The following is a 192,547-nucleotide window of genomic DNA, read 5'->3' as shown; positions in this document are numbered from 1 at the left end:
AGGTACTTTTTCAGTGGCCTCCATAAATGTAGAGGGTTGGTTTAACGATTGATTTCCTTGACTCTGCCAACTTGACCATCCGTCAGCCGCACTTTAATGCCATGTGGGTGAAAACTTGACTTGGTCAATATATCCTTAACAGTTCCCTCAGTGAGTTTCCCGCTTCTTTGATCTGCTTTTAGGACTATTTTGACTAAAGTCCCAGGGACAATGTCTACTCTATTTTGACCACTAGACACCCATTTTTCTCCGTGAATTACTTACTTTTTTAGTCTGCTGGCTTTGCAGCTTTTTAGTTGCCTGTGAGCTATTTGAGCTTGAATTTCCTCCGGCCGCTTTGTTTTTCTTATTTTCCAACTGCTGTTTCATCGCTTCTTGAAGACTAATTTTCTTCTTCGGTTCTTCCTGTGGATTGGTTTGGTTTGAATCACTCATAAAAAATCCTCCTAATAAAGTGTTGACTTCATTATAAGCTATTTTCGTCCAAATAAAAATTTTTTTGACGTTATTTCTTATTTTTGGAATAACGTCCTTTATTTTTAATACCTATGTAATAGTGGGGGGTACATGTTATCCTGTTGATAATCAATATTAATTTATATTTATTATAATTTAGTATTGATTTTAATAAGATTTATATTATAATTTGTTTAAGCTTTAAAAAATAGTTTACGAGGTGATCAAATGGGTAATGGCAACAAACACTTAACAACAGGAAATGGAGCACCAGTCGGTGATAATCAAAATTCGATGACGGCTGGATCACGTGGACCAACATTGATTCAAGATGTACATTTACTAGAGAAATTGGCACACTTTAACCGTGAGAGAGTTCCTGAGCGTGTTGTCCACGCCAAAGGTGCCGGAGCACATGGCTATTTCGAAGTGACCAATGATATGTCAAAATATACAAAAGCAAAATTGTTTAATAGCGTTGGAAAACGTACACCTATGTTTATTCGCTTCTCAACTGTTGCAGGTGAACTTGGTTCAGCTGATACAGTTCGCGATCCGCGTGGCTTTGCTGTTAAGTTTTATACGGAAGAAGGAAACTATGATTTAGTAGGGAACAATACGCCAGTCTTCTTCATTCGCGATGCGATTAAATTTCCTGATTTCATTCATACTCAAAAAAGAGATCCTAAAACCCATTTGAAAAATCCAACTGCAGTTTGGGACTTCTGGTCACTGTCACCTGAATCCTTACACCAAGTTACCTATTTAATGGGTGACCGAGGACTTCCAGCAACACTTAGACACATGAATGGCTATGGCAGCCATACCTTTAAATGGGTTAATGCGGATGGAGCGGCAGTTTGGGTCAAATATCACTTTAAATCCGAACAAGGTGTTAAGAATATGGCACCAGAGCTTGCTGGTAAGTTAGCTGGTGATAATCCTGATTACCATACGGAAGACTTATTTCATGCAATTGACAAGGGGGACTTCCCAGCATGGAGACTCCATGTTCAAATCATGCCTTTTGAAGATGCTGAAACGTATCGCTTCGATCCGTTTGATGTCACAAAGGTATGGTCACATAAGGACTACCCATTAATCGAGGTTGGGCGTATGGTGCTCAACCGTAATCCGGAAAACTATTTTGCAGAGGTCGAGCAGGCCACATTCTCTCCTGGAACAATGGTCCCTGGTGTTGAGGCTTCGCCGGATAAAATGCTTCAAGGCCGACTATTTGCTTATTCGGATGCCCACCGCTATCGTGTAGGACCGAATCATAATTTGCTCCCAATTAATCGTCCAAAGGTAGAAGTAAATAACTATCAACGTGATGGGGCGATGCGTTCCGATCATAATGGTGGTGGTTCGGTTTACTATGAGCCAAACAGTTTTGGAGGACCAAAGGAGGAACCTGAACATAAACAAACTGCCTTCCAGGTTACTGGACTTGCTGAACAAGTAGCCTATGATCAAAATGACCACTACACACAAGCCGGTGATTTATATCGCTTAATGTCAGCAGACGAGCGTGCCCGCTTAATTGAAACAGTGGTAGGCGCAATGAAGCCAGTTGAGAGGGATGACATAAAGCTTCGTCAAATTCAACATTTCTACAAAGCAGACCCAGAATATGGTGAGAAAGTAGCCAAAGGGTTAAATCTAGCTATTCCTCAAGAGGTAAAGTGACTATGAAACTAGTAAAGGCCGTTCATTAAGATGAACGGTCTTTTTTCATGGTAACAAGAGCTGAGATCTAGTCAATTTTTTAATGATTAATCGAACTATTTTTGCAGGAATTTAAGGGCAATGATTAGAATTATATTAATATGATGATTCAAAAGGGGGATTAGCATGAGTATCCAGGTAATAGAAAAAGAAGAAATGAAAGTTGTTGGGATTTCATGGAATGGAACTTACTCACAAATCAGTACACTTCCACGTCTTTTTCAAGAAATGGTTAATCGACTAGAAGAAGTATCCTATCAAACGAAAGAACCTGTATTGATTGCACCTTTTCATAGCCGGGAAACAGAGTTCACCTATTATGTAACAACGCCCGTAGAAAAAATTGACGAAATTCCCGATGGTATGGTTGGATTTACGATTCCGAGTAAAAATTATGTTTTTTCTACCCATAAAGGAAAGCAAGAGGAAGTCGAAATTACATATCAACAAATATATGCTTGGATGAAAGAATATGGCTATGAACAGGATCACAACGCATTAAGCATTGAAGTATATAAAGAAGAGAATAAACATCTGTATGCTTCTGGGGAGCTTCACTTTGATATTTATTTACCGGTAAAGACTTATAAAGAGTAAACTAATTCTTTCAATGGAAGCAAGCTAAGGGAAGAAGCAATCACCTTAGCTTATGGATTTTATGTGAAATAATGATCAAATAATTTTAGAATGAAAATACTTTTTAGTGCGTTTCCCTTTACTGTTACAATAGATTATACTATCATTAATTTAAGAATTGTATATTCCTTCGGGGTCGCGTGACGGTCATAACTCAACCGATTGAAGTTAATTAAAAAGCCTGTGTTAAGGCTATTTAAAAGTGGTTTCTTTGATTTCAATTACTGGGCGTTCACCTGAACCACCTGAGTGAGATTTTAGACATTCGATTTGGACCGTATCAAAAATGGTAGTCAATATTCGTTTTCGATTCTCTAACGAGATATCCTGCCATTTGGTTTTAATATTTTCGATGATATTATTAATAACTTCAGAGGTTGGAGTTTCTTGGTTAATTTCGAGAGAGCGAGTTAATTCGTTCTCTTTTTCTATTTCGGCATCCATTTTTTCTTTGTAATCCTTTTTCGTTAGATCCCCATCCACATATAACTCTTTCCAGCGCGCTTTCCGTACTTCAATCCGTTTTAGTTCTTTCTTGATTTCTTTTGTATCAACTTCTTGCTGATCAGGAGCTTCGGTTTCAACTGGTAGATATTCAAGAGATTTAATAAATTCTTGTTCAATGGTATCCTCAGCAATTACAGGCATATCACAAATTTTATATTCAAAGCGGCCAGAGCATTTATAAAACCGGTGCACGGTTCCGTCAGCTCGATTCCTTTTTCCACCTGACATGGAATGTCCGCAGCGGGCGCATCTTAAAACGGAGGAAAAGGGGTAAACGGTCCTCGATTTCCAACCTGTATTCTTGCGATCTTTCCGTGTTTTCTTAATCTCTTCGTAAACTTCTTTGGTGATAATAGCAGGGTGATTACCTTCCACAATCACTTCCTCATAGGTACGGTTGCCTTGCTTCGTACGGTAATTCCACCTTAGAGCTCCATAATAGACAGGATTGGTCACGACATAGTCTACAGCACTATGATTCCAGTGAGCGCCTGTTCTGGTTCGTATCCCGTTCTTATTTAGTTCCTCAGTGATCATCTTCTTACCCTTGGTATGAAATGCTTCGAACATCCATCGTACCCACTTCGCCTCTACTTCATCAATAGCCAACTTACCTTGATCGTCCAGATAATAACCAAAAGGAGCACGGCCTCCATTACGGGAACCTTCCTCATGCTTTCTAGCCATCCCCATATAAGTTCTCTCTGCCAGCTGCTCTCGTTCAAATTGGGCAAGAGAAGCAAAGATATTGATTAACAGTTTGCCTTGGGCTGTTGTCGTGTCATAGGGCTCTGTGACGCTTTTAAAGGCAACCTTATTTTTTTCGAAAGTGTTTAGAAGAATATTGATATCCGAAACATTTCTGGATAGACGGTCTAATTTGTAAACCAATACCACATCGAAATGAGGAATATCTGATAATAACGACTGCAGCTGGGGGCGCTCCATGTCCTTGGCTGATCTGCCTTCCTCAACATATTCCTTGTAAATTGTCCAGCCTTGAGAAAAGCAGAAGGCTCTCATTTTGTCTAATTGCGCAGCAAGAGAATATCCTTCTTTTGACTGTTCCTCAGTTGAAACCCTGGGGTATAATGCTGCTTTCATGTTGTCTCACCTCCATCAACCATTATAAAACTAAAATAAAAGGTCAGTACGTGTTAATTATTGGTTACCTCGTTATTAACTACTTGCATTAAACGATTTCCGAATATATTCAATTCAAGTAAATGCTCTAAATAATTCGCATCGATGACCATTCGATTAATGTTATAAGGATCAACATTAAAAAAATTTAGTTGTTTCTTTATGGCCTTTAAATTGATGGCAAAATCATTTGGATAGGAGGGATGAAGAAACAATTCCATTACATGTGCATCTGAGTCACTATTTTGGAATTCCGACATGGGTAAAAACTCAAATTCATCGTCAATAGGAAAAAGATGCATTTTCTTGCCCCAGTTCACTTCACCACGATTCACCTCAATACAATACCAACGAGGAATAGGGTGACCTTCATCAACATCAAAATAGACCTTGTTTTTTCTTTTTACTTTAGTGGAGAAATATTGCTTGATTTCATTTGATGAGAATAAATCTTCTAACAAAGGATAAGTTTCCATTTCATATTGCTCCTTTTCCTCAGCAATCTTTGTAGGTGGGATAGGTAGATTAGGTAAACGAACATCTATTTTAGATTGAAGAATCCGTCGTTTGATTTGTTCCACTCTCTTTTTTGCTAATGATTCCGGAACTTTAAATACCATTTGTATCAACTTAATAATCTGATACTCGAAGGGCGGGAGTTCAAGCTCCTTAAGCATGAAGAAGGGGATAGCAGCATAAAGTTGAAATCGATTTGCCTGAGCTTCCTGCAGCTCCCTAAATTTTTTACTCATATTCTTGGTTTGGTCCCCACAATGTAAGATGGGATGACCTAGTTCATGAAAGAAGATCTTTCTTTGATTTTCTTCAGTTTCGTCAGGATCCAAAAAAATTACGGAAAAATCATCTTCCCAAATCGCCCGTTGCGGACCATTATTTGAAAAGTCTAATTCTATTTGAAAGAGATTTGCTACATTTCGAATAGCTAAATCAGAAGGAGTTATTATATTTCTCTCCATGAACATTTTTTCTATTTTCCGTTCGGTTTCAGTGAGAGTATATCCACTTAGCACTGTACATTCCTCCAAAACTAATCAATTATATTGTTATTATACGAATATATGTTCGATTTTACAATAAAAAGAAAATGTCCATATTATGGACATTTAAAAATAGAATTACTGAAATCATATTTATTAATTTATTCACTGAATACTTTTAAAAAATTCATCAACGTTATCAACTTTTGAAACTAAATTTGGAATATCTTTAAAAGAAAGATTTGTTATGCAACTTCTCAAATAGTATGTTTTCTCATTGGTATTTTTGTTCGTTCTGTACCCCAACTTTGCATTAATAAAACCGGTTTGTTCAACGATTGGATTCTCTGATAAGAATTTAGCAATTTCATTCGATTTTACTGTGTAAAGTGTAGTGTCTTCTTGTTTATTATAATATTGTCCGATCAAATATCCAACAATAGAACTACCTTGCATTAGTATAGAGGACACAAAAAAATCACTTATTGGATTGCCTTTGTCAACTGAATATACATCAGTTGATAGTTTCATTAATTTTTTATATGAATCAGAATTAGGAAGGACTATCCTAATTCCCTCAAAGTCTTCATAGGAACCTAACGATTCAATTTCTTCTGGAGAATAATACACCCGTTTTTCCTCTTGTGTAGCAATGTCAGTTGCTGCTGATTCTTGTACCAATTGGTTTTGCATAACATTCTCAAATTTTTCACTAATTAATTCAGATAAAGCTTCGTGGATACTTTTTTGGATTAGAGGCCGAGCAGTATTAATAAATTGCTGCGTAACTTTAAATTTAAAACGTTCTTTTATGACAAATCTAATGAAATCGTCATTAGGAGTATCGAAAATCTCCTTAATTACTGACTTAAAAGATTGAGAGTAAATAAGTGATTCGGCCATAATTTTTATGCTTTCATAGTCGTAAAGGTTTTTAGAAAACTTAATCAAATTGTTAAAATCTTCATCAGTATAGTTTGTAATATTAAAAACAAAAAACGGCTTGGGATCCATTATATTTGCGTCATTTAGATCTGTAAAAAAATGATACTCTACTCCGTTTGTTAAGATACCTAGTCGAACGCTAGGAAAAGTACTAAAATATCTACTAAGTTGTGGAGCGCTTTTTGTAATTTTATTGTTTACAGATTTAGCTTCAACAAAAATTTTGGGTGCACCATTTATAGAAATAGCATAGTCAACTTTTTCATTCTTTTTATGGAAATCCGCTGTGAATTCTGGTGTTACTTCTTGAGGGCTATATATATCGTATCCAAGTCCCCTGAGGAGAGGTAAGATTAAAAACTGTTTCGTTGATTCCTCATTTTTAATTAAATCTTTGTTGTCATTAACAACTTTGTTTAATGTGTCTAACGTTTCAATAAGATTCACTTTTTGTGTTCTCCTTCGCCCCTAATTAATTTTTACATTATCATTATGTAATCCCATGTTCGTGTGAAAAAAGTCCTTATGTTTTTCCAAAATAAAAAGACACCTAGCCAAAAAAATATAAGTCTTGGTGTCTTTTTATTTATCTTCGTTGCGTTCTTTAGTCATTTTCCTCTTTTTCAGTTCCCGGAAAATTTCAAGTTGGATTTCTAAATGTTCTTTTTCTTCATCAGTTAAATTGTCAAAATCATGGAAGGCGGTGTTGATTTCTTCGTTTTTCTTTTTTTTACCTGCACCAATATAGCCAGCTTTACTCATTAATTCGTCATAATCAACTTTTAATGCTTTCGCTAATTTTGCAAGTGTTTCAGGCTTGGGATTTTCTCTTTTCCCATTCTCTATCCTAGAAATTTGAGCAGCACTTACCCCAGCATATTGGGCTAATTGGTTTACGCCTAAATTTTTTGATTCTCGTATCTTCTTTATATAAGCTCCAATTTCGGTTGTTTCTTCCGAATTCACTTATTTCACCTCAATCGGAAAATAGTATCTACATATATTTAAATACAATATTACCTGCAGGTAAATGGTTTGTTGTTAAAAGTATTACCCGTAGGTAAAAACGGTAAATATTACATAATCGAAAAGTTGTTGTAATTTTTTTTGATTTATCTATTGCCTACTGGTAACGATAATGCTATATTATTACCGAGAGGTAACAAGTAGGAGGTGTCGCAGTGAAACTAACATTGAATGTTGAGAAAGTTAAAGAATATATGAAGTTTAAAGGTTGGGATGAAAGGGCTCTTGCGGAGGAAATGGGCGTTTCTTACGAACAAGTTTACAGAGTGTTTAGAGGACTTCGTAATCCAGGAAATGAATTTATTGCCAAAATTTTAAAGGCGTGTGCCGGAGCTGATTTTGAACAGCTATTTATTTTTGATGAAGTGTTACCTAAAGGGAATGGTAATTCAAATATTAACTTTTAACCCTGGAAGGAGGAAGCAACTTGGTAATCAGGTTGAATGAGCAACAATCTAAAATCCTCATCGATATCGCCATAAAGGATCTGCTGCCTAAGGAGTTAGAAAAACGGAAGAAAGAAAAGGAGCTCTTGAGGAGGGTTTGAAGTGGAGAAAGAAATACCCTACGAAGTGGTTAAAGAAAAGTATCAATAATTCGTTCAGTCCTTTCTTTCCGGCGAACCTGGTACCGAAAAAACGGAACTGCTTCCAAACCTTTGGGCAGTAGTGAATAAGAAGCACAATTTCAGAGCAACCATTGAATGCGAATTTCGACGTACTCTCGGTTCGATGGGCAAAGTAGAATGGTTTGCTATTGTGACAGAGCTCGATCCAAAAGGTTTCGAAAAGGATAAAAGTAATTTCTTATTAGAGTTTTAGGAGGTGCTTTTGTGGATCATGCAATTGATGGTTTAATGGTTTATTTCGAACTATCTTATGAAGAACTGGTCAAGGAATGGAAATCTGGAGAATACAAGAAATTGATAGATTGTCCTTCATACAAAGAAGCAAATACCTATCGCGATGCACTCAATGTCCATGTTAAAGGTTGTTATCTTCCAGCATTCATTAAAAGTCACATAATGCCGCCTTTATCAAAACAAGTTAGAGAGCAGCTCGAAATTGAAAACTTCTGGGCAGAACAGGATGGACGGTGAAAGTTATGAAAATTGAAGTGATTGAGAAGTCCACTGGCAAGATCGTCTGGACGGAGATTCATTACACCAATACGACACTTTTCAAAGCACTGGAGCAGCTTAAAGAGAATAATTTTAATCCTGATTATTTCCATTTCAAATTGAAAAAAGCCTAACTAGGCTTTCCTTTTTAGCCATCATGCAGTTTTTGGAGATAAAAACTTGGAATATTTGAAAGAGGTGAGGCATATGGGATACATCGCATCTGGAATGATCTTTATCGTAGGCTTGTTTTCATTATACTTCCTGTTTTGGATGTTGGACTTGCTTCCGAAGGAAGGTGAAAACAATGAGAGGAGGTGGGAGAGATGAGGTTGGCAACTGTCATTCAAATCGGTGATTGTCAAAGTTATGAAGAAGAGAAAGCACAGGTTTTGAAAGAACTAAGAGCGCTTTTACTTACGTATTCTACGTCACAAGAAACAGCACGTGCTTACATCCAGAACGCGATAGCGTTTATTAAACAAGAATAAGACCCATGCGTCAACATGAGTCCAGAAAAAAATATTAACCTAATTCATTATATCAAATTCTAGGAGGAATCATTCATGCAAATTTCAATTAATATCCAGGCGCCTGAAATCGCTAAGGCGATTGAATCACTAGCGGCAGCATTATCGGGTAAGTCAATTCAAGGTATCGCATTAAACGGAGGTGAGATTGCAAAAACGGCTACTGTCCAGGAATCCACTCAGCAGACGGCTCCAGTAACTCAACCAGCACCTCAGCAAGCAAACGTGGTCCCGTTCCAACAACAGCAACCAGTACCAAACGTGGTTCCGGTTCAACAAGCTCCGGCAGTGCAACAACCACCCGTGCAACAACCACAGGCTGTGCCAACATCTGCGCCGAGTTACTCGATGGATCAGTTAGCGGTTGCCGCCACTCAATTGATGGATGCTGGTCGCCAGCCTGAGTTATTGTCACTTCTTGCTTCTTTCGGCGTTCCGTCGCTTATGGCTCTACCTAAAGAGCAGTACGGAGCATTTGCCACTCAGCTTCGAGGAATGGGGCAAATATTTAATGGCAGAGATTGCACATGCTGAACGTGCCCATGCCGTTCTTTCTGCCAGCGCATCGCATCGATGGTTATCATGCACACCTAGTGTACGGCTCGAAGAACAGTTTCCAGAATCGACCTCAACTTTCGCTGAGGAAGGCACCCTAGCACATGAGATCGCAGAGTTGAAGTTACGAAAGCATTTTGTCGAACCGATGAGCGCTAGAACCTTCAACACTCGCTTAAACAAAATGAAAAAGCATGAGTTATTTCAGGAAGAAATGCTAAAACACACTGATACCTATCTTGAGTACTTACAGAAAATTTCGATTGCTCTGTCTACTAGCCCTTATGTTGCGGTAGAAAAAAAGATTAATTATACCTCATATGCACCCGAGGGATTTGGTACCGTGGACTGTCTTATGATCGGCGGAGACACCCTATATGTTACCGATTTTAAATATGGTAAAGGCATACCCGTAAGCGCTGAAGACAATCCGCAAATGAAGTTATATGCGCTCGGTGCGTATCTTGCGTACAGCTTTTTGTATCCGATTAAATCGATTCACCTGGCTATTATCCAACCAAGGTTAAACAGTATTTCAGAGTACTCCTTAACATTGGACGAGCTGTTAGCTTGGGGAGAAGAGATTAAGCCCATTGCTCAAAAAGCATTCAATGGGGAAGGTGAGTTTGTTCCAGGCGAACATTGCAAATTCTGCCGTGCAAAGGCCAAATGTCGTGCTCGTGCAGAGCAGTATTCGGCTCTCGAGGATTTCAAAATGATGAAACCTCCTCTGATTAGTAATGAAGAAGTAGGGGAAATCCTAGCACGAGCTGAGAATATCGAGGCATGGGTAAAAGCTTTAAAAGAGTATGCGCTTGCTGAGGTGTTAAAAGGAAAAGAAATTCCTGGCTGGAAAGCTGTTGAAGGTCGCGGATCTCGTTCGTATGTGGACCAAGATGTTGCATTTGCTCACTTGAAAGAAAACGGTATTGATGAAGCGATTCTTTTTGAGCGTGTGCCTTTAACAGTTTCTAAGATTGAGAAAGTACTAGTTAAGAAAGAATTTAAGAGTTTACTAGAAGAGCCTGGGCACGTGAAGAAATCAACTGGCAAGCCTACCTTGGCACCAATTGGGGATAAGCGAAAAGCGGTTGTCTTAGCGCCCGATGCAGCGGCTGATTTTGGGTGAAAAGAGATCGAAAAAAGCGATATCGGCGGTTAAGGGAAATACGTCAGGAAAGAGACTATCAATCTGGGACAATCCAATATGCAAATAGACCATACACTTTTCGTTCTGCAAGAGTCAACTTATTAAACGGGAAAGCCATTCCTGTATATGTAACTACTAATCAATTTATTAAAAAATACAAAATTAAGATATAAGGGGAAATGAAAAAATGACAAACCAAACAAATCCTACTCGTGTTGTAACTGGAGAAGTACGTTTCAGCTATGTGAATCTATTAAAACCTCGTGCAAGCATGCAAGGAGGCGAAGAAAAGTACAGTGTAACCATTCTTCTTCCAAAATCAGATGTAGCTACCAAGCAACGCATCGATGCAGCCATTGAAGCGGCTAAGCAAGTCGGTAAATCAAAATCATGGAATGGAGTTATCCCGCCGATGGTAGCTATTCCTGTGCATGATGGCGATGGAGTGAAACCATCTGATGGAATGCCGTTTGGCGAGGAGTGCAAAGGTCACTGGGTATTTAGTGCGTCAACTAAAGTAGACCAACCACCTGTAATCGTGGATGCCAACTTGAATCCAATCATTAACCCTACGGAGGTATACAGCGGAATGTACGGAAAAATTGCAGTAAATTTTGGGCCTTATTCAAATGCTGGGAAGAAAGGTATTGGATGTTATATCAGTAAAAACGTTCAAAAAACGCGAGATGGAGAACCTTTAGGTTCATCTGCTCCAGATGCTTCATCTGATTTTGGTGGAGCTCCTCAGCAACCTGTGTACGGTCAACAACCTAATCCATACCAGCAAAACCCGTATGGCCAACCGCAATACCAACAATCACCGCCTCAATATCAACAACAGCCTCAAATTGTAATGCCGGGTAATATGCAACCTCAACCTGGCTATGGACAGCCTCAACAACCGGCTCAGCAATTTGATCCGATTACCGGCGCACCGATCACTGGCGGCGTGTACGGGATATGATCAGAACCTTAAACATTGATATCGAAACTTTTTCATCCGTAGATATCAGGAAGGCGGGGCTCTACAGATACGTAGAGTCTCCGGACTTTCAAATTCTACTCTTTGCTTATTCCATCAATGATGGTCCAACACAAATCATCGATTTAGCACAAGGTGAACAGATACCTTCAGATGTAATGCAGGCTTTAGGTAGTCTCCAAGTAATTAAAAAAGCTTATAATGCCGCCTTTGAATGGTATTGCCTAAGTAAGTTTCTTGGTTGGTCTCCTGTCACTTGGCTAAATATGTGGCGATGTACCATGTTTCACGGGCTCTATTGCGGCTATACTGCGGGATTAGGGGCAACGGCAGTAGCACTTGGTTTGCCTCAAGATAAACGGAAAATGAGCGTTGGAAGCTCTTTAATTAAGCTATTCTGCACACCTACTAAGCCAACAACTAAAAATGGCGGTCGTACCCGAACTCTCCCACATCATGAACCTGATAAGTGGCAATTATTCAAAGATTACTGTATCCAAGACGTTGAAGTGGAAAAAGAAATTGATCGAAAGCTTATTCACTTCCCAGTACCTGAACAGGAGCAAAGACTTTGGGAGATGGACCAACGGATCAATGTCTATGGTGTCGCTGTCGATCACCAGTTAATCGATGGCGCCCTTCACATATCCGATCTTACAACGGCAGTCCTGACGATAGAAGCAGCCAACATAACTAAACTAAGTAATCCAAACAGTGCTCAGCAAATAACAAAATGGTTAGCCGATAAGGGCATAGAAGTTGAGAACTTACAAAAAGAAACTGTCTCTAATCTCGTTAAAGAAACCGAAGGGGAAGTAAAAAGAGTACTCGAGATTAGACAGGAACTATCCAAAACAAGCGTAAAAAAATACCAGGCTATGAAAGAAGCTGTTTGCGCCGATGGCAGGGTGAGAGGACTCCTGCAGTTCTATGGAGCAAACAGGACAGGAAGATGGGCGGGCAGATTGGTGCAAGTTCAGAATCTTCCGAGAAATTACTTGGAAACTCTTGATCTTGCCCGACAACTTGTTCAAGAGAAAAAGAATAAAGCGCTCCAATATGTTTACGGTAATGTTCCTGATACTCTTTCACAATTAATCCGTACGGCGTTTATTCCGAGTAAAGGACGTATTCTTCGCGTAGCCGATTTCAGCGCAATAGAAGCCCGTGTGATTGCCTGGTTAGCTGGTGAACAGTGGAGACTGGACGTATTCAATACACACGGAAAAATATATGAAGCATCAGCGTCCCAAATGTTCGGAGTATCAATCGAATTAATCAAAAAAGGGAATCCCGAATATGACCTACGGCAAAAAGGGAAAGTGGCCGAGCTTGCTCTAGGTTATCAAGGTGGATCAGGTGCGCTGATCAGTATGGGCGCACTCAACATGGGGTTAACGGAGGAAGAATTACCCGATATCGTGAGACGTTGGCGGACAGCCAATAAAAGAATACAAGATTTATGGTACAGCTTAGAATATGCCGCACTATCCGTTATGCGAACAGGTCAGCCAGCAGGTGTCAGAGGATTAATAATGGCTCGAGAGAGTGATATTCAAAACGGGTTGGATTTTCTAACGGTTACCCTTCCGAGTGGACGAAAACTGTTTTATGCCAGACCGTTTCTATCCGAGAACGAATTTGGGAAAGAAGCGCTCTATTATTACGGAATAAATCAAACCACTAAAAAGTGGGAAAAGGTTCCGACTTACGGAGGGAAATTAACGGAGAATGCTGTACAAGCTATTGCCCGTGACTGTTTAGCTGAAACCTTAACTCGCTTAGAAAATGCCGGACATCAGACGGTTATGCACATCCATGATGAAGTGGTGCTTGATGCTCCAATCGGAGTAAGTTCGCTTGAGGAAGTATTAGAAATCATGAAGCAGCCTCTCGCCTGGGCACCTGGCTTACCGTTAAATGCGGACGGATTCGAAGCAGCATATTACAAGAAAGATTAGGCTGATGAAAATGGAAACTGAAATGTGGCACCGTGATGATTGTGAAAAATGTGGTAAAAAAGTCGGTTGTGAGAATTTAACCCAAGGAGGGTTATGCGAAGAGTGTGAATATGAAAATGGATAATACGACCAAATTACCAAGCAAAGAGGTGTTAATATGTTGGAATTTATTAAATTCGATATTGATCTCCTTAAGGACGAAATGAAGGAAGCAAAAGTGATTCGAACAACATCATCTTCTGCAATTGAAAAAAGATACCAAAACAAGAGTGGTCTTCAGGAGATGTTGAGGAAGAATGCGCTTTTTCAATTTATGTATACGCCCTCAAAAACACTGCCAGTTAAGGTTGCTGGAATCATGGTCAACTATAAACTCTATGAATCTTTTATGAAAAAACTAAAAGGATTTCAAACAAAATTAGTGATTGCGGAGGATAGTCTAAAGCTCGAATACTGGAGGCACGGATCATCAAAAGCCACGTTGGAACTTGTGGACATCTCCCACTACTTTGAAGGCTTTAAACACATTCCTGTTGCGGAGATCCAGAGAGATGCCTAAGAAAAGAAAACGCCATCGTAAATGGGTCCTGTTATTCAGACTTGAGGACGGTCAGCCGGTGCACTTATACGAACCTCTTAGTTTTGGCGAGATTAATAGCCGATTACTGAAGGGCTGGAAACTAATAGATTAAGAGGGTGAGAGAGTGAACGTTTATGACTTTTATATCACACCTGATGAATATGAGATAGCAAAAGAAAATGGGGTAAGCCGTCAACTACTGGATCTGAGAATAAGGACACTGGCATGGGAAAAGGAAAAAGCTATTCAAACGCCCCCGCATGAAAAGAAAAGCCTAAAAGAATGGGTGGAAATTGCTGAAAGAAACGGCATTTGCTATAGCACATTGCGATATAGAATCAATCGATTAGGCTGGGAACCAGAACGCGCGGCTAATCAACCCCTGCAAGATAGAGCAGCCATCGCCAAATATGCCAGTGATCGCAGTCGAAAGTATCCAACTAAGTATAAGAGGATGGCAGAGCAAAATGGTATCCCTGAACGGACTTTTTACAGGCGAATGAAAGAGGGTTGGGATCCTCAAATAGCGGCAACCCGTGCCCCCATGACTTCATCGGAAATAGGGTTACTTACGAAAGAAAAACGAAATTTTAAGCGGTTATTTTTAAAAAAGAAGGGAGTTGTGGTAAATGGATAAAGGATCAATGGAAACACTTCCTGTGTTAGAAGACCTAATCAATAAACCTAGTCATTACCATAAGGGCGGCATAGATGTGATCGCCATCATGGAATTATATTTCCCACTTGAACAGCAAATAGGGTTTCACCGCGGGAACATGCTGAAGTACTTACTTCGCTACCGAGATAAAGGCGGTATTCAGGATTTAGAGAAATCTGGATTTTATGCACAAAAATTAATCGAGTTAGAAAAGAAAAGGAGAGAAGAACTTGGGGATTCTGTATCGGGCGTGTAAAGAGGTTATGCGGCAGAGTTACATCCAAGACTTACTCGTAATAGGATTCACTGAAAATAAGGAAGGAATTAGTGTCTATGACATGAAAGACGAAGAGCTTAGACATGAATTAGCTCTAGCTACATTCCGAAAGAAATCTATCGAGAACGATCAAAATAAATGGTTTTAGGATGGAGGGTGCCCCGTGGGAAAAGCGTGGACAGATGAGGAAGAAAACCTTCTTAAAGAACACTACAAAACAGATGGTAAAAAAGCCCTGGCAAAAAGGTTAGGGAGAACAGTTGCCTCCATTGAGAGTAAGGCTCATGCATTAGGAGTTTGGGAAAGGAAGAGGGAAAAAAGGAACAGCTGGACGAAAGATGACTTGGATTTCCTCCAAGATCGTTGGGGCCAGATCAGTTTTAAAACCATTGCCCAAAAGCTTAATCGTTCCGTTGACGCAGTGAAACAGAAGGCCTTTGATTTATCACTTGGAGACGCGAGCTTATCCTTCGAAGGGATTACTTTACATCAACTCGCTCTAGCAACCAATATTTCCTACAGTGTGTATAAAAACTGGGTGAATCTGTATGACTTTCCTATCAAACGAAAAGTGTTCGCATATGAAATGAAAGTTCAAGTTGTCCGCTACCACGACTGGTGGAAATGGGCGGAAAAGAATAAGCAAATGATTGATTTTTCCCGAATCGAAAAGAATATCTTAGGCGCTGAACCTGATTGGGTAGAAGGAAAACGGAATGCCGATTTTATCAAACGGACCAAAATTAAGAAAAGCCATAATCAAGCTTGGACAACAGAAGAGGACAATATTTTAAAAGGTATGCTTAACGCATATAAACATACCTATCCAGAAATCGCACAACGTGTGAACCGCAGCGAGGGCGCGGTAAAACGTAGAATACTAGATTTAGGGCTAAAAGCTCGACCTATTCGTTTGAATAATCATATTAAGTATACACCAGAAGAAGTGAAAATGATTGAAACCCTTTTTGATAAAGGACATTGCCTCGAGGACATCGCGTCAAGGATGAACAAAAGTGCCATAGGAGTCCGCGGGAAAATGGAGCGGATGGGGTACACCTTCAGGAACGGAGTGCCTAGTAAGAAGAAAGAAAAGAAATCGGATAAGGAGCTGATACTCAGTGGATTTAGCAAAATTGTTCCTACTGCAGAAAGAATTGGACAACCATATTGAAAACGAACACCCGCGAGAAGAAGGCGAGAGCCGTCTCTCTTATAAAGTTTTAGCCTTACTTGTGGAATTGGGAGAACTGGCCAATGAGGTGCGATTCTTCAAGTTTTGGAGTACGAATCGACGCCCAAGAACACAGGCGGTAAGGGTACCAACGATGATGGAAGAGGATAAAAAATACTACAATCCTACATTGGAAGAGTACGTGGACGGATGGCATTTTATCCTCTCCATTGGTCTTGAGCTGCAGATTAAAGAAGTTGAGATATCCGCATGTAAACGTGAAAATTTAGAGGATCAATTCATCGGTTTATATAACGTGATTTCTCTCCTTGCTGTTGGATTTCATCATAAGTACAACGATGTTGTTTCAGCCTACATTGGCCTTGGCGAAATGCTTGGTTTCACGCCAGAAGAAATTGAAGGGGCGTATCTGGTCAAGAACGAAATCAATCACAAACGCCAGGAGGTTCATTACTGATGCGTGAAAACGATAGTTCTGTTGATATGGATAAATTGCATGAGTTTTTTATGGCGGGAGAAAAGATTGCAGTAATCGCCTTCAAATTTGGGGTTAGCGAAGGATACATCCAACAAATTATAAGCAAAGAACGGAAGCTAATTCCCGAAAAATGGCCAAAACGTCAAAAGCCAATTCCGGAGTTACAGGAAATTAAAGAGAATCTTGAAGCCATCCAAATGCAATATGACACACAAGGATATGTAAGCACCAACGATGCCGATGATTTAGTCAGATATTGCAAAGTCCTAATTAAAATGGTGGAGCAAAGTCGTCCAGGGCCTAAAAAAGCCAGTTACATGGACCTGGATGACGAGTAATGAACTGCCATATCTGCGATAAAAGCACAAAAGTGTATGATGTCCGTCAACGGAAAAAAGCTAGAGTCAGACGGAGGGTTTGCCTTGCTGGACATGCATTCCTCACCTACGAAGTAAATGAGGATCGTTTTAATGAACTGCTAAAATATGAAACTTTATTTCTTAGAATCCAAAACATCGTAGAAAAGGAGGATTAAAGAATGTCCGAACAAGAACGCTTATCCTTTCTTTTAAGCTATCATCGCAACTTAAGCCTGCAGCTCGCAAATGCGGAATCGTGTGAGCGAGAAAGCATTAATGCCGCGCTCGGCAATCTAGAACTAAAGATCGAAGCCTTACTTTTTAAAGATTAGTCTAATTTACCTAACTGGTGTTCAAATAGAGTAAACAATCGAACTATAGGAGCGGTGCTTATGGATGATATCGATTACCAGGCTCTCACGGAAAAACTTAGCAATGTAACGATGCAAAATAAGCAGCTTAGGCGGGCAAATATCAATAAGGATAAAACGATTAAGCACCTCGGGAGAGTGATAAAAAAACTAAAAGAAGAGGCTGCTAAGAATAAAAAGCCGCATTATCGGAATGGACCAAAACGGGGTAAGACCAGGAATGGCTAAGGCACTATTACTTAAGGGAAGGACGTAACATGAGAGATTATCTGAATGCCACAGAAAAGAATCAATTTATGGTGATGCAGTCCATCCTTCAGTTGATGCAGGGAAAACGAAACGAAGGAAAAGACGGTCCAAAAATAGGTACGATGCTGGATGAATGGACGAAAAGAAGCAACATGACCAAAGCGGAACACAAAAGTCTCAAAACGGCAGAAACGTATTTAAAAAAGTTTTTAACATCGGTTTATGATCGTTTGAGCCCAAAAGAACAAAGCCTCATCGATAAAAAAGTCATGAAGTTTGATTTTAAGCTGGTAGACGATTACACCCTTAAACAAGTACACAGGGATATAGCGGATCGTTTCGTCAATGCAGCCGTGCCAAGAGAGCAATTTTACAAATGGTGCGAGGAAATCATGTGTGTTAAGTGCAATGGCTGCACAAAGAACTGGAATGAATGTGATCTGCATCAGGTATTTGATAACAATTTTGTCCCAGAGTCCGGATTCGATTGTACCAATTGTAAGTATGCGTATCAATTAGATTAATTTGTCGAAGTTTGGTCGAATTAGTTGCAAAGAACGAATTGGAGGGTTTTAAGATGGAGGTTATTTATGCTCATCCATATTGGACGACTTTATGGCTCATCATAGCTTTTAGTTGTTTAAGTCAAATCGGACAGAAAGATTAAGGCGATATTGACAAATAAAAACCCTCAGGCAAGGAGGAAGCCTGAGGCAAAGAAATGATATGGCAAGGAATTGGCATGTCTAAATGTGCTTAATCCCTTGCTCTTAATTTAATGTTTTACTAATAATATCTTATTTATTCCAATAATTGTAAAATGTGCAATTGACCCAAATTGCGACATACGGAGGCTAAAGGCAAAAACACACAAACGAAGGGGAGTCAATTTGTGTGTTTTGCAACATTTACTATAAGGATTGGGAGTTAAAAAAATGATGCTTTACAGCGTCGATTTTATTATTTTCTAGTTTATAAATTTTATTCTATAAAGGCGTGAATATTAAGAAGATTTATTTCCCCATAATCTTTCCAGATCTAGCGGAACAATTTCTCGACCATTTATTTGTTTATGAATTATAGGATTTTTGAAGGGGTCATAATAATTACCACCATCTTCATTAATATATCGTGCACGTACATCAACACCTAGAATGCTTTTAATATTATTGTGGTAAGTCATTTAAAAAATCATCTCCTTCATTTATTTAATTTTAATTATTATCTTTCTTTGGTTTTAAAAAAATTCAATATTTTTGTGCGTAGTTCGAAGAAAATATGTATCAACTTAATTAGTAATAGATAAAACACTTTGTTTAATTAATTTGTATTACTGTCCTTGTTAACCAATAACTTTCAATTGGTTAACAAACGCTCAAGCAACGCCCTATGTTACTTAAGAAGCCTTTTAATTATTACCTCAATAATTAAAAAGGCAATGACGCTAGAAAAAATGTGGCAAGTGATAGAAAGGGCAATTTCCAAAGATGTCACCTCATTTCTGTATCTGAGATGCTGCCTTCAAGGTTAATTTATGGAGTTATGATGGGAGTCGTGACAAATAAGGAGAGAATTTAAAATGAGTAGTTTAATTGATTTAAGTAAAAATGTCCAAGTGGTTAACCAAAAGGAGGCGCTTTAATGGAGCCGCTTCAGTACAGTCAGCTGTTTTACAACGAGGCTATCTATTGGCTAGAACAAAGATGGCAACGGAATTTAACACCTCACGAAAAGCACATAGTAATTGAAATTTACCGTTTTGTTCGAACAGAGCAAGCGGAGGAAGAGATTAAAATTCTTACGATGACGTAAATTAAGGTGATCAAATGAGTATGAATATCACGAGTATGCAATACGACAGACAAATAGTAATAAGTGCAGCCGGTAGTCGTAAGGCTACCCAGTGGCCAGCTCAAACCTTATTTTGGTCAGACATGGTGGAGCGGTTACGGACAGCGGTACGGGGCACGGAAACTCTTAATGAATATCTCAAACTACCAAAATCTCAACAAGACGAGCTTAAGGATGTAGGTGGCTTTGTAGCCGGTACACTGGCTGGTAATCGAAGAAAAGCTTCCAATGTCACAGGCAGAGATATCATAACCCTTGACCTGGACAATATCCCAGCGGGTGGTACGGCAGATGTACTTCGCCGACTCGAGGGGCTGGGTTGTTCTTATGCGGTTTACAGTACCCGAAAACACGAGGAAAGCAAGCCGCGGTTACGTGTGCTTGCTCCTCTCAGTCGAACAGCAACAGCGGATGAATATGAGCCGCTTGCACGGAAGTTAGCTTCGATTATTGGAATGTCCTTGGCGGATCCTACCACGTTCGAAGCGTCTCGATTGATGTACTGGCCTAGTTGCTGTGTCGATAGTCAATATGTTTTCCGATTTGGGGACAAACCATTCTTAGATACGGACGGACTCCTAGCAACGTACGGGGATTGGCGGAATATTCAAGAGTGGCCAGAAGTACCTGGTGCTGGTCAAACGCATGTCCGTTTAGCAGCTAAGCAGGGAAACCCAACCGAAAAGCGCGGGGTCGTTGGTGCCTTCTGCCGCCAGTACGATATTCATTCAGCGATTGATACCTTTTTACCCGGTATCTATACGGCAACTGATGACGGCAGCGGAAGATACACCTTCATAGGAGGTTCCACGGTTGGCGGAGCAGTCATTTATGACGATGGGCTGTTTCTGTATTCCCACCATGCAACGGATCCGTGTAGCGGTCGATTAGTCAATGCGTTTGACCTGGTTCGGTTGCATAAGTACGGGGAGCATGACGATGAAGCTAAGCCGGATACACCCGTAAACAAATTACCTTCCTTCACGTTAATGAGTGGATTTGCACTAAACGATGCAGGAGTTGCCGCCGTATTAAACCAGGAACGATATGAAAAAGCGGTTGAGGATTTTGGTAGTCCTGTAGATCCAGGAGTACCGGCTACAGAGAATGACCTAAATTGGATGCGTAAGCTCCAAATTAACTTAAACACAGGTGCACCATCTAAAACTACCGATAACATTTTAGTCATTTTGGACAATGATCCGATGCTAAAAGGACGGCTTACGTTCGATGAATTTGGTAATAGAGGGCTTGTTCTCGGAGCGCTTCCGTGGAGTCCTTGTGCTGATCGCAGGCAATGGACGGATATCGATGATGCAGGATTAAGACATTACCTTGAACGAACATACGGCATTACCGGGAAAGAAAAGATTCTGGACGCAGTAGCTTTATGTGCGCACAGGCATACGATTAATGACGTTTGTGAGTACTTAAAAGGGCTAAGATGGGACGGAATAAGGCGATTGGATACGGCGATAATTGATTACTTAGGGGCAGTGGATTCAACTTATATCCGTGCTGCTACGCGTAAATCGATTGTTGCCATGATTGCAAGAGCGATGGATCCTGGCTGTAAGTATGACTATATGCCGATCATTGCGGGTCCACAAGGTTTAGGGAAAAGTACGTTTTTAAGTATTCTTGGTCAACGCTGGTACAGTGATTCCTTGCAGACATTTGAAGGAAAAGAAGCCAGTGAAATGATTCAAGGCGTATGGTTGAATGAAGTCGGGGAATTAACAGGTATGACAAAGTCTGAGACCAATGCCATTAAGCAATTTTTAAGTCGCAGAGAGGATATCTACCGAGAGCCGTTTGGACGTCGTACAAAGGCGTTTCCGCGCCGATGCGTATTTTTTGGAACCACAAATGAAAGTGAATTCCTGAAAGATCGGACTGGAAACCGACGTTTTTGGCCAATTGATGTTGGCATAAATCAGCCAGCAAAAAGCGTTTTTGAGCAATTAGAAAGTGAAGCACCGCAAATATTGGCTGAAGCTTTTGCATACTGGCAATTAGGGGAACCCTTGTATCTAACAGGAGAGGCATTGGAAAAGTCAATAGAACATCAGGAAAACCATCGGGAGAGCAATGTAAAGGAAGGTATTATCCGTGAATTTATTAGTCGACCTATACCGGTGGAATGGGAGAAAAGGGATATCAGTGAACGACGTTTATATTGGTCGGGCGAGTTCGGGAAGGTAGAAACAGAGACAGTTAGAAGGGATCGCATTTGTGCAGCTGAAATATGGACAGAGTGTTTTCACAATGATATTAAGTTTATCAAACAAGCGGATACACGGGAAATTAACAGTATTTTGGGGTCTGTACCTGGTTGGGATTCATACCGGGGAAGGTTTGGACCATACAGTTTTCAGCGTGGTTTTGTACGGAAAGCAAGTCTGTGACACTGTTGACAATCCATGTTGACAGATTTTCAAGTGTCAACAATCCATGTTGACAGATTTTTAAGTGTCAACGTGAGTGTCAACAGAAGTGTCAACAGGAAAAACGTTGGTATATCTATATTTATTATATATTGTTGACACTTTGACACTTAAATATATAAAAGTAATAGAAATAAATAAATAGGGATATAGGTATACGCCTAACACGCCTATTTATATATAATATAGGGATTTTTACGAAGTGTCTGCCAACGACGTTATCGGAGGTTTGAAAATGCGAGAAAAACAAATCGAGTCTTATCTACGAGATCAGGTTAAAAAAATCAAAGGAATCGCCTATAAATTTGAATCGCCAGGGAATTCAGGTGTGCCGGACAGGTTAGTCCTTCTCCCAGGAGGAAAAGCTTATTTTGTAGAACTGAAGGCACCAGGTAAGAAATCAAGACCCTTGCAAATTGCACAGCAGCGAAAAATTTCGAACTTAGGATTTCCAGTTTTGGAGATTGATAGCAAGGAAGGCGTAGACATATTCATCCACACAGTTCGAGGTGATACAAATTGACAAAATTTATCCCGCACAACTATCAAAGGTACTGTATTAACCGGTTACTTACGACTCCAGCACTTGGACTCCTACTCGACATGGGATTAGGAAAAACCGTTATCACCTTAACTGCCATTATGGATTTAAAATATAATCAATTTGCTGTAAACAAAGTCTTAGTGATTGCACCGAAGAAAGTAGCAGAAAGCACATGGGCAAGGGAAACCGAAAAGTGGGATCACCTGCAGCTGTTGCGAATTTCTACCGTCCTTGGATCCGCAACGAAACGAGTACGAGCTTTAAACACCCCTGCAGATATATATGTCATCAACAGAGAGAATATTCCTTGGTTGGTCGAGCATTATAGAAATTCATGGCCGTTCGATATGGTCATAGTGGACGAGTTTAGTAGTTTTAAAAATCACCAGGCGAAACGATTCAAAGCATTATCCTGGGTGCGGCCGCATATTAAGCGAATTGTCGGATTAACCGGAACGCCCGCACCAAATGGGTTATTGGATCTGTGGGCGCAGGTGTACTTGCTAGATAGCGGAGAACGATTAGGCAAAACCATCGGAGGCTTCCGGGAAAGATATTTTGAACCTGACCAACGGAACCGTGATCGCGTTTTCTCCTATGCCCCTAAAGCCGGCGGAGAGGAAATAATTCAAAGCTTAATCGGTGATATCTGTGTCAGCATGAAAGCCGAGGATTATTTGGAGCTTCCGGATATTACGTATAACACCATTCCCGTTGTGTTAGACAGCAAAGCCCAAAAAGCCTATGACCGACTAGAAACAGAAATGCTGTTGCAGGTAGATGAGTCCACCATCGATGCAGGATCCGCAGCGGTCTTAACCAATAAGTTACTGCAGTTATGTAATGGAGCTGTGTACGATGAGAACCGAGAGATTGTGAACATACATGATTGCAAGATTGAGGCATTCATGGAATTACTAGAAGGATTAAACGGAAAGCCTGCCTTGGTGTTTTATAATTTCAAACACGATAAAGAGAGAATCATAAAAGTATTGAGTAAAACGAATTTACGGATTAGAGGACTAGAAACCGACCAGGATCAAGTGGATTGGAACAATAAACAGATTGATATTCTTCTAGCGCATCCTGCTTCTGCAGCCTACGGCTTAAACCTTCAGCATGGAGGAAATCACGTCATCTGGTTCGGGCTTAACTGGTCCTTGGAGTTATATCAGCAAGCCAATAAACGTTTACACCGACAAGGACAAACAGAGAAAGTGATTATTCATCACCTAACGGTTGCTGGTGGAGTAGATGAGGACGTAGCAGCCGCTTTGGAGAATAAGACAAGCACGCAAGATCAGTTGATGTTCGCATTAAAAGCAAGAATTGAACGAGTCCAGAAAGAGGGGGATCCAGCGTGAAGTTGAGCGAGGAGCAATTGGAGATTATATCTAAAGCCGCAGCCCAAGCGGTATACGAATACCTGGAGAAGGAAAAACAAAAGCAGAAAAAGGATAAACAGGACCATCGTTTGCACAATATCAAACTCTTATTGCAAAACTACAGAGGATTAGTTTTACATTGTGAAACACTTAAGGCTGAATTAACCGAGATTGACTCAACGTCTATTCAGGATTTAGACGTAAGCACGATTAGCGTTGAATCCATCGAATCCATTAAGAGAAGCAGGGAAAAGTCCATAGCGATGGTATTGTTTATTCAAGGGAAAATGAACGCCTATAGACAATCTTGTAACGAGGAGGAGATGAAATACTTTCGAGTGTTGGAAAAAAAATATCTAACAACGAAAAGGTTTACAATCAAAGAAATAGCAAAGACAGAGAATATCGATCGGACTACTGTTTATCGATACATCGACAAGGCTGTTGAGGATTTACCCATAATATTTTTCGGGGTTGCGGCGATTGACTTCAAATAAAAAACTGCGACAAATCTGCACCCATTTGCGACTCTTTCTGTGTTATTATGATAGTGTGAAATAAATATAATTATGTATATTTCTTAAAGCACCCGTTATTTATAGCGAGGTGCTTTTTATATGCGAGGAGGATGGACATGGACAAGTGTAAGACCTGTATCTGGGCGGATGAACGGAGCGGAACAAAGCTTTTCTGTCCGTTCTCTTCTTGTGTAAAAGTAGAAAAACTAGACAAAGAGGGAATCTTAAAAGCCGTGGAAAGTCGAATGCAGGCTCTTAAGGATTATATAGATCGTGATTTTGAAGGAGGACTTACTGGATACAACGAGGCCTTCCGTGAACTAAAGTACTGGAAAGAAGCCATTGAACGGGGTGAGTTTGATAGCAGGAGGTAGGTGCAGATGTAGCTATGGATTGGGAACTAATAAGACACGAGTATGAAACCACGGATCTAACTCTGAAGGCTATTGCAGAAAAGTTCGGGATTAAATTAGGGACATTGAAAAGTCGCAAAAGCCGTGAGAGTTGGACAAGGGACGCAACCTTTAAGAAGGATGCAACCAAGAATAAGAAGGTTGCAACCACTAAAAAGGATGCAACCTTCAAGCCGGTTATCGAATCCAAGGATTTGAATGATAAACAAAAACTTTTCTGTCTTTATTACATCAAGTATTACAACGCAACGAAATCATATCAGAAAGCGTATGGGTGTGCTTATACGACAGCTATGGTAAATGGCAGTGGACTACTCAGAAACACTAAGGTCGCCGCTGAGATTAATCGACTTAAGGCTGAACAGCAGCAAGGTGTATTTTTAGACGGCATGGCAGTGCTTCAAAAGTACATCGATATTGCTTTTGCCGACATCACTGATTTTGTACAGTTCGGCAAGAAAGAAGTACCTAAATTTAATATGATAACGGGGGAACCTGTTCTTAATGATCTAGGGGACCAGGTAGTAGATACCTATAACTTCGTTGATGTGATGAATGCGCCAGAGGTAGACGGTACGATCATCACCGAAATCAAACATGGCAAAGAGGGCATATCGATTAAACTGGCAGACAAGATGAAAGCCCTTGAGATGTTAACAAAGTATCTGGATTTAATTCCTGATCACCATAAGCGAAAGCTAGAAGAAGAGCAAGCTAAGCTTAACCGAATGAAGTATGAATTAGATAAGCGCGTTGTTGAATTAAGGGAACGAGAAGAAAAAACAAAGGGCTGGTAATCATGGCAAAGTATGCGGTACTTAAATCTTTCTATGCTTCAGAGAAGTGGGTAAGCTTTAGGCTGGCACTGATCAATGAACGAGGCACGAAATGTTCTAGATGTGGAGAACGAGTCGCAAGATCAAGAGACCTTATTGGTCACCATAAGATAGAGCTAACTCCTGAGAATGTCCATGATTACACGATCAGTTTGAATCCTGACAAAGTGGATCTGATCTGCTTCAACTGCCATAACAAAGAGCATAATCGTTTTGGGCAAAGAGCGGCTAAGCAAGTCTATCTGGTGTATGGACCACCGATGTCAGGGAAGACGAGCTATGTCCGAGAGAACATAAGTCGAGGGGATATCGTTGTGGATATGGACAGACTCTATGAAGCTGTTACTATGCTGCCTAGTTACGATAAGCCAGACCAATTGTTTAGTAATGTCATAGGGATTCATAACCTATTGATTGATAACATTAAGACTCGTTATGGTAAGTGGACGAATGCCTGGGTAATTGGTGGCTATGCTGACAAGTACAAGCGTGAGAAGCTGGCCAATGACTTAGGAGCAGAGATCATCTTCTGTGATATAAGCAAAGAGGAATGCCTAAGGCGGTTGAGTCTTGACCAGGACAGGAGATACAGACAGGATGAGTGGCGAGGATACATCGACAAATGGTTTGAACAATACACGAAATAACTATAGATCTTGTCGAATCGAATTGTGTGAGAAATTTAAACAATTTATGAATTGTGTTAACAGCAAACACAATTAACCCCTCCCCCATCAAAAAAAGTTTAAAAGCTTTAGAAGAACCGTGGAAAAAGCCCTTCCGTGGTACATTCCTTAAATTTTGAAATTCGATGGGGGTTTTTGAGATATGTTGAAAAGTGAACTTTATCGACAAGAATTGTCGAAATTGATTGAGATTTTTAAGGATGTCGAGGATTCGAAGCGGAAGCTCGTCGAGGGGCTGCTGGAGGATGCCGCATTCTTAAAAGCTGAAAACGACATTCTAAAACAAACCATTTCAAAAACAGGGATGGTAAAGATCCACCCGGAATTTCCCGAGCTGCAGAAGCCGACGGAAGCGGGGAAACAGTACCTTAAGAATATAAATAGCTATTCTGTTGTCATTAAGACGCTGAATGGGGTACTAAATAAAAACATAATCGAAGAAGAAGATGATCTGAGTGATTTTGAATGATACAAAATGTCTTGCCACACTCCTTTCTGCTGGAGTACATCAACAAATGCAAATCAGGTGAAATAATAATAGGTCAAGAGCTCATGCAAATGCTGGACGTCTTGCTCACTCATTTTGAAGATCCCGATATAAAAATAGATTTTGAGGATGCCAATAAAAGAATCACTTTTATCGAAACCAAATGCAAACATTTTGAAGCACCCTTCGCCGGGAAACCATTTCGTTTAGAGTTGTTTCAAAAGGCGTTCATTGAAGCAACCTATATTTTCAAAATTTTTGATGACGAGATTGGTCGCTGGGTTAGGTTATACCAGGACGTCCTATTCTTAGTCGCCAGGAAAAATGGAAAGACTCCACTTATCTCAGCAGAATGCCTTGCTGAGTTTTTTTGTGGGGAAATGGGAACGAGAATTCTGTGCGCAAGCAATGATTATGAACAAGCGGATTTGATGTTCCAGGCCATTAATTCCATGAGAGAGGAAAGTAAGTCTCTCGTAAACGTAACCCGAAGTAATATTAAGGGCATTTTCTTCGGCAACCCTAAAAAGCCAAAGAAAACGGGGAAGTTTAGTTATAAAAATAAAGGCCAAATCAAAAAGATTTCAGCAAAGACCGGCGCCAAGGAAGGAAAAAATATTAAAGTTGGCGCTGTCGATGAAGTCCACGAATTGAAAGATAACACTTCAGTAATGCCAATCCGGCAAGCTGTATCCACACAGGATGAACCGTTATATATCGAACTGACGACAGAAGGCGTGGTCAATGATGGGTATTTAGACGGGCGATTAAAAGAAGCAAGGCAAGTATTAAACGGTGAATTAGAAAGGCCGCGCTGGTTAATTTGGATGTATACGCAGGATAACGAGCAAGAGGTTTGGCAGGATGAAAGTTCCTGGGTTAAATCCAATCCCGGGCTGGGTGTAATAAAAAAACGAAGTTTTCTTCGAAAAATGATTGATGAAGCCAAAACAAGTAAGGCCATGCGAGTCTTTGTTATGTCCAAGGATTTTAATATCAAGCAAAATAATGCTACCGCTTGGTTGACTCCCGAGGATATCAAAAATGAAGAAGCTTTGAACATCGAAGATTTCAGGAATTCTTTTGCTATCGGATCGGTCGACTTATCTAAATCAGGCGACTTAGCGAGTGCAAGGGCGATCATAATGAAATCAGGCAGCCAAAAAAAATATATGCTTCAGAAATATTTTATTCCGGAATCCAAATTGCTCGATTTGAATAAAGAGGATAAAGCCATGTTCGAGGGATGGATTCGACAAGGTCTTATTGAGGTGTCCCCAGGAAACGAGAACGATTTTAGTCTTGTGACAGCTTGGTTCGTAAATCTATATAAAGATTATGGAATTCGAGTGTACAAGGTAGGCTACGATAAATGGTCTGCTGTTTATTGGGCAAAGGAAATGGACAGTTTTGGTTTTGATTGCGTAAGGGTCCCTCAGGAGTGGGGAAGCATGTCAGAACCGATGAAATTAGTTGAAGCTGATTTGAAGAGTAACCTTATAAACTACGGCAATAATCCCATCGATAAGTGGTGTCTCGAAAACACGGCATTAAACATGAATTCAAAAATGGAAATCATGCCGACCAAGGTTCAGGGTAAAGAAGACAAGAAAATCGATGGTGCTGTTACGATGATTATTGGTTATAAGATTTATATAGACAACAGAACAGAATTTCTTTCACTTGTTGGGAGGTGATGACTTGGCGCTAAAGGACGTGCTAAAAAACATATTCACCAAAGATAACCGAAACATGCAATATGCAAAACTCCTTGATGGGTTCGCGCCGATATTTAGCCAGTTCGGAAGGGATATATACGCATCAGATGTGGTCCAAACGTGTATCGATATTATAGCGACGGAGTGTAGTAAACTCCAGCCTAAACATATCAGAACTGATAATACAGGGATGATGAAGAATGTTAACGGCGGATTGAATCGGCTTTTTAAATTCGCTCCGAATGAGCTTATGACGACAAAGGATTTTATCGAAAAGATTGTTTGGCTGCTCTTAATGAATTATAACGCTTTTATCTACCCGACTTATGATGTGGTGACGAGTAAAGGGGTAGTGAGTAAGGTTTATACGGGTTTCTATCCAATCAATCCGATTCAAGTCGATTTCTTGCAAGATGAATCCGGTACTCTTTTTGCCAAGTTTTTATTTGCTAATGGGCAAGATTACACTTTACCCTATTCGGATATTATCCATTTACGGAAAAAGTTTTCTGTAAATGAAATCATGGGCGGCGGAATAAACGGGCAGCCAGATAACACAGCTATTTTAAAAGTGTTAGAGATTAATGATACGGTTTTACAAGGATTGGGCAAAGCCATTCAAACGAGTTTATCCATCAGAGGTATTATCAAAATAAATACCATGCTTGATGACGCAAAACAACAAGCAGAGCGGAAACGGTTCGAAGAGTCATTGAAAAGTAATGAATCGGGCATAGTGACCCTCGACTTAAAAAACGATTATAAGGACTTAAAAGTAGATCCAAAAATAATAGACAAAGATACAATGCAGTTTTTGCAGGACAAAATATTAAACTATTACGGTGTTTCTGTTCCGATTCTAAGAGGGGATTTTAATGACGAACAGTATCAAGCGTTTTATGAAAAAACGTTAGAACCGATTATTATCTCGCTTGGCCAGGCATTTAGTAAAACGATATTTAGTACGCGTGAATTAGACGTGGGGAACGAAATTGTGTTTTATCCTCAAATGCTTTTATTCACAAATACTAAAAATAAAATCGCTGTCGCTGATATTCTTGGGAATCGAGGAGCTTTGACCAATAATGAATTGTTACAACTGTTTGGTTACCCTCCATATGATGGCGGGGATGTCAGGAACATGAGTTTGAATTTTATCGACGTCAGCCTGGCCAATGAGTACCAGATGAAGAGAGCAGACAGAAAAAGATCGGAGGGGACTTAGAAATGGGTAAGAAAAACAAATTACCACTCAAGGAAGAGCCAGTCATTCGCAGTTTTGGAATAGCTGATTTAAGAGCTGCTGATGATGAAAATGTTATTGAAGGACATCCTGCAGTATATGATCAGAAAACACTCATTGGGGGGTATTTCAACGAGATTATAGAGAGAGGTGCTTTCGACGGCTGTAATTTTGATGATGTCCTGTTTTGTGTAAACCATGATTTGAGAAAAATTCCACTTGCCAGGAGTCGTAGAAATAATGGCAGCTCCACAATGCAACTGGCAACTGACGAAAAAGGGCTCCACATTAAAGCGAGTCTTGATGTGGAAGGAAATACAGAAGCAAAAAGCCTTTATAGTGCAGTAAAAAGAGGTGACATCGATGGGATGTCATTTATTTTTTACGTGCAAGAAGAGAGATGGGTGGACCTTGATAAAGAAATCCCCACTCGGTACATTTCAAGAATCAAACAAGTACGAGAAGTAAGTGCTGTCACGTTCCCTGCTTATTCAGGGACTGATATAAATGCCCGTGATCAAGCCACATTGGATAATGCGGCAAGAGCATTGGAGAATGCTCGATCAGAGTTGGATAACTCTAAAAACGAGGTAGAAGCTTTAAGATTAAAAATAAAAAACAAAGGACTGATATAGCATGAATAAAAAGAAATTGTTAGCTTTATTAGGTAAAAAAGAAGCACGTAAAGCCGAGTTAATTAAAAAATCGGATGCATCAGAGGATGTTGCGGAATTACGTTCTATCGGTGGGGAATTAGACACGTTAAACGGAGAAATTGCTGAACTTAGAAGCATTACTGACGCAATGCCTGATGAGCCAACAGAAGCAGGCACTCCACCAGTAATTGAAGGGGCAGGAGAACTACGTAGCACTCCTGTGGGCCAGTTAAACGTCTTAGGAACATATGGGGTAGGACAAGCCCAAGCACCAACTGGAGAACAAAGAGAGGCTGACCTTACAGTTAAATTCGAATCGCGCGGCGCAGATTTAAAAGCAAAGAAAGCTGTAACGTTTGAAATCGAAGAAATTCCAGAGCTTCGTGCTGTGACTATTGGTGGAGGTACGCTAGTAGTTGAAAAGAAATACAGCAATACCCTTAACCCTAAATTTAGCCAAGTATCCTCTTTGGTCGACGTAGTAAATGCCGTTCCTTTACTTGGCGGAGAAAGCTATACAAAAGGTTTTGAGGTCTCATCTGGTGAAGGGGATTACACCACGGAGTCTGGGGACTATAAAGAAGCGGAACCAGTATTCGACTATGTCACAATCGGTAAAGCTAAAATCACTGCTTATGCTGAGATGACAGACGAGTCTATGAAGCTACCAAACGTAGATTACCAAGCAATGGTGGCTAAAAATATTGGAGAAGCTATTAGAAAGAAACTCACAAAACAGATCATTGTCGGGGCAGGCGGCGCAAACGCTGTTACTGGAATCTTCAATGCTCCTGCTAACGTATTGCCTACGTCTTCTGATTTATCCATCTCTGCTATTGATGCTGATACTCTAGATAAAATTGTACTAGGTTATGGCGGAGACGAAGAAGTTGAGGGCGGCGGATACTTGATCTTAAATAAAAAAGATTTAGCTGCCTTTGCTGCTGTTCGAAGCACTACGGGCGAAAAGCTTTACAAGATTAAAAAGAATGGGAACACAGGAACGATCTCATCTGATGATAGCTTTGAAGTGCCTTTCATTATTAACAGCGCTTGTGCACCTTTATCATCAGATGCTACTGTCGCTAATACGTATTGCATGGCTTACGGGATGATTCATTGCTATGAGATGCCAGTGTTCTCTCCTGTTACTGTAGAAGAGTCACGTGACTTTAAATTTAAGACTGGCCAGATTGCTTATCGCGGGGCTGTTTGGGCAGGCGGTAACGTAACGATGTATAAAGGATTTACTCGTGTTAAGAAAGTAGCAGCAGTTTAAGTAAAACTTTGAAAAGGCCTATGACTCTATAGGCCTTTTTCTTATGAATAGGAGGTGCGCAAATGGCTAAGAAAAAAATTAAACATGAAGAAGTGGTAGAACTAGCTGAGAAAAACGACACTGTATTTTTCAAAGCGAAACGCCCCTTAACGGAGGACGAACATAAGTTACTTTCTGACTGGATTAGATACGAAGCAGAACAGGTAGATCTTAAAATTGTCCTTGTTCCTTTTTCAGTGGATGTTGAAGTGGACGGGGAAACGTTATGAGGGACGACGAGGTATTAGAAGAGTGCAAAATAGGATTAAGTATATCCCTTGATAACCTAGCATTCGACAGAGTGCTTTCTCAAAAAATATTGGCCGTTAAATCCTTTATGCGTAATGCTGGGGTCTCTGAGGCTAAAATGAATGAGGATGACCTGGCGCTCGGAGTCATTGTTATGGGAGTAGCTGATTTATGGCAGACAGGCGGAGGCGAAGTGAAATTTTCCTCGGCTTTTCAAACAATCGTCAACCAACTCACCTATGACGACGAGGAGGTTTAAATGAGATTTGATACCACGATTGACCTGCTGGAATTAGAGGAAACGACAGGTGACAATGGTTTCCCTCAAACATCGGTAAAAAGCAGGAAAACAGTCTATGCCAAAAGGGGAAGCATTAGAAGTAGTGAGTTTTACTTAGCTGCTCAAAGCGGTTTTTCTCTCGAGCTCATGTTTGTAGTTTTTACCTTGGAATATGCGTCCCAAAAATATATAGAATACCAGACCAAAAGATACAAGATCATTAGAACATATGAAAAAGAAAAGTACACAGAATTAATATGCCAGGCTTATCAAGAAAGCCCGTAAGGATGTGATATACATGGGCGTCAAATTAGAAGGATTAGAAATGCTGATGAGGCATATTGCTGAAATAGGAAAAAACGCAAGTGAACAAACTGTAGAAAAAGCGGTAAAAGCCGGCGGAGAACTTCTGATGAGAAAAGTGGAAGAAAGCGCTCCTGCCCCTGGATCACAGCATCCTTACGCAACAGGTAATCTAAAAGAAAATATTATTGTGTCCGATTATAAAAATGGGGAAGTCAATGTAGGACCTGACCAACAGGGGACTGCTTTTTATGGGCACATGCTTGAATTTGGGACCGTAAATATGGATGCTAAGCCATTCATGGGGCCGGCATTAGAAAACAACAAAGCTGAATTGGAAGCCAAAATGGTAGAGGTGCTTAAAAGGGAGCTAGGATTATGAGCATAAACTCCATAATCATTAACGCATTAAAAACTCTCGGTGTACCGGTTTCTTTTCAAAATTATAAGGGTTCTGCTACAACCTACATTCGTTTCTTTGAGTATAACCAAAATGGCGCCCTTCACGGGGACGATCAAGAACTAAAATCAGCTCACTTCATACAGGTTGATATTTTTAGTAAGGGTGATTACACCGAACTCACTAACCAGGTAAAGCAAAAATTAAAAGAAATCGGTTTTATTAGAACCATGGAAACTGAGATGTATGAGAGAGACACTGATTTTTTTCATAAGGTGATTCGTTTTAATTTTGTTCAATAGGGAGGTTAAATAAATGGCCGATATAAACGTACAAAGTATTTCGCAAGCAGGGATAACACCATCATTCGTTGCTGCAAGTGGTGCAGGAGACGCCTTTCGTAATGATGGAAAAAGCTTTCTTCATATCAAGAATGGCGGCGGTTCCTCCATAACTGTAACAATCGATTCTGTTGAAAAGTGTAATCAAGGTTTTGATCACGATTTAACAGCAACAATTACTGCAGGTCAAGACCGTATTTTAGGCCCATTCGAAGCTAAGAGATTTAATGACACAGATGGAAAATTAAAAGTTAGCTATTCTGCGGTAACAACGGTTACTGTTGCAGCTTTTCGGTTATAGATTTGTCTAATAAAGGAGGATTTTAAATGGGATATCCAATAGGTTTAAGAGATTTATATTTTGCTAAAATGACAGCAGAAGGCGTATATGCGGTACCAGTAAAGCTTAGTGAAGCAGTAACGGCTAACGTTACACCTAACTATACCATTACCACTCTATATGGCGATGACAGAGCAGTTGCAGTCGCTACAGCACTAGGTGATATTGATATTTCAATCAATACGACTGACATAAAACAAACAGAGTATGATTTGCTAATGGGCACTACAAAAAATGCTGAAGGTGTTATTGTCGACACGATTAATGATGTTGCACCATATGGAGCTTTGCTTTTTAGATTGCCGTTTGACGACGGTGGTTACAGATACTACTGTTATTACAAAGGTAAATTTCAACCACCAGCTACTACAAGTAATACAAAAGGAAGCGGAGTTGAATTCCAAACTCCAACTATAGCGGGTAAATTTGTTGCGCTTGATGATGGGAAATGGAGAGCTCATCACGACTCACCAGCTGTACTTTCAGCAGTTGCTACAAATTGGTTTACATCTGTGTATGAACCAGCCTAGGAGACGGAGATTTTTCCGTCTCTTTTTTGTAATTTCAAGGAGGAAATGATATGCGGAAATTAACATTGTTGATTGATGGCGAAGAAAAAACATTTACGATTCCGTTTGTGACAGGGATGGTCTGGAGAAAGTGGATTGAGTTGAGAGCGAAAGTTGATACCAACAACCTTAATCCGCAGGAAGTAGATCAGCTTGCAGAATTAGTTATCTATGCCTTTGGGAATCGATTTACATTAGAAGAATATTATGCAGGTTTGCCGCACGATAAAGTCATGCTAACTTTTGATAATTTATTTTCCCCGTCTGATCAAGAAGATAGTACGGAGGGAAACGGAAAAAAGTAACATACCAGCAAGCCCATGAGATTAATAAGGAGTTATATAAAATCCTTGTTAGTAAAGGGTTATCTCCTGCACAGATAGACGAATCAGATATCTTTTATTTGTTTGAATTGTATTTTGAAAAAGAAGAGAAAAAACAAAAAACAATTGTTTATGCTAATCAAGTTCCATGGTTATAGGGGGTGAAATGATTGGCAGAAGTAGGAGCATTACGAATCACGGTTGGCCTGAATGCTGCAGGGGTTACAACAGGTATAAAAACGCTAAACCAAAGCCTCACGGCTCTTAACTCGGAATATAAAGCTGTTTCTGTGGGGTCCGCTAAATATGATAATAGTTTAGAAACCCTCAAAACACGTCAGGATATATTAAACCGTTCAATGGCAACGCACCGGACTAAAATTGAAGAGCTTCGCCAGAAATACGAGGAAAGTAAAGCAACAAAGGGTGAGGATGCTGCTGTAACTTTACGTTTAGCATCGGCATATAACAATGCAATCGCGGCTATGAAAAACACAGAGCAACGATTAAACGGTATTAATCAGAAAATCGAAGAGCAGTCCACTGGCTTTAACCAACTTGAAAAAGATATAAATTCCAGTGTAGACAGTATAGATCGTCAAATGCGTGTACTTGAAAGCGGATATTCAGCTTCAGCTGCAGGATCTACCAATTTAGGAAATTCTGTCGAAGCATTACAGCAAAAGGAACAGCATTTATCTCAGACTTTAAGTTTGCAACAGCAACGTGTTGCTGAATTAAATCAGCTCTATTCAGAGTCGGTCCGCTTAAAAGGAGCAGACGCGGCTCAAACACAAGAAATACAGATTAGACTAAACCGCGCTAATCAGGCAATGCGGGAGACAGAGGGACAATTAGTATTAACAACTTCCCAAGTTCAAGAACAATCTAACTTCTGGTATCAATTAGCCGAAAGTGTTACGGCAAGCGGTGAAAGCCTACAGGGTATTGGGGAGAAAATGCAACAGTCTGGAGCAGAGATTACCCAAAGTTTTGGTGCTGCATTTATATCCGTGAGTGCAGCGTTAGGTCTTTCCACTCAAACCGCGATGGATTTCGAGGCACAAATGTCTCGAGTAGGTGCAATTGCTGGAGCTACTGACGAGGAACTGCAAGGTCTTAAAGAATCGGCGCTAGCATTAGGGGCGAGCTCCTCAAAATCGGCGACTGAAATCGCGCAAGGACAAGAAGCATTGGCGGCATTAGGTTTCACAGCGAATGATATCATCGGTGCTATGCCAGGCGTTATATCTGCAGCTGAAGCGTCAGGATCCGATATGGCACAAACAGCAGAAGTCATGGCTTCAACGTTGAATATTTTTGGTATGGAAGCAAGTAAAGCAACTAAGGTTGCTGACTTATTAGCTAAGACAGCCAACATTTCAGCTGCAGATTTAACCGATATGCAATACGCTTTGAAATATGCTGGGCCCCCAGCGGCTGCGCTTGGAATCAGTTTAGAAGAGCTAGCAGGTTCTATCGGGATTATGACTAATGCGGGGATGGGTGGAGAACAAGCAGGAACTACTCTAAGAGCGGCACTTCTTGGGTTACTAGACCCATCTGAAGAAAATTCCAAGCGGATGGAAAAAATGGGCATTGCGGTGACAGATGCAAAGGGTAATTTTGTAGGGCTGTCCAACTTGGTTAAAAATCTTTCTAATTCCATGAAAGGGCAAACGGATACACAAAAAGCCGCTACCCTCGCAGCATTAGTTGGTACAGAAGCTGTATCAGGCATGCTCTCTTTAATGTCAGCAGGGCCTAAAGAAATTAATAAAATGACTCAAGCTCTTAAAAATAGTGGCGGCGCATCAGCAGAAGCAGCCGGAAAGATGAAAGACAACTTAAAGGGTGCCCTCGATGAGTTATCGGGATCCTTTGAAACTATGAAAATAGGTATCGGAACAGCCTTAGCGCCTACGTTTCGAGAATTAGCGGGAGACATTCAAAAAGTAACAGAGTGGTTTAACAACCTGTCGCCAGAAATGAAAGAAACGATTGCAAAGGCAGCTTTAACGGTTGCGGGATTTACCGGTTTAGCAACAGCAGTAGGAGCTGTTATTACGATTGCAGGATCTGCGGTGTCTACTATTGGAACGGTGGCAACCTCATTAGGTACTGCTGCAGGAGCAGCCACATTTTTAACAGGTCCAATAGGATTAGTTGCGGGCGGTTTGGCCATAGCCACAACAGCGGTAGTTGGATATAGCGCCGCTTCAAAAAAAGCTAAAGATGTAAATCTTGACCACGCAAAGTCATTAATTGATCAACAGCAATCACTCGAACCACTAATCGAAAAATACGACGACCTACGCGATAAAAATGGATTGTCCAACTATGAGTTGCTCCGTTTCATGGATATTCAAAAGGAATTGGAGACAGCTAAATCAGCCGAAGAAATCAAAAAACTGAAAGAAGAAGCTGAAAAATTAAGGGAGAAATCCGGTCTCACCAACGATGAAATGTCCGAAATGCTACGCCTTAATGATAAGTTAATTGAAAAAGTGCCTGAAGCAGGGCAGGTATTTTCTGATCAAGGCAATAAAATCTTAAAAAACGCGGACGACTTAAATGCCGCTAATAATAAGCTTCGTGAAAATATTCAATTAGAATTAGAATTACAGAAAACAAAAGCAGAAGCTAAGTTGGATGATAATATCCGTAATCAGATTGAAGCGATTGGCGAATTAAATGACATGGTAAGGGACCTTAATAATGCGAAAATTGAAGCCGCAGCTAAAGAATATCAGCTAGAGCAATTAAAAAAACAACAGCAAGATGCTTATGCCGCTGGGCAAAAAGATATTGCTGATAACATGGCATTCGACATCCAAAATCTTGAGCAAGAGCTAAAGATACAAAATGACAATGTTGGAGCTGTTGCAACTGAGGTACAAGAAAAGCAAAAATCCGTTGAAAAAACCACTGAGCAAATTAGTAAGACTCAATCCCTGTATGATGAAATGATTAATCTCCAACTTGCGCAAGCAGGTATTAATGAAAAAGGGTCAGTAGGAATAGCTCACTTAGACCAAGCCATTAATAAAACAATGAATAGAAAATTTGAGCTCCTTCGTATACAAGATGCACAAGGCGGTTTAAATTCTAAACAACAAGAAGAATTAGACAAACTAGATACAGCTCTTGGCAAGTACAAAACAGCAAAAAGCTCAATTGGTGAAATTCAATCCGAACAAGAACAAGTCAACAAAAAAATAGATGCAGGAACAAGCAAAGCCGGAGCTATGTCAGAAGTCCTTTCAGCATCAGAAGTAAAGAATATTAAATTCAGCGGTGACGGATACACTGAGGCAAAAATCATTAGCAACGAAGCTGGCGCAGATGTAAAAAAAGAGATTTCTGTTACTGATTACGGTAAAACCCACTCCATTCACACAGAAGCGGAGAAAAACGCAACAAAGAAGGTAACCATAAAAGCGTTGTGGTCGGGTGCAAAAGCCGCCTTGCATTATATTGGGGTACCAGGTTTTGCAAGTGGAACAAAAAATGCGCCTGGCGGACTTTCGCTGGTCGGTGAAGAAGGACCTGAATTAGTTTATTTGCCAAAGGCTTCAAAGGTAATTCCAAATGGAGATACAGAAGCGATTTTAAAAAATTGGAACATCCCTATGCTAGCAAGAGGCGGCGTTACTTTAAGTCCAGGAATGGCAATGGTGGGGGAAAAAGGCAGAGAATTATTGGATTTGCGAGGAGCTAGTACAGCTCCCTTACCTAGCGGTGGAGGGACCAACCTAGAGTCTTTAGTCCAAGCAATTGAAAAATTAGCCGGTCGGGACTTCGTTGTCCAAATGGATGGACGTGAATTTATTCGAGCAAGAGCGAGTGACATATACGACGCCATAGAAACTATAGGGATAATAAAAAATAGAGCGGGGGGAGTGCAATGAGGACGATTAACTATGCGGGTTTTGATTTAAGCCAATACTTTTTTATAAAAAACATCAAAAGAAGCATACTCCCTCCGCGCGAAATCTCTTTATTAAGTGTCCCGGCACGTCACGGAAGTTACTTCACCGGCGCACGCTATGGCGTACGGAAAATTGATATCGAACTTTCCGTATTAGCTAATACACCTACTCTGTATATGGAAACCTTGCGGTTTTTAGCCTTTTGTTTGGATATAGAGGAACCATCTGAATTAATCATATCGGATGAATCAGATAAATTTTATTATGCTATCTTATCTGGGGAAACGGAAATGACTAATGAATTGATAACGGTTGGTAGAGGCACACTTACCTTCATCTGTCCCGATCCGTTTGCCTATAGCACTGAAGTAAAAACAATTGAACCAAGTGCGAATATGTTTCTATTTCATAATAAAGGGACGACTAAGACGTTTCCTAAATTCAACGTTAATTTTCAAAACGATGCGACTTTTGTTTCGTTCACAAGTCCTGACGGAATTATCCTCATTGGAAATCCGAACGACCCCGACCAAATCGTGCTGCCAAAAACGCAATACATCTTAAACGATTTGATGACGAGCACGAGCGGATGGGCAAATGCTGGTGCGGGACTCGATAGCGGAAGATTAAGTGCAGGCTCGTTCATCTCTGTAAACGATGGCATACAAGCGTCGAGTTACGGCACCGGAACAGCAGGAGCGAAGACGTGGCATGGTCCGGCTATTCGAAAGGACTTATCGCAATTAGTCCAGGACTTTGAAGTAAAAGCAAGAATTGATTTTACCTCTGAGGACGGGACATCGAAACTAGACGGTGATAGGACGGGACGACTCGAAATTTATCTCTTTAACCAGTCGGGCGGTAAAATTGGGAAAATGGTTATGCGTGATTCATATACCCAATACGAATTTAACATTCCTGAAATCTTCATTGGTAATACAACGTTTCTGGAGAGTGAACCGAAAGCCCCAGCGGGCAAAAAGGTCACGCAAAGAAAATATACCACGCATACGGTGAAAAAAGGGGAAACCTGGGCAAGTATCGCTAAACAGCATGATATGAGTCCGGAAATATTGGCGGCAAATAATCGAATGCGGACCACAGACGCGTTAAAAGTGGGTAAAAAGTTAACCGTGTATGACGGCACCAAGTCAAAAATGGTCTACCCTACGCACGTCGGCACTTATAACGATTTTTACGGCGAGTTTGTTCTTTCTCGAGTCGGCGATAAATGGTATGCGGAAGTTTCCCGTGTGGTTAATAATAAGAAAAAAAATACGATTAAAAAGACGTTTTATGATAAAGACGGTACATTTACTACATCGGCTCTTTCATATGTCGTTATTCATTACGCACAATACGACACGACTCCCGTTGTTCAAAGAATGCGTGTCACGGACTTAAAGGTTCTGAAGCATAACACGGATACGGTTATCGATGTGCCGGCTATTTTCCAGTCGGGCGACGAGCTCGAAGTGGACTTAGCGGACAGTAGCGTGTGGCTAAACGGAGAATCTTTATTACAAGAAGTGGACGTTGCTAGCACATTTTTCCCTGTCTCTGAAGGCATCACACAAGTGAAGGTCAATACGGACGACACAGAGGCTACTTTTACCGCTGAATTTACGGAAAGATATTTGTAGGAGGTGCGGACGTGATATTTTTCCTTGATCGTCATGAAAAAGTACAAGCCATCTTCACCAACAACGGCAGCCCTGAATCCTGTCCGTACTATGATGACCTTTTGAAAGAAGACCTGGATACAGGGACATCGTCGTATGAATTTCGCATTCCGTCCAACCACCCTAACGCAAATGAGGTAGTAGAGGGCGGTTTTATTGTCAGAAAAAACCTAGATGGTGAACTTGTTATGTTTACGGTGATGCGAATCGAGGATGCGCACTCGTTTACGAGTGATAAATATATTTACGCTGAAAACGCAGGATTAGAGTTATTGAATGATATTTTCCGTCCCATTACCCACATGTCGAAAAACGTCAATCAAATTCTTGACATTGTCCTGGCTGATACGAGATGGGTGCGCGGAGACACAGAGTACTTCGGGGTTGACAACTTTTATTTCGAAGACTATCAAACCGTTTTATCAGCCTTGCAGTACGTATCCGATAGATTTAATGGCGAGTTAAGTTTTCGTGTAAAAATGCAAAACGGCGAAATTGTTGGACGATATGTCGACCTTGTGCCGAAAAGAGGAACGGATACTAAAAAGCGGTTTACTTATAACAAGGATATCAGCTCTATCCGTCGGAAAGTCGATATGTCCGATCTAGTCACGGCTTTGATCGGAGTGGGCAAGGCAGACGCAAAAGGTCTTATCACGACGTTTAAGAGCATATCGAAAAGTACCCCGTACCTAAAGCCGTTGAATCAAGATTGGGTGGGCGATTCTACCGCACAACAAAGGTATGGAATCAAGGGTAAGCATTTATTTGGGGTGTTTCAGTATGACACGACAGATCCTAATACTCTCCTAGATAAAACGTGGTCCGCATTGCAACAACGGAAGACTCCTAAGATTTCGTATGAGTTAGATGTTGCCTTGCTTGAAAGATTGACAGGTGCGGAACATGAAAAAACGCGACTTGGAGACTCCTTGTATGCGATAGACGAGTCATTTTCACCAGCACTGTATTTAGATGCACGTGTAAGATATTTGGAAACGTGCTTTAGCGACCCTTCGCGCGATAAGTGTACGCTTGGTAACTTTAAGATAGCGAAGAGCAATATCACCAAAGATATGAGAGCGCTGCAGTCGAAGCTCCTGTATAAAGAAGCGCAGTGGGACGATGTGAACGAACAAATATTCAAAGGTACTCAACCGCCACAACTTGTTAATACTACATGGGCGGATGAAGATTTAAACCAAACTTGGGAAAGTGAGGTGTAAAGATGGGTTCACCTACACCTAATTTACTTTTAAAACAATGGCAAGCAACCGACACAAAGTTACAAACATGGAATGAGTACAATGAAAATCTAAATGTACTAGACACCGAGATTGCTACAATTAAAGAATACGCACAAGACGTGTTGTGGACAGGCGCGGGGTATCCTCCAGGGCCACCAGCGTCCGCACTTGTCCCCACAAAGAAACTTTCCGAGTGCCGGAATGGCTGGATTATTTGCTGGTCTGACTATGATCCCGGTGTAGGAAGTAATGACTATGATTTTGTTACACAAGTCATCCCGAAATGGTACGGAACTGCTATGAATGGGAAATCACACCTATTTACGATTCCTATTGCTCTTTCAGATACCACGTACACGTTAACAAACAAACGGTTATATATTTATGACGATAAAGTTGTAGGGCACGACGATAACGTTTCGGCTACTACCGGCACAAATGATGCCGTAATTCGTGTCATCCTAGAATGGTAATGGCGGTGATGTGATGAGTACCTGGGAAGATGATTTATATACCAATGTCTTATGGTTGGATATTTCCGATCCAGCTGGCAGTGTTTTAAAAAAGTTTAATGCAGCCTTAAACGAATGGGTCCCAACAAGTGGAGCGTATTCGACAGCTGAAACGGATACAAAACTCGCCGCTTTAGAAGAACGATTGGCAGCATTAGAAAACGCGTAAAGAACCACTCATTGAGAAGGTTCTTTTTTTATTTTTAGGAAAGACAGGTGGTAAAATTGGCAAAAGAAAAAATATATAATGTCTTGCTAGATACGATGGCTTCTGTCCAAAATCCATCCTTTTCGATTAATACGAATGACTTAAAGACAGTAAAGCTTAGTATTTTAATTAATCAAGATGGTGAGCCTCTTGACCTAACGGGCGCCACTGTTCGATTAGCGATTAAAAAACCAGACAGAACCACTGTTCTTCAAGACGCAACGATAGTAGATCCATTAGACGGCACTTGTGAAATTATCTTGAATACGCAGGCGTATGTGGTTAGAGGTGATTATGAGGCAGAGGTTATGGTTTATTACGGAACCGACACAGTGGCGGTTACGAGTAATTTTAGGTATACAGCTAAAAAAGGGATTTTAAGCGATGACACAGTGGAGAGCACGAATGAATGGCAATCCATCACGCAAGCCATCGCAGACACGCAGGCGATACTAGACGATTTGCAAACAAACGGTACCGGAGTAGACGCCCAAGCTAGGGCAGACATTGCAACTCATACGACGCAGTTGGCGGAAAAAGCGTCTATAACTTACGTAGACGATGAAATAACCAAAAAGGCGAATGGAGCACCAAAAGGTGTCTATACGACAGTATCAGCTTTACAAACTGCTTTCCCAACTGGGGATACAAACAATTATTTAGTAACAGGCAATGTAGCAGAAGTAGCCAGTTTAAATATTACCTCAGCACCTACATCGGCAGGAAACGTTACTGTTACACTAAACGGAGTAGCAACAAATATTTCTGTTACCGCAGGTGTTGCAGAAGTTGCCAGTTTAACGATTTCTGCCATACCAACAACAGCAGGAAATGTTACAGTTACACTTAATGGAGTAGCAACAACTATTGCAGTTGACCCTACTACAGATACCACGACAGATTTGGTTGCAACTAAAATTCGCAATACAACATTTACTGGATGGACTACGGGTGGTACAGGTTCGACAATTACATTTACAGCAACAAGTGTTGGAGTAAAAACTGATGCAACTTATTCTGTGGGTAGCACAGGTGCGACAGGTACTATGTCCACAACTACTCAGGGTGTTGACGCAGATACCACTACTTCCGTTGCAACGAAAATCAGAGGTACAACTTTTAGTGGATGGACAACTGGAGGTACTGGAACAACCGTTACATTTACTGCTACAACGACTGGAAGTAAAACGGATTCTACTTATTCTGCAGGAACAACTGGTGCAACGGGTGCGATGAGTACTACTACTCAAGGCATTGACCCTGACGGGAAATGGTATTACTGGAATGGGTTAGCATGGACAGCTGGGGGAACTTATCAAAGTACAGGAATAGCAGATGGTGGCGTTGTTATGACCAACCTAAGCGATAGAATTGTAAATAGTATGTCAAACATGTTGAAGGCATTTGATTTGACACTTGGAACTATTAACGGAAGTACGGGTCAAGATGGTACCACCCAAAGTAATACACGTTTAAAATCTGGTTATATTAAGGTGAAAACAGGGGATGTTTTAAAATATATACTACCTTCCAACCCTCCAAGTGGACTTAACCTTAGTATTTACTTGATGGATTCAACAAAAACATTAACATCTACACTGAATTACGCAGTAAGCAAGGATTATACTTTCACAAGTGATGGATATTGTCGACTTTATTTTGCCGCTGGAACCACAGATTTAACGAATTATAAAGATAGTTTTTTAAATGCTGTTACGATTAATAACATTGATTTTAATAACTATTTGGTTAATTTGGGATATAAATTTAATGCAAATGATTATTTTAAATCAGGAAAGAACTTATTTAATAAGGCTATTGTTTATACAGGTTTCTTAAATAGTAATGGAACTATCAATACAGACGGTACAACTTATTACACATCTGATTTTATCCCTATCAAGGCGAATCAAAGTTATATAGGTAAAATGTTGAGAAAATTAGCTATATATGATAGTAGTAAAAATGTAATTCAGTTCATTGATAATAACCCTAGTTCGGATTACACATTTACACCTACAGCAGACGGTTTTATCCGTATATCCTTTAGCAATAGTTACTTAGACTCTATGCAAATAGAAAAAGGTTCAACCCTTACAACATATGAAGCATTCTATTATGATGTTATTTACCCCAATTCTAATTCTACAAGTAATCCTGTAGATACCGCTAATAATCCTTTGTATGGTGAAATCTTATTAAATATAGGGGATAGTATAGCAAGAGGGGCTTATAATGGTGATGTTGGTTATGCTGATTTAATTGCAACTAATAATAGTATGAATGTTTATAACTATGCTATAAGTGGGGCAACTATTGGGGATTATACAGCGACTGACCCAACAAGGTCGTGTGTACAAAAACAAATATCTGATTTTATTGCACAACATCCTACTGTTATCCCTGAATATATTTTACTAGAGGGATACGCCAACGATATTAACTTATTGCCATTAGGTTCAAAAACAAGCGGTTATACTGACACGTGGGATAAAACAACTTTTTGTGGTGGGTTGGAAACTATTCTAAATACACTTAAAACTACGTTTATGGCATCGAAATTGATTTTTGTTTGTGTTCACAATATGAGTTCAAGGGATGCCACAACACAAAAAACATTTCACGATGCTGCTGTAGATATCTGTAAAAAATGGAGTGTACCGGTTGTCGATCTATATAGCGAAGGTGGTCTGAATACATGGATTACCAACATGAAAACAACTTATACAGACACAGGAACACATCCTACAGGTGAAGCTTATAATCTATTCTATGTACCGCCTATTGAAGCGAAAATGAAAAGCTTATAATACACATTTGGTCTATATTGGGATACCGATTGTAGTAGTTACTAAAGTTGTCTTAGGAACAATTGGTGAATTAATATAAAAAGGGAGGTTTTACCTCCCATAAATTATGCTGATATTTTCACTTTAGTCTTAGTTAACATGGTTTTAGAAAAATCACCTAAGAATAAAGCTTTTGTAATAGTAAATCGCTCTAAAAATAATACATTAACTAATACAGGTATTGAAACTCCAATTATTAAAAATAAAAACCATCCATAATTTCCAATTATTTTTTCAAGTTCGATGTTAATAGGAAAATGTAAATACATGATGGGTAATGAGGTAATTCCTAAATTCGCTAAAAACTTTGTTTTAGGAACTTTTGATAACCAGAAGCTAATAATACAAATGGACATAGTCATAACAGTTGGAATTAGTAAATCAAGGATTATATGGGTATATTGATGGTATTTCATATCCAAACTGTAATAATAAAAACCATTGTAATCAGCTAATATGAGCACAATTGAAAACATATTAACCAAAATTCCATTATGTGCTTTAAAAAGTATTTTTATATTGAAGTTTTTATTTAAATAAAAACCAATAGCAAAATATACTATTGCTATTAGGAATACATCTATGTTCCAAGGAACTGGTAAATGAAGCTTAGGTAAAAGTTTTATTTCTAAGTGAGCCAAAATGTAAAATATTCCAATAATGAAAAGTTGAGTTTTTGTTGATTTAAAGAAATAAGTAACTAATGCAAATAAAACTTGCGTTACTAACAAACAAGTAATAAACCAAAAAACAGCAAAAGCGCCTGAAAGGATTTGACCTCCATATGCTAATCGGAAGATACCTTTCATGAAGTCTAAAATGCTAAATTTAGCTGTTACGATATTTTTTAGATTAAGACCAATCAATATTACTAAACCAAAAGACATGTAAGGAACGATTAATTGAATGATTCGTTTTTTTATCCATTTTAAAAGTTCACTCTTGTTTTTGAGTGTTTTGAAGGTATGTCCACTCAGAATGAAAAATAAAGGCATGTGGAACCAAAAAAAGTAATGGTGAGCAAACTCGTTTCCAGAATGACCAATAACAACCAGAATAATACCTAAACCTTTTGCAATGTCAATCCATGTTTCTCTTTTTTTAGACATTCTACCTAGTCCTTTCGATTTATTGTACAGGTGATAGTTTACCAAACTCGGGGGGTGTTTGCCTATAAAAACATTACTTATTATATCGGGTCTTATGTCTCGATTGGAAGAAAGTGCGTCTTAACTGAGGCTGGTGAAAGCTAGTCTTTTTTTGTTTGCAAAAAAGATGTAAAATTGAGGAAAAGAAAAAGAACCTACATAAGGGCTGCTACCCTGTAGGTTCTTGATATAATAGGTGATTTGCTTATCCCTATTATATCAAATTTTAATTTAATATAGTAGGAGGATATTATGTCAATTGAAGTTAGTTATGTAGTTTTTTCCTTAGATGCGTATAACAAGGTGGGCATTGATTCATTGTTAGGTTATGTTATAGAATCTCCTCAGCCGAACATAGCACCAGTCAATGTGCCAGGACCTTTCACTTTTATAGTCAACATTATGTTGATTGGCTTAGAGGAAAATGAAGGATGTAGTTTAAGATTTATCATTGGTAAAGAAAATGAATTAGTAATTGATACAGGTGAAATGGTAGTTCCAGCGGGTCAAAATATAGAAGATAATCATATCCCAAAAGAGTTAAAACCTCGTTTTATTAACTTTAAATTATATGATGTTCCTTTTCAATCAGAGGGGGAACACACATATAATGTAATAATTAACGGAGATGTAAAAAAGATAGGTAAATTTGGCGTATTCCAGATACCAAGAGGTGATATAAATGGTCAATAGAGAAAATGTAGTATTATTGTCCAATTTAACTGGTTCTGGATCTGCTAATAGACCTAATCCGAGCACAAATAGAAATGTTGAAACAAATACTGACGAAAGGGTGTCAAGAATGAATGAGAATGAACAAGTCACCCAAAGGGATCTTAACCATTTAGAAGAAAAAACAAATTTGAAATTAGAAAACCTTAAAACCGAAATAAAGGGCGAGATTACTAATTTAAATACAAGCATTGATGGAAAGTTTAACACTCTCGAACAGAAAATGGAAAGAATGTTTCTTCAGCAAAAAATAGATATTTCTACTGAAAGAAAAGAAAATATTAAGTGGATAGTCGGAACTGGTTTAGCCATTGTAGGTACAATAGCTGCTATTTTGGCTTTATTTCCAAGTTTCAGATGATGGACACGATTTCTTAGTAAGACCATCTAGAGGAGATCCGGAAGAAGCGCTCATGATTATGAGCGCTTTTGTCGTATTAAATTGAAAACTATACCCTACTATCGGAATAGAGACGCTCCAATTATAATAATAGCTATTATGAAAAACACAACGTTAGTAATTGAATTAGGATCTTTTTGTCGGTTTTTCATGGTTTTCACCTCCAATCTATTTGAACTAGTAATATTATATTAGGGAAATGTTAATTTGAATGGGACAAGAGTAGTGCCAATTGTGAAAAGTCTCAGTATTAGAGTGAAAATTGTTCAATTACCCTCTCTTTAAATAAAAAAGAAAAAACGTCTAAATGACGCTTTAAGAAAGTGCTTGTGTAAATGAATAATATAATTTATTGAGGTACTGTATATTATGAAGGGTTGTCTTAGATAGCTATGGACAAACATGGAGTTATAGAAAAATATTTATGTCGTCTTTTTATCTACTCTTCTCTAAAAGTGGTTAGAAATGCTGATTTATCAACACTTTTGGATATATTGAACATGAGGAGAAAAAGACGCCGTAAATGATAAATAAAAAAGGAGAGGGATATTTCATCCATCTCCTTACCTAATATGGAGGAAATTCTTAGGTGTATTTATAGTATGTGAAGTTTATGTAAATTTTATGTAAATGATGAATAAAAATTAAAAAAGAGCTTCCAGATCATTCTGAAGGCTCTTTTTTATATTCAATAATCTGATGGGACAAAGCAATCCATCAACAACTTTAGTTTATTCAAGCGTATCGGAATAACGAAAACAGCAAGCATTTAAAAGACATCATGTCATGTAGAGTCCTTACCAGGGCTCTTTTTATTTTGAAATTTAAAATCGAGAGGAAGATGTTAATGGATTTTCACGTACTTGCATTCCTGCCAAAAATAATTGTAACAATGCTACTTTTTTATTTTCTAGTGAAGGTGTTGGATTTCGTTTCCGGATTGTTGAAAACGTGGAAAGGGGTTGTAAAATATCAATCTCGTGTCATGCGTGATGGGATTATTCGTTGGATCGGAGAGTTAGTCGGAATAGTTTTTGTCCTGGCTATCGACTATGTATTTGGGCTCAACTACTACCTAACTGGCTTTACATTAGCTTTATTCATTTACAAAGAAGGTGGCAGCATCACCGAAAATTTGAAGGCTATTGAAGTTGATCTACCAAAAGAGGTTAGCGATAAATTAAAAAGTTTTGATAAGGGAGAGGGAAAATAATGGTGTATGCTTTTGAAAAATTACCTCAGTTAGTGGACAAGAGAGAAGGGCTCAAAGAAATTGGAGAATACAAAAATTATGGAGTGTCTACCAAAACTGTCCGGGTATGGCATCACTCTCTAACAAAAAAAGAGCTATCCGGTTCAACGGCTGAGGCTTTTGCTAATTATCATGTAAGCCTGGGCTGGCCGGGAGTAGGATATCATTTTATCATTGAGCCAAAGAATTTGGTCAAAGGTGTAGATGGAAAGAACCGATCCAGAATCGTGTGGGCCCATGATCCCGGAGTCAGTTCCTATCATGTAGGAAACAGCAACAGGTTTTCACTGGGAATCTGTGTGGCGGGTGATTACAGATCAGAAAAGCTGGATGAGGCCACTTTGAAATCCATCTCCGAGCTTCATTTCGCTCTTGTTAAGGATGGCATAGGAAACGAGGACAAGTCTCACAGAGAAATGCCAGGATACAGCTGGAAAGAATGTTGTGTTTATGATTATCATGCTGCTACTGCTTACAAAGATACTGCACCAGTGACAGCAAATCCGATTCCAGATTCACTGCCAGGAATGTACACAATCCAAGAAGGTGACACTTTCTGGAGCATTGCCGGCCGAGATGGGGCTCAGGGAGTGATAGTTGAGGATCTGATTACAGCAAATCCAGATGTGGATCCGACAAAACTTAAAGTGGGGCAAAAAATAAAATTAGGCAATGCGAAAAATGTATTTACTCGCAAACCAGAAGAACCTAAGAAGCCACAAGAACTTTACAGATTTCCAGTTCCCAATGGTATCTTAAAGCCAGGAAGTAAAGGCAATGAGGTTAAACAGATGCAAAGAGCATTAAATGCTGTTTATTTTAATTGTGGAAATGTAGACGGGATTTACTGTGATGGAACCGAGGACGCCGTTAAACGTTTCCAAAAGGTTTACCTGCCATATGAAGTCGATGGAGTTTACGGACCAAATACTCGTAAAAAATTACAAGCAGTTCTTAAATCTAAAGGATATTAAAGTTTAAAAGCCCTTCTCGGTTGAGAGGGGCTTTTTCCATTTAAAAAGGCAAATTATCCTCGTTCATAATCTTTCGGATTATATCTCTTTCTAGGTCCTTTACCAGTTGGGTGATGTCCTGGTCCCCATTCACAATAACTTTTTCTAATTCTGCCCGGTGAGACATTACCTTCTGGATCTGTTTCCAGAATTCTAATGCAACTTTCTCAGGGGTGCTACCTCTCAGCTGGAATGAGCCTTTTTGCAAGGCTCTGCTGCCGTCGGATTTGTAATGGATCTCAATTGATACGTTCATTCTCTTCTTCACTACCCCCAGTTTTTAAAAGTGGTTACTATCTCTCAGCTCGGCTAAACTCGTATCTATTCTGTTTATTAACTGGGCTGTTTTATAATCCCTTTCATTTTTCTCCTTCAAGAGTTCAATAACCCGGGCAAAACCGATGAATAACAACCCGATAACTACGCCCCCGAATAAAATCGACATCGCATAAGTAAATTGGACATTATAAATATTTAGTGCCACCTGATAAGATGCTTGAGCTATCTCATTATCAGGTATATCCTCGTATATCGCTTTTGCGTCCTTATATGGCTCCTTATCAATTCCTACATAAGCGATTAACCCTAAAAGTAATCCCCCGACCATAAATATCCAACCAACCACATTTAATATTTTTTCAATACGTTCTTTCACAGTAAATCCCCCTTTAATTAATATCTAATACTACGTTTTCTAGTACTCTCGGTTTCACTCATCCTCAATAATTTCAACTAGATCATCCATTTTACATTGTAATATTTTCGCCAATATAAACGCTTTTTCTAAATCTGGCTGCGTTTTATTATTCGCCCAGCGAGAAAAAGTTTGTATCGAAACTCCACATTCTTTTGCTAAGTAATTATGTTTAACCCCTTTAAGCTTGGCCAAATATTCAATCTTGTTAGTAAACAATTATTATCACCTTCTTGCTATTACCAATTCAACACATAATCGCTAACTCCTGTTAAAAAAAATGATAAAAAAAGTTATCAAAAATGTTTAGGTACAGGCAAGTTCCAATAATTATGGGCATATGAATAGACCATAGAACGATGAAAGGGGGATACGGATGAGATTCAATGATATTGTTCGGTCGGTTTTTGAGGGCTATAAAGAAGCAAAAGATCAACGTGATCCATTCGGAGAATTAGAAAAGGCGTGGTGTTTATACGGCGTAGATGATCTAAATGGGTTATTAGGGTTTGCCAAAACAAAAGAGCAGCATGAACTTATTTTAGATCACATGTACCAATTTGACGCTACAAGGGTTGGCTATTACAAAAATATTGAGACCAAAATCATTAATCACTACTGGGAGGGCTAGCAGATGGGTTTAGATTTAATCATGTCTCATGACAACGCCAAACAAAAAGTTAAGGAAGATGGTTGGGATTCATTTTTAGAAACCTTTCAGAAGGATTATGAGCCATATAAGCTTTATTCATGTTCTACTTACTGGTACGACGATTCTCAATATATTTGTAAATTCAGAGGGGTTTATGGGGATGTGGTGATTGGCTGGGATGGGATTCATAACAAATGAAAACGTGTGAAGATTGTAACCAGGAGCGAAGCGAGTATTTGTTTACCAACGATAAAGATATTTGTGATTATTGCTGGGCCATGAGAGGAGATAATTAATTATGTTTATTACAGCTTTAGGTATCAGCTGCGGAGTGTATGCAGGTTATTGCATTGGATGGATTAAAGGGTATGAACAGAAAGAAAAAGATGATAGTCGGATTGAATTGGAAATGAAAGACTTTTGGAAGGAGATTGATCAGTTTGGCTTACGAAGTCATTCCCCTAAAGTTGTTTTTAGCTCCAAGCTATAAGGTTTTGTCTGCTGTAGATGGAGGGCTTACTTTTTTTCTAGGCTTAGGTACGACTTTTCTAGTACTGATTGCTCTAGAAAAGTTCGGAGTAACGATCAATGAATCGTTAGTACGGTGGGTGGCATATGGGGGTATGGGATTTGGGTTTGTAATGCTGTGCCTTAAGATGGTGCTATTAGTTGGTTGAGGTAGAGAAATTTCCTCGGTTTGTTCGGATGCTTATAGTAATAAGGGTTTTAGTTTGTACTAAGGTGTGCTGTTTCCGTGAAACTATTGGGTCCCTTCCCAATACTCCTACGTCGTATTCAGCCTCCTCCCCAATTTGGCGCGAGGTGATGTGAAATGCTTGAATGGGCGGTAATTCCTGTTTTGATGGTAGGAGCTGCGTTTATACCAAAAGGGAATGTGAACGATAAAAAGAAAATTCGTACCATTTTTGAGAATACACGGTATGGTATCCCGAATAAAAAGGGGGAACTTCAAACACCAAAATATAAGAAGAAATTTCCCATTATGGAGGGCGAGGATGAAATCGGAATGCGGTATCTGTACATGATTCCGTTAGGTCTGCCAGCCACGAAAATAGCGGATATGGAAAAGAGTGTTGGGTTCTTTACAGATGGACTAAACCGACCTGTGATTGTGGAATTTCGGAGGGTAATAAGGGATGATCTGAGAAAATATCTAACCATAAGTGTATTCAATAAAGATATCCCATCTCTATATCCTTATAAGAAAGTTCCTACTGTAGAAGGATGGCTCATTCCTTTAGGTCGGACACTGGAAACAACCATATGGCACGACTTTGAGAAAATTCCGCATATGACAGTAGCAGGAACAACCCGTTTTGGAAAAACCGTTTTTCTAAAAGTATTGGTGACCTATCTCATTGAACACCATCCAGACGACGTTGAGATTTTTATCATCGATTTAAAAGGAGGGTTAGAGTTCGGTAGATACGAAAGATTAAAACAGGTGAAGGGTGTTGCGAGTAATCCCCTGGAGACCTTTCAACTTCTTCAAAAACTACAGGAACAACTACAGGAGGATTACAGGTTATTTAAATCCAAATACTGGACTAACATTGGTAATACTCCGATTAAGAAACGACGATTTATCATTGTGGACGAAGCAGCACAATTAGCTCCTGAGAAGTGGATGAAGAAAGAGGAGAAAGACCTTCTTGGAGCGTGCCAGTGGTTGCTTGGTGAGATTACGCGAATTGGCGGTGGGTTAGGTTATCGGGAGGTCTACTGCACGCAATACCCGACCTCAGACACTCTCCCCCGCTCCATTAAACAAAACTCGGATGGTAAGATAACATTCCGGTTACCGTCTGGATATGCCTCAGAAGTTGCCATAGATGAACGTGGAGCAGAGGGATTGTCATCAGATATTAAAGGGAGAGCTTTATACAAGACACATGAATTAAAGGAAATGCAAGTGCCTTTGCTGGAAGATAAAGAAATGTGGGAAAGGTTGAGTAGGTATGAAGAATTTAACACAAACAGAGAGGAAGAAATTACGACAGGAGGAGATCTTGTTAAGTTTGGAAGTGATGAAGTTCGCCACAAGGGAGCAGATACAGCTAAAACACAAACTAGGGACCGACAGAAACGCACTAAAAATCCTAAACGAGATGAAAGAGTACCTACAAATAAGAACACACGAGGGCAGGAACATTTACTACCTAAACGCAAGAGGAAGGGAATTAGTCGGAAGCGAGATGGAGGCGAAATGGAGCCTACAAATAGACCACCATTTGATGAGAAATGATATGTGGCTTTACTATTATTGTCCAAGAGATTGGAGGATAGAGGAACAAATTACCTTCCAGGAGGGTCTAAAAAATCATGTGTTAATTCCTGATGCAACATTTACCTTGAAGGGGAATTATTATTTCCTAGAAGTAGATCGAACCCAATCTATGTCGGATAACAAAAAGAAAATTGAATTATACTCAAAATTAAATCCCCTAATGGAAAAACAATTCAATCAAGCTCCTACTTTGGTTTTTTATACTATGACCCCTTTGCGCCAAGAAAAATTAAAAGAAATATGCAAGTACTATAAAGTAAACTGTCGTGTTTATACCAAAGAAGATACCAAATGAGGAGGAACAAAACATGTTAAAACTTTTGGTTAATGAAGAGGTTTACATCCAATGTACAAAATGCGGTGTGCACAGAAAGCCAGGTGCTTTTATAGTTAAGAAGCAAAAGAGAAAATTATGTAACTGCTGCAGACCCAAAAAGAATAGTTAATTAAAAATCGCCATAGTCGCACAGACCACGAGCCTCCCCAGGAAAAAGGAGTATGATATAAGGCGTCCAGTAGTGAGCAATTTTATTTGCAAGATTCACTATCCTGAAGTAATATAAAATTAATTGTATAAATAAACGACCGCATCGGTTAAGATACGGTCGCCTTCGGGGTCAGGTGAAATTCCTAACCGGCGGTGATGAAGCGATGCTTCTTAGTCCGTGACCCGTTTAACATATTATTGTTAAACGGTGGATCTGGTGAAACTCCAGAGCCGACAGTTAAAGTCTGGATGGGAGAAGGAAAAGACAGGATTAATTGTAGGGTGTAGTGTACCTATTTTTAACCCTTTATTTTCTATTGTCTTTTACAGGACCCTGAGGACTTATTGTCTTCAGGGTCCTTTTCATTTTAGCGTAAGAATTTAAGTGGAACCTAGTAAGGAGAAGGAAATTATGTTTACTGGAATTATTGAAGAAATTGGGGTAGTCGCGAACATCCAGCGGACTGGGGAGTCGTTTGTGTTAGCCATTGAAGCAAAGAAAATACTAAATGATGTTCACCTTGGCGACAGTATTGCGGTCAACGGGGTATGTCTAACGGTGACATCCTTTACGGGAAAGCTGTTCACGGTAGATGTTATGCCCGAAACGGTCAAAGCTTCAAGTTTAAATATGGTAAAGCGAGGTTCCAAAGTAAATCTTGAGCGGGCGATGGCAGCAGGTGGAAGGTTTGGCGGCCATTTTGTCTCAGGACATATCGATGGAACAGGCATAATTAAAAGTAAACAGTCCTTCGAAAATGCGGTCTACTATGAGATTGAAGCGGAGCAGGAATTATTAAAATATGTCATCTTAAGAGGCTCTATCACGGTAGATGGGACAAGTTTGACTGTTTTTGCGGTAACAGAAAATAGTTTTACACTATCGATCATCCCCCATACATTATCGGAAACGATTTTGGGACTAAAAGGGTCAGGGGATATCGTTAATCTAGAATGCGATATGATTGGTAAATACGTTGGACATTTTATCAAAAACCTTTCAAGTGATACAGCGCAAAAGCGTAAGACAGGGATAACGGCACAATTTTTAGCAGACAATGGCTTTAATTAAATGATGGTTGGAAAAGTCTAGTTTTAATTGGTTTGTAATTTTGAAAGGAGAGATGTGGCGTGTTTAATACGATTGACGAAGCTCTTGCTGATTTAAAAGAAGGAAAGGTTGTTATTGCCTGCGATGATGAGAACAGGGAAAATGAAGGGGACTTTATTTCTCTTGCTGAAAAAGCAACGCCTGAGGTTATAAATCTTATGGCCACTCACGGAAGAGGTCTAATCTGTGTTCCCATTGACGAGGCATTAGCTCAAAAGCTCGACTTACATCCAATGGTTTCCAAGAACACGGATCCAAATCGAACAGCTTTTACCGTAAGCATTGACCATAAATTTTCTACCACTGGCATTTCTGCATTTGAACGTTCAGCAACGGTGTTGAGTATGGTTGACCCGGAATCAAAAGCATCTGATTTTTTAAGACCAGGGCATATGTTTCCGCTAATTGCTAAAAAAGGCGGAGTCTTGAGCAGAACGGGGCATACAGAAGCAGCTGTAGACCTTGCAATTTTATGCGGTGCCAAGCCTGCTGGTGTCATTTGTGAAATCATGAATGACGATGGCACGATGGCACGTGTCCCCCAACTGCGTAAAATTGCTGATAAGCTAAACATTAAAATGATAACGATTAAAGATTTAGTAGAATACCGAAACAACAAGGAAAACTTAGTTAAGCGGGAAGTTTAAAACAAATTTAGGAGGCATACTCATGGGTAATATTTTTGAAGGAAATTTAGTTGGCTCAGGATTAAAAGTTGGAATCGTGGTTGGACGTTTTAATGAATTCATTACAAGTAAATTATTAGGCGGTGCACAGGATGCACTTAAAAGACATGGCGTCAGTGAGACAGACGTAGATATTGCCTGGGTACCAGGTGCATTTGAGATTTCATTAATTGCCCAAAAAATGGCTAATAGCAAAAAATATGATGCAGTTATCACGCTCGGCACAGTCATTCGCGGCTCTACTCCACATTTTGACTTTGTTTGTAATGAAGTGGCAAAAGGGGTTTCCGCAATTAATTTAAGTAGTGGCATTCCGGTCATTTTTGGAGTGTTAACCACGGATTCTATTGAACAAGCGATTGAGCGTGCCGGAACAAAAGCAGGTAATAAAGGTTGGGACGCAGCATCGGCAGCTATTGAAATGGCAAATTTATGCAGAACGATTGAACTATAAAATTATTGCAAAAAACATATACAAATCATTCCACCTTTTCTATAATGAATTTAACAAAAAATATTTTTAAAAATTAGGTGCTAAATCTTTACGAAAGATTTTCAGCTTAAAAGGGAAGTTTGGTATAAGCCAACGCGGTCCCGCCACTGTAAATGAGAGCAACCTATATGGTGCCACTGTCGAATTCGATGGGAAGGCATAGGAAGCGATGATCATGAGCCAGGAAACCTGCCTAATTCTTGTGCGCCAATAAACCTACGAGGATAGGAAGGTGTTGAAGGCTAGACTCCTTTTACTTTTCACTAGTAATTGAATCTAATCATACCAACATCTCCATTAACAGTGTGGAGATGTTTTTTTGTTGTTATCCAAGCAATTGTGTTTAGCACAAGAGGAATTATTTTTTGTTACATAAGGTAATTACACAGAAAGCAGGGAGAAAAATGAAAAAATTGTATTCATTGCTGTTAGTAGTATTATTGACAGTAGGAGTTTTAGCAGGATGTGCTGAAAAGAAAGACGAAGTTAACGAAGAAAATAAAACTAGTGTAGAAAAGAAAACAGCGGAAATAACCTATCCAGTTACACTTACTGATGCTGCCAAAACTAAAGTTATCATCGAAAAGAAACCTGAAAAGATCGTTTCACTAATTCCAAGTAATACAGAAATTGCATTTGCATTAGGACTTGACAAAGAAGTGGTGGGAGTGTCTGATTTCGATAATTATCCGGAAGCAGCGACGAAAAAAGAAAAAATCGGCGGACAGGAAATAAACTTAGAAAAAATCATTTCCTTAAAACCAGATTTAGTGCTAGCACATGCATCGTCCGCTCATAATTCTGAAGCAGGGCTTCAGCAGCTTAAAGATGCTGGAATTACCGTTTTGGTTGTTAATGATGCGCAAAATTTTGACCAAGTTTATGATTCCATTGATATGATTGGGAAAGCTACCGGTGAAACAGCGAAAGCCGATGAGATGATTAAAGGGATGAAGGATAAATTGGCCGAAATTAAAGCAAAGGCTGGGGAAATAAAAGAAAAGAAAAAGGTATTAGTTGAAGTTTCACCCGCTCCAGAAATTTATACACCTGGCAAGAATACCTTTATGGATCAAATGCTAAATATAATTAATGCGGAAAACATCGCAAATGATCAAGAAGGCTGGATTAAAATTGATCAAGAGGCGATGATTAAACGCAATCCAGATGTAATCCTGACTACCTATGGATACTATGTCAAAAATCCGGCGGAACAAGTTTTAACTAGAAAGGGCTGGGAAACGGTCAACGCTGTAAAAAATAAGCATGTAGTCGATGTGGATTCTGATCGCGTGACTCGCTCAGGCCCTCGGATCGTTGAAGGAGTAGAAGATCTTGCAAAGGCTGTCTATCCTGAGATTTTTAAATAATAAATATTTAGCCTATATAATAGCTGGAATGTTCCTTGTTCTAGCTTTTTTATTAGGGATTTCAATTGGAACAGTTTCGGTTCCAATCTTAACAATTATTAAGATTATCAGTGCTAAATTATTTGGGGTTATTTCATTGGAGACAATTGACCCTATGTATTCAAGTATTGTCCTTAACATTCGCTTACCTAGAGTGATTTTATCTGGTCTTGTCGGGGCTTCTCTTGCTATTGCAGGGGCAGTCTTCCAAGGTCTGCTAAGAAATCCGTTAGCAGATCCTTATACATTGGGTGTATCCTCCGGGGCGTCAGTTGGAGCGGTGTTGACACTGTTTTTCCATCTATCTATTCCTTTTATTGGTTCCTTCACATTACCATTGCTAAGTATTTTATTTTCCTTTTTAACCATCTTTTTAGTCCTTACTTTCGCCAGTAAAATAGAGCGTTCGATGAGAGTGGAAACGATTATTTTAACAGGGATAATTTTTAGCTCCTTCTTAGGGGCAATTATTTCGCTGATGATTGCGCTTACTGGAGATGAGTTGAGGCAAATTATTGGCTGGCTATTAGGAAGTGTATCGATGAGAGGCTGGGAGTACATAAAGATCATTTTGCCATTTTTTATCATTGGCTCAGGCCTGCTGATTTTTAATGCAAAGGAACTAAACGCCATGTCGTTTGGTGAAGAGCGGGCACAGCATTTAGGGGTCAATGTTCAAAAAAGAAAGCTAATTATTTTAACAGCTGGCTCTATTTTAACAGGAGCGGCAGTTGCGGTGTCAGGTACCATTGGTTTTGTCGGGCTAGTGATTCCACATTTATCAAGATTATTATGGGGTCCCGATCACCGGCACCTCCTTCCGTTATCAATCATAACAGGAAGCGGTTTTTTAATCTTAGCTGACCTAATTTCAAGAACAATCATATCTCCTACAGAATTACCCATTGGTGTCATCACGGCTTTAATTGGTGCACCGGTATTTGCAATAATCCTGCTCCAAAGAAAAAGAACGGAAAGAAGTGGTTAAAGGATGCTTAGTGTTCAACAGATTTCCGGTGGATACTCGAGTGAAGCGGTTCTGAAAGACATTTCTTTTGATGTGGAAAAGGGAGAATTATTCGGGATATTGGGGCCGAATGGAAGTGGAAAGACAACCCTTTTAAAAATGCTTAGTGGAATTTTACCAATCCAAAAGGGTGAGATTTTTATCAATCGGAAACGGCTGCAGGAATACAAAGCAAAACAGCTGGCCCAAATTATTGCCGTTCTTTCACAACATTCATCACAATCTTTCTCATACACCGTAAAAGAGACCGTCTCGCTTGGCCGTTATGCACATCAAAAGGGGTTGTTTCAAACCTGGAGTAAAGCCGATGAAGAGGTTGTCCAACGAGTAATGAAGCAAATTGGTGTTTCCAGATTCCAAAATAAAAATATTCAGGAATTATCAGGCGGTGAAAAACAAAGAGTATTTCTCGCCCAAGCTTTGGCCCAAGAGCCTGAAATACTATTGTTAGATGAACCCACTAACCATTTGGATTTGTCGTATCAAAAGGAATTGTTAGATTTCTTAAAACAATGGACGTCAGAAAATGGATTAACAGTCATCTCCATTTTTCACGATTTAAACCTTGCCGGGCTTTATTGTGATCGATTGCTCCTTCTCGAAAATGGCAGGATAAATATTGATCATATTCCTAATGAGGTGCTGCGGGAAGATCGAATAAGAGATGTGTATCATACAGACATTCAAAAACATCCCCATCCTAAAGTCGCTGCACCGCAGATGGTTTTACTGCCAAAAGTGAATCACGAAGTTGTCGATTTTGACCTAGATGAGTCGATGCTGAATATTTCAGAAGAATTTATCGAGTTAACATCCCCCATGCCATTAAGGACAATGTCATCTGGGGTGATTGGTTCGGGAACGGGATGGCACCAAACATTTGTGAACCGCCATGTTCACAAGGATTACAGCTGTAGTGACTATCGTATAGAAATGACCTCATTTTTAAAATCAAACGGGTTTGAACCGTCGGAAACTGTTGGCATGATGACCGCAGTTGTCCTCGAAGATGTAGTTTACAAGCGGTTTGAACATAATAGCTTCTCGGTATTTGCTGTTGTGACAGCTGGGGTGGGAAATGCAATTGATGCTTCGAAAAGTGAGCTGCATTCATTTGATATGATACCTGGTACGATTAATACATGGATTTTTGTGAACGGTGAGTTGACAGAGGAAGCTTTCATACAATGCATCATGACCGCAACTGAAGCGAAGGTTAAGGCATTGAATGATCTAAAGGTAATCGATGAAGTCACCGGAACGATCGCCACCGGTACATCGACAGATAGTATCTTAATTGCTGCTACTCAAACAGGTGAAGTATTAGAATTTGCGGGAACGATTACCCCGTTAGGCAAGCTTATTAGCAAGGCAGTTTATCAGTGCACGATCGAAGCGATTCAAAAATCCAGCAAGAGAAAATGCAAATGATCGTTCATCATTTAATCTCAATCACAGTTGCCTATATTATTGACCTGTTTATTGGGGATCCACCCGATTGGCCCCACCCTGTAAGATGGATTGGAACGATGATAACATTTCTTGAAAAACGTTGGAATAATGGTAAGTCTAAGCGGTGGAAAGGGGTGGCCATGCTCCTTTTTATCTTACTCTTAGTTTTTTTCGTCGTTTTGTTATTAGTTTTAATAGGATATTGGATTCATCCTTTTGTTGGAATTTTAGTGGAAGGTATGATTATTTCTACAACCATTGCTCAAAAAAGCTTGAAGGTGGCTTCTCTAGAAGTCTATCGTCCATTAATAGAAGGGGACCTTCCTGAAGCTAGGAAAAAACTATCCTATATTGTTGGCCGTGATACAGATTCCTTGGATGAGAGTGAAATCGCTCGCGGCACGATTGAGACTGTGGCCGAAAATACTAGTGATGGGGTGACGGCCCCCTTGTTTTGGGCACTGATTGGCGGAGCCCCGCTGGCGATGGTTTATCGCGCAACCAATACATGTGATTCGATGGTGGGCCACATGAACGCTAGATATAAAGAGTTTGGCTGGGCGTCTGCAAAATGGGATGATGTGATGAGCTGGGTTCCAAGTCGATTAACTGGGATCATCATGCTGATAGGAAAACGTCCCGTAAGGATGCCTTATAGAAAAGCTTGGACGATTTTATTCCGTGATGCGAAAAAGCATCCGAGCCCAAACAGCGGCTGGGGTGAAGCGGCTGTCGCAGCTATTTTAGGGATACAGCTTGGCGGAATCAATTATTATAAAGGATTGATATCGAACCGGGCAAAAATGGGTGAACCCATTCAGTCCATCCAAACGGAACATATCATCAAGGCCAATCAAATTCTTAGCAAAACGGTCTTTTTATTTTTATTATTTTTATGGATAGGGGGAATGGTCCTTGAATTGGCCGTCACATGGCTCGAATCCTCAATATTTATATGAGGCAATGGGCCTTGCACTCCCGTTGCAGTATATTGATTTTAGCGCAAATATCAATCCACTTGGCCCGCCATCTACTTTGAAAGAAAAATGGCCGGATTTTTTTCAAGAAATTAATGTTTATCCAGATCCTTATGCAACACAGCTGAAGGAAAGGATTGCAAAATCGCAGCAGACCCCGATCGATACAATCCTAATTGGAAATGGAGGAGCAGAGCTTATTACGCTGCTTGCCCGTATGCTTGCCGGCAAAAAAGTAGTTATTGTGGAACCAACATTTTCGGAATATGAACAAGCATGTCGGGCAAACAAATGTGAAATTGTCTACCATCAACTAGTGGAGCCCAATTTTGAATTGAATTCGGTCAATTTACACTCGAATTTGATGGATGCAGATGCTTTGTTTTTGTGTAATCCAAACAATCCAACAGGTATTTACTATCCGGCCTCTACGATTATTTCGATCATAGAGGAATGTGAAAAGCGGGATTGCCTTGTCATCTTGGATGAAGCATTTTTTGATTTTTTAATAGAATATGAATCATTGGTTCCATACATAAACAAGTTTTCAAATTTAATTATTATTCGCTCACTGACAAAGATGTTTGCGATTCCAGGAATACGCTTGGGATATTTAATCGCTCAGCCAGCGATTGTTTCGGGCCTTAGCCAGTTGCAATCACATTGGAGTACTAATACCATTGCGTTATTAGCAGGGGAACTTTGTCTGCAAAATGAATTTTTTATTAAAGAGACACAGGCATATATTAGTCATGAGCGGAAAAGGCTGTTTGCCTTTTTTACACAGGAAGAATTTGTGGTTTCGTCTTCCAACGTGAATTTCTATTTATTGAAGGATCCGCATTTGAGAGATCAGTTTGCGTTGTTTGAGTTCCTTCTACATCAAGGCATCATTCCAAGGCATACCTTTAACTTTCCTGGTTTAGAGGGAAGATGGCTTCGGTTTGCCATAAAAAGTAATCAAGAAAATAATCAACTAATGGAAGTGTTGGCGAAATGGCGTCATCATCATTAATCTTCATAACAGGCGGAGTAAGAAGTGGGAAGAGCGGCTTTGCTGAGAGGAAAGCAGTAGAGATCGCTCGTAAGACAGGCTGCCAACTTAACTATCTGGCAACCGGCTTTCCTTCTGACTCAGAAATGAAGGCACGAATTGAAAAACACCAACGCGATCGAGATTCAGCGAATTACCGGTGGAAAACGTATGAACAGTCAGTTCAAATTGGGAAAATTGCTGTTGACTTTCATGATAAGGATATTGTTTTGTTGGATTGTGTCACAACTCTATTAAATAATGAATTGTTTTCTTCTGAGCAAGTATGGGATGAACGTTTTTTAGAAAAGGTCAAAGAAAATGTGATCACAGGGATTACTTCGATAAAAAATCATGCTCGGACAATAATTGTCGTCAGTAATGAAGTATTAAACGAGCCGTTACTTGGAAATGATCTGGTGTTTACCTATGGCCGCTTGCTGGGCCAAATCCATCAATATTTAGTCAAGGAAGCGGAGTTAGTGTTTTTAGTAGAGGCAGGGATTCCTATCGTAATGAAGGGAGTAACGCAATGAAAGGAATCATGATTCAGGGTACGGCTTCAGATGTGGGCAAAAGTCTAATCGTAACGGCGATGTGCCGAATACTTGCCAATGAGGGAGTAAAGGTCGCCCCATTTAAATCGCAAAACATGTCCAATAACTCGTACGTGACACAAGACGGTAAAGAAATTGGCAGAGCACAAGGGATTCAGGCGGAAGCAGCTAGAGTGGAGCCAACCGTTTGGATGAACCCTATTCTATTAAAGCCAAGGTCAGATCGGCATGCAGAAATTGTTTATCTAGGAAAAGCGATCGAAACCCTTTCGGGACGAGGATATCGGGATCATTTTTATGAAAAAGGAGTAGAGGTAATTAAGAAATCTCTACACCAGCTTGCCGATGAATATGATGTAGTGGTGATGGAGGGAGCAGGCAGCCCGGTTGAAATAAATTTAAAGGACCGCGAGTTGGTCAATATGAAGGTAGCCGAATTGGCGGAGGTACCAGTTGTGCTGGTAGCCGATATTGACCGCGGTGGAGTATTTGCTAGCATTGTTGGTACTCTTGATCTTTTGGAGCCTAATGAAAGACAGCGTGTTGTCGGTGTGATTATCAATAAATTCCGCGGTGATATTACCTTATTTGAAGATGGAGTTCAGTGGCTGGAAAAGAAAACAGGCATTCCTGTATTGGGTGTATTGCCGTTTGTGGAAAATCATATGATTGATGGTGAGGACTCATTATCGATTCGCAGCCAATTTTCTAATCGGAATGAAGGGACAATTGATATTGCTGTCATCCACCTGCCGTTTATTTCAAATTACAGTGATCTTGAACCATTTTTATTTGAAAAAGGTGTTTCGCTCCGTTTGGTCAATCATGCGAGTGAGTTTGGACAGCCAGACGCAGTTATCCTTCCTGGTACAAAAAGTACGATTAGCGACTTGAACAATTTAAGAGATAAACAGTTAGATATCTTAGTCCGAAACTACGTAGCAAATGGCGGTTATATTGTTGGGATTTGTGGAGGGTATCAAATCCTTGGTGAAGAAATGATTGATGAAGTTGGTTCCGACACTGGGATACCGAACTACAAGGTGAAGGGGTTAGGAGTGATTCCTGCTGCTACTACTTTTTATAAAGAAAAGGAAACAAATCGAGTCACTGCCCAGTATCACAAAGGGATAGAATTACCAATTCACCAGCCAATCGTAGGGTATGAAATCCATTTAGGAAAGACGATATTTTCTAAAGAGGTCTGTCCGTTTTTAACATTAGCAAACGGGGAAGAAGAAGGCTATTACGCAAATAACGGTCAAATCATTGGAACGTACCTTCACCATCTATTTCAAAATGATGAGTGGAGAAATCACTGGTTAAACATGATTCGGACAAGGAAAGGACTCCCTGCTGAAGAAATCCATTCAATTAGCGAGTTTAAAGACAAAAGATTTGATTCTATCGCTGACGAAATGAAAAGTCATCTAAAATGGGATCTGATTAAAAAGATTATCAATCAATGGGGTTCAAAAACATGAAGTTCTTGAAAGGTTTCTTGATTAATATTCAATTCTTTACAGCAATCCCTATCACACTCGAGTTACCAATGGATAAAGACCATCTTAAAAAGGCAGTTCAAGCCTTCCCGCTCGTTGGATTAATACAAGGGATCATTTATTCAGCGGTATTTTATCTGTGTCTTGAGTTTACTCCGTTTTCCCATCTTGCTTGTGCATTCTTGCTTTGGCTGGTAACGATTCTCCTGACCGGAGGAATTCATCTGGATGGCTGGATGGATGTAAGTGACGCTTATTTTTCCTATCAAGATCAAGGGAAAAGGCTGGAAATTATGAAGGATCCAAGAACGGGCGCTTTTGGTGTTCTCTCCATTCTTGTTTTATTAAGCTGTCGGTTTCTATTTATGTATGAGAGTTTAGCGAAGGTCGAAAACGTACTATTTATTATGATTGCAGTCATTCCTTTTTTAAGTAAAACTGTCATGGGTGTTCTGTTGTTAACGGTAAAGTCAGCCAAGGATGAGGGGCTGGGCACGTTATTCCAGAATGCGGCGAAACCGCAGGCCCTTTGGCCGTATCCAATTTATTTAGTTGGTGTTCTAATTCTGGTTAGTTTATTTATAAAAGAAATCTTCTTAATAGGTTTATTGATTTTAGCTGCAGCCTGCTGTTTATTCCTTTTTCGTCGGAAAGCTGTGAATTGGTTTGGCGGTATAACGGGGGATGTCTTAGGTGCAGCTGTTGAAGGGACTGAGTTAATCCTGTGGATGACCGTGTGGTTATTGCATTATTTCGTCATGGTGTAACAGAAGAAAATAGACGAAAAGCCTATCTAGGGTGGAACGATTCGCCGTTATGTCCGGAATCAATAAGTAAATCGGTGACAAAAAGCTATCAGCGCTATTTTTCAAGTGATTTGCAAAGGTGTACTGATACAGCGGAAATATTATTTCCAAACTCTAGTCTATACCTATTAAAAGAATTACGAGAAATGAATTTCGGTCAATGGGAAGGGAATACGTACGAAGACTTGAAAGAAAATAGACTCTATCGGCAATGGCTGGCAGATCCTGTTACGCATTGTCCGCCCGACGGTGAATCATTTGATAAGTTCACCGAGAGAGTTGATGCTGGCTGGGCTAGGATGATTGGAGAGATTCTCGATTCAAGTTTGCAGAACGCAGCAGTAATTACTCATGGGGGAGTCATCAGATTTCTTTTATCAAAATTTGCCCCACACCAAAAAGAATTTTGGGAGTGGCAGGTTAATCATGATCAGGGGTTCGAACTCATATTTGAAAAAGAATCTTTAAGGAGGGGGACGCGGTGCACTTTATTATTGGAGGTGCCTTTAACGGCAAACGGGCTTGGGTAAAGAATACCTACACTGTTTACGAGAATAAACAGTGGGTCTCAGCTTATGATAACCATTTTCTCCCGATAAATTTAATTGATTTTGGCAAGGATGAGATGATCCTTGAGGGTGTAGAAATATGGTTGAAAGATTTAACTTTGACATATGATGCCGACAAGTGTCGAGAGATTTGGAATAAATGTCTCGAGAATTGGCTTTATTGGGAGCAGGAAGCTCTACATCGCCAATTAATTGTGATTGGGACTGATATTACAAAAGGAATTGTGCCATTGGAAGTAGAAAATAGACTGTGGCGGGATGTAACAGGATGGGCCTATCAAGATATCGCCGCAAAATCAGCTAAGGTAGACGTCATTTGGTATGGATTAAATCAAACGATTAAGTAAAGGGGAGAAGTTTCAATGAGAATTTACACAAGAACAGGTGACAAAGGAAAAACAAGCATAATTGGTGGCAGGGTAGACAAGGATGATACCCGTGTGGAAGCGTATGGAACGGTAGATGAAGTGAATTGTTTTGTCGGTCAGGCGATTCAAGAGCTTGACCCCAAATTATTCAAGGACGTGCTTGATGATCTGGAGAAAATTCAACATGAATTATTTGATTGTGGCGGCGATCTTGCTAACGTGACTGAGAAGCGAGTAATAAAGCTGCAGCAAGAATCGATTGATTACCTTGAAAAGAAAATAGATGAATATATTAAAGAGGCACCAGAGCTTGAACGGTTTATTTTACCGGGTGGTACCAAGCCATCGGCATCGATTCATATTGCTAGAACGGTGACTAGAAGAGCGGAAAGATTAGTTGTTAAGCTAGTCAAGGCTGACTCTAAAACACCTGAATTAGCCTTAATGTACTTAAACCGCTTATCAGATTATTTCTTTGCATTGGCTAGAGTTATAAACTTCCGTTTAAATGTCAATGACGTTGAGTATGTGCGCAGTGCAAAAGTATTCAGGGATGGGAAGCGTAAGGAGGAAAAGTAGTATGAAGGGAAAAGTGGTGAGCGGGCTGGCCATGTTAACGGCATTGTCAGTTGTCGGAGCGATGATTAAAATTCCAGCTATTGTCGGCAGTGTCGCATTGGATGTTTTTCCAGCATTATTGGCAGCAGTCCTGTTTGGAGCGGGGGCTGGAGCGGTTGTGGCTGCATTTGGTCATCTCCTATCTGCTCTAATAGGTGGTTTCCCATTGGGGCCAATGCACTTTTTAATTGCTGTCGAAATGGCCTTGCTCGTTTGGATGTTTGGACGTCTTTATAAAAACAATAAGGTTTTAGCAAGTGCACTCTTCATTATTGGGAATGCATTTGTTGCTCCCTTACCATTTATGTTCTTAATGAATGTCGGTTTTTATTTAGGAATTGTCCCTTCATTGCTAATCGGTTCGGTCATCAATATTTTAATTGCACTGGTAGCAATTCCACGGCTTTCTTCATTGGACACTTTTGGCTTAGCGAAGCGGGAAGAAAAATTATGAGAGATATTATAACCATTCCTTTTAACAATATGGACTCCCTCATTATTGCTTGTGATAATAGTGGAGCCATCGGGAAGAAGGAACAAGATCTAGTTCATGTCCCATACGAAACGGTAGCTTATTTTTCGTTTAGAGTTGCCGTTATGGAATGTATAGCAGCCGGGGGTGAGCCCATCTCAGTGGTGCTCCACAACTTCTGCGGAAATGAACCCTGGGATGAGTTAGTTTCAGGAATACAAAAAGGGCTGCGTGAACTAAATTTATCGGATGTACGGTTAACTGGTAGTACAGAAAGTAACTTTTCACTCATGCAATCTGCTGTTGGTTTAATCGTTCTCGGGAAAAAGTCTATTGCTCGAACGATAGAGATAGCTTACTCTGAGCAATTGAAGTTTGCAGTGGTAGGCAGGCCTCTTGTTGGAAACGAAGTGATCGAACAAAAGGATCAAGTTGCCCCTCTGTCCGTTTTTCAGAAGATCAGCAAGATTCATGATGTCATGGTCTGGCCGGTTGGTTCCAGAGGGATATTATATGAGATCAATCAGATGTTTCCTATTGAAGGATTTTCACAGGAAATGATCATCTCAAACGTGGATATTTTAAAATCTGCTGGTCCAGCTACCTGCTTTTTGGCCGTGTATGATCCAGGACAAGAAAAAACAGTAATGAAAACAGCAGGAAGATTTTTCAACCTATTGGAAATAAAAAAATAGCACGCATCGATTGCGTGCTATTCACGACTATTCTTAACTTTTTCAACTAATGAATTTACGGCCTCGCCGAGCTTATATAAAGCCTTATCCAAGCCCTTTTTCCATCCAGGGGCTTGTTCTTTTATGCTCTCACCTAGTTTTTGAGCATTTTCATTTAGTTCCTTGCTAATCTTCTTCGCCTGTTCATTGAATCTTAAATTAGGAGGAGCTTCACCGGCAAGCTGTGCATTAATTGAAGAAACTTCGAATCGTTCTTTCGGAAGATGCTGAAGAGATTCTTTCATCATCTCTTTAAAAATCGGCACCACATTGGCCGAACTCGCACTTGGCAGGTAATGCTGTCGGTCGGTTTGGTCAAATCCAATCCAGATTGCTCCGACAAGATTTGGGGTATATCCAACCATCCATTGATCCTTAGTTCCACTCACATTATTAAATGGTAATTGGGTAGATCCAGTTTTTCCGGCCAGTTGCACTCCGGAGATTTGGGCGCGTCTACCCGTCCCGGATTCTACTACATTTAAGAGCATCGAAGTCATTTCATCCGTGACCTCTTCTGACGTCACTTTTGTGGTTTTCGCTTCCCGCTCTGCTAAAACATTTCCAGTCGGCCCAACTATTTTAGTAATTAAGTGGCTATCTTCCCGCTTCCCGCCATTTGGGAAAGCTGAAAAAGCGTTTGCCATTTGAAGGGGAGAGACCCCTTGACTCATCCCGCCCAGTGCAATTGCCAGGTTTTTATCTTCTTTTGTAACAGGGATGCCAAACCTTTTTAATGAATCGATCCCTTTATCTAGGCCAATCTTATTTAACAGCCAGACAGCCGGGATATTCAGCGATTTCTCAAGTGCCTTATACATTTCAACCTTTCCTTCGTATGTTTTTGAAAAATTTTCTGGTTTGTAATTTCCGAAGGTGGTTGGTTCATCGACAAGCTTGGATGAATAGTTGTATCCTTCTTCAAGGGCAGGTGTATATACTGCCAATGGTTTGATCGTTGATCCCGGCTGTGCACGTAATTGTGTTGCTCGGTTAAAGCCTCGGAATACATGCTCACCGCGGCCTCCAACAAGGGCTAGTACTCCCCCTGATGCAGGGTCCATTAAGACTGAACCACTTTGAACTAATTTCCCCCCTTGGCTCCTTGGGAACAAGTAGTTTTTACTATAGACCTTTTCAAGGCCAGACTGAAGATCTTGATCCAAAGCAGTGTAAATTCGATAGCCTCTTGTTAAAATTTCCTCCTGTGTTATGCCATATTTATTGATAGCTTCATTTAAAACAGCATCCACATAATAAGGGTATTTTCGTTCAACAAAGCTCCCCCCGCCATCGTGAAGGCGAATCTTTTCTTTCTTAGCCTTCGTATACTGTGAATTATTTATCATCCCTAGTTCTTTCATTTTTGCTAACACTGTATTTCGTCTTTTCATCGCTAAATCATAGTTTTTATAAGGGTCAAGATAATTCGGTGAATGCAATAGTCCGGCTAGCATCGCTGCCTCACTGACCGTTACATCCTCGATATTTTTATTAAAATACTTTTTTGATGCATTGCTAATACCCCAGGCACCGCTCCCGAAGTAAACCTGATTGATATACATTTGCAGAATCTCGTTTTTGGTATAAACCTTTTCGATTTTTACAGCTAAAAATAATTCCTCAGCTTTTCGCTTATAGGTCCGTTCTGGTGAGAGAAGCGCATTCTTCGTTAGCTGCTGGGTTAAGGTACTGCCACCGCCTGTAATTCTTCCCGCAAACAAATTACTGAAAAAGGCACGGGCAATTCCTTTGATATCAAAACCACCATGCTGATAGAAGCGTTCGTCCTCAATGGCAACGACAGCATTGGGTACATACTTTGGCAAGTCCTCAATTTTTACGCCTTTCGTCCGATTAGTAGCGACATTGCTAGCTACTTTTCCATTTTTATCATAAATAACCGTCGGCTGGCTGAGACCCTGCTTCAAAGATTGGACATTTGCTCTCATCGCGAGCCAGCCGAAATAGAGGATGGTCGCTAAAACAACCACTAGAATAATTAATAAGAATATTTGTGTTAAATGTTTCTTTTTCCAGAAACGAACGATTTTTTCCCAAAATGGATGCAATTTCTCCATGTAATCTCCTTACTTTCAAAAAAGTAATTTTTAATTCTTTTATTATAAATTTTATCGAATAAAAAGACTAGCAAAAGCAATTTGACTAGTATTATTCCCTCTTGTCACAAATAAAACTTAGATACGTCTAACAAGTTAATAAAAAAATATTTTGAATTTGTGTAGGGTTCATTAAAAAAACCTTCGTCTATAAGGTGTAATGAATGGGAAACAGGAGGAAATAATGATTACAATAAAAAATTTAAGCCATGATTTTGTGATTGGAAAAAAAGGAAGACAAACGATTATTCCGGTACTCAGAGATATTTCTTTGACGGTCGAAAAAGGTGAAATTGTTACAATTGTTGGTAGGAGCGGATCGGGGAAATCGACGCTTCTTAATTTAGTGAGTGGCTTCATTCATCCGAAAGAGGGTGAAATTTGGATCAGCGGGGAAAAAGTATCAGATTTGAATGAAACGAAATTTGCAGATTTCCGGATTAATAATCTAGGATTTATTTTTCAAAGCTTTCAATTGATTCCGAGCATGACTGCCTTTCAAAACGTGGAGCTGCCGCTAATATTAAAAGGTATTAACGAAAAGGAACGAAAAATCCAAACGGATGAAATGCTTAAAAAAGTTGGGCTCCTAGATTACCAGGATCATTATCCAGGAGAATTATCAGGTGGGCAGCAGCAGCGGGTAAGTATCGCCCGTGCCTTAATTGTTAATCCCCCGATTATTCTTGCCGATGAACCGACCGGCAGCCTTGATAGTGAAACAGAGGAAGAGTTATTGAAATTCATTAAGGAATTAAATACGGATTTAGGAATCACCTTTTTGATAATCACCCATGATGACAAGGTGGCCGATATCGGCGACCGAAAGATTAAGTTAAAAGATGGCCGCATTGTCGAGGGGGTGCTGTTATGAAGTTAAAAGATCAATTCCGCTTCGTCCGCCAGAATATGAAGAAAAATAGAACGAGAGTATTTATGACGATTCTTGCGACAGCAATGGGTTGTGCCTTCCTAATTGTTCTCGCCTCTGTCGGGTTTGGCTTACAGAAATCAGTGGTAAAGGAAATTACTGAACGCAGGGTCATTACCCAAATTGATGTCCATGGCAAAGAAACAAAAGATCAAGGGATTTTTCGTCCTTTAAATGATAAAGATATTCAAATTTTTGAAAAAGTTAAAGATGTCAAAGCTGTCACAAGAAGGAAAATGTTGCAACAGGAAAGCACCTATACGATTGGGAATTATCAAGAAGCAACGCAAACTTTTGTGGCGAATTTTCCGGCAGAAATAAAATCCGGTTTTGAATTATCTGAGGGCAGGCTGCCAAAGGGGAAAGATGAAGTGGCTGTAGGCTATAATTTCCTAACTAATCTTGCAGATAAGGAGGCTGGCGATGATTTGTACGATGAGAAGGGTCAGGTTAAAGCGGAGTACCTCTATAAAGGCGAATTACTTGGCAAGGAAATTAAGTTAACGATCAGGCAGTTTAAAGAGGGCAAACAAGTAGTAAAAACGATTCCATTGAAGGTTGTTGGCATCTCTAAAAAGCCAACGAAAGAATGGGCCGAAGATAGAAGTGTGTTTATTTCGGATGAAATGCTAACGGAAATTGAGACGTTTACTGGAACACCAAAAGGGTACCAGCTCGATGCCAATGGTGTAGTACCTGTCGGCCTGAATGTCAATAAAAACTCGTATGATGAAGTTAAAATCTATGCTAAAAACATAGAAGCCGTCCAAAGTATCTCTGATCAATTAAAAGACAAGAATTATGCTTCGTATTCAGTGGTAAATGAATTAAAAGAGGTAAATATGGTGTTTATGATTGCAAAAGCAGGACTCATATTTATTGGAACGATCGCCATTTTAATCGCTTCTATCGGAATTTATAATACGATGACGATGGCGGTGACCGAGCGGGCGCCTGACATTGGAATTATGAAAGCAATCGGTGCGAATCCAAAAACGATTAAACGAATTTTTCTGCTTGAAAGCAGTTATATTGGGTTGATCGGTGCACTCATTGGTACAGTCGTTTCCTATGGGATTAGCTATGCGGTGAATTTTGCGATTCCATTAATTATCAAACAGGCATTTGGTCAAGAATCGGACTTAGACTTAATCTTTAGCGACATCCCGCTTATTTTACCAATCATTTGTATTGTAATTTGTTATGGTGTTACGATTATCTCAGGATTTCGACCAGCACAGCGGGCAACAAAAGTTGATGTATTAAAAGCAATGCGGAGAGAAGTTTAGTTACGAGGTTATCCAATGAAATTCCGCACCATTCGCGGACAACCAATTCCTAGTCCAAGCATATGTTAATAGAAAGATTGTTTAACATAAAGGAAAGGGCTGGGGAAGATGATTAACTGGAAGGTCCGACTAAGAAACCGGAACTGGGTTATCGCGTTTGTATCTCAAATTATGATTGTTGCTCAATTGGTGTTTGCGTGTTTAAATTCCTTTGGGATCATTGATTTTCAACTCACTGATGCTATTCAAAATTCTGTGTTAACCTTTTTAAATGCTGTATTTGTATTGCTGTCTATGTTAGGAATCGTACAGGATCCAACCACCAAGGGCTATGGGGACAGTGAACGGGCATTAAAATACAAGGACCCAAATTAATTAACCCATGTCAGTTCCAAATTGGAACTGACTTTTTTGTTAGTTATAGAGGAACAGTGAGAAAATTCTTTACATTATCCACTCAAATTGTTTTACTAGATATTGACTAAATATTCGTGAGAGGCAGTACATATATGTCAAAAGTAAAAAACTATATTGGGCAATTTCATCCAATTGTATGGGTTTTGTTATTAGGTACAGTTTTGTCAAGGGGCTCGGCTTTTATGACGCTCCCTTTTCTATCAATCTACTTATCGAGACATATGGACTTGTCACCAATCGTTATTGGGTTAACCGTTGGGATGAGTCCATTAATGGCGACCGTCGGCGGTTTTATTGGCGGCCACTTATCAGACCGGTTTGGTCGAAAACCTATTATGCTGACGGCTTTGTTTGCGCTAGCAATTGTTTATTATGGGTTCACCCTAGCGACAGGACAGGGGTGGTTTATCCTCTTAAATGCACTAAACGGCCTGTGTACCTCATTCTTCGAACCAACTTCGCAAGCCTTGATGGCCGATTTAACTAGCAAGGAAAAGCGGATGAAGGTTTACTCTTTACGCTACACAGCGATGAATATCGGAGCATCTGTAGGACCGCTTATAGGTGCATACTTGGCAAGTACGGCTGCTAAGCTTTCCTTTGCGATTACAGGAACAACTTATCTTATCTATGCGATTGTATTAGTTTATTTTATGAAAAAACTGGGTATCCAAGCAGAGAAGATTAGTAAAAAAGTGGTATCTCTTGGGGATGCTTTTTGGATTATTAAAACAGATAAGGCCCTAAGGTATTTAATCATTGGGATTATTTTAGTTAACATTGGTTATGTTCAAATAGATTCCAATTTACCGCAGATTTTAGAAGGTACGGTTGAAAATGGCATTGTGATTTTTTCCACGCTCATAACGATTAATGCCTTGATGGTTGTTTTCCTGCAGATGCCAATTAGCTATGTTGCTGAAAAGTTTAGATTAATGCAGGTAATGGTAATCGGTGCAGTCTTTATGGCGGCAGGTTTAATCGCATTTAGCTTTGTAAGTGGCTGGGTAACAGCTATTCTTGCTATCGTGTTATTAACCCTGGGTGAAATATTAATCTTTCCTTCCAACAGTATGATGATTGATCAATTGGCCCCTGAGCATTTGCGCGGCACTTATTTCGGAGCAGCTCAATTCCGGAAAATCGGGAATTTTCTTGGGCCAATCATTGGCGGCTACCTACTTAGCCAGTATCAAGGACAGATCATGTTTTGGTTTATTGCTCTAATAACACTAGGAAGTATCGTGTTCTTTACAGCTGGAAACAAAGTTTTCATTGACACTAAAGCTAGCATTGAAAAAACGACTTAAAAAGATAAAAAATGCCTCTGGTGATGAAAACCAGAGGCATTTTTTACATCGTGACCCAAAATAAAAACACTACATTTATTACTAAGATGCCCACAATTTCCCAAATTTTTGTTAAAATAAGGATGAGAGATATGGTAAGAGAAAAACTTAGGTTTGACCCTTTATAGTACTTCTTTGTTGCTTTAAGAATAGGATTAATTATCCATTTGAAAAGGGGGTCTCAAAATGTGGTTTTGGATAACTATTTCGGTTATAGTTTTCGTCCTATTGCTGATTGTAGAGGAATTCATCTACTATTTTTGGAACCGTTATGTGTATGGTGCAAATTATGAAAGACAGAGGAGATGGTGGGGTAGACTGTCTGCCTCAGGTGTTATATTTAAACGGTTGTTCCATAAAAGAGAAAAGGAAAGATCGAATACTAATTCAGATAAGGGCTTGCAATTATAAGGTAAGCACTTATCTTTTTTTTATTTTAAATTCTAGTTAGAAGAATTTCCCTTTTTCCTATTTAAAAAAGCACCTATGGAATCAATGACGAAAAACAATATAAATAATAAAACAATGATATATTCAGCTGCCTCCATTACCCTAAAAGGGTTAATAGCCTTCCAAATAATTCCTGAAATACTTACGCCCATCAAAAGATCCAACGAAATAATTAGTATTAAGCTGCCAACCGCCAGCAGGGTCGTTACAAACAATATTTTCAACCTCACCACACCCTTAGGAATTATCTTGTTTTTATTGTTCTTTTCTAAGCTGTTCCTTATTCTAACCTGTATATTTTAATTATGGTTGTATAAAAACCACTTTCAATGGGATAAAGTGATATACCTTGGGCAATATATCCAGTATTGGGAGAAAAGTGTTCAAATAATTTTTAAGGAGGCCGGTATTGTGTCGATTTTGTCTAAGATGCTTAAAAATAAACAAAAAAAGAGACAGGATGATAATTATAGGCAAAAACAAGATCCGCAAAAACCGGAGGACTTGCCGATTTTAAGAGACTATCAAGAGAATATATCTCGTCTAAAAGAGGAAGTTGGCAATAGTAGCGATATTAACGTTCGCGAGTTTAAAATTGGTCCACATAAAGGTGCTCTTGTTTACGTTGACGGAATGGCTAGTTCTGATGCAATAGCCGACTATATATTAGAAACAGTAATCGAAACAAAGGTACCTGATGAACCAGTCGATCTAATACAATACATGCTGGATAAAACAGTAGCACTTGGAAGTGTCAAGACAATTGATAATTGGAATCAGGTATTTGATTCATTGTTCTCAGGAGATACGGTCATCTTTTTACAGGGATGCAATAAAGCTATCAGTGGTGAAACAAAAGGATGGGAAAGGCGTTCGATTACGGAGCCTACCACACAATTATCAATTCGAGGTCCAAAAGATTCGTTTACGGAAACACTCCGTACGAATACGGCTTTAATTCGCCGCCGTATAAAAAGTCCAAATTTACGGGTGGATTCCATGAAACTAGGGTCTGTTTCCCAAACTGATATCGCCATTATGTATTTGGAAGGGATTGCCAATGAAAAAATTGTTGGAGAGGTCAAAGAAAGGCTTCAACGAATCAATATCGATTCCATCCTTGCTTCTGGATATATAGAGCAATTGATTGAAGATCAAACTTGGACAACATTTCCAACCACGTACCACTCAGAAAGGCCAGATGTCGTGACATCACATTTACTAGAAGGGAGAATTGCCATAGTAGTCGATGGGACTCCGTTTGTTGTTACAGTTCCAGCTATTTTTATTCAATTTTTCCAAGCACCGGATGATTACTATTCACGATTTGACATATCAACAGGAGTTCGATTGTTAAGAATTTTAGCATTTCTTATCGCAGTTATTGGACCTTCTGTTTATATTGCTGCGACCACCTTTCATCAAGAGATGATCCCGACGACGATGGCGATTGCTATTGCCGCTCAACGGGAGAATGTTCCCTTTCCTGCTTTTGTTGAGGCATTAATCATGGAGGTTACATTTGAAATTTTAAGGGAGGCGGGGCTTAGGCTTCCAAGGGCTGTTGGTCAGGCCGTATCCATTGTCGGGGCCCTCGTAATTGGTCAGGCAGCCGTACAGGCTGGGTTTGTCTCTCCTGTCATGGTTATTGTCGTTTCAATCACTGCCATCGCAAATTTTTCTACACCCGTTTTTGCAATGGCGATTGCGGCACGATTAGTTCGCTTTGTCCTGATGGGATTAGCTACAATGTTGGGCTTTTATGGAATCATGTTAGGGCTGATGTTCATGTCACTTCATTTATGTTCGCTGCGCTCGTTTGGAATTCCATACATGATGCCGCTCGCACCTTTCAACATCCATAATCAACAAGACGCATTTGTTCGCTTTCCAGTCTGGGCTATGAAAAATAGACCGATGTTTATTAGCAAAGGCAATATTAATAGGACCGGAGAAAATCAAAAGCCTGGACCCCCAAAACAAAATGAAAATCAACCTACAAATGGTGAAGAATGATGAAAAAATGGTTCATTATTATGTTGATATTAATAATGTCTCTGCCGGTACTGAGTGCTTGCTGGAATCAGAAAGAGTTAACTGATTTGGCCTTTGTGATGGCACTTGGTATTGATAAAGGAGAGGACGACTTGTACCATGTTTCGTTTCAGTTGGTTAACCCCGGGAACGTTACAGCTGGGCAAGGTGGAGGAGGAGGCCAGGGGCTGCCGATAGCCGTTTATAAAAGCACTGGTAGAACCATTACTGAAGCATCTAGAAATGCAACGAAAAAGGTTTCGCGCCGTTTATATTATGCGCACACCAATGTAGTCGTTGTTAGTGAAGAAGTGGCACGTGATAGAACTCTAATGCTTAATATGTTAGATGCCTTTGCAAGGGATCCTGAGTTTAGAACAACTACAGAGTTCGTTATCGCAAGAGATTCGACGGCAGAGGAGATTGTCACTACTCTGACTATTCTCGATAAACTGCCTGTTACCCTGATTACAAAAGAAATCGAATCTACTGAAGCTATGAAAGGAGAAAATATAAGTATAAGTATAGATGATATCATTGATGGAATTGTCGGCAGTGGGAAAGAGCCTATTGCAAACGGTTATCGACTAATTGGTATGAAAGAAGAAGCCAATAAAGCAGCTAATTTACAAAAAACAACAACCGATGCTTACCTCTCAGCTGATGGCTTAGCGGTTATTAAAGACGGTGAATTGATCGGTTGGATTGAAAGTAACAAGGCACGTGGAGTGACCTGGGTCTTGGATAAAGCGAAGAGCACAGATATAACTCTTAATTGGAAAGGGAAAAAAAATGCCATTAGTATGGTGCCTATTAGGTCAAAAACCAAAGTTTCAACTATCGTTAAAAATGGAAAACCTGTAATAAATATTAAAATTGAGAATGAGGGCTGGATTAGTGAAGCGAATATAGCAATTGAATTGATGGATCCAAAAACAATTGGAAAAATTGAAAAGTTAGTTGAAAAAGAGATTAAAAAGGAAATACAGTCTTCAGTAAAGGAAGCCCAGAAACTAAAATGCGATATATTCGGGTTTGGTGATGGTGTTCATAAAGCTAACCCTGAATTATGGAAGAAGCTAAAGGGGAATTGGAACGATTATTTTGCAGACCTGGAAGTGAATGTTAAGGTAGATTCTTACGTGCGGCGTGAAGGGGTTCGGACAAATCCATTTTGGTCAGACATTAATAAATAACCTTATATAAGGGCGGGAGGGGGGACAATCGTACATGGAAAAGGCAAAAATAAGTGGATACCAATTGTTCGTGCTGATCGTTTTGTTTGAAATGGGTAGTGCAATTCTTCTGGGTCTCGCATCAAACGTGAAACAGGACGCCTGGATAGCGATATTGCTCGGTTTAGCAGGCGGAATTCTTGTTTTTTTTATTTATTACCGATTATATATGTACTATCCTGACCTGCCCTTAACGAGTTATCTTCAAAAAATTTTAGGAAAATGGCTTGGACGGTTGATTGGGTTCTTATATATTGTCAATTTTATTTATCTTGCATCAAGGGTATTACGAGATTTTGGAGAGTTATTAACCACAACTATTTATAATAGCACTCCACTATTTGTGATCAATACTTTGATGATCCTTACTATTATCTATGGGCTCCATAAAGGGTTTGAAGTAATAGCCCGAGTTGGAGAAATTTACTTTGAAGTTATCTACCTGACGGCGATATTAGGCATGATGTTAATTACCTTTTCGGGTTTAATTCATTTGAGTAATCTAACCCCGATCTTAGAGAATGGATTGAAACCTGTTATTAAAACCTCTTTAACTCAAACCCTCAACTTTCCTTTTGGAGAAATGGTTGTTTTTACGATGCTGCTCCCGTTCTTAAATGATAAAAAAAAGGCCAAAATAGTCTGTGTGGGTGGGATGATATTAGCGGGAATAAATATTGCCATTACAGCGGTAGTAAATATTTCTGTTTTGGGAGTGGATCACTTTTATCGGTCCACTTTCCCCTTATTAACCACAGTAGGAAGAATCCAAATTGCCGATTTTATCGAGCGTTTAGATGTATTATTTATGCTCTATTTAATCATTGGTGGTTTCTTTAAAATTGCCATTTATTATTATGCTGCAGTGGCCGGAGCTGCCGATATCTTTCAATTTAAAGATCAACGCAAGCTTGGGTTTCCAATTGGAATGCTCGTTTTATTTTCATCAATAACGATTGCATCAAATTTTGCAGAATTTATAAAAGAAGGGCTGATTTTTGTACCAATTTATTTGCTTTGGCCTTTTCAAATTATCATCCCCTCAATCTTACTAATCATTGCTTTTATTCGTAACAGGAAGAAACAAACAAGCCCGGCTTAAATAAATAACCCTTTATAAGGGGGGATCAATTATATGGAAAAGGCGAAAATAAATGCAACCCAATTGTTCGTCCTGGTCGTTTTGTTTGAAATGGGAAGTGCTATTCTTGTTGGGATTGCATCAGATGCAAAACAGGATGCTTGGATAGCCATTTTGCTCGGTTTAACTGGCGGTATCATGATCTTTTTTATTTATTACAAATTATATATGTACTATCCTGACCTTCCCTTAACGAGTTATGTTCAAGAAATAACTGGAAAATGGCTTGGACGGTTGATTGGGTTCTTATATATTGTCTATTTTATGTATCTTGCAGCAAGGGTATTGCGAGATTTTGGCGAGTTATTAACATCAACTATTTATAATAGTACTCCACTGTTTGTGATCAATACCTTGATGATCATTACTATTATCTATGGGATCCATAAGGGATTTGAAGTAATAGCCCGAGTTGGTGAAATTTACTTTGGGGTTGTCTACCTGACGGCGATATTAGGCATGTTGTTAATTACCTTTTCTGGATTAATTCATTTGGGAAATTTAAAACCGATTTTAGAGAATGGGTTGAAACCGGTAATAAAGACATTTTTAACCCAAACCATCAACTTTCCTTTTGGAGAAATGGTTGTCTTTACAATGCTGCTCCCGTTTGTAAATGATAAAAAGAAGGTTAAAATAGTCTGTTTAAGTGGAATGATATTAAGCGGAATAAATATTACCATTACAGTTGTAGTAAATATTTCAGTATTAGGGGTAAATCTCTTTAGTCAATCCACTTTCCCACTATTAACGACCGTAGGGAAAATTCAAATTGCCGATTTTATCGAACGTCTCGATGTCTTGTTTATGCTCTATCTAATCATTGGAGGTTTTTTTAAGATTGCGATCTACTATTATGCTGCAGTTGCTGGTGCCGCTGATATCTTTCAATTAAAAAACCAACGAAAGCTCGGGTTCCCACTCGGAATTATCGTCTTATTTGCATCCGTTACGATTGCATCTAATTATTCGGAACATATAAAGGAAGGGCTGGTTGTTGTACCCACTTATTTACATTGGCCCTTTCAAATTATCATTCCTTCCATGTTATTAATTATTGCTTTTTTCCGAAATCGGAAGAAAAAGAAAAGCCCGTCGTAGTGGACGGGCTAATCACTTATTCATTTTACACTCCTTCAGGAATCGAGCGCTGGTTGTTTTTAGGGTCTTTTTGCTTGATCGGTAATGAAATTTGAACAGATGTCCCTTGATTTTTCTGACTATCAAAATGGATATTGCCTTGATGGGATTGAACAATCTTGAAACTAACCGTTAAACCTAACCCAGTCCCTTTTTCTTTAGAAGAGTAGAAGGGTTCGCCAATTTTCTCTAATCTTTCTTTAGAAATACCGCAGCCATTGTCTTTAATGGAAATTAACACATGACTATTTTCTATTTGCTCTAGAATAATGGAAACCGTTCCTCCATTTTGGCTTGCTTCTATCGAATTTTTAATCAAATTGATAAACAATTGCTTGAGTTGATTTGGTTCGCATTCAATCCATATGTCGTTTTCAGGAAAAAGAGCTTCAATTTGAACATTATATAAACTCGCTTCGGTGTTTAATAATGAAATGACATCCATTAATAGCTTTTGAAGATCTGCTTTGGTATATTTTAAAAGCTGAGGTTTTGCCAATAACAAAAGCTCACCAACAATGTCATTGATACGATTTAATTCGTCGAGCATAATTTGATAAAAAAATTGATGCTTATCATCTTCCATTTGTAAAAGTTGGACAAATCCTTTTAATGACGTCAGCGGATTCCGAATTTCATGGGCAACGCTGGCAGATAATTCACCAACGATTGATAGCTTTTCTGTCCTGCGAAGACGTTCTTCTGCATCCCTTAAGGTGGTCACATCACTGCCATAGCCAATAATTCCAGCGATATTTCCATTAATAATGATCGGAAGGGAAGTACATTGTAAGATAATCCGATTCCCGTTTGCATGTGGTATATACACCTCATACATGACCGGTTTTATTTCTTCCACAACAGTGGAAATGAACTTTGGAAGATATCGTTTATACCTTTTTGGTAATAATTGTTTTACATTTTTCCCAATCGCTTCTTCCCGTTTGAAGCCTGTAATGACATCATACTGTGGGTTTAAATTGGTAATAGTTCCGCCTAAATCCATCATATAAACAATATCTGGACTGTATTCAAATAATGACTTATATTGTTGCTGACTCTCTGCTAATTTTAATGCCATTTCCTTTTTTTCGGTAATATCACGTCCAATGATGACCAAACCTTGTCGACTGCCATCTTCGTGAAATAGTGGTACTTTAATCGTGTCAAATATTTTTACTGATCCATCTGGAACAGGAAGGACTTCCTCTATTCGAGTGATTTCTCGATTAATCCAAGCATCTTCATCAGAAGTTTCACAAAATCTGAGAGCATCACCGTAAAAGTCTGTATACTCGGCTAATTCCGAATCCTTTTTCCCCCGATAATCCACATTCTCAAGCTGGAACAATTGTAAACCAAATTCATTTGCTTCAATCCATCTGCCTTCACCGTCTTTAAAGTTAACAAAATCAACCATTGAATTGATTAAAGTAGATAGACGTTTCTGATCTTCCTGGGAAACATCTAACTCCTCTTTTTTACTAATGAAGAAATAAATGAACCCTCCAGTCATGGCAACATAAAAGATCTCTTTTGACCTTAACACCAACTCAATAAGTGAAGAAGGCACATATTGTTCGATTACATAATTGGACCCATATATCCAAATAATACTTGTAAAAAAGTAGAGGATGATGATCTTTATTTTATTCATGGAAATCTCCAGTTCTCTTCAAGGAATAAAGTTTATTAAAAACAAGGAGTAGTGAGTATTTATTACTCCTTAGTCTATAGTACTAGATAATCCATTATTTTGGAATAATGCAACGCTTGAAATATTAATAACTATAAAAACTTTTGCTACATTATTATCTGATTGCCTACATGGAAAAGGCTTATGGAGTGTATTCCATAAGCTATCTGTTCTTCGATTTCAAGATTTTTAGAAGAGTCTTTTTCCAAGGATAACTAAATCACGTTCAATCCCATCCAGCTCAGCCACATTCGGAAGCTGTGCCCATTTTTCAAATCCAAAACTTGAGAAAAGTTTAATGCTAGGTTCATTATGACCAAAAATAAAACCTAGTAAGGTTTTGATTTGCAGACTTGGACAGGCATCGATTGCTTTTTGGATTAAATATTTACCAAGTTTCCTGCCTCGAAAGTCGGGATGAATATAGATACTAATTTCTGCTGTCGCATTATAGGCGGGCCTGCCGTAAAAAGATTGGAAACTAACCCATGCGCAAATTTCTCCTTGATTTTCTACAACCCATAATGGACGAAAGGTTGATGAATGTTCGTTAAACCATTGAACTCTGTTTTCTACTGATATTGGTTCAAGATCGGCTGTAACCATCCTACTTGCTATGGTTGTATTGTATATATCAACAATTACAGGCAAATCACACATATCGGCATCTCTAATCGTAAAGTCATCAAACATGTTATGTACCACTCCCGTTTTTTTCTTAATAGATTTTATAATATCTTTTGGAACAAACATTATCAATATTGTAATAACAAATTACTTTGAAAAAGAAAAACCTTTTCTCGAAATTGCTGTTCGAGAAAAGGTCATTTCTAATGACAGTAAATGTTTATGCTGCCATTACTCGTTTCTTTGCCTAAGCCTTACCAACGGTGGGCCTTGGCATTGCTCCTTAAGATGATCGTGTTATGCGTCACTTGAGTTTGCCCATTCACTTGTGAATTTTGACGTTTTGGACGCGTCGTATGGTGGTGAAAGAGCTCTGAGTGCGGATCTAAATGGTCTTTATAACTCATCTAAAATCACCTCATCAAAGGATTTGAAACGACGATATTCTAATGAATATCACCATTATCTTTTGTAAAATGACAGGAAAATAGTCATCAAACTTGAATTTAATGAGAAATATCTTCAAAAACGTTAATAAAACGTTCACATGCATAGTCATGGAAATGAGTTAAAATGAATACATCGAATGATTGTGATTCAATTCACAAAACAAATTATTTTTAACAGCATGTCAAAACAATAAAAGAGGCGAATTTAAAATGGTTAGTTTATCACTTGGCGGACTGCTTCTTCGATTCCTTTTGGGAGGTCTAGCTGTAGTTGCCTGTACTGTCGTAGCAAAGAAGTTAGGGGAAAAAGCTGGGGGAATATTTGCTGCATTTCCTGCTGTTTAGCTGACAGCATTACTCACCATTAGTCTTGATTTTCACGGCGGTCAGCTTATTACCCATTCGATCATGTTATCTAAAGGCGCCATTTTTGGGATGGCAATCAATATTCTTGTCGCCATCCTCGCAGGCTACCTGCTTCCTAAGATAGGTTGGAAAAAAGGAATCCTACATGCAATGGCTTGCTGGTTTACTGTATCAATTGTTGTTGTATTCATTACATCTCATTAAATGAAAAAGGTGGACAACATGAATAAAAAGGACTTATTTATTCGGTTTTTACTAGGTGGGGCAGCAGTCTCCCTAAGTTATCTTATAACTATTATTTCCCCATGGAAGATTCTTGCCGGTATTTTTGCCGCTTTTCCAGCCGTTATGTTGACAGCCGTTATTATGGTGGGAATTGCCTCGGGGACTAAGAAAGCAACAAATATTGCTAGAGGCTCCGTATATGGAATGATTGGTGGAATCATTTGTGTAATAACAGTTTTAATAACATTGGAAACCAGTGAAAATTGGATTTTTAGTATCATTCTAGGTCTCCTATTTTGGCTTGGAAGTTCACTTACCATTTCCACCTTAAGAGAGCGGACAGCAAGAAAAGTAATTAGTCATGTATAGTTAACAAAAAATTCTTTGGCGCCATAGCTAGAGGATTTTTTTTATTAGGAAAATATTAACTTGTATTATCTGAAAGTTCGGAATAAAATAAAGTTAACATACCAACCGGTAGGTATGCCTACAATCGGTTCAGCATATTATAAATTAACGGCATTAAACTTGATGTTAAGAATAAGAATGGAGTGAATGGTATGTATTTACGATTGACTGATGAACAAAAAATGGTACAAAAAACAATTAGAAGATTCGTAGAAAAAGAACTTATTCCCCTTGAAAACGATGTACTTCGCAATGAACGAGAAGGTAAACCGAGTCTTCCTGCAAGTAAACTAAAAGAGCTGCAACTAAAAGCGAAGGAAGCAGGTTTTTGGGGAATTAACACTCCAGAGGAATATGGTGGTGCAGATCTTGGTCAAATGATGATGGCAATTGTGTTAATGGAAGTGTCAAAAACCTTTGTCCCATTCCAGTTCGGCGGTGGTGCAGATAATATTCTTTACTATGGTAATGAAGAACAAAAGAAAAAATACTTAATTCCGACGATTAATGGCGAGAAAAAGTCTTGTTTTGCAATGACCGAGCCAGGTGCTGGTTCTGATACCAGAAATATTAAAATGACAGCAGTGAAAGACGGCAGTGAATGGGTTCTTAATGGTGAAAAAACGTTTATTACCGGCGGAAACGAAGCGGACTTCGTTATGGCGATAGCGATTACGGATAAAGAACTACATCAATCAACACAAGGCCGCGAAGGGGTTACATGCTTTATTGTCGACCGTGATATGGGCTGGAAATCAGAGTATATACATACAATGGGAGAATGGGGTCCAGCCGGCTTAGTTTTTGATAATGTCCGTGTTCCGGAGGAAAATATCCTGGGTGAATTACACAAGGGCTATAATCTTGGTCTCGAGTGGATTGGGTTTGCACGCTGGGTTGTTGGGGCAAGAGCAGTCGGTGCCGCTGAACGCTTGCTGCAAATGGCGATTGATTATGCAAAGGAACGGGTTACATTTGGGAAACCTATTGCTGAAAGACAAGCAATCCAATGGCAAATCGCAGATTCTGCGGTTGAAATTGAAGCGGCAAGATGGCTAGTCTTGAACGCTGCCTTTACTTTAGATCATGGGGAAGATAATCGACACTTAGCATCGATAGCAAAATTATATGGTGCAAATATGGGCAACAATGTCGTCGACCGTGTCCTTCAAATTCACGGCGGGATGGGGTATACAAGAGAATTACCGATTGAGCGCTGGTATCGCGAAGCAAGACTATGGAGAATTTACGACGGCACAGACGAAATCCAACGAATGATTATCGCACGTAACCTGATTAAAGGTCATGTGAAGATTGGTCAATACGTGTAAACATTGTCTCTGTTATATTTCGATGTTCAAAATAAAGTCGTGAAGAGACATATTTATTGTATTTGTAAGGTCCAGACGATTGGCAACAGAAATCAGGGAAAAACAAAGAAAAGTGTCTCCAATGAGGGCTATTGGCAACAGAAATCAGGAAAAACAAAGAAAAGTGGTTCCAATGAGGGCTATTGGCAACAGAAATCAGAGAAACACAATGAAAAGTGTCTCCAATGAGGGTTATTGGCGACAGAAATCACGGAAAAACAAAGAAAAGTGGTTCCAATGAGGGCTATTGGCGACAGAAATCAGAGAAACACAATGAAAAGTGTCTCCAATGAGGGCTATTGGCGACAGAAATCACGGAAAAACAAAGAAAAGTGGTTCCAATGAGGGTTATTGGCGACAGAAATCAGAGAAACACAATGAAAAGTGTCTCCAATGAGGGTTATTGGCAACAGAAATCAGGGAAAAACAAAGAAAAGTGGTTCCAATGAGGGCTATTGGCGACAGAAATCAGAGAAACACAATGAAAAGTGTCCAATGAGGGCTATTGGCGACAGAAATCACGGAAAAACAAAGAAAAGTGGTTCCAATGAGGGTTATTGACAACTAAATCAAATGAAACTATAACATAGCCACAAATTAAATGTAAGCGCAATCTATAATTTTATTAAACAGGAGGAATAGAAATGGCAGGGAGATTTAAAGGAAGAGTTGCTTTTGTTACGGGTGGAAGCCGTGGAATCGGCAAAGGGATTGTCGAGCTTTTTGCACAAGAAGGAGCAAAGGTAGCTTTAATAGATTTGAACGAAGAGGCGTTAAGTGAAACAACCAGTGAATTAAAAGAAAAAGGTTATGACGTTTATTCAAAAGTTGCAAACGTCGTTGATGCCGAGCAGGTTGAAGATGCCATGAAAGAGGTTTATGAGAAATTTGGCTCCGTAGATATCCTCGTGAATAATGCCGGGGTAATCCGCGATAATCTATTTTTTAAAATGACCGATTCAGATTGGCAGACCGTTATGGATGTGCACTTAAAAGGATCATTCAATGCGGCCCGCGCTGCTCAAAAATATATGGTCGAAAATAAATATGGGCGTATCATCAATATTTCTTCGACATCAGCACTTGGAAATCGCGGTCAAGCTAATTATGCGGCGGCAAAGGCCGGCTTGCAGGGCTTTACAAAAACACTCGCAATTGAGTTAGGAAGATATGGGATTACAGCAAACTCAGTGGCGCCTGGATTTATTGAAACGGAGATGACGAAGGAAACCGCTGCCAGAATCGGCATTCCATTTGAGCAATTAATTCAAGCGAGTGTGGCACATATTCCAGTCGGCAGAAGTGGCAAGCCAGCAGACATTGCCAATACGGTAGCCTTCTTTGCTGATGAAAAATCGTCTTTCGTAAATGGCCAAGTAATATATGTTGCCGGTGGACCAAAATGTTAATAAGGTGAGGTGAGGATGAATTGTTTAAAGACCAGATAGGCAAACAATCAAACAAGGTTAAAAATGACGTTGAAAGAGGAGCCGTCAAAAAATTTGCGGAGGCGATTGGTGACCTTCATCCCATTTATTTTGATGAAGAAACTGGAAGAAATTCAAGAAACAAAGCCAACATTGCACCTCCTACCTTTCCAAGAACTTTTGATTATGGTGTCATCGAAGGATTAAATCTTCCCAATAAAGGTTTAATCCACGGAGAACAAACATTTCATTACGAGCGGCCATTAAGAGTTGGCGAAACAATTTACTGTTATACCAAAGTAAAAAGCTACTTTGAGAAAAAAGGGAACTTTGGGGAGATGGGATTCCTGGTTGTGGAAAATTACGGCGAGGATCTATCCGGCGCTTTAATTTTTAGCTCGTCCTCAACGATTGTCATCTCTGAAGCTGTGAGGAAGGTGTTGGCACGATGAGTACTCTTACTGAATTACAAGTTGGAGAATCGGTCAAAGAAATTCAACTGGCGCCTGTATTGCGGCTTGCATTAATCAAGTATGCAGGTGCATCAGGAGACTTTAACCCAATACACACGATTGATGATGAGGCGAAAAAAGCGGGATTACCAGGTATAATTGCCCATGGAATGTGGACAATGGGGAACCTTGCAAAGCTTTTTACTGCTTATTATGAAGAAGGCTTCGTACAGGATTACTCGATCCGTTTTAAAGGAATGGTATTTTTAAATGATGTGATTACACTGAAAGCGACACTGAAAGAGAATGAGGAACAAAATCTGCGCTTTACTGTCCAAGCGGTCAATCAACAAGGTAATGAAGTATTAAAAGGTGAGGTAGTTTATCGCCAATATTAATTACATGATGTGAATTTAGACCCGGCACCAAGAAGAAAAACCCCTTCTTGCTGCTGGGTTTATTGTTATCAAATTAGATGTTGAATATATGAAAATTTTGGTATTATAAGAAACATCTACATACCAACTGGTTAGTATTTAGTGGTTGTCTATAAAGGGACGTGCAGGAAGCTTTTCACCGGTTTCGGTGGTAACGGGCTCAATGAACAATGACGCTTGTAATAGGGGGAACGATCAATGAATGTGAAAGAGTTGTTTGATTTAACGGGAAAAGTAGCTATTGTAACAGGCGGCGGCAGGGGACTTGGCCAGCAAATCGCTGAAGGCTTTGCGGAAGCAGGTGCAAATGTAGTGGTTTGTTCAAGAAAATTGGAAGCCTGTGAGGAAGTAAGCGAAGGCATAAAAAGACTGGGTGTGGAGAGTTTTGCCTTAAAATGTGATGTCACCAGCCCCGAAGATATCAAGAATGTCGTCGAGCGGACGATTAAACGATTTGGGAGAATTGATATTCTTGTAAATAATAGCGGCGCCTCTTGGGGAGCACCGGTCGAGGAAATGCCGCTCGAAGCTTGGAAAAAGGTCATGGATGTCAATGTTACTGGTACCTTCTTAATGTCCCAGGCGGTTGGTAAGGTGATGCTCGAACAAAAATCAGGAAAAATAATTAACATTGCATCAGTGGCTGGTTTAAAGGGAAGTAATCCAAAGTATATGAATGCAATTGGCTATAACTCTAGTAAAGGAGCTGTGATTACTTTTACTAAAGATTTGGCTGTCAAATGGGGTCCAAGCGGCATTTATGTAAATGCCATCGCACCAGGATTTTTTCCGACGAAAATGTCAAAAGGGTTGCTGGATCAGGGGGGAGAAGCAATTCTTGAAGGCACCCCATTAAGAAAATTTGGTACTGATAATGACCTTAAAGGCGTTGCCTTATTCCTAGCTGCACCAGCTTCCGATTTTGTAACGGGAGATATCGTTGTTGTCGATGGAGGGGCGCATGCGATGTAGATATTGTCACCAAAATGAAATTCGCTGATTGAATACAATAACTACTGATAGAATCCTATTTTATGTAATAAATAGCTCTTAAAAGAGTTCTTCCTACGGAAAAAATCAATATTTTTCCTGAAAAATAATAAATTCAAATCCTAGGGGTGAATAGTGTAATGAAAAGAGATGCAGTCATCGTTTCAGCCGTCAGAACCGCGATAGGCAGACAAGGAAGTGCTCTTGCAGGTGTTCCTGCCCACGTATTGGGAGCAGAGGTTATTAAAGAAGCAGTTAAACGCGCAAATATTAATCCGGAAATCATAGACGATGTTGTATTTGGAAATGTCTTGTCCGGCGGTGGAAATATCGCTAGATTAACAGCCTTACAGACGGGGTTATCGCTAGATTTGCCAGGAATAACAGTAGACCGTCAGTGCGGGTCAGGACTGAATGCTATCAATCTTGCTGCCCAAGCAATACGTGCCGGGGATGGTGATGTCTATATTGCTGGCGGGACAGAAAGCATGAGCCGGGCCCCTTATTTGATGGATCGACCAGAAAAACCGTTTAGCCCGGTGCCGCCAAGTTTCAGGAGATCACAGCTGTCACCAAAAGAGATTGGTGATCCGCCCATGGGCATAACTGCTGAAAACCTTGTGGAAAAATATCAGATTACGAGAGAAGAACAGGATCAATTTGCCCTTCAAAGCCAACAGCGAATGGCGATTGCGATGGAGGAGGGCCGATTCGATGAACAAATTGTCCCAATCTCGATTCCAGTTAAAAAGGGAGAACCATTAATTTTTAAAATGGATGAACACCCGCGTCCGCAAACGACCTATGAGGCATTGGCGAAGCTGCAGCCAGCTTTTCTAAAAAGCGGTACAGTTACAGCGGGAAATAGCTCGGGCTTAAATGATGCAGCATCGGCACTTGTGATTATGTCGAGAGAAAGGGCAGAGGAATTAAATCTTACCCCTCTAGCCGTGATTCGCGCTTATGCCGTTGCGGGTGTAGACCCGAATATTATGGGAATCGGACCTGTTCCTGCTGTGAAAAAAGTGCTTCAAAAGTCAGGATATTCATTAAATGATATAGACGTCATTGAAATAAATGAAGCGTTTGCGGCACAGGTAATAGCATGTAATCGCGAACTCCGGATGGACCTTGAAAAAGTAAATAAAAACGGCGGCGCTATTGCTCACGGACATCCACTCGGGGCAACAGGCGCCATCCTCGTCACCAAAGCAATCTATGAATTAAAACGATCAGCTGGAAAATATGCCCTGATCACCGCCTGTATTGGAGGCGGACAAGGAATTGCAACGATCATTGAACGCGAATAATTCGTGCTGTTAGTCACCTCGGGGGAAGTAGAGGCAGACATGCCTCCTTCCGAGTTAAAAAAGTAAAAGGATTTTTGAGGATGGAAAAATTGTCCCAATTAAGTTGAAGAAATAACAGTTTTATTAGTGAATACCCCCTTGTTAATATTACATAATTTACGTTTTTATCATGGGGGTTCTGGTGATTAAAACATTTTTTGAAAAAAATAAAAATTTTCATTTTTTGGATGAATCGTATTCATATTTCTAGTGAAAGTGAAATATAGTTTTGATAGTGCTTAGGTCAATCCTCCTGTCAAAGTGATAGTTAAATAATGTTTGGAAGGGAGGGATATTAAATTGTATAGAATTGTACCGCTTGAATTAGAAACCCATTTTGCTGAGGGGACGGTCAATGCCTTTTTGGCGATTGGAGATTCCGTTACGTTAATCGACACAGGTAACCCTGGGAAAGCGTCATTTCAACAACTTAAAAGCAAACTACATACGCACGGAGTTACATTGAAGGAGATTGATCAAATTGTCCTTACCCACATCCATATCGACCATGCGGGTGCAATTCCTTACATTTTGGAAGAAATAGATTTGCCAATCTATGTCCATGAACAGGCGAGAGGGTCGATTAATGTTGGTATGGACGAGTATCAACGAGTGCAGGCTTTTTTTCATCAGTTTTTATCGAGCTGTGGTGCTGACCCATTCAATCACATCTTCGAACGTCCATTTAAAGAGGAAAAGTGGCGGAATGTTACCTATCTAAATGAAGGTGATGTTTTACCGTTAGGCGGGAAGGAGTTTGAAGTAGTTCATGTTCCCGGCCACAGCCAATCTGATATTTTACTATGGAACAAAAAAACTGGCGATACTTTAGCCGGTGATCATCTATTAAAGGCATTTTCCGTGAATGCTTTTATCGAGCCGCCTAATCCAGGCGAGGTCAATCGTCCGCGGCCGTTAATGCAATACCGAAACTCGCTTGAAAAAGTAGGCAGACTGCCGCTGAAAACAATCTACCCTGGTCATGGCGAAGCATTTAGCGAACATTTATCCTTGATCAAAACAAGATTACTAGAACAAGAAAAACGATGTGAGCAAATTCTAGCGACTCTTACAACAGGAGAAAAATGCATCTATGAAATCTGCAGGCAAATGTATCCGCGTTTGCACGGAAATACGGTGTTCTTAGGGCTATCACAAATACAAGGCCACTTGGATTTGCTTGAAGAAAGACAGCAGGTTAGTTATGAGCAAAAAGATTCAGTTGTTATTTATCGTTCGATCTAGTAATAGTGGTAGTCCTATACCTTCGGGTGTTTTATAAGATTTTTAAAAAAGGAGCGGATGTTGTGAAGTTGAAAGACCTGCTGGAAACAAATATCGCCGAGTTTGGTGAGTATCCTTTTTTATTTTACAAAGAAAAGACGTTCACTAATATTGAAACGAAGCAATTCTCGGACCAATTTGCATGTGGTTTGCGAAATCTTGGAATTGCTAAGGGCGACAGAGTAATAGTTTGTATGCCCAATTGTCCTGAGGTCCTCTTTGCCTATCAAGGAATTACCAGAGCAGGAGCAACGATTGTCCCGGTTATGTTTACTTTGCATCCAAAGGAGCTTCACTACATCGCACGAAATTCTGGCGCAAAAGCAGTAATTACCTCCTCCGCAGTAAGGAGTAATGTTGAAAGTTCATTAGAAGGATTACCGGCTAAACCACAGTTAATTGTTGTTGATCTGCCATCAGATGAGCGTGCGAAAAACTTCTATGACATGTTTGTCCCCGCCGAAAATCAACTTGTCGATGGTGGGAACTCAGATGATACAGCAGTCATTCTATATACCTCAGGTACGACTGGAAATCCAAAAGGGGTGCTATTAACCCATAAAAACTTATATTCTAATGCCGAGAATTCAGCAAAGCATAATGAAACAGAGCGGGGCACAACACTTGGAGTCCTGCCGCTTGCCCATGTGTATGGCTTCACGATTTCGAATATTTGCTTTCTAACAGGCAGTTCTATCGTTATTTTTTCAAGCTTTGATACAAAAGAGGTATTTAAAGCGATTGAAAGACATCAGGTTAAGACGTTCTCAGCTGTTCCCGCGATGATTCATGCCTTAGTATCTTATCCACATGCCGACCAATATAAAATCTCCAGTCTTGAATCAGTCGGATCAGGTTCTGCACCGCTGCCGGTTGCCTTATTGCACGCTTTTGAACAAAAATTTGGCGCAAAAGTGTATGAGGGCTATGGGTTATCAGAGGCTGCACCGGTTGTTACTGCTCATCGCAAAGGAATCGAAATAAAACCTGGCTCTGTTGGGATCCCGATTCCTGGGGTAGTGTTGAAAATCGTCGATGAAAATGGCGAGGAAGTTCCTGTTGGGGAAGTGGGTGAATTAATCGTTCGCGGTGATAATGTCACGCCTGGCTACTATCAAAATGCCGAAGAAACCAGCCGTGTCTTAAAAGATTCGTGGTTATTTACCGGGGATATGGCCCGGATGGATGATGAGGGCTATGTCTATATCGTTGACCGAAAGAAGGATTTAATTATTCGCGGCGGATTTAATGTGTATCCTCGTGATGTCGAAGAAATATTAAATGCTCATGAACAAGTTTTTGAGGTAGCGGTTGTTGGTATTCCCGATGAACGAATGGGCGAAGAAATGGTTGCCTGTGTCGTGAAAAAACCTGGTGCAAAAGTAACGGAAGAGGAGCTAATTCACTATTGCCAGGACCATTTAGCAAAAAACAAAACACCACGCAGAATCGTTTTCCTAAAGGCACTGCCAAGAAATGGTGTCGGGAAAATATTAAAGACGCATCTCCGCAGGCAAGCTTCAGAAATTGTAATCAAACCGTAAAAGAAAAAAGGAGGAGAACATATATGGAAAAAAGAACCATATTAACAACTAGCAGTCGAGGTTTGCTTGAAGATTCTTTCCCGTACCGCTTATTCCAAAAAGCAAAACGGTTAGGAACCTGGAACCCAGCAGATATAGATTTCAGTCAGGACCAAAAGGACTGGAAAACACTAAATACGGAACAACAAGCAGATATCTTGCGGCTTATTTCTCAATTTCAAGCCGGCGAAGAAGCGGTTACATTAGATCTTCTTCCACTGATTATGGCGATTGCGAAAGAAGGGCGCCTTGAGGAAGAAATGTTTTTGACGACCTTTTTATACGAGGAAGCGAAACATACAGAATTTTTCCGTCTAGTTTTGAATGCAATCGGGGAGCGAGGGGACTTATCTCACTTTCATACCGAAACCTATCAGAAGATTTTCTATGAGATTCTCCCAACAACAATGGAACGGTTGATTTCCGACCAATCCCCAGAAGCGATCGCCGAGGCATCCGTAGTGTACAACATGTTTGTTGAAGGAGTATTAGCAGAAACCGGTTATTATTCTTTCTATCAAACATTAGAAACCGCGGGTATCATGCCAGGATTGCTTGAAGGTGTTGGTAATTTAAAAAAGGATGAGTCCAGGCATATTGGCTATGGGACATTCCTTTTGCAACGGTTAATTTGTGAACATCCACATCTCTTTGATTTTGTGGCCGCCAAGATGGGCGAGCTGACCCCTTTAGCGATTAGGCTAAATCAAGAAGGCATCGCAGGAAGGGAGGTAAGTGCATTCGGCGGGGATCCTGAAGATATCATGAACTTTACCTTAAAACAACTCTCGGTCCGAATGGAAATCTTAGCGCGGGCACAAGGCAAAAAAATCGAGGAGATTTATAGATACACAGATAGTGACTTAGGAGTTCTATAAGTGATTTTAGAAAAGGAGGAATTATCATGACGGTAAAGGTTGATGTTCAAACATTTCCCCACTTTATTAACGGAAAGTGGGAACCAGCCTCCAGTCAAGAAACGTTTGATGTATTGAACCCGGCAAATGGTGAACTTGTAGCTAGAGTAGCAAAAGGAACTACGGAAGATGTTGACCGTGCTGTAAATGCGGCCCGTGAGGCATTTGATCAGGGTGACTGGAAAGACATGAAGCCAAAAGGCCGAGCCAAGGTGTTATATGCGATTTCCTATCAAATTGCCGAACATGCCGAGGAACTAGCATACTTAGAAGCGATTAGCTCAGGTGGAACGGTACGCCGAATTGGCAATAGTGATATTTTGCAAATGGTTGACTTGTTCCAAACATTGGCCAATTTTACGGTTGAGTATCCATTCTCGGAGACACTGCCAGTGCCGCCATTCCCAGGACCAGCACATAATTTTATTTGGCGTGAACCAATCGGTGTATGTGCAGCGATTACTCCTTGGAACTTGCCAATGGTGATTGCTACCTGGAAGATTGCTCCAGCACTGGCGATGGGGAATACAATTGTGATCAAGCCTGCCAGCTACACGCCGCTGTCCACTTTGAAGTTAGCAGAAATTATTTCAACCGTGGTCCCTCCAGGTGTAATTAACGTTGTCTCAGGTTCTGGTGCAGAAGTGGGCGAAGCTTTAGTTAACCACCCAAAGGTCGATAAAGTGGCATTCACTGGTTCGACTGAGATTGGCAGACGGATTATGGGACTTGCTGCAAGGACGATTAAGAAAACCACACTAGAACTAGGTGGAAAATCACCTAATATCCTTTTAGAGGATGCCGATCTTAGTATTGCTCTGCCTGGAAGTCTATTTGGAGTATTTCTCCATTCCGGTCAGCTTTGTGAATCAGGGACGCGTTTATTTGTACCAGATAAGCTGTATGACCAAGTGGTTGCAGGTTTAGTTGCTCTCACAAGTAAATTAAAGCTTGGGAATCCACTTGATCCGACCACCGATGTTGGTCCAGTAATCTCGAAAAAGCAAAAGGAAACCATCCTTTCCTATATTGAAGCAGGTAAACAAGAAGGCGCGACCCTTGTCTGTGGTGGCAAGGAAGTTAAGGTTGATGGCTGTGAGGAAGGATATTTCATCGAACCAACGATTTTTACAAATGTCACCAATGATATGAAAATTGCCCAGGAAGAAATTTTCGGCCCAGTCCTCTGTGTGATTCGTTATTCTGATCTGGACGATGCGATTCGAATGGCCAATGATACGATTTATGGCTTAGCTGCAGGAGTTTGGACACGTGATGTCAATAAAGCCTACGCGGTGGCTAGAAAACTGCAGGCGGGCGTGGTCTGGATTAATGACTGGCATATGCTCAGAAGTGATGCCCCGTTTGGCGGGTACAAACAAAGCGGAATTGGCAGAGAAATGGGACAGCAATCACTCGATGCCTATACCCAGGTAAAGCATGTCCACACATCGATGTCGCCTGAACTAGATCGACGCAATTGGTATGGAATTCTGTTTGGCCAAAACTAATGAAGAGGTGAGGATGAAAATGAAAACAACCTTATCACAGTTTATGTTACGTACGGGTATATACTGCGGTTCAAACTCAAGGGCGATGGTCCCAAGTCTTTTTGCTGGTCTGGGTGCCAAACGGGTGCTCCTTTTAAGTGATAGAGGACTAGAAGCAGCAGGAATTGTTGAAAAAGTGGCCGATATTTTTTCGCTGACAGGTCATGGCTCTGGCCCAGAACTTGTCGGTCAATTTCTTGATATCAAACAGGATGCCGAAAGCAGCTGCATCAATGAAGCTGTCCGCTATGCAAGAGAAATAGGTGCAGATTCCTTACTTGCAGTTGGCGGGGGCAGTGTTCTGGATACCGTAAAAGGGGTAAAGTATGCGCTCCACAAAGGATTGACAGATATAAAAGAGGCGATCCCTGGCGGTTTGTTGTACGAGTCATTCCCAAAAGCAGATTACATGCCGATTCCCCATATTGCCATTCCGACTACCGCGGGAACTGGTTCAGAAGTGTCACCGATTGCCGTTATTTTTAATGAAGAAATTCAAATGAAGACGAATATCATCAATCCGTTTATTAATGCCGATATGGCGATATTGGATCCAGATTTAACCGTCGGACTACCACCAGTCATTACGGCATTTACTGGATTTGATGCCTTAACGCATGCCATCGAGGCGCTCGCATCACCAACCGCAACAGGTCTAACCGATGCCTATGCCCTCCATGCAATTCGCCTTATTGAAAAAAATCTACCAGTTGCCGTTGTTGATGGTTCGAACCTTGATGCCCGCATGGATTTATTGCAAGCTAGCTTAATGGGGATCACAGCTTTCAGTTTCGCCTTAAATGCGATACCTGTTCACAATATGGCTCACGCGTACGGGGCCTTGTTCCGAATTCCACATGGCTTAGCAAATGCAGTCTTTTTGCCGGTGGTCATGGAATTGGTACCTGAGTTATATTTGCCAAAGGCTGCTGAATTAGCACAAGCCTTGAATGTGGATGTAAAGGGTGATACCCCACAAACGGCATTAGCAAAAGTGATTGGGAAAATTAAATTGCTTCAGTATAAGGTTGGATTACCGGCTGATTTCAAGCAATTTAACATTAGCGAAGAGGCACTCCAGTTAGCGATTCCAGCGGTCATGAAGGACCCAGCTGCATTAAGCTTCCCAATGCCAAAAGAATTAATTGCGGCAATTGGGCAAAAGGTTGTTCCCTTGACAGTGAAATAGATTTTTAATGTGACCCAGCCAGCGCAAAGACAAGCTGGCTGGGTTTAATAAATTGCTGAATGTAGTTATACATACCAAAGGAAGAACCTAGTCGCCATTAAAAAGAGGCCATCTACCAGTAAAAGGAGCCATCCACTAGAAAGGGTTGAAAATATGAAAATTACATTTAAAAGATTAACAGAATGCACCATACAAGATACGATAACGGCTGGTTAATGAAGAATTATCTTTGAAGCACTCTTTAGTTGCTTTTGATGGAGTAGAACCTGTAGCGATTGTATTAAATGGATTTCGTGTGATCGACGGAAAAAAAACTGCATGAAATGGCGGGACAGGAATCGCCCCCAAATACCGTGGAAGGGGTGTGTCAAAGCTTTTAATGGAGGCAGCCATAAAAGATTACTCCGAAGAAGAGGTCGAGGTTGCCACACTAGAAGCCATTAAGGAAAATGAAAGGGCCATTCGATTATATAAAAGTCATGGCTATGAAATAATTAATTCACTTGTTTATCTAAATGGGACCATATTGTTTGATCACACTCCCATTGCCTTAAAATCTATCCGGCCCGAGCAACTGCCAACTTTCCATTTTTATAATGAAAAGGTTCCATGGCAATGTCAGTGGCAGAGTGTTAAGTCGGGTGAAACACAGATCTATTTCGACAGTAAACAAAAGCCGTTAGGATATTCATTATTTAAAAGAGTGTGGAACCAAGACGGGCAACTGGAAAAAGTAATTTTATATCAGCTTGAACTATTCAATGACATTAAAAAGGAAACGATAAAGTCTATTTTCACTTCTATATCTGGAGAACATCAAAAGCCTGTCAGCTTCATGATAATTAATTCCATATTATCAAATCCTGTTATTCCATTCTTACTAGATTTAGGCTTTGAGAAAAAAACGGAGCAAGTCCAATTGATAAAAAAATGTAATTAATAAAATTTTTTTGAATCCTAATTCATAATATTATATAATTTTCGTTAGGGCCATTCTCAGGTAGATTGGGCTTGATCTACATAAATTCATTGGATTAGGAGAAATAAAATGGAAAAAGTACTTATTTTCGGTCATAAAAATCCTGACACAGATACGATTTGTTCTGCAATTGCCTATGCAGACTTAAAAAAACAATTAGGTATGGATGTTGAACCAGTGCGCTTAGGACAAGTAAATGGTGAAACACAATATGCACTAAACCAGTTTAATGCAGAGGCTCCACGCCTTGTTGAAGCAGTTTCGAGTGAAGTGAACGCGGTCATCCTAGTTGATCACAATGAGCGCCAGCAAAGTGCAAATGATATCGCTGATGTTCGTGTATTAGAAGTAATCGATCACCACCGGATTGCTAACTTTGAAACAAGTGATCCGTTATATTACCGCTGCGAGCCAGTAGGATGTACAGCAACAATCCTAAATAAAATGTACAAAGAAAACAACAAAGAAATAAGCAAAGAAATTGCCGGATTAATGCTTTCTGCGATTATTTCTGACTCATTATTATTTAAGTCCCCAACTTGTACGCCAGAAGACGTAGCAGCAGCACGTGAGTTAGCTGAAATTGCTGGTGTCGATGCAGATGCATATGGACTTGAAATGTTGAAAGCTGGAGCAGACGTTCGCGACAAATCAATTAACGAACTGCTAAGCCTAGATGCTAAAGGATTTGAAATGGGCTCAAGTAAAGTAGAAATTGCTCAAGTCAATGTGGTTGATACGGCAGATGTGCTTGCTCGTCAAGAAGAATTAGAAGCGGCGATCTCTACGATTATCGAAGAAAAGAACTTAGATTTATTCCTGTTTGTGGTAACTGACATTTTAACAAACGATTCAGTTGGTTTAGCTTTAGGAAGCAAAACAGTTGCAGTAGAAAAAGCATATAATGTTACACTTGCTAATAACACTGCTACCTTAAAAGGTGTCGTTTCACGCAAAAAGCAAATCGTACCTGTGTTGACTGATATTTTTACTAAAGGTTTATAAGATAGACCGTCCATGGACATTTTCATGGACGGTTTTTTCTATCCCTATAAATACTCAAAATTAATTCCTTCTTTCCATCAACTGACTTTTGTTGTAATCTATTAAATATTTAGAAAATCGAAATTCTCTAATATTTTAATTGAGAGGAAGGAATAATCGCATGCTGTTTTTGTCACTGATCAGTTCTTTTTTTAATGCACTGAATGCACTTTATGCAAAGAAAATTGTTGGAGAAATGAAGGATAATAATAGTTTCATCGTTACATCATTTGCATATATAGGTTTGTTTCTTGGACTTACATTACCATGGCTTTATTTATTTAAAATGAACGCGATCTCGATTTCCTTGCTAATTTTGGTTGTCCTGCTAGATATGTTAGGAAATTTACTATTCTTTAAAGCAATGAACAAAATCGAGGTATCAGTCCTTTCCGTTTACATGGCATTAACACCATTATTCACATTTATTCCGAATAGCGTCTTATATGGATTTCATCCATTTGTACTTGTGTCTGTTTTATTTATCATGGTCGGTGTTTATTTTTTAAATTTGAAAGGTCGGAACCCGCTGACTCCATTTCTTGAATTAAAAAAACCTGGAAATTTATTGGGGATCGCATCAGCAGTTGTGTTTGGAGTTAGTATGGTGCCTTCGCAGCAGTTACTTGTTCATGGATGGGTAAATCCAGTGACGCTTTACTTCTATCGAGCCTGCGGTATTGCCCTAATTACCTATCTAGTTTACCGTCCAAAGGTGTGGTTTCCTAGCCTGCATAAACATCTAAGTTTACGCGGAATTACGGTCATCATCCAATGGATTTGTCTTTTTACTGCCTTAAAATTTGCCGATGGAACACTTGTTGTGTCACTCGCTTTCACTTCACCGTTATTTGCTGTTTTCCTAGCATGGTATTATTTTAAGGAGCAAATTACGCCCGCTAAGCTAACTGCTTGTGTGATTACGATCTTAGGTATTATTATTACAGTCGTATAAAGGGAACAATGAACAAAGGAGGGATGAACAGTGAACCGAATGCACTCGACCACCATGTTCTTGGCTGGTCTGCAATGGTTATTTTTCATGTTTGCAAATACTGTGGTCATCCCGTTAACTATCGGGGATGCCTTTGACTTATCATCAGTTGAAGTGGCTAGTACACTGCAAAGATCATTTATCTATACAGGGACAGCCTGTATCCTGCAAGCTGTTTTTGGGCATAAGTATCCACTTATGGAAGGACAATCTGGCTTGTGGTGGGGTGCCATCCTAAGTCTTTGTGCTTCAGCTTCTTCAGCGGGAATCAGTTTGACTGAACTAGGGGGTGGTCTTGCGCTTGGTATTATTATTTCAGGCGCTTTAGTTATCATTCTCGGAGCTTTAGGAATGGGACAGGTGTTAGAGCGGTTATTTACACCCGTAGTTATGGGTACCGTGCTATTTCTGCTTGCAAGCCAGCTTATTGTCATTTTTACAAAAGGGATGCTCGGATTGGGAACAGCAACTCAGATTGATATACCAACAGCAGGATTATCGGTCCTGTTAATTATACTCGTTGTATGGATTAATCTTAAGGGGCATGGAGTGATTCGGAATTTTTCCATCCTAATTGGGATTGTAACTGGGTGGGTGGTTTACGCAATATTTTTTCCATCAACCCCAACTAATCCGAGTACATCAACGGAACTTTTTCAGTTATTTCCTTGGGGGAAACCTAGTTTTAGCTTTGGTCTAATTCTGATGGCAGTCATCACTGGTTTGGTTAATACAACGAATACTATGGCTTCCATAAAAGGGATTGAGCCAATCATAAAGACGAAAACCACAAATAATCAATACCGCCGCTCATTTGTTTTAACAGGGATTAATTCGATCGTATCGGGCCTATTTGGTTTGGTTCCGTATGCACCCTATATTTCTTCACTGGGATTTTTACAGTCAACGCTCATTTTTGATCGGGCACCAATCGTCATTGGAGGTGCTTTGTTTATATTACTTGGTTCGGTGCCTGCGATGAGTCAACTGTTTTCTACTTTGCCCATCAGTGTCGGGGATGCAGTTTTATTTGTAGCCTATTTGCAATTATTTAGCGGAGCACTTACAAATTTGAATGGAATTCGCTTTAACCAAAGAACAATTTATCGAATCGCTGCACCTGTTCTACTAGGAATTGCGATCATGAATATTCCTGCTGAAATGTTTGGTTCCATCCCGATGCTTGTTCGACCGCTATTAAGCAGCGGTTTACTTGTAGGAATTTTGCTTGCGATTGTGCTTGAAAATACAATTGATTGGTCCAAACTAGAGAAATCGATACCAAGTCCCAAAAAAAAGATCAGTTGAATAAATAAAAGGCGCCCCGTTTAAATTAGGAGCGCCCTGTTTTTTAATATCGGTATTAAGCGAGTGGAGTAAGCTTTTCTTTTATAAAAGGATAAAGGCTTACTGCTAGATGAATATTCAAAAATTGTTGACTATCAGATAAATCAGTGGAAAGAATTTCTTCAATCCTTTTTAACCGATACATCAATGTATTGGTATGAACATGGATGGATTCTGCTGCTTCTTTCGCATTTTGATTGTGTTCAAGATATGCAAACAACGAAGGTAGCAGTTCGCCTTTACGGGATTGGTCATATTCAAACAGAGGCCCGAGTACTTCCATGATAAAATCAATAAGTTCTTCTTCGGTATTTTGTAGCAAAAGTCTTTGAACGCCAAGTTCTTTATAACTAATTACTTGGTTTTTCCCTCCATAACTTTGAAGGAATTGAAGACATTTCGCTGCCTCCTGCATCGATTTAGTAACTTTTAATAAGCTGGAATGAATTCTCCCAATACCTATCGAAACATTAGTGCCCCAATTTTTAACTTGGATTTCCTGTTGAAATTTAGACACCAGCTCTTTAACTTGATGGTGTGCATAGGCAGGTGAAACCTTTTGTTGAAAAGTAAGCAGTACAACGATTTGGTCGTGATTTCTAACCGCCATCCCTTTTAAAGAATTTTTTAAAAATACTCGGTTGGCCAACTGAACAAGGTGGCGAATGATGCTGTTCCTTTTATGTGTATTGTCCATTTCGTCTAACCGGATAATAACAGCTAAATAATCACCCATCGGATCGAAATCCATCTGTTTCGCTTTTTGAAGAATGGTGCCGTCTACTTTTCCGGAAAATAGAACATCAATGAGCTCCCCATTTATTTTTTCCTGTGCATCAAAAATAGCTTGATCCTTTACAAGTTCGAGTGAGATAACGGTACATGCATGCTCCAATGCTGCGATATCAACATCACGCATTTTTTCAGGAGAAACGATAATTAGTGAGCCATAAAGCGTTGGCTTGGCCCCAATTGGAAGGACGGTTATACACTGATTTGCTTTATTCATGTTGGTTTCAATGAATGAACGGACGTTTCCAGGTGTTTTTATCGCATTCTGTGCCAATTCTCTTATTGTATATAACTCATCATCGGATAGCTTATCTTTATATGCATAGGAGATCAGTTCTCCAAGATCATCATATAACAAAACATTGTGTCCGGTTGTTTCATTCAAATAAGTGATAATCGAATCGAGCCCTTCACCGTGTAAAACAAGGGCAGCCAATCGATTATGGATATCCACAGACCGTGATAGCATCTCATTTTGTTTGGAAATCGTGTTATTTAATTCCTCCAGCTGTCTTACCGTCTCTTCTTGCTCACTGTAAAGGTTTGCTTTCTCAAGTGCTACAGCAGCTTGATGGGCAATAGCAGTTAGAAGATTAATATCCTCAGGGATAAAGTGAAGGGACTGATCAAAAGAATCAAGTGTAATAACTCCAATACATTCTCCTTTTAATAGGATTGGTGCACAAATAGATGAATAAGGAAGTGTGGGGATCGATTGATCCATGAGCATATGATTCGTTTCTGACAGGGTTGCCGTTGCTTTTTCCACTTCCGTTCTGTTATGAAAAATCAAGCATTTTTGGGCGGTGAAAGCCAGGCCCGTCATAGATTCACCTGGTTTTAACCGTACCCTTGTAATTTCTGACTTAAAATTGCTGTCAGACTTTGGAATAAGCAAATCTTGTTTAGGGTCATAAATGAATAAAACCCCACCGTGGGCTGCATCAATGACTGAGACCGTTTGTACCATAATTGAGTCTATAATCGTATCGATATCTAAGGATGAGTTTAATACATTGGAGACGTGTATTAATGACTGCAGCTGGCGATGACTAAGAGTTTCCTTCATGGTGCACCTCACAATCTAATGATAGGAATAATGAAAAAATTAAATTTCTTTTGTCTATTGTAACAAACTCTTCTCGACAATGTGTGATTTTTATCAGTAATTATTAGGTAAAAGTGAGATTTATGTGATTTTTTTGTGTTTTTACACAAATTGTTTATTAAGAATTTTGTAGAAAACAACATAACAAATAATCTGATAAGTTTTATAATTATAAATAAATAAAAAATTACTTGCCATTCCATTAAAGCGACAAACTAATCGGGAGTGTGGCAGAAAGGATAGGGCATTGATTAACAAAGAAAGATTATGGAGTCGGTTGAATCTTCTAAGCGAAATTGGGAAAACAGACACAAACGGAGTCACTCGCTTATCTTTCACTCCAGAAGAAAGAGCAGCGAAGGATCTTGTAGCTGCATTTATGATAGAAGCAGGGCTGAAAGTTCGTGAGGATGAAGTTGGAAACCTAATTGGCAGGAAAGATGGAGGAAATCCAAATGCATCTGTGGTTTTAACTGGTTCCCATATAGATTCTGTCCTTAACGGTGGGAATTTTGATGGACCACTGGGTGTTCTTTCAGCGGTTGAAGCACTTCAAGTCATGAATGAGCAGAATATTGAGACAGAGCATCCCATTGAAGTGATTGCTTTTACGGATGAAGAGGGGGCAAGATTTAGTTTTGGGATGATTGGAAGCAGGGGTATCGCTGGCACCCTTACGCAAGAAGAATTGCTTAATAAGGATAAACACGGGATCACGATTGCAGAAGCGTTTGTCGCTAGTGGTCTAAAGCCAGATACGATAGGAAAAGCAGCACGCAAACCTGAGGATGTTAAAGCATATATCGAGCTTCATATTGAACAAGGGAAAGTCCTTGAAGGTCAAAACCTCTCTGCCGGGATTGTTTCAGGATTAGCTGGTCCGTTATGGCTCAAGTTTATTTTAGAAGGAGAAGTCGGTCATGCAGGTGCGACCCCGATGTCCATTAGGCATGATGCATTGACTACAGCTGCAAGAGTGATGCTAGTGATTGAAGCAGAAGCAGCTAAAACTGGAACTACAGTTGGTACAGTGGGACAAGTTCAGGTACAGCCAGGTGGAATTAACATCATTCCAGGTCGGGTTGAATTCTCATTAGATCTTCGGGATATAAGTGAAGTAGTCCGTGATGAGGTAGAGCAGAATATTAGGGAACAGGCGCAACAGATTTGTGAGACCCAAGGTGTTAAATTGACGATTGAAGACTTACAGCGGGTTGCACCAGCCCCATGTTCTGTAATTGTAAAGAATGCAGCAAGAGACGCTTTTGAAAAATTAGGACTAGAAAGTTATTATCTTCCAAGTGGAGCAGGACATGATGGGATGCAATTGTTGGATTTATGTCCAATGGGAATGATATTCATCCGCTCCAAGAATGGAATTAGTCATGACCCAGCTGAATGGAGTTCAAAAGAGGACTGTGCAGACGGTGCGAATGTTCTTTATCATACGGTTCTAAATCTAGCGGTTCAAAAAGTGAATGCAGCAACAAACTAATAGGAGATGACAAGCATGAGTATTAGTACAACAGTAAACCTTAACCAATTAGCAGAAGAAACAAAAGAGCAAGTCATTGCCTGGAGAAGGCATTTGCATCAAAATCCGGAACTATCCTTCCAGGAGGAAAAAACATCTCAATTTATTTATGATACGTTACAATCGTTTGGAAACATGGAGATTTCCCGTCCAACAAAAACTAGTGTGGTTGCACGTTTGATCGGCCCTGTGCCAGGAAAAACACTTGCCATTCGTGCGGATATGGATGCACTGCCAATCCAAGAAGAGAACACATTCGAATTTGCTTCCCAAAACCCTGGTGTGATGCATGCATGTGGTCATGACGGTCATACAGCAATGCTACTCGGTACAGCCAAAATTCTTTCGGGCTTAAAGGAGCATATTAAAGGGGAAGTTCGTTTCTTGTTCCAGCATGCAGAAGAGTTATTCCCTGGCGGTGCTGAGGAAATGGTGCAAGCAGGAGTAATGGACGGGGTAGACCTTGTAATCGGTACACACCTCTGGTCACCAATTGAAAAAGGCAAAGTTGGGGTTGTCTACGGTTCGATGATGGCTTCTCCAGATACCTTCTGGATCACTGTGAATGGAAAGGGTGGACATGCAGCACTTCCACACCAAACAATCGATTCAATCGCCGTTGCTGCACAGGTTGTAACCAACCTTCAGCATATTGTCTCAAGGAATACAGACCCGCTAGATAGTTTGGTTATTTCTGTAACCCAATTTATTGGTGGGACAACACACAACGTGATTCCTGGACAAGTTAAAATTTGGGGGACTGTTCGCAGCTTTGATCCAACACTTCGTGAATCCATTCCTGCAAAAATGGAGCGCGTCGTCAAGGGAATTACCGAAGCGCATGAAGCCACTTACGACTTTAAATATGAATTTGGCTACCGTCCTGTCATCAATGATAATGAAGTGACAGCTGTGATTGAAGAAACGGTTCGAGAAGTATTTGGTGAAGAGGCACTTGATATGATGAGACCCAATATGGGTGGAGAAGATTTCTCTGCATTCATGGAAAAAGCTCCAGGCTGCTACTTCTATGTTGGAGCCGGTAATGAGGAACAAGGTATTAACTACCCGCATCATCACGAACGCTTCACAATCGATGAGGATGCACTAGAAATTGGTGTAAAAACATTCCTTCATGCGACATTTAAGTTTTTAGCTTAAGTTATCATCTGGATCTTCGTGAAATAAAGAGACCAGCGAAGGTCCGGTTAAAAAAAAGGCATGATTATTATCAATTAAAATTAGGGGGTTATTTTATGAAATTACATCAGCTTATCGCAATTATACCGTTCATTGGTTTACTCGGCGGAGTTCCTTTCGCCAATAAAGTCACTCCCTATGTGTTCGGGATGCCTTTTGTGCTCTTTTACATTGTTTTGTGGGTAGTAATTACTTCTGGAATTATGGCAATTGTTTTCAAATTGGACCCCAAAAATAAGGAGGAGGAAATCTAATGAATACAGCATTAATTATCATTTTCGGATTTTTAGCATTATCCATCTTCCTTGGTGTACAAGCTCAAAAGGGCAAGGACATGAGCCTCGAGCAGTGGTCAGTAGGGGGACGCGGGTTCGGAACAATCTTCGTATTCCTATTAATGGCAGGGGAGATTTATACAACATTTACGTTCCTTGGCGGAAGCGGATGGGCTTACGGTAAGGGTGGCCCAACTTATTATATCTTAGGGTACGGCTGTTTAGCTTACATCATGTCCTATTGGTTACTTCCAGCCATTTGGAAATATGCGAAAGATAACAAATTAATGTCACAATCCGACTTTTTTGTTAGTAAATATAAAAGTCCATTACTTGGTGTTTTTGTATCTATAGTTGGTGTAGTTGCATTGATTCCATATCTTGTCCTACAATTAAAAGGACTAGGAATCATTGTTTCTGAAGCTTCTGGTGGTTCGATTTCATCTACTGCAGCTATCTGGATTGGAGTTATTGCTGTAACGGTTTACGTAATGATTTCAGGAATTCACGGTTCTGCTTGGACAGCTGTTATTAAAGATATCATGATTTTAGGTATTGTTTTATTCTTAGGTATTTATTTACCAATTCACTATTACGGCGGCTTCCAGCCAATGTTTGAAGCAATTGAGGCTGCTAAACCAGGTTTCCTTGCTCTTCCAGAGACTGGTTTAAGTGTATCGTGGTTTATTTCTACAGTATTATTAACTGCACTTGGTTTCTATATGTGGCCGCACACATTTGGATCGATTTATTCTGCACAAAGTGCAAAGGTATTCCGTAAGAATGCGATTATCATGCCACTTTATCAGCTAGTATTATTGTTTGTATTCTTTGTAGGCTTTGCCGCTATTCTTCAGGTTAAGGGTTTGGAGGGTCCAGCGGGTGACTTGGCATTATTAAAACTATCGATGCAGACATTTGATCCATGGGTAGTTGGATTAATCGGAGCAGCTGGCTTACTGACGGCAATTGTTCCAGGTTCCATGATTATGATGGCAGCTGCTACTTTATTAGCGAAAAACGTCTATAAGGTGTTTGTGCCAAAAGCATCTGACCAACAAGTATCTAAATTAGCGAAGAACTTAGTACCAGTTGTTGCACTCATCGCTCTATACTTTACCTTTAAAGGTGGAGATACTCTAGTAACATTGTTATTAATGGGCTACAGCCTTGTAACACAATTGTTCCCAGCATTGGTATTCAGCTTAGCTAAAAAGAACGTGGTGACAAAAGCTGGTGCATTCGCGGGTATTGCAGTAGGGGTGTTTACAGTTGCCTACATTACAATTAGTGCTTCTACTGTTGGTACAATATTCCCAGCGCTTCCACAATTCATTAAAGACCTCAATGTGGGTGTTATCGCATTAGTAATTAATCTTGTTGTTACATTTGTTGTAAGTTTTGTAACGAAATCAGCAAGTGCTGCCAATAACACGAATGAGCATGTGGCATAATTTTAGAATGAATAACTAAAACACCTCCAAGTCGTTAAAAAGTATTGACGACTGGGGTGTTTTATTTTTGTAACGTTTAAATCAGTGAAGTTAATCAGTATGTTTTTGAATTTCTTCTTTCTTATGATTCATCAAGAAAAATGTTAATGGCTGGTCGGAACCCGTCATTAATTTATACACATAGGAAGAAGTAAGTTTATAGCCGTCGTCTATTTTTGTGGCCAAATAATTCGTCCGTTCGAACAGAATGGAACGGATATGATTGATTTGACGGGAGATTTTGTCCATTAGTGCTTCTTGATTGTCTAAGCGCTGTAAAACTCCGCCTTGAAACGCCTCTTGTTTCGCCATTTTTTCTGCAACCTTTTTTTGTAATTCGAGCTGTTCATTCAATTGGAGGACAAGCTGATGATTCGCATCCTCGTACCTCTCCAACCTTCTTTGTAAATCATTTAATTGATTTCCAACATGGTTCCACTGGTTGAAGTGTGTTTCTTCTTGATGCTGGGATTGCATACCTAATTCAGATAAGGCTTTTTTGAGTGCAGTATTCGCTATTTGCTGTTCAGAAATTAATTGAGACAGGAAATCCTGTCTTGATATGACTTGATTGGTCGCTTGTGGATTTTGTTTGTTTTTATAAACATCTGGATGGTCACTGTTATTAATGAATAATCCCATACCTCTCCCCGCCTTTTTTTATAATTGGTTGTGATAGTTTATGCTTGAAAATCTAAAGAGGGGACATGATTGGGCAGTTGGAGAGGAAAGGGTGAAAAAATAACGCTCGGAAAACTTCCAAGCGTTATTTCGGTAAAATATTTTTTAAACAAGAGTCGGTGTTTTCAATATGAATTTTTCTACAACCTTTGCGACACCGTCATTCATATTGCTGTCGGTGACAAAGTTAGCTTTTTCTTTAATATCGTCTGGAGCATTCCCCATAGCAACACCTAAGCCTGCAAACTCAATCATCGCTAGGTCATTATAGCTGTCACCCATTGCAATGACTTCTTCGCGCTTAATCCCCAGCTGTTGAATCAAGAGGCTAAGGCTTGTACCTTTCGTGACGCCATGCTCCGTAAATTCTAGAAAGAATGGTTTGGAACGCATGACACTTAGATGACCAGCTAACTCTCGCTGCAGTTTTTCTTCTACTTCCGCAAGTTTTGTTTCATCTTCAAGCATCAGCACTTTTACCACAGGTTCCGATACAGCCTCCACGAAACTGCCGACTTCAATTATTTCTAGGCCAGTAATTTCTCCTTCAATATTTGTGAATTGGTTTCCAGCCTCGGTAACAATCTGATCCCCAACATACGTATGAATCCAAACATTTTCACGACGACTTACTTCATATAAATAGTGAACGACATCAGGCGATAAAGTGCTGCTAAACAGTTCTTCACCAGTCTGACAGTTAGTAATTTTAGCGCCATTAAAAGAAAGAATAAAGCTGCCGAAATCATTCAACCGCAGTTCTTTAGCAATAGCATACATGGCTGACGTAGGCCGGCCAGAAGCTAACACCACTTTCACTCCTAATTCTTGTGCATCCATAAGTGCACGCTTTGTGCGGTCAGATATCGTGTGGTCGTCCTGCAATAGTGTATCGTCTAAATCAAGTACAATCATTTTATAAGGCATTCTTGAAGTCTCCTTTAAACATATGTCATCTAACTATCTTACTATAAATCTAGTAAAAATACGTCTTACAATTGAAACCAATTCGTATTATAAAAAGATAATAATTTATTCTGTACTATTTTTTTGTACAAATATAATTACTTATTATGGTGAAAACTAGTCGGATATGAGTATGACCAACAGTTATCGAAACATAAGGATCGAATCATTGGAGGGGAAATTGTGTGGAAAATATAAGTCATAATCCGCGGCTGTCTTCGGCAGAAATTGCTAATCTTTGGTCACAATATATGAATGATAGCATGGCTGCTTGTGTTGTTCGTTATTATTTGGAGAAGGTTGAGGACAAGGATATTCGCCAGGTATTAGAGCTTGCCCTGCAATTATCACATTCTCATCTAAAGAGTATAAGTGAATTTCTTGACCAAGAAAAATATCCAACTCCGATTGGTTTTACAGAAGAAGATATAAATCTGAATGCTCCCCCGTTATTTTCAGATCTCTTTATGCTGTTTTATATGTACATAATGACACTGCATGGGTTAACTGGCTATGCAGGTGCGGTAGGTACATCTATCCGCGCAGATCAAAGGAGCTACTTCATTCAGTGCAACACTGAAACGATGAAATTATACGATATGGTCATGGATGTTATGGTCCAGAAAGGCATTATTAACAGGCCTCCTAACATCAATGCACCAAATGAAGTTGATTTTGTAACAAAACAGAGTTTTTTAACCGGCTGGTTTCGTGACAGAAGGCCTTTAAATGCGATTGAAGTGAGCGGTATCTATTTTAATATGCAAAAGACGATTGCGAAGATTGTGTTGGAAATTGGGTTTTGTCAAGTGGCTCAATCAAAGGAACTTCGCGATTACATAAAAAGAGGAGAAAAGATTTGTGATCGCCAATATGAAACGCTAAGTGATATTTTATTTGAAAGTAACTTACCTGCACCAAGAAAATGGGATTCAGAGGTATCAAAATCTACCATAGCACCGTTTTCAGATAAACTGATGCTATTTCATATCGTTACATTGGTTGCAACCGCTTCAGGTTATTATGGGGCTGCTTTTGCTCTCTCCCAAAGACGTGATTTAGGTCTAAAGTATGAATTGCTAATTGCAGATATAACTAAATACGCAGAAGACGGTGCCAATCTGTTGATTAAAACCGGCTGGATGGAACAGCCGCCGACTTTTGATGACAGAGATAAATTGGCAAAACAGTAAACCTGCGATTTCATAAACCTCCCATTTTAATGATGGGAGGTTCATATTTTTGAAAAAATATGTCATACTTAAGTGAACGTAAGTTATGAAATCAACGGAAGTACTGGAGGCTTTTCAAAGATGAATCGATGCGGTTGGGTAAATCAGGATCCACTATATATTGATTATCACGATTATGAATGGGGAGTTCCGGTCTATGATGATCGCCTGCTATTTGAGTACTTAAATCTCGAAGGGGCCCAGGCAGGACTGAGTTGGTACACCATTTTAAAAAAGAGAGAGAACTACCGGAAAGCTTTTGATAACTTTGAAGCCGAAAAAATTATCCGCTATGATGAAAAGAAAATCGAAGAATTAATCCATAATGAAGGAATTGTCCGAAATAAGCTAAAAATCAATGCAGTCATTACCAACGCACATGCGTTTTTGAAAGTTGTGGAGGAGTTTGGCTCATTTAGTAAGTACATATGGTCCTTTGTTGGAGGTAAGCCTATTCAAAACCACTTCCGCGAAATGAAAGATGTTCCAGCTATCACGGATATTAGTGATCAATTAAGTAAGGATTTAAAGAAGCGCGGCTTCAAATTTGTTGGCTCGACCATCTGTTATGCGTTTATGCAAGCAACAGGGATGGTGAATGACCATATCGTGACCTGTGAATGTTATCAAAAAGCACATCAAATAATGAACTAATGAAAAAAGCGATTATCTCAATGAAGAGACATCGCTTTCCTTAGTTTGTGTAAAGAAAAATATAAAAATGGCAATTGACAGTAAAAATAGAAATATCTCTGCTTTAGAGGGCTCGAATGTTGGGAGGTCTGTTAAGGACAACATGACCACTTCCTTCTTAATTAGATTTGAATAGAATTTCAGGTTCGATTTTAAAATGTTCAGATATAATCCAACGAAATTGCGTAAAGACTTTTTCTAAATCAGGCAATGTTGGTTCGTGTTTAGGAACTCCAAAAATAGGTCCTGTAATATTAAAGCTAAACCTTCCTGGACCTATAAAGATACCTGACACATTTGTCTGATCGCTAATCAATAGTATGGCTAATAGGATATCCCCAATGTCCAATAACAAACTAAATGTATTATGTCCTGATTTACCTTCTAAACGCGCTATTCCAGTTAGCGGCCCACCAACAGATAGGGCAAATCCTCCTGGTTCTATAATAAGTCTAACAACTGTCACTTGCCCTGTTAATAATAAAAATGCCGTTATTATATCAATATTTCGTTGGATGGAACTAACTGTTCGTAGGCCTTTTTCTAATTCACAACTACTTTTCAACGATTTTCACAACCTACTCAACTTAAACTCTTCATATATAAAGATAATGACAAGGACAGAAATCAGTGCAGCCAAAGCATATCTTTTGTATATTATGAAATGAATCGAAGGATGCTACTCATTTTACAAAATGAAAGCCCATCACAATTGTGATGGGCTTTCTTGGTAATTAAAAAGGTTTGCTTATGACTGTGCAGGTTTATCAAGCGCGAAATCTGATGTGGGCAAAGTAATGATCTTGCCGCCGATTTGGACATGAATGGTGTCGTTGAAAATGGCTTTCACAATTCCCTTTAAGGAGATGGTTGAATTGACAGAGATTTTTTTGGATTCAGCTTGGTTTGCCACAATATCAACGCCTTTCGAAAATTGGTAGAAATATAGGAACTTATAGAAAAAAATTAAAATAAAGATACATTAAATTATTCGGAAAAATATTAGAAACTCCTGCTAAGGCAAGGGGATTTTTATAAAAAAATCGGTCATGTTTTGATCTACCTATATTGCAAAGGGGTGTTTAAACAATAATAGCGACTAACATGAACCGTAGGTCAAGTATCGCATTTTTGAAGTTGTCTGTCAACGAAAACATGAACTGTGGTTCAAATTTTAAAATCGTGGTATGATATATTTGAGGTGATAAAATGCCAGACAGTGATGACCTATTAATTGGTGAATTCCCTTTTCTCCCAAAACAGGAACGGGCGCAACAAAAAAGAAATGCACTGCTCGAAAGTGGACAAACTTTGTTTATTTCTAAGGGGTACGAGCAAACTACTGCTAAGGAAATTGCTGCCCATGCAGGTGTTGCTACCGGTACCTTTTATCGTTATTTTTCAGATAAACGCCAACTTTTAATGTCATTATTAGAAGACAAATTAGACAAGCTTCTCCCACCTGAACCTAGTTGGATTTCCCATGATCCAGTATCATTATTAGCATCGCTTTTAGGAGCCCATAATAAACGCCTTAATGAGTTAGGGATACAGCGTGTGTTGCCTGAGTTAGTGATGAAAGATCCTAGTCTTGCTGAATTTTTGGGTGACGCACGAAGGAAAATTCATTCGAGAATTTTGTTAGGGCTAAAACAAGCGGAAGAAAAAGGATTAACCTGGGAGGATCTCGATTTAGAAACTGTCGCGTGGGCAATTTTAGTCTTAGTGGAAAATGGTCATGGGAAAGAAGGACAAACTGGGAAAAGAGCGGATTTTCTAGATATTTCGAAAGTAATTTGCCGGATGGTTTTTCCACCAGATGTGTTACAGCAATTGCAAAATACGGATGAAACGAATAATCCAATATCCAAAAAATGAAGGTGATGTCGATATGATAAATGTTCAGGTAAAGGACTTTATGGTTAAGGATGTTATATCAGCTAGTCCAAGTGCTTCCATTAAAGATGTAATGACATTGTTTGTTGGGAAAAAAATTGGCGGTTTACCGATTATCGATGAGAATGGTGTGCTACGTGGATTTGTAACAGATGGAGACGTTTTACGGGCAATCAGTCCAGTCGATCGTCGGATTCATGATTATTTCTCTCTTATCACATATGTTGCAGAAGAAGACATGGAGAATCGGTTGAGAGAATTGGCTGACAGGGAAGTCATTCGGATTGCAAAAACCCACGGAATCGTAACCGTCCATCCTGAAGATGAAATGAAAAAAGTTGTCTCTCTATTGTCTAAGCATCACTTTAAAAAACTACCTGTTGTTGATGAGTCTAATCATGTGGTTGGTGTAATTAGCAGGGGAGATGTCATTCGCAGCATACAAGAAACGATTATTAATGATTGGCAATGATAGTCATGCAACTGAGACAGCCCTTCACTTTAAAGGGAAGGGCTGTCTTTGGAAAGAATATACTCCTATTGTTCCATTATAATAACCTTTGTAGGACTAAACTATTGAAGTGGTTTTTCAAGCAGGAGCTCAGATGCTGGGAGCGTTATGATTTTCCCGCCAATTTGCACATGAACGGTATCGTTGAAAATGGCTTTTACAATTCCTTTTAATGAAATTGTCGAATTAACAGAGATTGTTTTCGCTTCAGCTTTGTTTGCCAAATTAACCAACACCCTTCGAGATAGTTATGAAAATATTATATATGAAGATAAGGAAATAAAGCTAGAATAAATAATCAGAAAAGTTAAAAAATATTTTACGTTATGTGAACACGAAAATAAATTATCTTTTATAAATATGTGGGAAGCAAAAGAATGATGAGTAATTCTCATGTTTTTAAAAATGTAAGATTTATTTGAATGATTTCAGAACGACTGCCAATCCGAAGTGGAGGACCCCAAAAACCAAAACCGGATGAAACAATGGAATGAAGCTGACTTTTCTGAAGATAGCCCCAATCATTTTCAAATATCCTTTTTGTAATCAGATGATTCGGTGCCATTTGCCCTCTGTGTGTATGGCCTGATAAAAGTAAGTCGACACGATTTTCTTGCGCTTGAGTTATTTCAGCAGGCTGATGATCCATCATAATAATTGGCAGGGATGGATCAATATCTGTTAGTAAAGCTTCAATCGGTAGCCGATTTCGATCAGTTTTGTCTTTTCGACCTGCAAGATAAAAGCTGTCGGCTATTTTGATTACTTGATCTAAGAGGATAGTTATCCCGATTCTTTCCATTTCCTGCAAAAACTTTGGAATCCCGCCGCCATAATATTCATGATTTCCTAGGACTCCATAAACACCTAATGAAGCCGATAACTCCTTCATGACATCACCCATTTTCTTTTGAGTAAATGGCAAGGGATCGTCGTCAATGATATCGCCTGGCAGTAAAATGATATCCGGATTTAGCGCATTTACTTTACGAACAAGCCGGCGAACATGTCGGATGCCTGAAAGTCTGCCAAAATGCATATCAGAGGCCATGGCAATTCGTAGCTCAGTTAGATTGCCCACCTGTTTTGGAATGACAAGTGAAAAAGTCCGAACGACAGGGCTATATGCATTAAACGTTCCGTAGATAAATAGAATAACAAAAGATATTAATACCGCTCCTCCTACCCAATTGATGACAGATGTTGTGGAAAGATCAGCAAAAATGAGAACAAAGGCAACAAGATTGGAAAGAGGCAGGAAAAGGATGGCATATTGGAATAATCCAAACCAATAAGAGCCGATCATTTTAAATAGTGACACTTTTTTTGTGAAATGTCCGATGATGTATGAATAGGAAATGAGACTAACAACTAAACCGTATATCCATTTATCCTGCAAATCGAAAACTGAATGCAGCCAAACCCAGCCGTTCCAACCGATATAAAATGTTATGGCAGAATAAACAATTATGATGGTCATGAAATTTATCAAGTAGCGTGGTTTCATTAATTGCTCCTTCATTGAGGGAATATTTCATAAAACATGAAATGTAGTTCAAGTATTGCATGGATTTGGAAGGACTGTCAATTAATCAAGCCTTAGGAGTAAACCTGTATTTTAACTAAATTATTTTGATCTAGTGACTTAATCATAGCGGTAATAAATAGGAAGTTTAATAAATTCTATCAACCGTTCCCGTCACTTTCCGGAGGTATGATATAATAAGCCCAAAAAGGAGGCGGACCAATGTCTAATGAAGTAGGGAAGGTAGATGAACTTTTTGAAGAAACCTGCTGCACAGATGAAGGCAGCGATCGTAAGAGTCATCATCCGGATAAAGTGAAAAATAATCTTGTTACGAGACTAAACCGGATTGAAGGGCAAATTCGCGGTATAAAAGGCTTAATTGAAAAAGATACGTATTGTGATGATGTCATTAACCAGATATCGGCCACTCAATCCGCCTTAAATAGCGTAGCCAGAATCCTGCTTGAAGGTCATATGAAAAGCTGTGTTGTCGAAAGAATTCAAGAAGGTGATTTTGAAGTCTTGGATGAAGTTCTGGTCACCATCCAAAAATTAATGAAAAAATAATCGAGACAATTGATGTTCCAAGGACAATAAAAAATAATATTTTTAAGATTTAAAAATTTGAGAATTGCAAATGTCCCAATTTTTCATTTTAGATATAAGTAAAACTAAGAAATCCCTTGCTGGAAAGGTACTAGATATTAGTAGACTTTCCAGCTTTTTTTTGATTTGGGATACAACATCTTTAAAGAACGTCCCATTCCAAAGGTGAATATAATATTTACAAGGAAGGGTGGGTGCACATGTTTTTCTGTGGGTTAGTTCTTATTGGGATGGTCATTCCATTCGTGTTAATGAAAATAGATTCCAGATGGGTAAACTGGATCCCAGCGGTATTCTTTTTAGCAGCAGCATTTATAATGGGTGCGAAGGCGGTACTTTATCCAGGTGAAGGAATGGCTGATTTAGCTGAGAGAATCTATTTTATGATGTTTGGATCCGTTGCGATTGGTTCCATTATTGGTGGGACAATCGTTCACTTTATAAAAAGTAAAAAATAAACGCGCTCTTTCTAAAAGATTGTAGATTCTTAAATTCGCCCAATTATTGGTGTCAGGCACCATTTTATTAAAAAAAATAGACCTCAAGGTGAGGTCTAGTAATTTTTATTGAGAAATAGAATTTGATTGTGATATGCTGGTGGACTCCGGTACGCGTAGGAGGATGATGCCCCCGATGATGAAAAGAACAATTAAGCTAAACACGCCGCTATTGGTATTGCCGGTCATATATGCGGTGAATCCCATAAGAGACGGCCCTAAAATGGCTGCGAATTTATAAAAAATACTATAGAAACCAAAAAACTCATTCGCATGTTCTTTTGGAACAAGTTTGGCAAAGTAGGAGCGGCTTAAGGCCTGGATCCCGCCTTGTGAGGAGGCAACGAGCATCGCCAAAATCCAAAAATCTAACGTCGTTTTTAAGAAATAAGCATACGTACATATGACAATATAAACAAAAATTCCAACCAGAAGCATGGTTTTGCTTTTGAATTTATCGGCAAGTTTCCCGTATAAAATGGCGAACGGTGCAGCCACAACTTGTGTTGCAAACAAGATAATGAGTAGATTAGTAGAAGTGATTCCTAGATCGGATCCGTATGCTGTAGACATGGTAATAATCGTATTAACTCCGTCGATGTAAAAGAAATAGGCTATTAGAAATAGAAACAATGGACGGTATAACTTAATTTTCTTGAATGTTTCAAACAGCTGTTTAAAGCCATTGGAAATGGGGTTTGACACAGCCTCTTTATAATATACCTGTTTTACATTTTTTAGCATCGGAATCGTGAATAAGCCCCACCATAGGGCGGTAATTGCAAAAGCCGCTTGACTTGCAACCGTAACAGATAGTGGGAGAATGTTTTGCTGCGATAATATGATCAGGGCAATGCTGATAATAAAGGGGATCGTACTTCCGATATAACCCATCGCATAGCCTTTTGAAGATATCTGATTCATCCGATCCTCGGTCGTAACATCGACAAGGAAGGCATCGTAGAAAATATTTGTTCCACCAAAACCAATAACGGTAACCATGTAACAAATTAATAAAATTAGCCATTGATTACTAGGTACAACAGCAAGCAGCAAGGTAAATACAATCCCTAATACAAAGAAAAAGGTGAATAAGCGTTTCTTTAACCCTTTGAAATCTGCAATACTTCCCAAAATTGGGGCACAAAGCGAAATAAGCAGAGTGGCAAACGAATTAGCATATCCCCAATAGGCAGTGGAAGTGGTAGCAGCAAGCCCCGCATCGTTTGCAGCCGCTTTAAAATACAACGGAAATATTGCCGTGGTGATTAGGATCGAATAAGCAGAGTTAGCCCAATCATATAACACCCAGCCTTTTTCTTGTTTCGACATCCGACTCATGAATTTACCCCCTTTTCATTTTTCAAAATCTCTTCTATAGCCCTTCCATCTGTTTGGCCTAAATTTACGCCTAAAAGCCTTGCGAATGTGGGGCCTTCATCAATGAGACGGATTGAAGGCAGGGTGATTGATTTTATCCCTTTTCCGGCTGCCATAAAAATGGTTCCGTAATTTTCTTTCTCAGGTGAATAGCCATGACAGGCCAATGTGTATTTATGATTCGCGTTTACGTCCTCCTTCGTGATCGTTTTGATGAACTCTCCTTCAAAGTCTTCTAAAAAGAAATATCCTCTTTGGGCTTCAACCATAAAGGAACACGTTCCATCTGCGCCTTTTTCCGCAGCTTGTTCCCCAGTGATAACGTTTTCAATCCCGTTTTCAGAATCCTCATACAAGGAATCTAGCAATCGTCTCACTTTATCCTGTGTGGCGAAATCTTTTTTGTCTTTAATGTAAATATATGCGGAGCCATCACAACTTTTACAATAAGCCTTCCAATTAATTATTTTCCCTTTTCCGTTAGAAGTGATCATATTTTGCTCATGGAGAAGAACATTTAGGTTGACGGCTTTATTTTCATCTAAAGCACTATGATCACCTAATGCAACCACAGTGGAATTCTCATAGATTCCGCTTTCCTTTAAGGCATCGATAATTCTGCCAAGTCGGCTATTGTGGCGGTCGATTGCCGCGAGTGCTTCCTCCGAAGAAAAACCATGATAATGGCGCTGGGTATCCAAATCAGTAAAGTGGACCATCAATAAATTCGGCTTCTTTGATTTAATGGTATCGACGGTTGACTCTAAGACGAAGTCATCCAATTCCGGTTGACTAAGGCCTTTTCGGATATGACCGTAACGTTTATTGAGATCCCACTGAAAGCGGGGACTTCCACTCATCAGTGAAACAAGAATTTGATTATGCCAAGGGCGGTTCGCAAAAATTTCGGGCATATTATAGTCAATTTTTGCTTTGGCTGTTACTGGCCATAATAGAGCAGCTGTTGTCATATTTGCCTTTCTTACCTCGTCATACAAGGTTGTTCCTCGAATACAATCTCTGAACCAGTTCCAATCAGGAGAAACCATGCCTGGCTGTAGAAGAGTGTTATTAATTACACCATGTCGGTTCGGATAATTACCTGTGACAATCGTTGCATGACAAGGATAAGTGACGGAAGGGTAAATGGATTCGACTTTCTCTACATAGGCCCCATTTTTTAATAGGGTTTGAAAGTGTGGTAGTTCTTTTAACTTAGGAAAATCTAAGGCTGAAAGGCAATCAAATGAAATGATAATTAAATGGTCAGTCAGTCGTTTCATAAATTGGAAAACCTCCGAAAATATCTACCAGTTACTACAATTGTACTACAGGTAGGCGGAAATGGAAGAATGGTTACAGAATATTTACAATATTGTTGAAAGCATTGATTTAATAGAAGGTTTTTCTAGTATAATGATATTAGCAAATTCTGGATTAATGGGGGTAAGAAGATGCCAAGTATCCGAAGCTATTTTTTTGAAAAAGGAATTAAACTTTCGGTAAAAAGAGCACTAAAGAAGGGGATATCAGATCGAGCGATGGATGAACAGCGGCAGATGCTCGACACGGCTGCAAGAAAACTGGGGAAACTCCCAAAAAACTGCCAGGTTGAGCAACTTGAAATTGAAGGCTTGTACGCTGAGTGGCTTAGTTCCGAAAACATTTTAGCTGACAAGGTGATCCTTTATTTACACGGTGGTGGTTATGCATTTTGTTCAGCCAATACCCACCGCCCACTAGCGGCTCGTATTGGGAAAGCGGCGGGTGTAAAGGTGTTATTTCCAGAGTATCGTCTTGCACCAGAGCATCCATTTCCAGCTGCAATCGAGGATGCTGTTACCGTGTACCGCTGGCTATTGCAACAAGGTTATGATTCCTCCAAAATAATTTTGGCAGGAGATTCTGCAGGAGGTGGCTTAAGCATTGCTGCCACTTTGGTCTTAAGGGATCAAAATGAACCGCTGCCGGGGGCAATTGTTTGTCTTTCTCCTTGGGTCGATTTAACCAGCAGCGGGGAAAGTTATCGTAAAAACAAGGAGGTTGATCCATATTTAAGTGTGCAAGGTGTAAGGGATGCAGCACTAATGTATGCGGGGAATGAGAATTCCCTCAACCATCCGCTCGTATCACCTGTCTTTGCAGACTTGACCGGGCTTCCGCCATTATTCATCCAAGCAGGGAATCATGAGATCTTGCAAAGCGATGCAGAATTGCTCGCCACACAAGCACGTCATGCAGGTGTTGATGTCACTTTTAAAGTATGGGACAAGATGTGGCATGTCTGGCAAATTAGTGGTGATACTTTACCAGAAGCGAAAAAGGCTGTAAGCGAAATAGGGAATTACCTAAAGAAAACCTTCCAATAATTTTTTTAAGCATACCTTGGCCAGATCTTGGGTCGGTCCAAGTTATAAATGAAAATCTGAGAACTCCTGAGATCCTGAATCAGGAGTTCTTTCACGTGTAGATAACAATAATTCAACCTATGAACTTTATGAACAAAATGGTAGTTAAGTTTTTAATGCTATTTAAATGAATAATCTATGAAAACCTCAAAATTTTTGTAAAATTAAGAAAACGTTAAGAAAACGTTTACAAAGGGGGAAATGAAATGTTTTCTATCAAAAGAATTTCAGCAGTAATGTGTGCAGGAGCATTGGCATTAAGTTTGGGGGCTTGCAGCAGTAAGGAAACAGCGAGTACAAGTAAAAAAGAGGAAGGAACCGGTTATCCAACAAAGGCCATTAGCGTGGTAGCACCTTCAGGAGCAGGTGGAGGCTGGGATTTAACAGCCCGCTCGTTTACAAAAGTGTTAAGTGAAACAAAGCTTGTAAAACAGCCAATGACAGTTGAGAATAAGCCTGGTGGCGGTGGAGCAGTATTTATGGCGGAATATGCAACCCAGCAAGTGGAAAATAATGACATGCTGTTTGTCAATTCACCGCCGATTATTATCAACAATTTAAAGAAAGAAGGAAACAGTCCGTACGGTTATAAGAATACCACACCATTAGCACAACTTACGAAAGACTATGGAGCGATAGTTGTAAAAGCCGATTCCAAATTTAAAGATTTAAAATCAGTTTTGGAAGAAGTAAAGAAGGATCCTAGTAAGTTGACTTTTGCTGGTGGCTCGGCACCAGGCTCGATGGACCATTTAGTTTCCATTCTACCAGCCTATAAATACGGAGTTGACCCAACCAAAATTAAATACGTTTCCTATGATGGCGGTGGCGAAGCGATTACCGCATTACTTGGAGGAAACGCAGATGTCATTGGGACGGATGCCTCTAGCGTAAAAGAGTTTCTTAAGGCAGGCAAAGTAAGGGTGCTGGCGATTACATCCACTGAACGTTTATCCGGTGACTTTAAAGATGTCCCTACAGCGAAGGAACAAGGTGTCGATGCAGAATTTACGATTTGGCGTGGTGTATTTGGTCCAGAAAAAATGTCCGATGAAGCAAAAGCTTATTGGGAAAAAACCATTGATAAGTTAGTTCAATCACCTGAATGGAAAAAAGAAGTCGAGACACAAGGCTGGGAATTAGAGTATAAAAATGGGGCAGATTTTAAAAAGTTCTTAGATGATCAGGAATCACAAGTACAACAATTATTAGAAGCATTAGGAATGCAGAAGTAGAAGTAATCCAAGAGGGAAGGAACGACTTTCTCCTTCCCTTTTATTTTAAAATCGCACGGATTGGGGGGATTGCGGATGGACATTAAATTTGATCGCATCGCTGCTATATTGTTTCTAGCTGTAGGAGTCCTATTTATTATCGGAAGCAGAAGTATTGCAAGCTCTTCTTATGGAAGTGTAGTCGGTCCAGATATTTTTCCATTTTTTCTTGGGGTATTGCTGACGATTTTAAGTATTCGCTTATTTTATGAAACCTTTAATGGAAAAACGCAGGAAAAGAAAAAAGAAAAATTGCAGTATAAGCCTTTTTTAATTATATTGGCAGCCACATTAATCTATATTTTGACGCTAGAATCTGTTGGTTATGTGATCACAACATTTTTATTTCTTTTTGTCTGCTTTCAGACAATGGAACGTGCTAAATGGCTGACCTCACTAATAATCGCTGGATGTTTTTCTGGATTTGTCTATTTCTTATTTGTCGAAGTATTAAAAGGAACGCTTCCAGGGTGGCCAATTTGGTTTTAGTCAACTAAGTTATGGTGTCAGGCACCACGTTTCTTGGAAGGGAAGGGGGATATGTAATGAATACTCTTGATTATTTGATGCACGGATTCGGTTCGGCACTTATTTGGTATAATTTACTTTTTGCATTTGTTGGAGTTTTGATTGGGACAGCCGTTGGGGTGTTACCGGGGATTGGTCCGATGAGCGGCGTTGCCTTGCTTATTCCTGTTACCGCTTCCATTACGGGAGGACTTCCTCCTGAACAAGCCGCAACTAGTGCCATCATTCTCCTTGCTGGTGTCTACTACGGAGCCATGTATGGTGGATCAACCACTTCTATTCTATTAAATACTCCTGGCGAGTCATCGTCCGTAGTGACAACATTAGATGGTTATCAGATGGCAAAGAAAGGACGAGCGGGTAGTGCGTTATCGATTGCGGCAATTGGGTCGTTTGTGGCTGGAATCGTCACGTTGGTCGCACTAATTGCCTTAGCGAAACCATTGTCAAATCTAGCACTTAAATTTGGTCCTGCTGAATATTTCTCTCTGATGCTCTTAGGACTAGGCGCTGTTAGCGGATTGGCAGGAAAGTCCGTTACGAAAGCCTTAATTATGACGGTAAGTGGGTTGCTGCTTGCTACGATCGGAATTGACAATGTTTCTGGGATAGGCCGTTTTACCTTTGATATTCCTTGGTTATACCAAGGGATTGAATTCTTGACCATTGCCGTAGGTTTGTTTGCCCTTGGCGAGGTGTTTAAGACCATCTTAGAAAAAGATGGAGAAGATACACAAATGGCAAAGATTAATAATTTACTGCCTTCTAAAGAAGAGTTGAAAGAATCAGCTGGACCAATCGCCAGAGGATCCATCTTAGGCTTTTTTATCGGGATTCTACCCGGAGCGGGCGCTACTCTAGCATCCTTTTTTTCTTACATTTTAGAAAAGAAGATTTCCAAAGACCCATCAAAATTTGGAACTGGGGCGATTGCTGGTGTGGCAGCACCAGAATCTGCGAATAATGCCGCTTCAGGCGGAGCAATGATCCCATTGTTAACATTAGGAATTCCGGGTTCAGGCACAACTGCCATCCTGATGGGGGCACTGATGATGTATAACGTTCAGCCGGGTCCGTTATTATTCGAAGATCATCCCCAGGTTGCGTGGGGGTTGATTGCTAGTATGTTTATTGGAAATATTATGCTGTTAATACTCAACCTCCCGCTTGTTAAGGTATTTGCAAAAATCATTCAGACACCCAAGCAATATTTGATTCCAATAATTATTGCCATCTCTATTTTCGGGGTTTATGCGGTTCAAGTTTCGATTAATGACCTGTTGCTTCTATTAGGATGCGGTTTAGTTGGCTATTTTCTTAATAAACATGATTACCCGATTGCACCATTGGTGTTAGGACTTGTACTAGGTCCAATGCTTGAGAATAACCTGCGCAGAGCCTTAACGATTTCAAATGGAGATTTTGGACCATTTTTCACACGTCCTATCTCATTAAGTTTCTTAATTATGACAGTTCTTTGGTTGGTTATTCCGGTTATAATGAAGATGCGAGGAAAAAATGTCGTTATAAACGAAGAAGGATAATCTTTTTAAAGTTCTGATTATTGAAAAAAACCCCTTTTTTTAAGGGGTTTTTTTCTATATGATAGATGTAGAGGTGCTTGTATGCGATTACATACGAAATTAATGTTAGGTATTTTTATATTAATCATCCTAATTGGCGGGGTTTTTGAAATAACTTTTAAAAACATAATGGAATCCAATCTTAAGCACGAAAAAGGGACGAAGGCCTTATCGGTGGCACAGTCCATCTCAAATATGCCAGAGATTCAAAAAGCCTTTTATAGTACCGATCCTGCTGCCATTATACAACCGGTCGCAGAAAAAATTAGAAAACAGGTTGGAGCGGAATTTATTGTTATCGGGAATCGAAAGGAGATTCGCTATTCACATCCAGACCCGAACCGATTAGGACAAAAAATGGTAGGCGGAGATAATGAACGAGTCTTTAAAGGAAAATCGGTTATCTCAGAATCGATTGGAACCCTTGGGCCTTCCTTGAGAGGAAAAGCACCCATATTTAGTGATGGCGGCGAAGTTATTGGAGTGGTTTCAGTAGGATATCTTCAAACGGATATTGATAAAGAAGTTTCAAAGATTAGAAGAAAAATCTTTATGGTGACAATGATTATATTACTGGGAGGATTAATAGCCGCATTATTAATCTCCTTAAATATTAAGAGAGCGATTTTCGGACTTGAACCAAAAGAAATAGCTTGGATGTACCAGGAGAAACATGCCATATTAGAATCCATCCATGAAGGAATTATCGCAGTCGATACGAATGGGCGAATAACAGTTGTCAATGAAACCGCACATAAATTTCTCAATGTTCCGAAAGAGGTCCTTCTCCGTGGAAAAAGAATTGAAGATGTACTTGAAAATACGCATCTATATGAAGTTGTTCGAACGGGTCTTGCGGAGTATGATCGGGAATTTGCCATTTTTGGAGAGGTATTTTTGGTTAATCGTATTCCCATTTTTAATAAAAAGGGAGAAGTAATTGGAGCAGTTGCTAGCTTCAGAAACAAGTCAGAGCTTTCCAATCTGATTCAGGAATTGTCCCATGTAAAAGCATATGCTGAAGGACTAAGGGCACAGACACATGAATATTCCAATCGTCTTTACACACTTCTTGGCTTGATTCAGCTTGGTTCTTATAAAGAAGCGATTGATTTCATTTCAAGGGAAGTGGATGTCGCGCAAGGTTTCATAAGCTTCCTAATGAAGGAAATTCCTGACCCGATCATAGCCGGATTTATTTTAGGTAAGGTTAGTTTATCGAGCGAGTTAAAAATCAATTTTACAATAGACCGAGAGAGCAGCTTTAAGGATGTTCCAGCGGAAATCAGTAGGGATACGTTAGTCACAATTATAGGTAACCTTGTCAATAATGCCTTCGATGCTGTAAGAGAAAATGATAAGGAAGAAAAAAGAGTTTCTTTGTTTTTAACAGACCTGGGAAAAGAATTGATTATTGAAATAGAAGATAACGGAAAAGGCATTGACCCGAGCCTAAGTGAACAAATTTTTCAAGATGGATTTTCAACGAAAAATCGTCAAAGCAATGCGGGGATTGGGTTAAGTCTTGTTAAGAAAGCCATAAAGGGCTTAGGGGGATATATCACCTTTTCCTCGAATGAAGGAGCAGGGACGATTTTCACAGTAGCGATACCAAAAAGCAGGGGGTGTTTGAATGAAGCAGAACCCGGATATAGAAGTGTTAATTGTTGAGGATGACTTACGAATTGCAGAAATTCAAAAACGATTTATTGAACAGATTGCTGGTTTTCAAACGGTAGGAATTGCGGCAAGTTATCAAGAAGCAAAGACCTATATTGATCTACTACAGCCAGACCTTCTCTTGCTGGATGTATATTTTCCAGACATGAATGGAATTGATTTACTTAAAGAAACAAAGCAGCAAAAGAAACAAATGGATGTAATCATGATTACCGCCACAAAAGAGATTCATAAGGTTCAAGAGGCAATTAGTATAGGTGTGTTTGATTATATCATTAAACCAGTGATTTTCGAGAGATTCAAACAATCATTGCTTAGGTATCAGGAATTTCATACCAAGCTAGTTGAATTGAGGAATGAAAATCTCCATGTCACCCAACAACAGGTGGACAAGCTGCTGCGAAAAGAAATAGATCGATCCCTTAGCGAAAAAGCTTATTTGCCGAAGGGAATTGATCCGCTTACACTTGAAAAGGTTTTGGATGTCCTGTCGAAAGTCGAATTCGGGTTAACAGCCGAATTCGTCGCCAAAGAAATAGGCGTTAGCAGAACAACGGCCAGAAGGTATCTTGAACATCTCATGTCTGAGGAAAAAATTGCAGCAGATTTAGCTTACGGAACGGTGGGGCGTCCTGAACGTGTCTATTTGGTAAGAAGTGGAGTCAAATAGTATAACCACTAATAAGAAGAAGGCTATAATGTAGAGCCTTCTTCCTTTTTGATGTAGGCAGTGATTAAGAAGGCGGTGCCTGACACCATGTTGTACCTTTGTTTAATTGTAATAATATTGCCAATATTACCACAGGCGGGGATTGAATTTAGTTATATAATTAGATTAAATCTTCATACCCGGCACGATAGCAAGTAAATGTGGCCGTTTTTTTTGTAATGTAATATGAAGGAGGGGTAATTGACATGAAAAGTTTAATTGTGTATTGCTCGTCTCATGGGACTACAGAAAAAGCAGTAAAATTTTTAAGCGGAAGTCTTGAAGGAGCAGTTTTAACGGTTGATTTGAAGAGGGAGAAAGAAGAGTTCGTACTTGCCAATTTTGATACCGTTATCATTGGCGGCTCGATTCATGCAGGGAATATTCAACGAAAAATAAAACAGTTTATAAGAAACAACCTAGAAACACTTTTGGAAAAAGACATCGGTCTTTTCCTTTGCTGCATGCATGATGGCGAGACCGCCATCGAGCAATTTAACAATGCCTTTCCACAAGAATTACGCAAAAATTCCGCCGCAATGGGGTTATTTGGCGGTGAATTTCTCTTATCAGAAATGAACTTTATAGAGAAACAAATTGTAAAAAAAGTGAGCGGTGCAACCATTGATCAATCCAATTTAGATTATGAGGCCATCAAGGAATTTGCGTCCAAATTAAATAATATAAAAAGTCTTGTTTAGTATCAGCTTCTTAAATTAAAAATGGAATGAGAGCGTTTCTGCATTTGCAGAGCGTTTTTTTGTTGTTTTTTAAGGGCTTATAGGCATTTTATTCGATGTCCCACATAGGAATATGAATTTTTTGTCAAATTTTGCTTATAAAAAAAAGAAACAATGACTATAATGAAAGAGGTCTTAATACTACAAGGAAGAGGATTCAAATGAAGATTTGGTTTAACAGATGGTTTACAACGGTTTCCCATTATATTGATATGATCCGGTTCAATGAAGATAAGCGGAAATTTATCATTTATGGGACACATCCGAACAAAGATGCCCTTTATTTACAAAATTGTGATTACGCCTTTGTCGAGCCAGATATATCTGGTGAAGAATATATTGGTTTTTGTCTTGAATTTTGTCAGAAGAATGGGATCGATATTTTTGTCCCAAGGAAAGAAAATGTCCTCATCTCAAAAAGGCTTAGTGAGTTTGAGGCTTTAGGTGTTAAAGTGCTAGTTTGCCCTGAAGCAAAGTTAATGGAGACAATGGATAATAAAGCAGATACCTATCGGCTTTTATCAAACGGAGCAGCAAACTTTTTGATTCCGGACTATTATGTCGTCAATAATATTGAGGATTTTAAGAGGGCGTATGAAAAACTCAAGGAAAAAGGACATAGGGTTTGTTTTAAACCAGTGATTGGTGAAGGTGCCAATGGATTTCGGGTCATAATAGACCAAATCGTGTCCATTGACCAGTTTTTCAATCATGGAATTGGTTTCCGTATTCCCTATGCCCATGCTTGCGAAATTTTGAGCCAGCAAGATACATTTCCTGACTTAATGGTGTTGGAATTTCTTGAGGGAAGAGAATATAGTATTGATTGTTTATCGTCCCATGAAAAATTGTATGCTGCTATTCCTCGAATGAAGGGGGATGGAAGAGTCAGGGAGCTTGTGGAACAGGCGGAACTCATTAAATTAGCTCACGATTTTCACCAGGAGTTTAGATTGCCATATGTATTCAATATTCAGGTAAAATACAACAACATTGGTGTGCCGAAACTGTTGGAGATTAATCCACGAATGAGCGGGGGAATGCACATTAGTTGTTTGTCAGGGATTAACTTGCCATATCAAGCCATCAAGATTTTACTTGGTGAAGAGGTGGAAGTAGTCAAGCCAAGGTTTGGAATTCGTGCAAGTCATATTGAAAAGGAAATGATTCTGAAATATGGGGATATTAGTTAATTGAACAGGCAAAGCAAAAGAAAAGAGCAGGTTATTTTGTATCGACCTGCTCTTTTCACTATTAGGAAGCTTATTTATAAAAAACTTTATCGATATTGTATTTTGCATGTAGTGTATTAATGATAAAGGTTTCATAAATTTCTCTCTCCATCGGATCTTCCACAACACATACTGCTATCCGATAAACTTCATCACGATGTAATTTGATCGGCGAAACAGTATCTTCAAAATGTCTTTTTACACGAGGGCGCAACTTCCTTGCTTTTCCTACAAATAGTAATTCGTCATTTGCGTTTGAAAATAAAATAATCCCGCCTTTGTCTCTTGGGATCTTATTGTAATCAGTAAATCCATAAACGCTGCTTAGCGGCGCCTCTATTTTTTCTCCAACTTGGTTCTTCTTCGTAATCACTATATCAGGATTAGGTATTTCAATTTTTATCATTAAGAAAATCGCTCCTTGCTTAAAATAAACGGTGTCCCCGTTTTGCTAACAGTTCATTATAGCACAAACTTTTGTTAATAGATTTGACTTTCTTATTTTAACCATTTTTCAGTCCTCAAAACCGGTTATACAGAATCTCTTTGAATTTATTAGAGTGAGTAAATAATGGTAGAAAAAAATTCCTTATTTTTGTAAACTTAAGGAAAGTGCTGTGATTTTGCTGATTTAATTATGTTCGCAAGGTAAATATTTCTTGGTAGGATTCGATTGTTATGAACTTTCTATTTATAATAGAAGGTGACATAAAATATTAAGATTGGAAAGGGTGTTTTTTATGGCTATTTCATTGTCTAAAGGGCAAAAGGTTGATTTAACAAAAACAAATCCTGGTTTAACGAAAGTTGTTGTTGGTCTTGGCTGGGATACAAATCGTTATGACGGCGGGAAAGATTTCGATTTAGATGCAAGTATATTCTTATTAGGAGCAAATGGAAAAGTGACTTCTGAAAAGGATTTTGTGTTTTACAACCAGCTAGAGGGCGGAAATGGTTCCGTGGTACATACAGGTGATAACCGCACGGGAGAAGGCGACGGGGATGATGAGCAAGTAAAAGTAAATCTTAGCGCGGTTCCTTCTCAAGTGGAGAAAATCTCGTTTGTTATTACTATTCATGATGCAGAATCACGCGGTCAGAATTTTGGACAGGTTTCTAATGCATTCTGCCGCATCGTAAACGAAGAAACAAACCAAGAAATCATTCGCTATGATTTAGGGGAGGATTTCTCCGTTGAAACTGCCATCATTGTAGGTGAATTATACCGACACAATGGAGAGTGGAAATTCTCAGCCGTTGGCTCAGGTTACCAAGGCGGACTCGTACGAATCGCAACAGACTTCGGCCTAAACGTAGGCTAAGATGGTGAAAACAAAAAAGGACAAAAAGGTCAATTGACCATGTTGTCCTTTTTTCTTTGTTTATAGTGGGGTGTCATATTCGTGGTGTCAGGCACCGTAAAAAGACATTTGGTTGTTTTGTCCGCCTGGGGTGGACAAAGTCGAATTTGTTTGTTGGAAGTGTTTATAACTATCTAAATGGACAGGATTTTTGGTTTGGGGTATTGTGGAGTTAACTATTTTATTTTGATTTGATAATGGATTTTATATGAAATTTTTGTTTAAAACACAGGTTCTTTCGATTATTTTTGCAATCATTTGGGTTGTATGCCTCAATATATTAGCTTTTTTAGACCAGCCAGAACATTAAAAGAAATACGAACGAAAGAGGGACATTACGATGGGAGGAAAATGGCTGATTGCCGATCGCGATTTGAATGAACGTGAAGGATTAAAATGGCTGTTGAAAACGACTTCCATCCCTGTCACAAACATATTATTAGCTTCTAATTACCAGGAATTTGTCGCTAGGTTTGAACAAGAAAGGCCAGATGTTGTTTTAATCGAACTTGATATGATCTCCAAGGAGGTTTGGACAACCTTTCGCGATCTGATGAAAATCTATGATCCAGTATTACTGTTAACTACCGCAGAAGGAACCTTTGAAAAAGCTCGCCTTGCCATTGACATGCAAGCGTTAGATTTAATGGTTAAACCTCTGTCAGCAACAAAGGTTACATCTGCTTTCCAAAAAGCCTCACGAAAACTTGGTACTAAAAATCAGGCAGACGGAATTCTTAGTCCCCAAACATATAAGGACATATCATATGAAGCTTTATTTATTTCTCAACCATCTTTATCAGAAAATTTTCATATGGCCGCTTTTCAAACGGAAAGTATCGGTATGATACGTTCATTGCATTCTTTCTTAAGAGAATTTCCGTTCAAGGGTGTCCAAGGTATATTCGCAATGGACGATATGGTTGTGATTTTGTTTAAGGAAACGGCTCATCAGTTAATAGAGCAGTGTCAAAAAGCGATGAGAAAATGGGAGGAGGAATTTTCTGACCCTCTTGCCATCGTTGTCCATAAAGGAAATTCTTCGGCAATAAGCTTGAATCAACAATACTTCCAAACCCGAAAAATGCTGGAGTTCACCTATTATAAAGGCTATCGTCAAGTAGCTGAATTTGAACACTCACCAGAATGGGTACATATTGACCCTTTTTTAGCCCCTCCTGAACAGAGAGCATGGGTCGACATGCTGACAAATACCGATTTAGAAAAAATAAAGAAGTGGCTGTACGAGGAATTTTTACAATTACAAGAACCATTTCCTGATCCAGGATTGGTTAGAATCCAGCTTACGAGTATACTCGCCCAGGTTAGAAGGTTTATGAAGACCAATAATTTAGACGAGGACCAAAGTTATGAACGAGAGTACCGCTATATTTTCAATTCAATTTTGTACGATAAGGTCCTTTATCGTACAGTTCAAAATCTCATCTTATTTATTCAAAAATTGTTTATAGGTGCAGAGAGCAGCCCCAGAAAAAAACAAGATCCGATTGAACGTGGCATATCCTATATGGAGACTCATTTTTCCAATAGTTCGCTCAGGCTTGAAGATGTGGCGCAGTATGTTGACCGAAATCCTTCCTATTTCAGCCATATGATGAACACTAAAACTGGTTCGAGCTTTACAGAAGTATTGACGGCCATAAGAATGAAGGAAGCTAAACGGTTACTGATTGAAACGAACAAACCGATTAAAGAAATTTCAGACCTTGCAGGCTATCAAAATTCAAATTATTTTAGCCGGATGTTTAAGGAATTTGTAGGTACTTCACCAAGAGAATTTCGCATGAATACAGTGAATATGTTTAAAAACGAGAGGGAGACAGACTGATTTTTGTTAAATTTATTTTGGGAGAGGTGGGGAAAATTGAAGACAGTTATTATTATTCTGGTTTTATGCTACCTGTTATTTTCGTTACTTCAATTGTATTTCAATAGAAAATGGCAGCTGGTTTACACGGCGTTTGGACATGATCATTATTTTATGATTATTGCTAAGTTAAATGCTGCAGGCGTTAAATATAAAATCAAAACTCCTGTGAATTTTCGCAATGACGCTGGGTTTAAGGATCAAAAACAATATGATATTTTTGTGAAAAAAGATGAAGAACACAGGGCACATGCTGCCCTCCAAAATAAAAATTAATACTTTGTTTGTGTTCCTTAAAATAAAGTAAGTATTGGACCCATCAGGAAAGTGATTGGGTTATTTTTTATGTAATCAAACCTAAAGATAATATCTAATTTATAAAGATATTATGGTTATAAGGGCGAACTATCTAAAAAAAATCTAGTACAAACTACAAATATTATCTATTATCTAATGTTCCATTCGTATTTTTCAGAAGATTTTATTTTTATAATAAAAATAGACCTAAAACAAAAGGAGTGGAAACAATGGAAACAAACATAACGAATTCAAGAGTTATTAAAAATTATAAAGGTACTGAATTACATGCAAAGGGCTGGATCCAGGAGGCGGCACTGCGCATGCTAATGAACAATCTGGATCAAGAGGTTGCCGAAAGACCGGAGGATTTAGTCGTTTATGGAGGAATTGGCAAGGCAGCCCGGAACTGGGAGTCCTATGATGCTATCGTGAATACGCTGCTAGAATTGGAGAATGACGAAACGTTAATGATACAATCCGGTAAGCCAGTGGCTGTTTGGAAATCGCATAAGGATGCACCGCGTGTGTTGCTCGCTAACTCCAACCTGGTTCCAGCTTGGGCGAATTGGGAGCATTTCCACGAGTTAGATAAAAAGGGCCTGATGATGTATGGTCAAATGACCGCTGGAAGCTGGATTTATATTGGCAGCCAAGGAATAGTGCAGGGAACGTATGAAACGTTTGCCGAGCTTGCCCGTCAGGAATTCGGAGGAACATTAAAACACACCATCACGCTAACAGCAGGACTAGGCGGCATGGGTGGAGCACAGCCTTTATCCGTAACAATGAACGATGGTGTATGTATCGCAATTGATGTGGATGAGACAAGAATCGACCGCCGCCTTGAAACCGCTTACCTTGATATTAAAACAAATGACCTTGAGGAAGCATTAAAAATGGCTCAAGAAGCTAAGGTCGCAGGTAAAGCATTATCAATTGGTTTATTAGGTAATGCGGCAGAAATTTTACCAATCATGATTGAAAAAGGCTTTAATCCAGATGTATTAACGGATCAAACTTCTGCACACGACCCGCTAAATGGCTATGTTCCAGTTGGTTTTACATTAGAAGAAGCGGCCGCCCTTAGAAAAGCAGATCCGGTAAAATATGTGAAGTTGGCGAAGCAGAGCATGGCACTGCATGTGAAGGCAATGCTCAAAATGCAGGAGAAGGGTGCGGTAACTTTTGACTATGGTAACAACATTCGTCAAGTAGCTAAGGATGAAGGTGTGGAAAACGCATTTGATTTCCCAGGCTTCGTTCCCGCCTATATCCGTCCATTATTCTGCGAAGGAAAAGGTCCATTCCGGTGGGCAGCACTCTCGGGTGATCCAGAAGATATTCGCAAAATTGATGAAGCCCTGCTACGTGAGTTTAAAGATGACGAACATCTTTGTAAATGGGTGAAGATGGCCCAAGAAAAAATCAGCTTCCAAGGCCTTCCAGCCCGGATTTGCTGGCTTGGATATGGTGATCGTGCTCGCTTTGGTAAAGTTATCAATGATATGGTTGCTTCTGGAGAAGTATCGGCACCAATCGTTATTGGACGTGACCACTTAGATGCAGGTTCTGTTGCATCGCCAAATCGTGAAACAGAAGCCATGATAGACGGCAGTGATGCCGTTTCCGACTGGCCGATATTAAATGCGATGATTAATGCTGTTGGCGGCGCAAGCTGGGTTTCCTTACACCATGGCGGCGGCGTTGGCATGGGTTACTCTCAACATTCCGGAATGGTAATTGTTGCAGATGGTACAAAGGATGCAGAAGTGCGTCTACAAAGAGTCTTAACTACAGACCCTGGCATGGGTGTGGTCCGTCATGCCGATGCAGGTTATGAGCTGGCAATAAAAACCGCGAAAGAGAAAGGCATCAAAATGCCAATGCTTAAGCAAGACTAAGACTGAGAGGATGGTAGATTAATGAGTACACCAATTTTTATTAGAAATGCCTCTCAACTTGTGACTTTACAAGGGAGTTCCGATGCTCCTCGTGTAAAGGGTGAGATGTCTGAACTTGGCATTATTGAGAATGGCAGTGTTTGGGTGGAAGACGGAGTGATTCAGGCTGTTGGAACGGATGTGGAGCTTTTTGAAAAATATGCTGGTCGCATTGATGAGGCAGAAGTGGTAGATGCGAGTGGTAAACTCGTAACTCCAGGACTTGTTGACCCACATACACATGTTGTTTTTGCCGGCAGCAGGGAAAATGAGTTTAACATGCGACTTCAAGGTGCAACCTATATGGAAATCATGAACAGCGGCGGTGGAATCTATGCGACGACTAGACGGACACAGTCGGCGACACATGAAGAGCTTTTTCAAGAAAGCTATGAGCGCTTGAATCAATTCCTGCGCCACGGTGTCACAACAGTTGAAGCGAAAAGTGGCTACGGGATGGAATGGGAAACGGAACTAAAGCAGCTGGAAGTGGCCAAACAGCTTAACGACAAGCATGTGATTGATGTTGTTTCAACCTTCATGGGAGCTCATGCCGTTCCAAAAGAGTACAAACAAAATCCTAATGAGTTTGTTAGATTGCTAATTGAGGAAATGATTCCTAAGGTGGCAGAGCTCGGACTGGCTGAATTTAATGATGTTTTTTGTGAGCATGGCGTTTTTACTCCGGAGCAATCGAAGCAGATTCTTGGAGCCGGCCTGCGATATGGCTTGATTCCGAAGATTCATGCGGATGAAATTGAGCCCTATGAAGGGGCTGAATTAGCGGCAGAGGTTGGCGCAATTTCGGCAGACCACCTATTAAAGGCATCGGAAAAAGGTATGAAAGCTATGGCGGAAAAGGGAGTAGTTGGCGTGCTGCTTCCAGGAACAGCTTACTTCTTAATGGCGGAGTCTGCAAATGGCCGTAAAATGGTTGATTTAGGGGTACCTGTAGCACTATCGACAGATTGTAATCCAGGCTCCTCACCAACCGTTTCCCTTCCATTCATTATGAATCTTGGTTGTTTAAAAATGGGGTTAACTCCTGCAGAGGTAATTGTGGCTGCGACCATTAATGCTGCTCATGCTATTAACCGTGGTCGCGAGATTGGCAGCCTCGAAGTAGGAAAAAAAGGAGACGTTACGATTTTTAACGTTGGAAATTATATGAAACTACAATACTCCTATGGTGTGAATCATACGAATACAGTTGTGAAAAATGGTCAGGTGGTTGTCAGGGGAGGTCATTTAGTTGAAGAGCTTTCTCTATCCTAAACTGGTTCCGCCAAGTTTTACATGGGTGAGGACTGATGAAGGGGCAGAGGTTGCGAAGGTGCACGAGTGGATCCAACCACTGACCGCTGCCTCGGATCCTGAAAAAAGCAAGGACGCCGACTTTGTCGTCGTTGGTGTTCCGCTGTCTCGTTCATCGATTAGCGCTTCAGGTGCCTCGGAGTTTCCTGAGGCATTTCGACGCGCATGGAAGGGTTTCACTACGTATAATCTTGATGAGGATATCGATTTGGCGGAAATGACAGCATTGGATGTTGGTGATGTACCGATGCATGTCACGAATATCCAGCAGTGTCATGATAATATCATCGAAGCGTCTGCTGCCCTTCAAAAGCACTTTGGAACTTCTAAAGTGTGTGCAATTGGTGGTGATCATTCAATTACAGCGATGATGGTAAAGGGCATGAACCACGTAAGGCCTAGTGAAAAAATTGGGATTCTCCAATTTGATACCCACTTTGATTTAAGAGACATGACCGATAATGGTCCGTCCAACGGGACACCAATGCGGAATCTGATTGAAAGTGGTGTGGTCGAAGGCAGGAATATGTACAACATCGGCCTGCATGGATTCTTTAATACAAAAGACTTAAAGAAATATGCGGATGAAAAAGGTGTTAACTATTTCACACTGCGTGAAGTAAGAAAAAAGGGAATTGAAGAAACTGTTGTTGCTTGCTTAGAAGCACTCGCTGCGAAGGTAGATACCATTTACTTAACAGTCGATATGGATGTCCTTGATATCGCTTATGCTCCAGGAGTACCGGCTTCTACACCTGGCGGCATGACAACAGAGGAACTTCTCGAGGGAGTACTAGCAGCTGCTAAGCATCCAAAGGTAAAAGCGATGGACATCGTTTGCCTCGACCCACTAAAAGACACCCATGTCCAACCAACAGTCAAACTCGGCACGCACGTATTTCTAACTTTTCTAACAGGTGTAATGCTGCGTTAGAGAAGGGATAATAATTTGGTGTCAGGCACCACCAAAAGACACTTCATTCAATTTATCCACCACGGATGGACGGTGTTTTATGAAATTTCTAGTGATGAATGGGATTTAAAATTGAAAGCAGGCAACCATTATCTTTTGGTTGCCTGCTTTTTTATGGATAAAATAAATAAATAATCCTCCACAAAAGTCATACCTATTTATTGTATATTATAAAAAAACTAAGATAAATACTAACTAATGATGCTATAACTTGGTATTAAATGAGTATGCCATTAAAGATCCTGGAAAACATTCTTTCTAATGACTTTTTGGAATTATTTAAGATTTATGAGGTGATCAAACACACATGACAATGTTGGATGTGGACGGTATCAGTCTGTATTATAACGTTAAGGGGGAAGGGACTCCAATTGTTTTTATTCATCCCCCACTACTCACAAGCGCGAATTTCAAGTACCAAATAGATGAATTATCTCAAAAGTTTAAAGTTATTACATTCGATATTAGGGGACATGGAAGGAGTTCGTACTCAGTACAACCAATAACGTATCCGCTAATTGTAGAAGATATCAAACGTCTATTGGATCATCTGAAAATCACAAAAGCATTTCTATGCGGATATTCAACCGGAGGGTCTATTGGATTAGAATTTTTATTGACATTCCCGAATCGTTCCATAGGTCCTTTACTATTGAGGAACAGGAAATGCAACTGAAGAACAGTTTTTAGGAGTTAAAAATACATAAAGAGGTAATTCCTACCGTTATGGAATTACCCTGATAGCAAAAGTGTTAGCGGTATCTTACTAAAGAACAGAAACTATTATAAGAATGGATAACGCGATCAATGAATGGATTCCAAACCTGTCTGGTAATGTAAACAATTATTGAAGTTAAACTTCCTAGGAAGGCACTGCCTACAATATCAGAAGGAAAATGTTGACCCATCCAAATGCGTGAGAATCCTGCCAAGAAAGCTAAAATGAACATAATAGAACCCACTACGCGCTTATAAAGTAGTACAGAAGTTGCTGCAGCAAACGCTAGAGTGGTGTGTTTACTTGGAAATGATGAATTCTTTTTTGAGGGGGACGGGGGTAATAAATGTACCCAGAATTTCAAAAATGGACGTGGTTTAAAATAAAACAGTTTAATAAAACAATTGAGGAGTATTGTTAAGACAACAGATATTCCTACATATAGGGTGACTTTTTTATAACTGTTGTTCCGAAACCACATAAAGATTAATAAAACCACATACAAATAACGAACTTTTTGAGAAATTATAATCATAATCATGTCGAAAAGTCGATAACGACCAGCAAATTGGTTTATAGCTCTAAATATTCTGTAGTCCATTCCAATCACTCCTCCAATTTTCCTCCCAATAATAATGCTAGTTTTTCCGATCAAAAAGTAAATATGTATATGGTGTCAGGCACCATGAAAAGACATTTGTTCAATTTGTCCACCACAGGCGGACAGTTTGATTTTAATTCATTAAAACGATTAAAAAATAGCGGTGGCCTGTGGATTCCTACTATTTTTTTTAAAACGTAAATAAAAAAACTGTTGGAATAGATGAGAACAAGAAATTCTAATGCACACTTGTCCATTCCAAGGAGTTTTTTCAATCATATACTATTGTAATTTGTTGTTTACGATGATATTTGGCAGTAATGAGTGAGATTCATCACCTGGGCTGCTATAGCTTCTGTCGACAAGGCAAGAGAAATAGGAATGGACTGGTGGGAAAAGGACCCATACTATTCTTCTAAAGACAGATTAGCTGAAAAAGAGCATGACCTGTTACTCGAAAGAATCAATCGCATTGAACAGCTTGTTGAGACAAAGGCACTCCCTCAAGAAGAAAGAGCATTACTTGAACCAATTAATGAAAATATTTTACAACAGCCGGATGAAATGCCTATGCTGGACGAGGAAATAGAAATAACAGAAGTGGAAAAAACTGATTCAAAAAAAAATGGGAAGAAAAAGGACTCACAAAATAAGAAAAACGAAAAGAAAAAGTGTCGAAGCAAACAAAAGGAATAAAATTTAAATGTTATTTTATTTTAGGAAAGTGGAGTCGACACTTTCTTTTTTATTGTAATTTCCTTGTGTGTGAAGTAATCAAGAAAGAAAGTCCGGTAAGTGTATGTTAGTTACCTTAAAACTTTAAAAAGTATTTGACATGGAAGCTTAATCAAAAAAACCCTGATATTCTCAAGGTTCTTATTGTTTAGTAATGGGATAAGCGAAAAAATATAAATGTATTTAATTATAAATGACTATTTTTTATTGTTTTTCAATATTTTTTTGAGTAATTTAATAAGATCATAATTTTGTTCTTTTACGTCTTTTAGTTCTTTTTTTAACTCTAAAATATCATTAGTGATATTCTCTAGTTTTTGAGACAAAGATGCCAGCTCTGCATTTTCTTGTTTTTCAGAAACCTTAGATACTGGGAGTGTAGCGTTTAGATTTTTTTTACTAAGTTCTGTAACTGAATCCAATAATGACTCATTTTTCATAGTTGTTGCCAGTTGTTTCATGATAAAATTCAAATCAAGCGAATCCTTGTCTACATTGTTACCCGTATTCTGTACGCTTTTATCATTAGTGACTTTCTTCCGTTTTTCAGTAATTTTTGACTCAGGAGGCGCAGGGTTTTGATTTTTTTTACTAAGTTCCGTAACAGAATTCATGAGCGAATCGTTTTTTAGAAGAGTTGTTGCCATTTGAATTAATGATCCAAAATCAAGCGAATTTGGATTTTTTAGTAAATTGTTGGCGAGATTTTCTAAATTGTTACCAGTATTCTGTACGCTATTTTCATTATTGTTTTCCTTCATAATTTAACCACCTTTTGAGTTTTAATTAGTAATAAGCTCAGAAATTTCCTAATATCTTATGTCGTTTGACTAAAAATGTAGTGTGTTAATATCATCATGTAACGAAATATTTTCTCTTTAATTCTATAAAATATTAAGAAAAAACCTAGAAGATTATTTTATTTTTAAATAATCTTCTAGAGTTCATCACTCATCCATTAGGAATTCCTTGAAAGTTAAGTCCCATTGAGTACATAGAATGGATTGTGTAAGGAGCCCCATATGAGATTCTAATCCCGTAAAGGGGGAAAGATATCCATAATCTGCATAGGGGACGCTTCATGAGGTGAATAGTCCTCCAGAACGCGCCGACTTGCAACGAAAAATATATTTTGTTTCGATATTATATTAGGATCGGTAGCAAACAGCTTTACGTAGGGATAAATTCCTGAAATCGTAGCGTATAGTGTATGCAATAATTTATCATTACTTACCTTTCCAATATAATTCATAATTAGAATTCCTTTGTCGGACAGCTTTTCGTTTGTCAGAGTAAAAAATTCTTTAGTTGTTAGGTGAAACGGAATTTCACTGCTGCTGTACGCGTCCAAAAAAATGATATCCTGAGATTGTGCCTCCTGAGTTTTTAAGAGCGCTTGTCCATCACCGACTTCCACGTTCTTTCCCGTATACCCAAAGTACTTCTTGGATACCTCGACGACAAGCGGGTCAATCTCCGCCGTTACCAAATATTTATGCGAATAATAAGAGCTAACGGTGCCAATTCCATGGCCAATAATGTATCCTTTTTTAAAATGAGATGCATAGTGATCAATAAGATCAACTGTGATTCGACTGTATGAAGCGACTAGGCATTGCGGTTGCTCCATATTTATTACTCCTTGGACACCATCGGAAGAAAATTGAAGTATTCGGAATTTTCCTCGCATTCCTTCGTATCTACTTCGATCCGTAACGTATATATTTTGATACGAGCTTGAAGTCTTATAAATTAACGTGGATCCGTAACGAGAAATATGTCTTTCCAAACCTTCATTTCTATTAAACGGATTCATATATACACCTCCAAAATACCGTTATCGTATAAAAAAGACCTTCTTAGACTTGGCTAAGAAGATCCCTAAATTGACTGCGCATTTTAATCCTGCCTAAATTATAAGCAAAGAGCAGTAGCGATGCAGTCTCCAATACATGCTTGTACGTCCGCACGAGCTCCGAGCAAAACAGCTAACAGTAAAGCTACAATCAAAACGATTGCAATAAGAACTTCAACAACACTTACTGTACAAGTTTGCATGTGTCATCCCCCCTTATTATTTTTTTAGATAAGGAAGGTTTTTAATTTCCTTATATTAGACAAGCTATGGTGAAAGAAAGCGATTGGTACTAGTTATATATATCAATTTATGAAATTATGTTATTGTCCTAATTGAGGTTCTTTCCCATATGTCCAAAGTACTTCTTGGATACTTCGGTCCAAAAGGCTGCCCAATTTTTTTAGGATAAATGAAGCGGGACTATTGGAATATTTCCTTGAGGGAAATGCATAAAAAGTCGAAAAAGAGAAAAATCATATATTTCCCTAAACCGCCATTTTATTAACCAAAAAAAAGCCTAGGATAGTAAGGAAATAGGTAATAAATGCCCCATCATTATGGAAATAATTTAAATTATTCCTTGGGAAAGCGCATGTTCAGACAATTATCGAGTTTTATTGTCGGAAAATTGAAAATTTAATTGGAATAAAGTAGATTATTATTACAACAAGTCTGAATAAAGGAAGTGAGCATTTTGTTAAAAATGATTGATGCCCACATTCATCTCGATCATTATAAAGATGATGAGATTAGTCAGCTGATGGAAACTATTCCGCAAATTGAAAATCTGATTTCGGTTTCTTATGATTTAGAATCGTGTAAAAGAAACCATGGGTTTACGGGAAAATATCAAAAGGTGAGAGCCGCATTCGGATACCATCCTGAGCAGCCGCTACCGACTGTTGAACAGCAGAATGAGCTGTTCTCTTGGATGAATGATCATATTGACGTTATGATAGCTATTGGAGAGGTTGGGCTTCCCTATTATTTACGGAAAAAACAAAAGGTTACCACTTGCCAGTACGAACGGTACATAAAGCTGTTAGAGGCTTTTGTTCAAAAAGCAAGTACATATGGGAAGCCAATTGTCCTCCATGCCGTTCATGAGGATGCTCCCATTGTTTGTGACCTTTTAGAAAAATACTCCATTAAAAAGGCTCATTTTCATTGGTTTAAAGGAGACAATAAAACAATTAAGAGGATGGAAAAAAATAAGTACTATATATCGGTTACACCTGATGTGGTCTATGAAGAGGAGATACAAAAATTAGTTCAAAGATATCCGCTAGAACAAATGATGATTGAAACAGATGGTCCATGGCCATTTGAAGGTCCATTTTGGGGAACTATGACACATCCGAATATGATGCTTGAATCCATTAAGGAAATTTCAAAAATAAAAAAATTGTCTGAAGAAGAAGTGTCGGAAAGATTATGGAAGAACACAAGATTATTTTATCAATTATAAACGCATTATTATGATTTGTACTTAGAATGGAGTATGATTATGAAAATTGTCGTCCTTTCAGACACGCATTTGCCTAAAAGGGCTAAAAGCTTGCCACCTAGATTAATTGAAGAATTAGTCAATGCTGATTTAATAAGCATATCCTTTTCACAAAAGAGCCTTCAGAAAATAATAAAAAAGGGGAACACGAATAATGAACAAGCCGGTAATCGTCTATACAACAAAAGACTGTGTTGAATGTACGATGGTCAAAAAGGTCCTAAGTGAGGAAGGAATCACTTTTGAAACTAGAGACTTATCCGTCAACCCAGAATACCAAAAGGAAGTGGAGAAATACGGCTTTCTAGGGGTTCCTGTTACTGTCGTTGATAATCGAGCAGTGAAAGGATTTACAAATGAATTAAAGGAACTAATAGATATAGCAAAAAGTTAAGGTGCAACTGTAAATTCAGTACAAAAATGGCTTGGAGGAAAATCCCCCAAGCCATTTTTCTGTAAATTATTATGCACTAATCGATTTATCTGTTTTGGTACTTTCGAGTTCATCAGTAGGGTGGAATTCGTTCTCCATCTTGGAAACCACTACAGTTGCCACACCATTTCCGATTAAGTTCGTAATTGCACGTGCTTCAGACATAAAACGATCGACACCTAGTAACAGGGCAATCCCTTCAACTGGTATTACCGGGAAAGCAGATAGAGTAGCAGCAAGGGTAATAAAACCTGAGCCCGTTACACCGGCAGCCCCTTTAGATGTCAGCATTAGAATACCTAACAAGGTGATTTGATGCCAAATCGTAATATCGACATTGTAAGCTTGAGCAATAAAGAGTGCAGCCATTGACAGATAAATAGCAGTACCATCTAAGTTAAAGGAATACCCTGTCGGAACAACAAGACCAACTACTGATTTAGAACAGCCGTATTTTTCAAGTCTTTCCATCATTCTCGGTAAAGCAGATTCAGAGGATGAAGTACCCAACACCAAGAGAATTTCTTCCTTAATGTAGGCGATGAATTTCAAAATATTAAAACCATATAGCTTCGCGATCCCACCTAGTACAAAGATGATGAAAAGAAACATCGTTGCATAAACGCTGCCCATCAATTTTCCAAGCGAGACTAACGAACCAAGACCAAAATTACCAATCGTATAGGCCATTGCACCAGATGCTGCAATGGGTGAAAATTTCATTATAATATTAACAATCTTAAAAAAGATTTCCGTAAATTGCTCAAACAAGGCAACAACTGGTTTCCCTTTTTGCCCTAAGGAAGCAAGTGCAATCCCAAATAGTACGGCAAAGAATAAAATCGGGAGCAGCTCGCCCTTCGCCATTGCCCCGACAAAATTATCAGGAATGATTCCTAAAATAAATTCGATAAATCCATGGCTTGTTTCTTTTGCCTGCGCGGTAAATTGTGAAATATCTCCGCTTTTAACGGAATCTGTATTAAACCCAGATCCTGGCTTAATGATATTAACTAGGAGTAAACCTATCGCTAAAGCAAACGTCGTTACAATTTCAAAATACAGGAGCGCTTTCCCACCGATACGCCCAACCTTCTTCAAATCCCCCATGCTACCGATGCCAATGACTATTGTAAAAAATACAATTGGAGCAATGACCATTTTAATTAACTTGATAAAGATATCCGCCAAAACCTTTAATTCTGTACCGAATTTCGGAAAAAGAAATCCGATGACAATCCCAAGTACGATCCCCAATAATACTTGGACGGTCAAATTTTTAAAATTAATTTTCATTTCCTCATACACCCCTTTGTTTAGTATATCTGTTAACGCTTTCATCCCACCCATTCACATAATAAATGAAAATTCAGATAATAGTAAGGTTTTGGTCATATTGGTCTTATTGTTCCTTTTGTTATAGAAGATACTTAATTAACTCTCATAAAAATCGAACAAAATTGCCATCTATGAATTTACTATTTCAATAAAATAGGCCATGATAATAATATAAAGTGAAATTTAATTTCATTTATTATAAGGGGGAGCAGGGGATGTTTCCGTTAAAAGTACTATTGATTGAAGATGATCCGATGGTTCGAGAGGTGCACCGCCAATTCATTGATAGGATTGAAGGGTTTTCGATTATCGGAATCGCCTCCAATGGGATGGAAGGATTAAGATTGGTGAAAGAACTCAGTCCTGATCTAGCTATTATCGATATTTATATGCCTTATATGGGTGGATTGGAAATGCTCAGCGAACTTCGTTCAGAGGCCTATTCTGTGGATGTGATAGCGATAACAGCCGCGAGCGATATAGAAACGATCGCCCGTGTTCGACAACAAGGGGCTGTTGATTACATCATAAAACCGTTTACCTTTGATCGAATTAAAAAGTCACTTGATAATTATAAAAACTATCGAGTGAAATTAGGAGAAAAGAAAGCTCTTTTACAGGAGGAGCTCGATCAAATTTTATTTATTGATAGCAAAGAAGAAAGTGAAAGAGAGAGTTTACCAAAGGGATTAAATATGAATACGTTAATAAAAATTACCGATTTCATTTCGCAGGAAAAAGAACCTATTTCTGCTGAAGAAGTAGCGGAAAGCATCGGAATGGCTCGGGTAACGGCTCGAAGATACCTTGATTACTTAGAAAAAGAAGGAAAAGTCAAGATTCATATCCATTACGGCGGCGTCGGAAGACCAATCAACCGTTACGGTGTTTAACACAAATACCTTGAAAAGATTGCCTGTAAGAAAGGAGGGAATCATGTTGGGGTGGAAAATAAGGTTGGGCAAACCAAGACTTCGTTTACAATCGACGATTACCCTGCTGGTTTGTATCGTGGTCGTGATGGCATTGTTGGTAACCGAGATATTAATCACCAACAGAATTTCACAAGAAACAGAAAAAAGCCAAGCCGAGAAAGCAACAAATATTGCGAGAATTGTTGCAAGGTCTCCGATTGTCATGAATGGGCTTAAAAATAAAACAGCAGAGAAGGATATCCAAACATTTGCGAATGATATTAAACAATCAACGCATGTTGAATTTATCGTCGTGATGGACATGTATGGAACAAGAAAATCACATCCTAACCGCAACCTATTAGGTCTGCATTTTGTCGGTGGAGATGAAGGACCTGTTTTAAAAGGGAAAGAGCATATTTCAATTGCCAAAGGGACATTGGGATTGTCTTTACGCTCGTTTGTTCCTGTTTATGATCAAGAAAATAAACAAATAGGAGCAGTCGCGGTTGGGATTTCTTTAGAAAAAGTTAATCAGGCGATCGAACAAAGCAGGAAAATTATTTTGATCGGCGTGGGAGTGGGAATTCTAGTTGGGATTCTAGGAGCCCTTTTTCTAGCTAGAAAAATCAAAGCGATTCTTTTTGGACTTGAGCCGAGTGAGATGGCAAAATTGCTTGAGGAACGTAGTGCGATGCTTCAATCCACAAAGGAAGGAATTTTGGCAGTTGACGAGGATGCGTTTACCACTCTCGTAAATAATGAGGGGATCCGACTTCTTCAAAAAGCTGGCATTCATGGGTCCTTTTTAGGAAGAAAAGTGGATGACTACATGCCAAATTCAATGCTATCTTCTGTTCTAGAAACGGGGGAATCTCAATTAGACCAAGAACAAGAAATCAATCATATTACCATTTTAACCAATCGGGTTCCGGTTGTTGTCAAAGGAAAGATTGTCGGTGCGATTGCTACCTTCCGAGAAAAAACCGAAATCAAGCAATTAGCTGAACAATTAACCGGTGCAAAGCTATATGCGGAAGCACTGAGAACCCAGTCACATGAATTCATGAATAAACTGCATGTAATATCAGGTTTAATTCATATGAAAGACTATCAAATGGTCTCGTCATATATTACCAAAATTGTCGATCACCAACAAACTGAAGTAGAATTTGTTGTCAGTCGTTTTAAAGATCCTGTTTTAGCAGGTTTTATTTTAGGAAAACTTAGCTTCGCTAGGGAAAATGGCTGTGAATTAATCATTGATGGGGAAGGAAGTCTACCTGAACCACAGCAGCAGGAATTAACCCATGAAGTGGTAACGATTCTTGGGAATTTAATCGATAATGCTTTAGATGCTGTTGCGGACCGTCCACATAAAAAAGTTACCTTAAGGTTTGACTTTTACGATGAAGTCCTAGCGTTGGAGGTCCATGATACCGGACAAGGAATCGATGAGGATGTAAGACATCACTTATTTATCAAAGGATATTCTACCAAGGGTGAAAATCGCGGAATCGGTTTATCATTGGTGCAGAGAAGCTTGGAAAAATTAAATGGACAGATAGAAATTCATTGCCAAAAAGGAAAAGGGACAACATTTATTGTTACTTTTCCTTATAAAAGCAAACAATAATAATGTTATGTTAACTGACACTTTTTCCTTTACATTCTAGTACCATAGGAATATTATGTAGTTAGTTAAATAAAGTATTAGATCTACTAGGGGTGCCCTGTAAACAGGCTGAGAGAAAATGGAGAAATTTTCAACCCTTCGGACCTGATCTGGGTAATACCAGCGTAGGAAAGTAGCCAAGTGAATGTTAATTATTTCTTTGACTAACTAACCAGGTCCATTATTGGATCTGTTTTTTTTATTTTAAAGGCTTTGTTAAATGTCATTTTTGATTTTAAAGCCTGCGTTGATTGGAGCGGAAGGCGAAGCGCCTGGAGCGGAAATCAACAGCCAAGTTTAACAGAGCCATTTTAAAAAAAGAAATGGGGAAATTAAGATGGAAAAAAATAGTTTGTATGAAACGTTGGAAGAAGTTAGAAAGGTTAACCCGCTGGTACATAATATTACCAATGTGGTTGTTACGAATTTTACGGCAAATGGGCTTCTTGCCCTTGGTGCCTCACCGGTTATGGCATATGCAGCTGAGGAAGTAGCAGATATGGCTAAGATTGCAAGTTCATTAGTATTAAACATTGGAACATTAAACCCACAGACAGTAGAATCGATGATCATTGCCGGAAAAGCGGCCAATGAATCCGGTGTTCCCGTCATATTTGACCCGGTTGGTGCAGGGGCTACCCGATATCGAACGGAAACTGCACAAAGAATTATGAGCGAGGTAAAAGTTTCTGTGATTAGAGGAAACGCAGCCGAAATTGCCAATGTGGTTGGTGAAGAATGGGAAATTAAGGGTGTTGATGCTGGGGATGCAAAAGGAAATATCATTGAACTAGCTATTGCTTCAGCACAAAAATTGAATTGTCTTGCCGTCATCACTGGAAAAGAGGATGTCGTTTCGGATGGGAAAACAACCTATGTCGTGTCAAATGGACATCCAATTTTAACGAAGGTGACAGGCACTGGCTGTTTATTAACCTCTGTGATTGGAGCGTTTGCAGGAGTGGAAAAGGACCTGCTTCAGGCTTCGGTGGCTGCTTTAACGTACTATGGTATCGCGGCAGAAAAGGCAGCGGCAAAAACTGTAGAAATGGGACCTGGAAGTTTCCAAATCGAATTCTTAAACCAATTAACTTTAGTTTCTTCCGAAGATATCATTTCACATGCTTCTGTTAAAAAATTCAATCGATAACTGGGGGTAATTTAAATGAAAAAAGCATTAACAATCGCTGGTTCTGATAGCGGCGGAGGAGCAGGAATTCAAGCGGATTTAAAGACATTTCAGGAATTAGAGGTTTTCGGGATGTCGGCATTAACTGCAGTAACGGCCCAAAATACTTTAGGAGTCCATGCTGTCTATCCAATGACAGCTGAGGCAGTCGTAAAACAGATCCAAGCGATCGGCGAAGATATCGGTACGGATGCGGTGAAAACAGGAATGCTTTTTAATGCTGAAATCATCGAGGCAGTCGCAGCACAGCTCAGAAATTATCAATGGCAAAATGTTGTTGTCGATCCTGTCATGATTGCAAAGGGTGGCGCTTCTTTGTTGCAAATGGAAGCCATTTCTGCCATGAAAAAATACTTATTGCCGCTAGCAACGGTAATCACCCCGAATATTCCAGAAGCGGAAGTACTAACGGGCATGTCGATTCTGACAGTGGAAGATAAACTGGAGTCTGCTAAAAGACTACTTGCGTTAGGCGTAAAAAATGTCGTGATTAAGGGCGGCCATGATGAAAATGAGTCTGAATCCACTGATTTATTATTTGATGGAAAGGAATTTTACTACTTTACCAGCAAGAGAATTCAGACAAAGAACACACATGGAACAGGTTGTACTTTTTCCGCAGTAATTACTGCTGAACTAGCAAAAGGGGAAACTCTTTATGAAGCAGTATGTAAAGCAAAGGATTTTATTCAGGCCGCAATTGAGAACCATTTGGAGATAGGGCAAGGACATGGTCCAACAAACCATTGGGCATATCGAAAAAGAAAAATTGCAAAGGAACTGGCTGAATTATGAAAAACTTACGAGCGGCTTTAAGTGTTTATTTTATCATGGGCAGCACCAACTGTTTAAAGGATCCAGCCGAAGTATTAAAAGAGGCAATTGCCGGTGGGATTACACTTTTTCAATATCGAGAAAAGGGTGACGGCGCGTTAACTGGAGCTGATAAATATGCACTTGCGAAAGAACTTCAAGCAATTTGCAGAGCACATCATATCCCTTTCATTGTTAATGACGATATCGAGTTGGCTGTGGCAATTGATGCGGACGGTGTACATATCGGACAAGAGGATGAATCGGTGTACGCAGTTCGGGAAAAGATTGGCGATAAGAGAGTCCTTGGGGTTTCCGTCCATTCAGCGGAAGAAGCCATGACTGCAATAAGCGGTGGAGCTGACTATTTTGGCATGGGCCCTGTTTTTCCGACAAAAACAAAGGCGGATGCTAAACCATCACGGGGAACAATACTGATCGAAAAATTTCGAAAAGATGGCATTGATATTCCGATTGTTGGAATCGGAGGGATCACGATCGAAAATGCTCAATCGGTAGTGGAAGCTGGGGCAGATGGGGTTTCCGTTATTACCGCCATAAGCCATGCAGAATCACCAATGGAAGCAGCCAGGGCGTTAAGAAATAGTGTCGGTATTAAAGGAGAAGTATTCTAGTGAACAAAACACATAAACTGACGTTAACTGCGATGATGATAGCGATCGGTACCATTTCAAGCAATCTGTTCTATATACCGATTGGATTTACAAAGGTCTTCCCGGTTCAGCACTTTTTGAACGTTTTATCAGCCGTTCTTTTAGGACCTTATTATGCTGTAGCTCAAGCCTTTTGTGTATCCCTGTTAAGAAACCTGATGGGAACTGGTTCGATTTTTGCCTTTCCTGGAAGTATGGTTGGAGCTTTACTGGCCTCGCTTTTATTTTTGAAAACTAGAAAGATCTATCTTGCTTTTATCGGAGAAGTAATTGGAACGGGTATCATTGGGGCACTGCTTTCTTACCCAATCGCTACTCTTTTTCTCGGTCAAAAGGCAACATTATTTGGGTTTATTCCATTATTTATATTTAGCTCGTTTGCTGGAGCGCTGATTGGATTTATTATTTTAACCGTATTTTTAAGAAAGAAAGTTTTGATTGTTAGTGAAAATGATACCACTATCAGGAACTAATCATCGATAGTAAGGGAGTGAACAAATGAAAGAGGATCTGCTTGAAAAAATCGCACAAGAAGTAGAAGCGAGAGAAGCGGAATTAATCGAATTGTTGACCACGCTTATCGCGTTTCCAACCGTTAGTCCTCCTGCACGGAATACAAATGATGTCCAGGAATTTATAAGAGGGTATTTAGAAAACATGGGATTTTCCACAGATAAGTGGGATGTCTATCCCGGAGATCCGAATGTGGTTGGCAATTTACCTGGTGAATCTTCTGAGCAATATAATAGTTTGATTGTAAATGGTCATGTGGATGTCGCGGAAGTTGGGGATAATACAGAATGGGATTATTCTCCGTTTTCTGCCTATCGCAAAGATTCCTACATATATGGACGTGGTGTGGCCGATATGAAAGGTGGAATTGCGGCATCACTAATCGCAATTAAACTTTTAAAAGATCTGGGTATCCCGCTAAAAGGTGATCTCCAATTTCAATCTGTTATCGGTGAAGAAGTTGGAGAGGCTGGGACGCTGGCGTGCACTGAGAGGGGTTATACCGCTGACTATGCAGTAGTGGTTGATACAAGTGATTTACATATTCAAGGACAAGGCGGAGTCATAACTGGATGGATTACCATTCAAAGTAAAGAAACTTTTCATGATGGAATCCGTAGGATGATGATTCATGCAGGTGGCGGTGTTAAAGGGGCCAGTGCGATCGAGAAAATGATGAAGATTATTTCGGGACTACAAGACTTAGAACGCCACTGGGCAGTTACGAAAAGTTATCAGGGCTTTCCTCCCGGCACAAATACGATTAATCCTGCCGTAATTGAAGGTGGCAGGCATGCAGCATTTGTGGCCGATCGCTGTGCTCTATGGGTTACGGTTCATTTTTACCCGAATGAAGACTATGAAGAGGTAATTAAAGAAATAGAACAACATATTGGTGCAGTTGCAGCGGCAGATCCGTGGCTTCGCGAGAATCCGCCACAGTTTGTTTGGGGCGGAAAATCAATGATTGTTGACCGTGGTGAAATTTTTCCTTCGTTAGAAATTGATTCTGATCATCCTGGAACGAAGGTTTTAGCTAATTCCTATGAAAAATTGTTAACAGACAAGCCGACGGTGGGCATGTCAACCACCGTTACAGATGCAGGCTGGCTGGGTCGAGCTGGTATTCCAACGGTCATCTTTGGACCTGGTAAATTGGAAGATGCCCATGCAGTCAATGAGAAAGTTGAAATTCGCCAATTATTAGATTTTACAAAAGTATTAGCTGTATTTATCGCGGAATGGTGCAACACGAGGAAGGAAGAGTATGGAAATGAAATTCACCGAAAGACTTTATCAATCAGTAAATGATGTATGGCAGAAAACCCATCAGCATCCATTTGTAGTCGGAATAGGTACAGGGGATCTGCCTGTTGAATCCTTTATCCGCTACATGAAACAGGACTATGTGTTTTTAATTGACTACTCTAAGCTGTTTGCTAAAGGGGCTGTTAAGGCAAAGGATATTGAAACCATGGCCGCATTTGCGAAGCTTTTGCATGAGACATTGCACGGAGAAATGGATCTGCACAGACAGTATGCTGAGAGGTTTGGAATTACCCATCAACAGCTGGAGGAAACAAAACCAACGCCGGTTAACTTAGCTTATACTCGGTATATGCTAAATGTCGCTCAAACAGGTTCGCTCGAGGAATTAATTGCTGCTCTCTTGCCGTGTATGTGGAGCTACTGGGAGATTAGCAAGATGCTAGCAGATACCTATCCGAATGCTAGTGATCACCATCTTTATGGAGAATGGGTGAAAATGTACTCTTCTAATGAATTTGGTTCATTAGCAACTTGGTTGATCGATTTATTGGATAGATTGGCGGAAGGGAAACCGGAACGGGAGTTAGCGATCTTAGAAGAACATTTCCTGACAACATCTCGATTTGAATATATGTTCTGGGATATGGTCTATCAGGGAGGCGAGTGGCCTGTCTAGCTCAACCATGTTATCTATCAAAGACCTATCCTACTCTTTTCAAAGTGAAGGAAACTCCAATCCTATTTTCGATCAAATTTCACTAGACGTTAAGCCAGGAGAGTTTGTCTCAGTGATTGGCGCAAGTGGATCTGGAAAGAGCACTCTTTTTAAATTGATTTCTGGTTTACTTGAACCTGACCAAGGAGATATTCTGGTCAATGGTCTAAAGACTGGAAAGAGATTAGGGAGTATCGGTTACATGCCGCAAAAGGATCTGCTTTTACCATGGAGAACCGTTTTAGAAAACGTGTTACTACCTTTAGAAGTGATAAAGGAACCAAAGCAAGCGAGAATTCCTGAAATACGAGAGTGGTTATCGCGGTTTGGTTTGGCAGAATATGAAAAAGCTTATCCGAATGAACTTTCGGGAGGTATGAAGCAGCGCGTAGCCTTTTTACGAACCCTTATGACAGGAAAAGATCTTTTATTATTGGATGAGCCCTTTGGCGCACTCGATTCCCTGACAAAACGGAACATGCATAGCTGGTTATTAGGACTGTGGGGGGAATTACAAAAGACGGTATTGTTCATTACCCATGATCTTGAAGAAGCGGTTTTGTTGAGCGATAGAATCTATTTGCTCCAAGACACCGGAATCAAAGAAATGAAGGTCAACCTGGTGAGACCAAGAAGCTCACAGCTAATCTATCAATCAGAGTTTATTACGATGAGAAAAGAACTGGAGTGGCTGATTCACAATGAAAGCTAGTTTGAAAAAATGGACGGAACAGTACGGTTTGTTTTTGATAGTGGTGATCCTCCTTGTCAGCATATGGGAATGGGTAGTTAAGCAAGGCATGATTCCTTCCTTTATTTTGCCAGCGCCTTCGGCTATTTGGGGGTCATTACAAGAAAACCGACAGCTTTTGTTTGAAGTGCATATGCCGGCTACCGTAAAGGAAGTTCTGATCGGTTTTGTGCTCTCCGTAATCGGTGGATTATCGCTGGGAGTTGCTATGCATTTTTCTCGTTCCATTGAAAAGGTATTATATCCATTTCTTGTTATCTCACAAACGGTGCCGTTAATTGCAATTTCACCGATTTTTATTATGTGGTTTGGCTATTCGATTTGGAGCAAAATTGCCGTGACTATTTTAACCGCCTTCTTTCCCATCGTCGTAAGTACCTATGATGGATTGAAATCTGGTGGAAGTGAATACCGGGAATTACTGTTAACAATGGGCGCCAATCGCTGGACAATTTTTAAAAAAATCCAGATTCCTATGGCATTACCAGCCATTTTTTCAGGATTGAAGTTGTCAGTTGTTTATTGTGTTGTCGGAGCGACTGTTGGTGAATGGCTGGGTGCTAGTGAAGGCCTAGGGTACTTCAGTCGACGAATGTCTGGTAACTTACAGGCAGACTCCGTGTTTGCTGCAATATTTTTATTATCGCTTTTAGGGATTGTGTTGTTTTTATTCATAGGTTTATTGGAAAAACAGTTATTGAAAAATAAAATTCGCAGCTAGAGAGGAAGAAATCTAAATGAAGAAAAGTTTTTTGATCATGGTAAGTCTTTTGTTACTGCTATTAAGTGCTTGTGGTAAAAATAATGAAAAGGAATCAGATAAAACCACGGGGGCTGCCGATAAACTACAAAAAGTTAGCTTAATGTTAGATTGGTATCCAAATGCGGTGCACTCCTTTCTTTTTGTAGCCGAAGAAAAGGGCTATTTTAAAGAACAAGGCTTAGATGTGGATATCCAAATGCCTGCAGATACCAATGATCCGCTTAAACTGGTTGCGGCCAACCAAATTGACATGGCGCTTAGCTATCAACCACAGGTACTTGTGGCACGCAGTGAAGGTATTCCTGTTCAATCCATTGGAGCAATTGTCCGTCATCCATTAAATCAATTAATGGTGCCAGCAGATGGTTCGATAAAATCACCCAAAGATTTAGCTGGGAAAACGATTGGCTATCCATCGATTCCATTAGATGAAGCGATCGTTCAAACGATGGTGAAAGCTGATGGCGGAGACGCCGGAAAGATAAAAATGGTCGATGTGGGCTGGGATCTCATTCCTGCAATGGCAACGAAAAAAACTGATGCGCTGATCGGCGGCTATATTAACCATGAGAAGTTATTGCTGGAAAAAGAAGGTCACCCGATGAGAGCATTAAATCCTGCGGACTATGGGGTTCCAGATTATTATGAATTAGTTATGGTCGCTAGCCAAAAGGGATTAAAAGAAAAACCAGAAGTCTATAAAAAGTTTATGGCTGCGATTACGGAAGGTCAAAAATACGTTCAGGAACATCCAGAAGATGGTCTTTCGATCTTAATGAACCATGAAGATAAAACATCACCACTTGAGAAGGATGTCGAAACAAAAAGCCTAGAAATCCTTCTCCCACTAATGGATGCAAAAGAAAAACCATTCGGCTACCAAGAACCAGAAACCTGGAAAAACACAGCCCAATGGCTAAAAGACAACAAAGTCATAAAAGACACCGTAAAAGCCGAGGATGCATTTATTAACTATTAAAGTAAATTGGTGTTAGTGTCAGTGCCAGTAATTTGGTGTCAGGCACCACAAAAAGACAAAACGAGCAAAATGTCCACCCTGGGTGGACATTTTTTTGTTGTTCCATTTATCCGGTTGTTGCTGAATACCTCATTGAAGTTTGCTAATATATAGTTAAAATCTATTATTGAGGTAGTTATATGAAAATCTTTGTGACAATGAAAAGTCTGGCTAAGAGGAAGGCTTATCTTACGAAAAAGGAGATTCATTTAGATAGTTCTCCGCCGACACTTAGAGTGCTGTTGACAGAATTAGTGTCAATCCAAGTCCAGGTGTTCAATGCAACCGAAACAGAAACCAACTTGGTAAGTTTCCTAACAAACGAGGAAATCGAACAGGAAGTCCATGCCGGAAAAGTAGGGTTTGGGACTAAATATAGTGACCAAAAAGCAATCTGCAAACGGCAGTCAGAGTTGCTATCCAAGCATTTGAAGATGGTTTATACCAAGTATTTATAAATGAAAAAGAGTCGCTCGAATTAGATGAGTCATTGGGTTTACAAGAGGATGATCAACTTTCTTTTATAAAGCTGACAATGTTAGCAGGACGTATGTGGTAAGGGGGGAAACGGTATGAGAGCAAAAAATAAGGACCTATATTATGAGAGTTTAGAAGCGAAGGCAAACAAAGAAATTTCTGGAACAGAGCAGAAATTGGCGCTGCTTCTAATAAAATTAATGGACGCGACCTACATCGTACGGGACACAAATCTTCAAGAAATTAGAAACATCCTATTCACACAAAAAAGCCCCCGTGACCCCCTCATTTTCCAACCGCTAGTGGAAATTGTGCACACCTTAATCGGAGCAGAATACGGGGCTCTTTTTCAATATATCATCGACCATAAGTGTGAATATCCATACAGTGAAGGATATTCGCGCCGACCGTTTCGGACAAGAAACCTCGAGTATCACTACCATGGAATGATCGAGAGCCTCCTTTATTTGTTTGACTTGGATTTTGAAGAGTTTTCGATTATTGATTATCTATCCAGCCGTGAGGGTTCGTCGATATACAATCCACTGATCAGTGATGTGATTGCCTATGAAATCGACCAAAACAATGAGCGGGTAATCCAAGCCTTAACTGAAGTGATTTTCGGAGAAAATAACACGGCACTACTAACATATGAAATGATCAAGGGCGTTTTTAAAAGCCATAGCCAGGAAGGATATAAAATGCTCGGTGATTTGTTACTTGCCGCCAGACTGTAAGAGGGCCTGCGCCAAAGCATTGTCGAAAATATGGATGAAGGTACATTAGAAGCAACTAAATACATGCTTAAAGTCATCCTTGACAACGAACTTATTCGTTACAGTTCCGTCGTGAGAGCGCTTGACCTTTGGACAGGCTTGGACCTGCAAGCCTCGGATAAAAGAGTGACTAAACGATCGATTCAATACGCGTCAGATTCTCTATCAAATCGAAAGCTGCGTGAAGAGGGAGTTAGAAGCGAGAATCTGAATACACTTTGCATTAGTCTTTGGGCAACAGCAGTGAATGAAGAAGACGATATAAAAGAACCGATCCAATTCCTGATGGAAAACGGCGAAACCTATCAAAAGGTGATGGCCCAATACTTTTTAACACAAAGCCAAAATGCGGGTATGAGATTTGAGTTAGCGCACCCGTTTTTATTTGAAAAGAATGTAGAGCTGCAATATTATCTTCTCAAAAACTATGTCTATGACTACGATATCCATTGGTCATACGATTCTGAAAAAAGTGAAAGCACGCTGACAGTCAACCAGGTACCATTGTTAGAAAACAAGAAGGAACGATCTCGACATTTTGAGTTGTTTAAAAACATGTTCTTACACATGCCCAAAAGAGAGGTTTCAATCGAATCAAAAGCCATTCAAGGACTAACCCTATTTTTCTCAAGGAACGAAATTGCGAGAAAAATGATGTTCTTAACTGCCTACGACTTGGATAAGGATTGGCTAAGACAATTAATTGAATCGAAGGACAAGGTAAGTGCTGAATTAAGAGAAGATCTTCTTTCATTTTTTATCAAGGATTACTCGGATAAAACACAACGCGATTTCCTTTTTGAAAGTCTTGCTGATAAAAGTGTGAAAAATCGAGAAATCGCCCTTGCGCATATCAAATCAATTGAGTTGATGCCTGAGGAGATTGAAAAGATTGAAGCGATTTTAAAATTAAAAACTGGAGCCCTCCGACAAGGAGCCATTCAGATTTTACTAGGACTCCCGAAGGATCAACTAGAAACCGCGCTTGACCGTTTATTATCAAGTAAAGCAGAGTTGCAACGAGTGGGTGCGCTTGAAATCTTATCAGAAATCAATGATCAAGAGGAGCGTGTAAGACTAGTTAAAGCGTTTAAAAATACAATCCTTCAAATGGAAGCTGGCTCAAAAGAACAAATATTACTTGATAAGTTGTTTCAAACCGAGGAATACAACCTGGTTAATGGGTTTGGATTATATGACCCGAATCATCGAGTAAACCTCGAATTCAACCATCCTGAACTAATGTTAAAGAACCTTTTGCAGCCAACAATAGATTCTAGTAAACAATTTCTTCAAGGTTTAGCCGCATTAGTTCATGAACATCGTCAGGTAGAATATGAGGTCGAGTGGTATGATGGCTCAAAGGATACGCTCCATATTGGCGAGGAATTAAGGTGCTCTTATCAAGAGGATGAAAAACAGAAAATCGATCATCTTCCATTAGCTGAAGTTTGGAAGGAGTATTTTAATACCCATGTGGTACCAGCATCAGAGCTCATTCAGACTGCCTTTTATCTCCACTCGGACAGAATCATTAGCTATTACCATAATAGGCTGGATGTTTGGGAGGTTATGGATAATCCAAAGGTAGAGGGCTGGAGAAAAACATTTTTAGAAGAAATTTATCCAATCGAAAACATCGAAGAAATGAATCGCTTTCTTGATGATTTGAATTATCGTTCCCAAGTAGAAAATCTTTTCGATGCTTATTTTACGAGTCAAGATTCAAAAGAGCTTTTCGACAACATCAGTGCTGTTTTAAATTTTCTTGTTCATTCGATCCCTGAAGATAAACTCAAAACCGAATATAAGCTGCTTGATTTTCTTACCGATCCATGGCTGGAATGGGCTGAACACTTTGCCGATATTACTAGTGAATCCTTTGATGTGTATTTCAAGCTTCAGTATCAGTTATATACGATAGCTAATTTTGAAAGTTTTCTTCCGTCAATGGAAGATTTAGCAAAAGGTTATGCACGAAAAATGATTGATGAACAGGTCATTTTTCATGAGCTTTTGGGTCGAGATGATACAAGTAGAGACTATGTATCAGAATTAACCAATCCCAAAGATCATTTTTTAAAAAATTATCCTGATATGATTCCTATTAAAGATCAGGTGGTTCAAAGAATATTAGAAATTGAACTAAAAAGAGGGGATCTCCAAACAGATATAACTACCGTGGCTATGGGAATTGAACGCCATGAAGGCATAGAATCCTTTGTGCAAATCCTATTAGGCCTTGATAAAGAATCGTTCGTGCGCGGCTATATTTATGGTAATGGCAGCGATCTCACTAAAAAAGAAGTTTTCTCCTACTTATTAAAAACAAGTTACCCAAAAGATGGGGACAGCGACACACAACTGAAGCAATTTATAAAGGGAAAGACATTGTCAGAAAAAAGATTATTAGAGGCAGCAATGTATGCCCCGCAATGGCTTGACATTGTTTCGAGGCATTTAAATTGGAATGGTTTGAGGAGTGCCGCCTGGTATTTCCATGCCCATATCAATGAGACATTTTCCGAGGAAAAAGAAACCATTGTTGCGCATTATTCGCCCATCTCACCACAGGATTTTCAAGATGGTGCTTTTGACATTAGGTGGTTTAAAGAGTCTTACGAACAGTTGGGTGAGGAACGGTTTCAAATTCTCTATCAATGTGCTAAATACATTTCGGCAGGTGCGAATCATCGCAGATCACAGCTGTTTGCGGATGCGGTCTTGGGGAAATTAGCGCTTGAAAATACTAAAAACCTAGTTCAGGAAAAAAGAACAAAGGATCAAGTATTATGTTACAGTTTGATTCCAGTGAAAAATGAACAAGATGTTCTCAATCGATACGTATTCTTACAAAGATTTTTACAGGAAAGTAAGAAGTTTGGGGCACAGCGCCGTGCCAGTGAATCGAAAACAGTCTCGATTGCCCTTGATAACCTCGCCAGAAATGCAGGTTATAAGGATGTAACTAGGTTAAAGTGGGCGATGGAAGCGAAAAAAATGGAAGAGATTACGCCATTTCTTGAGCCAAAAGTGATGGATGATCTGACTGTACAGCTCGTGATTGATGCCAATGGGCGAGGAGATATCAAAGCAGTAAAAGGGGATAAAACACTTAAAACGCTCCCAGCCAAGTACAATAAACATGATTATATTGTTGTCTTAAAAGAGTTTAAATCAGATTTAAAGGAGCAATACAAACGAGCAAAAGAAGAATTGGAACGCTCGATGGAGCTTGGAAGTAGTTTTCTTTTAAGTGAACTTTATAATATGATGAAAAATCCGGTGTTAACGCCACTGATGTCATCATTGGTATTAAAAGTGGGGAACTATTTAGGCTTTTTTGAAGACGATTCTCTAAATGGTGTTGGGACGGTTGACAAGTATTCCATTCAGGCCACTGATGAAATTTTCATCGCTCACCCAGTCGATCTCTTTGAGAGTGGGCAATGGAGTGAATTCCAACGGGCTTTATTCGCTAGGAAGGTGAAACAGCCGTTTAAGCAGGTGTTTCGAGAACTATATTTACCAAATCAGGATGAACTTGCAGCGGGAACGGGAACACGAAGATACGCGGGTCACCAAATCCAGCCGCAAAAAACAGTTGCCTTATTAAAAAGTCGATTGTGGACGACGAGCTATGAAGCGGGACTTCAAAAAGTCTACTACAAGGAAAATATTATCGTGCAACTAAATGCTTTAGCAGATTGGTTCTCTCCATCGGATGTTGAGTGTCCAACCTTGGAAACAATTGAATTTTTCGACCGTCTAACCTATCAACCTCTAGAAATTAAAAATATTCCAAAGGTGATTTTCTCAGAAACGATGCGAGACATAGATTTGGTTGTCAGTATCGCCCATGTGGGCGGGGTGGACCCAGAAGCGAGCCTAACGACGATTGATATGAGAAAAGTAATAGTCGCGGAATCAGTTCGATTAATGAGATTGGAAAATGTAAGAATCCAGGGCAATTTTGCGCTGATTAACGGAAGTCTTGGGGATTATAGTGTTCACCTTGGAAGTGCCAATGTGTATAAACAGGCCACAGGTGCCATTTATATTGTTCCCGTCCATTCGCAGCAGCGTGGTCGAATCTTCCTGCCATTCATGGACGAGGACCCAAAAACAGCCGAAATTGTTTCAAAAGTCCTTTTGCTCGCGGAAGATAAGAAAATCAAAGATCCGTTTATTTTGGAACAAATAAAAAACTAGCAAAATTTCGTTCATACAAAAGACCGCTATTTCGATGGTAGCGGTCTTTAAATTTTATAAAAATGTACGATAAACGGGTCTCGTGATAAGATTCATGAAATATGCAGAGATCCGCGGATTTGGCTTTCTTTTTTTATTTAGGAAGGTAATGATGGTGTCTGCCTTTTTGATCCCTACTCCATGTCCATAGAATTGGTCATCGGACATAAAAATCACATTTTCAGCGCGCCAATGTGACTCCTTCGGGTTGACATCTGGATTATTGAAATGCAAGATGTCACCAGGTATGAAATCATACCCATATTTTTGAGTTAGCTTTAGATCGTTATCAAATTGCCAATCCATTAAGTAAAGCCCGTTAAAGAGTAGATCAAACCTTGTGCTTCCAATCGAATAAAGGGTAGCAAGATATAAGACAATCGCAATTCCTGTTGAACAATCAAAGGCATAAAGGGATCCATTTTTTAAAACGTCTAGAATGGCGACGCTAGGTCTTATATTTGGTTTGAGAAGAAAACCACCATTGCCTAAACGATCCCAATACTTTTTGCTGCAAAAGGCATACGAAAAGGTTGTAAACTGTACCTTACTTTTATTAAGCTCTCGGGCAGCTTGCAGCGTCTTTGTTCGGAACAGCAGCTCAAATTGGAATTGACTTAAAGTTTGATACTGATAAATATCCTTGTATTTCTCCATTTTAGTAACGATGTCTTTCTGTTCTTTCGTTGTAAGGGTATGACTAAGATCATCCACGTGAATCGTTTGCTGATTTATTTTAATCATTTTCCTACCTTCTTCCCTAATCCACTCCTTCTAAAAAAATATGAAACTTTTAAACTAATAGTTCCAATTATCTGCTAGTTTTTTATTTTTCATAAATCTAACGTACATTAAGAAGAAGACGATTGCGCTGATAAATCTTAGGATGGATATGATGTTCATTGATTTTTGTATGCCTGTTACTTCGAGAAGCCAAATGCCGATTTGCGGCGCGATAAATGCAACAAAGGATAATAGGACATTATAGGTTGTGATGCAATACGTTCTTTTGTCCTTTGGAGATTGCTCCAACAACAGGTTGAACAATAGCAGCATGGTACCTGAAAGAAAGAACCCTGAAGTCATCGAGACAAAGGTTAAATAGATTAGATTAGTGGACAAAACGGTCAAAAACGGTGCAGTTGCCATTCCTGCAGCAACCCAAACGAGCATTAAGGTATTGGATTTTTGTTCAGCCCATCTTTTCCATAATGGAAAGGAAAATATCTGCACTAATTGATTAGCTACTGAAAATATACTAATCCAAAGAATCGTTGCATGAGCATATTTCACATTATAAATATTAAATAATCCCCATGTCATTTGCCATGAGAAATTAAAACATAAGGCAGTGATTAGAAACCACTTGTATCCGTTATCCTTAAAAATCGACCAATCCATAGATGAATTCTTTTGCTCCTGCTCCTTGTTCTTGTTCGTCTTCGGTTGGACCGTTTCCTTGTGCCTCATTAAGAAAAATACTTCTAATAACCCAAAAAGAAAGGCCATGAGAAATAAAAGCTGGTAGGCGACCGCATGGTTGGTTTGGTTTTTCATAACGATCCCAATGATCAAAGTAGTGATCATGCCTACAATGGTTAATAGTCGATTTCTGTCACTGAAAAACGCTCCTCTTCGGTCTTCCTTAATCATCCCACTAATAAGAGTTTGCCACCCGATATTTGATATAGTTCCGGGCACATTCATTAAAGCCACTATGATCAAAAACGCCCATGCTTGATAATCCGAACGAATAAAAAGGACTCCAGCTAAAAGAACAAATAAGATTCTTGCCCATAAAACGGACATGGCAACGGTCTTCTTTTGCTGCTCTAAACGATTCAACATGAAAGCGGCTGGAATTGTCATAATAAGTGCAACCAATGGAGGAAGCGAGCTGATCAATCCGACTTGATAGTTGCTTGCGCCGAGAATAGAAATAGCGAAAATAGGAAAAAAATTACTGGCAAGGTTCACAGCTATGGTAGACACCATTCCATGATAGATACTTACTTTTTCGTTGTATGTGCGCATGTTCATCCACCATCTTCATAAAAATTCTAAAGCTATTATACAACAAGAATACTGGATTTTTTCAAAATTATTTTAAAATAACGAACCAATGGATCATTTATGAAAGTGTTTTGTGATAGCCTTAGATTTTTTGTTTGGATTGTAGTATTTCTGCCTTTTAATGATAAAAAGACAATAGTATTTCTACAATATTTTTACAAAAGAAATAATAAATTCCTCAGATATATTTGCATTATCCGGGACCATCTGTTATAGTTAAGGAGAATTATTTTTGTTAGTCGGTAAGGATGAAAAAAGGGAATACTGCTTTTTGTCTAAAAGATCGAACTGAGCAAGGATAGTAATTTTATGTGTGCAAAGCACACAGCAGGAGGAAACACAAATGGAACAAGGTAAAGTAAAATGGTTTAATGCAGAAAAAGGTTTTGGATTCATCGAGCGCGAAGCTGGAGACGACGTATTCGTACATTTCTCAGCTATCCAAGGCGAAGGTTTCAAATCTTTAGACGAAGGTCAAGCAGTGACTTTTGAAGTTGAACAAGGTCAACGTGGACCACAAGCAACTAACGTTCGTAAAGCATAATCTAAACCACATAAATGTGAATGAAAAGGCTCTCTAGTAGAGCCTTTTTTTAATTTAAAACAATAAATAAGCAAATACATATAAATACCACTGGGAGAAGAGGAAAAGCTCTTTCCCTTTTTTATTGGCAGAAGTTGAAATATAATGAAATCACAAACATAGTGGAAGGAAGTGTTAGGATGATCATCCAGCGTCCTCAATTAGAGCAGTCCGAATTGACGAAGTATATTCCGCCCAAAGGTGAATATGAAACATTCCGTGATATGGACCATTACAAAGAGAAACTCAAGGAATGGGGTTTATCTTCAGCGAGAGAAGCGAAAAAAGAATTCTGGTACAAGGATCGAAACTATCAGCGCCAAGTAACTATTAAAGGGTATGAAACTTACGGGAGCGCATTGGATATTAATACGCTTGTGATTGAATTCCAAGACGGAAATCTCACTTGTATCCATCCAGCCTATTTAAAAGAAATGCAGCAATCGAGCTTTGGAAAAGAAAGCTTGTTAACTTTTGATGAAAAAGAAACGGTTGCACCTGAACTTGTGACTGTGGACGAAAGTGAACCAATAATTGCAGAGGCAATCACAGAACCAGCCGAAAAACCTGCCAAAAAAGAAGTAGCTAAGCCACCAAAAACAAAGGAATCGAAACCTAAAAAGGAGAAGGCTCCAAAACTCGAACTTCCAGTGGACAAGGTCCATTTTACTGCCAATGTAAAACAGTTCGCGCTCGTTTACAATCCGTTTAATGAGGAAAATGATGAAGTTGTTGTCTTAGAAAATGTTCAGATTGTCCACGAGGAAAATCCACTAGAAATCGGTCTAGCCTGGTGTAGCCACAGCAAGACACTCAAAAAGTTTGAATTGGCGATAGGGGATTCACTTGAATTCGATGGTAAAGTTGCTGCTAAGAAACTTGGAAAAGGAAAAGATGTGGACGAAGAATTCCTGGTAGCTGTACCGGTCTTGTATAAAATTAATAACCCTTCAAAAATAGTTAAGAAATAGGACGCTCTCACAGAGGTCCTATTTTTGTCAGACCAACATGTAAAAGGAAGAGGCACTTGTATGATCGCACTGATTATTGTTTTAGGCTTAGTTGGACTTACTTATTTATTCTTGAGTTATTATCCTCCATTTGGGAAAATGGCTTCGAAGGAGAGGCTTAGTAAATATGAGCAATCCGAAAACTTCTCTCATAAAAGGAAATTCGTCAACCGCGTTCCAACAATAATGGAAAATAGCTTTAAAGAAACGGTTTCAATATTAATTGATTTCATCAAAGGTAATCCCAATGGAAGACCTAAGAATGCAATCCCAATAGAAAAATTGAAAATTTTGGATCACCCAAATGATACACAACCAAAAATCACCTGGTTTGGTCACTCGGCTCTACTATTAGAATTGGATGAAAAAAGAATACTATTAGATCCGATGTTTGGCGGGGCACCTACACCATTTCCAATCTTCGGCATAAAGCGCTATAGCAAAGGCCTTCCATTTATCATAGAAGATCTTCCAACGATTGATATTGTCATCATCAGTCACGACCATTATGATCATTTGGATTATGGATCGATTAGAAAAATAAAGGAAAAGGTCAAACAATTTATTGTCCCGCTAGGTGTTGGAAGCCACTTAGAAAAATGGGGAGTAAATCCAGAAATCATAATAGAGCTAGATTGGTGGGATGAGCTTCATCATGAAGGACTTAAGATTGCTTCCACACCAGCAAGGCATTTTTCAGGCAGAAGCTTAACAGACCGCAATACGACATTATGGTGTTCATGGGTAATTAAGGGGGAGAATACTAAAATCTTTTTTAGTGGGGACAGCGGGTATGGGCCACATTTTAAAGAGATAGGTGCTAAATACGGTCCCTTTGATCTGACACTAATGGAATGCGGTCAATACGACAGACGTTGGGCGGCAATTCATATGACGCCAGAAGAAACCGTCCAAGCACATCTCGATGTGAAGGGGAAAATAATGATACCAATTCATTGGGGAGCCTTTACACTAGCCTTACATGACTGGACGGATCCAATTGAAAGAGTAACAAAAGCTGCCCAAAAAGAAAGACAACTTGGCATTTCAACACCCAGAATCGGTGAAACGGTTTATATTGATTCGGAAGATTACCCACGTAAAGTTTGGTGGAAATATAGTTACAAAAGCTAAAGATTGATGTCCGCTATTTAAGTGGAATCAATCTTTTTTTGTACGATCATTTATTACACTTAATTGATAAGAATCCTTTTTATTTAATACATTTTTGCTTCCAACAACTTTTCTCTATATTTTTGGAGATAAGACGAAATCCAAAGTAAAAAGGCGCAATACAAAGAAAATTTAGATTGTATCCGATTACATTGAATTTCACAAACTTGTTACAATCCTTTATACTTTGTTCTGTTAATAACGGACACGACTTTCATGAGAGTTGAAAGTCAAGTTATAAATCTGAAACGACTGTACAGTAAGAATCTGTACATTTAGTGAAACAAAGGGAGAGATGCAATTTTGGATTTAAATAAAATTAAATATGCGTGGTTTGGAAATACAAAGGGAGATATTTTAGCAGGTATTGTGGTAGCACTTGCATTAGTTCCAGAGGCTATTTCTTTTTCCATTATTGCTGGTGTTGACCCAATGGTCGGATTGTATGCTTCTTTTTGTATTGCGATGACAATCGCGTTTGTTGGTGGAAGGCCTGGGATGATTTCTGCTGCTACGGGTGCCACAGCCTTACTAATGGTGACATTGGTTAAAGACCACGGATTGCAATATTTACTTGCTGCAACGATTCTAACGGGTGTTTTACAAATCATTATGGGAGCTTTAAAGTTAGGGCGATTGATGAAATTTGTTCCCAGGTCCGTAATGACCGGGTTTGTTAATGCACTAGCGATCCTTATTTTTGCCGCTCAATTACCGCATTTCGTCGGGGAGTCATGGCAAATGTATGCCATGGTCGCACTTGCGCTCGCGATCATTTATATCTTACCTCGTTTTACGAAGGCTGTCCCTTCAGCGTTGGTTGCGATTATTGTAGTAACAACGATTGCTATTTTTACGGGCAGTGATGTTCGGACCGTAGGAGATATGGGAGAATTAACATCCAAATTACCTGTCTTTTTGATTCCGGACATTCCATTCACCTTTGACACACTACAGGTTATTTTTCCCTATTCATTATCCATCGCGATTGTAGGATTAGTTGAATCACTTCTTACGGCAACAATTGTCGACGATCTGACTGATACAGAGAGTGACAAGAACAGGGAAGCCGTTGGACAAGGTATTGCGAACATTGTTTCAGCATTCTTTGGAGGAATGGCTGGATGTGCAATGATTGGTCAGTCTGGTATTAATATCAAATCTGGCGGCAGGGGCAGATTATCCACTTTTGTCGCAGGTGCGTTTTTATTAATCTTGATTGTTTCGTTAAGAGGATTCCTCGTGCAAATTCCAACGGCCGCACTTGTTGGTGTGATGATTATGGTTTCGATTGGAACATTTGATTGGTCTTGCCTAATGTCATTCAAAAAGGTACCAATTACAGATACCATTGTGATGATTGTGACCGTTGTTACAGTAATACAGACTCATGACTTGTCTAAAGGGGTTTTAGCGGGAATCATCTTAAGTGCGATATTCTTTGCTTCAAAAATCTCACAAGTGAAAGTATCAAGTCTTTCAGCTAAAGGCTCAAATAAAAAAATATATCATGTTACTGGGCAACTTTTCTTTGCTTCAGTAACTGACTTTGTAAACAGTTTTGATTATAAAGAAAACGTTAGTGAAATTGACCTAGACCTATCCAATGCCCACCTTTGGGATGATTCTGCGATTGGTGCGATTGATAAAGTAGTCATCAAGTACCATCAAAATGGAGTTAAAGTAAACTTAATAGGATTAAACTCTGAAAGCAATAAACTGATTGAAAAACTTGCTGTTCACAACAAACCGGGTGGACTGGGAAAAGCAGTTGGCCACTAAATAAATGAACGCTGGATCATTGAATCCAGCGTTTTTTTTGCATATTATTTTTAGGGAAAAACTCCTCTAAAGACTGTTTTAAGGTGGAAATCATAGAGATAAGTGAAACTCGAGAAGACACCCAAACTACACACGAAAACTGCTGCACAGATTCAGGAGAAAAGAAATCATCTAGCTGTTTAGGTAAACTCTTCCAAGGTTCAATAATTTAATGGAGGAATAATAATCCAATATAGAGTATAATGAAGTTTCGGATTTTTATTTCTCAAGGAGAACCTGTATATGAATCAAACCTATACGTTAAAGGAAAAGACAAAGCAAATTTTTATTTTGTTGATTCCTATCTTAATTACACAACTTGGCATGTTTTCAATGGTGTTTTTTAATACGATTATGTCAGGGAAGTACAATTCCACCGCTTTAGCCGGAGTAGCAATAGGGTCCTCGATTTGGAGTCCGATTTTTACGGGGATCAGCGGAATACTTCTTGCGGTTTCACCCATTGCCGCTCAACGCTTTGGTGAAAAGAAGAGCAATGAAGTAGCATCAGTGGTGAAGCATGGAATGTATCTTTCCATTTTAATTGCACTAGTGGTCATCATCCTGGGGTTCTTTTTGTTAGACCCGATCCTAGATTTAATGAAACTTGATTCCGGTGTGCATAACACTGCCTTTCATTATCTAGTCGGACTCAGCTATGGAATTCTTCCGCTATTTATTTTTAATGTACTTAGATCATTTATTTATGCACTTGGCAAAACTAGGGTTATTATGGTGATCATGCTTTTGTCGTTACCGTTCAATTTCTTTTTGAACTATGTGCTCATTTTTGGAAACTTGGGTTTCCCAGAGCTTGGTGGTGCAGGGGCAGGGTATGCAACATCGATTACGTATTGGGGGATTATGGGGATGACGGTGTTTATTGTTAAAACCCAAGAACCTTTCTCCACGTACTCCGTTTTTGCTGATTTAAAAGAATTTTCTTGGGATAAATGTAAAGAGATATTAAAGATCGGCGTGCCGATGGGACTCTCTACATTCTTTGAAACTAGTATGTTTGCGGTGGTTACCATCTTACTAAGTAAATTTGATGTCACTACCATTGCTGCCTATCAATCTGCTTTAAATATCGTCTCTTTTCTATACATGATTCCGATTAGTATTTCGACGGCACAAACGGTCCTAGTCGGGTATGAAGTTGGGGCCCGTCGTTATAAAGATGCGAAACAATACAGCTGGTTAGGAGTTTATCTTGCCATCTTGATTGCCGTTGTGACTGGAGTATTAGTAGTGATTTTTCGTTATCAAGTTGCCGGTTTTTACTCGAATGAAATGGCCGTCATTAATTTAACCGCCAATTTCTTAATCTTTGCGCTGTTTTTCCAAATTTGTGATGCCATCCAGGCAACTGCCCAAGCTGCCTTAAGAGGATATAAGGACGTCAACCTTGCCTTTATCATGACACTCATAGCCTATTGGCTCATCTGTCTTCCATCAGGATATCTACTCGCACATTATACGAGTTTAGGAGCAAGAGGCTACTGGATCGGACTAACCATCGGCCTGCTCGCAGCCGGAATAGCCCTATCCATCAGACTCATCTACATCCAAAAGCGGAAATTCGTCAGTAGAGCGGTTTAATGGTCTCATTTATTTGGTGTCTTTATTGGCGTCTTTACTGGTGTCTTTATTTGGTGTTCTTTTTTGGTGTCAGGCACCACGAAAAGACAGTATTTGGATTTTGTCCGTATGGAGTGGACACTTTGATATTGTTGGAAACAAAAAGGGTTACGTAGATTAGCTACGTGCTCTTTTTTGTTCATTTTCACATTTTAGGGTCACGTAGAGCACGTCTACGTGCCTGTAATTGTATAACTACACCGATTAGGGTCACGTAGAGCACGTCTACGTGCCCGTAATTGTATAATTACACCGATTAGGGTCACGTAGAACACGTATACGTGCCTGTAATTGTATAATTACACCGATTAGGGTCACGTAGAGCTCGTTTACGTGCCTGTTTTTGTTTTTACTAAGCAATTAGAGTCACGTAGAAAATTTAATAAATAATTGGCTTACTGAATCTTCTAATGGTAAAATATAGATGATGGTAAGTTTCAAATCTGCAGGTGAGGTGACCCTTTATGGGAAGGGAAGTACACTTTAAAGAGGAAGAATTCGTACTGAAGTTAACTGCGCTTTTAAGCATTTTTGCATTAAAGTGGCAGTTGAAAATTCCTTACAAATCGATAAAAAGTGTTTATATTGATGACTTTGATCCTCCAATGTAGATGCTCCGCATGCCTGGAACCGCCATTGCACCACTCAACATTTACGAAGGCAGCTTTAAGTTTGGTAATGAATGGTACTTCCTTTCATGTAAACATAAAGTACCACTTGTCCATTTTGAATTAGAAAATTTCGGAAAGTATAAATATGTCATTTTTGAAATTGAAAACCCAAGAGCTGTAATGATAGAATTAAGAAAGAAATTAAGACATTTGGAAGAGTGAATAATGCACAAAAAAGAAAAAAATGTAATGATGATTACGTCATTACATTTTTTTTCTTTTTCCTTTACGTTTTTTAACTAATCTACTAATAATATAAATACCGCCAATTAGAGAGAATAAATTTAATGGATCCCCAAGGTTAATATTCAAAGTGAAATTATTAGTTACCCTGACATCATTTTTATTGTTATTCGAACCTGGTTGATTATTAATTTCCTTCAATTCTTTCAAAAAAAATCACCTCTCTAATAAATATAGTATAATTATATTCACAAAAAATTCCAACTATAAAAGGCTAGGTGTGAGTACACTAGTAATCTAAAAAATAAATGACGCCATTCTATTAAGAATGGCGTCTGAAAAGATTAATATAATTTTTTTAAGTTAAATAGTTTAGAGAATAAAGTTTGATTTTTATCAGTTACCTTTAATTCTTCCATGATTAATTTTTCTTGATTGGTTGTAATCCAATTTTGTAATTCTTGTTTATCTTTACAAAGCGTATAATATGTTTCCCCACCTTTACCAAGTGCGTTGACAACATATCTACAAGTGTTCGCCATAATGTCCACCTTTAAAAATAAATTATTGTTTTCTATATGGATTATATCAGGCTTGAAAAAATAGTCCATCATTATTTTTCAGCAAAAATCAGCAAATAAGGCTGTTTACAACGAATGTAATATCTAATTTCGATTATTGAGTGGAAATTGTGTATAATACATTCATAATAGTGATTGGTTTAAATGGAGTTGAAGATATGATTACAATAGCGGATATAGCAAAACTGTCGGGTGTTGCAAAGAGTACGGTTTCTCGTTACTTAAACGGGGGATCTGTGGGTGAAAAAACCAGTAAAAAAATTGAAAGTGTCATTAAAGAAACGGGATATACACCTAATAAATTTGCCCAAAGCCTAAAAGCCAAGAAAACAAATATTATTGGCACGATTGTCCCAAGATTAGATTCATTCGCCACATCACAGACTCTGATTGGGATGGATGACCAGCTAAGGGAACAAGGATATCAATTAGTAATATCCAACTCTAGTCAGGATCTCGATCGAGAAATTGAAAACATATATAGTTTGGCCAAACAAAAGGTAGCAGGAATAATTCTTCTTGCAACCGAAATCACCGAAAGACATATTGAAGCCTTTGATAATATTCAGGTTCCCATCATATTAGTGGGGCAGGAGCATTCTGATTTTCACAGCGTTATCCACGATGATTATCAAGCTGCATACGAGTTAGGCCAATATATTCTGGAAAAAGGACATAGAAGAATTGCCTACTTGGGTGTTACAGAGAGGGATATAGCTGTAGGTGTCAAACGAAAAGCCGGGTTTATGAAGGCAGTTTCAGAACAACCTAGGTGTGAAGTTCAGTATTTTGAAACAAGCTTTAAAATTGAAGATGCAATCAAAAATGTCCCCAATATTATTAAAAGCTTCCATCCTACTATTATTGCTTGTGCAACCGATAATATCGCTTTAGGTGCTTTAAAAGCAGCAAATATGGAGGGGCTAACGGTGCCTGACCAGCTTTCCATTACTGGATTTGGCGGCTATGACATCACGAAAATCACATTTCCAGGCATCACAACAGCAAAGTTTTTCTATAAAGAGGCAGGACATGTAGCCGCAATGAATATCGTTAAATTGGTTAATGAGGAACAAATTGAAAAAACAACACTTTCAAAATTTAAAATAATGGAGCAAGAAAGCGTTGACAAGGTAATCTATTAATCTTATAATCTAGTTGAAACCGGTTCCACTTTAATATATTTATTTTTGGAACCGGTTCCTACGAAAGCATCTTGGAACTCGTTCCTTTAATTGATTTTTTTTGAATGATTTCGGAACCGGTTCCACAACATAACTAATAGGATAGGGTGATAGTTGATGAATTACAAAAAGATTGCTGAAGAGATACTTGATGCAATTGGTGGTAAGGAAAATGTATCGGCAGCAGCACACTGTGCAACAAGATTAAGAATGGTTTTAAACGAAGATGAAAACATTGATAAAGCTAAATTAGAAGAAATGGATGTAGTTAAAGGTACTTTTTCTACGGGTGGTCAATTCCAAATTATCTTGGGGTCAGGAACAGTAAATGAAGTATACAAGGAACTCGCTAAACTAACAGGATTATCTGAAATGTCTACTAAGGAAGTTTCCAAAGCAGGATCAAAGAAGTTAAATCCTATTCAACAATTTGTCAAAATGCTATCGGATATCTTTGTTCCGATTATTCCAGCCATCGTTGCTGGCGGATTATTAATGGGAATCAATAATCTCTTAACTGCTAAGGATTTCTTTATTGCAGGAAAATCATTAATCGAAGCTTATCCAAATATCGCCGATTTGGCAGGACTTATAAATACATTTGCTAATGCAGCCTTTGTATTCTTACCAATATTAATTGGCTTCTCCGCAACACAGCGGTTTGGTGGTAATCCATATCTTGGTGCTGCACTTGGAATGCTCATGGTCCATCCCGACTTATTAAATGGTTACGGGTATGCTGATGCGGTAGCTAAAGGCGAAGTTCCAATTTGGAAGATTTTTAACTTTGAAATCGAAAAGGTAGGTTATCAGGGCTCTGTGCTTCCTGTCCTAGTTTCATCATTTGTTTTAGCAAAAATGGAAACATTTTTACGAAGAAGAGTCCCTTCTTTCCTTGATAACTTAGTTACACCATTATTATCTATTTTCATCACAGGAATTCTTACGTTCACATTAATCGGACCGATCACTCGTGGAGCGGGTAATCTGTTGACAGACGGTTTAGTTTGGTTATATGACACAACTGGCTTTATCGGCGGGATATTATTTGGTCTTGTTTATGCTCCAATCGTCATCACTGGTATGCATCACAGCTTTATCGCCATTGAAACCCAGCTTTTGGCTGATATTGCAAAAACTGGCGGTTCATTCATTTTTCCAATCGCTGCTATGTCTAACGTGGGTCAAGGTGCGGCAACGCTGGCAGTCCTTGCACTGACTAAGGATGCGAAAGTAAAAGGAGTAGCTTCTGCTGCAGGTATTTCAGCACTTCTTGGTATTACCGAACCAGCCATGTTCGGGGTTAACCTTAAGTTAAAATATCCGTTTATTGGTGCAATCGTTGGTTCTGCCGTAGGTTCCGGCTTTGTTACTTTGTTTAAAGTGAAAGCTATTGCCATGGGGGCTGCTGGTTTACCTGGAATCATTTCTATTAAACCAGGAACAATTACTTTCTATATTATCGGCATGGCACTTTCTTTTGCTGCGGCTTTCCTTGTTACTATTATTCTCGGGAAACGCGATGCGAAAAAGCAAGTAGCAGCCAACTAGAGATCTATAAAATCGGAAAGGGAATCATTAATGATTCTCTTCCATTTATTTAAGGAGTAGAAACATTATGGAGTGGACTAAAGAGAAAAGATACCGCCGAATTGAAAATGAAAGCCCTGAAGCAATGCAGGAATTAATGAAAAAGGTAAATGTTTGCCCTTGGAGGCAATCGTTTCATATACAGCCTAATACCGGTTTACTAAATGATCCAAATGGCTTTGCTTTTTATAATGGTTACTATCATTTATTTTATCAATGGTTTCCATTAGGACCTGTCCATGGGTTGAAATATTGGTACCATGTGAAATCAAAGGATCTAGTGCATTGGGAAGACGAAGGAATAGGCATTGCACCGGGGGATTTTTTCGATAGCCATGGAGCATATTCAGGCAGTGCAATTGAACAGGATGGAAATTTATATTTAATGTATACAGGGAATACACGCGATGAAAATTGGAAAAGGCATCCATATCAATGTTTGGCTGTTATGAATGAACAAGGTGATATTGAAAAAGAGAACCTGCCAGTAATCTCAACTGTTCCAAGTGGTTATACCGACCATTTTCGTGACCCAAAGGTGTGGAAGTCTGAGGATGGCCAATTTTATACGGTTATTGGTGCACAACGTGATAATTTAACCGGTACTGCTGTCCTTTATCGTTCGTCCAATTTAAAACAATGGAACTTTGAAGGGGAATTAGAAACGGAGCTAAAGAATTTTGGTTACATGTGGGAATGCCCGGATTATTTTGAACTCGGCCATCAAGGCATTTTTGTATTTTCTCCTCAAGGGCTCGAACCCCATGGCGATGATTTCCACAATATTTATCAATCGGGGTATATTTTGGGAAAGAAACTAAACCTGCCGAATAGAAATTTTGTCCACGGTGATTTTCGTGAGCTTGACCGCGGCTTTGATTTTTATGCCCCGCAAACGACACTTGGACCGGATGGGAGAAGAATTCTCATTGGCTGGATGGGGTTACCGGAAATAGAATATCCAACGGATCCTAACGGCTGGGCTCATTGTTTAACGATTCCTCGCGAATTAAAGATGAAAGATAACAAATTAATCCAACAGCCAATAGAAGAAATGAAACTGCTTCGTAAAGTTGAACAAAAAATTACGGAATTTATTGAGAATGATGTGAAAAGCTTCCCAGGTATGAATGGTACAACCTTTGAATTGTATTGTGAAATGTCTGATATTTTTGCAGAAGAATGTGGAATTGAGTTTCGGGCGAATGATACGAAAAAAACCGTAATTAAATATCATCTTGCCGAACAAAAGGTGATTTTGGATCGCAGTTATTCTGGTACGGAGGTTGGAACTGCTTACGGGACAACAAGAGCATGTCAACTTAATAGCAAAAAGATTTCGATTCATATGTTCGTAGATACCTCTTCTGTTGAGATATTTATCAATGATGGGGAAGAAGTCTTTACAGCACGGATTTTCCCAGAGTCAGATTGCGACCAAATTAGGTTCTTTGCGTCAAAAGGCAGTGCTATGTTCAATATAAAGAAATGGGATTATTGAAGAAGTAGGTGTAAATAATGGGGACTTTATTTTGTATTGGGGAAGTATTAATTGACTTTATTCCTCTTCAAAAAGGAAAAGCGTTGAAGGATGTTGAGACATTTGAACGGGCACCAGGGGGAGCGCCAGCAAATGTTGCAGCTACAGTTGCAACGTTCGAAGGAAAATCCTCGATGATTACCAAATTGGGGAAGGATGCCTTTGGAGACTTTCTTGTGGAAAAGTTAAACCAATCCGGTGTCCAAACAGATTATATTTGTAGGACGGAAGAGGCTAACACCGCATTAGCTTTTGTTTCCTTACGGGAAGATGGGGAAAGAGATTTTTCCTTTTATCGGAAACCTTCTGCTGATCTCTTGCTTACAGAGGCAGAAATAAATGGAGAGTGGTTTAACAAAGGCGACATCCTCCATTTCGGTTCAGTGGATTTAGTGGAAAGCCCGATGAAACAGGCACATAGAAAAGCAATTGAACAAGCGGAGCAAAAGGGGACATTGATCAGTTTTGACCCAAATGTTCGTTTACCCCTTTGGGAGGACCATGAGTGCTGCAGGCAAACAATCTTAGATTTTGTTCCGAGAGCTCATATTTTAAAAATATCAGACGAGGAATTGTTCTTCATTACAAAAATCAATGACGTGGAAGAAGCGATTCAATCATTATTTATAGGTAATGTTAAGGCGGTTCTATTTACAAAAGGTTCTTTAGGGGCAGATCTTTATCTAAAAAATGAAAAGTTTGAATCAAAAGGTTATCGGGTCACGGTTCAGGATACTACAGGTGCCGGGGATGCATTTATCGGTGGATTTTTGTATCAATTACTGGAAAAACAAGTAAACCAAACAAATCTTGATTCAGTATGCAGAACATATCAAAAGACACTTCTCAAATTTGCGAATGCTGCTGGGGCACTTACAACCACTGGTAAAGGGGCAATTAGTTCGATACCGACGAAAAAATTAGTAATGAAATTAATTGGGGACAAAACCGGAGGAGAAAACTAATAGATTAAAAGCTGCAAGAGAATAAGGCGTCAATTGGGTTATTGACGCCCCTTTTATTTTTATGAAGTGTTTAAGCGTTTTCAACCTTCGTTGACTTAAATGTCATTCCCCAGGCTCTTTTCATGACTGTGATCGACATCCAGAACAACAGGACAGCGATCACTGGGTGAGCGGCTGCAGCCCATGGTAAAACAGAGGTCATGTTGGCGGTGAAATAAATGACGAAAATAAGACCAAAAAGCCCGGCACTTTGCCAAATGGCCCAGCGCGGCAATCTCCCTACCAAAGACATCACTAACATTAAAATAGGAATAAATTCAAATAAATGCACAAACATTTCATGATAAGGCCAGTTTCCTTGATTCACAAAAACGGCTAAACCAGCCAAAAACACCTGTCCAATAATACAAAGCACAAACAGGATACTTAATAAAACAAAACTAATCTTTCCGACTCGCCCTTTTTGCGGCTCTTCTTTTTTCTCCATTGGTTAATCCCCCTTCAAAATAACACCAGTGAACACTCTCACTCCTGGATTCTAGTTTATCAAGATATTCATAGTTTAAATATGAGCCAGAGGCGTAATTTCGCCTAGGTCTGTAGTCTTAGCTAGGGATTTCATTGTTTGAAAAAAATAAACAAAAGCCGTTAAGGTTACTTGTCAGTTTTTTGTGGGATAGGTTTCTAAATCGAGAGATTCTTTTTGATTTCTGCAATGGTCAAGATTATATTAATTATCAACAACATAAAGTAATCTAATAAAAGAAAATTTTTTGACCCGTATCTTTTCATCCCTCTTGAAACGTTTAAAGGATAGAGAGTGCTAAAGGAGTGAAATCAATGTCACACAAGCATAGTCAGGTCAGCTTAGAAGGGAAAGTGCACGAAAATAGGGTTGAAGAGGATTTTTGGAGCGAAAATTATCCAAAACTTCAACGATATTGTCAGTTTCTCGCCCGCAATAGATGGGATGGGGACGATATCGCTCAGGAGACGTTTGTGAAGGCCTTAAGATATGGCAATCAGCAAAAGTTGACCTCTGCATTACTGAATAAAATTGCCTATAATCATTGGGTTGATTTGCTTCGAAAAAGGAAACATGAAGCAGTGGAAGCGGATCCCGATTTTGCCCATCAGACTTTAACAAATCAACTTGATGAAACAAGGGATTCGGTTGAGTTACTTTTGAAAAACTTCACCCCAAATCAAGCGATCATCTTTTTGTTAAAAGAGGGCTTTCGATACCAGATGAAGGAGATTGCAACGATATTGGATTCGACAGAAACCTCAGTAAAGTCCAATCTTCATCGCGCAAAAAAGCGTCTCGAAAAAGCAAACGAAGAGAAGCAATTTGATTCGGTTGATTCATATTGGGATGAGGAAGAAAGGGAGCTTCTTTCGGAAATATTTTATGAAGCACTGAAAAACCAAGACCCAGCCATCCTCATCCAATTTATTTCTTCACGAACAAGGAAAAGTAACGTGCCTAAACTAGTTACTGGAAAATTTTCGTCCAAACCAAATTACACTCCTTCAAGCACTCTCTGTATGGCTGCATAGCCAAATTGCTTTCAAGGAGGGATTGGGATGAGTACCATTCCATATGTAATCGAACAATCTAATCGTGGAGAACGTTCATATGATATCTATTCACGATTGTTAAAGGACAGAATTATTATCATTGGGGATGAAATAAACGAACATACGGCCAATAGTGTCGTGGCCCAATTATTATTTTTAGCAGCAGACGCACCGGATAAAGAAATTTCGCTCTATATCAACAGCCCAGGAGGTTTGACTACAGCTGGTTTTGCCATTTTTGACACGATGCAATACATTAAGCCAGATGTCAGGACAATCTGCACAGGGATGGCCGCATCATTTGGGGCGATGTTACTGCTTGCTGGAAAAAAGGGAAAACGGTACGCACTGCCAAATAGTGAAATTATGATTCATCAGCCGTTAGGTGGAGCAAGAGGGCAAGCAACGGAAATCGAGATTTCTGCACGAAGAATCTTAAAGTTAAGAGAGCATATCAATAAGATTATTTCAGAACGGACCGGACAACCGCTTGAAAAGGTGGCAAAGGATACGGATCGAGATTACTTCATGAGTGCCGAAGAAGCGAAAGAGTATGGGATAATCGATGAGATTCTCTACCCAAAATAAGTTTAATGGAAGAGATATCGTGTATTAATAAAATGCAACCCATAGAGGCTGTACTATTCTACCCTTATTCTAAGGGTCACATTTGACATTATAGAGAATCAAATTAGCTGGTTGCTTGTGTCGGGTCAAGTTCAAAATCAAGTTGGGTACAATCGTTCAAGAAAGCTGCCATTGGCAGCTTTTTTGATTGGATATGGAAATATTGAAAAAATAGACTAGAACTATTCCTGCTAATAGTTTAATATATTTTCCAATAAAGAGACTGAGGGGGATTTTCTATGGATATAAAAATAGATGATTTAACGGGAGCAGAAGTGGCTGAATTGGTGGGGGAGCATCTTCATGGTATGACACTGAATTCACCGCCGGAAAGTATCCACGCATTAAATCTTGAGCAATTGCGAAAACCAGAGATTACATTCTGGAGTGCATGGGAAGGCAATGAATTAGTTGGTTGTGGGGCACTTAAAGAACTTGACGGTCAACATGGAGAAATAAAATCCATGCGAACATCTTCCTCACATTTAAGAAAGGGTGTAGCAAAACAACTTCTGCAACACATAATTGAAGAAGCCAAACAGCGGGGCTATCATAGGCTGAGCTTGGAAACGGGATCAATGGATGCTTTTGAACCAGCAAGAAGACTATATGCAAGTTTCGGGTTCCAGTCTTGTATGCCTTTTGCGGATTACATGGACGACCCAAATAGTGTATTTATGACAATGGAATTATAAGTAAGTTTGGGAGGGATATATGATGGAACACGAATTAAAAGAGGTCATCAAAAAGTGTGATATGGCCATTAAACAGGAAGATTTTGATACGCTGATGAATTACTATACCGATGATGCCATTCTTGTTGTAAAGCCTGGAATGATTGCACGCGGAAAAGAGGAAATCAAAAAAGCATTTATTGCGATTGCAAATTATTTCAATAACAGTGTTGTACCAACACAGGGGGAAATGATTATTCTAGAAGCTGGAGACACAGCATTAGTCATTTCCCAAACACTACTCGCTGCCGATAAAAAGGATTCAGAATATTCTATGGATAGAAAGGCGACCTATGTATTTAAGAAAAATTTACAAGGTGATTGGCTTTGTGCAATCGATAACTCATATGGGACCGAATTGATCAATAATTAGACATCCGAGGACAAATAAAAAGAGTTGGTTACCTCTCATACTTGGGTAATCAACTCCTTTCTTATTCAAATCTAGCACAATTGTGCCGATATGGTCGACCGATCTTCTACGTTATTTTCAATGATTGCGTAGGCTGCATTTAATTGAAAAAAAGTATTAAAATTATTATTAGATTAAACTTTTTGGGGGAATGAAATATGAGTGGAATTGCAAAAACGCCTGAACCACCGTACTACGCAGTGATTTTTGCTTCACAGAGAACTAAAGGTGACAGTGGTTATGGAAAAATGGCAGATAAAATGGTAGAGTTAGCTTCTCAGCAAAAAGGATTCTTAGGTGTGGAAAGTGCAAGGGATGAAGGGTTAGGAATTACAGTTTCATATTGGGATTCTTTAGAATCTATAAAGAACTGGAAGGAAAATTCTGCTCATAGAATAGCACAGGATAAAGGGAAAAAAGAATGGTACAAGAATTTTTCTCTTAGAGTATGCCGTGTAGAGAGACATAACTTTTTTGAAATGTGACTTTTGGCTGATTTTTGTATTAATTACCTTGATAAAATGGTGCTTTTCAGTGTAAAAAAAAGAGGTGAATAATTCACCTCCATCTTGATTGTTTAAAATATCAGTCCTGTCTATGTGGATACATTTGATGCCATTGCTGCCAGGTACCATGAGGATGATGGTGATGCCACTGCTGCCAAGGTACCCAAGGATGTTGTTGTTGCCACTGATGATGAGTGCCATGAGGATAGTGGTGATGCCACTGCTGCCAAGGCATATAAGGGTGTTGTTGGTGCCATTGTTGCCAACTACCGTGTGGATTGTGCTGATGCCACTGTTCCCAAGGCATAAATGAGGAATGTGATTGACCATGTCCATGAGTCATTAAATTCACCTTCTTTGCAATAAATTAATTCTTTATAGCTTATGCATAGTATATTTTGATGGACATATTTCCACTAAATTTAGGCTAATTCACCAATAATTCGCACTGTCAGAAGATAAAAAAATCAGCTGTGAATATATTTCAAGGTTGTGAAAACAAAATAAAAAGAACGCACATATTAGAGATGAAAATCTAACATGTTCGTTCTTATTCTTGTTTACCGCTTTTTCTTTTTTGAATTATCTACAACAAGTTTATTTTTATTAACAACCTCTATAGAAACCAGAACATGAATATTGAGATCATCAATATTCTTAACACTTTCAACTTTTGCCTTTCGACCTTTAATTTTTAACTCTTCACCTTCGGTTGGAACACGATTAAGCAGCTGAGTTAATAAAACGTTATTTTTTTCAATAAAATGAACAGCAAACATTTTGGTCTCACCTATTTCTTATGATATATGATACATAAAAAATGCTCATATAAAATATATGAGTTAAATTTAGACCAAATTACTAATACAAAAAAAAATTGAAAAATGCTGTTTACCTCAATTTTAGCTGGGGGTAATAATCGTAACTTTTCAAAATAAAAAAACTGTGTAGAATTAATATTGGGTATGTTTATTGAAAAATGAAAGATACATAAATGCGTTCGGGGGCCGACATCGGTGATTTTAAATAATGAAGAATTAGCAAGGAAAATAGAGGATATAAAAATTCAAGGGACCATGGAATACATTATTAATCGAAAGAAATTGTCACCAACTTATAATGGAGATTATTTGTCTTTAGATGGAAAGGGCACTGTGTTTCATATGGATAATTATTGTTTTGGTGTAGGCTTTGGCTTAAATGGAGATGTTTTAACCAGTGATATCGAGAGGGTAGAAAACATCATTCGGAAAAAAGATAATTGTTCAAATATACATTTAGAGTTAACTCCCTTTTCTGATCAACCATTACTAAAAATACTCCAAGAATCAGGATACACTCTAGAACAATTTCTAGCTGTTTGGGTACTCAAATTAGAGGAGTGGAATCCAAACAAAGGAAACCTAAGAAATGACGAGGTTTCAATAGTAAAAGTGGGTGCTGAAGAATCATATGAATGGGCACGAACCGTTGCCCTTGGTTTTTCAAGCGACCAGAACACAACGGAGGATTCAATCGAATCCGTAAGAGGTTTTTTAAATTTATCTCATTCAGCTGCTTTTTTATTAAAAGAAAAGGAAGAAAGTGTGGCAGGGGGATTCGTAGCAATATCTGACCAGCTCGGTGAAATGTTCTTAACTAGTACGATTCAAACACACAGAGGAAGAGGCTATCAAAATGTACTAATTGAAGAAAGAATTAAGTATGCAAAGTCTAAAGGATGTACTCATTTGACTGTGACGACAAAACCGAATAACACATCCGCTAGGAATATGGAAAGAAACGGTTTTAAATTAGCTTATAATAAGGTAATTATGAAGAGCCCGCTATTTAAGTAATCTCAAATAGAGAGGCAAAAGATTCCTTCCAAGGCTAACAGCTAGTTTATTTGACTAATATCCTTTCATTAATTATTCGTACAAAACGAACTAAATAGGAATTTATAATATAATTCCCTTGATCATTTTTCACGATAAAGTATTTGTTACGCTCCATCATTTCCACTACTTCTTGTTCAACATCTTCTTTATTAACATCTAATTCTTTTATCATTTTTTCGGTTATTATCTCATGATCAAACGTATAGCAAACTGTAAATTCCTTCAATCTAATTTTCCTTTCTGTAATTAATTGTGGTTATGAATAGAAAATCACTTCATTTTTTGCAACAATACTTCTGTAAAAAAGAAATCTACCCCTCGAATGAAGTGGGCAGAAGCCACACAAGGGGGTATCTTGTAATATCTATTTCTTCTCCACTTTGACTAACCCTTTTCCTAAATTATTCTTATCAAAATAGCATATGACCACATCATGAACGCGTATCTTATCACCCGAAAGGATGTTCTTTGAAGAAAAGATGATATCTGTTCCGTCATCACTTTTTCCGTAGTATTGCTTCCCTTTAATTTTACTAATCTTGTATTCTACCGTGGTGTACTCAGAGGAACCATTGTTTTTAGTTATAGTATTGTTAACAGGAGCAGAAGTATGATCTTTTACTAATACTAATGCTATTAAAATTGATGAGAGCACCAAAAGGATGATCACTCTTTTAATCATTGTTCTCTACCTCCTTCTATGTATTTTAAGAGAAATGATAGGAATGTAAATCCTCCTATCTTCCTTATGTCTTTATACCTATTTCTTAATTCAACCACCTGTTAAGTTTTGTGAGAAAATGTGATTTCGTTGATAAAATTTCACAAGTTATTCACATTTATACCTTGTTAGTATCTTAAAGGTATTCTAATCTTAATATATAAAAGCAATTTCAACAAATCTTGAAGGAGGTGCACAATTGTTACCTATTGAACGTCGACAGCAACTATTAACTTGGTTAAATAATGAAGGAACCCTATCTATTACAGAAATTAGCAATCGTTTACAAGTTTCTGAAATGACCGTTTATCTAGATATAAAGCCATTAATAGAGGACAAAAAGGTCATTAAAACTTCAGGTGGAATCTGCATAACACAAGAAACTAACACTTCTTCAAGCGCATGTACATATTGCTTGAAGGAATCAAATAATCGCCACCCAGTTCAAATTATAACCCACGAGTTAAGGGTAGAGCACCTTTGCTGTCCTCATTGTGGCTTATTACGATATAAGGACATAGAAAAAGATGTTTCTCAAATCATTTGTCGCGATTTCCTTCAGGATACGACCATTAGTGCAAAAATGGCGTATTTCTTACTTGACGCAGATTTTAATTTGAATTGCTGCCAGCCACAAGTATTAGCTTTTGATTCATTAAAACATGCCGATCAATTTCAAAAAGGTTTTGGTGGAATTGTTCTCCGATTCGGAGAAGCCATCTTAGAAATACAAAAAAGAATGAATGGTCAAAGTGGATGTGGATGCAATAAAAAAGAGGGATTATTGGAATGAAAGTAAGAAGGAAGCTTTTACTTTTGCAGTAATTAATCAACATAGAGGAGCAAAAATGATGAAACGTACATTGAAAAAGATTTCTAAAGTGTTTTTACCAACAGTATTAGGTTTATTATTATTCTCAAGTGTGGCAAGTGCCCATGTGACAGTAGCACCGAAAACGTCGACAACAGGTGCATGGGAAACATATACAGTTAAAGTTCCAGTTGAAAAGGATATAGCCACAACTAAATTCACATTAAAAGCACCAGCTGGAGTTGAAATTAAGTCTTATCAGCCAGTCCCTGGATGGAAATATTCCAATGAAAAAGATGCGAAAGGTATTGTAAAATCATTTACTTTCGAAGCAACAGGTGACGGAATTTTACCTGGTCAATTCCAGCAATTTACGTTTGTTGGAAAAAACCCTGAAACAGCAACTAAAGCAACTTGGGATGCTTTTCAATATTATAAAGATGGCAGCATAGTAGAATGGACAGGGGACGAAGGAGCAGATAGTCCTCATTCCATAACTGACATTGTTGCAGGCGCATCAACGGATGACCACAACGACAATGCTAAAATGGAAGAAACGAAAAAAGAAGAAACAAAAACAGTTGAAGCTAAAAAAACAGACTCTGATAACACTAATTCACTTCCGACCATCTTATCGGTTGTTGCAGCCTTGTTATCATTAGTGGCTCTTGTATTTGCCATTCGTAAAAAGTAATACCTATTAAAAAAATGACGATAAGCTTGGAATGATCCAAGTTCATCGTCATTTTTTATGGAAATTTTAATCGAGGGCTATTATTTTACGAATAAAAAAGTCTGCCCGGGGTTTACCTTAGATGCGGTAAACAGAATTACATAAATTTCAAATGTTGATCGCCATAAAATATTTTTAAAATATAATCCGCATCAGGTACATTCAATCTGTTAAAACCGATCAGAAATTCTTTATTGTCATACGGCACTTCCCTAAAAGCAACAGAAATATCACCCTGTTCACCAATCGTCACAACAGCGTATGTGGCCAATGGCTTATTATTACAGCCCAAAGAGCTTGGGTTGAGATAGAGTCGCTCCATGGATTTAAAGTGATGGATCACGTGATGATGGCCAAAACAAACAATATCCGCATTAGATGTCTGGTAAAAGGCGTCAAGTTTCTCCTCGGTTGGCTCTTTATCCACGGAGATAAATTTATTTAGTTCATTCAAATGGTAGTGAACAAAAAACAATCTTTTACCATTGTAAATCGATTCTAACGTGACAGGAATCTCGGTTAAAAACGGAATAAACTTATGTTCTAGATGGGCTGCAATCCATTGATGATGTACCTTTTCACTACCCCTGCTATAAGGCTCTCTCCCTGCAATAATATCCAAAATAGCTTCATCGTGGTTTCCCATAACAAACGAAATATCAGAACGTGAACTTAGGAGCTCAAGAACCTCATTTGTTTCATACCCAATCCCGATCAAATCTCCCAAACAATAGATATGCTCAATCTTTTCGTCCTTGTCAATCTCATTCAAAACTGCCATTAATGCCGAATAATTACCATGAATATCCGTTATGATTGCTATTTTCTTCTCCATTTTCTAATCTCCGTTTTTCCGATAGTTTACACATCTGCAAGTAATAAAATACAAATATTTGGGCCATAGGACCTAAGGGGTCTTTGCTGTATTCCTCATCCCGACTTTAAAAATCCATCTTAGAAGCGGTGGAACGGCAAAGTAAATAAAAAAGAGTCGAAAAAGTTGATAGCCGGTCACCATCGATAAATCGGCATGGACCTCATGAGCGAGAATTCCCATTTGATCCATTCCTCCAGGAGCCAAAGCTAAAAAACTGGTTGAATGGTTGATAGGGTAGTAAGCAACGAGTAATAAACTTAGCCCGATGGAGACCAAAATCATTACCATCCCACTAAGGAGCGCAAGTGTAATAATTTTTGTTTTGTGCTCCAGTTTTTCAGGCTTTAATAGCAAACCAATGTACCCGCCAATCATAAATTGAGATACATCAAGAATCGAAGCTGGTAACGCTGGACCATGCAAGCCAGATAAATGGATGACTGCTGTTCCTAAAATTGGACCTAACAAATAGGGAGTAGGAAATTTGAATTTCCGAGCAAGAAATGCACAAACCACACAAATAACAACAAACCAAATGATGGTTGGAAAAAGTGGGATAGGGGAGACTGTACCACTATTAAACAAGTCCGAAGTTGTGTTTGTCGTATTTTTAAAAAGCGGACCTAATATTAGAAAAGGAACAAAGAAAATAATCATAATCAATCTAGCTACCTGAAGAAAGGTCACCGTAGTAATATTAATTCCTTTTAATTCTTCGGCGAAAATAATCATTTGTGATAGCCCGCCCGGAATACTTCCAATCAACACGGTTGGATAATCTACACCAGTTAACTTAGAAACAACAAAAGCAATTCCAGCACAAAAACAAACAAGTAATACTGTCATCAGCAACATGGAAGGCAGTTTAGCCATTATTTCCAAAAGTGCTTCTTTTGTGAACGAGAGGCCAACCGAATATCCGACAATCACTAAACCTATGTCGCGAATGGTACTAGGCCAGTAAAACTGAACCTTTCTAAACCTTGAGCCAATTAAAACAGCTGCCATAGGTCCAAGCAGCCATGGAATAGGTGTATGTAGTGCAACGAACGTAAATCCTCCTATTAAAGCGATTAACAATGAGACACAAAATCGAATCCTTTTGTCGTCATTTGCAAATTTGATCAAGCAGAACCCTTCTATCTCTATAAATTAATTGAATATTAACAACCTTGAAGCAAGGAAACACGATATTTATGTAATTCCGCGCATAAACTATTTTATCATGGTGTGGAAATTTAATCTAAACTGGTGCATTTGAGTGAAGTAATTTTGGGAAGAATTACACATAATAATCGGGAAAGTTTACATGGAAAATATAGCTGAAAAGGAGAGTAATATATGAAAGCACCATTTATTTTAGGACTGGGTATTACCTTCTTCTTATTAGTCCCACTTGGCATGTATACAAATATCTTCCCATTCTGCGCGATTGGCTTAACTGGCGCAGGTTTATCATTCATATTAATTAGTTTAAAAGTGAAAAATGTCTGGAAGGGATTCACAAGGGTGCAAGAATTACCTTATATCGGCTCATCGGTCATGTGGATCTATCGCTTAGGGATTCTGGGACTTGGAGCTCTAGCCTTGTTCAGCGCTTCTGCGTTTTGGGCAGATTCACCGGCTTACATAAAAAAGAATTACACAATATTAGAAGGGATTCCTTCAAAAATTGTTTATGAGAAACCTTCCAAGGGTGAAATCCAAGGAACTATTACTGTAATAATCCATAACAAACGTTTAAATATATCTCCAAATCCACAATATCCAATCGAAAAAAATGTGGAAGGACGCCGTTTCCTGATTAACTACCTGCCAAACACCGAGTGGGTCATGGATTACAAAATCGAATAATAACAGAAAAAAACTAGGAAGCCCATTATGAGTTCCCTAGTTTTTTGTTTAATTAAGAAAATTAATTTACCTGACTTTGCAAAACTTCTTGTCGTTTCTCCACGATAATCAATCCACCCAATAACCCTAGTAAAGAGAAAATGACAGGAATAATAAAACCATATTGGTATCCTATACTACTTGCAGATGCGTGGAAATGGTCTAACACTTTCCCAAAAATACTTGGCAAAAGAACAGCACTTAAAAAACCGCCCATATTGGCAAAGCCAGAAACAACCCCGACTTCTTTAATATCGAAGGATTTTCTAACAATCGCAAAGGTTAAAGCACTCGCTCCATTTCCGTATCCTATAAGAAAGAAAATAATCGTAAGCATTAAGACTGGCGGCTTTCCATTCATGAAAAGGAATGACGCCCAGCATAAAAACACAATGCAGTGAACAATAACATACGGACGTTTAATCGAGTCTAAGCGGCTGGAAATCCAGCTAGTTAATGGAGCACCAATAATTGCCCCGAAAAGACCTACCATAATCAGTTGACTCGCATCTGAACGAGACAATCCATATACATGCATCCCATAGGGGACAGCCCACGAACCAATAAATCCTACATACGTTCCAACAGTACCAAAGTGACAGAAGAACGTGGCCCATGCTTGGCGGGTGGAAAAAATACGACGTAACAAAATCAGCGTTTTTTCACGAGGCTTTTTTTGTTTTTTAGGTATGGTATCGTTCCATTCAAAAGTCTTTGGTTTTTTTACTAGGACATAGTAGAGAAGTACTCCACAGAGAACTACCATAATTCCAGATGTAAAAAAGGGGGCGCGCCAGCCGGATAGTGTAATCCATGCTGAAAAGGGGACGGTCGCTAGCAAAAAGCCAAAACTCCCTGCCATTCCAGCTATGCCCAGTAATCCAACAAACTCCCGCACTTTAAACCATTGACTTAGGATCAACACTAAATTAACCCAAATAGCTGAATCACCCGTACCTACCAATAATCTAGCAAAAAGAAGCACTATTTCATTCGTGGCTAGACTATAAATTAATGTACCTATTCCAGTAAGAAGCGCCCCAATCACTAGAAAAAAGTTGGGGCCAAATCGATCAGACAAGATCCCAATAGGAATTTGCAGACCAGCATAGGCAAAAAATTGAATACTTGTCAGTAATCCAATCGTAGAAGCTGTAATGTTGAAATCTTTCATCAATTGATCGGAAATTAACCCTGGAGCTGTTCGTTGACTAACAATTAATAAATACGTTAATAAAATTGATACAAAAACGACCCATCTATACTTGCTATTTTGTTTTTCCAATGTTCTCTTCTCCTGTTTGCTATAATTTCCTTATTATACTATATAAATCTTAATTAGGGTCTATCGAGACACTGGCTTTTGTTAGTGTCACTATTATATTGAAAAGTTTATTTCCGTTTTTACATTGTCCGCTAATACTAATGCACTAACTTTTGATGGGAAAGGCTCATTTTATCATGAAAATGATTTTAACCCATATACTTAGGTTACACCACTATTTAAGGGGGGATTGGTTCATGAATCAACAAACCTTAATATTGGATTTAGATGACACCTTGATTCATTGTAATAAATACTTTGTAGAATCTAGAAACAGATTTGCAAATGTGATGAAGAAATGGTTTAAATCCGTTCCGAAGCAGGAAATTCTCCAAAAACAATCTGAAATTGATATAAAAACTGTTGAAATTAATGGCTTGCATTCTTCCTTATATACGCAATCCCTTGTGGCAACCTATCGGTATTTTTGCGAAAAAACGGGGAGAAAAATGAAAGCGTCTGAACTAAATCAAGTAGAAAAAATTGGCCAAAGTGTTTTTCAAAGAAAGGTGAAACCTTTTCCTTATATGTATGAAATCTTGGATACCTTACAAGCAGAGGGGCATCAATTATATTTATTTACTGGAGGAGATGAAGAGAATCAAAAAAGAAAAATTACCCAATTGCGCTTAACGGATTACTTTGAAGAAAGAATCTTTATCTTTGAACATAAAACTACAGAAGCATTGCAACAGGTTTTAAACAAAATAAACGCAGATAAAAAGAATACTTGGCTGATTGGAAATTCACTCAAAACAGACATCAAGCCGGCGATTGAGCTTGGTCTAAATGCTATTCATATCCCAGCGGAGATAGAGTGGAGCTATAATATCGTGGATATAGAAATTGAACCAATCGGTACGTATGCCGAATTAAAATCACTTGTTCAATTACCAGAATATATTAGAGAACAAGCATATTCTCGTGGAAAAACTAGGAGGGATTCTGTCAAAGAAATCCGGTCTCAAGAATGGGTTCATTTAAAAAAAGAGGTTCAAGCGTAAGTCAGTGAAGTCCCATTTAATGCAGAGCTGGTTCCAAGATGGAATCAGCTCTATTTTTATTTAATTAGTTGATTTCTTAGAATAGTAGTTATGGCTCATATAGAGTATAATAAACTTATCAATTGTAGTAAGGAGATACCATCATGAGCATAAAACCAAAAAAGTATAATTTTTTGCAGCGATTTGGACGTGCTTTTAAGTTTAATATTACTAAACTTCTACGGTCTCCTGGTGGAGCTAGAAAAGTATCCTTAGGATTTGCGCTGGGCCTTGGTTTGGAAATGTTGGTTCTCTCAACAGGTTCGCTTATTTATATATTATTTGTACCGATCGTCCGTTTAGCGAAAGGTTCATTACCTGCATCCATTATTGGTAATGTCATCGGGAAACTAACCCTTCTTCCAGTTATTCTGTTACCTTTTGCAAAAAAAATCGGGAAATTGATTTTTCCTATGAAGGTAAATTTAGGCCACAAGTCATCATTTTCTTTTCAAAAGTTAATTCACGGTGATCTTCATAGTCTAATAAGTATCCTTCATGGAGGCTTCCATACTTTAATAGGTATGACCATTTTTGGGATGATCCTAAGCTTTAGTTCTTACTTTATTGTTTATCATTTTTATGAAAAAGAAAAAACGAAAAGGCTTAAAAGAAGGCGCAATAAACGAGAGACACCTCTCAATTCAATCAAGCAGAATTATGTTTAATTGTTTCGAAATAGAAAACGCCTCCACTTAACATCTGAACTAGTGGAAGGTGTTTTCTTTTTTTTACTTTGATTAATCTTTTCTGATATATGTACATATTAATAGGTGAGGTGATTAACGTGGACAAGTTGAATTCAAATCCCAAATTTGATTTACATACGCATCATGATCGTTGTGGCCATGCACGCGGAAAGATTCGTGATTATATTGATGCCGCGATCGAGCGAGGGCTAAGTGTAATCGGGATTGCCGATCATTCCCCTTACTTTAGTAGTGACGAAGATCATCTCCGTCCCCATATCGCGATGGCAAAAAGTATGTTTCCAGAATACGTCAACGAAGTACTGCAGCTGAAACAAGCTTATAGCGATAAAATCGAGGTGCTTCTTGGAGTGGAATCCGATTTCTTCCCTGAGTCAGTGGAGATTTATCGTTCCTGTTTTGAGCCGTACCCTTTTGATTACATCATTGGTTCGGTTCACCATGTGGACGGGGTGAGTATTTTTAATAAAAAGCGCTGGAATGGGCTAACAGAACAAGAAAAAATCAGAACGAAAGAAAATTATTATTCGCTTATTGAGCAATCGGCTCGAAGTGGGATGTTTCAAATCCTCGGCCATATTGATGCCATGAAAGGATTCTATCCTGCCTTTTCATCCATCCAGACAGCTGCAGTTGAAAATACCATTAAGGTGATTGGAGAAAATGATATCGCGATTGAAATCAACACATCCGGAAAAACAAAAGACGTTGGCGGCTGGTATCCGTCGGATGATATTTTAGAGCTGGCACTTCAATATGGTGTGAAGGTAACGTTTGGATCGGATGCCCATGATCCACATCGAGTAGGGGACGAGTTTGATCAAGTTCAACGGCGCCTTAAGGAAATCGGCTTCAAGGAATGGGTTTATTTTAAAAATAAAGAGAGAGTCACAGTCAGAATTTAGGAAATCCATGCTCCGCATATTTATTCTTGAATTACAAACACTACCAGTAAAAAGGCGGTGTAATCATGGATAAAGAGAAAAAAAATGTACCACAAGAGTTTCAAAATAATGTAAATGATCATAAAAATAGCAAAACAAATCTTACAGCTAACTTAGAGGATAATGATATTCAGCCAGACAGCGCCATTATCACTGGTGGCGGAGATCCCAATCTTTCACCTGATGCGGGAAGACCTCTAATATAATCTCAGGGGATTAATTTTTCTGGTCAAAAAAGCACCTTCTCACATTCATTTTGCGAAAAATGAATCGTGGAAGGTGTTTTTTGGGGTTTTAAGAAGTTAAGGAAATAATTCTTCCTTCGGTTCTATACGGAACTTTTTCTGTATTGATGTTTAAATTGATAAATCATTTGCTCCGAAATGGCTGTATAACCGGCCAAATTTGGATGGACGCCATCAGGGGAAAGATTTTGCAGGTGGTCCCCGTTAATGACCTTTGTTGTTTCAATGACAATCGACCCAGGGACTTTATGAGCAACCTCATATATATTAACATTCCATTTTGGCAGCATTTTATCTGCCAGAGGGTACAGTTGGTCATCTGGTGATAATGGATTATACAATTCTAAGAATACAATTGTAACCTTGGGATTTAGCTTGGTAATTCTCGATGTAATATCAGACAAATTTTTCGAGAAGGTGGTTTGCAATTGGTCATAGCTTTGAATGACGGTACGAAAATTTTGCCCGTTTGCCATTCGAAGAATATCATTGCCGCCCACATTAATTGTGACAATGTCGGATTGCTTGATCGATTCATCAAATCGACCCTCTTGAACCAGGTCATTTAATTCACTACTGGTGATCCCATTGATTCCTTGATTTTGAAATTCAATTTGTTTTGCGGTTTGTTCTGCCAATTTGCTAGAAAATAGACTGCCAAAATTTTCATTCTTTCCTGCACCGACTCCACGTATAATAGAATCACCAATCGCCAAATGGTGAATCTGAGAAGTTTTAGCATTTCGATAATAATTGAGATAAGAGATTTGGTCAGAACTCTTATTAACCACCGCAACCGCGTGTTTTTTCATTTGGTGGATTTGGTACTGAGGATAATAAAACCACGCAGAAATACCAAGGCCAATGAGCAATACAAAAACTATTAGATATTTTACTATTTTCATACCAACCACTCCTTGAATATTCTATTATAACAAGAATAACAAGTGAAAATAAGTAGGAGTTGATTTCCAGTTAAAGTAAGGTAAATAGAGATACAATTGAAAAATTGGGTTGAACCTAGAGGGTTAATGAAACGAGTATCGAAATAAGTAAAGACAAGTTGACACCGCCATTCTGAGCCGAGGGGGTTTGAACATGAGTTTAAGACATAAAACACTGGAAGAACTAGAGGATTTGGAGGCAGAACTGTCTGCCCGTGAAGCAGAACGAGGTTCTAACAATTACACAATGAAGATTAATTTATATGAGGAAATGTATCGCAAACTTCAGCACCTTGTCCGACAGAAAAATGATGATTATACTAGTTCGTTAGAATACGTTAAACGAAAGCTGATATACTGCCTAATCAATTATGGCACGTATTTGAAAACCGAATATCAAAAAGATGATCGATTGGCGGCAAAATGCTTAGAGGAAGCTATGAAATATGACCATACAAATCCTATCTCACCATACCGCCTTGGTTTTTTATCGTATAAGAATCAAGCATATTCAAAGGCGACTCAATATTTCCAAAAGGCGATCGAAAATCAGAAGTATTATCAAAACAATCAATATAAACTAAATAGCCAACAACAGGTTAATGCTTATTTGTATTTGACGAATAGTGCACTCCATATCGCCAAATCCACTTATGAAGAAATGAAACAACTGCCTGCTTCGAACGATTTAGAAATTCCAAATCACGGGTTCTCTCCTCTCTTTAAAAGGCTGCTAGAAAATGATCAGTACCTCCAATCACATGCTTTTTATAAAATTAGTCAGACAGAAAAAACTACCTGTTCAAAAGAGGAATGTGAGGATCTAATTAAATCTAAACCATTTGAAACGATTATTTTATATTTTAGTGACCGAAATATTTCTGTATTTTTTGAAGGAGAAGAAACCTCGCTTACTCAAGATCAAGGGAATATGCTGAGTTATTTTCTGTTAAAAAGTTCAGAAGAAGACCCGCGACGAGAAATGCATTCTCAGTCGTTGAGAGGATTGAAACGAATACGTATATCCAAGCTGTAAACAGATTAAGAAATAGGTTAAGGAATGCAGGATTTCCCTCAATTATCCAAACCACAAGATACCAAGAGGAAACCGCCTACTTCTATAATGGTGCGTATCGATTTTACGTCCTATACAGGGTCGATGAAGAAATTGAATATGCTTAAAGTGCGATGACATAGCTGTCATCGCACTTTTCGTATACTTAGACCATCAGAAAAAAGGAGATGGTTACATGAAGAATTGGAATCAATTATTTATTCGTCACGGTTTTATGGTCGAGGAGATTCGTCCCAATGTCTTTGAGAGTCTAAGAGAAACGGAGGAAAACGTTGCATTTTTGATTGAAAGCTTTGAGAAACTTTCGATTTCATTTGTGTTAGAAAAAGGTCTCTTATCGGTTACGAGCCCAGTTATCGCAGAAGAAATCTGGTTGGCTTATGTTGATTTTAAGTATCGAGGACGGGGGGAAGGATTATGGTTTCGTCCTGGGTTGGATCAGCCAAAGGTGAGGGAGCTAGATACGTATATAGCAGGTATGGTCAGGCAATTGAATCGACTTGGCTTTTATACCAACTCTTGCTGTGATGGCCATGAAAAAAGAAGTCCTTCGATAGGTTTTACAAATGAGGTTGATATGGAAAAGGTCATTGAGGTCCTGATAGCAGCGGGTGTTCCTCGGATATTAACTAGAAATCGTGTCATTTCTTTGAATATCTCGAGAAAATTACTTCTTGATATCACAGAAAAGCTTTCTGCTATTCAACAAGATTGGTTAGAGAAAGGTATAGTATTTATTCGAAAACAGTTATTTTTGATTCAACTTGAACAGCTTTTATCGATAGCTGGAGAAAGTGGGAATGAATCGAAGGTGCGCCAATATATCATCGAAAAACTACGTTATCATGTAGATTATATGACCGTTGACAATACCGGAAACCTTCTTGCACAAAAAACTTATGGAAATGGGCATGGACCTACAATCTTACTCAACGCTCACATGGACACAGTTGACCGAATTGAACCGGACAGAACGATTGTTAAAAATGGAGAAATATGGTCGAGTGATCATGGGATTTTAGGTGCAGATGACCGGGCAGGGGTTGCCGTTCTATTAGAGATGGCTCAACGTTTACAATCATCTGGTTTTAATGGTCGAGTCAAATTCATATTCACTGTCGAAGAGGAGATCGGTCTCATTGGTGCAAGAAGCATCGATGAAACCTTCTTGTGGGATGTGGATGCCGCGATCGTCGTAGACCGGCGTGGAACGGGTGACATTGTTACATCTTGCGGCGGCTACCAACGTTTTTGTCATGAGAATTACGGGAATTTCTTTGAGGAAGCAGCAAAACAGATAGGTTTACTTTGCTGGAAAACAACAATCGGTGGTAGCAGTGACACCAGAATCTGGGCAGAACATGGTATCCAGAGTGTTAATCTTTCAGCCGGTTACAGGAATGAACATACGGAATTTGAGACGCTTGATGTGGAGGCGTGCTACAACACAGTTTCATTAATCACTAAAGTATTTAATGAGGCGAGAAATTTACAAAGGACATTTAGGAAAATAGAAATTTTGGAGAACGTTAGGAGTGAAGTCAGGTGAAAAAACAGTTTGTTTTCGTTTATGGAACATTAAGAAAGTTTGAAAGTAATGATCATTTGCTCAGAGATGCAAAGAAAAAAGGGGCTGCCGAAAATTTATTCGGCAGCTGATTCCTCTTATTTAAACATCCTGTTAACAGAATTCGTAAAATCGTTCCACAGGCCATTTCTGTTTGTTCCAGTACGAATATCATTTGAATAGTTTGTCATTTGGCCGAACGTATCTGTTTCGTAAGAAACATATACGTTGTCAATATTTCGATCCGCTGCACGGACCTGATCGATGATTTTCTGATCAAGTTTGGTGTTAGTCCCACGGGTCCCAGTAGTAGTAGTTCCGCGATTATTTCTTATTCCATTGGTAACCGTGTTGTCAAGATTGCCGGTAGTAGCACTCATATTTGTAGAGCCATTGGTTCCTGTTGTGCCGGAGTTATAGCCATTCCCATAAGTAGCATTCATATTTGGCCCCGTCCCAGTTGTGCCTTTATTGGCGCGGGTGCCGTTTTGAATATTATTATTTAAACGAACGGCCACATATGCATCATTATTTCGAATGATTACATGGGCTTGGTCAACTTCTTTCAGGCTTTCTACATTATTAATGGCACGACCTGAAACACGTAAATTTTGGTTCGAAACATTCCTTACGTTTACACCATTGATGGCATTGTTTCTAACATTGTTTACTCCCATATTGCCTGCATTATTGTCATTCAATGCATTTTTATTATTATTTGCGCAACCAGTTAATCCTAATAAGGTAGTTGCTAAAACAAAAGTTACCCAACTTTTTTTCACCACAGAAGTCACTCCCTTAAAAATGGTCTTACAAATATATAGTGACCAATTAAAGTCGAACTATGCGAGTCAAAGAGCAGGTAAATTTATAATTAGAAAACCCCAACTAAAAAACCGTTTCCCCAAGTAGAAGCACCGTTAACTGTTCCTTTCTAAGCTGCTGCTTTTCCCACGCACGGATTAATCGTTCCAAGTCTTCTGGTCCCGTGTCGTCTGCTAACCGATATGTGCCATAATGCATCGGGACGAAGTTTTTTGCCTTTAATTCAATGAATGCTTTCAC

Annotated in this window: 208 protein-coding genes, 6 pseudogenes and 3 riboswitches (1 of these 217 running past the window's edge); of the genes and pseudogenes, 168 read left to right on the top strand and 46 right to left on the bottom strand. The window is 39.2% G+C overall.

All coding sequences use genetic code 11. The features are described 5' to 3' along the window. Positions 1-41: 41 nt before the first annotated feature. Positions 42-239, bottom strand: a complete 198-nt coding sequence (locus tag J7E77_RS21870; protein ID WP_088086847.1) for a YwbE family protein — start codon at positions 237-239, stop codon at positions 42-44. Next, the gene (locus J7E77_RS21865; RefSeq protein WP_214716971.1) at positions 232-435 is read right to left on the bottom strand and encodes a hypothetical protein; all 204 of its coding nucleotides are present in this window, start codon (positions 433-435) and stop codon (positions 232-234) included. The genes J7E77_RS21870 and J7E77_RS21865 overlap by 8 nt, the downstream gene beginning before the upstream one ends. Positions 436-684: 249 nt before the next feature. Between J7E77_RS21865 and katA the strand changes: the two genes are divergently transcribed. Both katA and J7E77_RS21855 read left to right on the top strand, forming a co-directional pair. Beyond that, a complete protein-coding gene (katA, locus tag J7E77_RS21860; RefSeq protein WP_214716970.1) occupies positions 685-2,145 on the top strand; it encodes a catalase in 1,461 nt (486 codons plus the stop codon). Positions 2,146-2,310: 165 nt separating this feature from the next. Then, positions 2,311-2,781: a GyrI-like domain-containing protein gene (locus J7E77_RS21855; RefSeq protein WP_214716969.1), complete on the top strand. Its 471-nt coding sequence runs from the start codon at positions 2,311-2,313 to the stop codon at positions 2,779-2,781. A gap of 231 nt (positions 2,782-3,012) precedes the next feature. On the opposite strand, the gene J7E77_RS21850 is transcribed toward J7E77_RS21855, so the two are convergent. From J7E77_RS21850 to J7E77_RS31270, 4 genes are all read right to left on the bottom strand, one after another. Beyond that, positions 3,013-4,431, bottom strand: coding sequence for a recombinase family protein (locus J7E77_RS21850; protein WP_214716968.1), 1,419 nt, complete (start codon positions 4,429-4,431; stop codon positions 3,013-3,015). Positions 4,432-4,484: 53 nt separating this feature from the next. Then, on the bottom strand, positions 4,485-5,501 hold the full coding sequence (locus tag J7E77_RS21845) for an ImmA/IrrE family metallo-endopeptidase (RefSeq protein WP_214716967.1): 1,017 nt from the start codon (positions 5,499-5,501) through the stop codon (positions 4,485-4,487). Positions 5,502-5,633: 132 nt separating this feature from the next. Continuing rightward, positions 5,634-6,860: a type I restriction endonuclease gene (locus tag J7E77_RS21840; RefSeq protein WP_214716966.1), complete on the bottom strand. Its 1,227-nt coding sequence runs from the start codon at positions 6,858-6,860 to the stop codon at positions 5,634-5,636. Positions 6,861-6,995: 135 nt separating this feature from the next. After that, complete coding sequence (locus tag J7E77_RS31270) at positions 6,996-7,355, bottom strand: helix-turn-helix domain-containing protein (RefSeq protein WP_214716982.1); 360 nt, start codon at positions 7,353-7,355, stop codon at positions 6,996-6,998. Positions 7,356-7,594: 239 nt separating this feature from the next. Here J7E77_RS31270 and J7E77_RS21830 point away from each other — a divergent pair, with 239 nt between their 5' ends. The 4 genes from J7E77_RS21830 (at position 7,595) to J7E77_RS21815 (ending at position 9,050) form a co-directional block, all read left to right on the top strand. After that, positions 7,595-7,846 carry a helix-turn-helix transcriptional regulator gene (locus tag J7E77_RS21830; protein ID WP_308160735.1) on the top strand — a complete coding sequence of 84 codons (252 nt, stop codon included), beginning with the start codon at positions 7,595-7,597 and terminating at the stop codon, positions 7,844-7,846. A 425-nt stretch (positions 7,847-8,271) separates the two neighbouring features. Further along, positions 8,272-8,538, top strand: a complete 267-nt coding sequence (locus J7E77_RS21825; protein WP_214716965.1) for a hypothetical protein — start codon at positions 8,272-8,274, stop codon at positions 8,536-8,538. After that, positions 8,535-8,693 carry a hypothetical protein gene (locus J7E77_RS21820; protein WP_214716964.1) on the top strand — a complete coding sequence of 53 codons (159 nt, stop codon included), beginning with the start codon at positions 8,535-8,537 and terminating at the stop codon, positions 8,691-8,693. The genes J7E77_RS21825 and J7E77_RS21820 overlap by 4 nt, the downstream gene beginning before the upstream one ends. A gap of 192 nt (positions 8,694-8,885) precedes the next feature. Then, a complete protein-coding gene (locus J7E77_RS21815) occupies positions 8,886-9,050 on the top strand; it encodes a hypothetical protein (protein WP_214716963.1) in 165 nt (54 codons plus the stop codon). Positions 9,051-9,249: 199 nt separating this feature from the next. On the opposite strand, the gene J7E77_RS21810 is transcribed toward J7E77_RS21815, so the two are convergent. Then, on the bottom strand, positions 9,250-9,405 hold the full coding sequence (locus J7E77_RS21810; RefSeq protein ID WP_214716962.1) for a hypothetical protein: 156 nt from the start codon (positions 9,403-9,405) through the stop codon (positions 9,250-9,252). Between J7E77_RS21810 and J7E77_RS21805 the strand changes: the two genes are divergently transcribed. The 15 genes from J7E77_RS21805 to J7E77_RS21735 all read left to right on the top strand — a co-directional run bounded on the left by J7E77_RS21805 (position 9,393) and on the right by J7E77_RS21735 (position 18,428). Further along, positions 9,393-9,623, top strand: coding sequence for a hypothetical protein (locus tag J7E77_RS21805; protein ID WP_214716961.1), 231 nt, complete (start codon positions 9,393-9,395; stop codon positions 9,621-9,623). The genes J7E77_RS21810 and J7E77_RS21805 overlap by 13 nt on opposite strands. Beyond that, positions 9,601-10,773 carry a DUF2800 domain-containing protein gene (locus tag J7E77_RS21800; RefSeq protein WP_214716960.1) on the top strand — a complete coding sequence of 391 codons (1,173 nt, stop codon included), beginning with the start codon at positions 9,601-9,603 and terminating at the stop codon, positions 10,771-10,773. The genes J7E77_RS21805 and J7E77_RS21800 overlap by 23 nt, the downstream gene beginning before the upstream one ends. A gap of 208 nt (positions 10,774-10,981) precedes the next feature. Next, complete coding sequence (locus J7E77_RS21795) at positions 10,982-11,758, top strand: DUF2815 family protein (protein WP_214716959.1); 777 nt, start codon at positions 10,982-10,984, stop codon at positions 11,756-11,758. Then, the gene (locus J7E77_RS21790) at positions 11,758-13,737 is read left to right on the top strand and encodes a DNA polymerase (RefSeq protein WP_214716980.1); all 1,980 of its coding nucleotides are present in this window, start codon (positions 11,758-11,760) and stop codon (positions 13,735-13,737) included. The genes J7E77_RS21795 and J7E77_RS21790 overlap by 1 nt, the downstream gene beginning before the upstream one ends. A gap of 157 nt (positions 13,738-13,894) precedes the next feature. After that, the gene (locus J7E77_RS21785; protein ID WP_214716958.1) at positions 13,895-14,296 is read left to right on the top strand and encodes a hypothetical protein; all 402 of its coding nucleotides are present in this window, start codon (positions 13,895-13,897) and stop codon (positions 14,294-14,296) included. Then, entirely contained in the window at positions 14,289-14,429 is a 141-nt protein-coding gene (locus J7E77_RS21780) for a hypothetical protein (protein ID WP_214716957.1), read from the top strand. The genes J7E77_RS21785 and J7E77_RS21780 overlap by 8 nt, the downstream gene beginning before the upstream one ends. A 12-nt stretch (positions 14,430-14,441) precedes the next feature. Continuing rightward, entirely contained in the window at positions 14,442-14,954 is a 513-nt protein-coding gene (locus J7E77_RS21775) for a hypothetical protein (protein ID WP_214716956.1), read from the top strand. Continuing rightward, positions 14,947-15,231 (top strand): DUF3310 domain-containing protein, encoded by a 285-nt coding sequence (locus J7E77_RS21770; RefSeq protein WP_214716955.1) that lies wholly within the window; start codon positions 14,947-14,949, stop codon positions 15,229-15,231. Before J7E77_RS21775 ends, J7E77_RS21770 begins: the two co-directional genes overlap by 8 nt. Next, complete coding sequence (locus J7E77_RS21765) at positions 15,206-15,400, top strand: hypothetical protein (protein ID WP_214716954.1); 195 nt, start codon at positions 15,206-15,208, stop codon at positions 15,398-15,400. The genes J7E77_RS21770 and J7E77_RS21765 overlap by 26 nt, the downstream gene beginning before the upstream one ends. A 15-nt stretch (positions 15,401-15,415) precedes the next feature. After that, positions 15,416-16,426, top strand: coding sequence for a hypothetical protein (locus tag J7E77_RS21760; protein ID WP_214716953.1), 1,011 nt, complete (start codon positions 15,416-15,418; stop codon positions 16,424-16,426). Then, complete coding sequence (locus J7E77_RS21755) at positions 16,374-16,904, top strand: dUTP diphosphatase (RefSeq protein WP_214716952.1); 531 nt, start codon at positions 16,374-16,376, stop codon at positions 16,902-16,904. The genes J7E77_RS21760 and J7E77_RS21755 overlap by 53 nt, the downstream gene beginning before the upstream one ends. Next, complete coding sequence (locus J7E77_RS21750) at positions 16,904-17,263, top strand: hypothetical protein (protein WP_214716951.1); 360 nt, start codon at positions 16,904-16,906, stop codon at positions 17,261-17,263. Before J7E77_RS21755 ends, J7E77_RS21750 begins: the two co-directional genes overlap by 1 nt. A gap of 200 nt (positions 17,264-17,463) precedes the next feature. Next, a complete protein-coding gene (locus J7E77_RS21745) occupies positions 17,464-17,616 on the top strand; it encodes a hypothetical protein (RefSeq protein ID WP_214716950.1) in 153 nt (50 codons plus the stop codon). Positions 17,617-17,676: 60 nt separating this feature from the next. Continuing rightward, positions 17,677-17,883, top strand: coding sequence for a hypothetical protein (locus J7E77_RS21740; protein ID WP_214716949.1), 207 nt, complete (start codon positions 17,677-17,679; stop codon positions 17,881-17,883). Between the two features lie 29 nt (positions 17,884-17,912). Then, positions 17,913-18,428, top strand: a complete 516-nt coding sequence (locus J7E77_RS21735) for a DUF5651 domain-containing protein (protein WP_214716948.1) — start codon at positions 17,913-17,915, stop codon at positions 18,426-18,428. 479 nt (positions 18,429-18,907) lie between these two features. Here the strand turns inward: J7E77_RS21735 and J7E77_RS21730 are convergent, their stop codons facing one another. Further along, entirely contained in the window at positions 18,908-19,087 is a 180-nt protein-coding gene (locus J7E77_RS21730) for a hypothetical protein (protein ID WP_214716947.1), read from the bottom strand. 458 nt (positions 19,088-19,545) lie between these two features. Here J7E77_RS21730 and J7E77_RS21725 point away from each other — a divergent pair, with 458 nt between their 5' ends. The 27 genes from J7E77_RS21725 to J7E77_RS21595 all read left to right on the top strand — a co-directional run bounded on the left by J7E77_RS21725 (position 19,546) and on the right by J7E77_RS21595 (position 45,202). Continuing rightward, entirely contained in the window at positions 19,546-19,716 is a 171-nt protein-coding gene (locus J7E77_RS21725; RefSeq protein ID WP_214716946.1) for a hypothetical protein, read from the top strand. Between the two features lie 14 nt (positions 19,717-19,730). Beyond that, positions 19,731-22,163 carry a virulence-associated E family protein gene (locus J7E77_RS21720; protein WP_251028141.1) on the top strand — a complete coding sequence of 811 codons (2,433 nt, stop codon included), beginning with the start codon at positions 19,731-19,733 and terminating at the stop codon, positions 22,161-22,163. 274 nt (positions 22,164-22,437) lie between these two features. Beyond that, complete coding sequence (locus J7E77_RS21715) at positions 22,438-22,725, top strand: PDDEXK family nuclease (protein ID WP_214716945.1); 288 nt, start codon at positions 22,438-22,440, stop codon at positions 22,723-22,725. Further along, positions 22,722-24,110 carry a DEAD/DEAH box helicase gene (locus tag J7E77_RS21710; protein WP_214716944.1) on the top strand — a complete coding sequence of 463 codons (1,389 nt, stop codon included), beginning with the start codon at positions 22,722-22,724 and terminating at the stop codon, positions 24,108-24,110. Before J7E77_RS21715 ends, J7E77_RS21710 begins: the two co-directional genes overlap by 4 nt. Then, positions 24,107-24,628 carry a hypothetical protein gene (locus J7E77_RS21705; RefSeq protein WP_214716943.1) on the top strand — a complete coding sequence of 174 codons (522 nt, stop codon included), beginning with the start codon at positions 24,107-24,109 and terminating at the stop codon, positions 24,626-24,628. Before J7E77_RS21710 ends, J7E77_RS21705 begins: the two co-directional genes overlap by 4 nt. Before the next feature lie 137 nt (positions 24,629-24,765). Further along, positions 24,766-25,023: a hypothetical protein gene (locus J7E77_RS21700; RefSeq protein WP_214716942.1), complete on the top strand. Its 258-nt coding sequence runs from the start codon at positions 24,766-24,768 to the stop codon at positions 25,021-25,023. A 14-nt stretch (positions 25,024-25,037) separates the two neighbouring features. Further along, a complete protein-coding gene (locus tag J7E77_RS21695; RefSeq protein ID WP_214716941.1) occupies positions 25,038-25,859 on the top strand; it encodes a terminase small subunit in 822 nt (273 codons plus the stop codon). Between the two features lie 2 nt (positions 25,860-25,861). Continuing rightward, complete coding sequence (locus J7E77_RS21690) at positions 25,862-26,545, top strand: HNH endonuclease signature motif containing protein (RefSeq protein ID WP_214716940.1); 684 nt, start codon at positions 25,862-25,864, stop codon at positions 26,543-26,545. Positions 26,546-26,726: 181 nt separating this feature from the next. Then, positions 26,727-27,053 (top strand): hypothetical protein, encoded by a 327-nt coding sequence (locus J7E77_RS21685; protein WP_214716939.1) that lies wholly within the window; start codon positions 26,727-26,729, stop codon positions 27,051-27,053. A gap of 89 nt (positions 27,054-27,142) precedes the next feature. Beyond that, entirely contained in the window at positions 27,143-28,768 is a 1,626-nt protein-coding gene (locus J7E77_RS21680; protein WP_214716938.1) for a terminase large subunit, read from the top strand. Positions 28,769-28,772: 4 nt separating this feature from the next. Further along, entirely contained in the window at positions 28,773-30,014 is a 1,242-nt protein-coding gene (locus J7E77_RS21675; RefSeq protein ID WP_214716937.1) for a phage portal protein, read from the top strand. A 2-nt stretch (positions 30,015-30,016) separates the two neighbouring features. Next, positions 30,017-30,667: an HK97 family phage prohead protease gene (locus J7E77_RS21670; protein WP_214716936.1), complete on the top strand. Its 651-nt coding sequence runs from the start codon at positions 30,017-30,019 to the stop codon at positions 30,665-30,667. A gap of 1 nt (position 30,668) precedes the next feature. Next, positions 30,669-31,967 carry a phage major capsid protein gene (locus J7E77_RS21665; protein ID WP_214716935.1) on the top strand — a complete coding sequence of 433 codons (1,299 nt, stop codon included), beginning with the start codon at positions 30,669-30,671 and terminating at the stop codon, positions 31,965-31,967. Positions 31,968-32,029: 62 nt separating this feature from the next. Further along, positions 32,030-32,236, top strand: coding sequence for a hypothetical protein (locus J7E77_RS21660; protein WP_214716934.1), 207 nt, complete (start codon positions 32,030-32,032; stop codon positions 32,234-32,236). Next, positions 32,233-32,514, top strand: coding sequence for a hypothetical protein (locus J7E77_RS21655; protein WP_214716933.1), 282 nt, complete (start codon positions 32,233-32,235; stop codon positions 32,512-32,514). The genes J7E77_RS21660 and J7E77_RS21655 overlap by 4 nt, the downstream gene beginning before the upstream one ends. Next, a complete protein-coding gene (locus J7E77_RS21650) occupies positions 32,515-32,820 on the top strand; it encodes a phage head closure protein (protein ID WP_214716932.1) in 306 nt (101 codons plus the stop codon). It abuts the gene before it with no gap. Between the two features lie 13 nt (positions 32,821-32,833). After that, positions 32,834-33,220, top strand: coding sequence for an HK97-gp10 family putative phage morphogenesis protein (locus J7E77_RS21645; RefSeq protein ID WP_214716931.1), 387 nt, complete (start codon positions 32,834-32,836; stop codon positions 33,218-33,220). After that, complete coding sequence (locus J7E77_RS21640) at positions 33,217-33,540, top strand: hypothetical protein (RefSeq protein ID WP_214716930.1); 324 nt, start codon at positions 33,217-33,219, stop codon at positions 33,538-33,540. The genes J7E77_RS21645 and J7E77_RS21640 overlap by 4 nt, the downstream gene beginning before the upstream one ends. A gap of 13 nt (positions 33,541-33,553) precedes the next feature. After that, positions 33,554-33,880 (top strand): hypothetical protein, encoded by a 327-nt coding sequence (locus J7E77_RS21635; protein WP_214716929.1) that lies wholly within the window; start codon positions 33,554-33,556, stop codon positions 33,878-33,880. A 26-nt stretch (positions 33,881-33,906) separates the two neighbouring features. Further along, complete coding sequence (locus tag J7E77_RS21630) at positions 33,907-34,449, top strand: major tail protein (RefSeq protein WP_214716928.1); 543 nt, start codon at positions 33,907-33,909, stop codon at positions 34,447-34,449. A 50-nt stretch (positions 34,450-34,499) separates the two neighbouring features. Then, positions 34,500-34,793, top strand: a complete 294-nt coding sequence (gene gpG / locus J7E77_RS21625) for a phage tail assembly chaperone G (protein WP_214716927.1) — start codon at positions 34,500-34,502, stop codon at positions 34,791-34,793. A gap of 188 nt (positions 34,794-34,981) precedes the next feature. Continuing rightward, a complete protein-coding gene (locus J7E77_RS21620; RefSeq protein WP_214716926.1) occupies positions 34,982-38,722 on the top strand; it encodes a phage tail tape measure protein in 3,741 nt (1,246 codons plus the stop codon). Next, a complete protein-coding gene (locus J7E77_RS21615; RefSeq protein ID WP_214716925.1) occupies positions 38,719-40,386 on the top strand; it encodes a distal tail protein Dit in 1,668 nt (555 codons plus the stop codon). Before J7E77_RS21620 ends, J7E77_RS21615 begins: the two co-directional genes overlap by 4 nt. A gap of 11 nt (positions 40,387-40,397) precedes the next feature. Then, a complete protein-coding gene (locus J7E77_RS21610; RefSeq protein WP_214716924.1) occupies positions 40,398-41,651 on the top strand; it encodes a phage tail spike protein in 1,254 nt (417 codons plus the stop codon). Between the two features lie 2 nt (positions 41,652-41,653). Further along, a complete protein-coding gene (locus tag J7E77_RS21605) occupies positions 41,654-42,145 on the top strand; it encodes a hypothetical protein (RefSeq protein WP_214716923.1) in 492 nt (163 codons plus the stop codon). A gap of 13 nt (positions 42,146-42,158) precedes the next feature. Beyond that, entirely contained in the window at positions 42,159-42,353 is a 195-nt protein-coding gene (locus tag J7E77_RS21600; RefSeq protein WP_214716922.1) for a hypothetical protein, read from the top strand. 47 nt (positions 42,354-42,400) lie between these two features. Further along, positions 42,401-45,202, top strand: a complete 2,802-nt coding sequence (locus tag J7E77_RS21595; protein WP_374102994.1) for a BppU family phage baseplate upper protein — start codon at positions 42,401-42,403, stop codon at positions 45,200-45,202. A 104-nt stretch (positions 45,203-45,306) separates the two neighbouring features. Here J7E77_RS21595 and J7E77_RS21590 read toward each other — a convergent pair whose 3' ends face one another. Beyond that, a complete protein-coding gene (locus J7E77_RS21590) occupies positions 45,307-46,350 on the bottom strand; it encodes an acyltransferase family protein (RefSeq protein WP_214716920.1) in 1,044 nt (347 codons plus the stop codon). A gap of 291 nt (positions 46,351-46,641) precedes the next feature. Here J7E77_RS21590 and J7E77_RS21585 point away from each other — a divergent pair, with 291 nt between their 5' ends. From J7E77_RS21585 to J7E77_RS21570, 4 genes are all read left to right on the top strand, one after another. Beyond that, a complete protein-coding gene (locus J7E77_RS21585; protein WP_214716919.1) occupies positions 46,642-47,082 on the top strand; it encodes a hypothetical protein in 441 nt (146 codons plus the stop codon). Further along, entirely contained in the window at positions 47,072-47,482 is a 411-nt protein-coding gene (locus J7E77_RS21580) for a hypothetical protein (protein ID WP_214716918.1), read from the top strand. Before J7E77_RS21585 ends, J7E77_RS21580 begins: the two co-directional genes overlap by 11 nt. An 886-nt stretch (positions 47,483-48,368) precedes the next feature. Beyond that, positions 48,369-48,734 (top strand): phage holin family protein, encoded by a 366-nt coding sequence (locus J7E77_RS21575; protein ID WP_251028140.1) that lies wholly within the window; start codon positions 48,369-48,371, stop codon positions 48,732-48,734. Further along, positions 48,734-49,747 (top strand): peptidoglycan-binding protein, encoded by a 1,014-nt coding sequence (locus J7E77_RS21570; protein WP_214716917.1) that lies wholly within the window; start codon positions 48,734-48,736, stop codon positions 49,745-49,747. The genes J7E77_RS21575 and J7E77_RS21570 overlap by 1 nt, the downstream gene beginning before the upstream one ends. A gap of 40 nt (positions 49,748-49,787) precedes the next feature. Here the strand turns inward: J7E77_RS21570 and J7E77_RS21565 are convergent, their stop codons facing one another. From J7E77_RS21565 to J7E77_RS21555, 3 genes are read right to left on the bottom strand one after another with little or no spacing between them, the layout of a single operon-like run. After that, the gene (locus J7E77_RS21565) at positions 49,788-50,042 is read right to left on the bottom strand and encodes a hypothetical protein (RefSeq protein ID WP_214716916.1); all 255 of its coding nucleotides are present in this window, start codon (positions 50,040-50,042) and stop codon (positions 49,788-49,790) included. A gap of 24 nt (positions 50,043-50,066) precedes the next feature. Next, on the bottom strand, positions 50,067-50,441 hold the full coding sequence (locus J7E77_RS21560; RefSeq protein WP_214716915.1) for a hypothetical protein: 375 nt from the start codon (positions 50,439-50,441) through the stop codon (positions 50,067-50,069). A 54-nt stretch (positions 50,442-50,495) separates the two neighbouring features. Next, entirely contained in the window at positions 50,496-50,699 is a 204-nt protein-coding gene (locus J7E77_RS21555) for a helix-turn-helix transcriptional regulator (protein ID WP_214716914.1), read from the bottom strand. Positions 50,700-50,856: 157 nt separating this feature from the next. Between J7E77_RS21555 and J7E77_RS21550 the strand changes: the two genes are divergently transcribed. The 22 genes and pseudogenes from J7E77_RS21550 to J7E77_RS21445 all read left to right on the top strand — a co-directional run bounded on the left by J7E77_RS21550 (position 50,857) and on the right by J7E77_RS21445 (position 67,702). Next, positions 50,857-51,111, top strand: coding sequence for a hypothetical protein (locus J7E77_RS21550; protein WP_214716913.1), 255 nt, complete (start codon positions 50,857-50,859; stop codon positions 51,109-51,111). Between the two features lie 3 nt (positions 51,112-51,114). Continuing rightward, positions 51,115-51,330, top strand: a complete 216-nt coding sequence (locus J7E77_RS21545; RefSeq protein WP_214716912.1) for a hypothetical protein — start codon at positions 51,115-51,117, stop codon at positions 51,328-51,330. A gap of 100 nt (positions 51,331-51,430) precedes the next feature. After that, complete coding sequence (locus J7E77_RS21540) at positions 51,431-51,622, top strand: hypothetical protein (RefSeq protein ID WP_214716911.1); 192 nt, start codon at positions 51,431-51,433, stop codon at positions 51,620-51,622. Next, a complete protein-coding gene (locus J7E77_RS21535) occupies positions 51,573-51,809 on the top strand; it encodes a hypothetical protein (RefSeq protein WP_214716910.1) in 237 nt (78 codons plus the stop codon). The genes J7E77_RS21540 and J7E77_RS21535 overlap by 50 nt, the downstream gene beginning before the upstream one ends. Positions 51,810-51,964: 155 nt before the next feature. Beyond that, positions 51,965-52,696 (top strand): annotated as a pseudogene (locus J7E77_RS31265) (FtsK/SpoIIIE domain-containing protein); the annotation flags it as partial. Between the two features lie 415 nt (positions 52,697-53,111). Continuing rightward, a complete protein-coding gene (locus J7E77_RS30835) occupies positions 53,112-53,735 on the top strand; it encodes a replication-relaxation family protein (RefSeq protein ID WP_308160733.1) in 624 nt (207 codons plus the stop codon). 308 nt (positions 53,736-54,043) lie between these two features. Further along, positions 54,044-54,192: riboswitch (FMN riboswitch) on the top strand. 147 nt (positions 54,193-54,339) lie between these two features. Continuing rightward, a complete protein-coding gene (gene ribE, locus J7E77_RS21520; protein ID WP_214716907.1) occupies positions 54,340-54,999 on the top strand; it encodes a riboflavin synthase in 660 nt (219 codons plus the stop codon). 59 nt (positions 55,000-55,058) lie between these two features. Beyond that, positions 55,059-55,682 (top strand): annotated as a pseudogene (gene ribB, locus J7E77_RS21515) (3,4-dihydroxy-2-butanone-4-phosphate synthase); the annotation flags it as partial. Between the two features lie 25 nt (positions 55,683-55,707). Beyond that, positions 55,708-56,178, top strand: coding sequence for a 6,7-dimethyl-8-ribityllumazine synthase (gene ribH / locus J7E77_RS21510; RefSeq protein WP_214716906.1), 471 nt, complete (start codon positions 55,708-55,710; stop codon positions 56,176-56,178). A gap of 58 nt (positions 56,179-56,236) precedes the next feature. Further along, positions 56,237-56,428: riboswitch (cobalamin riboswitch) on the top strand. Between the two features lie 193 nt (positions 56,429-56,621). Beyond that, positions 56,622-57,587: an ABC transporter substrate-binding protein gene (locus J7E77_RS21505; RefSeq protein WP_214716905.1), complete on the top strand. Its 966-nt coding sequence runs from the start codon at positions 56,622-56,624 to the stop codon at positions 57,585-57,587. After that, positions 57,553-58,614: a FecCD family ABC transporter permease gene (locus tag J7E77_RS21500; RefSeq protein ID WP_214716904.1), complete on the top strand. Its 1,062-nt coding sequence runs from the start codon at positions 57,553-57,555 to the stop codon at positions 58,612-58,614. Before J7E77_RS21505 ends, J7E77_RS21500 begins: the two co-directional genes overlap by 35 nt. Before the next feature lie 3 nt (positions 58,615-58,617). Next, on the top strand, positions 58,618-60,084 hold the full coding sequence (locus J7E77_RS21495; RefSeq protein WP_214716903.1) for a heme ABC transporter ATP-binding protein: 1,467 nt from the start codon (positions 58,618-58,620) through the stop codon (positions 60,082-60,084). Beyond that, positions 60,081-61,064: an adenosylcobinamide-phosphate synthase CbiB gene (gene cbiB, locus J7E77_RS21490; protein ID WP_214716902.1), complete on the top strand. Its 984-nt coding sequence runs from the start codon at positions 60,081-60,083 to the stop codon at positions 61,062-61,064. Before J7E77_RS21495 ends, cbiB begins: the two co-directional genes overlap by 4 nt. Then, the gene (gene cobD, locus J7E77_RS21485; protein WP_214716901.1) at positions 61,021-62,097 is read left to right on the top strand and encodes a threonine-phosphate decarboxylase CobD; all 1,077 of its coding nucleotides are present in this window, start codon (positions 61,021-61,023) and stop codon (positions 62,095-62,097) included. The genes cbiB and cobD overlap by 44 nt, the downstream gene beginning before the upstream one ends. Next, on the top strand, positions 62,079-62,651 hold the full coding sequence (locus tag J7E77_RS21480) for a bifunctional adenosylcobinamide kinase/adenosylcobinamide-phosphate guanylyltransferase (RefSeq protein ID WP_214716900.1): 573 nt from the start codon (positions 62,079-62,081) through the stop codon (positions 62,649-62,651). The genes cobD and J7E77_RS21480 overlap by 19 nt, the downstream gene beginning before the upstream one ends. Beyond that, a complete protein-coding gene (locus tag J7E77_RS21475) occupies positions 62,648-64,156 on the top strand; it encodes a cobyric acid synthase (RefSeq protein WP_214716899.1) in 1,509 nt (502 codons plus the stop codon). Before J7E77_RS21480 ends, J7E77_RS21475 begins: the two co-directional genes overlap by 4 nt. Continuing rightward, positions 64,153-64,941: an adenosylcobinamide-GDP ribazoletransferase gene (gene cobS / locus J7E77_RS21470; protein WP_214716898.1), complete on the top strand. Its 789-nt coding sequence runs from the start codon at positions 64,153-64,155 to the stop codon at positions 64,939-64,941. Before J7E77_RS21475 ends, cobS begins: the two co-directional genes overlap by 4 nt. Next, the gene (locus J7E77_RS21465) at positions 64,911-65,510 is read left to right on the top strand and encodes a histidine phosphatase family protein (RefSeq protein ID WP_308160732.1); all 600 of its coding nucleotides are present in this window, start codon (positions 64,911-64,913) and stop codon (positions 65,508-65,510) included. The genes cobS and J7E77_RS21465 overlap by 31 nt, the downstream gene beginning before the upstream one ends. After that, entirely contained in the window at positions 65,462-65,896 is a 435-nt protein-coding gene (locus tag J7E77_RS21460) for a bifunctional adenosylcobinamide kinase/adenosylcobinamide-phosphate guanylyltransferase (RefSeq protein ID WP_214716896.1), read from the top strand. The genes J7E77_RS21465 and J7E77_RS21460 overlap by 49 nt, the downstream gene beginning before the upstream one ends. 15 nt (positions 65,897-65,911) lie before the next feature. Next, the gene (locus J7E77_RS21455) at positions 65,912-66,496 is read left to right on the top strand and encodes a cob(I)yrinic acid a,c-diamide adenosyltransferase (protein WP_214716895.1); all 585 of its coding nucleotides are present in this window, start codon (positions 65,912-65,914) and stop codon (positions 66,494-66,496) included. Position 66,497: 1 nt separating this feature from the next. After that, the gene (locus J7E77_RS21450; protein ID WP_214716894.1) at positions 66,498-66,989 is read left to right on the top strand and encodes an ECF transporter S component; all 492 of its coding nucleotides are present in this window, start codon (positions 66,498-66,500) and stop codon (positions 66,987-66,989) included. Then, positions 66,986-67,702, top strand: coding sequence for an ATP-binding protein (locus J7E77_RS21445; protein ID WP_214716893.1), 717 nt, complete (start codon positions 66,986-66,988; stop codon positions 67,700-67,702). Before J7E77_RS21450 ends, J7E77_RS21445 begins: the two co-directional genes overlap by 4 nt. Before the next feature lie 17 nt (positions 67,703-67,719). On the opposite strand, the gene J7E77_RS21440 is transcribed toward J7E77_RS21445, so the two are convergent. Continuing rightward, positions 67,720-69,822 (bottom strand): transglycosylase domain-containing protein, encoded by a 2,103-nt coding sequence (locus tag J7E77_RS21440; RefSeq protein ID WP_214716892.1) that lies wholly within the window; start codon positions 69,820-69,822, stop codon positions 67,720-67,722. A gap of 223 nt (positions 69,823-70,045) precedes the next feature. Between J7E77_RS21440 and J7E77_RS21435 the strand changes: the two genes are divergently transcribed. From J7E77_RS21435 to J7E77_RS21415, 5 genes are all read left to right on the top strand, one after another. Beyond that, positions 70,046-70,735 (top strand): ABC transporter ATP-binding protein, encoded by a 690-nt coding sequence (locus J7E77_RS21435; RefSeq protein WP_214716891.1) that lies wholly within the window; start codon positions 70,046-70,048, stop codon positions 70,733-70,735. Beyond that, entirely contained in the window at positions 70,732-72,081 is a 1,350-nt protein-coding gene (locus tag J7E77_RS21430) for an ABC transporter permease (protein WP_214716890.1), read from the top strand. The genes J7E77_RS21435 and J7E77_RS21430 overlap by 4 nt, the downstream gene beginning before the upstream one ends. A gap of 108 nt (positions 72,082-72,189) precedes the next feature. Further along, positions 72,190-72,456 carry a phage holin gene (locus tag J7E77_RS21425; protein WP_214716889.1) on the top strand — a complete coding sequence of 89 codons (267 nt, stop codon included), beginning with the start codon at positions 72,190-72,192 and terminating at the stop codon, positions 72,454-72,456. A gap of 134 nt (positions 72,457-72,590) precedes the next feature. After that, positions 72,591-73,808, top strand: a complete 1,218-nt coding sequence (locus J7E77_RS21420; protein WP_214716888.1) for an MDR family MFS transporter — start codon at positions 72,591-72,593, stop codon at positions 73,806-73,808. 225 nt (positions 73,809-74,033) lie between these two features. Then, positions 74,034-74,258, top strand: a complete 225-nt coding sequence (locus J7E77_RS21415; protein WP_214716887.1) for a DUF3723 domain-containing protein — start codon at positions 74,034-74,036, stop codon at positions 74,256-74,258. A 32-nt stretch (positions 74,259-74,290) separates the two neighbouring features. Here J7E77_RS21415 and J7E77_RS21410 read toward each other — a convergent pair whose 3' ends face one another. After that, entirely contained in the window at positions 74,291-74,521 is a 231-nt protein-coding gene (locus tag J7E77_RS21410; protein WP_214716886.1) for a YczF family membrane protein, read from the bottom strand. A 205-nt stretch (positions 74,522-74,726) separates the two neighbouring features. Between J7E77_RS21410 and J7E77_RS21405 the strand changes: the two genes are divergently transcribed. From J7E77_RS21405 to J7E77_RS21390, 4 genes are read left to right on the top strand one after another with little or no spacing between them, the layout of a single operon-like run. Beyond that, positions 74,727-76,313: a spore germination protein gene (locus J7E77_RS21405; protein WP_214716977.1), complete on the top strand. Its 1,587-nt coding sequence runs from the start codon at positions 74,727-74,729 to the stop codon at positions 76,311-76,313. Beyond that, entirely contained in the window at positions 76,313-77,527 is a 1,215-nt protein-coding gene (locus J7E77_RS21400; RefSeq protein WP_214716885.1) for a Ger(x)C family spore germination protein, read from the top strand. Before J7E77_RS21405 ends, J7E77_RS21400 begins: the two co-directional genes overlap by 1 nt. Before the next feature lie 34 nt (positions 77,528-77,561). Then, the gene (locus J7E77_RS21395; RefSeq protein WP_214716884.1) at positions 77,562-78,668 is read left to right on the top strand and encodes a GerAB/ArcD/ProY family transporter; all 1,107 of its coding nucleotides are present in this window, start codon (positions 77,562-77,564) and stop codon (positions 78,666-78,668) included. A gap of 33 nt (positions 78,669-78,701) precedes the next feature. After that, the gene (locus J7E77_RS21390) at positions 78,702-79,808 is read left to right on the top strand and encodes a GerAB/ArcD/ProY family transporter (protein WP_214716883.1); all 1,107 of its coding nucleotides are present in this window, start codon (positions 78,702-78,704) and stop codon (positions 79,806-79,808) included. A gap of 25 nt (positions 79,809-79,833) precedes the next feature. Here J7E77_RS21390 and J7E77_RS21385 read toward each other — a convergent pair whose 3' ends face one another. From J7E77_RS21385 to J7E77_RS21375, 3 genes are all read right to left on the bottom strand, one after another. Next, positions 79,834-81,504, bottom strand: a complete 1,671-nt coding sequence (locus tag J7E77_RS21385; protein ID WP_214716882.1) for a PAS domain S-box protein — start codon at positions 81,502-81,504, stop codon at positions 79,834-79,836. A 228-nt stretch (positions 81,505-81,732) separates the two neighbouring features. After that, positions 81,733-82,236, bottom strand: a complete 504-nt coding sequence (locus J7E77_RS21380) for a GNAT family N-acetyltransferase (protein WP_214716881.1) — start codon at positions 82,234-82,236, stop codon at positions 81,733-81,735. Positions 82,237-82,424: 188 nt separating this feature from the next. Then, on the bottom strand, positions 82,425-82,577 hold the full coding sequence (locus J7E77_RS21375; RefSeq protein WP_214716880.1) for a YpzG family protein: 153 nt from the start codon (positions 82,575-82,577) through the stop codon (positions 82,425-82,427). A 252-nt stretch (positions 82,578-82,829) separates the two neighbouring features. Between J7E77_RS21375 and J7E77_RS21370 the strand changes: the two are divergent. From J7E77_RS21370 to J7E77_RS21290, 17 genes and pseudogenes are all read left to right on the top strand, one after another. Next, a pseudogene (locus J7E77_RS21370) lies at positions 82,830-83,189 on the top strand (DUF3147 family protein). Positions 83,190-83,207: 18 nt separating this feature from the next. After that, positions 83,208-83,579 carry a DUF3147 family protein gene (locus J7E77_RS21365; protein WP_214716879.1) on the top strand — a complete coding sequence of 124 codons (372 nt, stop codon included), beginning with the start codon at positions 83,208-83,210 and terminating at the stop codon, positions 83,577-83,579. Between the two features lie 191 nt (positions 83,580-83,770). Continuing rightward, positions 83,771-84,949 (top strand): acyl-CoA dehydrogenase family protein, encoded by a 1,179-nt coding sequence (locus J7E77_RS21360; protein WP_214716878.1) that lies wholly within the window; start codon positions 83,771-83,773, stop codon positions 84,947-84,949. A gap of 683 nt (positions 84,950-85,632) precedes the next feature. Continuing rightward, entirely contained in the window at positions 85,633-86,397 is a 765-nt protein-coding gene (gene fabG, locus J7E77_RS21355; RefSeq protein WP_214716877.1) for a 3-oxoacyl-ACP reductase FabG, read from the top strand. 20 nt (positions 86,398-86,417) lie between these two features. Continuing rightward, entirely contained in the window at positions 86,418-86,867 is a 450-nt protein-coding gene (locus J7E77_RS21350) for a MaoC family dehydratase N-terminal domain-containing protein (RefSeq protein ID WP_214716876.1), read from the top strand. After that, positions 86,864-87,265: a MaoC/PaaZ C-terminal domain-containing protein gene (locus J7E77_RS21345; protein ID WP_214716875.1), complete on the top strand. Its 402-nt coding sequence runs from the start codon at positions 86,864-86,866 to the stop codon at positions 87,263-87,265. Before J7E77_RS21350 ends, J7E77_RS21345 begins: the two co-directional genes overlap by 4 nt. Before the next feature lie 237 nt (positions 87,266-87,502). Then, the gene (locus J7E77_RS21340; protein ID WP_214716874.1) at positions 87,503-88,276 is read left to right on the top strand and encodes an SDR family oxidoreductase; all 774 of its coding nucleotides are present in this window, start codon (positions 87,503-87,505) and stop codon (positions 88,274-88,276) included. A 158-nt stretch (positions 88,277-88,434) separates the two neighbouring features. Next, on the top strand, positions 88,435-89,604 hold the full coding sequence (locus J7E77_RS21335) for a thiolase family protein (protein ID WP_214716873.1): 1,170 nt from the start codon (positions 88,435-88,437) through the stop codon (positions 89,602-89,604). Between the two features lie 339 nt (positions 89,605-89,943). Further along, on the top strand, positions 89,944-90,888 hold the full coding sequence (locus tag J7E77_RS21330; protein ID WP_214716872.1) for an MBL fold metallo-hydrolase: 945 nt from the start codon (positions 89,944-89,946) through the stop codon (positions 90,886-90,888). A 62-nt stretch (positions 90,889-90,950) separates the two neighbouring features. Then, positions 90,951-92,471: a long-chain-fatty-acid--CoA ligase gene (locus J7E77_RS21325; protein ID WP_214716871.1), complete on the top strand. Its 1,521-nt coding sequence runs from the start codon at positions 90,951-90,953 to the stop codon at positions 92,469-92,471. Between the two features lie 23 nt (positions 92,472-92,494). Continuing rightward, on the top strand, positions 92,495-93,388 hold the full coding sequence (locus tag J7E77_RS21320; protein WP_214716870.1) for a R2-like ligand-binding oxidase: 894 nt from the start codon (positions 92,495-92,497) through the stop codon (positions 93,386-93,388). 26 nt (positions 93,389-93,414) lie between these two features. After that, complete coding sequence (locus J7E77_RS21315) at positions 93,415-94,938, top strand: aldehyde dehydrogenase family protein (RefSeq protein WP_214716869.1); 1,524 nt, start codon at positions 93,415-93,417, stop codon at positions 94,936-94,938. Between the two features lie 19 nt (positions 94,939-94,957). After that, a complete protein-coding gene (locus tag J7E77_RS21310; protein ID WP_214716868.1) occupies positions 94,958-96,166 on the top strand; it encodes an iron-containing alcohol dehydrogenase in 1,209 nt (402 codons plus the stop codon). Between the two features lie 337 nt (positions 96,167-96,503). Then, the gene (locus J7E77_RS21305; RefSeq protein WP_374102995.1) at positions 96,504-97,106 is read left to right on the top strand and encodes a GNAT family N-acetyltransferase; all 603 of its coding nucleotides are present in this window, start codon (positions 96,504-96,506) and stop codon (positions 97,104-97,106) included. A 108-nt stretch (positions 97,107-97,214) separates the two neighbouring features. Beyond that, positions 97,215-98,150 carry a manganese-dependent inorganic pyrophosphatase gene (locus J7E77_RS21300; RefSeq protein WP_214716866.1) on the top strand — a complete coding sequence of 312 codons (936 nt, stop codon included), beginning with the start codon at positions 97,215-97,217 and terminating at the stop codon, positions 98,148-98,150. Between the two features lie 160 nt (positions 98,151-98,310). Next, positions 98,311-99,144 (top strand): DMT family transporter, encoded by an 834-nt coding sequence (locus J7E77_RS21295; protein ID WP_214716865.1) that lies wholly within the window; start codon positions 98,311-98,313, stop codon positions 99,142-99,144. 39 nt (positions 99,145-99,183) lie between these two features. Next, the gene (locus J7E77_RS21290; RefSeq protein ID WP_214716976.1) at positions 99,184-100,491 is read left to right on the top strand and encodes a uracil/xanthine transporter; all 1,308 of its coding nucleotides are present in this window, start codon (positions 99,184-99,186) and stop codon (positions 100,489-100,491) included. A 55-nt stretch (positions 100,492-100,546) separates the two neighbouring features. Here the strand turns inward: J7E77_RS21290 and J7E77_RS21285 are convergent, their stop codons facing one another. Beyond that, positions 100,547-102,391 (bottom strand): helix-turn-helix domain-containing protein, encoded by a 1,845-nt coding sequence (locus J7E77_RS21285; protein WP_214716864.1) that lies wholly within the window; start codon positions 102,389-102,391, stop codon positions 100,547-100,549. A 286-nt stretch (positions 102,392-102,677) separates the two neighbouring features. On the opposite strand from J7E77_RS21285, the gene J7E77_RS21280 reads away from it, so the two are divergent. From J7E77_RS21280 to J7E77_RS21265, 4 genes are all read left to right on the top strand, one after another. Continuing rightward, on the top strand, positions 102,678-103,925 hold the full coding sequence (locus J7E77_RS21280; RefSeq protein WP_214716863.1) for a Zn-dependent hydrolase: 1,248 nt from the start codon (positions 102,678-102,680) through the stop codon (positions 103,923-103,925). 15 nt (positions 103,926-103,940) lie between these two features. Continuing rightward, positions 103,941-105,125 carry a M20 family metallopeptidase gene (locus J7E77_RS21275; RefSeq protein ID WP_214716862.1) on the top strand — a complete coding sequence of 395 codons (1,185 nt, stop codon included), beginning with the start codon at positions 103,941-103,943 and terminating at the stop codon, positions 105,123-105,125. A gap of 95 nt (positions 105,126-105,220) precedes the next feature. Continuing rightward, on the top strand, positions 105,221-105,418 hold the full coding sequence (locus tag J7E77_RS21270) for a DUF3311 domain-containing protein (RefSeq protein ID WP_214716861.1): 198 nt from the start codon (positions 105,221-105,223) through the stop codon (positions 105,416-105,418). Next, the gene (locus J7E77_RS21265; protein ID WP_214716860.1) at positions 105,418-106,893 is read left to right on the top strand and encodes a sodium:solute symporter family protein; all 1,476 of its coding nucleotides are present in this window, start codon (positions 105,418-105,420) and stop codon (positions 106,891-106,893) included. The genes J7E77_RS21270 and J7E77_RS21265 overlap by 1 nt, the downstream gene beginning before the upstream one ends. A gap of 90 nt (positions 106,894-106,983) precedes the next feature. On the opposite strand, the gene J7E77_RS21260 is transcribed toward J7E77_RS21265, so the two are convergent. Beyond that, complete coding sequence (locus J7E77_RS21260) at positions 106,984-107,574, bottom strand: hypothetical protein (RefSeq protein WP_214716859.1); 591 nt, start codon at positions 107,572-107,574, stop codon at positions 106,984-106,986. A 144-nt stretch (positions 107,575-107,718) separates the two neighbouring features. Beyond that, entirely contained in the window at positions 107,719-108,540 is an 822-nt protein-coding gene (locus J7E77_RS21255) for a Cof-type HAD-IIB family hydrolase (RefSeq protein ID WP_214716858.1), read from the bottom strand. 224 nt (positions 108,541-108,764) lie between these two features. Between J7E77_RS21255 and J7E77_RS21250 the strand changes: the two genes are divergently transcribed. Together J7E77_RS21250 and J7E77_RS21245 are read left to right on the top strand one after the other, a co-directional pair. Then, positions 108,765-109,772 (top strand): DUF3231 family protein, encoded by a 1,008-nt coding sequence (locus J7E77_RS21250; protein WP_214716857.1) that lies wholly within the window; start codon positions 108,765-108,767, stop codon positions 109,770-109,772. Between the two features lie 120 nt (positions 109,773-109,892). Continuing rightward, positions 109,893-110,465 (top strand): DNA-3-methyladenine glycosylase I, encoded by a 573-nt coding sequence (locus J7E77_RS21245; RefSeq protein WP_214716856.1) that lies wholly within the window; start codon positions 109,893-109,895, stop codon positions 110,463-110,465. A gap of 157 nt (positions 110,466-110,622) precedes the next feature. Here the strand turns inward: J7E77_RS21245 and J7E77_RS21240 are convergent, their stop codons facing one another. Next, positions 110,623-111,069 carry a hypothetical protein gene (locus tag J7E77_RS21240; protein WP_214716855.1) on the bottom strand — a complete coding sequence of 149 codons (447 nt, stop codon included), beginning with the start codon at positions 111,067-111,069 and terminating at the stop codon, positions 110,623-110,625. A 183-nt stretch (positions 111,070-111,252) separates the two neighbouring features. After that, positions 111,253-111,417 (bottom strand): hypothetical protein, encoded by a 165-nt coding sequence (locus J7E77_RS21235; protein WP_214716854.1) that lies wholly within the window; start codon positions 111,415-111,417, stop codon positions 111,253-111,255. Between the two features lie 296 nt (positions 111,418-111,713). Between J7E77_RS21235 and J7E77_RS21230 the strand changes: the two genes are divergently transcribed. Further along, on the top strand, positions 111,714-112,382 hold the full coding sequence (locus J7E77_RS21230) for a TetR/AcrR family transcriptional regulator (RefSeq protein WP_214716853.1): 669 nt from the start codon (positions 111,714-111,716) through the stop codon (positions 112,380-112,382). A 13-nt stretch (positions 112,383-112,395) separates the two neighbouring features. Beyond that, positions 112,396-112,872: a CBS domain-containing protein gene (locus tag J7E77_RS21225; RefSeq protein WP_214716852.1), complete on the top strand. Its 477-nt coding sequence runs from the start codon at positions 112,396-112,398 to the stop codon at positions 112,870-112,872. A gap of 101 nt (positions 112,873-112,973) precedes the next feature. Here the strand turns inward: J7E77_RS21225 and J7E77_RS21220 are convergent, their stop codons facing one another. Then, entirely contained in the window at positions 112,974-113,135 is a 162-nt protein-coding gene (locus J7E77_RS21220) for a hypothetical protein (RefSeq protein ID WP_214716851.1), read from the bottom strand. A gap of 167 nt (positions 113,136-113,302) precedes the next feature. Further along, the gene (locus tag J7E77_RS21215) at positions 113,303-114,418 is read right to left on the bottom strand and encodes a metallophosphoesterase (protein WP_214716850.1); all 1,116 of its coding nucleotides are present in this window, start codon (positions 114,416-114,418) and stop codon (positions 113,303-113,305) included. Between the two features lie 240 nt (positions 114,419-114,658). On the opposite strand from J7E77_RS21215, the gene J7E77_RS21210 reads away from it, so the two are divergent. Beyond that, positions 114,659-115,006, top strand: a complete 348-nt coding sequence (locus J7E77_RS21210; protein ID WP_214716849.1) for a metal-sensitive transcriptional regulator — start codon at positions 114,659-114,661, stop codon at positions 115,004-115,006. Positions 115,007-115,245: 239 nt separating this feature from the next. Then, on the top strand, positions 115,246-115,503 hold the full coding sequence (locus J7E77_RS21205) for a hypothetical protein (RefSeq protein ID WP_214716848.1): 258 nt from the start codon (positions 115,246-115,248) through the stop codon (positions 115,501-115,503). Between the two features lie 105 nt (positions 115,504-115,608). Here J7E77_RS21205 and J7E77_RS21200 read toward each other — a convergent pair whose 3' ends face one another. After that, positions 115,609-116,883, bottom strand: coding sequence for an MFS transporter (locus J7E77_RS21200; protein WP_214716847.1), 1,275 nt, complete (start codon positions 116,881-116,883; stop codon positions 115,609-115,611). Beyond that, on the bottom strand, positions 116,880-118,205 hold the full coding sequence (locus J7E77_RS21195; protein ID WP_214716846.1) for an alkaline phosphatase family protein: 1,326 nt from the start codon (positions 118,203-118,205) through the stop codon (positions 116,880-116,882). The genes J7E77_RS21200 and J7E77_RS21195 overlap by 4 nt, the downstream gene beginning before the upstream one ends. Positions 118,206-118,376: 171 nt before the next feature. Here J7E77_RS21195 and J7E77_RS21190 point away from each other — a divergent pair, with 171 nt between their 5' ends. From J7E77_RS21190 to J7E77_RS21155, 8 genes are all read left to right on the top strand, one after another. Next, positions 118,377-119,291, top strand: coding sequence for an alpha/beta hydrolase (locus J7E77_RS21190; RefSeq protein WP_214716845.1), 915 nt, complete (start codon positions 118,377-118,379; stop codon positions 119,289-119,291). A 245-nt stretch (positions 119,292-119,536) separates the two neighbouring features. After that, complete coding sequence (locus tag J7E77_RS21185) at positions 119,537-120,565, top strand: Bug family tripartite tricarboxylate transporter substrate binding protein (RefSeq protein WP_214716844.1); 1,029 nt, start codon at positions 119,537-119,539, stop codon at positions 120,563-120,565. A 75-nt stretch (positions 120,566-120,640) separates the two neighbouring features. Further along, on the top strand, positions 120,641-121,093 hold the full coding sequence (locus tag J7E77_RS21180) for a tripartite tricarboxylate transporter TctB family protein (RefSeq protein WP_214716843.1): 453 nt from the start codon (positions 120,641-120,643) through the stop codon (positions 121,091-121,093). A 56-nt stretch (positions 121,094-121,149) separates the two neighbouring features. Beyond that, complete coding sequence (locus J7E77_RS21175) at positions 121,150-122,676, top strand: tripartite tricarboxylate transporter permease (protein ID WP_214716842.1); 1,527 nt, start codon at positions 121,150-121,152, stop codon at positions 122,674-122,676. Positions 122,677-122,757: 81 nt separating this feature from the next. Then, on the top strand, positions 122,758-124,386 hold the full coding sequence (locus tag J7E77_RS21170; RefSeq protein ID WP_214716841.1) for an ATP-binding protein: 1,629 nt from the start codon (positions 122,758-122,760) through the stop codon (positions 124,384-124,386). Next, positions 124,349-125,065 (top strand): response regulator, encoded by a 717-nt coding sequence (locus J7E77_RS21165; protein WP_214716840.1) that lies wholly within the window; start codon positions 124,349-124,351, stop codon positions 125,063-125,065. The genes J7E77_RS21170 and J7E77_RS21165 overlap by 38 nt, the downstream gene beginning before the upstream one ends. Before the next feature lie 245 nt (positions 125,066-125,310). Beyond that, positions 125,311-125,805, top strand: a complete 495-nt coding sequence (locus J7E77_RS21160) for a flavodoxin domain-containing protein (RefSeq protein ID WP_214716839.1) — start codon at positions 125,311-125,313, stop codon at positions 125,803-125,805. Positions 125,806-126,005: 200 nt separating this feature from the next. Next, positions 126,006-127,037, top strand: a complete 1,032-nt coding sequence (locus tag J7E77_RS21155) for an ATP-grasp domain-containing protein (RefSeq protein ID WP_214716838.1) — start codon at positions 126,006-126,008, stop codon at positions 127,035-127,037. Between the two features lie 70 nt (positions 127,038-127,107). On the opposite strand, the gene J7E77_RS21150 is transcribed toward J7E77_RS21155, so the two are convergent. Continuing rightward, a complete protein-coding gene (locus tag J7E77_RS21150; RefSeq protein WP_088086990.1) occupies positions 127,108-127,482 on the bottom strand; it encodes a nucleotide excision repair endonuclease in 375 nt (124 codons plus the stop codon). A 334-nt stretch (positions 127,483-127,816) separates the two neighbouring features. On the opposite strand from J7E77_RS21150, the gene J7E77_RS21145 reads away from it, so the two are divergent. The 7 genes and pseudogenes from J7E77_RS21145 to J7E77_RS21115 form a co-directional block, all read left to right on the top strand. After that, positions 127,817-128,398 carry a TerD family protein gene (locus J7E77_RS21145; protein WP_214716837.1) on the top strand — a complete coding sequence of 194 codons (582 nt, stop codon included), beginning with the start codon at positions 127,817-127,819 and terminating at the stop codon, positions 128,396-128,398. A 379-nt stretch (positions 128,399-128,777) separates the two neighbouring features. Beyond that, the gene (locus J7E77_RS21140; protein WP_214716836.1) at positions 128,778-130,286 is read left to right on the top strand and encodes a helix-turn-helix domain-containing protein; all 1,509 of its coding nucleotides are present in this window, start codon (positions 128,778-128,780) and stop codon (positions 130,284-130,286) included. A gap of 36 nt (positions 130,287-130,322) precedes the next feature. Beyond that, positions 130,323-130,601 (top strand): hypothetical protein, encoded by a 279-nt coding sequence (locus tag J7E77_RS21135; protein ID WP_214716835.1) that lies wholly within the window; start codon positions 130,323-130,325, stop codon positions 130,599-130,601. 251 nt (positions 130,602-130,852) lie between these two features. Beyond that, on the top strand, positions 130,853-132,526 hold the full coding sequence (gene hutU, locus J7E77_RS21130; RefSeq protein ID WP_214716834.1) for a urocanate hydratase: 1,674 nt from the start codon (positions 130,853-130,855) through the stop codon (positions 132,524-132,526). A gap of 21 nt (positions 132,527-132,547) precedes the next feature. Next, the gene (gene hutI / locus J7E77_RS21125; protein WP_214716833.1) at positions 132,548-133,840 is read left to right on the top strand and encodes an imidazolonepropionase; all 1,293 of its coding nucleotides are present in this window, start codon (positions 132,548-132,550) and stop codon (positions 133,838-133,840) included. Next, positions 133,818-134,813 carry an agmatinase family protein gene (locus tag J7E77_RS21120; RefSeq protein ID WP_214716832.1) on the top strand — a complete coding sequence of 332 codons (996 nt, stop codon included), beginning with the start codon at positions 133,818-133,820 and terminating at the stop codon, positions 134,811-134,813. Before hutI ends, J7E77_RS21120 begins: the two co-directional genes overlap by 23 nt. 346 nt (positions 134,814-135,159) lie before the next feature. Beyond that, a pseudogene (locus J7E77_RS21115) lies at positions 135,160-135,507 on the top strand (alpha/beta fold hydrolase); the annotation flags it as partial. A gap of 97 nt (positions 135,508-135,604) precedes the next feature. Here the strand turns inward: J7E77_RS21115 and J7E77_RS21110 are convergent. Continuing rightward, on the bottom strand, positions 135,605-136,171 hold the full coding sequence (locus J7E77_RS21110; RefSeq protein ID WP_214716830.1) for an undecaprenyl-diphosphatase: 567 nt from the start codon (positions 136,169-136,171) through the stop codon (positions 135,605-135,607). 324 nt (positions 136,172-136,495) lie between these two features. On the opposite strand from J7E77_RS21110, the gene J7E77_RS21105 reads away from it, so the two are divergent. After that, on the top strand, positions 136,496-136,867 hold the full coding sequence (locus tag J7E77_RS21105; RefSeq protein ID WP_214716829.1) for a hypothetical protein: 372 nt from the start codon (positions 136,496-136,498) through the stop codon (positions 136,865-136,867). A gap of 236 nt (positions 136,868-137,103) precedes the next feature. On the opposite strand, the gene J7E77_RS21100 is transcribed toward J7E77_RS21105, so the two are convergent. The 3 genes from J7E77_RS21100 to J7E77_RS21090 all read right to left on the bottom strand — a co-directional run bounded on the left by J7E77_RS21100 (position 137,104) and on the right by J7E77_RS21090 (position 138,964). Beyond that, on the bottom strand, positions 137,104-137,667 hold the full coding sequence (locus tag J7E77_RS21100; RefSeq protein WP_214716828.1) for a hypothetical protein: 564 nt from the start codon (positions 137,665-137,667) through the stop codon (positions 137,104-137,106). A 269-nt stretch (positions 137,668-137,936) separates the two neighbouring features. Next, positions 137,937-138,722, bottom strand: a complete 786-nt coding sequence (locus J7E77_RS21095; RefSeq protein ID WP_214716827.1) for a spermidine synthase — start codon at positions 138,720-138,722, stop codon at positions 137,937-137,939. 98 nt (positions 138,723-138,820) lie between these two features. Next, positions 138,821-138,964, bottom strand: a complete 144-nt coding sequence (locus J7E77_RS21090) for a hypothetical protein (protein WP_214716826.1) — start codon at positions 138,962-138,964, stop codon at positions 138,821-138,823. A gap of 503 nt (positions 138,965-139,467) precedes the next feature. Here J7E77_RS21090 and J7E77_RS21085 point away from each other — a divergent pair. Both J7E77_RS21085 and J7E77_RS21080 read left to right on the top strand, forming a co-directional pair. Then, positions 139,468-140,232 carry a TatD family hydrolase gene (locus tag J7E77_RS21085; protein WP_308160739.1) on the top strand — a complete coding sequence of 255 codons (765 nt, stop codon included), beginning with the start codon at positions 139,468-139,470 and terminating at the stop codon, positions 140,230-140,232. Positions 140,233-140,425: 193 nt separating this feature from the next. Beyond that, positions 140,426-140,665 (top strand): glutaredoxin family protein, encoded by a 240-nt coding sequence (locus tag J7E77_RS21080; RefSeq protein ID WP_214716824.1) that lies wholly within the window; start codon positions 140,426-140,428, stop codon positions 140,663-140,665. A 69-nt stretch (positions 140,666-140,734) separates the two neighbouring features. On the opposite strand, the gene J7E77_RS21075 is transcribed toward J7E77_RS21080, so the two are convergent. Then, complete coding sequence (locus J7E77_RS21075) at positions 140,735-142,000, bottom strand: dicarboxylate/amino acid:cation symporter (protein ID WP_214716823.1); 1,266 nt, start codon at positions 141,998-142,000, stop codon at positions 140,735-140,737. A 257-nt stretch (positions 142,001-142,257) separates the two neighbouring features. Between J7E77_RS21075 and J7E77_RS21070 the strand changes: the two genes are divergently transcribed. From J7E77_RS21070 to J7E77_RS31950, 14 genes and pseudogenes are all read left to right on the top strand, one after another. Then, positions 142,258-142,935 (top strand): response regulator, encoded by a 678-nt coding sequence (locus J7E77_RS21070; protein WP_214716822.1) that lies wholly within the window; start codon positions 142,258-142,260, stop codon positions 142,933-142,935. Between the two features lie 43 nt (positions 142,936-142,978). Then, complete coding sequence (dcuS, locus tag J7E77_RS21065) at positions 142,979-144,592, top strand: DcuS/MalK family sensor histidine kinase (protein ID WP_214716821.1); 1,614 nt, start codon at positions 142,979-142,981, stop codon at positions 144,590-144,592. Positions 144,593-144,670: 78 nt separating this feature from the next. After that, positions 144,671-144,780, top strand: a riboswitch (TPP riboswitch). Between the two features lie 188 nt (positions 144,781-144,968). Next, on the top strand, positions 144,969-145,781 hold the full coding sequence (thiM, locus tag J7E77_RS21060; protein WP_214716820.1) for a hydroxyethylthiazole kinase: 813 nt from the start codon (positions 144,969-144,971) through the stop codon (positions 145,779-145,781). 15 nt (positions 145,782-145,796) lie between these two features. Next, the gene (gene thiD, locus J7E77_RS21055; protein WP_214716819.1) at positions 145,797-146,615 is read left to right on the top strand and encodes a bifunctional hydroxymethylpyrimidine kinase/phosphomethylpyrimidine kinase; all 819 of its coding nucleotides are present in this window, start codon (positions 145,797-145,799) and stop codon (positions 146,613-146,615) included. Next, entirely contained in the window at positions 146,612-147,268 is a 657-nt protein-coding gene (gene thiE / locus J7E77_RS21050) for a thiamine phosphate synthase (protein WP_214716818.1), read from the top strand. The genes thiD and thiE overlap by 4 nt, the downstream gene beginning before the upstream one ends. Then, a complete protein-coding gene (gene thiW, locus J7E77_RS21045) occupies positions 147,268-147,780 on the top strand; it encodes an energy coupling factor transporter S component ThiW (protein ID WP_214716817.1) in 513 nt (170 codons plus the stop codon). The genes thiE and thiW overlap by 1 nt, the downstream gene beginning before the upstream one ends. Positions 147,781-147,805: 25 nt before the next feature. Continuing rightward, the gene (locus J7E77_RS21040) at positions 147,806-149,131 is read left to right on the top strand and encodes an acetylornithine deacetylase (RefSeq protein WP_214716816.1); all 1,326 of its coding nucleotides are present in this window, start codon (positions 147,806-147,808) and stop codon (positions 149,129-149,131) included. Beyond that, positions 149,094-149,765 (top strand): thiaminase II, encoded by a 672-nt coding sequence (tenA, locus tag J7E77_RS21035; protein ID WP_214716975.1) that lies wholly within the window; start codon positions 149,094-149,096, stop codon positions 149,763-149,765. Before J7E77_RS21040 ends, tenA begins: the two co-directional genes overlap by 38 nt. Positions 149,766-149,772: 7 nt before the next feature. Continuing rightward, positions 149,773-150,516, top strand: a complete 744-nt coding sequence (locus tag J7E77_RS21030; protein WP_214716815.1) for an ABC transporter ATP-binding protein — start codon at positions 149,773-149,775, stop codon at positions 150,514-150,516. Next, positions 150,506-151,276: an ABC transporter permease gene (locus J7E77_RS21025; protein ID WP_214716814.1), complete on the top strand. Its 771-nt coding sequence runs from the start codon at positions 150,506-150,508 to the stop codon at positions 151,274-151,276. Before J7E77_RS21030 ends, J7E77_RS21025 begins: the two co-directional genes overlap by 11 nt. Positions 151,277-151,292: 16 nt before the next feature. Next, the gene (locus J7E77_RS21020; protein ID WP_214716813.1) at positions 151,293-152,297 is read left to right on the top strand and encodes an ABC transporter substrate-binding protein; all 1,005 of its coding nucleotides are present in this window, start codon (positions 151,293-151,295) and stop codon (positions 152,295-152,297) included. Between the two features lie 179 nt (positions 152,298-152,476). After that, positions 152,477-152,794 (top strand): hypothetical protein, encoded by a 318-nt coding sequence (locus J7E77_RS21015; RefSeq protein WP_251028139.1) that lies wholly within the window; start codon positions 152,477-152,479, stop codon positions 152,792-152,794. Between the two features lie 114 nt (positions 152,795-152,908). Then, positions 152,909-156,565, top strand: a pseudogene (locus J7E77_RS31955) (DUF5724 domain-containing protein); the annotation flags it as partial. 9 nt (positions 156,566-156,574) lie between these two features. Beyond that, positions 156,575-157,801 carry a DUF4132 domain-containing protein gene (locus J7E77_RS31950; RefSeq protein WP_483861473.1) on the top strand — a complete coding sequence of 409 codons (1,227 nt, stop codon included), beginning with the start codon at positions 156,575-156,577 and terminating at the stop codon, positions 157,799-157,801. Between the two features lie 54 nt (positions 157,802-157,855). Here the strand turns inward: J7E77_RS31950 and J7E77_RS21000 are convergent, their stop codons facing one another. After that, entirely contained in the window at positions 157,856-158,584 is a 729-nt protein-coding gene (locus J7E77_RS21000) for a protein-glutamine gamma-glutamyltransferase (protein WP_214716810.1), read from the bottom strand. Positions 158,585-158,638: 54 nt separating this feature from the next. Next, positions 158,639-159,874 (bottom strand): MFS transporter, encoded by a 1,236-nt coding sequence (locus tag J7E77_RS20995; protein WP_214716809.1) that lies wholly within the window; start codon positions 159,872-159,874, stop codon positions 158,639-158,641. A gap of 382 nt (positions 159,875-160,256) precedes the next feature. Here J7E77_RS20995 and J7E77_RS20990 point away from each other — a divergent pair, with 382 nt between their 5' ends. The 6 genes and pseudogenes from J7E77_RS20990 (at position 160,257) to J7E77_RS20965 (ending at position 166,974) form a co-directional block, all read left to right on the top strand. After that, entirely contained in the window at positions 160,257-160,457 is a 201-nt protein-coding gene (locus J7E77_RS20990; RefSeq protein WP_066253749.1) for a cold-shock protein, read from the top strand. Between the two features lie 179 nt (positions 160,458-160,636). Next, entirely contained in the window at positions 160,637-161,467 is an 831-nt protein-coding gene (locus J7E77_RS20985) for a hypothetical protein (protein WP_214716808.1), read from the top strand. Positions 161,468-161,605: 138 nt separating this feature from the next. After that, the gene (locus J7E77_RS20980; protein ID WP_251026575.1) at positions 161,606-162,640 is read left to right on the top strand and encodes an MBL fold metallo-hydrolase; all 1,035 of its coding nucleotides are present in this window, start codon (positions 161,606-161,608) and stop codon (positions 162,638-162,640) included. A 342-nt stretch (positions 162,641-162,982) separates the two neighbouring features. Continuing rightward, entirely contained in the window at positions 162,983-164,461 is a 1,479-nt protein-coding gene (locus tag J7E77_RS20975) for a SulP family inorganic anion transporter (protein WP_214716806.1), read from the top strand. 282 nt (positions 164,462-164,743) lie between these two features. Further along, complete coding sequence (locus J7E77_RS20970; protein ID WP_214716805.1) at positions 164,744-166,102, top strand: MATE family efflux transporter; 1,359 nt, start codon at positions 164,744-164,746, stop codon at positions 166,100-166,102. 503 nt (positions 166,103-166,605) lie between these two features. Then, positions 166,606-166,974, top strand: a pseudogene (locus J7E77_RS20965) (hypothetical protein). Between the two features lie 42 nt (positions 166,975-167,016). On the opposite strand, the gene J7E77_RS20960 reads toward J7E77_RS20965, so the two are convergent. Both J7E77_RS20960 and J7E77_RS20955 read right to left on the bottom strand, forming a co-directional pair. Next, positions 167,017-167,205, bottom strand: coding sequence for a hypothetical protein (locus J7E77_RS20960; RefSeq protein WP_214716804.1), 189 nt, complete (start codon positions 167,203-167,205; stop codon positions 167,017-167,019). 134 nt (positions 167,206-167,339) lie between these two features. Next, positions 167,340-167,537: a hypothetical protein gene (locus tag J7E77_RS20955; protein WP_066253763.1), complete on the bottom strand. Its 198-nt coding sequence runs from the start codon at positions 167,535-167,537 to the stop codon at positions 167,340-167,342. 197 nt (positions 167,538-167,734) lie between these two features. Here J7E77_RS20955 and J7E77_RS20950 point away from each other — a divergent pair, with 197 nt between their 5' ends. The 4 genes from J7E77_RS20950 (at position 167,735) to J7E77_RS20935 (ending at position 172,855) form a co-directional block, all read left to right on the top strand. After that, positions 167,735-168,721 carry a LacI family DNA-binding transcriptional regulator gene (locus J7E77_RS20950; protein WP_214716803.1) on the top strand — a complete coding sequence of 329 codons (987 nt, stop codon included), beginning with the start codon at positions 167,735-167,737 and terminating at the stop codon, positions 168,719-168,721. Positions 168,722-168,877: 156 nt separating this feature from the next. Beyond that, a complete protein-coding gene (locus J7E77_RS20945) occupies positions 168,878-170,311 on the top strand; it encodes a sucrose-specific PTS transporter subunit IIBC (RefSeq protein WP_214716802.1) in 1,434 nt (477 codons plus the stop codon). Between the two features lie 67 nt (positions 170,312-170,378). Beyond that, positions 170,379-171,851, top strand: a complete 1,473-nt coding sequence (locus J7E77_RS20940; protein WP_214716801.1) for a sucrose-6-phosphate hydrolase — start codon at positions 170,379-170,381, stop codon at positions 171,849-171,851. Positions 171,852-171,868: 17 nt separating this feature from the next. Then, positions 171,869-172,855 carry a carbohydrate kinase family protein gene (locus J7E77_RS20935; protein WP_214716800.1) on the top strand — a complete coding sequence of 329 codons (987 nt, stop codon included), beginning with the start codon at positions 171,869-171,871 and terminating at the stop codon, positions 172,853-172,855. 70 nt (positions 172,856-172,925) lie between these two features. Here the strand turns inward: J7E77_RS20935 and J7E77_RS20930 are convergent, their stop codons facing one another. Further along, positions 172,926-173,342, bottom strand: coding sequence for a DUF6220 domain-containing protein (locus J7E77_RS20930; protein WP_214716799.1), 417 nt, complete (start codon positions 173,340-173,342; stop codon positions 172,926-172,928). A 353-nt stretch (positions 173,343-173,695) separates the two neighbouring features. Between J7E77_RS20930 and J7E77_RS20925 the strand changes: the two genes are divergently transcribed. From J7E77_RS20925 to J7E77_RS20900, 6 genes are all read left to right on the top strand, one after another. Next, positions 173,696-174,415, top strand: coding sequence for a sigma-70 family RNA polymerase sigma factor (locus tag J7E77_RS20925; RefSeq protein ID WP_214716798.1), 720 nt, complete (start codon positions 173,696-173,698; stop codon positions 174,413-174,415). Between the two features lie 27 nt (positions 174,416-174,442). Next, positions 174,443-175,024 (top strand): ATP-dependent Clp endopeptidase proteolytic subunit ClpP, encoded by a 582-nt coding sequence (gene clpP / locus J7E77_RS20920; RefSeq protein WP_214716797.1) that lies wholly within the window; start codon positions 174,443-174,445, stop codon positions 175,022-175,024. A gap of 278 nt (positions 175,025-175,302) precedes the next feature. After that, positions 175,303-175,758 carry a GNAT family N-acetyltransferase gene (locus tag J7E77_RS20915; RefSeq protein ID WP_214716796.1) on the top strand — a complete coding sequence of 152 codons (456 nt, stop codon included), beginning with the start codon at positions 175,303-175,305 and terminating at the stop codon, positions 175,756-175,758. A 22-nt stretch (positions 175,759-175,780) separates the two neighbouring features. Then, positions 175,781-176,170, top strand: coding sequence for a YybH family protein (locus J7E77_RS20910; RefSeq protein ID WP_168246077.1), 390 nt, complete (start codon positions 175,781-175,783; stop codon positions 176,168-176,170). A 197-nt stretch (positions 176,171-176,367) separates the two neighbouring features. Continuing rightward, positions 176,368-176,694 (top strand): antibiotic biosynthesis monooxygenase family protein, encoded by a 327-nt coding sequence (locus J7E77_RS20905; protein ID WP_214716795.1) that lies wholly within the window; start codon positions 176,368-176,370, stop codon positions 176,692-176,694. A 114-nt stretch (positions 176,695-176,808) separates the two neighbouring features. Beyond that, on the top strand, positions 176,809-177,024 hold the full coding sequence (locus tag J7E77_RS20900) for a hypothetical protein (protein ID WP_214716794.1): 216 nt from the start codon (positions 176,809-176,811) through the stop codon (positions 177,022-177,024). Positions 177,025-177,275: 251 nt separating this feature from the next. Here J7E77_RS20900 and J7E77_RS20895 read toward each other — a convergent pair whose 3' ends face one another. Then, a complete protein-coding gene (locus tag J7E77_RS20895) occupies positions 177,276-177,494 on the bottom strand; it encodes a hypothetical protein (RefSeq protein ID WP_214716793.1) in 219 nt (72 codons plus the stop codon). A 237-nt stretch (positions 177,495-177,731) separates the two neighbouring features. Here J7E77_RS20895 and J7E77_RS31260 point away from each other — a divergent pair, with 237 nt between their 5' ends. Further along, positions 177,732-178,553, top strand: coding sequence for a GNAT family N-acetyltransferase (locus J7E77_RS31260; protein WP_214716792.1), 822 nt, complete (start codon positions 177,732-177,734; stop codon positions 178,551-178,553). Between the two features lie 46 nt (positions 178,554-178,599). On the opposite strand, the gene J7E77_RS20885 is transcribed toward J7E77_RS31260, so the two are convergent. Then, positions 178,600-178,821, bottom strand: coding sequence for a hypothetical protein (locus tag J7E77_RS20885; protein WP_088087032.1), 222 nt, complete (start codon positions 178,819-178,821; stop codon positions 178,600-178,602). 138 nt (positions 178,822-178,959) lie between these two features. After that, a complete protein-coding gene (locus tag J7E77_RS20880) occupies positions 178,960-179,277 on the bottom strand; it encodes a hypothetical protein (RefSeq protein WP_088087033.1) in 318 nt (105 codons plus the stop codon). A gap of 238 nt (positions 179,278-179,515) precedes the next feature. On the opposite strand from J7E77_RS20880, the gene J7E77_RS20875 reads away from it, so the two are divergent. Together J7E77_RS20875 and J7E77_RS20870 are read left to right on the top strand one after the other, a co-directional pair. Further along, on the top strand, positions 179,516-180,109 hold the full coding sequence (locus J7E77_RS20875) for a DeoR family transcriptional regulator (RefSeq protein WP_214716791.1): 594 nt from the start codon (positions 179,516-179,518) through the stop codon (positions 180,107-180,109). Positions 180,110-180,167: 58 nt separating this feature from the next. Next, a complete protein-coding gene (locus tag J7E77_RS20870; protein WP_214716974.1) occupies positions 180,168-180,821 on the top strand; it encodes a YcnI family copper-binding membrane protein in 654 nt (217 codons plus the stop codon). Between the two features lie 136 nt (positions 180,822-180,957). On the opposite strand, the gene J7E77_RS20865 is transcribed toward J7E77_RS20870, so the two are convergent. Further along, positions 180,958-181,695: a metallophosphoesterase family protein gene (locus J7E77_RS20865; RefSeq protein WP_214716790.1), complete on the bottom strand. Its 738-nt coding sequence runs from the start codon at positions 181,693-181,695 to the stop codon at positions 180,958-180,960. 72 nt (positions 181,696-181,767) lie between these two features. Continuing rightward, positions 181,768-182,865, bottom strand: coding sequence for an AbrB family transcriptional regulator (locus J7E77_RS20860; protein ID WP_214716789.1), 1,098 nt, complete (start codon positions 182,863-182,865; stop codon positions 181,768-181,770). 213 nt (positions 182,866-183,078) lie between these two features. Between J7E77_RS20860 and J7E77_RS20855 the strand changes: the two genes are divergently transcribed. Further along, positions 183,079-183,591 (top strand): hypothetical protein, encoded by a 513-nt coding sequence (locus J7E77_RS20855; RefSeq protein WP_214716788.1) that lies wholly within the window; start codon positions 183,079-183,081, stop codon positions 183,589-183,591. 61 nt (positions 183,592-183,652) lie between these two features. Here the strand turns inward: J7E77_RS20855 and J7E77_RS20850 are convergent, their stop codons facing one another. Continuing rightward, positions 183,653-184,915 carry an MFS transporter gene (locus J7E77_RS20850; protein WP_214716787.1) on the bottom strand — a complete coding sequence of 421 codons (1,263 nt, stop codon included), beginning with the start codon at positions 184,913-184,915 and terminating at the stop codon, positions 183,653-183,655. Positions 184,916-185,151: 236 nt separating this feature from the next. On the opposite strand from J7E77_RS20850, the gene J7E77_RS20845 reads away from it, so the two are divergent. From J7E77_RS20845 to J7E77_RS20830, 4 genes are all read left to right on the top strand, one after another. Beyond that, entirely contained in the window at positions 185,152-185,958 is an 807-nt protein-coding gene (locus tag J7E77_RS20845; protein ID WP_214716786.1) for an HAD family hydrolase, read from the top strand. A 143-nt stretch (positions 185,959-186,101) separates the two neighbouring features. After that, the gene (locus J7E77_RS20840) at positions 186,102-186,665 is read left to right on the top strand and encodes a DUF2062 domain-containing protein (protein WP_168243346.1); all 564 of its coding nucleotides are present in this window, start codon (positions 186,102-186,104) and stop codon (positions 186,663-186,665) included. 128 nt (positions 186,666-186,793) lie between these two features. Then, positions 186,794-187,612 (top strand): histidinol-phosphatase, encoded by an 819-nt coding sequence (locus J7E77_RS20835; protein WP_251026573.1) that lies wholly within the window; start codon positions 186,794-186,796, stop codon positions 187,610-187,612. Positions 187,613-187,677: 65 nt separating this feature from the next. After that, positions 187,678-187,857 carry a hypothetical protein gene (locus J7E77_RS20830; protein WP_214716784.1) on the top strand — a complete coding sequence of 60 codons (180 nt, stop codon included), beginning with the start codon at positions 187,678-187,680 and terminating at the stop codon, positions 187,855-187,857. Between the two features lie 122 nt (positions 187,858-187,979). Here J7E77_RS20830 and J7E77_RS20825 read toward each other — a convergent pair whose 3' ends face one another. Beyond that, positions 187,980-188,801, bottom strand: a complete 822-nt coding sequence (locus tag J7E77_RS20825) for an SGNH/GDSL hydrolase family protein (protein WP_214716783.1) — start codon at positions 188,799-188,801, stop codon at positions 187,980-187,982. A 193-nt stretch (positions 188,802-188,994) separates the two neighbouring features. Here J7E77_RS20825 and J7E77_RS20820 point away from each other — a divergent pair, with 193 nt between their 5' ends. Beyond that, positions 188,995-189,876, top strand: coding sequence for a tetratricopeptide repeat protein (locus J7E77_RS20820; RefSeq protein ID WP_214716782.1), 882 nt, complete (start codon positions 188,995-188,997; stop codon positions 189,874-189,876). A 214-nt stretch (positions 189,877-190,090) separates the two neighbouring features. After that, positions 190,091-191,464, top strand: a complete 1,374-nt coding sequence (locus J7E77_RS20815) for a M20/M25/M40 family metallo-hydrolase (RefSeq protein ID WP_214716781.1) — start codon at positions 190,091-190,093, stop codon at positions 191,462-191,464. 116 nt (positions 191,465-191,580) lie between these two features. On the opposite strand, the gene J7E77_RS31485 is transcribed toward J7E77_RS20815, so the two are convergent. Continuing rightward, positions 191,581-192,267, bottom strand: a complete 687-nt coding sequence (locus J7E77_RS31485) for a YhcN/YlaJ family sporulation lipoprotein (protein ID WP_214716780.1) — start codon at positions 192,265-192,267, stop codon at positions 191,581-191,583. A 103-nt stretch (positions 192,268-192,370) separates the two neighbouring features. Then, positions 192,371-192,547 carry the final stretch of an MBL fold metallo-hydrolase gene (locus J7E77_RS20805; RefSeq protein ID WP_214716779.1) on the bottom strand. It continues 732 nt past the right edge of the window, so 177 of the gene's 909 nt are visible here — the last part of the coding sequence; its start codon lies off the right edge, out of view; it ends in the stop codon at positions 192,371-192,373.

This window comes from Bacillus sp. ISL-77 (assembly GCF_018613105.1).
The sequence above is the reverse complement of the archived record's forward strand: the minus strand, read 5'-3'. Positions and strand labels throughout refer to the sequence as shown.

Excerpts from the sequence above, each read along its gene's own strand:
- J7E77_RS21365 (WP_214716879.1), top strand. The coding sequence starts at position 83,208 with ATGAATAAAAAGGACTTATTTATTCGGTTTTTACTAGGTGGGGCAGCA.
- J7E77_RS21155 (WP_214716838.1), top strand. The coding sequence starts at position 126,006 with ATGAAGATTTGGTTTAACAGATGGTTTACAACGGTTTCCCATTATATT.
- J7E77_RS21650 (WP_214716932.1), top strand. The coding sequence starts at position 32,515 with ATGAGATTTGATACCACGATTGACCTGCTGGAATTAGAGGAAACGACA.
- J7E77_RS21310 (WP_214716868.1), top strand. The coding sequence starts at position 94,958 with ATGAAAACAACCTTATCACAGTTTATGTTACGTACGGGTATATACTGC.
- J7E77_RS20825 (WP_214716783.1), bottom strand. The coding sequence starts at position 188,801 with ATGAAAATAGTAAAATATCTAATAGTTTTTGTATTGCTCATTGGCCTT.
- J7E77_RS21570 (WP_214716917.1), top strand. The coding sequence starts at position 48,734 with ATGGTGTATGCTTTTGAAAAATTACCTCAGTTAGTGGACAAGAGAGAA.
- J7E77_RS21225 (WP_214716852.1), top strand. The coding sequence starts at position 112,396 with ATGATAAATGTTCAGGTAAAGGACTTTATGGTTAAGGATGTTATATCA.
- J7E77_RS21685 (WP_214716939.1), top strand. The coding sequence starts at position 26,727 with ATGTTGAAAAGTGAACTTTATCGACAAGAATTGTCGAAATTGATTGAG.
- J7E77_RS20940 (WP_214716801.1), top strand. The coding sequence starts at position 170,379 with ATGGAGTGGACTAAAGAGAAAAGATACCGCCGAATTGAAAATGAAAGC.
- J7E77_RS21495 (WP_214716903.1), top strand. The coding sequence starts at position 58,618 with ATGCTTAGTGTTCAACAGATTTCCGGTGGATACTCGAGTGAAGCGGTT.
- J7E77_RS21695 (WP_214716941.1), top strand. The coding sequence starts at position 25,038 with ATGGATTGGGAACTAATAAGACACGAGTATGAAACCACGGATCTAACT.
- J7E77_RS21205 (WP_214716848.1), top strand. The coding sequence starts at position 115,246 with ATGTTTTTCTGTGGGTTAGTTCTTATTGGGATGGTCATTCCATTCGTG.
- J7E77_RS21185 (WP_214716844.1), top strand. The coding sequence starts at position 119,537 with ATGTTTTCTATCAAAAGAATTTCAGCAGTAATGTGTGCAGGAGCATTG.
- J7E77_RS21660 (WP_214716934.1), top strand. The coding sequence starts at position 32,030 with ATGGCTAAGAAAAAAATTAAACATGAAGAAGTGGTAGAACTAGCTGAG.
- J7E77_RS20915 (WP_214716796.1), top strand. The coding sequence starts at position 175,303 with ATGGATATAAAAATAGATGATTTAACGGGAGCAGAAGTGGCTGAATTG.
- J7E77_RS21195 (WP_214716846.1), bottom strand. The coding sequence starts at position 118,205 with ATGAAACGACTGACTGACCATTTAATTATCATTTCATTTGATTGCCTT.
- J7E77_RS21100 (WP_214716828.1), bottom strand. The coding sequence starts at position 137,667 with ATGAAGGAAAACAATAATGAAAATAGCGTACAGAATACTGGTAACAAT.
- J7E77_RS21550 (WP_214716913.1), top strand. The coding sequence starts at position 50,857 with ATGAGATTCAATGATATTGTTCGGTCGGTTTTTGAGGGCTATAAAGAA.
- J7E77_RS21505 (WP_214716905.1), top strand. The coding sequence starts at position 56,622 with ATGAAAAAATTGTATTCATTGCTGTTAGTAGTATTATTGACAGTAGGA.
- J7E77_RS21090 (WP_214716826.1), bottom strand. The coding sequence starts at position 138,964 with ATGCAAACTTGTACAGTAAGTGTTGTTGAAGTTCTTATTGCAATCGTT.
- J7E77_RS20880 (WP_088087033.1), bottom strand. The coding sequence starts at position 179,277 with ATGATTAAAAGAGTGATCATCCTTTTGGTGCTCTCATCAATTTTAATA.
- J7E77_RS21725 (WP_214716946.1), top strand. The coding sequence starts at position 19,546 with ATGGAGCCGCTTCAGTACAGTCAGCTGTTTTACAACGAGGCTATCTAT.
- J7E77_RS21545 (WP_214716912.1), top strand. The coding sequence starts at position 51,115 with ATGGGTTTAGATTTAATCATGTCTCATGACAACGCCAAACAAAAAGTT.
- J7E77_RS21640 (WP_214716930.1), top strand. The coding sequence starts at position 33,217 with ATGAGCATAAACTCCATAATCATTAACGCATTAAAAACTCTCGGTGTA.
- J7E77_RS21455 (WP_214716895.1), top strand. The coding sequence starts at position 65,912 with ATGAGAATTTACACAAGAACAGGTGACAAAGGAAAAACAAGCATAATT.
- J7E77_RS20910 (WP_168246077.1), top strand. The coding sequence starts at position 175,781 with ATGGAACACGAATTAAAAGAGGTCATCAAAAAGTGTGATATGGCCATT.
- J7E77_RS21390 (WP_214716883.1), top strand. The coding sequence starts at position 78,702 with ATGGAAAAGGCGAAAATAAATGCAACCCAATTGTTCGTCCTGGTCGTT.
- J7E77_RS21745 (WP_214716950.1), top strand. The coding sequence starts at position 17,464 with ATGTCCGAACAAGAACGCTTATCCTTTCTTTTAAGCTATCATCGCAAC.
- J7E77_RS21025 (WP_214716814.1), top strand. The coding sequence starts at position 150,506 with ATGAAAGCTAGTTTGAAAAAATGGACGGAACAGTACGGTTTGTTTTTG.
- hutU (WP_214716834.1), top strand. The coding sequence starts at position 130,853 with ATGGAAACAAACATAACGAATTCAAGAGTTATTAAAAATTATAAAGGT.
- J7E77_RS21380 (WP_214716881.1), bottom strand. The coding sequence starts at position 82,236 with ATGTTTGATGACTTTACGATTAGAGATGCCGATATGTGTGATTTGCCT.
- J7E77_RS20865 (WP_214716790.1), bottom strand. The coding sequence starts at position 181,695 with ATGGAGAAGAAAATAGCAATCATAACGGATATTCATGGTAATTATTCG.
- J7E77_RS21335 (WP_214716873.1), top strand. The coding sequence starts at position 88,435 with ATGAAAAGAGATGCAGTCATCGTTTCAGCCGTCAGAACCGCGATAGGC.
- thiD (WP_214716819.1), top strand. The coding sequence starts at position 145,797 with ATGAAAAAAGCATTAACAATCGCTGGTTCTGATAGCGGCGGAGGAGCA.
- J7E77_RS21540 (WP_214716911.1), top strand. The coding sequence starts at position 51,431 with ATGTTTATTACAGCTTTAGGTATCAGCTGCGGAGTGTATGCAGGTTAT.
- J7E77_RS20840 (WP_168243346.1), top strand. The coding sequence starts at position 186,102 with ATGAGCATAAAACCAAAAAAGTATAATTTTTTGCAGCGATTTGGACGT.
- J7E77_RS20815 (WP_214716781.1), top strand. The coding sequence starts at position 190,091 with ATGAAGAATTGGAATCAATTATTTATTCGTCACGGTTTTATGGTCGAG.
- J7E77_RS21635 (WP_214716929.1), top strand. The coding sequence starts at position 33,554 with ATGGCCGATATAAACGTACAAAGTATTTCGCAAGCAGGGATAACACCA.
- J7E77_RS21085 (WP_308160739.1), top strand. The coding sequence starts at position 139,468 with ATGATTGATGCCCACATTCATCTCGATCATTATAAAGATGATGAGATT.
- J7E77_RS21270 (WP_214716861.1), top strand. The coding sequence starts at position 105,221 with ATGAAATTACATCAGCTTATCGCAATTATACCGTTCATTGGTTTACTC.
- J7E77_RS21795 (WP_214716959.1), top strand. The coding sequence starts at position 10,982 with ATGACAAACCAAACAAATCCTACTCGTGTTGTAACTGGAGAAGTACGT.
- J7E77_RS21180 (WP_214716843.1), top strand. The coding sequence starts at position 120,641 with ATGGACATTAAATTTGATCGCATCGCTGCTATATTGTTTCTAGCTGTA.
- J7E77_RS21615 (WP_214716925.1), top strand. The coding sequence starts at position 38,719 with ATGAGGACGATTAACTATGCGGGTTTTGATTTAAGCCAATACTTTTTT.
- J7E77_RS21170 (WP_214716841.1), top strand. The coding sequence starts at position 122,758 with ATGCGATTACATACGAAATTAATGTTAGGTATTTTTATATTAATCATC.
- J7E77_RS20855 (WP_214716788.1), top strand. The coding sequence starts at position 183,079 with ATGAAAGCACCATTTATTTTAGGACTGGGTATTACCTTCTTCTTATTA.
- J7E77_RS21190 (WP_214716845.1), top strand. The coding sequence starts at position 118,377 with ATGCCAAGTATCCGAAGCTATTTTTTTGAAAAAGGAATTAAACTTTCG.
- J7E77_RS21200 (WP_214716847.1), bottom strand. The coding sequence starts at position 116,883 with ATGAGTCGGATGTCGAAACAAGAAAAAGGCTGGGTGTTATATGATTGG.
- J7E77_RS21290 (WP_214716976.1), top strand. The coding sequence starts at position 99,184 with ATGCACTCGACCACCATGTTCTTGGCTGGTCTGCAATGGTTATTTTTC.
- J7E77_RS21080 (WP_214716824.1), top strand. The coding sequence starts at position 140,426 with ATGAACAAGCCGGTAATCGTCTATACAACAAAAGACTGTGTTGAATGT.
- J7E77_RS21415 (WP_214716887.1), top strand. The coding sequence starts at position 74,034 with ATGTGGTTTTGGATAACTATTTCGGTTATAGTTTTCGTCCTATTGCTG.
- J7E77_RS20935 (WP_214716800.1), top strand. The coding sequence starts at position 171,869 with ATGGGGACTTTATTTTGTATTGGGGAAGTATTAATTGACTTTATTCCT.
- J7E77_RS21285 (WP_214716864.1), bottom strand. The coding sequence starts at position 102,391 with ATGAAGGAAACTCTTAGTCATCGCCAGCTGCAGTCATTAATACACGTC.
- J7E77_RS21655 (WP_214716933.1), top strand. The coding sequence starts at position 32,233 with ATGAGGGACGACGAGGTATTAGAAGAGTGCAAAATAGGATTAAGTATA.
- J7E77_RS21360 (WP_214716878.1), top strand. The coding sequence starts at position 83,771 with ATGTATTTACGATTGACTGATGAACAAAAAATGGTACAAAAAACAATT.
- dcuS (WP_214716821.1), top strand. The coding sequence starts at position 142,979 with ATGTTGGGGTGGAAAATAAGGTTGGGCAAACCAAGACTTCGTTTACAA.
- J7E77_RS21425 (WP_214716889.1), top strand. The coding sequence starts at position 72,190 with ATGATTAACTGGAAGGTCCGACTAAGAAACCGGAACTGGGTTATCGCG.
- J7E77_RS21780 (WP_214716957.1), top strand. The coding sequence starts at position 14,289 with ATGCCTAAGAAAAGAAAACGCCATCGTAAATGGGTCCTGTTATTCAGA.
- J7E77_RS21700 (WP_214716942.1), top strand. The coding sequence starts at position 24,766 with ATGGACAAGTGTAAGACCTGTATCTGGGCGGATGAACGGAGCGGAACA.
- J7E77_RS20830 (WP_214716784.1), top strand. The coding sequence starts at position 187,678 with ATGGATAAAGAGAAAAAAAATGTACCACAAGAGTTTCAAAATAATGTA.
- J7E77_RS21445 (WP_214716893.1), top strand. The coding sequence starts at position 66,986 with ATGAGAGATATTATAACCATTCCTTTTAACAATATGGACTCCCTCATT.
- J7E77_RS20870 (WP_214716974.1), top strand. The coding sequence starts at position 180,168 with ATGAAACGTACATTGAAAAAGATTTCTAAAGTGTTTTTACCAACAGTA.
- thiM (WP_214716820.1), top strand. The coding sequence starts at position 144,969 with ATGGAAAAAAATAGTTTGTATGAAACGTTGGAAGAAGTTAGAAAGGTT.
- J7E77_RS21740 (WP_214716949.1), top strand. The coding sequence starts at position 17,677 with ATGGATGATATCGATTACCAGGCTCTCACGGAAAAACTTAGCAATGTA.
- J7E77_RS21275 (WP_214716862.1), top strand. The coding sequence starts at position 103,941 with ATGAGTATTAGTACAACAGTAAACCTTAACCAATTAGCAGAAGAAACA.
- tenA (WP_214716975.1), top strand. The coding sequence starts at position 149,094 with ATGAAATTCACCGAAAGACTTTATCAATCAGTAAATGATGTATGGCAG.
- J7E77_RS21565 (WP_214716916.1), bottom strand. The coding sequence starts at position 50,042 with ATGAACGTATCAATTGAGATCCATTACAAATCCGACGGCAGCAGAGCC.
- J7E77_RS21630 (WP_214716928.1), top strand. The coding sequence starts at position 33,907 with ATGGGATATCCAATAGGTTTAAGAGATTTATATTTTGCTAAAATGACA.
- J7E77_RS21315 (WP_214716869.1), top strand. The coding sequence starts at position 93,415 with ATGACGGTAAAGGTTGATGTTCAAACATTTCCCCACTTTATTAACGGA.
- J7E77_RS20980 (WP_251026575.1), top strand. The coding sequence starts at position 161,606 with ATGGCTTCGAAGGAGAGGCTTAGTAAATATGAGCAATCCGAAAACTTC.
- J7E77_RS20950 (WP_214716803.1), top strand. The coding sequence starts at position 167,735 with ATGATTACAATAGCGGATATAGCAAAACTGTCGGGTGTTGCAAAGAGT.
- J7E77_RS21385 (WP_214716882.1), bottom strand. The coding sequence starts at position 81,504 with ATGAATAAAATAAAGATCATCATCCTCTACTTTTTTACAAGTATTATT.
- J7E77_RS21150 (WP_088086990.1), bottom strand. The coding sequence starts at position 127,482 with ATGATAAAAATTGAAATACCTAATCCTGATATAGTGATTACGAAGAAG.
- J7E77_RS21165 (WP_214716840.1), top strand. The coding sequence starts at position 124,349 with ATGAAGCAGAACCCGGATATAGAAGTGTTAATTGTTGAGGATGACTTA.
- cbiB (WP_214716902.1), top strand. The coding sequence starts at position 60,081 with ATGATCGTTCATCATTTAATCTCAATCACAGTTGCCTATATTATTGAC.
- J7E77_RS20995 (WP_214716809.1), bottom strand. The coding sequence starts at position 159,874 with ATGCGCACATACAACGAAAAAGTAAGTATCTATCATGGAATGGTGTCT.
- J7E77_RS20820 (WP_214716782.1), top strand. The coding sequence starts at position 188,995 with ATGAGTTTAAGACATAAAACACTGGAAGAACTAGAGGATTTGGAGGCA.
- J7E77_RS31950 (WP_483861473.1), top strand. The coding sequence starts at position 156,575 with ATGGAAGCGAAAAAAATGGAAGAGATTACGCCATTTCTTGAGCCAAAA.
- J7E77_RS20945 (WP_214716802.1), top strand. The coding sequence starts at position 168,878 with ATGAATTACAAAAAGATTGCTGAAGAGATACTTGATGCAATTGGTGGT.
- J7E77_RS21075 (WP_214716823.1), bottom strand. The coding sequence starts at position 142,000 with ATGAAAATTAATTTTAAAAATTTGACCGTCCAAGTATTATTGGGGATC.
- J7E77_RS21040 (WP_214716816.1), top strand. The coding sequence starts at position 147,806 with ATGAAAGAGGATCTGCTTGAAAAAATCGCACAAGAAGTAGAAGCGAGA.
- clpP (WP_214716797.1), top strand. The coding sequence starts at position 174,443 with ATGAGTACCATTCCATATGTAATCGAACAATCTAATCGTGGAGAACGT.
- J7E77_RS21605 (WP_214716923.1), top strand. The coding sequence starts at position 41,654 with ATGGGTTCACCTACACCTAATTTACTTTTAAAACAATGGCAAGCAACC.
- ribE (WP_214716907.1), top strand. The coding sequence starts at position 54,340 with ATGTTTACTGGAATTATTGAAGAAATTGGGGTAGTCGCGAACATCCAG.
- J7E77_RS21715 (WP_214716945.1), top strand. The coding sequence starts at position 22,438 with ATGCGAGAAAAACAAATCGAGTCTTATCTACGAGATCAGGTTAAAAAA.
- J7E77_RS21645 (WP_214716931.1), top strand. The coding sequence starts at position 32,834 with ATGGGCGTCAAATTAGAAGGATTAGAAATGCTGATGAGGCATATTGCT.
- J7E77_RS21440 (WP_214716892.1), bottom strand. The coding sequence starts at position 69,822 with ATGGAGAAATTGCATCCATTTTGGGAAAAAATCGTTCGTTTCTGGAAA.
- J7E77_RS21260 (WP_214716859.1), bottom strand. The coding sequence starts at position 107,574 with ATGGGATTATTCATTAATAACAGTGACCATCCAGATGTTTATAAAAAC.
- cobS (WP_214716898.1), top strand. The coding sequence starts at position 64,153 with ATGAAGTTCTTGAAAGGTTTCTTGATTAATATTCAATTCTTTACAGCA.
- J7E77_RS21070 (WP_214716822.1), top strand. The coding sequence starts at position 142,258 with ATGTTTCCGTTAAAAGTACTATTGATTGAAGATGATCCGATGGTTCGA.
- J7E77_RS21345 (WP_214716875.1), top strand. The coding sequence starts at position 86,864 with ATGAGTACTCTTACTGAATTACAAGTTGGAGAATCGGTCAAAGAAATT.
- J7E77_RS21665 (WP_214716935.1), top strand. The coding sequence starts at position 30,669 with ATGAATAAAAAGAAATTGTTAGCTTTATTAGGTAAAAAAGAAGCACGT.
- J7E77_RS21430 (WP_214716890.1), top strand. The coding sequence starts at position 70,732 with ATGAAGTTAAAAGATCAATTCCGCTTCGTCCGCCAGAATATGAAGAAA.
- J7E77_RS21140 (WP_214716836.1), top strand. The coding sequence starts at position 128,778 with ATGGGAGGAAAATGGCTGATTGCCGATCGCGATTTGAATGAACGTGAA.
- fabG (WP_214716877.1), top strand. The coding sequence starts at position 85,633 with ATGGCAGGGAGATTTAAAGGAAGAGTTGCTTTTGTTACGGGTGGAAGC.
- J7E77_RS21400 (WP_214716885.1), top strand. The coding sequence starts at position 76,313 with ATGAAAAAATGGTTCATTATTATGTTGATATTAATAATGTCTCTGCCG.
- J7E77_RS21255 (WP_214716858.1), bottom strand. The coding sequence starts at position 108,540 with ATGCCTTATAAAATGATTGTACTTGATTTAGACGATACACTATTGCAG.
- J7E77_RS20845 (WP_214716786.1), top strand. The coding sequence starts at position 185,152 with ATGAATCAACAAACCTTAATATTGGATTTAGATGACACCTTGATTCAT.
- J7E77_RS21865 (WP_214716971.1), bottom strand. The coding sequence starts at position 435 with ATGAGTGATTCAAACCAAACCAATCCACAGGAAGAACCGAAGAAGAAA.
- J7E77_RS21670 (WP_214716936.1), top strand. The coding sequence starts at position 30,017 with ATGGGTAAGAAAAACAAATTACCACTCAAGGAAGAGCCAGTCATTCGC.
- J7E77_RS21210 (WP_214716849.1), top strand. The coding sequence starts at position 114,659 with ATGTCTAATGAAGTAGGGAAGGTAGATGAACTTTTTGAAGAAACCTGC.
- J7E77_RS21690 (WP_214716940.1), top strand. The coding sequence starts at position 25,862 with ATGGCAAAGTATGCGGTACTTAAATCTTTCTATGCTTCAGAGAAGTGG.
- J7E77_RS20970 (WP_214716805.1), top strand. The coding sequence starts at position 164,744 with ATGAATCAAACCTATACGTTAAAGGAAAAGACAAAGCAAATTTTTATT.
- J7E77_RS21295 (WP_214716865.1), top strand. The coding sequence starts at position 98,311 with ATGCTGTTTTTGTCACTGATCAGTTCTTTTTTTAATGCACTGAATGCA.
- J7E77_RS21030 (WP_214716815.1), top strand. The coding sequence starts at position 149,773 with ATGTTATCTATCAAAGACCTATCCTACTCTTTTCAAAGTGAAGGAAAC.
- J7E77_RS21575 (WP_251028140.1), top strand. The coding sequence starts at position 48,369 with ATGGATTTTCACGTACTTGCATTCCTGCCAAAAATAATTGTAACAATG.
- J7E77_RS21680 (WP_214716938.1), top strand. The coding sequence starts at position 27,143 with ATGCTGGACGTCTTGCTCACTCATTTTGAAGATCCCGATATAAAAATA.
- J7E77_RS21265 (WP_214716860.1), top strand. The coding sequence starts at position 105,418 with ATGAATACAGCATTAATTATCATTTTCGGATTTTTAGCATTATCCATC.
- J7E77_RS21160 (WP_214716839.1), top strand. The coding sequence starts at position 125,311 with ATGAAAAGTTTAATTGTGTATTGCTCGTCTCATGGGACTACAGAAAAA.
- J7E77_RS21580 (WP_214716918.1), top strand. The coding sequence starts at position 47,072 with ATGGTCAATAGAGAAAATGTAGTATTATTGTCCAATTTAACTGGTTCT.
- J7E77_RS21770 (WP_214716955.1), top strand. The coding sequence starts at position 14,947 with ATGGATAAAGGATCAATGGAAACACTTCCTGTGTTAGAAGACCTAATC.
- J7E77_RS21590 (WP_214716920.1), bottom strand. The coding sequence starts at position 46,350 with ATGTCTAAAAAAAGAGAAACATGGATTGACATTGCAAAAGGTTTAGGT.
- J7E77_RS20895 (WP_214716793.1), bottom strand. The coding sequence starts at position 177,494 with ATGTTTGCTGTTCATTTTATTGAAAAAAATAACGTTTTATTAACTCAG.
- J7E77_RS21450 (WP_214716894.1), top strand. The coding sequence starts at position 66,498 with ATGAAGGGAAAAGTGGTGAGCGGGCTGGCCATGTTAACGGCATTGTCA.
- J7E77_RS21850 (WP_214716968.1), bottom strand. The coding sequence starts at position 4,431 with ATGAAAGCAGCATTATACCCCAGGGTTTCAACTGAGGAACAGTCAAAA.
- ribH (WP_214716906.1), top strand. The coding sequence starts at position 55,708 with ATGGGTAATATTTTTGAAGGAAATTTAGTTGGCTCAGGATTAAAAGTT.
- J7E77_RS21215 (WP_214716850.1), bottom strand. The coding sequence starts at position 114,418 with ATGAAACCACGCTACTTGATAAATTTCATGACCATCATAATTGTTTAT.
- J7E77_RS21020 (WP_214716813.1), top strand. The coding sequence starts at position 151,293 with ATGAAGAAAAGTTTTTTGATCATGGTAAGTCTTTTGTTACTGCTATTA.
- thiE (WP_214716818.1), top strand. The coding sequence starts at position 146,612 with ATGAAAAACTTACGAGCGGCTTTAAGTGTTTATTTTATCATGGGCAGC.
- J7E77_RS21145 (WP_214716837.1), top strand. The coding sequence starts at position 127,817 with ATGGCTATTTCATTGTCTAAAGGGCAAAAGGTTGATTTAACAAAAACA.
- J7E77_RS21110 (WP_214716830.1), bottom strand. The coding sequence starts at position 136,171 with ATGGACTACAGAATATTTAGAGCTATAAACCAATTTGCTGGTCGTTAT.
- J7E77_RS21730 (WP_214716947.1), bottom strand. The coding sequence starts at position 19,087 with ATGACTTACCACAATAATATTAAAAGCATTCTAGGTGTTGATGTACGT.
- J7E77_RS30835 (WP_308160733.1), top strand. The coding sequence starts at position 53,112 with ATGAAGAATTTAACACAAACAGAGAGGAAGAAATTACGACAGGAGGAG.
- J7E77_RS21340 (WP_214716874.1), top strand. The coding sequence starts at position 87,503 with ATGAATGTGAAAGAGTTGTTTGATTTAACGGGAAAAGTAGCTATTGTA.
- J7E77_RS21735 (WP_214716948.1), top strand. The coding sequence starts at position 17,913 with ATGAGAGATTATCTGAATGCCACAGAAAAGAATCAATTTATGGTGATG.
- J7E77_RS21320 (WP_214716870.1), top strand. The coding sequence starts at position 92,495 with ATGGAAAAAAGAACCATATTAACAACTAGCAGTCGAGGTTTGCTTGAA.
- J7E77_RS21720 (WP_251028141.1), top strand. The coding sequence starts at position 19,731 with ATGAGTATGAATATCACGAGTATGCAATACGACAGACAAATAGTAATA.
- J7E77_RS21585 (WP_214716919.1), top strand. The coding sequence starts at position 46,642 with ATGTCAATTGAAGTTAGTTATGTAGTTTTTTCCTTAGATGCGTATAAC.
- J7E77_RS21480 (WP_214716900.1), top strand. The coding sequence starts at position 62,079 with ATGGCGTCATCATCATTAATCTTCATAACAGGCGGAGTAAGAAGTGGG.
- hutI (WP_214716833.1), top strand. The coding sequence starts at position 132,548 with ATGAGTACACCAATTTTTATTAGAAATGCCTCTCAACTTGTGACTTTA.
- J7E77_RS21375 (WP_214716880.1), bottom strand. The coding sequence starts at position 82,577 with ATGAGTTATAAAGACCATTTAGATCCGCACTCAGAGCTCTTTCACCAC.
- J7E77_RS21815 (WP_214716963.1), top strand. The coding sequence starts at position 8,886 with ATGAGGTTGGCAACTGTCATTCAAATCGGTGATTGTCAAAGTTATGAA.
- gpG (WP_214716927.1), top strand. The coding sequence starts at position 34,500 with ATGCGGAAATTAACATTGTTGATTGATGGCGAAGAAAAAACATTTACG.
- J7E77_RS21435 (WP_214716891.1), top strand. The coding sequence starts at position 70,046 with ATGATTACAATAAAAAATTTAAGCCATGATTTTGTGATTGGAAAAAAA.
- J7E77_RS21475 (WP_214716899.1), top strand. The coding sequence starts at position 62,648 with ATGAAAGGAATCATGATTCAGGGTACGGCTTCAGATGTGGGCAAAAGT.
- J7E77_RS21245 (WP_214716856.1), top strand. The coding sequence starts at position 109,893 with ATGAATCGATGCGGTTGGGTAAATCAGGATCCACTATATATTGATTAT.
- J7E77_RS21000 (WP_214716810.1), bottom strand. The coding sequence starts at position 158,584 with ATGATTAAAATAAATCAGCAAACGATTCACGTGGATGATCTTAGTCAT.
- J7E77_RS20985 (WP_214716808.1), top strand. The coding sequence starts at position 160,637 with ATGATCATCCAGCGTCCTCAATTAGAGCAGTCCGAATTGACGAAGTAT.
- J7E77_RS21230 (WP_214716853.1), top strand. The coding sequence starts at position 111,714 with ATGCCAGACAGTGATGACCTATTAATTGGTGAATTCCCTTTTCTCCCA.
- J7E77_RS21855 (WP_214716969.1), top strand. The coding sequence starts at position 2,311 with ATGAGTATCCAGGTAATAGAAAAAGAAGAAATGAAAGTTGTTGGGATT.
- J7E77_RS21300 (WP_214716866.1), top strand. The coding sequence starts at position 97,215 with ATGGAAAAAGTACTTATTTTCGGTCATAAAAATCCTGACACAGATACG.
- J7E77_RS21405 (WP_214716977.1), top strand. The coding sequence starts at position 74,727 with ATGCTTAAAAATAAACAAAAAAAGAGACAGGATGATAATTATAGGCAA.
- J7E77_RS21420 (WP_214716888.1), top strand. The coding sequence starts at position 72,591 with ATGTCAAAAGTAAAAAACTATATTGGGCAATTTCATCCAATTGTATGG.
- J7E77_RS21785 (WP_214716958.1), top strand. The coding sequence starts at position 13,895 with ATGTTGGAATTTATTAAATTCGATATTGATCTCCTTAAGGACGAAATG.
- J7E77_RS21600 (WP_214716922.1), top strand. The coding sequence starts at position 42,159 with ATGAGTACCTGGGAAGATGATTTATATACCAATGTCTTATGGTTGGAT.
- J7E77_RS21750 (WP_214716951.1), top strand. The coding sequence starts at position 16,904 with ATGCGTGAAAACGATAGTTCTGTTGATATGGATAAATTGCATGAGTTT.
- katA (WP_214716970.1), top strand. The coding sequence starts at position 685 with ATGGGTAATGGCAACAAACACTTAACAACAGGAAATGGAGCACCAGTC.
- J7E77_RS21395 (WP_214716884.1), top strand. The coding sequence starts at position 77,562 with ATGGAAAAGGCAAAAATAAGTGGATACCAATTGTTCGTGCTGATCGTT.
- J7E77_RS21800 (WP_214716960.1), top strand. The coding sequence starts at position 9,601 with ATGGCAGAGATTGCACATGCTGAACGTGCCCATGCCGTTCTTTCTGCC.
- J7E77_RS20930 (WP_214716799.1), bottom strand. The coding sequence starts at position 173,342 with ATGGAGAAAAAAGAAGAGCCGCAAAAAGGGCGAGTCGGAAAGATTAGT.
- J7E77_RS20925 (WP_214716798.1), top strand. The coding sequence starts at position 173,696 with ATGTCACACAAGCATAGTCAGGTCAGCTTAGAAGGGAAAGTGCACGAA.
- J7E77_RS20955 (WP_066253763.1), bottom strand. The coding sequence starts at position 167,537 with ATGGCGAACACTTGTAGATATGTTGTCAACGCACTTGGTAAAGGTGGG.
- J7E77_RS21175 (WP_214716842.1), top strand. The coding sequence starts at position 121,150 with ATGAATACTCTTGATTATTTGATGCACGGATTCGGTTCGGCACTTATT.
- J7E77_RS20990 (WP_066253749.1), top strand. The coding sequence starts at position 160,257 with ATGGAACAAGGTAAAGTAAAATGGTTTAATGCAGAAAAAGGTTTTGGA.
- J7E77_RS21095 (WP_214716827.1), bottom strand. The coding sequence starts at position 138,722 with ATGAATCCGTTTAATAGAAATGAAGGTTTGGAAAGACATATTTCTCGT.
- J7E77_RS20905 (WP_214716795.1), top strand. The coding sequence starts at position 176,368 with ATGAGTGGAATTGCAAAAACGCCTGAACCACCGTACTACGCAGTGATT.
- J7E77_RS21015 (WP_251028139.1), top strand. The coding sequence starts at position 152,477 with ATGAAAATCTTTGTGACAATGAAAAGTCTGGCTAAGAGGAAGGCTTAT.